The 230,686-nt window shown below is 71.1% G+C and carries 189 protein-coding genes and 1 pseudogene (2 of these 190 only partly in view); 98 read left to right on the top strand and 92 right to left on the bottom strand.

Features of this window, described 5'->3' with window-relative positions; genetic code table 11:
* The 3 genes from WMF22_RS08480 to WMF22_RS08470 form a co-directional block, all read left to right on the top strand.
* On the top strand, positions 1–342 hold the 3' portion of the coding sequence (locus WMF22_RS08480; RefSeq protein ID WP_438035424.1) for an N-acyl-D-amino-acid deacylase family protein. Its footprint begins 1,287 nt before the window's first position; only the last 342 of its 1,629 coding nucleotides appear in the window; the start codon falls outside the window, past its left edge; it ends in the stop codon at positions 340–342.
* A 171-nt stretch (positions 343–513) separates the two neighbouring features.
* Positions 514–900, top strand: coding sequence for a hypothetical protein (locus tag WMF22_RS08475; protein WP_437298600.1), 387 nt, complete (start codon positions 514–516; stop codon positions 898–900).
* Positions 901–1,047: 147 nt separating this feature from the next.
* The gene (locus WMF22_RS08470; protein WP_438035423.1) at positions 1,048–1,971 is read left to right on the top strand and encodes an SDR family NAD(P)-dependent oxidoreductase; all 924 of its coding nucleotides are present in this window, start codon (positions 1,048–1,050) and stop codon (positions 1,969–1,971) included.
* Between the two features lie 133 nt (positions 1,972–2,104).
* Here the strand turns inward: WMF22_RS08470 and WMF22_RS08465 are convergent, their stop codons facing one another.
* The 4 genes from WMF22_RS08465 to WMF22_RS08450 all read right to left on the bottom strand — a co-directional run bounded on the left by WMF22_RS08465 (position 2,105) and on the right by WMF22_RS08450 (position 6,268).
* The gene (locus WMF22_RS08465) at positions 2,105–3,505 is read right to left on the bottom strand and encodes a hypothetical protein (protein ID WP_438035422.1); all 1,401 of its coding nucleotides are present in this window, start codon (positions 3,503–3,505) and stop codon (positions 2,105–2,107) included.
* 2 nt (positions 3,506–3,507) lie between these two features.
* The gene (locus tag WMF22_RS08460; RefSeq protein ID WP_012234178.1) at positions 3,508–4,236 is read right to left on the bottom strand and encodes a 2OG-Fe dioxygenase family protein; all 729 of its coding nucleotides are present in this window, start codon (positions 4,234–4,236) and stop codon (positions 3,508–3,510) included.
* A gap of 196 nt (positions 4,237–4,432) precedes the next feature.
* Positions 4,433–5,320 (bottom strand): Kazal-type serine protease inhibitor family protein, encoded by an 888-nt coding sequence (locus WMF22_RS08455; RefSeq protein ID WP_437298597.1) that lies wholly within the window; start codon positions 5,318–5,320, stop codon positions 4,433–4,435.
* Between the two features lie 531 nt (positions 5,321–5,851).
* Entirely contained in the window at positions 5,852–6,268 is a 417-nt protein-coding gene (locus tag WMF22_RS08450; protein WP_438035421.1) for a hypothetical protein, read from the bottom strand.
* Positions 6,269–6,644: 376 nt separating this feature from the next.
* Between WMF22_RS08450 and WMF22_RS08445 the strand changes: the two genes are divergently transcribed.
* On the top strand, positions 6,645–8,066 hold the full coding sequence (locus WMF22_RS08445; RefSeq protein WP_437298595.1) for an AAA family ATPase: 1,422 nt from the start codon (positions 6,645–6,647) through the stop codon (positions 8,064–8,066).
* A 59-nt stretch (positions 8,067–8,125) separates the two neighbouring features.
* Here WMF22_RS08445 and WMF22_RS08440 read toward each other — a convergent pair whose 3' ends face one another.
* Both WMF22_RS08440 and WMF22_RS08435 read right to left on the bottom strand, forming a co-directional pair.
* On the bottom strand, positions 8,126–8,569 hold the full coding sequence (locus tag WMF22_RS08440; RefSeq protein ID WP_438035420.1) for a hypothetical protein: 444 nt from the start codon (positions 8,567–8,569) through the stop codon (positions 8,126–8,128).
* A gap of 246 nt (positions 8,570–8,815) precedes the next feature.
* Entirely contained in the window at positions 8,816–9,262 is a 447-nt protein-coding gene (locus WMF22_RS08435; protein ID WP_438035419.1) for a YciI family protein, read from the bottom strand.
* 415 nt (positions 9,263–9,677) lie between these two features.
* On the opposite strand from WMF22_RS08435, the gene WMF22_RS08430 reads away from it, so the two are divergent.
* The 3 genes from WMF22_RS08430 to WMF22_RS08420 all read left to right on the top strand — a co-directional run bounded on the left by WMF22_RS08430 (position 9,678) and on the right by WMF22_RS08420 (position 13,093).
* The gene (locus WMF22_RS08430; RefSeq protein ID WP_438035418.1) at positions 9,678–10,667 is read left to right on the top strand and encodes a VOC family protein; all 990 of its coding nucleotides are present in this window, start codon (positions 9,678–9,680) and stop codon (positions 10,665–10,667) included.
* 251 nt (positions 10,668–10,918) lie between these two features.
* Positions 10,919–11,902, top strand: a complete 984-nt coding sequence (locus WMF22_RS08425; RefSeq protein ID WP_438035417.1) for a helix-turn-helix transcriptional regulator — start codon at positions 10,919–10,921, stop codon at positions 11,900–11,902.
* Positions 11,903–12,106: 204 nt separating this feature from the next.
* On the top strand, positions 12,107–13,093 hold the full coding sequence (locus tag WMF22_RS08420; RefSeq protein ID WP_438035416.1) for an NAD(P)-dependent alcohol dehydrogenase: 987 nt from the start codon (positions 12,107–12,109) through the stop codon (positions 13,091–13,093).
* An 859-nt stretch (positions 13,094–13,952) separates the two neighbouring features.
* Here WMF22_RS08420 and WMF22_RS08415 read toward each other — a convergent pair.
* Positions 13,953–14,396, bottom strand: a complete 444-nt coding sequence (locus WMF22_RS08415) for a hypothetical protein (protein WP_437298590.1) — start codon at positions 14,394–14,396, stop codon at positions 13,953–13,955.
* Between the two features lie 184 nt (positions 14,397–14,580).
* A complete protein-coding gene (locus tag WMF22_RS08410) occupies positions 14,581–15,522 on the bottom strand; it encodes an FHA domain-containing protein (RefSeq protein WP_438035415.1) in 942 nt (313 codons plus the stop codon).
* A gap of 113 nt (positions 15,523–15,635) precedes the next feature.
* Here WMF22_RS08410 and WMF22_RS08405 point away from each other — a divergent pair, with 113 nt between their 5' ends.
* Entirely contained in the window at positions 15,636–17,153 is a 1,518-nt protein-coding gene (locus tag WMF22_RS08405) for a hypothetical protein (protein ID WP_437298588.1), read from the top strand.
* Between the two features lie 6 nt (positions 17,154–17,159).
* Here the strand turns inward: WMF22_RS08405 and WMF22_RS08400 are convergent, their stop codons facing one another.
* Positions 17,160–19,619, bottom strand: coding sequence for a protein kinase domain-containing protein (locus WMF22_RS08400; protein WP_438035414.1), 2,460 nt, complete (start codon positions 19,617–19,619; stop codon positions 17,160–17,162).
* Positions 19,620–19,918: 299 nt separating this feature from the next.
* Complete coding sequence (locus WMF22_RS08395; protein WP_438035413.1) at positions 19,919–21,049, bottom strand: hypothetical protein; 1,131 nt, start codon at positions 21,047–21,049, stop codon at positions 19,919–19,921.
* Between the two features lie 614 nt (positions 21,050–21,663).
* Here WMF22_RS08395 and WMF22_RS08390 point away from each other — a divergent pair.
* The 5 genes from WMF22_RS08390 (at position 21,664) to WMF22_RS08370 (ending at position 27,545) form a co-directional block, all read left to right on the top strand.
* Positions 21,664–22,101, top strand: a complete 438-nt coding sequence (locus tag WMF22_RS08390) for a cupin domain-containing protein (protein ID WP_438035412.1) — start codon at positions 21,664–21,666, stop codon at positions 22,099–22,101.
* Positions 22,102–22,356: 255 nt separating this feature from the next.
* Positions 22,357–23,496: a glucose 1-dehydrogenase gene (locus WMF22_RS08385; RefSeq protein WP_437298584.1), complete on the top strand. Its 1,140-nt coding sequence runs from the start codon at positions 22,357–22,359 to the stop codon at positions 23,494–23,496.
* A gap of 46 nt (positions 23,497–23,542) precedes the next feature.
* Positions 23,543–25,318 (top strand): IlvD/Edd family dehydratase, encoded by a 1,776-nt coding sequence (locus WMF22_RS08380; protein WP_438035411.1) that lies wholly within the window; start codon positions 23,543–23,545, stop codon positions 25,316–25,318.
* A gap of 26 nt (positions 25,319–25,344) precedes the next feature.
* On the top strand, positions 25,345–26,340 hold the full coding sequence (locus WMF22_RS08375) for a C-terminal binding protein (RefSeq protein ID WP_438035410.1): 996 nt from the start codon (positions 25,345–25,347) through the stop codon (positions 26,338–26,340).
* Between the two features lie 194 nt (positions 26,341–26,534).
* Positions 26,535–27,545: an aldo/keto reductase gene (locus WMF22_RS08370; protein ID WP_437298581.1), complete on the top strand. Its 1,011-nt coding sequence runs from the start codon at positions 26,535–26,537 to the stop codon at positions 27,543–27,545.
* A gap of 49 nt (positions 27,546–27,594) precedes the next feature.
* Here WMF22_RS08370 and WMF22_RS08365 read toward each other — a convergent pair whose 3' ends face one another.
* The 4 genes from WMF22_RS08365 to WMF22_RS08350 form a co-directional block, all read right to left on the bottom strand.
* Positions 27,595–29,649, bottom strand: coding sequence for an amylo-alpha-1,6-glucosidase (locus WMF22_RS08365; protein WP_438035409.1), 2,055 nt, complete (start codon positions 29,647–29,649; stop codon positions 27,595–27,597).
* A gap of 23 nt (positions 29,650–29,672) precedes the next feature.
* Complete coding sequence (locus WMF22_RS08360) at positions 29,673–30,014, bottom strand: SCP2 sterol-binding domain-containing protein (RefSeq protein WP_437298579.1); 342 nt, start codon at positions 30,012–30,014, stop codon at positions 29,673–29,675.
* A gap of 131 nt (positions 30,015–30,145) precedes the next feature.
* Positions 30,146–30,739 carry an HdeD family acid-resistance protein gene (locus WMF22_RS08355; protein ID WP_437298578.1) on the bottom strand — a complete coding sequence of 198 codons (594 nt, stop codon included), beginning with the start codon at positions 30,737–30,739 and terminating at the stop codon, positions 30,146–30,148.
* 180 nt (positions 30,740–30,919) lie between these two features.
* Entirely contained in the window at positions 30,920–31,657 is a 738-nt protein-coding gene (locus tag WMF22_RS08350) for a hypothetical protein (RefSeq protein ID WP_438035408.1), read from the bottom strand.
* A 267-nt stretch (positions 31,658–31,924) separates the two neighbouring features.
* Between WMF22_RS08350 and WMF22_RS08345 the strand changes: the two genes are divergently transcribed.
* From WMF22_RS08345 to WMF22_RS08330, 4 genes are read left to right on the top strand one after another with little or no spacing between them, the layout of a single operon-like run.
* Positions 31,925–32,950, top strand: a complete 1,026-nt coding sequence (locus WMF22_RS08345) for a hypothetical protein (protein WP_438035407.1) — start codon at positions 31,925–31,927, stop codon at positions 32,948–32,950.
* Entirely contained in the window at positions 32,947–33,624 is a 678-nt protein-coding gene (locus WMF22_RS08340) for an RNA polymerase sigma factor (RefSeq protein WP_438035406.1), read from the top strand. The genes WMF22_RS08345 and WMF22_RS08340 overlap by 4 nt, the downstream gene beginning before the upstream one ends.
* On the top strand, positions 33,621–34,601 hold the full coding sequence (locus tag WMF22_RS08335) for a hypothetical protein (RefSeq protein WP_438035405.1): 981 nt from the start codon (positions 33,621–33,623) through the stop codon (positions 34,599–34,601). Before WMF22_RS08340 ends, WMF22_RS08335 begins: the two co-directional genes overlap by 4 nt.
* Positions 34,602–34,649: 48 nt before the next feature.
* Positions 34,650–36,158 (top strand): hypothetical protein, encoded by a 1,509-nt coding sequence (locus WMF22_RS08330; RefSeq protein WP_438035404.1) that lies wholly within the window; start codon positions 34,650–34,652, stop codon positions 36,156–36,158.
* Positions 36,159–36,282: 124 nt separating this feature from the next.
* Here the strand turns inward: WMF22_RS08330 and WMF22_RS08325 are convergent, their stop codons facing one another.
* Entirely contained in the window at positions 36,283–37,200 is a 918-nt protein-coding gene (locus WMF22_RS08325) for a LysR family transcriptional regulator (protein ID WP_438035403.1), read from the bottom strand.
* A gap of 293 nt (positions 37,201–37,493) precedes the next feature.
* Here WMF22_RS08325 and WMF22_RS08320 point away from each other — a divergent pair, with 293 nt between their 5' ends.
* The gene (locus WMF22_RS08320) at positions 37,494–38,522 is read left to right on the top strand and encodes an aldo/keto reductase (protein ID WP_438035402.1); all 1,029 of its coding nucleotides are present in this window, start codon (positions 37,494–37,496) and stop codon (positions 38,520–38,522) included.
* Here the strand turns inward: WMF22_RS08320 and WMF22_RS08315 are convergent.
* Positions 38,503–40,008, bottom strand: a complete 1,506-nt coding sequence (locus WMF22_RS08315; protein ID WP_438035401.1) for a trypsin-like peptidase domain-containing protein — start codon at positions 40,006–40,008, stop codon at positions 38,503–38,505. The genes WMF22_RS08320 and WMF22_RS08315 overlap by 20 nt on opposite strands.
* Positions 40,009–40,376: 368 nt before the next feature.
* On the opposite strand from WMF22_RS08315, the gene WMF22_RS08310 reads away from it, so the two are divergent.
* The 4 genes from WMF22_RS08310 to WMF22_RS08295 all read left to right on the top strand — a co-directional run bounded on the left by WMF22_RS08310 (position 40,377) and on the right by WMF22_RS08295 (position 44,740).
* Positions 40,377–40,958, top strand: a complete 582-nt coding sequence (locus WMF22_RS08310; protein ID WP_437298575.1) for an NADPH-dependent FMN reductase — start codon at positions 40,377–40,379, stop codon at positions 40,956–40,958.
* Positions 40,959–41,159: 201 nt separating this feature from the next.
* The gene (locus WMF22_RS08305; protein ID WP_438035400.1) at positions 41,160–41,744 is read left to right on the top strand and encodes a hypothetical protein; all 585 of its coding nucleotides are present in this window, start codon (positions 41,160–41,162) and stop codon (positions 41,742–41,744) included.
* Between the two features lie 723 nt (positions 41,745–42,467).
* Positions 42,468–43,598 carry an alpha/beta hydrolase family protein gene (locus WMF22_RS08300; protein ID WP_438035399.1) on the top strand — a complete coding sequence of 377 codons (1,131 nt, stop codon included), beginning with the start codon at positions 42,468–42,470 and terminating at the stop codon, positions 43,596–43,598.
* 491 nt (positions 43,599–44,089) lie between these two features.
* Positions 44,090–44,740, top strand: a complete 651-nt coding sequence (locus WMF22_RS08295) for a glutathione S-transferase family protein (RefSeq protein WP_438035398.1) — start codon at positions 44,090–44,092, stop codon at positions 44,738–44,740.
* Between the two features lie 406 nt (positions 44,741–45,146).
* Here WMF22_RS08295 and WMF22_RS08290 read toward each other — a convergent pair whose 3' ends face one another.
* Positions 45,147–45,542, bottom strand: a complete 396-nt coding sequence (locus WMF22_RS08290) for a hypothetical protein (protein ID WP_438035397.1) — start codon at positions 45,540–45,542, stop codon at positions 45,147–45,149.
* Positions 45,543–46,588: 1,046 nt separating this feature from the next.
* Between WMF22_RS08290 and WMF22_RS08285 the strand changes: the two genes are divergently transcribed.
* Positions 46,589–48,391 (top strand): carbohydrate binding domain-containing protein, encoded by a 1,803-nt coding sequence (locus WMF22_RS08285; RefSeq protein ID WP_438035396.1) that lies wholly within the window; start codon positions 46,589–46,591, stop codon positions 48,389–48,391.
* A 32-nt stretch (positions 48,392–48,423) separates the two neighbouring features.
* On the opposite strand, the gene WMF22_RS08280 is transcribed toward WMF22_RS08285, so the two are convergent.
* Positions 48,424–48,687, bottom strand: coding sequence for a hypothetical protein (locus tag WMF22_RS08280; RefSeq protein ID WP_437298569.1), 264 nt, complete (start codon positions 48,685–48,687; stop codon positions 48,424–48,426).
* A gap of 147 nt (positions 48,688–48,834) precedes the next feature.
* The gene (locus WMF22_RS08275; protein WP_438035395.1) at positions 48,835–50,175 is read right to left on the bottom strand and encodes a hypothetical protein; all 1,341 of its coding nucleotides are present in this window, start codon (positions 50,173–50,175) and stop codon (positions 48,835–48,837) included.
* A 279-nt stretch (positions 50,176–50,454) separates the two neighbouring features.
* Here WMF22_RS08275 and WMF22_RS08270 point away from each other — a divergent pair, with 279 nt between their 5' ends.
* The gene (locus WMF22_RS08270) at positions 50,455–50,622 is read left to right on the top strand and encodes a hypothetical protein (protein ID WP_437298567.1); all 168 of its coding nucleotides are present in this window, start codon (positions 50,455–50,457) and stop codon (positions 50,620–50,622) included.
* A 287-nt stretch (positions 50,623–50,909) separates the two neighbouring features.
* Positions 50,910–51,419 (top strand): RICIN domain-containing protein, encoded by a 510-nt coding sequence (locus WMF22_RS08265; RefSeq protein WP_437298566.1) that lies wholly within the window; start codon positions 50,910–50,912, stop codon positions 51,417–51,419.
* Between the two features lie 165 nt (positions 51,420–51,584).
* On the opposite strand, the gene WMF22_RS08260 is transcribed toward WMF22_RS08265, so the two are convergent.
* The gene (locus WMF22_RS08260) at positions 51,585–52,280 is read right to left on the bottom strand and encodes a hypothetical protein (protein WP_438035394.1); all 696 of its coding nucleotides are present in this window, start codon (positions 52,278–52,280) and stop codon (positions 51,585–51,587) included.
* A 498-nt stretch (positions 52,281–52,778) separates the two neighbouring features.
* Between WMF22_RS08260 and WMF22_RS08255 the strand changes: the two genes are divergently transcribed.
* Positions 52,779–53,459 (top strand): PAN domain-containing protein, encoded by a 681-nt coding sequence (locus WMF22_RS08255; RefSeq protein ID WP_437298564.1) that lies wholly within the window; start codon positions 52,779–52,781, stop codon positions 53,457–53,459.
* Between the two features lie 223 nt (positions 53,460–53,682).
* The gene (locus tag WMF22_RS08250; RefSeq protein WP_437298563.1) at positions 53,683–53,919 is read left to right on the top strand and encodes a hypothetical protein; all 237 of its coding nucleotides are present in this window, start codon (positions 53,683–53,685) and stop codon (positions 53,917–53,919) included.
* A 168-nt stretch (positions 53,920–54,087) separates the two neighbouring features.
* Here the strand turns inward: WMF22_RS08250 and WMF22_RS08245 are convergent, their stop codons facing one another.
* Positions 54,088–54,981: a hypothetical protein gene (locus WMF22_RS08245; protein ID WP_438035393.1), complete on the bottom strand. Its 894-nt coding sequence runs from the start codon at positions 54,979–54,981 to the stop codon at positions 54,088–54,090.
* 608 nt (positions 54,982–55,589) lie between these two features.
* On the opposite strand from WMF22_RS08245, the gene WMF22_RS08240 reads away from it, so the two are divergent.
* Positions 55,590–56,699 carry a DUF4419 domain-containing protein gene (locus WMF22_RS08240; protein ID WP_437298561.1) on the top strand — a complete coding sequence of 370 codons (1,110 nt, stop codon included), beginning with the start codon at positions 55,590–55,592 and terminating at the stop codon, positions 56,697–56,699.
* 61 nt (positions 56,700–56,760) lie between these two features.
* Positions 56,761–57,651, top strand: coding sequence for a HEAT repeat domain-containing protein (locus WMF22_RS08235; RefSeq protein ID WP_437298560.1), 891 nt, complete (start codon positions 56,761–56,763; stop codon positions 57,649–57,651).
* Here WMF22_RS08235 and WMF22_RS08230 read toward each other — a convergent pair.
* Both WMF22_RS08230 and WMF22_RS08225 read right to left on the bottom strand, forming a co-directional pair.
* A complete protein-coding gene (locus WMF22_RS08230) occupies positions 57,648–59,159 on the bottom strand; it encodes a serine/threonine-protein kinase (RefSeq protein WP_438035392.1) in 1,512 nt (503 codons plus the stop codon). The two genes, WMF22_RS08235 and WMF22_RS08230, sit on opposite strands and share 4 nt — an antisense overlap.
* Positions 59,156–61,555 carry a FecR domain-containing protein gene (locus tag WMF22_RS08225; protein WP_438035391.1) on the bottom strand — a complete coding sequence of 800 codons (2,400 nt, stop codon included), beginning with the start codon at positions 61,553–61,555 and terminating at the stop codon, positions 59,156–59,158. Before WMF22_RS08225 ends, WMF22_RS08230 begins: the two co-directional genes overlap by 4 nt.
* Before the next feature lie 155 nt (positions 61,556–61,710).
* Here WMF22_RS08225 and WMF22_RS08220 point away from each other — a divergent pair, with 155 nt between their 5' ends.
* The 4 genes from WMF22_RS08220 to WMF22_RS08205 all read left to right on the top strand — a co-directional run bounded on the left by WMF22_RS08220 (position 61,711) and on the right by WMF22_RS08205 (position 66,918).
* Positions 61,711–63,516, top strand: coding sequence for an OmpA family protein (locus tag WMF22_RS08220; RefSeq protein ID WP_438035390.1), 1,806 nt, complete (start codon positions 61,711–61,713; stop codon positions 63,514–63,516).
* A 24-nt stretch (positions 63,517–63,540) separates the two neighbouring features.
* Complete coding sequence (locus WMF22_RS08215) at positions 63,541–65,358, top strand: adenylate/guanylate cyclase domain-containing protein (protein WP_437298556.1); 1,818 nt, start codon at positions 63,541–63,543, stop codon at positions 65,356–65,358.
* Between the two features lie 422 nt (positions 65,359–65,780).
* Positions 65,781–66,671 (top strand): hypothetical protein, encoded by an 891-nt coding sequence (locus tag WMF22_RS08210; RefSeq protein ID WP_438035389.1) that lies wholly within the window; start codon positions 65,781–65,783, stop codon positions 66,669–66,671.
* On the top strand, positions 66,586–66,918 hold the full coding sequence (locus WMF22_RS08205; RefSeq protein WP_438035388.1) for a hypothetical protein: 333 nt from the start codon (positions 66,586–66,588) through the stop codon (positions 66,916–66,918). The genes WMF22_RS08210 and WMF22_RS08205 overlap by 86 nt, the downstream gene beginning before the upstream one ends.
* 156 nt (positions 66,919–67,074) lie before the next feature.
* On the opposite strand, the gene WMF22_RS08200 is transcribed toward WMF22_RS08205, so the two are convergent.
* Positions 67,075–68,616: an amidase gene (locus tag WMF22_RS08200; protein WP_437298554.1), complete on the bottom strand. Its 1,542-nt coding sequence runs from the start codon at positions 68,614–68,616 to the stop codon at positions 67,075–67,077.
* Between the two features lie 654 nt (positions 68,617–69,270).
* Between WMF22_RS08200 and WMF22_RS08195 the strand changes: the two genes are divergently transcribed.
* Complete coding sequence (locus WMF22_RS08195; protein WP_437298553.1) at positions 69,271–70,572, top strand: cation:proton antiporter; 1,302 nt, start codon at positions 69,271–69,273, stop codon at positions 70,570–70,572.
* Positions 70,573–70,656: 84 nt separating this feature from the next.
* Here WMF22_RS08195 and WMF22_RS08190 read toward each other — a convergent pair whose 3' ends face one another.
* On the bottom strand, positions 70,657–71,934 hold the full coding sequence (locus WMF22_RS08190) for a serine hydrolase domain-containing protein (protein WP_437298552.1): 1,278 nt from the start codon (positions 71,932–71,934) through the stop codon (positions 70,657–70,659).
* Between the two features lie 722 nt (positions 71,935–72,656).
* On the opposite strand from WMF22_RS08190, the gene WMF22_RS08185 reads away from it, so the two are divergent.
* The 5 genes from WMF22_RS08185 to WMF22_RS08165 all read left to right on the top strand — a co-directional run bounded on the left by WMF22_RS08185 (position 72,657) and on the right by WMF22_RS08165 (position 84,071).
* Complete coding sequence (locus WMF22_RS08185; protein WP_438035387.1) at positions 72,657–78,590, top strand: PAS domain-containing protein; 5,934 nt, start codon at positions 72,657–72,659, stop codon at positions 78,588–78,590.
* A gap of 253 nt (positions 78,591–78,843) precedes the next feature.
* Positions 78,844–80,091 carry a hypothetical protein gene (locus WMF22_RS08180; protein WP_437298549.1) on the top strand — a complete coding sequence of 416 codons (1,248 nt, stop codon included), beginning with the start codon at positions 78,844–78,846 and terminating at the stop codon, positions 80,089–80,091.
* A gap of 360 nt (positions 80,092–80,451) precedes the next feature.
* Complete coding sequence (locus tag WMF22_RS08175) at positions 80,452–81,042, top strand: GTP-binding protein (RefSeq protein ID WP_437298548.1); 591 nt, start codon at positions 80,452–80,454, stop codon at positions 81,040–81,042.
* A 70-nt stretch (positions 81,043–81,112) separates the two neighbouring features.
* Positions 81,113–81,337: a DUF2188 domain-containing protein gene (locus WMF22_RS08170; protein WP_438035386.1), complete on the top strand. Its 225-nt coding sequence runs from the start codon at positions 81,113–81,115 to the stop codon at positions 81,335–81,337.
* 322 nt (positions 81,338–81,659) lie between these two features.
* Positions 81,660–84,071, top strand: a complete 2,412-nt coding sequence (locus tag WMF22_RS08165; RefSeq protein ID WP_438035385.1) for a cellulose binding domain-containing protein — start codon at positions 81,660–81,662, stop codon at positions 84,069–84,071.
* Between the two features lie 191 nt (positions 84,072–84,262).
* Here the strand turns inward: WMF22_RS08165 and WMF22_RS08160 are convergent, their stop codons facing one another.
* From WMF22_RS08160 to WMF22_RS08135, 6 genes are all read right to left on the bottom strand, one after another.
* A complete protein-coding gene (locus WMF22_RS08160; RefSeq protein WP_438035384.1) occupies positions 84,263–85,267 on the bottom strand; it encodes a rhamnogalacturonan acetylesterase in 1,005 nt (334 codons plus the stop codon).
* Positions 85,268–85,406: 139 nt separating this feature from the next.
* On the bottom strand, positions 85,407–86,087 hold the full coding sequence (locus WMF22_RS08155) for a tetratricopeptide repeat protein (protein WP_438035383.1): 681 nt from the start codon (positions 86,085–86,087) through the stop codon (positions 85,407–85,409).
* Positions 86,084–86,710, bottom strand: a complete 627-nt coding sequence (locus tag WMF22_RS08150; protein ID WP_437298543.1) for an RNA polymerase sigma factor — start codon at positions 86,708–86,710, stop codon at positions 86,084–86,086. Before WMF22_RS08150 ends, WMF22_RS08155 begins: the two co-directional genes overlap by 4 nt.
* Before the next feature lie 87 nt (positions 86,711–86,797).
* On the bottom strand, positions 86,798–88,114 hold the full coding sequence (locus WMF22_RS08145; protein ID WP_438035382.1) for an arabinan endo-1,5-alpha-L-arabinosidase: 1,317 nt from the start codon (positions 88,112–88,114) through the stop codon (positions 86,798–86,800).
* A 468-nt stretch (positions 88,115–88,582) separates the two neighbouring features.
* Positions 88,583–90,073, bottom strand: coding sequence for an MDR family MFS transporter (locus tag WMF22_RS08140; RefSeq protein WP_437298541.1), 1,491 nt, complete (start codon positions 90,071–90,073; stop codon positions 88,583–88,585).
* Between the two features lie 296 nt (positions 90,074–90,369).
* Positions 90,370–91,128, bottom strand: a complete 759-nt coding sequence (locus WMF22_RS08135; protein ID WP_438035381.1) for a hypothetical protein — start codon at positions 91,126–91,128, stop codon at positions 90,370–90,372.
* A 736-nt stretch (positions 91,129–91,864) separates the two neighbouring features.
* On the opposite strand from WMF22_RS08135, the gene WMF22_RS08130 reads away from it, so the two are divergent.
* The 5 genes from WMF22_RS08130 to WMF22_RS08110 are packed head-to-tail and all read left to right on the top strand — an operon-like array spanning position 91,865 to position 95,218.
* The gene (locus WMF22_RS08130; RefSeq protein ID WP_438035380.1) at positions 91,865–92,566 is read left to right on the top strand and encodes a TRP-like protein; all 702 of its coding nucleotides are present in this window, start codon (positions 91,865–91,867) and stop codon (positions 92,564–92,566) included.
* Positions 92,566–93,441, top strand: coding sequence for a DUF4388 domain-containing protein (locus WMF22_RS08125; RefSeq protein ID WP_157906516.1), 876 nt, complete (start codon positions 92,566–92,568; stop codon positions 93,439–93,441). The genes WMF22_RS08130 and WMF22_RS08125 overlap by 1 nt, the downstream gene beginning before the upstream one ends.
* A complete protein-coding gene (locus WMF22_RS08120; protein WP_437298537.1) occupies positions 93,438–94,241 on the top strand; it encodes a ParA family protein in 804 nt (267 codons plus the stop codon). Before WMF22_RS08125 ends, WMF22_RS08120 begins: the two co-directional genes overlap by 4 nt.
* Entirely contained in the window at positions 94,213–94,791 is a 579-nt protein-coding gene (locus WMF22_RS08115; protein WP_437298536.1) for a hypothetical protein, read from the top strand. Before WMF22_RS08120 ends, WMF22_RS08115 begins: the two co-directional genes overlap by 29 nt.
* A gap of 52 nt (positions 94,792–94,843) precedes the next feature.
* Positions 94,844–95,218: a hypothetical protein gene (locus tag WMF22_RS08110; protein WP_437298535.1), complete on the top strand. Its 375-nt coding sequence runs from the start codon at positions 94,844–94,846 to the stop codon at positions 95,216–95,218.
* Positions 95,219–95,298: 80 nt separating this feature from the next.
* On the opposite strand, the gene WMF22_RS08105 is transcribed toward WMF22_RS08110, so the two are convergent.
* Positions 95,299–95,502 carry a hypothetical protein gene (locus WMF22_RS08105; RefSeq protein ID WP_437298534.1) on the bottom strand — a complete coding sequence of 68 codons (204 nt, stop codon included), beginning with the start codon at positions 95,500–95,502 and terminating at the stop codon, positions 95,299–95,301.
* Positions 95,503–95,699: 197 nt separating this feature from the next.
* On the opposite strand from WMF22_RS08105, the gene WMF22_RS08100 reads away from it, so the two are divergent.
* The 4 genes from WMF22_RS08100 to WMF22_RS08085 all read left to right on the top strand — a co-directional run bounded on the left by WMF22_RS08100 (position 95,700) and on the right by WMF22_RS08085 (position 99,710).
* A complete protein-coding gene (locus tag WMF22_RS08100; RefSeq protein WP_437298533.1) occupies positions 95,700–96,953 on the top strand; it encodes a GAF domain-containing sensor histidine kinase in 1,254 nt (417 codons plus the stop codon).
* A gap of 95 nt (positions 96,954–97,048) precedes the next feature.
* Positions 97,049–97,465 (top strand): Smr/MutS family protein, encoded by a 417-nt coding sequence (locus tag WMF22_RS08095; RefSeq protein ID WP_438035379.1) that lies wholly within the window; start codon positions 97,049–97,051, stop codon positions 97,463–97,465.
* A gap of 55 nt (positions 97,466–97,520) precedes the next feature.
* On the top strand, positions 97,521–98,939 hold the full coding sequence (locus WMF22_RS08090) for a sigma 54-interacting transcriptional regulator (RefSeq protein WP_437298531.1): 1,419 nt from the start codon (positions 97,521–97,523) through the stop codon (positions 98,937–98,939).
* Positions 98,940–99,071: 132 nt separating this feature from the next.
* Positions 99,072–99,710 (top strand): hypothetical protein, encoded by a 639-nt coding sequence (locus tag WMF22_RS08085; RefSeq protein ID WP_437298530.1) that lies wholly within the window; start codon positions 99,072–99,074, stop codon positions 99,708–99,710.
* An 88-nt stretch (positions 99,711–99,798) separates the two neighbouring features.
* On the opposite strand, the gene WMF22_RS08080 is transcribed toward WMF22_RS08085, so the two are convergent.
* On the bottom strand, positions 99,799–101,184 hold the full coding sequence (locus WMF22_RS08080; RefSeq protein ID WP_438035378.1) for an MATE family efflux transporter: 1,386 nt from the start codon (positions 101,182–101,184) through the stop codon (positions 99,799–99,801).
* Between the two features lie 354 nt (positions 101,185–101,538).
* Here WMF22_RS08080 and WMF22_RS08075 point away from each other — a divergent pair, with 354 nt between their 5' ends.
* Entirely contained in the window at positions 101,539–103,050 is a 1,512-nt protein-coding gene (locus WMF22_RS08075; RefSeq protein WP_438035377.1) for a carboxypeptidase regulatory-like domain-containing protein, read from the top strand.
* 453 nt (positions 103,051–103,503) lie between these two features.
* On the opposite strand, the gene WMF22_RS08070 is transcribed toward WMF22_RS08075, so the two are convergent.
* Positions 103,504–103,887, bottom strand: coding sequence for a hypothetical protein (locus tag WMF22_RS08070; RefSeq protein ID WP_438035376.1), 384 nt, complete (start codon positions 103,885–103,887; stop codon positions 103,504–103,506).
* Between WMF22_RS08070 and WMF22_RS08065 the strand changes: the two genes are divergently transcribed.
* The gene (locus WMF22_RS08065) at positions 103,877–104,782 is read left to right on the top strand and encodes a glycoside hydrolase family 5 protein (RefSeq protein WP_437298526.1); all 906 of its coding nucleotides are present in this window, start codon (positions 103,877–103,879) and stop codon (positions 104,780–104,782) included. The genes WMF22_RS08070 and WMF22_RS08065 overlap by 11 nt on opposite strands.
* A 59-nt stretch (positions 104,783–104,841) precedes the next feature.
* On the opposite strand, the gene WMF22_RS08060 is transcribed toward WMF22_RS08065, so the two are convergent.
* The 9 genes from WMF22_RS08060 to WMF22_RS08020 all read right to left on the bottom strand — a co-directional run bounded on the left by WMF22_RS08060 (position 104,842) and on the right by WMF22_RS08020 (position 113,664).
* The gene (locus WMF22_RS08060) at positions 104,842–105,027 is read right to left on the bottom strand and encodes a hypothetical protein (protein WP_437298525.1); all 186 of its coding nucleotides are present in this window, start codon (positions 105,025–105,027) and stop codon (positions 104,842–104,844) included.
* 258 nt (positions 105,028–105,285) lie between these two features.
* A complete protein-coding gene (locus tag WMF22_RS08055) occupies positions 105,286–106,959 on the bottom strand; it encodes an AMP-binding protein (RefSeq protein WP_437298524.1) in 1,674 nt (557 codons plus the stop codon).
* A 5-nt stretch (positions 106,960–106,964) separates the two neighbouring features.
* On the bottom strand, positions 106,965–107,909 hold the full coding sequence (locus tag WMF22_RS08050; protein WP_437298523.1) for an SAM-dependent methyltransferase: 945 nt from the start codon (positions 107,907–107,909) through the stop codon (positions 106,965–106,967).
* Positions 107,906–108,232 carry an acyl carrier protein gene (locus tag WMF22_RS08045; protein ID WP_049876196.1) on the bottom strand — a complete coding sequence of 109 codons (327 nt, stop codon included), beginning with the start codon at positions 108,230–108,232 and terminating at the stop codon, positions 107,906–107,908. Before WMF22_RS08045 ends, WMF22_RS08050 begins: the two co-directional genes overlap by 4 nt.
* 271 nt (positions 108,233–108,503) lie before the next feature.
* Entirely contained in the window at positions 108,504–109,523 is a 1,020-nt protein-coding gene (locus WMF22_RS08040) for a hypothetical protein (protein WP_438035375.1), read from the bottom strand.
* Positions 109,524–109,676: 153 nt separating this feature from the next.
* Complete coding sequence (locus tag WMF22_RS08035) at positions 109,677–110,741, bottom strand: polysaccharide deacetylase family protein (RefSeq protein WP_437298521.1); 1,065 nt, start codon at positions 110,739–110,741, stop codon at positions 109,677–109,679.
* Positions 110,734–111,582 carry a methyltransferase domain-containing protein gene (locus WMF22_RS08030; protein WP_437298520.1) on the bottom strand — a complete coding sequence of 283 codons (849 nt, stop codon included), beginning with the start codon at positions 111,580–111,582 and terminating at the stop codon, positions 110,734–110,736. Before WMF22_RS08030 ends, WMF22_RS08035 begins: the two co-directional genes overlap by 8 nt.
* Positions 111,583–111,593: 11 nt before the next feature.
* Positions 111,594–112,358 carry a class I SAM-dependent methyltransferase gene (locus WMF22_RS08025; protein ID WP_437298519.1) on the bottom strand — a complete coding sequence of 255 codons (765 nt, stop codon included), beginning with the start codon at positions 112,356–112,358 and terminating at the stop codon, positions 111,594–111,596.
* A gap of 316 nt (positions 112,359–112,674) precedes the next feature.
* Positions 112,675–113,664 (bottom strand): transaldolase, encoded by a 990-nt coding sequence (locus tag WMF22_RS08020; protein WP_437298518.1) that lies wholly within the window; start codon positions 113,662–113,664, stop codon positions 112,675–112,677.
* Between the two features lie 114 nt (positions 113,665–113,778).
* Here WMF22_RS08020 and WMF22_RS08015 point away from each other — a divergent pair, with 114 nt between their 5' ends.
* Together WMF22_RS08015 and blaOXA are read left to right on the top strand one after the other, a co-directional pair.
* Positions 113,779–115,707 carry a MutS family DNA mismatch repair protein gene (locus WMF22_RS08015; RefSeq protein ID WP_437298517.1) on the top strand — a complete coding sequence of 643 codons (1,929 nt, stop codon included), beginning with the start codon at positions 113,779–113,781 and terminating at the stop codon, positions 115,705–115,707.
* Between the two features lie 74 nt (positions 115,708–115,781).
* Positions 115,782–116,732, top strand: a complete 951-nt coding sequence (gene blaOXA / locus WMF22_RS08010; protein WP_437298516.1) for a class D beta-lactamase — start codon at positions 115,782–115,784, stop codon at positions 116,730–116,732.
* A 15-nt stretch (positions 116,733–116,747) separates the two neighbouring features.
* On the opposite strand, the gene WMF22_RS08005 is transcribed toward blaOXA, so the two are convergent.
* The gene (locus WMF22_RS08005) at positions 116,748–117,653 is read right to left on the bottom strand and encodes an alpha/beta fold hydrolase (protein ID WP_437298515.1); all 906 of its coding nucleotides are present in this window, start codon (positions 117,651–117,653) and stop codon (positions 116,748–116,750) included.
* A gap of 189 nt (positions 117,654–117,842) precedes the next feature.
* Here WMF22_RS08005 and WMF22_RS08000 point away from each other — a divergent pair, with 189 nt between their 5' ends.
* The gene (locus tag WMF22_RS08000; protein ID WP_437298514.1) at positions 117,843–118,334 is read left to right on the top strand and encodes an LEA type 2 family protein; all 492 of its coding nucleotides are present in this window, start codon (positions 117,843–117,845) and stop codon (positions 118,332–118,334) included.
* Here WMF22_RS08000 and WMF22_RS07995 read toward each other — a convergent pair.
* Together WMF22_RS07995 and WMF22_RS07990 are read right to left on the bottom strand one after the other, a co-directional pair.
* Positions 118,282–118,638, bottom strand: a complete 357-nt coding sequence (locus tag WMF22_RS07995) for a nucleotidyl transferase AbiEii/AbiGii toxin family protein (RefSeq protein ID WP_437298513.1) — start codon at positions 118,636–118,638, stop codon at positions 118,282–118,284. The genes WMF22_RS08000 and WMF22_RS07995 overlap by 53 nt on opposite strands.
* Positions 118,631–118,828 (bottom strand): hypothetical protein, encoded by a 198-nt coding sequence (locus tag WMF22_RS07990; RefSeq protein ID WP_044964272.1) that lies wholly within the window; start codon positions 118,826–118,828, stop codon positions 118,631–118,633. The genes WMF22_RS07995 and WMF22_RS07990 overlap by 8 nt, the downstream gene beginning before the upstream one ends.
* A 269-nt stretch (positions 118,829–119,097) precedes the next feature.
* Between WMF22_RS07990 and WMF22_RS07985 the strand changes: the two genes are divergently transcribed.
* The 6 genes from WMF22_RS07985 (at position 119,098) to WMF22_RS07960 (ending at position 123,988) form a co-directional block, all read left to right on the top strand.
* Entirely contained in the window at positions 119,098–119,388 is a 291-nt protein-coding gene (locus WMF22_RS07985; protein ID WP_437298512.1) for a hypothetical protein, read from the top strand.
* Positions 119,389–119,404: 16 nt separating this feature from the next.
* Positions 119,405–120,286, top strand: a complete 882-nt coding sequence (locus WMF22_RS07980) for a galactose mutarotase (RefSeq protein WP_438035374.1) — start codon at positions 119,405–119,407, stop codon at positions 120,284–120,286.
* A 124-nt stretch (positions 120,287–120,410) separates the two neighbouring features.
* The gene (locus WMF22_RS07975) at positions 120,411–121,583 is read left to right on the top strand and encodes a polysaccharide lyase (protein WP_438035373.1); all 1,173 of its coding nucleotides are present in this window, start codon (positions 120,411–120,413) and stop codon (positions 121,581–121,583) included.
* 157 nt (positions 121,584–121,740) lie between these two features.
* Positions 121,741–122,106, top strand: a complete 366-nt coding sequence (locus WMF22_RS07970; RefSeq protein WP_012234087.1) for a DUF2089 domain-containing protein — start codon at positions 121,741–121,743, stop codon at positions 122,104–122,106.
* On the top strand, positions 122,103–122,756 hold the full coding sequence (locus tag WMF22_RS07965) for a YIP1 family protein (RefSeq protein ID WP_437298509.1): 654 nt from the start codon (positions 122,103–122,105) through the stop codon (positions 122,754–122,756). The genes WMF22_RS07970 and WMF22_RS07965 overlap by 4 nt, the downstream gene beginning before the upstream one ends.
* A 128-nt stretch (positions 122,757–122,884) precedes the next feature.
* Entirely contained in the window at positions 122,885–123,988 is a 1,104-nt protein-coding gene (locus tag WMF22_RS07960) for an alpha/beta hydrolase (RefSeq protein ID WP_437298508.1), read from the top strand.
* Between the two features lie 81 nt (positions 123,989–124,069).
* On the opposite strand, the gene WMF22_RS07955 is transcribed toward WMF22_RS07960, so the two are convergent.
* The 6 genes from WMF22_RS07955 to WMF22_RS07930 all read right to left on the bottom strand — a co-directional run bounded on the left by WMF22_RS07955 (position 124,070) and on the right by WMF22_RS07930 (position 128,942).
* Entirely contained in the window at positions 124,070–125,014 is a 945-nt protein-coding gene (locus WMF22_RS07955; protein WP_437298507.1) for a bestrophin family protein, read from the bottom strand.
* Complete coding sequence (locus WMF22_RS07950) at positions 125,011–125,622, bottom strand: carbonic anhydrase (protein ID WP_437301543.1); 612 nt, start codon at positions 125,620–125,622, stop codon at positions 125,011–125,013. The genes WMF22_RS07955 and WMF22_RS07950 overlap by 4 nt, the downstream gene beginning before the upstream one ends.
* 254 nt (positions 125,623–125,876) lie before the next feature.
* Positions 125,877–126,650, bottom strand: coding sequence for an acyl-CoA desaturase (locus tag WMF22_RS07945; RefSeq protein WP_437298506.1), 774 nt, complete (start codon positions 126,648–126,650; stop codon positions 125,877–125,879).
* Between the two features lie 286 nt (positions 126,651–126,936).
* Positions 126,937–127,404, bottom strand: a complete 468-nt coding sequence (locus WMF22_RS07940; protein ID WP_437298505.1) for a hypothetical protein — start codon at positions 127,402–127,404, stop codon at positions 126,937–126,939.
* Positions 127,405–127,411: 7 nt separating this feature from the next.
* Positions 127,412–128,212: a hypothetical protein gene (locus WMF22_RS07935; RefSeq protein WP_437298504.1), complete on the bottom strand. Its 801-nt coding sequence runs from the start codon at positions 128,210–128,212 to the stop codon at positions 127,412–127,414.
* Between the two features lie 10 nt (positions 128,213–128,222).
* Positions 128,223–128,942: a hypothetical protein gene (locus WMF22_RS07930; protein WP_438035372.1), complete on the bottom strand. Its 720-nt coding sequence runs from the start codon at positions 128,940–128,942 to the stop codon at positions 128,223–128,225.
* A gap of 545 nt (positions 128,943–129,487) precedes the next feature.
* Here WMF22_RS07930 and WMF22_RS07925 point away from each other — a divergent pair.
* Positions 129,488–130,015 (top strand): hypothetical protein, encoded by a 528-nt coding sequence (locus tag WMF22_RS07925; protein WP_012234081.1) that lies wholly within the window; start codon positions 129,488–129,490, stop codon positions 130,013–130,015.
* Positions 130,016–130,018: 3 nt separating this feature from the next.
* Here WMF22_RS07925 and WMF22_RS07920 read toward each other — a convergent pair whose 3' ends face one another.
* From WMF22_RS07920 to WMF22_RS07885, 8 genes are all read right to left on the bottom strand, one after another.
* On the bottom strand, positions 130,019–131,251 hold the full coding sequence (locus tag WMF22_RS07920) for a styrene monooxygenase/indole monooxygenase family protein (protein ID WP_438035371.1): 1,233 nt from the start codon (positions 131,249–131,251) through the stop codon (positions 130,019–130,021).
* A 127-nt stretch (positions 131,252–131,378) separates the two neighbouring features.
* Positions 131,379–132,389 (bottom strand): P1 family peptidase, encoded by a 1,011-nt coding sequence (locus WMF22_RS07915; RefSeq protein ID WP_438035370.1) that lies wholly within the window; start codon positions 132,387–132,389, stop codon positions 131,379–131,381.
* Between the two features lie 133 nt (positions 132,390–132,522).
* Positions 132,523–134,847 carry a M1 family metallopeptidase gene (locus WMF22_RS07910; protein ID WP_438035369.1) on the bottom strand — a complete coding sequence of 775 codons (2,325 nt, stop codon included), beginning with the start codon at positions 134,845–134,847 and terminating at the stop codon, positions 132,523–132,525.
* Positions 134,848–134,894: 47 nt separating this feature from the next.
* Positions 134,895–136,580, bottom strand: a complete 1,686-nt coding sequence (locus WMF22_RS07905) for a mechanosensitive ion channel family protein (protein WP_438035368.1) — start codon at positions 136,578–136,580, stop codon at positions 134,895–134,897.
* A 14-nt stretch (positions 136,581–136,594) separates the two neighbouring features.
* Complete coding sequence (locus WMF22_RS07900; protein WP_437298498.1) at positions 136,595–137,995, bottom strand: family 2B encapsulin nanocompartment shell protein; 1,401 nt, start codon at positions 137,993–137,995, stop codon at positions 136,595–136,597.
* A gap of 96 nt (positions 137,996–138,091) precedes the next feature.
* The gene (locus WMF22_RS07895) at positions 138,092–139,498 is read right to left on the bottom strand and encodes a family 2B encapsulin nanocompartment shell protein (protein WP_437298497.1); all 1,407 of its coding nucleotides are present in this window, start codon (positions 139,496–139,498) and stop codon (positions 138,092–138,094) included.
* Positions 139,499–139,519: 21 nt separating this feature from the next.
* Positions 139,520–141,835 carry a family 2 encapsulin nanocompartment cargo protein terpene cyclase gene (locus WMF22_RS07890; protein WP_438035367.1) on the bottom strand — a complete coding sequence of 772 codons (2,316 nt, stop codon included), beginning with the start codon at positions 141,833–141,835 and terminating at the stop codon, positions 139,520–139,522.
* A gap of 518 nt (positions 141,836–142,353) precedes the next feature.
* On the bottom strand, positions 142,354–143,598 hold the full coding sequence (locus WMF22_RS07885) for an MFS transporter (RefSeq protein ID WP_437298495.1): 1,245 nt from the start codon (positions 143,596–143,598) through the stop codon (positions 142,354–142,356).
* Between the two features lie 462 nt (positions 143,599–144,060).
* On the opposite strand from WMF22_RS07885, the gene nrfH reads away from it, so the two are divergent.
* The 3 genes from nrfH (at position 144,061) to WMF22_RS07870 (ending at position 147,645) form a co-directional block, all read left to right on the top strand.
* Positions 144,061–144,579, top strand: a complete 519-nt coding sequence (gene nrfH / locus WMF22_RS07880) for a cytochrome c nitrite reductase small subunit (protein ID WP_437298494.1) — start codon at positions 144,061–144,063, stop codon at positions 144,577–144,579.
* A gap of 30 nt (positions 144,580–144,609) precedes the next feature.
* Positions 144,610–146,037 carry an ammonia-forming cytochrome c nitrite reductase subunit c552 gene (locus tag WMF22_RS07875; RefSeq protein WP_437298493.1) on the top strand — a complete coding sequence of 476 codons (1,428 nt, stop codon included), beginning with the start codon at positions 144,610–144,612 and terminating at the stop codon, positions 146,035–146,037.
* 282 nt (positions 146,038–146,319) lie between these two features.
* Entirely contained in the window at positions 146,320–147,645 is a 1,326-nt protein-coding gene (locus WMF22_RS07870; RefSeq protein WP_437298492.1) for a M28 family metallopeptidase, read from the top strand.
* Between the two features lie 29 nt (positions 147,646–147,674).
* Here the strand turns inward: WMF22_RS07870 and WMF22_RS07865 are convergent, their stop codons facing one another.
* The 3 genes from WMF22_RS07865 to WMF22_RS07855 all read right to left on the bottom strand — a co-directional run bounded on the left by WMF22_RS07865 (position 147,675) and on the right by WMF22_RS07855 (position 151,402).
* Positions 147,675–149,825, bottom strand: coding sequence for a substrate-binding domain-containing protein (locus WMF22_RS07865; protein ID WP_438035366.1), 2,151 nt, complete (start codon positions 149,823–149,825; stop codon positions 147,675–147,677).
* A gap of 227 nt (positions 149,826–150,052) precedes the next feature.
* Positions 150,053–150,604, bottom strand: coding sequence for a hypothetical protein (locus WMF22_RS07860; RefSeq protein ID WP_437298490.1), 552 nt, complete (start codon positions 150,602–150,604; stop codon positions 150,053–150,055).
* Between the two features lie 96 nt (positions 150,605–150,700).
* On the bottom strand, positions 150,701–151,402 hold the full coding sequence (locus WMF22_RS07855; protein WP_438035365.1) for a hypothetical protein: 702 nt from the start codon (positions 151,400–151,402) through the stop codon (positions 150,701–150,703).
* A gap of 98 nt (positions 151,403–151,500) precedes the next feature.
* Here WMF22_RS07855 and WMF22_RS07850 point away from each other — a divergent pair, with 98 nt between their 5' ends.
* On the top strand, positions 151,501–156,537 hold the full coding sequence (locus WMF22_RS07850) for a sigma 54-interacting transcriptional regulator (RefSeq protein ID WP_438035364.1): 5,037 nt from the start codon (positions 151,501–151,503) through the stop codon (positions 156,535–156,537).
* A 3-nt stretch (positions 156,538–156,540) separates the two neighbouring features.
* On the opposite strand, the gene WMF22_RS07845 is transcribed toward WMF22_RS07850, so the two are convergent.
* The 5 genes and pseudogenes from WMF22_RS07845 to WMF22_RS07825 form a co-directional block, all read right to left on the bottom strand.
* Complete coding sequence (locus WMF22_RS07845; protein ID WP_437298488.1) at positions 156,541–157,335, bottom strand: hypothetical protein; 795 nt, start codon at positions 157,333–157,335, stop codon at positions 156,541–156,543.
* Positions 157,332–158,345, bottom strand: a complete 1,014-nt coding sequence (locus WMF22_RS07840) for an AAA family ATPase (protein ID WP_437301541.1) — start codon at positions 158,343–158,345, stop codon at positions 157,332–157,334. The genes WMF22_RS07845 and WMF22_RS07840 overlap by 4 nt, the downstream gene beginning before the upstream one ends.
* An 84-nt stretch (positions 158,346–158,429) precedes the next feature.
* Positions 158,430–158,729: pseudogene (locus WMF22_RS07835) on the bottom strand (AAA family ATPase); the annotation flags it as partial.
* A gap of 190 nt (positions 158,730–158,919) precedes the next feature.
* A complete protein-coding gene (locus WMF22_RS07830; RefSeq protein ID WP_437298487.1) occupies positions 158,920–160,608 on the bottom strand; it encodes a hypothetical protein in 1,689 nt (562 codons plus the stop codon).
* A gap of 57 nt (positions 160,609–160,665) precedes the next feature.
* Entirely contained in the window at positions 160,666–162,144 is a 1,479-nt protein-coding gene (locus WMF22_RS07825; protein ID WP_437298486.1) for a hypothetical protein, read from the bottom strand.
* Between the two features lie 149 nt (positions 162,145–162,293).
* Between WMF22_RS07825 and WMF22_RS07820 the strand changes: the two genes are divergently transcribed.
* The 4 genes from WMF22_RS07820 to WMF22_RS07805 all read left to right on the top strand — a co-directional run bounded on the left by WMF22_RS07820 (position 162,294) and on the right by WMF22_RS07805 (position 168,146).
* Positions 162,294–162,887: a hypothetical protein gene (locus WMF22_RS07820; protein ID WP_438035363.1), complete on the top strand. Its 594-nt coding sequence runs from the start codon at positions 162,294–162,296 to the stop codon at positions 162,885–162,887.
* A gap of 363 nt (positions 162,888–163,250) precedes the next feature.
* Positions 163,251–164,318, top strand: coding sequence for a hypothetical protein (locus WMF22_RS07815; RefSeq protein ID WP_438035362.1), 1,068 nt, complete (start codon positions 163,251–163,253; stop codon positions 164,316–164,318).
* Positions 164,319–164,653: 335 nt separating this feature from the next.
* Complete coding sequence (locus WMF22_RS07810; RefSeq protein WP_438035361.1) at positions 164,654–165,661, top strand: hypothetical protein; 1,008 nt, start codon at positions 164,654–164,656, stop codon at positions 165,659–165,661.
* Between the two features lie 316 nt (positions 165,662–165,977).
* Positions 165,978–168,146 carry a substrate-binding domain-containing protein gene (locus WMF22_RS07805; RefSeq protein WP_437298482.1) on the top strand — a complete coding sequence of 723 codons (2,169 nt, stop codon included), beginning with the start codon at positions 165,978–165,980 and terminating at the stop codon, positions 168,144–168,146.
* Positions 168,147–168,176: 30 nt separating this feature from the next.
* On the opposite strand, the gene WMF22_RS07800 is transcribed toward WMF22_RS07805, so the two are convergent.
* The gene (locus WMF22_RS07800) at positions 168,177–169,160 is read right to left on the bottom strand and encodes a LysR substrate-binding domain-containing protein (protein ID WP_438035360.1); all 984 of its coding nucleotides are present in this window, start codon (positions 169,158–169,160) and stop codon (positions 168,177–168,179) included.
* A gap of 126 nt (positions 169,161–169,286) precedes the next feature.
* On the opposite strand from WMF22_RS07800, the gene WMF22_RS07795 reads away from it, so the two are divergent.
* The gene (locus tag WMF22_RS07795) at positions 169,287–172,454 is read left to right on the top strand and encodes an efflux RND transporter permease subunit (protein ID WP_437298480.1); all 3,168 of its coding nucleotides are present in this window, start codon (positions 169,287–169,289) and stop codon (positions 172,452–172,454) included.
* The gene (locus tag WMF22_RS07790) at positions 172,451–173,722 is read left to right on the top strand and encodes an efflux RND transporter periplasmic adaptor subunit (RefSeq protein ID WP_438035359.1); all 1,272 of its coding nucleotides are present in this window, start codon (positions 172,451–172,453) and stop codon (positions 173,720–173,722) included. Before WMF22_RS07795 ends, WMF22_RS07790 begins: the two co-directional genes overlap by 4 nt.
* Before the next feature lie 128 nt (positions 173,723–173,850).
* Here WMF22_RS07790 and WMF22_RS07785 read toward each other — a convergent pair whose 3' ends face one another.
* Positions 173,851–174,453: a hypothetical protein gene (locus WMF22_RS07785; RefSeq protein WP_437298478.1), complete on the bottom strand. Its 603-nt coding sequence runs from the start codon at positions 174,451–174,453 to the stop codon at positions 173,851–173,853.
* Between the two features lie 395 nt (positions 174,454–174,848).
* On the opposite strand from WMF22_RS07785, the gene WMF22_RS07780 reads away from it, so the two are divergent.
* The 3 genes from WMF22_RS07780 to WMF22_RS07770 all read left to right on the top strand — a co-directional run bounded on the left by WMF22_RS07780 (position 174,849) and on the right by WMF22_RS07770 (position 178,668).
* Positions 174,849–175,820: an STAS domain-containing protein gene (locus tag WMF22_RS07780; RefSeq protein ID WP_438035358.1), complete on the top strand. Its 972-nt coding sequence runs from the start codon at positions 174,849–174,851 to the stop codon at positions 175,818–175,820.
* A gap of 620 nt (positions 175,821–176,440) precedes the next feature.
* Positions 176,441–177,862 carry a serine hydrolase domain-containing protein gene (locus WMF22_RS07775; RefSeq protein ID WP_437298476.1) on the top strand — a complete coding sequence of 474 codons (1,422 nt, stop codon included), beginning with the start codon at positions 176,441–176,443 and terminating at the stop codon, positions 177,860–177,862.
* A gap of 404 nt (positions 177,863–178,266) precedes the next feature.
* A complete protein-coding gene (locus WMF22_RS07770; RefSeq protein WP_437298474.1) occupies positions 178,267–178,668 on the top strand; it encodes a hypothetical protein in 402 nt (133 codons plus the stop codon).
* 111 nt (positions 178,669–178,779) lie between these two features.
* Here WMF22_RS07770 and WMF22_RS07765 read toward each other — a convergent pair whose 3' ends face one another.
* Positions 178,780–180,819: a hypothetical protein gene (locus WMF22_RS07765; protein WP_438035357.1), complete on the bottom strand. Its 2,040-nt coding sequence runs from the start codon at positions 180,817–180,819 to the stop codon at positions 178,780–178,782.
* A gap of 144 nt (positions 180,820–180,963) precedes the next feature.
* On the bottom strand, positions 180,964–182,349 hold the full coding sequence (locus tag WMF22_RS07760; RefSeq protein ID WP_438035356.1) for an ATP-binding protein: 1,386 nt from the start codon (positions 182,347–182,349) through the stop codon (positions 180,964–180,966).
* Between the two features lie 24 nt (positions 182,350–182,373).
* Here WMF22_RS07760 and WMF22_RS07755 point away from each other — a divergent pair, with 24 nt between their 5' ends.
* Positions 182,374–182,919, top strand: coding sequence for a response regulator (locus tag WMF22_RS07755; protein ID WP_438035355.1), 546 nt, complete (start codon positions 182,374–182,376; stop codon positions 182,917–182,919).
* A gap of 95 nt (positions 182,920–183,014) precedes the next feature.
* Here the strand turns inward: WMF22_RS07755 and WMF22_RS07750 are convergent, their stop codons facing one another.
* Positions 183,015–183,356, bottom strand: coding sequence for a hypothetical protein (locus tag WMF22_RS07750; RefSeq protein WP_438035354.1), 342 nt, complete (start codon positions 183,354–183,356; stop codon positions 183,015–183,017).
* On the bottom strand, positions 183,350–183,937 hold the full coding sequence (locus tag WMF22_RS07745) for an MFS transporter (protein WP_438035353.1): 588 nt from the start codon (positions 183,935–183,937) through the stop codon (positions 183,350–183,352). Before WMF22_RS07745 ends, WMF22_RS07750 begins: the two co-directional genes overlap by 7 nt.
* A gap of 372 nt (positions 183,938–184,309) precedes the next feature.
* Between WMF22_RS07745 and WMF22_RS07740 the strand changes: the two genes are divergently transcribed.
* From WMF22_RS07740 to WMF22_RS07730, 3 genes are all read left to right on the top strand, one after another.
* Entirely contained in the window at positions 184,310–184,747 is a 438-nt protein-coding gene (locus tag WMF22_RS07740) for a hypothetical protein (protein WP_438035352.1), read from the top strand.
* Positions 184,748–184,871: 124 nt separating this feature from the next.
* Positions 184,872–185,672, top strand: a complete 801-nt coding sequence (gene otsB / locus WMF22_RS07735) for a trehalose-phosphatase (RefSeq protein ID WP_437298467.1) — start codon at positions 184,872–184,874, stop codon at positions 185,670–185,672.
* Between the two features lie 311 nt (positions 185,673–185,983).
* Positions 185,984–186,556, top strand: coding sequence for a hypothetical protein (locus WMF22_RS07730; protein WP_438035351.1), 573 nt, complete (start codon positions 185,984–185,986; stop codon positions 186,554–186,556).
* A 10-nt stretch (positions 186,557–186,566) separates the two neighbouring features.
* Here WMF22_RS07730 and WMF22_RS07725 read toward each other — a convergent pair whose 3' ends face one another.
* A complete protein-coding gene (locus tag WMF22_RS07725; protein ID WP_437298465.1) occupies positions 186,567–187,310 on the bottom strand; it encodes an SDR family oxidoreductase in 744 nt (247 codons plus the stop codon).
* 73 nt (positions 187,311–187,383) lie between these two features.
* On the opposite strand from WMF22_RS07725, the gene WMF22_RS07720 reads away from it, so the two are divergent.
* The 4 genes from WMF22_RS07720 to WMF22_RS07705 all read left to right on the top strand — a co-directional run bounded on the left by WMF22_RS07720 (position 187,384) and on the right by WMF22_RS07705 (position 192,377).
* The gene (locus WMF22_RS07720) at positions 187,384–188,283 is read left to right on the top strand and encodes an AraC family transcriptional regulator (protein ID WP_438035350.1); all 900 of its coding nucleotides are present in this window, start codon (positions 187,384–187,386) and stop codon (positions 188,281–188,283) included.
* A 212-nt stretch (positions 188,284–188,495) separates the two neighbouring features.
* The gene (locus WMF22_RS07715; protein ID WP_438035349.1) at positions 188,496–189,926 is read left to right on the top strand and encodes a serine/threonine-protein kinase; all 1,431 of its coding nucleotides are present in this window, start codon (positions 188,496–188,498) and stop codon (positions 189,924–189,926) included.
* An 89-nt stretch (positions 189,927–190,015) separates the two neighbouring features.
* Positions 190,016–191,035, top strand: coding sequence for a hypothetical protein (locus tag WMF22_RS07710; RefSeq protein ID WP_438035348.1), 1,020 nt, complete (start codon positions 190,016–190,018; stop codon positions 191,033–191,035).
* Positions 191,036–191,045: 10 nt separating this feature from the next.
* A complete protein-coding gene (locus tag WMF22_RS07705) occupies positions 191,046–192,377 on the top strand; it encodes a hypothetical protein (RefSeq protein WP_438035347.1) in 1,332 nt (443 codons plus the stop codon).
* 94 nt (positions 192,378–192,471) lie between these two features.
* Here WMF22_RS07705 and WMF22_RS07700 read toward each other — a convergent pair whose 3' ends face one another.
* The 8 genes from WMF22_RS07700 to WMF22_RS07665 all read right to left on the bottom strand — a co-directional run bounded on the left by WMF22_RS07700 (position 192,472) and on the right by WMF22_RS07665 (position 202,901).
* Positions 192,472–193,680 (bottom strand): PAS domain S-box protein, encoded by a 1,209-nt coding sequence (locus tag WMF22_RS07700; protein ID WP_438035346.1) that lies wholly within the window; start codon positions 193,678–193,680, stop codon positions 192,472–192,474.
* Between the two features lie 227 nt (positions 193,681–193,907).
* Entirely contained in the window at positions 193,908–195,014 is a 1,107-nt protein-coding gene (locus tag WMF22_RS07695; RefSeq protein WP_438035345.1) for a substrate-binding domain-containing protein, read from the bottom strand.
* Positions 195,015–195,138: 124 nt separating this feature from the next.
* Entirely contained in the window at positions 195,139–196,416 is a 1,278-nt protein-coding gene (locus WMF22_RS07690; RefSeq protein WP_437298458.1) for a PAS domain-containing protein, read from the bottom strand.
* Between the two features lie 509 nt (positions 196,417–196,925).
* Positions 196,926–197,261, bottom strand: a complete 336-nt coding sequence (locus tag WMF22_RS07685; protein WP_438035344.1) for a hypothetical protein — start codon at positions 197,259–197,261, stop codon at positions 196,926–196,928.
* Complete coding sequence (locus WMF22_RS07680; RefSeq protein ID WP_438035343.1) at positions 197,258–199,687, bottom strand: TonB-dependent receptor plug domain-containing protein; 2,430 nt, start codon at positions 199,685–199,687, stop codon at positions 197,258–197,260. Before WMF22_RS07680 ends, WMF22_RS07685 begins: the two co-directional genes overlap by 4 nt.
* 1 nt (position 199,688) lies before the next feature.
* Complete coding sequence (locus WMF22_RS07675) at positions 199,689–200,264, bottom strand: YfiR family protein (protein ID WP_437298455.1); 576 nt, start codon at positions 200,262–200,264, stop codon at positions 199,689–199,691.
* On the bottom strand, positions 200,261–200,671 hold the full coding sequence (locus WMF22_RS07670; RefSeq protein ID WP_437298454.1) for a response regulator: 411 nt from the start codon (positions 200,669–200,671) through the stop codon (positions 200,261–200,263). The genes WMF22_RS07675 and WMF22_RS07670 overlap by 4 nt, the downstream gene beginning before the upstream one ends.
* Positions 200,672–200,675: 4 nt before the next feature.
* The gene (locus WMF22_RS07665; RefSeq protein ID WP_438035342.1) at positions 200,676–202,901 is read right to left on the bottom strand and encodes a HAMP domain-containing protein; all 2,226 of its coding nucleotides are present in this window, start codon (positions 202,899–202,901) and stop codon (positions 200,676–200,678) included.
* A 245-nt stretch (positions 202,902–203,146) separates the two neighbouring features.
* Between WMF22_RS07665 and WMF22_RS07660 the strand changes: the two genes are divergently transcribed.
* The 11 genes from WMF22_RS07660 to WMF22_RS07610 all read left to right on the top strand — a co-directional run bounded on the left by WMF22_RS07660 (position 203,147) and on the right by WMF22_RS07610 (position 214,749).
* Positions 203,147–203,992 carry a PPK2 family polyphosphate kinase gene (locus WMF22_RS07660; RefSeq protein WP_438035341.1) on the top strand — a complete coding sequence of 282 codons (846 nt, stop codon included), beginning with the start codon at positions 203,147–203,149 and terminating at the stop codon, positions 203,990–203,992.
* Between the two features lie 211 nt (positions 203,993–204,203).
* On the top strand, positions 204,204–204,773 hold the full coding sequence (locus WMF22_RS07655; protein ID WP_438035340.1) for an RDD family protein: 570 nt from the start codon (positions 204,204–204,206) through the stop codon (positions 204,771–204,773).
* A 16-nt stretch (positions 204,774–204,789) separates the two neighbouring features.
* Positions 204,790–205,650 carry an RDD family protein gene (locus WMF22_RS07650; RefSeq protein WP_438035339.1) on the top strand — a complete coding sequence of 287 codons (861 nt, stop codon included), beginning with the start codon at positions 204,790–204,792 and terminating at the stop codon, positions 205,648–205,650.
* Entirely contained in the window at positions 205,647–206,627 is a 981-nt protein-coding gene (locus tag WMF22_RS07645) for a stage II sporulation protein M (RefSeq protein ID WP_438035338.1), read from the top strand. Before WMF22_RS07650 ends, WMF22_RS07645 begins: the two co-directional genes overlap by 4 nt.
* On the top strand, positions 206,624–207,421 hold the full coding sequence (locus WMF22_RS07640; protein WP_438035337.1) for a hypothetical protein: 798 nt from the start codon (positions 206,624–206,626) through the stop codon (positions 207,419–207,421). The genes WMF22_RS07645 and WMF22_RS07640 overlap by 4 nt, the downstream gene beginning before the upstream one ends.
* Positions 207,418–209,487 (top strand): DUF4350 domain-containing protein, encoded by a 2,070-nt coding sequence (locus WMF22_RS07635; RefSeq protein WP_438035336.1) that lies wholly within the window; start codon positions 207,418–207,420, stop codon positions 209,485–209,487. The genes WMF22_RS07640 and WMF22_RS07635 overlap by 4 nt, the downstream gene beginning before the upstream one ends.
* Entirely contained in the window at positions 209,484–210,449 is a 966-nt protein-coding gene (locus WMF22_RS07630; protein ID WP_438035335.1) for an AAA family ATPase, read from the top strand. The genes WMF22_RS07635 and WMF22_RS07630 overlap by 4 nt, the downstream gene beginning before the upstream one ends.
* Positions 210,450–210,454: 5 nt before the next feature.
* Complete coding sequence (locus tag WMF22_RS07625) at positions 210,455–211,750, top strand: DUF58 domain-containing protein (protein ID WP_437298445.1); 1,296 nt, start codon at positions 210,455–210,457, stop codon at positions 211,748–211,750.
* A 149-nt stretch (positions 211,751–211,899) separates the two neighbouring features.
* Positions 211,900–213,468, top strand: coding sequence for an AbgT family transporter (locus WMF22_RS07620; protein WP_438035334.1), 1,569 nt, complete (start codon positions 211,900–211,902; stop codon positions 213,466–213,468).
* Positions 213,469–213,539: 71 nt separating this feature from the next.
* The gene (locus WMF22_RS07615; protein WP_437298443.1) at positions 213,540–214,163 is read left to right on the top strand and encodes a sugar O-acetyltransferase; all 624 of its coding nucleotides are present in this window, start codon (positions 213,540–213,542) and stop codon (positions 214,161–214,163) included.
* A 10-nt stretch (positions 214,164–214,173) separates the two neighbouring features.
* Positions 214,174–214,749: a TetR/AcrR family transcriptional regulator gene (locus WMF22_RS07610; protein ID WP_438035333.1), complete on the top strand. Its 576-nt coding sequence runs from the start codon at positions 214,174–214,176 to the stop codon at positions 214,747–214,749.
* Positions 214,750–214,791: 42 nt separating this feature from the next.
* On the opposite strand, the gene WMF22_RS07605 is transcribed toward WMF22_RS07610, so the two are convergent.
* From WMF22_RS07605 to WMF22_RS07595, 3 genes are all read right to left on the bottom strand, one after another.
* Complete coding sequence (locus tag WMF22_RS07605; RefSeq protein ID WP_438035332.1) at positions 214,792–215,910, bottom strand: DUF4185 domain-containing protein; 1,119 nt, start codon at positions 215,908–215,910, stop codon at positions 214,792–214,794.
* Positions 215,907–217,511, bottom strand: coding sequence for a sensor histidine kinase (locus tag WMF22_RS07600; protein ID WP_438035331.1), 1,605 nt, complete (start codon positions 217,509–217,511; stop codon positions 215,907–215,909). Before WMF22_RS07600 ends, WMF22_RS07605 begins: the two co-directional genes overlap by 4 nt.
* A 387-nt stretch (positions 217,512–217,898) precedes the next feature.
* The gene (locus WMF22_RS07595) at positions 217,899–218,369 is read right to left on the bottom strand and encodes a GNAT family N-acetyltransferase (RefSeq protein WP_437298439.1); all 471 of its coding nucleotides are present in this window, start codon (positions 218,367–218,369) and stop codon (positions 217,899–217,901) included.
* A gap of 79 nt (positions 218,370–218,448) precedes the next feature.
* Between WMF22_RS07595 and WMF22_RS07590 the strand changes: the two genes are divergently transcribed.
* The 3 genes from WMF22_RS07590 (at position 218,449) to WMF22_RS07580 (ending at position 222,017) form a co-directional block, all read left to right on the top strand.
* Positions 218,449–219,222, top strand: a complete 774-nt coding sequence (locus WMF22_RS07590; RefSeq protein ID WP_438037246.1) for an endonuclease/exonuclease/phosphatase family protein — start codon at positions 218,449–218,451, stop codon at positions 219,220–219,222.
* A 285-nt stretch (positions 219,223–219,507) separates the two neighbouring features.
* Positions 219,508–221,172 carry a protein kinase domain-containing protein gene (locus tag WMF22_RS07585; protein ID WP_437298438.1) on the top strand — a complete coding sequence of 555 codons (1,665 nt, stop codon included), beginning with the start codon at positions 219,508–219,510 and terminating at the stop codon, positions 221,170–221,172.
* 134 nt (positions 221,173–221,306) lie between these two features.
* Positions 221,307–222,017 (top strand): GNAT family N-acetyltransferase, encoded by a 711-nt coding sequence (locus tag WMF22_RS07580; RefSeq protein WP_438035330.1) that lies wholly within the window; start codon positions 221,307–221,309, stop codon positions 222,015–222,017.
* 57 nt (positions 222,018–222,074) lie between these two features.
* On the opposite strand, the gene WMF22_RS07575 is transcribed toward WMF22_RS07580, so the two are convergent.
* Positions 222,075–223,358 (bottom strand): DUF6896 domain-containing protein, encoded by a 1,284-nt coding sequence (locus WMF22_RS07575; RefSeq protein WP_438037245.1) that lies wholly within the window; start codon positions 223,356–223,358, stop codon positions 222,075–222,077.
* A 576-nt stretch (positions 223,359–223,934) separates the two neighbouring features.
* On the opposite strand from WMF22_RS07575, the gene WMF22_RS07570 reads away from it, so the two are divergent.
* From WMF22_RS07570 to WMF22_RS07560, 3 genes are all read left to right on the top strand, one after another.
* A complete protein-coding gene (locus WMF22_RS07570) occupies positions 223,935–224,645 on the top strand; it encodes a DsbA family oxidoreductase (RefSeq protein ID WP_437298436.1) in 711 nt (236 codons plus the stop codon).
* A gap of 30 nt (positions 224,646–224,675) precedes the next feature.
* Positions 224,676–225,590 carry a ribosome biogenesis GTPase YlqF gene (gene ylqF / locus WMF22_RS07565; protein WP_438035329.1) on the top strand — a complete coding sequence of 305 codons (915 nt, stop codon included), beginning with the start codon at positions 224,676–224,678 and terminating at the stop codon, positions 225,588–225,590.
* Positions 225,591–225,788: 198 nt separating this feature from the next.
* Positions 225,789–226,712 (top strand): DUF808 domain-containing protein, encoded by a 924-nt coding sequence (locus WMF22_RS07560; RefSeq protein ID WP_437298434.1) that lies wholly within the window; start codon positions 225,789–225,791, stop codon positions 226,710–226,712.
* Positions 226,713–226,740: 28 nt separating this feature from the next.
* Here the strand turns inward: WMF22_RS07560 and WMF22_RS07555 are convergent, their stop codons facing one another.
* From WMF22_RS07555 to WMF22_RS07535, 5 genes are all read right to left on the bottom strand, one after another.
* The gene (locus tag WMF22_RS07555; protein ID WP_438035328.1) at positions 226,741–227,187 is read right to left on the bottom strand and encodes a DUF3037 domain-containing protein; all 447 of its coding nucleotides are present in this window, start codon (positions 227,185–227,187) and stop codon (positions 226,741–226,743) included.
* Positions 227,165–228,025 carry a HipA family kinase gene (locus tag WMF22_RS07550; protein WP_438035327.1) on the bottom strand — a complete coding sequence of 287 codons (861 nt, stop codon included), beginning with the start codon at positions 228,023–228,025 and terminating at the stop codon, positions 227,165–227,167. The genes WMF22_RS07555 and WMF22_RS07550 overlap by 23 nt, the downstream gene beginning before the upstream one ends.
* Positions 228,026–228,313: 288 nt before the next feature.
* Positions 228,314–229,435 (bottom strand): hypothetical protein, encoded by a 1,122-nt coding sequence (locus tag WMF22_RS07545; protein WP_438035326.1) that lies wholly within the window; start codon positions 229,433–229,435, stop codon positions 228,314–228,316.
* A gap of 309 nt (positions 229,436–229,744) precedes the next feature.
* Positions 229,745–230,290: a dihydrofolate reductase family protein gene (locus tag WMF22_RS07540; RefSeq protein WP_437298430.1), complete on the bottom strand. Its 546-nt coding sequence runs from the start codon at positions 230,288–230,290 to the stop codon at positions 229,745–229,747.
* Between the two features lie 233 nt (positions 230,291–230,523).
* On the bottom strand, positions 230,524–230,686 hold the end of the coding sequence (locus WMF22_RS07535; protein ID WP_438035325.1) for a hypothetical protein. It continues 1,127 nt past the right edge of the window; only the last 163 of its 1,290 coding nucleotides appear in the window; its start codon lies beyond the right edge, outside the window; the stop codon is at positions 230,524–230,526.

Below are 230,686 nucleotides of genomic sequence, written 5' to 3'. Positions count from 1 at the left end.
ACCCGGCGCGGCCAGCACAACCCGGCGTCGTTCGGCGCGTTCCCGCGGGTGCTCGGCCACTACAGCCGCGACGTCGGCCTGTTCCGGCTCGAGGAGGCCGTGCGCCGGATGACCTCGCTGCCCGCCGAGCGGATCGGGCTCCGCGACGTGGGGCGCATCTTGCCCGGGCACTGGGCGGATCTCGTCGTCTTCGATCCGGCCACGGTGGCGGACAACACGACGCCGCGGCGGGCCGACGCGCCGCCGTCGGGGATCCGCGCCGTCCTGATCACCGGCGAGGTGGTGGCGCAGGACGGCGCGCTGACGAGCAAGACCCGGCAGGGGCGCCTCCTGCGCAGGTAGGCGGGGCGGCCAACCCCTTCGTCAGATCCAGTCCGCGCCAGCGGACGCGCGGTTTGTGTTTGGCGGCTCGACCGTCCAGGGAGGACGCCGCTGTTTCAAGCCTCGGGCGCGACGCAGCCTGTTCGAGTAGACTTCGCAGGCATGGGTCTTCCTCGCCGAGCCCGGACAATTGTGATCGACGACGAGCGCTACCGATGGCTCGTTACCGAGCCGGAGCGTTGGATTGAGAACGCCTCCGCATGGGACGATGTCCTCAGGGCCCGCAGGCTCACCCTCGTCGTTCAGCATGAAGGCGGTCGTGGTCAGAAGCTGCTCGCGTGGGTGCCGGTCTATCGCACGCCCATCCACCACGCTGAGGTGACCGTTCCTTGCGGAAACGGCGTCGTCTCCCTGCTCACCCCTCATCAAGAAGCCGTCGTCTCATCGGCTCTCGTACGACGGGTCATCGAGTATACATTGCAGCGAGGGTGGAAACCGTCAGAGTCCGGCAGCGACTTCATCGTTCCAGAAGATGCGCTCGGAACGCTGCTGCACGAATCTCAACCTGGGCTCAAGTAAGAGCTCGCGGCTTGACTGCTATCGCGCGAAGCGCGGTTTCGTTCAAACGCGGATCAGTCGATCGTACTTCTTGTACGCTATGCCAACTGCCGGTCGTCAACGAAAAATTCTTGTCAGGCCGGAATGGCTTGGCGCGGGCTATCCTCGGTGGCACGCCAGCGCGAACGCTTCGACGGCCTCGAGCTCGTCAAGGCGAGCCCGCGGCGTCGCGACGAGCACCGGCGGTCCCTCGGGCCGCTCCTCTCCGCCGTCGTCCCGTCAGCTGAAGACAGCCAGTCTCTCGATCCATTACAATCCTTATTACACGGAGTTGAGATTACCATGCTCAGAAATAAAGTCGTTTTGATCACCGGGGCCACATCGGGGATCGGGGCCGCGACAGCGATCGCGGCGGCGCGGGCCGGCGCCAAGGTGGTGCTGGCCGCGCGACGCCAGGAGATGGGCGACGCGCTCGTGGCCCGCATCAAGGTGGAGGGTGGAAGCGCGCTGTTCGTCCGCACCGACGTCACCGTCGAGGCGGACATCCAGGCTCTGATCGAGCGCACCGTGGAGGCCCATGGGCGGCTGGACAGCGTCTTCAACAACGCCGGTATCGCCACCGCGCTCGGGCCGCTCGCGGACGTGCCGGTCGCCGATTACCTCGCTCTCATGCAGGTCAACCTGCACAGCGTCTATCTGTGCATGAGGTATCAAGTGCCCGTCATGAAGAAGGGCGGCGGCGGCTCGATCGTCAACTGCGGCTCGATTGCCTCCACGGTCTCTGCGCCCGGGTTCGGCGTCTATGCCGCGACCAAGCACGCGATCCTCGGCCTCACCAAGTCTGCGGCCATCGACTACGCGGCGGACAAGATTCGCGTCAACGCCATCCTGCCCGGCCCGGTGGAGACCGAGATCTGGGGTCATATGCAAAGCGGCGAGCAGGTGCTCGACGCCTTCGGCGCGGCCACGCTGATGAAGCGGTACGCGCACGCAGACGAGATCGCTCGACCGGCGGTCTTCCTGCTGTCCGACTGGTCGTCGTACATGACCGGCACGCAGCTGACCGTGGACGGCGGCTACACCGCGGTGTGACCCGGGGCAGCGCGCCTCGGAAGATCCAGGCGCGCTGCCGGCACCTCGCCGCGACGTCGTTCCCGAGGAGCGCATGCTCGCGCAGATCGTGAGCTGGCCCCCCTGAGACGGTTCTTGTGAGAGTGTCAGTACGTCAGTCCTGCGTAGCCTGCGTCTCCGCGGTATTGCCGCCTGCGCTGGCGCCGGAGCAGTCGGCGGCAACGGCCCGGAGCGCCGCGACGCCTCCACGCGGAACGGCGTAGGTGATCGCAAAGGCCTCGCCGGACCAGGCGACCTGCGCGTGCGCGTCGCTGGCGTCCGGATCGGCCGCGCGCAGGTAGATGTCCTCGCCGACGGTGCGATGGAGCCACGTTCGCCGCCGGAAGCGCCCGCGCTCGCCGTGTGGCTCGACGTACTCGGCGAAGGGCGTCCGGAGCGCGCCGCGCTCGGCGGCGCCGTCGAGGCGCAGCGCGAGGTGGTCGAGGGCGCCGCCGGCGCTGGCCGCGCCGGGAGCGTCGATGGCGTCGAGGACGGCGTACTGGACGGTCTCCATGGAGATCAGCCAGACCTGCCGCGCGACGTGGATCCTGCCGTCGGGCCCCCAGCGGGCCTGGAGGCGGGCGTCGAGGAGCCGCCCGGAGAGCGCGTCGGTGAAGTTGCCTCGTACCGAGCGCACGCCGCCGGGGCCGACGACGCGCAGCGCGCCGCCCTCGTCGAGGAGCAGGAGGGTCGGCGGGCCGGAGCCTCGCACGGGAAGCGCGTAGTCGGCGGCCGGCAGCTCGCTCCTTGTCACCTCGAGCGCGTCGCTGGCCGGCGCGCGTGCGGCGCACGAGCGCACGGCCGGCGCGCGTGCGGCCGGCACGTGGATCGAGATGAAGTCCTTGCCCGTGACGAGCGCGAAGGCGCGGTCCGTCCCGGGGATCACGGCTTCGATGTCGAAGGGGCCGCCCTGGAGAGGCACCCACGCGCCGAGAGCACATCCTGCGGAGTCGGTGCGCTGGGCGACGAGGCCAGCCGGCTCGAGCCCGGGGCACGGGCGCCAGCAGGGCCGGGAACAGACGTGCGGTTGCGGCGTGCCCGCCGGCCACGAGGAGCAGGTCGCGTCGACGCAGCGCGACGCGCAGGCGAGCGGGCGCACGGCGAGGCGCTGGGCGAGCACGACGAAGCCGCCGGCGACGGGCACCACCTCCCGCGGCGCCGCGTCCTTCGGCAAGGCGAGCGCGACCTCGGCGCCCACCGGCTCCGCGAATGCCGTGAGCGGCCTCGCGCGTGCGCCTCCAGGGCCGGCCCACACCGCGAGCCCGCCGCGGTCGCCGAAGCCCAGGGCGAAGGCGCCTCCTGCGGCCAGGGCGCCAAGATCGGAGGGGCCGCGGAGCTGGCAGCGCGCCGCGCCGGCGTTGGCGGTGGTCGCCTCGGGCGGAGGGCGGCGAGGGGCGGCGGGAGGAGGTCCGCTCGCGGCCGCCGGAGCCGGAGCCGGGGCGAGCGTCGGGGCGGGGGCGCAGCGGGCCGCGGCGAGCGAGGCGAGGACGGCAGCGCAGGTGCGTCGGGAGGGCATGATCAGGCGCCCTGGAAGCCGCCCGCGCGGTACGTCAGCACCAGCGTGTCGCGATGGCCGAGCTCGCCGGCGGGCTGGATGGGCGTCGTCTCGTGGATCACGCGCTCATCGTCCAGCAACAGCAGGCTCCACGGCTCGGTGAGCGTGAATCGCTGGCCTGCGGGCCCGTCCGCCTGGAAGACACGCGTCTCGCCACCCTTGATGCCCTCACGCCCGACGAGGAACACCGCCACGAGATCCACGCCGTCGCGGTGCGCGCCTTCCGGCGTGGGGCGGCCGATCCCCCCTTGCGTATCGATGCGGAACTGGTGCGCCTCGACGAACCAGGGCTGCTCGCCCTTGCGGCCGGAAGCGACCTGCCCGAGCGCACGCAGCAGGCGCGCCCAGGCGGGCGGATCCACCACCTGCGGCTGCATCGGCTCGAACCACCGCTGCATGCCGCCGTGCAGCGCGTTGTATTCGACGGGCTGCCAGTGCGCGCGACGCGGCGCCTGGCGCACCGCGCCGCCTTCGACCACGAAGCACGAGTGCCGCCGGCTGCGGTAGCGCCCGCCGTCCTTGAGGTAGCGGTCCGGCGGCAGGTCGTCCCAGGAGGGCCGCAGCGCATGCAGCTCGCCCAGGTCGCAGCCCGTGAGCTCGGCGACGCCCTGCGGGCTGAGCACCGCATAGCCCTGCTGGCGCAGCAGCACGGGCACCTGCGCGGGATAGGTGAAGGCGGGCGTGAGCTCCATCGCCTGCGAGTTTACCAGGCAGCCGGCCGCGCTGCCCGCGCTGCACCTGCGCAGCGCGGGCTTCGGCGGTCGCGCGGGCCGCTGATGGACCCGCCACCCTCCTTCAGCCACGCGGGCAGCCGAGCGCGGAGTGACGATCCAGAGCCGCGCGTCGCAGGCGCCGCGCTTCACAGGCGCGCGTCGCAGGCGCCGCGCTTCACAGGCGCGCGTCGCAGGCGCCGCGCGACGCCACCGACACCCCCGCCGCGTTCGCGGTGCAGGCGTTGCTGTACGTCCGCCCGTCGCAGCCGCAGACCGGGTTGTACACATGGAGGCAGGCCTGCGGGGTGGGCTCGCACGTGCCCATCTGATCGCCCGCGCCGCACTGGGCCTCCGGGCTGTAGTCGCAGAAGAACCCGCGCTCGCACGCGAGGCCGGCGATGCCGCCGCACGCCTGCTCCCCGACATCCCCGCACTCGCCGGACGACGCAACCGACACGCCCGCCGCGTTCGCGTAACAGGCGTTGCCATACGTCTTCCCGTCGCAGCCGCAGACCGGGTCGTACACGTCCAGGCACGCCTCCGGGATGCGCTCGCAGGTGCCCGTCTGATCGCCCGCGCCGCACTGGGCCTCCGGGCCGTAGTCGCAGAAGAACCCGCGCTCGCACGCGAGGCCGGCGATGCCGCCGCACGCCTGCTCCTCGGGAGCCCCGCACGCGCCGAGCGACGCCACCGACACGCCCGCCGCGTTCGCCGCGCACTCGTTGCCGTACGTCTTGCCGTCGCAGCCGCAGACAGGGTCGTACTCCTTCGTGCACATCTTCGGGATGGGCGTGCAGGCGCCCCACTGATCGCCCGCGCCACACATGGCATCGATCTCGTAATCACAGAAGAAGCCGGGCTTGCAGGTGAGGCCGAGCAGGCCGCCGCAGAGGGCCACCGAGATGGTGCCGCCTGCCCTCGCCTCCTGCGCCTCGGAGGCGATCGGCTCGACGGCCTCGTCGGCCACCTCCACCTGACAGCCCGCGGCGAACGGCGCCATCGAGAGCGCGAGCCAGAGCGCGGAGGCGAATCGATGAGTGTTGATACGACGCTGAACGTTCATGATGTCTCTCCATGGGGCCGCGCCGTTCCCGGCGAGGCGGTTGCAATGCACGAGCATCTCCCTCCGCGGCGGCGACATCCGCAGCGTCGAAGCGAAGGATCGACGCGTTGCTCGACGCGGCGATCGCCGTGTCGAGGACGCCTCGGCGACGCGCCATCGGGGGTCGGTCGCCGTGTTGCGGAGGCGTGGTTCCCTTGGCAGGAGTCGGGCCACGCGGCTTTTGCGGGGTTCACGCCTTTCCGCGGTCCCCGGGCGGTCCGGATCGGGCAGGGGCTTGCTCAAATGGGGTAGAGCTTGCGCAACTTGCGCGACAGCGCCCCGCAGGGGACTCCGGCCCGCGGTTCTTGGTAGGGAGCGCGGATGCACCGCCGCCTTCGCCCCGCCGCCCTCACCGCGCTCCTCAGCAGTTGCAGCGCCACGCCCGACGCCGCCTGACGACACCATGGCCGCGCGGGCGCTCGCTCGCCGGCGCGCCGGCTACCGCGGCGCCCTGGCCGGCGCCGCGCCGCGGGCCGGGAGCGGCATCGCCGATCACCTGGGGGAGAAACGGATGGCCGCGAGCAGGGCATCGAACACGGCGCGGTCGAGGCGGGTGGTGTAGATCATGTACCTGCGGCGCGCGGGAGGAGGCCCCTCGACGTGGGCGACGAGGACCTCCCTTTCATGGCCGAAGAAGTGGCTGGTGCGGCTGACGGTGGCATCGGCGGAGCCCACCTGGACCTTCCAGGTCTCCACGGCTTTCATGGGGCCTCGGTCGCGCGTGGGTGCACCTTCCCAGGCAAAGAAATAGAGGCCCTGTCCGGAGGCGTCCTGGTAGCTCCGGAAGTGCTCCACGGCGGGGCTCCCCGGGATGAGGGAGGAGACCTCCTCGCGGGTATCCGCCTGGAGGGTGAGCCCGGTGGGAAGGGTCAGAACGAGATCGACGAAGGTAGATGTGCTCGATGTCATGGTCGGGCTGGTGCCAGGGGTGGAAGCGGCGGTGGGAGGTGGAGCAGCGTGTTCGGTCGAGGTGCCGCTGGAACAGGAGAGCGCGCGGGCGGAGGCGAGCCCCTGGACCCAAGGTCGCATGCCCGCAGGGTACAGGAGATCGAGCGTGCGAGAGAGCAACGCTGCGGGACGCCAAGGCGGTGGGCGGCGCGCGCGTCGCCATAAGGAGGGACGCCGCCCCGTCGCCGCGACGCCGCGACGCCGAGGATTACGTCCGGAGTATGCGAAGATGGCCGGAACGGTGCCAGGGGCGTTCTGAAACGGCGGCGTTCGAGGAACGGAACATCGAGCTCACTCCTTCGTGTGAGATCGTCCACCCCACGCTGGCGACAAGACCATGGATAACGAAAAGCCCCAGACCCCCACGCCTTCCCTCACCGATCTGATGGGCGCGATGGCGGCGGCCCAGGCCGCGCAGGAGCCGTTCTTCCTCGGCCGCCTCCGCGGGCACTTCGGCGCCGACCCCCGCACCCTCCCCGTTGTCGCCGAGGAGTTCCCGGCCTCGGACCACCCGAACTTCCAGCTCGCGATCGATACCCACCTCCGCGACGGCGGGTTCACCTCCGAGCTGCTCGGCGTCTCCGGCGGCGACATGTTCCGGGGGGTGAGCCTTCCCGATCTCCTCTCGCCGCCCCCGGCGATGCCCGGGATCGGCGGACCGCCGCCCTCGCAGGGGCCCGTGCAGTACCGCAACGTCCACCTCGACGCGGAGCGCCTCATCGCCTGCGTCGTCGGCGGCCTCTATCTCTTCGCCCGCGGGGGCGACCGCTTCGCGCTCCTGGTGCGCGGCCCCAGCGACGCCGGGTTCCGGCGCAGCCAGCTCGCCGTCGAGCTGATGGCGGGGGACAACGAGCGCGCCCAGCGCCTCCTCGCCGAGCTCCGCGTCCTGATGCGCCGGCTCAACGTCTACCGCAGCCGCGTCGTCACCCTGAGCGAGACAACGGACGGCTTCTCGGCCGCGACCAAGATCGAGCTCCAGAGCCTCCCGCGGATCGAGCGCGACGCGCTCATCCTGCCCGCGGCGCTGCTCGCCCGGCTCGAGCGGTCGACCATCGGCTTCTCCCGGCACAGAGAGATCCTGCTCAGCTCGGGGCGACACCTGAAGCGCGGGCTGCTCCTCTACGGGCCCCCGGGCACCGGCAAGACCCTGACCGCGATGTACCTGGCGGGCCAGATGCGGGAGCGCACCACCCTGCTCGTCACCGGGCTCGGGGTGAAGCTCCTCAAGGAGGCCTGCGCGATGGCGCGGTCGCTCCAGCCCTCGCTCGTGGTGCTCGAGGACGTCGATATCATCGCTCAAGACCGCGAGAGCGCGGACACGAGCTGCCGCTCACCGCTGCTCTTCGATCTCCTGAACCAGATGGACGGCCTCGCGGAGGACACCGACGTGATCTTCGTCTTGACCACCAACCGCCCGCAGGCGCTGGAGCCGGCGCTGGCGGCGCGGCCAGGGCGGATCGATCTCGCCGTGGAGATCCCGCTGCCGGACGCCGACTGCCGGCGGCAGCTGCTCGCGCTCTACGGGCGCGGCCTCTCGCTCGAGGGCGACGACCTCGCGCCGCTCATCGCGCGGACCGAGGGGGTGAGCGCAGCGTTCATCCGCGAGCTCCTGAGGCGGGCGGCGCTGTTCGCGGCCGACGCGGGGCGCGGCACGGCGGTCGACGAGGAGCACCTCAAGGAGGCGCTGCACGAGCTGCTCGTCGACGGGGGGCCGCTCACCCGGAGCCTCCTCGGCGCTCACGCTCACCGCCCCACGTGATCACCGAGACCCACCCATCCGCTACGTTTGCATCTCCGCCGGCGGCGTGCCCGGCGGTTTCACTGCTCGACGCCCTCGAGCGTGTGGCAGCCATTGCACGAGAAGTCGCCGGTGTTGGTCATCGGGTCGTACGCGGCGATCTGCAGCACATCGGCCATCCGAGGCATGACCGTCTCGAACATCCATGTGCCCCACCGCTCGATCTCCGGATCCTTCACGTACTCGGCGAACGCCTCCTCGGTGGCGGGGAGCGGGGGGAGGTCGGGGCTCGGCATCGCGAAGGTCCCGTCGGCCGCGCCGCTGCCGTGACAGGTCACGCACGTCATTCCCTCGAACTTCGCGTCGAACGCGACGAAGGTCTCCTTCATCTCCGGCAGGACGACATCCTCCATGAACGCGAAGCGCTGATCGAAGCTCATGTCCTCCCACGCGACGGGCGCGTCGTCCTCCTCACCCCCACATGCAGCGACGAACAGGCTCATCGCGATCAAGACGCGCTTCATGACCATATTCCTTCTCCCTTCGTGACAGCTCGCGCAGCGTCTCATCCGGCGGCTCGAACCGCTCTTCCCGGTCGCGGCGGCGACGAAGGCCGCATGCCCCGAGCGCCGCCGCCGTCCCCGGCGACAGCCGGCGTCATGATCCCGACCGGCTGTACCCCATAGACCCCGCTGCCCGAGGAAACTCATCGCTGAAAAAAACGCGGGGGAGAAAAATCGAACGCCCATCGGCCCAGACCGCCGCCCGGCCTACTGCGCCCTCGAGAAGGACACGCTCCACGTCGGCGCCACCTCGGCAAGGATCTCCCTGAACCGCGGCGGGATGTCCGAGAGCTCCGTCATCTGGTGGATCGTGAGCACCTCGGCGCTCCCGAGCCCGACGGGGCAGCGCAGCGCCCAGGCGATCGCCTCTTCCTTCGAGCCCACCTCGATCAGGTAGAAGCCGCCGACGAGCTCCTTCGACTCGGCGAAGGGCCCGTCGAGCAGGACGCGCTTCCCCCCCGAAATCCCGACGCGCGCGCGCGCCCCGGCGGGATTGAGGCCCTCGGACGCGATCAGCACGCCGGCCTTCTGCATGTCTTCGTTGTATTTCATGTACGCGGCGAACAGCGCCTCGTCCGGGGGCGCATCCTCCGCTGCCTGTGCGTCGTGCTTCGCGTCGTCGGTCGCCCGTGCCGCGGTGATCATGAATCGCATCGTCGAGTTTCCTTCCGGTTCGAAGAGGAGCGCCCCGGCGGCGTCGACCGCCCGGCCCCGCCTCCACCGTCACGACGAACGGGCGACCACGCGATCGACACGCGGGGCGAACTTTTTTTGAAAACCACCTAACACTTCGTGATCACGAGGTTTTTTCTGACGGGCGGAAGCACCTGGTCCGTCCTCCGGGAACGGTGTACTGGTCGATGCTCCGGTTCAGACATCGACAGGGGCTCCCGGCGGTCTCCCTCCGCCGGCGTGGGATCGAGGAGGGGCAGCGTGGCCGAGAGATCCCGGAACAACGAAGCAGCGACGGCGCGGCGGGGGCTCGTGGCAGCATGTATCGCAGATGTTCATGGAACCATTGCACACCGGCTGCGTCTTCCACGGCGATCTGAACGGGAGGTGATCTGGAATGAGTCGTGACATCAATCACCTGCACCACGTAGGCCATGTGGTGAGCGATATGGAGGAGGGGCTCGAGCTCTACCGGCGCCTCGGCTTTCATCTGTCGCCGCCCGCCTACCCCGCGCTGTCGCCCGCGGAGGGCGAGCCTCCCCGGCCGTTCGGCGCGGCGAACACCCACGCCGACTTCCCGCGCAGCTTTGTCGAGCTGATGACCTGCGTCAGGGACGACGGCTCCGCCCGGATCCCCGCCGGCGCGAAGATCATCCCCCTCCAGGCTCCCCCCGAGCACCTGCCGCGGATCATGCAGGCCATCCGCGCGACGGTCGCCAGGATCGCCGCGTGCCTCGCGCGCTTCCAGGGCCTGCACATCCTCGTGCTCGGCGCGCCCGACGCCGCCGCCCTCGCCGGCCGCCTCAGCGCGGAGGGCGTCCGTCACGGGGGCGTCAACACCGTGCAGCGGCCGGTGGAGACCGCGGAGGGGCTCCGGATGGCGCCGGTCCGCCTGCTCGAGCTCGACAGCGGCGATCCGGAGGAGGCCGGGTCAGGCCGCGTCCCCGAGGGGAGGATCGCGATGGCGGAGGACCTGCAGGCGGAGCTGCTGCAGACGCAGCTGCGCATGGATCATCCGAACGGCGCGGTGGACCTCGTCGACTCCGTGCTCTGCGTGGCCGCAGCTGATCTGCCCGAGGTCGAGCGCCGCTACGAGAAGTACACTGGCAGCAGCGCCCGCGCCGACGGACCGACGCGCGTCTTGGATCTCGAAGGCTCCCGGATCACCCTCGTCGCCGACTCCGATCTGGAGGCGATCTTGCCGGGCGAGCGCGCCCCCGCGCTCCCGGCCTTCGTGGCCTACGCGGTCGCGGTGCGGGACGTCGGCGCCGCGCGGAAGCTGCTGGAGGAGAACGGCTTCCCGCTGAGGGAGTCGGCCTCCGGGGACATCTTCGTTCCAGCCAGCGCGGCGCTCGGGACCGCCGTCATCTTCCGGAGCGCGGGCTGAGCACGCCCGGCGAGCGAAGGTTGCCCGTCCGCGATCGCACAGATCGCCCCCTCGGCGCCCGAAGGCGATCCGCCAGATGATGGCGGCCGAGCACGCCATCCAGCACCGGCAGGCTCCCCCGTGAGCGCCCGGGCGCCCACGCGGTCGCGACGTGTCAGCGCATCGCCCGAGGACCGAGGACCGAGGGTGAGCTGGTCCCTCGCCGGCAGCCAGCCCGGCGCGGCGCGTGCTAAAACGTCCGCATGGAGGCGATGAGGATCGAGGGAAGCGAGCGCGATCTCGAGACGTTCGCGGCGGGGATCCTCCAGGGCGCCGCGCCCATCGAGACGCCCACCCCGTTCGAGCGCCAGGTGCGCTGGGACCTGCAGGGCAACACGGGCCTCATCAGCGCCTCCACGCTGCGCTCCGGCATCTCCCTCTCCGCCACCCGGTTCCGGTGGGCGTGGGCGTCGGGGATGGTCATCGACCACGCGCCGACGGGGCTGGAGTTCGTCCTGTCGCGGGGACCCCACATGCGGGTGAGGAGCAGCGAGGGAGACGGCTTTCTCCTCGGGGGCGGGACATTCCGCATCGGCCAGGTGAAGAGGCCGCTGAAGCTCGTGTGCGAATGGGACGAGTCGACCCTCGGTCAGGATCAGGACAGCCTCTGCCTCACCATCGACGCATGGCGGCTCCGCGCGCTCCTGGGCTCGCAGGTCCTGCCTGCGCCCCTCGAGCGGATCGTGGCCCACACCGGGGGTTACCCGCGCGCGACGCACGCCATGTCGCCGACCCTGTACCGGCTGCTCGACGAGATCCTGGGCTGCGACGCCAGGGGTCTCTCCCGGCAGCTCTACCTGGAGGCCAAGGGGCTCGAGCTGATGGCGGCCATGCTCGATCAGCTGGAGGAGAGCGAGAGCTCCGCGTCGCCGCTCCTCTCGCAGCACGACATCGCGCGGCTCGAGCGGGCGCGGCACGCCCTGCTGGCGCGCATGGTGGACCCGCCGACGCTCCCGGAGCTCGCCCGGCACGCCGGGCTGAACGAGGTGAAGCTCAAGGCGGGGTTCCGCGCGCTCTTCGGCGCGCCGGTCTTCGCGTACCTCCGGAGCCACCGGCTGGAAGAGGCCCATCGCCTGTTGCGCCAGCGGGCGTGCAACGTGACCGAGGTGGCGCAGCGGGTGGGGTACGAGAACCCGAGCAAGTTCGCGGCCGCGTTCCGCAAGCGGTTCGGCGTGCCCCCGTCGACGGTGGGCTGAGCGCCCTGGGGGCGACGCTCGCTGCCGCGGACGGCGAGGGGGCGCGCGGGGAGCATCGCCACGAGGGGTAGGCGCTGCCAGGGGCCGGATCGAGGCACGGTCCTCCCGCCGGGAGCTGAAAGGCTCCTGCGTGGAGCGGCGGCGCGCGGCCTCCGGAACCACCATCGCAGCGGGCGGCGAAGGGGCTCGCCCCGGGAGAATGCGATGAAGGCGATTGTTCAGTACGAATACGGTTCGGCGGACAACCTGCGGCTCGAGGAGATCCCCATGCCCGCGCTCAGGGACGACGGTGTGCTCGTGCGGATCGAGGCCGCGTCGGTGAACGCGGCCGACTGGCACATGATGCGGGCGGATCCGTTCTTCCTTCGGTTTCTCGGCTTCGGGCTCTTCGCGCCGAAGCACCGGGTGCCCGGCGCCGACATCGCCGGTCGGGTGGAGGCGGTGGGAAAGAACGTGACCCGGTTCCGGGTGGGCGACGAGGTGTTCGGGGATCTGTCCGCTCACGGGTGGGGAGGCTTTGCGGAATACGTCTGCACGTCGGAGCAGGCGCTGGCCCCGAAGCCGTCGAACATGAGCTTCGAGGAAGCGGCGGCCGTCCCCTTGGCGGCGCTGGCTGCGCTCCAGGCGCTCCGCGACTGCGGGCGGGCTCGGGCCGGGCAGCGGGTGCTCGTCAACGGCGCCTCCGGAGGGGTGGGGACGTTCGCTGTCCAGATCGCGAAGGCCCTGAACGCGGAGGTGACAGGGGTGTGCAGCACCAGGAACCTCGATCTGGTGCGGTCGCTGGGCGCCGATCACGTCGTCGACTACACGCGCGCGGACGTCACCCGGAGCGGGCACGAGTACGACCTGATCGTGGACGCGGCGGCTTACCGATCCGTCTCGGACTACCGGCGCGTGCTCCGCGATGGCGGCACGTACGTGCTCGTCGGAGGGACCACCGGGGCGTTTCTGCGGGTCGCGCTCCTCGGGCGATGGTCCGGGTCGAAGGCGATGAAGGCGCACGCGTCGCGTCCGAGCGCCGCCGATCTCATCGCCCTGACGAAGCTGATCGAAGCGGGCACGGTCAGGCCGGTGCTCGATCGGCGTTATCCCTTGAGCGGGGTACCGGAGGCGGTCCGCTACCTGGAGAGCCGTCGCGCGCGGGGGAAGGTGGTGGTTACGCCCGCCACCACCATCGTCCCGCCGTCGTGACGCCTGGGAGCGGCGATGCAGCCTGATCAGCGACAATTACTGTCGCTTGACACTCCGGACCCCCCAGGACGCCGCCCTCCGATGTCCGCGACCCTGCCAGAGCCGTTCGCCACGCCCTACCTACACCTCGTCGCGCCGCGATCGCGCCGCGATCGGGCTTGTTTTACTTACGCGCCACCGCGCTGGAGGACTCCGAGGCTGCGTAGCGGAGGCGAGGACCAACGACCAGGCGCCGGCGTCGAGCCATAGGAATACAGGGCCCCAAGTGGGCGCTCAGGAGGGGTCCGGGGCTGCGCAGGAGGAGTCCGGGGCTGCGCAGGAACCACAAAAACGTGTGATAGGACATGAAATTGGGTACGCGGGAGGGCCGCTGGGACCGCGCAGGAGCCACGCGATCGTACGAAAGGACACCAAAGTGGATGCGCAGGAGGGGCGCCAGGGCCGCGCAGCAGGGCGCCTGAGCCGCGCAGCAGGGTCGGCGGGACCGCGTAGAAGGGCCGCCGGGGCCGCGCAGCAGGGCCGGAAGACCGCGCAGCACGGCCGCAGGGGCCGCGCAGCAGGGCGCCAGGGTGAACGACCGGGAGCCCTGGTAACACGTTAGACCGGGAGCCTAGAGGACCGATCTCGTTGAAACCCGGAGAATTTTCACAGGGAGGCGGGGAGGCGGGGAGGAAGAAAGAATGAATTTCTTTCTCTTGCCGTCTCTCGCTCCCCGCCTCCCCGTCTCCCTGTGAAATTCTTGCTTTTTCTCGTGGTTTCAACCCGTTTGTCGCTCTAGGTGACACTTCCTTGAGCCACGGGCCCCTGCTCCGGGAGGACTGGACACCTACCCGTTGTGCGACGCCCCGTCCGTCATCGATCAGGAAGGAGCCCTCGCCACGCCGCTCGTGGGCCGCTCGGCGGCGCGCGCCGCGCTGGAGGAGCTGGGCGCGTAGCCGTACTGGAGGATGGGGGTGCTGCCCTGGACCGTCGTGCCCTGGAGCACCACCACGCTGCTCCCGGTGCCCTGCAGCTGGAGATCGATGTCGCCGCCGTCCGTGTCGCACTCGGCCTTGAACTTGATCGAGGTGCCATAGAGGTTGTTCGAGGTGTCCGTCCACATGACGGTGAAGTAGTCGTTGCTGCTGGGCACGAGCGCGGCCATCCACCCCTGCGCCAGGGTGCTCTGGCCATTCGCGACGTTCTCCCCGATCCAGCACTCGGTCCACGGGGTCTCGCTGGTGGTGTGCGCGAGCCAGACCTGGCCGATCCCGTAGCCGAGGTTGTTGGAGACGTAGATGTTCACGTAGGTATTGTCGGACATGATGATTCCTCCATGCGCGGTCCACGAGGGGTCCGCGCGGTCTGTCCGCGAGCGAGCGAGATGCCCCTCGCGAGCCGCCGTGGCGCGGGGTGCACGGGTGGAGCGAGACGTCGCTCCTGCCCGTCGCCCCGCGGGTACAGAGGAGTCTTATGCCGCCGCGCCCGACAGCGCCATTACACGAGTCTTACGCGCCCGCGCCCGCCGCCGGCATCGGCGTGATCACCAGCCGCTCCGTGCCCACGCGGAGCTGCCGGCTGCTGCGGCGCCGCTCGATCACCGCGGCGGCTCTGGCGAAGCCGGCGGCGCTCATCTCCTGCCGCACCCGGTAGATCTCGACGTTGAGCTTGTTCTCGTCCATCGACAGCATCCGGCAGAGATCGTCGACGAAGACCCAGCCGCGCTGCGGGGGGCCGAGCGACCCCGCGTCGCGGTCCCGGAGCCGGGCGCGCGCCAGCGTGAGCAGCATGTAATGGTGCGAGCGGGGCGGGAGCACGCGCGCGTCTCCGCCTCCCGCCACGGTGAGCTCGACCGCCTCCTCGTCGCGGCTGACCCGGAAGCGCAGCTCGGTCTCGTCGATGCGGGCGGCGCGCTCGCCCGCGTCGTCGGTGGCGGCGGGGGGCGTGGGCAGGTGCAGCGCGAACGCCTCGCCCCCGAGCTGCAGGACCTCGCCGTCCTGGGCCGGGCGCGATTGCCCGTCGATCTCCACCAGGAAGCTCCCGCCCTCGACCTCCACCACGCAGGCGCGCAGATCGTCCGCCGAGGGCAGGGCGAGCAGGGCGCCCGCGCCGGCGAGGAGCGCGCCGTCGGAGAGCCGCCGCGCCATGGGCACGGGCGGCGAGGCGTCGGCGAGGGTCCACGTCGCCTCCGGATCGCCGAACGCGAGCTGGTCGCCCCCGGCGAGGGCTCGCGCGCTCCCGGGCGCGAGGCGCTCGCCGTTGACGAAGGTGCCGTTCTTGCTGCCCAGATCGCGCACCGACCAGGCGCCGTCGCGGTACGACAGGCGCGCGTGCTCCGCGGAGGCGAGCCGCACCTCGATCCGCACCGCGCACACCGACGACCGCCCCACCAGCGCGTGCGCCGCGAGCGCCGCCCGGGTGCCGCCGCCGCGTTGCTCCAGGATCGCCACGGTCGCGAGGCTACCACCGCCCCCCGCGCGGAAAGAAGGGGCAGCTGTAAGGTTCGCGTCATGGGTGCTGCCCGGCAGGTGCTTTAAAGGTGGGATCGACAAGGAGGACGAGGATGACGAAGCTCGACGAGGCCGCCGTGGGATCGAAGCCGCGGCCGTATCAGCTCACCCCGGACATGAAATATTCGCTGTCGATCTCGGGCGTGACCAGCGCGTCATGGGCTGTTTACGTGACGGGCCCGGCGTCGGGTTTCGGTGTGACCGACCCGGCGTCATCCAGCAGCAACAGCTACCCGACGAACACGGAGCTCTGGGAGATCGATCCCACCTTCCTCCATGACCTGAAGAACCCCGAGACGGGGACGACCCAGATCACGATCGGACCAGGGGAGGAGCTGGGGAATGCCCCTTCGACCCCGCCGCCGGTCGACATGCCCGCGCAGAGCCTGTGGACACCGGTGACGGCATCGGCGTTGCCCCCGGCCGGCCTGTTCCTCGGCACCAACGCCGCCGGGGACCAGGTAGGGCTCGATTTCGCGCTCAAACACAAGACGCCCTGGCGAGGGACCGTGACCTGGTATGTCGGCACGCAGAGCGGAAGTCCGCCGCAATATGCCGTCGACAGCAACGGAATCACCCTGACCTACGACACGGTGAGCTCCCCCGCCGGCGTCACGTGGTACAAGATGACGCAATCGCCGCTGTCGTGGGGCCAGCCGGCGACCGTCGGCGGCGCCGCGCTCGGCGTGGGGCTCGCGCAGCTGGGCGATACGTTCTACCTCGCATTCACGAACGCCAGCGACAGCACCGTCTCCTGTTCCACCTCCGGGGACGGCGCGACGTGGTCGGACCCGACCTCGATTGGCATATCGGCCGCTGGCGAGCCGGCGCTGGCCTCGCTGGACGGCACGCTGTACCTCGTCTACCAGAAGAGCGGCTCGTCCTCGGTGAAGATGTGCACGAACGCCGGCGAGGGCTGGTCGAAGAGCACCCACACCGGGGCCAGCGCCTCGAGCGCGCCGGCGCTGAGCGTGGTTTCCGCCGGATCGACCAGCGTGTTGTGCATGGCCTACCTGACCGCGTCAGGGAAGCCTCACATGCACGTGCGCACATGGAACGGGTCGCGCTGGTCTCCCAACCATGGCAGCCCGGGTGTCGAGGCGGCGGGCGCGCCCGCGCTCGTTGGCTATAACGGGCAGCTGCTCCTCGCCCAGCAAGGCGCCGCCTCGCAGACCATCGAGATCTACGCGACACACGACGTCCAGGCCTCGCCCGAATCGTGGTCCTGGCACAAGACGGCGCGCCTCTGGGTGGACGCGTCGACCTTCACGGTCACGAGCGATCCTTCGGCGCCGGAGCCCGCGAGCCCCCTCGTCCTCTCGAACCCGAGCTTCTGCGCCTACCTCGACCGGCTGTACCTCGCGTTCACGGACGCGTCCCAGAACGTCTGGATCTGCTCCAGCGACGACGGCAAGAGCTGGTCTGGCTTCGCGCAGCTCCCTGAGCAGATCGCCGGCTGTGAGGCGCTGGCGAATCCGGCTCTCGCGGCGTTCACCCCCAGCAGCGGCATCCCCACGCTCGCCCTCGCGGTCGTCACAGGGAGCGGCGTCTCCGTGCTCACCGCGACCTGATCCCGATCAGCCCGGTGCCGGAAAGGAGCGCGCCGGCCGGATGCCCACGAGCGGCCGGCGGATCCCCGGGCGCGCGCCGAAGCGCACGGCGGCGCGCGAATACGCGATCGAGCTCCCCCAGCCGCCCCCGCGGATGGCGCGGAAATCGTCGTCCTCCGGGTCGGCCGCCTCGAGCCGCAGCCGCCCGCCCTCCACGGGCGGCCCGCCGTGCCGCCACACGTTCGCGCACCAGTCGCGCGCCGTGCCGCCGAGCCCGCGCGCGCCATAAGGGCTCTCGTCGGTGGGCGGCTCGTCCACGGGCCACGGCGTGGGCTCGCCGCGGTGGATCTCCAGCACACACGCGAACGCCGGCTCCGCGTGATCCCCCCAGGGGAACAGCCGCCCGTCGGCGCCGCGCGCCGCCTTCTCGCGCTCGATCTCGTCCGGCAGCCGCCACGGCTTGCCCGTGCGGATCGCCAGCCAGCGCGCATAGGCCCCGGCGACGTGGCCGTCGACGATCGCGGGCCAGCGCTCCTGGGGCGGCGGATCCGGCGTGTCGCGGCGCAGCGCGAAGCGGCCCGCGGCGTCGCGCGTGATCCCCGGCATCCCGAGCGCCTCCGCGAGGACGCCGGGGTGGGCCGCAGGCAGCCCCAGCGCCGCGTTGTCGAGGCCCTGCCGCGCGAGGTCGTCGAGAAACTCCAGGAGCTCGCTGTTGGTCACGGAGAAGCGCCGCAGGACGAAGCCGTCCACCCAGATGCGACGCCGCGGCAGCGCGTCGGCCGCCTCGGGATCGCCGCCGGTCCAGGCGTACCCGGCGGGCACGTAGACCTCGTCGGGGCCGAGATCGCCCTCGCGCGGGAGCGCGATGGGGACGGGCGCGGACGCGCCGGACGGCGTGCTGTCCCAGTGCTCGCCGCGCTCGACGAGCACCGGATAGCGGACCTCCCGGCGCCCCGGCGCCGAGACGCGGAGGAGGTAGCTGCCGTGCGGCAGCGCCGCCGCATGGAGCGGCGTCCGGCCCAGCTCGCCCGCCGGCTCCTCGACGAGGCGCCGCCCCCGGAGCCCGTAACGGTGCACGGTGACGCGCGCGCCCGGCGGATCGGTGACCAGGGTGACGGCCCCGTCGCCGCGCAGGAACGCCGCGTGCCTGCCGCGATCGTGGGCGCGCAGCAGCACCTCGGCGCGGGCGGCGTCGGCGAGGCGGCGCGCGCGCTCGGCGTCGAGCAGCTGATCGCGGTAGTGGTCGGCGAGCGCGCCGTGCGCTTCGGGCAGCTCGGGATCGATCGCCAGCGCGCCGTGCACGGCCTGGATCCACTCCGCCTCCCGGAGCGAGGCCTCGCGCTCCAGCCGCTCGGCCTCGTCCTCGCGCTCCCAGCCCGGCGCCTTGGCCTCGATGGCGTCGGACGGCTTCACGCCCGCGAGCGCGCGCCGCGCGTCGTCACGCGCGGCCGCCGCCCGCGCCCGCAGATCTGCGCGCGCCTCGCCCAGCGCGCGCACGCCCACGAACGCCGCGAGCGCCCGCTCGCGCCGCCGCGCGCCGTCGAGGAACGCCTCGACGTCGCGCGCCAGCGCGCCCGCGTCCGGGTAGCGCGCCTCCACCTCGAGCGCCATGGCGCGCCGGCAGATGGCCGCGAGCTCCGGCGGCACGTCGGACGTCCCGCGCGCCCCGTCGAGCAGCGGCGGATCGTCCGACGCCACCCTCGTCGACGCGGCGGGCGGCGGGCGGCCGACGAGCACGTCGTGCAGCATGGCCCCGAGCGCGTAGGTGTCCGTCGCGGGCCCGTGGCGCCGCACGTCGCCGCGCGCCTGCTCGGGCGCCATGTACGCGGGGGTCCCGATGACGTCGCCCGCACCCGTCAGCCCGGCCGGCGCCGCCGCTCGGCCCGCCCCCGCGCCGGGCCCGGCGACATCTTCCCGCTCCCCGGCGCTCCGGGCGATCCCCCAGTCCATCACCAGCACCTCCGCAAACGGGCCCACCATCACGTTGGCCGGCTTCAGATCGCGGTGGATGACGCCGCGGCTGTGCGCGTAGGCCACGGTCTCGCAGACGCGCGCGAACACATCGAGCAGCCGGCGCCGCGGCACGTGCCCGCCGCCCGCGCGGAACGCCTGGTCAATGACCGCCCGCAGCGTCCGCCCCCGCACCTCGGCCATCGTGAACCACAGCTGTCCCCCCTCGAGCTCGCCGTAGTCGTGGACCGCCACGATCCCCGGGTGCGACAGCCCCGCGGTCAGCTCGATCTCGGCGAGGAACCGCGCGCGGCGCGCCGCGGACGGCGCCACGTCGGGCCGGAGGATCTTCATGGCCACGGCGCGCTTGAGCTTGCGATCCCAGACGCGCCGCACCTCCCCGAAGCCGCCGCTGCCGAGCTGGCCCCGATCCTCGTAACGCTCGGGCAGCCCGAGCGCGCCCGCGAGCGCGCCCGCCGCCCCGGCGCCCGTGGCGGTGCTCTCCGTTTCGTCGCTCGGCGAAAGCTTCGAGGCCATGCGGCGCGGCGATGGTACCGGCAAAGCTCGGCCGGGACAGCCCTCGAGGCGCGCGGGAGGCGCGTCGCGAGACGCGATGCGGCGTTACCGGGCGCCTTGCGGCGCAGAACGGTGCGCTTCAACGTTCGGGGCTCCGGGTCGCCTGCGGCGCCCTGCGCCCCGAACCCCCGCTCGGGGCTCCGGGTCGCCTGCGGCGCCCTGCGCCCCGAACCCCCGCTCGGGGCTCCGGGTCGCCTGCGGCGCCCTGCGCCCCGAACCCCCGCTCGGGGCTCCGGGTCGCCTGCGGCGCCCGCCCCGGATCAGGGGCACGTCGCCGCGTCGTCGTTGTTGATCACGGACGCTCGTGGAACGCCGGTCCGCTCACGGAGCTCTTCCACTTCACAGGTGGGGAGCTTCGGGTTCGTCGTGATCTCGAGGCCGTAGTGGATCCGCTCGAGCGAAGAGAGTCCATCGATGCTGGCGAGCTCCGGGTTGTTCGAGATGACGAGATTTTGCTCGATCGCCCGGAGCGCAGAGAGCGCATCGATGGAAGTGAGCACCTCGTTGTCCCTGATGGTGAGATCTTGATAGACCATCTCGATCGCCGAGAGCCCATCGAGGCTCTCGAGCTTCGCGTTGCTCATGACGAGGAGGTTGGCGAGCTGACTCACGCCGTCGAGGCCGTGCAAGCTCTCGAGGGCCGGGTTGGACTTGAGCGCCACCGCGCCCGTGGCGGTCAGGCTGCGCAGCCCGGCGAGGCTCGCCAGGACGGGGTTGTCCTCGATCTGGATGCCAGAGCGCACCGTCGTCAGACTCTCGAGCCCGCCCAGGTCAGCGAGGCGGAGGTTCGAATGGAGGGTCAATGCGCCATCCACGACCTTCAGGCCTTGGAGCCCCGTCATGCTCGCGAGCGCGTCGTTCTTCTCGATCGTGAGCCCCGCCCCGATGGACTCGAGCCGTTCGAGCCCCTCGAGCGTGGCGAGCTTGCGCGTGTACCGGATGGTGACCGTGCCCGTGACGTGCCGTAGACAGCCAAGGCGGTGCAGCTGACTGACGTCTTCACTGAGCGCCAGGTCCCCGCGGATCTCCGAGATGGGCGGCAGATCGTCGAGATCGCCCTGGTATTTCAGATCGACCGAGCTCGGGAACAGCCGCGCCGCGGCGCAGTCCAGCTCCGCGGGCGCCCCCGCGCTCCCGCCGGTTCCATCCGGAGCCCCGCCGCTCGTGCTGCCCACGTCCATGCCGCCCGAGCCCGCCGCCGCGCCGCCGTCGCCCGCCCCGGTCGAGCCGAACGGGCCACCCGTGCCGGAGCCGTTGCCCGTGGTCCCGCCCGCGCCGCTTCCTCCCACGCCTCCTCCTGACGCCGTGTTCCCGGCCTCCCCGGAGCCCTCGACCTCGGAGGAGCTCCCCCCTTCCCCGTCGCCCTCGACGCCTGGATCGTCGAGAAGCACCCTGCTGCAAGCCAATGGGCCTCCTGCTGCGACGAGCCCTGCCGCCGCAATCGGCGCCCACCACCAAACCCGCCTGCTACGCACCGGCATGACCGAACCTCCGCCGCCGAGTGTAGGGCAAGGCAATGCCCTGGAGCGAGGGTTGGCGCCCGTCGAAGCCGTGCGGATCGAGGACACACCGTCACGCGCGCCGAGGTTTGCGCCAGCATTGATGTAAATGTGCCACGAGCGCGGAGCGCCGGAGCGCCGGGCCCCCGCGGCGCATTCATGACTCGGGCGCGCGACGAGCCTGTCATGAATCGACGGCATCGCTCTCCGGTGCCTGGCAGTGCAGGTGAAGCTCTTTCACATGCGCGGCGCATGCTCACTCGCCCATCGCTCCCCGACACGCGGCTCCTCGGCGACGGCACGCCGCGTGCTCGCTCGCGCCGAGGTGACGCGCTGGGCAGCGTTCTTCAACACCGACATGCACAGGGCCTTCAAGCAACTCTTCACGCCGCGTCGGCTCCTCGCTGCCCTCAAGCTTCTCCGCTTCAGCGAACGCATGCGCGCCGGCCCGGCCGTGCAGAAGGCGCTCGCGATCGACGCGTACCCTGTTCAACCACGAGGATCCCATGCTCCAGAATCTCCGTTTCGCCTCTCGCACTTCGAAGCTCGTGAAGAGCACCGCCGCCGTGGCGGCCGTCGCGGTGGGCCTGCTCGCCTGCCCCGCTGCCGCCGCGCCCGAGCCGGTCGTCACGACGCTCCTGACGAAGGAGCTCGCGAACATCCCCGGCAAGGAGCTGATGATGCTCATCGTCGACTACCCCCCCGGCGCCGCCGATCCGGTGCACCGTCACGACGCCCACGGCTTCATCTATGTCCTCGAGGGCTCGATCGTGATGGGCGTGAAAGGCGGCAAGGAGGTGACGCTCACCCCGGGCCAGACCTTCTACGAGGGGCCCAGCGACATCCACACCGTCGGCCGGAACGCGAGCGCCAAGAAGCCCGCGAAGTTCCTTGTCGTGCTCGTGAAGGAGCGGGGCGTGGCCCCGCTGCTGCCCGTCCAGTGATGCATCTCGTGCAGGGCCGGTAGCAAGCGGCCAGTCGAGTCAGGTCCAATCCGGTCAAACGCGATCCCACGGGAGAGCTCACCGCCCCCGCGCCCGCCGGGGCGCGGCCGCCTTCTCCGGAGCGGTAGGTCACCGGCGAGTGCTCGCCACGGGCTTGCCGCATCCAGACGAACGACCCATGGGACCCGGCGCCGGCGTGCCCTGCCTGGCACGCACGACGACGAGCGAGCAGGTGCTCGCAGGAAGAGGGGACGCGTGAAGTCGGTCGCTGCCTTGATGGCCGAGAGGGTTGTGTGTCTCGTCGAGGAGGAAGACCGACCGGAGGCTCGGCGGCTGGCGAACGGGCAAGCGCTGCTCCGCACGCTCGCGGTCGGACTGTGCGGGACCGACCGGGAGATCGCCGCGTTCACGTACGGGTCCGCCCCGGCAGGGACCGACCGGCTCGTGCTGGGACACGAGGCGCTCGCCGAGGTCGTGCAGACGGGTGAGGGCATGGTTCGCCTTCGTCCCGGAGATCTCGTGGTGCCGACCGTGCGTCGGCCCTGCACGAGGATCGACTGCCCGGCCTGCCGCGTCGGGCACCAGGACTTCTGCGCGACGGGCGAGTTCATCGAGCGCGGTATCTCCGGGGCGGGCGGCTTCATGACCGAGCTCTTCGTCGAGGAGGAGCGCTACCTCGTCCCCGTCCCTCCGGGCGTCGGCGAGCTCGGCGTCCTCGTCGAGCCGCTGAGCGTCGTGGCCAAAGCGTTCGCCCAGCTCGACGCCGCCCTGACGCGCCTGCCCTGGGAGGACGACGCACCGCGGGGCCTGGTCCTCGGCGCCGGGCCGATCGGCGTGCTCACGGCGATGGGGCTTGTCGCGAACGGTTATCGGGCGGTCGTGTATTCGAGGGAGCCGACGGACGGCGATCAGGCGCGCTTCGTGCGCAGCATCGGCGCCGACTATGTATCGAGCGAGTCCACCGACGTCGCGGGGCTGATGAGGCGCCACGGGCGGTTCGACGTGATCATCGAAGCGGTCGGCGTGCCGGCGTTCGCGTTCAAGACCCTCCCCGCGCTCGCGGCGAACGGCGCGTTCGTCCTCACCGGCATCCCTGCGCCGGGGCCCGCGATGGACTTCGACACATGCGGTCTGATGCGCGATTTCGTCCTCCAGAACCAGCTGATGTTCGGGACCGTGAACGCCGGCCGCAAGTCCTACGAGGCAGCCGTCCGGATGCTCGAGCAGTTCCTGATCCTGTTTCCCGACGCCGCGCGCCGGGTCATCGCGCGGCGGATCTCGCTCGACGAGGCGCCGGCCTTGCTGCGCGCGGGAGCGGGTGGAGCGAAGACGGTGATCCACATCGCGGAGGCCGGAACGGCGGCGCGCGATGAAGGGCTTCGGGCTGCCGGGTAGGCCGTGGCGCCCCTCGTCCAGGAACCGGGAACCGGGAAGGACAGCGATGAACCAGAAGCGAAAGCTGAGGAGCCAGGCATGGTGGGACGACGCGACCAATCCGGAGATGACGGCGCTGTACCTCGAGCGCTACTTGAACTTCGGGCTGACCCGTGAAGAGCTCCAGTCCGGCCGCCCCGTCATCGGGATCGCCCAGACGGGGAGCGACCTCGTTCCGTGCAATCGCCATCATCTGAGCCTCGCCGTCCGGGTCAAGGAGGGCGTGCGTGACGCCGGCGGGATCCCGCTGGAGTTCCCGGCGCACCCCCTCCAGGAGACAGGCAAGAGGCCCACCGCGGCCCTCGACCGGAACCTCGCGTACCTCGGGCTGGTGGAGGTGCTCCACGGATACCCGCTCGACGGCGTCGTCCTCACGACGGGCTGCGACAAGACAACGCCGTCCTGCCTGATGGCGGCGGCGACCGTCGATCTGCCCGCGATCGTGCTCTCGGGCGGGCCGATGTTGAACGGATATTACCGCGGGAGGCTCGCCGGCTCGGGGCTCGTTATCTGGGAGGCTCGACGGCTCCTCGCGGCCGGCAGCATCGACTACACGGAGTTCATGGACATGGTCGCCGCGGCGGCGCCCAGCGTGGGGCACTGCAACACGATGGGAACGGCCCTGTCGATGAACGTCCTCGCCGAGGCCGTCGGGATGTCGCTGCCCGGATGCGCGGCGATCCCGGCGCCCTACCGGGAGCGGGCGCAGATGGCCTACGCGACCGGGCGCCGGATCGTGGAGATGGTGCACGAGGACCTGACGCCGAGCGCGATCATGACCAAAAAGGCGTTCGAGAACGCGATCGCCGTCGCCTCGGCGATCGGCGCGTCGACCAACTGCCCCATCCACATGAACGCCATCGCGCGCCACGTCGGGGTCGACTTGACGAACGACGACTGGCAGCGGGTCGGGCAAGACGTCCACTTGCTCGTCGACTGCCAGCCCGCCGGGCGCTTCCTGGGAGAGGACTTCTATCGCGCGGGGGGCGCGCCCGCCGTCATGAACGAGCTGCTCCGCGCGGGCCGTCTCCACGGGGATGCGCTCACCGTGTCCGGACGAACCGTGGGGGAGAACGTGGCGAGCGCCGCCGTCGCCAACCGCGACGTGATCCGAGCGTACGAAGATCCTCTGCTCCGCGCCGCCGGCCTGCTCGTCCTGAGCGGGAACCTCTTCGACTCGGCCGTCATGAAGAGCAGCGTCATCGGAGAGGTCTTCCGCGGCCGCTACCTGTCGGACCCCGCGAACCCCGATGTCTTCGTGGCGCGGGCCATCGTCTTCGAGGGGCCGGAGGATTACCACGCTCGCATCAACGATCCGTCGCTCGGGATCGACGAGCGCTGCATCCTCGTCATGCGCAACACGGGGCCCATCGCCTATCCGGGCTCCGCGGAGGTCGTGAACATGGATCCGCCCGACGCGCTGGTGCGAGAGGGGATATCCCTGCCGACGCTCGGTGATGGCCGCCAGAGCGGCACCTCGGACAGCCCCTCGATCCTGAACGCGTCGCCCGAGTCCGCGGTGGGCGGCGGCCTCGCGCTGCTCCGGACGGGGGATCGCATCCAGGTCGATCTGCGCCGGCGTCGCGTGGACGTGTTGCTCTCCGACGACGAGATCGAGCAGCGCCGCAGATCCCTGAAGCTGCCGGAGCTCGAGAGCCAGACGCCATGGCAGGAGATCTACCGGAACGCGGTCGGTCCCCTGTCCACGGGCGCGTGCTTCGAGCCGGCCGTCCGGTACCAGCACCTCGTTCAGCTCCGCGGGCTGCCTCGTCACTCACACTGAACGGCACGGGAACGGAGGTAAGGACCATGAGCATGGAACGGACGGGGCAGGTCGTCGTGCTGGACTACGATTTCGGCGACGTCGACATCGAGCGCTCTCTCGTGGAGCCGGCCGGCTTCGAGCTGGTCGCCGCGCAGTGCAAGACCGAGGAGGACGTCGTGGCCGTCGCGCGCGACGCCGTCGGCGTGCTCACGCAGTACGCCGAGGTCAAGGGGCGAGCCATCTCGGGGCTCCGGCGCTGCCAGGTCATCGCTCGGTACGGCACCGGGGTCGACACGGTCGACGTCGCGGCGGCGACCCGCCGTGGGATCCGCGTCACCAACGCGCCGAACGACTGGTGCGCCGACGAGGTCGCCGACCACGCCGTGGCGCTCTTGCTCACGCTCGCCCGCAAGCTGCCCGCGTACGATCGCGCCACGCGCCGTGGATCCTGGTCCTGGCAGGATGGCCGGCCGATCCACCGGATGCGGGGCGCGACCCTGGGGCTCCTGTCGTTCGGCGCGATCGCCCGAAGCATCGCCGCGAAAATGGCGAGCTTCGGTGTGCGCGTCACGGCGCACGACCCCTTTCTCGACGCGGACGAGATCCGCGCCGCCGGCGCCGACCCCGTGTCCTTCGACGAGCTCCTGGAGCGCTCCGACTACCTCGTCATCCAGGCGCCGCTGACCCAGGGGACCCATGGCCTCTTCGGGGAACGCGAGCTCCGGCGCATGAAGCCGACAGCGATCCTCGTCAACACCGCCCGTGGTCCGATCATCGACGACGGCGCGCTGTACCGGGCGCTCGCGGAGGGATGGATCGCGGGGGCCGGGCTCGACGACACCGCCGAGGAGCCGGCGAAGCGCCGGGACTGGAGGCCGACGAGCCCGCTCTTCTCGCTCGAGAACGTCGTCATCTCTCCCCACGCTGCCTATTACTCGGAAGAGTCGATCGAGTTCGTCCGACGATTCGCGGCGAGCGAGGTCGTTCGCGTCCTGTCCGGACAGGAGCCGATGTCGCCCGTGAACCTCATGGCCGCCTGAGGCCGCCGCCTCGCCGGCGCCGGCGGGTACGGCGGATGCATTCGGAATGGGGTGAATGGGGTGAATGGGGTGAATCTGGTGGAGGAACGCGTCGATGCCACAACCAGCCCCGAACCAGGCCGGGGAGCCGCGGGTCGACGTGAGCGTGCCACTCTTGCGCCGGCGGCGATCGGAAGAAACGGAGGAGGTACACCATGGAGCAAACGAACATTCGTGACGTGCCGATCCCCGTGAGCCGGGTCGGCCTCGGGACCTGGGCCATGGGCGGGTATCAATGGGGAGGCGCCGACGACGACGCGTCGGTCCGCACGATCCACGCGGCGCTCGATCTCGGGATCAACCTGATCGACACCGCGCCGGCCTACGGGTTCGGGCACTCCGAGGAGGTCGTCGGACGGGCCATCGCCGAGCGGGGCCAGCGCGAGCGGGTCGTCCTCGCGACCAAAGGGGGCCTCGAGCGGCGCGGCGACGCGCTCTTCCGGAACGGGACGCGCAAGCAGCTCCTGGAGGAGGTCGAGCTCTCGCTCCTCCGCCTGCGCACCGATTACATCGATCTCTATCAGGTTCACTGGCCGGATCCACAGACGCCCTACGAAGAGACGGCCCAGGCCCTCCTCGATCTCCAGCGTCAAGGCAAGATCCGCGCGATCGGCGTCTCCAATTACTCGATCGAGGCGATGCGGAGGTTCCGCGCTGTCGCGCCGATCGCCTCGGCGCAGCCGCCGTTGAACCTCTTCGAGAGGCAGGCGGAGGGGGACATCCTGCCTTGGTGTCGCGACAACGGGGTTGCCACGCTCACCTACGGCGCGCTCTGCCGCGGGCTCCTCAGCGGCGCGATCGACGAGAAGACCGCGTTCAAGGGGGACGACCTCAGGAAGACCGATCCGAAGTTTCAACCTCCTCGCTTCGCGCAGTACCTCGACGCGGTGAGGGGCCTCGATCGGTTCGCGCGCGGCCGCTACGCTCGGGGCGTGCTCGCGCTCGCGGTGCGCTGGGTGCTCGACCACCCGGGTGTCTCGGTGGCTCTCTGGGGGGCTCGACGGCCGGAGGAGCTCGCGCCGATCAACGAGGTGATGGGATGGAGCCTCGACGACGAAGCCCGCGCCCACATCGACGCCGTGCTCACCGGAGCCGTGCGCGACCCGGTGGGTCCCGAGTTCATGGCGCCGCCGGAGCGCCCCGCCGCGGCGCGCAGCGCGGCCTGACGCTGCGAATCCATGGCGACGGCCACGCGCTGGCCGCCGCCATGGCGACTCACGCCGCCCGGAGCCCCGACTCCGGGCGCGCTCGACCGAAGGCGTCGCACCTGCCCCAGCGCCCGGGGATGTCGAGCAGCCGGATCTCCCCGAGCTCGGCGGGGACCGCCGGATCGACGAACAAACGATTGCCCATCGGCTCCAGCCCGAGCACGACGCGCAGAAAGAGCAAGGGAGCCGCCGTGGCCCAGGCCTGGGGGCTGCACGCGGTCGGATACTCGACAGGGAAGCTGGTGAGCTCTCGTGGATACCCGGCGAACGCCTCCGGCAAGCGGTAGTGGAAGAAGGGCGCCGCGGCCAGGTTGCCCGTCGCGACGCGCCCGGCCTCCACGCTGAAGCCGTAACGCCGGAGCCCGAGCGCGATCAGCGAGTTCTCGTGCGGCCAGACCGTGCCCACGTGATATCCGATGGGGTTGTACCCGCCCTCGTCGTCGGCCATGGTGCGCACCCCCCAGCCGCTGAACAGATGCGGTCCGAGGAGGTGCTCCACCACGCGCTCGGCCTTGGACGTGTCGACGATACCGCTCCAGAGCAAGTGGCCGATGTTCGACGTCAACGAGTCGACCCGGCGCTTCTGGCCGTCCAGCGCGAGCGCGAAGAACCCGCGATCGTCGAGCCAGAAGTCCTGATTGAATCGACGCTTCAGCTCGGCCGCGTCTCGCTCGAGGCGCGCCGAGAGCTCGGGGTCGCGCCAGAACTCGCGCGCGAGCCGGGCGCTGCGCACCTTCGCGTCGTAGACGTAGCCCTGGATCTCGCAGCACGCGAGAGGCCGCCGCGCGAGCGATCCGTCATGAAAGACGATGGAGTCCCACGAGTCTTTCCAGCACTGGTTCTCCAGGCCGGTCTCGGGGTTGCGCGTGTCGTACTCGACATACCCGTCCCCGTCGCGGTCGCCCCACTCATCGATCCATCGAAGCGCGGCGCGCGCTGTGTGCTCCATCGACAGGACGAGCTCCGCGTCGCCGGTCCAGCGCTCGTACTCGTCCAGCAGGATCAAGAAGAGCGGCGTCGAGTCGGCAGAGCCGAAGTAGGGGGAGTGCGGCCGCTCCTCGAAGGCGGTCAGCTCGCCCCAGCGCACCTCGTGGAGGATCTTTCCGGGCTCCTCGTCGCGGAAGTCGTCCCGGCGGCTGCCCTGGCGGCGCGCGAGGTAGCGGAGCGTGGAGCGCGAGAGCTCGGGGACGAACGGCAGCGCTTGCAGGCTCGTGATGATGCTGTCGCGGCCGAAGGCCGCCATGAACCACGGTAGACCGGCGGCCGGAATGGCGGCGTCCGGCATCAGCTTGGAGAAGAAGCGCAGCGCGGCCAGGTCGATGAGGCTCCGCTCGTACGTCCGGGCGAGCGTCTCGTTCGAGGTGAGGAGCCGCGGCGCGTGGTCGACCCAGCTCTCGAGGCTGATGCCGATGTTCGGGCGCGCGTGGCTCTCGCCGTGGGCGTACTTCACCCGGGTGTGCCGCTCCTCGAGGCCGTCGATCGCCGCCACGACGTCGAGGCAGGTGCTCCAGCGGCCGTGCGGCGGGATGCTCACCCGAAACGTCAGGCCGGTCGGATCGATCTGCGCGGGCTGCGAGGCGGAGATCCACGTCTCGCGCACGAAGCGCTCGCGTCGATAGCCGAGGACGAGCCGATTGTCCTCGATGCGGTGATAGCGCTCCCCTTTCTTCGGGAGCATGTCCTTGACCTCGAACAGGTCGGCGAAATCGGCGCCGGCCTGGATGCGGACCTCGAGCTCGACAGGGAGCTTGCCGTGGTTCATGAGCAGGAGGTCCTCGTGGAAGCCGTCGCCCGCGAACCGGCTCCGGACGATCGAGAGGGTCGATTCGACGTACATCGCGGCCGGCCTCGGGACGAGGAAGAACTGGGCCTGGAAGTACTGCACGTCGTCGGTGGACAGCGCGGCCGGGACGACGCCGTCGATCGTCAGGATCCATTCGGACAGAAAGCGCGTGTCGAGGTGAAACAGGCCGAGCGGCCGGCTGACGGAGTGCTCGATGTTGCCGCGCAGATCGCTGACGACGAACGTGCCGCCGTCCAGAATGCTCACTTGCCGTTCCATGGGCCCCCTCCGATGACGGTGGCTCAGCGCGTCGCTTCCGGAGCCTGTTGCTCTCCCGGGGAGAAGACGCTCTGAAACATCTGGGCGACGCCCAGGTCTCCTCGCACGCCGACGCGGCCCTGCATGATCGCCGTGATCAGGTTCTGTTCACCGCGAAAGATCCGCAGGAAATCGTCGAGCGAGCAGGAGAGCTGGCAGTCCTCGCTCGCCCCTTCGGGCGCGATCCCGAAGGACCCGTCGGCGATCTCCACGACGACGCGCTCGTCGTCGCTGAGCTGCACGGCGCACACCTTCCGTGTTCCTCGCAGGCGGGCGTCGTAGCGTCCTGCCGCGAGATCCTGGATGAGCTTTCTTGTTTGCGACATGGCCAAAGAGTGTGTCCGGTTTGCCGACCTGGCCTTCGCGCTCGCCGCGCTCGACGCGCTCGACGCGCTCGACGCGCTCGACGCGCTCGAGCAAGGGGTGTGCCCTTCTGCGCTGCGCGGAGGTTGCCTCTTCACGGTCGCGTTTCGAGCACGCGAGCGCCGCCCACCGCGATCAGGATCATCGACATACCGCCGGTCAGAAGGCTGATCCCGACGAGCAAGCCGAGCACCCGCACGGCCGTGGTGACGCCGCCCGTGATGATCAGCATCCCGAGCCCCACCGAAAGGATGCCGTCGAACACGAGCCATCCCGAGCCCCGCAGCCCGCGGTGCTGATAGGCGCGGATGAGCTTGAGCGCGCCCTCGGAGACGAAGTACGCCGCGGCGATCACCATCAGCGCGAGCTTGCCTGTCATCGGGGCGACAACAAGGAGGAGCCCGAACGCCACCTGCACGAGGGCGCTCACGAGCTCCCAGCGGGCGCCGGCCCAGCCGCGGCTCTGGATGGCGTGACAGCCCTCGGCCACGCCGGCGAGCACGATCAACCAGCCGAGGGCGATGGCGGTGATCCGGGACGCGACGAAGGGCATGACGAACGCGAGCACCCCGAGCGCCATCGTGGCCACGCCGATCGCGAGGAACCAACCGCGGTTCTCCCGCACGGTGTGAAAGTCGACCTGCGCAAAGCGAAGCGACCTCGTGGACTCGCCGAGCGGAGCAACCATGGGAGACCTCTCTGGTTCGTGGAGCACGCGTGTCCCGTCGGTCACCCGCCGCGCGAGGACGGGGTGGCCGGGACCGCGTCGGCTTCGAGCATCGTCCGTGCCAGCGCGCCGGCGAGAACATTGTGCCTGGCGCTCACGGAAGGCTTCGCGGCCGAGGGCGGACAGCAGCGCGCCGCCTGATCAGCGGGCGGCGGCCTTCGCGGCCCTGGTGCTCGGGCTGGTCGCCTGCCGGACCGCGCGCCGCTGGAGCTTCGAGCCCTGCTTCGCGCGATTGGCGCTCTTGCGCGTCGACTTGCGCGACGGGCGGTCCTGCGCCGAGTCTTCGAGCGCCGCGGTGGCCTTCCGTGTCCTCTGCATCGTGTTGCGCCGCGCCGTCGAGCCGCCGCCCGCCTTCCGGTCGGTCGCGCTCTGCCCCGGAGCGGCCGTGTCGACGGGAACGTCACGGCGCGACTTCTCGGGCCGCTCCAGCGCGCGCTCGAGGTTCTCCTTGCCGCGCCCCACGCGCCGCCCGATGAAGCTGCCCTCGGGTGATGGATGACCGCGCCGCGCCGGAGCCGCCGCGCTGCGCTTCGCCGCTCGCGCCGTGGGCTTCGGGCCGCGCGCCGGCGCGCGCGATGCGGCGCGCGGCGCGCGCTCGAGGGCGCTCTGCACGGCCCGCACGATCCCCGGGACGGCCCTGTCGATCGTCTCGCGCGGCTCTCGACCTCGCATCTGGTAGACGACGCTGGGGTGCCCGCTCAGGACGACCTTCACGTCGCACGCGACGTCGACGCCGCCGCGAGGCCCGTTCACGTCCGTGAAGCGCACCGTGAGCCGCTCGATGTCGGGCGCGAACCGCCCGAGCTTCGCCCCGAGGGTCTGGCGCACGTGCGCCCTCGTCGGCTCGTCGACGCCGACGCCGAAGGTCCGCACCGCCAACGGGGTCCGCTCCGTCGGTGTGCGCCCGGCGCGCGCCCGGACCGGTCGTGGCACGGTGGAAGGGAACTGCGGACGTCGCCCGGTGGATGGTCGCCCCATGCGCGCAACATCGAGACCGGCCCCCCGTCGTCAAGCGTCGCGGCCGCCGGCGAGATCGTGTTCCTGTTCCACCCGCCGCACCTCGGTCGCCTGCCAGTCGTCTTATCCTCCGGGCGCGTGGCACCTCGACATCAGAAAGTCTCCGCCCCGTCGAGCGATCCTCGTCGGGTGCGCGCGCTCCGCAATGCCGTCCGCCAGGGCGCGATCGCGGTCGTGGGATGGCTCGTCCTGGTACGGGCGGACGCCGCCCACGCCGCGAACGTGGGGGCCGCCGTCGAGCTCGATGAGCAGCGCTGCGTGACGCTCGACGCGGTGCGGGCGGCGGCCGCGCTGCGCGGAGGGCACGTGGACGCCGACTCCCCGGTACGGCTCCGGGTCCATGTGCGCGAAGCGGAGCCGCCGAGCGCGGTGACGCTCGTGATCACGGGAGAGGGCGCGCACGGCGCCATCGAAGCGCGCACGATCGTGGCAGACTCCTGCGCAGAAGCCGCCTCTGCGCTCGGGCTGGTCGTCACGATGGCCGGCGAGGACGAGCTGCCCCCGGTCGAAGCTCCCCGCGCCGAGCCACCCTCCCTGACGCCGCCGGCCAGACCGTCGCAAGACACAGCCCGCGAGCTCAGCCCAACCTCCACAGCGCCGCCGGCGAGATCGTCGCGAACCACGGCTCGCGAGACCCCACCCGCGACGAAGCTGTATACGGCGCTCGGCCTCGTCGCCACGCCGCTCCACGAAGGGCCGGCGGGAGCGCGGCTCTCGGGCGGGTTCGCATCGGGTCGGCTGTTCTTTCCATGGGCCGAGCTCGGCATGGGGGCCACGTTGCCGCGCACCGTCTTCGGAGGAGGAGCGGCGGTGAACCTCACCTGGCTCACCGCTCGTGCCTCGCTGGCGCCGCTCGGCGCATCCCTCGGCGATCACGTCTTCGTGAGCGCTTACATCATGCTCGATGTGGGCGCGTTGCTCGCCTCGGGGGAGGGAGCCCCGAAGGTCGAGAGCCGATGGCGCCCGTGGATCGAGGCTGGCGCCGGCGCACGGATGCGCGCGCTGCTCGGCGCATGGTCCTTCGTGGAATGGCAGGTCGGGGCCGCGCTGCCCCTCCTTCGGGACGAGTTCTACTACGTGCACGGCGGGACGGCCTATCAGGCTCCCGCCGTGCGGCTCGACGCCGCGCTTTCCGTCGGGGTGCTCTTTCCGTGATCAAAACGGGGACCTCGTGGATCGCCTGGGACGAGCCCCTCGTGATCACCACCACCGACGACGCCCCCGGTTCCACCGCCTTCCGCCTGGCTCGCCCTCTGGGCGGGCTCGTCGACGCGCAGGCGCGTTCCCCCGGCGAGTCCACCACCGACGTCGCTCGCGAGGCGCGCCTCGAAGAGCTCGCGTCGCACCTCGAGTTCCTGTGGAGATTCGCGTGCCGGATGGGCGTGGGCGAGGCGGCGGCCGAGGACATTGCGCAGGAAGCGTTCGTGGTGGCGGCGTCGCGCCTCGACGCGATCCTTCCCGGCAAAGAGCGCTCGTACCTCGTCTCGGTCGCGGTTCACATGGTCCGACGCGAGCGAACCCGGCGAGCACGTCACGAAGAGCTCACGGGAGAGCCCGCCGCGCCGGCGGGCGAGCAACCGGACAGCCGCCTCGACGAGGCGCGCGCGCGAAGGCTGCTGGATGCGTCGCTCGAGGCGCTGGACGACGGGCTTCGCGCTGTGTTCGTGCTCCATGAGATCGAAGAAGAGACGATGGCGGACATCGCCTATCTGCTGGACTTGCCGCCAGGGACCGTGGCGTCACGACTCCGCCGCGCCCGTGAAGCGTGGAAGCGAGCGACGGAGCAATTGAAGAGGGGTCTGCCGGTGAGCGGCGGGAGGCGGCGGTGAGCGGCTCGTACGACGACTTCGACCGCGCGCTTCTGCGCGCCGGGAGGGCGGCGAAGGCGCCTTCCTCGCTCCGCGCGAAGGCTCTCGCGGCTGCCGCGGCGGGGACCGCGACCGCTGTCGCAACGACGAAGCTCGGCGTCGGTGCGGCCAAGGCGAGCGGGGGGATCGCGGCGCAGGCCGCCCACGCGCTCGGCCTGAAGGCGGCGCTCGTCGCGTCCATCGGCGTCACGTCCGTCGCCCTCGTGCTCGGGGGCGCGTACGTGGCGGCGACCCATCACGCGGACGCCGTCGCGTCCGCAGCCCCCGTCCGCCCGCCTCGCGCGGCGGAGGTCGGCGGCGTGGCGCCGGCGGCCGCGTCACCCGCAGAGGAGGCCACGCAGGAGGAGCCCGCCCTGCCTGCGAAGGCGGAGCCCGCCGTCGCCCCTGCCGCGGAGCCCGCCCCGCGTGCAGCGGCGTCGCCCGCCCCGCGCGCAGCGGCGTCGCCCGCCCCGCGCGCAGCGGCGTCGCCCGCCCCGCGCGCAGCGGCGTCGATCACGAACGTGGCGCCCGCGCCCCAGGAGACCGGGCTCGCGCGCCAGGTCCCCTCACCCGTTCCTGCGGCGACGGCCGTCCCTGCCGTCGACCCCCTTCCACGAGAACTCCGCAGTGAGGAGGTCGCGCAGGCCCCTGCGGCGCCCACCTCCGCTCTACCCAGCTCCGTTCTATCGGACGAGCTCCGGCTCATCGATACCGCACGAGCGGCCCTCCAGCGTGGAGACGCGCCGCTCGCCCTTCGCCTCACCGCCGAGCACGCGGCGCGCTTTCCAGGGGGCAGCCTCGCGATCGAGCGCGATGTCCTCCGCGTCGATGCCCTCGTGGCCGGAGGGCACGTCACGGAGGCCGCGTCGCGCGCGTGCGCCTTCGTCGCGCGGAGCCCCCGCTCCGCTCAGGCGCCGCGCATGATCAAGGTGGGTCGCTGTTCAAATACGATTCCATGATCAAAAGCGCGGGGAGAGAGATCGCCGGGCAGTGGAGGATTCTCGATCATGCGACTTTCGCAGCTAGCACTCTCCTTGTTGTGGTCCCCGGTCGCTCTCTCAGCCACCACATTTGGGTGCGACATCGTTCGCGTGCCGATCGGTGATCTCGACCCCGACCAGCAGCCGCTCGACCCCGATGCCTCGGGCGCGGGCGGCGCGGGCGGCTCGTCGGGTTCCGGCGGCGCGGGCGGCTCGTCGGGCAGGTGCAGCGCGCCGGTGGCCTCCCGTCCCTTCAGCCTGGACGACTGGCCGGCGACGAGCGGCACCTCTCCGCTGGCGATCTCGGGCATCGCCTTTGATCCATCCGGCAACCTCGGCATGATAGGGTCCACGGCGTCGGACGTCGACATGGGCGGCGGCGTGCTCCGGCCCGGGGGAACCGACGACGCCCTCTTGGCAAAGTACGATGCCGCGGGCAACCACACCCTCAGCAAGCTCTTCGGCGATGATTCATACCCGCATGGCGGCGGGCACATCGTTTTCGACGCGGACTGCAACATGTTCCTCGTACGCAGCAGCTTGACCTCGTCGGGCTGGCTCGACGTCTTCCTGGACAAGCTCGACAGCGCCGGCAACCCCCTCTGGAGCGAGCGCCTCAACGCCGGGCATGAAGCAGATTGGTACATCAGCTCCATCGCGGTGGATCCGACGACGGGCGGCGTGGTGTTCATGGGAAGATATTACGGGGACTTCGATCTCGGGGGAGGTCTGCTACCGCGGGCAGAGGATTCCGACGACTCGTACCTGGCGAAGTTCGATGCGATGGGACATTTTGTCTGGAGCGAAGTCTCCCCCGGCAGCGTCGGCGGCAACTGGCGAGCAGGCGGCAGCATGGCCGTCGACGCTTCAGGCCAAATTGTGCTCGCGGCCGACGACTCGGACAGCCGCGATCCCGGAACGGGAACGGGCAAACTCGCGCGGTTCAACCTCGCGCGCTTGGACGCCTCGGGAAACGATCTCTGGTGGAAGAGCTGGGACGCTCCTCTCCATCATGGATCAGCCTCGGACTCCCAGGAGGGCCTTGCTGGCATCGCGGTGGACGGAGACGGAAGCGTGATCCTCGCCGGGAACGCGCGCTGCGACTTTGACTTCGGCGGCGGACCGCTGGTTGGCGCGAATTGTTCATCCGACAATGCCTTCGTGGCGAAATTCGACGTTCTTGGAGGCCACCTCTGGAGCCGACTCATCGAGGGCAGCGTCGCATCCAGAGCCGTGAGCCTCGGCGTCGACGCCCTCGGGAACACCTTCGTCGCGGGCAGCGTCACCGGTACCCTGGACGCCGACGGCACGGCGCTCGGCGCAGAGGACGGAGCTGAGCGGCAGTTCGTCGTGCGGCTCGACAGGGATGGACATATCTCGTGGTCCCACATCCTCAGCCCCGAGTTCAGCAGCGTGCAGAGCCTCGCCGTGGATCCTGAAGGAAACGTCGCCATTGTGGGGCAAGACGCCAGCGCCATGAATTCGACCAGCTGGGGCGGAAATATCGTGACGAAGCTCGACGTCGCAGCGCCGTGATTCTATTCGTCGGCCCTGGCGCCTGCGCTGTCCGTGGGCGCGAGCCGCACGCCTCGACCAGGGCAGGGCGCCAACCTTACGGCCTCTGCCTCGACGCCAGCGACGCGCCGAACCTGCTGCGACGCTATGCGCGCGTCAGCGCGACGACGAACTCCAGGAAGGCGCGGACCTTGGCCGACATGAGCTGTGCGGCATGATGGTACGCGTAGAGGGGATACGTCTCCTCGGCCCACTCCGGCAGCACGTGAACGAGCCGTCCGTCGGCAAGGAAATCGCGCGCGTGGACCTCGAGCACCTGCGCGATCCCATGTCCGGCGAGGCACGCCGCGAGGAGCGCGACCCCGTTCACCATCAGCTGTCCAGAGGCGTTCACGGGGATGACCTTCTTCCCGCGCACGAACTCCCAGGCAAAATGGCTCCCCGTGGCCGGATCTCGCATCAGAACGCACGGATGCTTCTCGATGTCGCTGGGGCGGCGTGGCACCCCGTGGCGCGCGAGGTACGCCGGTGATGCGCAGGTGACGACGCGCGTTCGCAGGAGCAGGCGAGACTTCAATGCCGACGGCTCCGGGTGACCGAACCGGACGGCGACGTCGAAGCCATCGCGGACCAGATCGCCCATGCGATCGCGCTCGGCGATCTCCACGGAGAGGTCGGGGTGGCGCGCGAGGAACGGTCCCAGGTGGGGTGTCAGCACGAACTGCCCGACGCTCCCATCGACGTTCACGCGCAGGAGGCCGCGAACCTTGGCCGAGGAGCCCCCCGCCTCGATCGTCGCGTCCTCGATGGCGGCCAGGTGCGGCGCCACCGACTCGTAGTAGCGGAGGCCCTCGTCGGTCAGCGAGATGGAGCGGGCGGTGCGGCGGAACAGGCGTACGCCGACGCGGTCCTCCAGGCGCGCGATTGCACGGCTGACCGCGGACTGCGTGAGGCCGAGCGCCTCCCCCGCGCGCACGAAGCTCCCGGCCTCCACGACTGCGCGGAGGACGCCGAGACCGTCCAGCGAACGCGTGTCGAAACCACGAGACCTACTTTTGGTCATGCTCAGGCTTCCGAGGATACACGTGCAGCAGGCTCGACGGAACTCCAATCTCTCCTGCGACCGGAGCCGCGGCAGCGCGGCGGACAGCTCTTCTACAAGGGGACGCACACCATGCGTGTCTTTGTCACGCGCGGCCGAGCATTTAGCCTGGCTCGCGCGCTTCTTTGCGCTCGACAACCCGGCCTCGAGCGCGCAGACGCGAGAGCGGCTGGGATGGAGTCCGAGGCAGCCTGGGCTCACCGCCGACCTCGAGCAGCGGCGTTATTTCGAAACCTGAAAAGAGAGGGCATCACATGACCACGACGAGCGAAGTAAGGTTGGGCACCAGCGGTCCTTCGGTGTTTCCCATCGCCCTCGGGTGCATGGGCATGGGGGCTGGGAGCTGGTACGGAGCAGCGGACGAGGCCGAGAGCATCGCGACCATCCACGAGGCGCTCGAGCGCGGCGTGAATGTCCTCGACACCGGCGACTTCTACGGCATGGGCAAGAACGAGCTCCTCGTCGGCAAGGCGCTGCGAGGCCGCCGCGACAAGGCGCTCCTCAGCGTCAAATTCGGAGCGCTCCGCGGGCCGGACGGCGAGATGCTCGGGCACGACGCGCGTCCGGCCGCGACGAAGAATGCCCTGGCGCACAGCTTGTCGCGCCTCGGGGTCGACCACATCGACATCTACAGGCCGGCGCGCCTCGATCCCAAGGTTCCGATCGAGGAGACGGTGGGCGCCATCGCCGACATGGTGAAGGCGGGCTACGTCCGCTACATCGGCCTGTCCGAGGTCGGCGTGGAGACGATCCGGCGCGCGGCGGAGGTGCATCCGATCTGCGACCTGCAAATCGAATACGCGCTGGTGAGCCGCGGCGTGGAAGTCGGCATCATCCCGGCCCTGCGCGAGCTCGGGATCGCGATGACAGCGTATGGCGTCCTGTCCCGCGGGCTGCTCACGGGCGCAAAGCCCTCGGGCGAGGGCGACTACCGCGCGCACATGCCCCGCTTCTCCGGGGGCAACGCCGAGAGGAACCAGCCCCTCGTCGAGGCGCTCGCGCGCCTCGCGTCGGAAAAGGGCGTGTCCCCGGCGCAGCTCGCCATCGCGTGGGTCCGCGCGAAGGGCGCGGCTCAGGGCGTAACGATCGTCCCGACCCTCGGCTCTCGCACGCGCAAACAGCTCATGGAGACGCTGTCGAGCCTCGATGTCTCGCTCGACGTGTCGGAGGTCGCCGCGCTCGAGGCCGCGGTGCCCGCGAGCGAAGTCGCGGGCGCGCGCTACCCGGAAGCCCACATGGCGATGCTCGACAGTGAGGCCGCGGTCAATCGGCGGGCGGGATGAAGAGGCCCGGGCAGGGCTCGTCGCCGAAGACCCTGGAGCCGAGCCGGTACATCGTGATCTTCGGGTTCGGCGCCCAGTTCCAGCTGCCCCCGGCGTGGGAGTAATCGTTCGACTGGTTGAACGCCTGCCAGCTCGACGCGTGGAACGCGATGTTGAACCGGTCGGTGGTGGACGAGGGATCGACCGAGAGGAACGGGAGGCGCACGTCGAGGTAATGCGTCGCGCCCGCGCAGCCGCCCCCGGGCACCTCATGGAAGCTCATCTCGAGCTCGCTCGAGCAACCCCAGCAGGTCGCCTCGAGCGAGCCGGGCGGCTCCTGGCTGAAGTAGTACCGCACGGTCGAGCCCGCGAGGTACACGCTCTCGCTCCCCGTGTTGCGCACCTGGATCCCGGGTGTCACCCAGCTCGGCTGCGGCCCGTGGGAGTCGTACAGCACCTCCAGCTGGCAGTCCGCCGGGCACGACGTTGTGCTCTCGCCGCTGCTGCAGACGCCGTCGCCGCAGGAGCAGTCGCTCGCGCACGACGCCGGGCTCTCGAGCGGGCCGCAGGCGCCGTCACCGCAGGAGCACAGGTCCGAGACCGTGCGCTCGCACATGGCCTGGATGGCCCGGAAGGCATAGGTCACGTCCTCGCCGCGGCACGCGTCGTCGGCGCAGGTGAACGGACGCACGCAGTCGCCGTCCTGCACGAAGTCGCGCTCGCCGCGCACCAGGACGCCCACGAGCTCCTTCGTGTTCAGGTCGAACACCCCGGACCCGGAGTTGCCCACGAACGTGTCCAGGTTGCCGACGAAGAAGTCGAGGCTCGGCGCGTTGCTCCGGATCGCGGCCCCGTCGGCCAGCTTGAGCGGCAACCCGCGGGGGAAGCCGTGCACGACGAGCGGCGTGCCGATGGCCAGGGGATCGCTCGACACACGCACCGCGGCGGGCGTCCGCCCCACGACCGGCCGATCGAGCCGCACGACCGTGTAGTCCGCTCCCCGCCGGTCCTGGTAATAGCTGACGAAATCCACGCAGCTGTAGACGTCATCGCTGGTGATCTGGCCGAGCTGGCCGGACGGCGTCATCGCATAATCGAAGACGAAGCGGCTGTTATTGCAGTTGTTGATGCAGTGCGCGGCCGTGAGCACCAGGTCGTCGTCGATCAGCGTCCCGCTGCAGTCGGCGAGCGCCGGCTGGGACGCGAAGCGCTCGTCGGCGCACACGCCGTCGCGCCCCGCCCACGTGGGCCCGGCGATCTGGATGTCGTTCGGGTCCGAGTCGTCGACGGCCGACGCGGGGACGAGCGCCACGGTGAAGTCGAGCGCCTGCGCGGCCCAGGCGGGATCCGCGTACGTGAAGGGCTCCTCGCGGTCATCCTGGCCATAGATGACCTCGGCGCGGGCCTCGCCGGCGGCCTCCTCCCCGGCGGGCGCGGGCGCCGCGCACCCCGCGGCGGCCCCCACGGACAACAAGCCAGCAGCAATGATGAAGTGGTTCGCTCTCATGACAAGCTCCCAGGTGTTCGAGGCAGAGCGAGGATCACCGGGCGGGCCCGATGACGACGTCTCGATGCCTGGCCGGCGTCGAGCAAGGATCTGACGCCCGACAAGCAAGGACCGCTGAGTGGCACGCTCGGCCCGTTCTCAGCGAGGGGGATCTACTTCCTCGTGAGGCGCGCACCAATTCATATGCGCCATGGACCTCATGCACGCGCTGCATCGAGCCGGCGCGGCCCGCGGCGCGAGCGTCCGCGAGGGCGCGCCCCTGACGACGGATTGACCATTGTCCAATGGATTGGCGCCGCCTCCAGCAGGCGGACATCCCGAGCTTACCCTCGTCGCATCGGGAGAACGTCCTCCTGGGGAGCACCATCATGAAGGTAGCCATCTTGACCGGCAGCGTGAGGAGCGGGAGACAGTCGCACAAGATCGCCCATCACCTGGAGCGGGAGCTCCGGGAGCGGGGCGCCGAGGCCGATCTCATCGATCTGGCGGAGACGCCGTTGCCGATCCTGGAGGACCGGTCGGGTCGCACCCCGCAGCTCCAGGCGACGGTCCAGGGGCTGAGCGCGCGCCTCCGCCGCGCGGACGCGCTCGTGTTCGTGACGCCGGAATACCACGGGAGCTTCTCGGGCGTGCTGAAGAACGCCCTCGACTATTTCTGGGAGGAGTTCGACAAGAAGCCGATCGGCGTGGTCACGGTCTCCGCGGGGAAGCTCGGGGGCATCAACGCCTCGACGCAGCTCCAGCACGTGATCCTGAGCCTGGGAGCGTTCCCGCTGCCCCTCAAGCTGCTCGTCCCGGAGGTCCAGAGCGTCTTCGACGAGTCGCTCCAGCTCAGGAGCGAGCAGGTCGCGAAGGCGGCCGACAGGTTCCTCGACGAATACCTGTGGTTCGCTCAGGCCATCGTCCAGGCGAAGCAGGCCGGCGAGATCTCCCGGCCCCTGGTCGCCTGAGGCCCCGCGCCGGAGATCGTCCTCGCCGGCAGCGAGGGTCGACGAGCTCGTCCTCCTACATCGACCTTCACGTCCACGCCGACGGCAGGAGCGCGAACGCGCGTGCGGGCACGCGGGCGAGGAGCAGGGCGTCTTGCGGTGTCGCGCGATGTTCGATATCGTCGGTCGTCAGCGGAACGAGCGCCTCAACCACCATCGGATATGGTTCAATACGTTTCTCCTCATCCCGGGCTCGAGGGCCCCGGGGCCACCTTCGCGTCGATCGCCACGGCGCTCGGGGCGCACGGGGACATCGGGAAGAAGGTGCTCTCGACGCTGGGCGTGTCCGAGCTGGTCGCGGGCGAGTGGTACCCTCTCCAGATGCTCCTCGACCTGCTGAAGGGCGTGGCCCAGGCGACCGGGGACCACACGCTGCTCGCCATCGGGAAGGCGATCGTGGATCACGCCGTGTGGCCGGCCATGCCGCCGACCATGGTGGAGGCCCTCCAGCTCATCAACGTGGCCTACCACATGAATCACCGGCTCGACGGAGAGGTGATGTTCGATCCGGCGACCGGCGTCATGCGGGAGGGGATCGGCCACTACCGCTGTCATCCGGAGAAGCACCAGATCATCATGGTCTGCGATACGCCGTATCCCTCGGAGCTCGATCGTGGGGTCCTGCTCGGCACGGCGCGGCGATGGGCGTCGCGCGGGGTCAGGCCGCGCGTCGACGTCGTGCTCGACGAGTCCCGCCCGTCGCGGAAGCGCGGCGCCGACTCCTGTACCTACCGCGTCACCTGGTGAACCTGGGACGTCGATCATCGGCGGGCAGCGCACCTCAGCGCTTCGCTGATCATCGAGGCCCGGACGTGCAGCAGAGCCTCCGCCTCGTCGCGCCGCCTCGTTGGCCGGGCGCGGTCGACCTCGAGACCTCTGGCGGGCAGGAAGCCCAAGCGCATTCGTGGATGTCAAGCGATTTTAGCCTCTCCAGCCTCCAGTCATTCCGTCCCGCCACACATTTGTGAACGCACACACACGCGGCCTTGGCCGCGCCGCCTCGGCGCCAGCCGAGCGGATCAGCGAAGCCCGTGATCCTGCGCTCACCGCTCTGAACGCGGCGCTCCGAACGAGCCCTCGTCCGACGCGGCGCTCCGAAGGAGGCCCTCCAGCCGCGTCCTCCCGCGGGATCGAGGACAGCCGCAGGCCGGTCGATTGGAATTGACATCCGGAATGTGAACGTTCACGTTCCTCCTCGAGGGGCATCCTTTTGCTTTGCCGATCGATGACGTGCCGCCAGCGTCCGTTGGGCGCCTGAAGACCCGTGACCACGTGCCCCGCCAGCACCGCGCCGGGCCGGGCGCTGCCCCATCCGAGCTGCGATAAAGATTCATAGCGTGGGTCGAGTCGAGGGCGACGCCTCGGGGCACACCAGGCGGCCAGCGACTCGAATCGCGGAGAGACGCGAGTGAAGTCCATTTCTTCGATCGCTCGAGGGAATACGGTATTGTTATGAAGAACAAATCTAGTTTGGCTTTCACCTTGGCCGCGCTGGGCATGATCGCCGGCGCTTGCGGCGGCTCCGATGGCGACGGCGACCCTGGGGGGAGCGGCGGGGCCCCGGCGGGCGCAGGAGCGAGCGTGAGCGGCTCGGGCGGCGAGCAGGCGAGCACCACCGGCGGGCCCCTGCCTTCGGGCTCGAGCAGCTCGCAGAGCACGGCCGGAGGGTCCGACCCCTCCGGCTCGGGCACGGGCGGAGGAGCGCCTGCCGGCGGCGGCGGCGGCGGCGGGGAGATGACGGGCGGGAACGGCGGCTCGGGCGGCGACGGCGGCGGCTTCACCGGCACGTGCACCGAGTCACGACCGGCCGGTGGAAGCCGGTCGGGGAGCGGCCCTCACAAGGTGGTCGTCGAGACGAATTCGGACCCGGGCATCAACCAGGGCACCATCTTTCGCCCGGAGGATCTCGGTGGGAACGCCAAGTATCCGATCTTCGTCTGGGGGCAGGGCGCATGTTCGCGAGACGGGCTCGCGACGGAGGCGGCCATGGTCGAGATTGCCTCGCATGGCTACTTCGTGGTGGCGGACGGGACACCGGGAGGCAAGGAGCCCAACCGCGACCTCGGGGGCGGCGGCGACGTGCTGCTCGCCTACGTCGACTGGGTGATCGCCGAGAACGAGAAGCCTTGCAGCGCCTACTACCGGAAGATCGAGACCACGAAGGTCGCCGCGAACGGCTTCTCCTGCGGCGGCTTGATGGCGGCGGGGACCGCCGCAGATCCCAGGATGACGACCTGGGGACACACGAGCAGCGGCTCTTTCTCGGTGAATCAGGCCTTTTACAAGTCGATCCACACCCCCGTGTTGATCGTCACCGGCACCGCGGACAGCCTGGGCGCGCACGAGAACGGCGCGAGAGACTACGAGAACATCGCCGCCCGGGGTGACATCCCGGTCATGATGTTCGCCAAGGTCGGCGCGGACCACGGGGGCGACCTGTGGGCTCGCAACGGCGGCGAGTTCACCCAGGTCAACCTGGCGTGGCTCAACTGGTGGCTCAAGGGCGACGAATCGGCCACCGGCAAGGGCATGCTCGTCGGCGCGAGCTGCCGCTTCTGCACCGACAGGAGCTGGCAGATCTCTTCCGCCAATCTGCCCTGAGCGGCGGCTCAGGATCAGCGCACCGGCGGGATCGCGCCGGCGACGTCCTCACGATACCTTCTCGCTCAGAAGCGCAGGCCCAGATCGAGCGCTGCCGTCGCGTAGGCGTTGCTCTCGTCGACGGGCTCGGAAAACTGCGCAGAGCTGCCACCCGGCAGATCGTCGACGCGGGCCGCGAGCTGGAGGGCGTAGCCGGCGCCCGCGCAGCCCGACCCCCTGGCTGAAAGCGAACGACCGCCCCTCCTCGAGGAACGACGCGCGGCTCAGCCGCAGCGAGTCCAAGTCGGCGCCCGCAGGTCTCGGCGCGTTCGGGAAGGAGGTCGCTTTTCTCCGCCAACGACCGGCAGTTGACACGACGCACAAAAAGTACGATCCACGGATCCGCCTTCAAAAAAACCAACAGATCCAACGAGCTCACTCGACCGTGTAACATTTCTCACATCCTGTTGAGGATTATTCCCAGCCGACCGAACCAGGAGAGGCTTGCTGCGATGAGCGAACTGATCATCTGGACCTACGACTGGGTGCCTGAAGGCCCTCGTGGTTTTGTGCGCGATCTGAGGCTGAGATGGGCGTGTGAGGAAGCCGACCTCATCTACGTGGTCAAGACGATCCCGTTCGATGGTCGCGAGACCAATCATCTCGAGCGCCAGCCGTTTGGCCAAGCTCCGTTCCTGAACGACGGAGAGCTGGAGATATTCGAGAGCGGCGCGGGGCTGCTGCACCTGGCCCGGAAGAGCGACAAGCTGTTGCCGCCCGATCCGGCCGGAGAGGCGGAAACATTGCAATGGACGATCGCCGCGCTCAACTCGATCGAGATGGTCACCGTACCGTGGTGGTTCCTGAAAATATGCGGCGATGAGGACAATCAACTCGCCGGATGGATGGGCAAGCGCCTCGACCAGCTCGAGAAGGTACTGAGCGAGCGAGAGTGGCTCGCGGCCGGCCGCTTCACCGTCGCAGACCTGCTGATGGCGGATGTGCTACGGGTCCCGAAGGTCCGCGCTTTCGGCGATCGGCCGGCGACCGAGGCCTATGTGACCCGTGTGACGGATCGCCCCTCATTCAAGAAAGCCCAGGCCGACCAGATTCGTCTCTTCGAAGCGGCCGACGAGAAGAGAACAGAAAAAGGGGCAAACTGACGAGCGGCTTGGCCTCCGTCATTCGCGCACCGCGCTCGAGCCGTTCGCGCTCGTTCGTGTGAACGAGCTGAGCTCCCGGGTCGCCGCGTCTTCGACGCCTGCTCTCCGTGTTCACGGAGACCAAGCCCCGCGCCGACGAGCGCCGGCTCGACGGCACCCCGATCTTGGAGACCGCCATCGCGCCGATCCACATCGAGCGCGGCGGTCTCGCGCTGAATGCACGTCATCACCGCTCGCAGGGCGTCCATCGCTTCGTCATCGGCCTCGTGAGGAGTGAAGCAGTACAAAGCGGCGCGGCGAGGGTGACTAGCGCCCCCGCGCACCGCCCGCGCGATCTTGCGAGACAGCGCGTCCGGCGCGACCGGATAACGCGCCACGCCCGCGGCGCACGCCGCCACGAGCGCGTTCATCCGGTCCGGGGAGAGCCCGGACGGCCGTCCGGCCAGGCCTGCGCCCGCTCCGCCCGGTCGCCGTGCGGCGCGTCCGCCTTGCGCGCGGGCAGCCGCCGCGCCTCGGCCTCCCGCGACATCGCCTCGTCGAGCCGCGACCGCGCCGCCGCGGCGCTCTCCGGGCGCTTCTCCGGCAGCTTCGCCAGGAGATCCAGCCGGAGCCGCTCCAGGAGCGGCGGGACCGGCGGAGCCCCGGGCGGCCGGCGCAGCGGCGGCGGGATCGAGAACATGCGCATCGCCATGAGCTCCACCGCAGGGAGACCGACGAACGGCGGCCCTCCCTGCAACAGCGCCGTGAGGATGCAGCCGCACGCGTACAGATCGGTGCTCGGCCCGCCGCGAGCGAGCGGCACTGCTCCGGGCTCGTGTCCTCCGGCGTGCCCGCGACCATGTCCTTCGATCTCTCCGTCGAATCGCGCTGGGAGGCGGGCAAGTCGGCCCGTTTGGGCCATGTGTACCTGATCGAGAATGGGACGCTGCTCGGCGAAGTCGGCGCCTGTTGAGCCCAATCTGCCGTGCGCGCGTCCGTCGTTCACCCACCGAAGCGGCCTGCGGCGTGCAAGGGCAGCGCAAGCGGCGCTCGGCCGGCGCGTCGCCGCTCCCACGCCAGGCGAGCTCGCCTCGATCGGCGCATGCCTTCGTTCATCACGCCGCGCGGGCCGTGAACGCGAGTTGACCAATGTCCAATCGAGGCGCTCGCAGCACCCCCGACGAGCCTGTCACACGCTCGGCGCAAACGGGCCTCTCTTTACAACTCTTCACAATTGAACTCAAGATTCAGACGATGAATTTTTGTTCGCCAGAGCTTGACGGCCGCGCTCGCATCGAACACTTTTCCGCCTGCATCGAGGCTGGCGCGGCTTGGATCGGTCGCCACCGGCCTCGGGGCGCGGCTCGTTCTGGGCCGCGTCTGGCGGGAGGTTTGCTTAGGAGGCTGGAGCGACCCGTCGAGCTGCGAGGCGCGCTCGCGTCAGTGCGACAAGGAAGAGCAGGAGTACCTGCGGCTGTCTCCGCCCGTTGCGTCCACAATCGTCAACTCGAGCCCGACGCAGCCGCGTTACGTGTCGACTTCGCCCTAGAAGCGCCGGCCGCTCAGCGGCGGAGGCCGAGGCTCCGCCCGCGGGGTGAGCGCGCGTGATGGCCGGCGTGAAGCGAGGGCGCGCGGGGCTCGAGGGCCCGGCGGCGTCGTCTTTCCGTCATCAGCACGAGAGGGACGTGCGCTCGGGAGGGTTCGGCTTGCAGGATCGGCCTTGTTTATTCTCATCCCCGTCGGTGCGACGCGGCGATTGACGGATGTAGTGATGGATAGGATCGACGCAGCTCGGAGCCGCGATACACGCTTCCCGTGTGCGCGAGCCCTGAGCCGGCGCTTCCTCGTTTCAAAGGAGAAGGTTGGTTCATGATGTTGGTTTCCAAGAAGATTAAGTTTAGAAGCCTCGCTGGCGTGCTCGCTGGTTGTGTCGGTCTGGTCGCCGCTCAGGCGTCGGCAGGCGTGGTCGTGGGTAAGCCCACCCCGCACGGCAACACTGCGTACCCCGAAGCCGGGACAACCATGGCACGGGCAGGGACCTTCACCCTGGTCGGCGCGCTTCAAGAGCACGTGAAGATCAGCGGCGAGGCAGAGCCGACGTTCCCCAGCACGATGCAGGGCGCCGTCTACTTGATGAACGGGACGAGCACCACGCCCGAGCGCGTTTACCAGTTCCCGGGGGTCGCCCAGTTCAACCTCCAGGCCGGGAGCCAGCTCGCCATCTCGAATCGCTTCCTTGCATTCGCGACGCGAGGCACGGATTCCGACTCTCCGCAAGCGAACTCCGTGTTCATCGCCCGGAACAACAACGGCTCATGGGCGGAGTGCCCCCTGGTCAGCGGTCAGCGAAATTGCAACGACGCGGTACGCGAGAACGGACAAAACATCAGCCGCGCGCTCACCCGCATCCCGCTCACGTACCCCGCGAACGTCAGCTTCAAAGACATCGCGCTCGCCCTGTCCGACGACTACCTCGTGATCGGCTACAAGCGACAGAGCGTGCTCGAGATATACCGCTACAACACCTCGAACGACACGTGGGTCCTTGAGCTTTCGCTCGACGAGCCGGACGAGCGCTTCACCGGCGCTGCGGTTGCGATCGACGGCGACCTGGTCGCGGTCGGATCGCCGTGGTCTGAGGGTGGCACCGCCGGGGCCGAGCTCGGCTCGGTCCGCATCTTCCGTAGGAATGCCAGCGACAGCACCTGGAGCTCCGTGGCCATCACGAGCGGCTATTTCTCGACCGGCGCCTTCGGCCGAAGTCTCGCCATGGCTTCCGGAAACTTGGCCGTCACGTCCGGCGTGACATTTCCCGTCAACGGCGTTACGCCGCAGCAGCACCTCTCGTTTTACCGTGTGGCGGCCGACGGTGCGATCTCTGCGCGCCAATCTCTAGAAACCGCCTACCCTCACGTGCACTTGGCGCTTCACGGCGACACGTTGGCCAGTACGGTCAGCGGTGGAGACGAGGGCCTTTCGCTCTACAAGCGCGCTGCCGCGTCGGGGCAGTGGGCCTACGAAGCCGGTCTGATTCGCGACTTCTACAAAAGCGTCAACAGCTCCGGCGTCGGGTACGGCGGCATCGACCCCATCGGCCTCGTCGGTGATGACCTGGTGCTCGGCTGGCGCGCCTTCTCGGGCCTGCTGGGCGGCGTGATCCACGAGAAGGCCAGCCTAATCGACGCTTGCCGAGATCCTCTCAACCTCGTGAATAATTGTTCTTTCGATAATGTGACCAACACCGCGCTCGCGGGAACCCAGAGCAGCAGCGGCTGGCAGGTCCTCAACTGGAACGGTGCCTCGGCATGGGCGGACTTCAACGGACGCCAGATGCGCATCAACGTGCAGCAGCCCGGCTCCGACATGTGGCACATCCAGGCTCGCACCACGGTCAACTTGCCGCAGGCGGGACGCTACCTGCTGACATTCCGCGCCAAGGCGGACGACGTGCGCACTTTCGTGGTGAACCTGGGGCGCAACGGCAACGGCGACAACAACTGGGCGAGCTACGGTCGCGTGACCGCGGCGGCGGGCCCCGAATGGGTCATCTACTCGTTCGAGCTCCCGAACGTCCCGCAGGATTCCGCAGCGTTCCTCGACTTCAACCTCGGTAACGCAGGGACCGCGGCCGTCACCGTGGATAGCGTGAAGCTCGTCCGTCAGACGCAGTAAACACGTCGCGCAAGTCGCAGAAGAGGGGCTAGCTAGCGCCCCCGGCGCGCCACCCGCGCGATCGTGCGAGACAGCGCGTCCGGCGCGACCGGATAACGCGCCACGTCCGCGACGCCCGCCGCCACGAGCGCGTTCATCCGGTCCGAGGAGAGCCCGGCCGCGCACACGACGGCGCGCACGCCGGGCGCCGCGCGGCCGAGCGCCTCCAGCAGCGCGCACGCGCCCTCCACGTCGGCGCCGGCGTCGATCACCGCCACCCCGAGCCCCGCCTCGAGCAGCGCGGCGGCGTCCGGCACCTCGGCGAGGTGGATCCCCTGCGCGTCGAGCCCGATCTCACACGCCTCGCTGAGCCCCTGCCCCGCCGGCGCGAGCCGGAGCAGCGCGACGGTGCGCTCAGTAGAAGGGCGTTATTCGCGCGTCGCTGCTCGCCGGCCCGACGCCGCTCAAGGACACGCGTCGTTGTCCGAGTAGGGCGTCTCCTGCGCGAGATAGAGGCTGACGTCGGCGTCAGCCGACGAATAGCCGTCCATGTTCTCTCCGAAGGCGTGGAAGAGAAAAAACGTCTCGCCGCCTCCGCTGTGCACTTTCCCGCTCTCGATGGCCGCGTCGACGTCGAGGATCAGCTCCGCCCTGCTGGCGTCGCCGCCGATGCACGAGCCCTTCGGCCCAGGTACGCAGTCGTATTCGGGCGCCGACAGTCCGCCCGCGAGCGGCGTCGTGCTGGGATCGTCGCTCCCGGGCGCGGCCTGCACCTGGACCATGCGCACCTTGCCGGACCAGCGAAGGCGAACGATGTCACCTCGGTTGACCCCGACGTTGTATTCGTACTGGAAGCCGTCGCGGTCGTTGTAGAAGTCGACGACGCGGCATGCCTGGCCCTTGCTCTTGTCGATCGCGCAGCAGCTCCCCTTCGCACCGACGATCGGAGAGCTTCGCGTGCGGAGCAAGTACTGCATGTTGACCCCGGTGGGGCTCGGGTTTCCGGTCTTGCTCGGACAGTCGGCGTGGTTGTACGCGCACTCGTCCGAAATGTGGATCATGCCAGGGCGCCAGTCGGTCGTGTCGATCATGTGCTCGCCGAGCGACGACGAGCCGTTCGAGCACAGATAGTTCGGACCTCCGGTGCAATTGCGCTTCGCTCCGCTCGTGACACCGCCCGGACCGAAGAGCGTGTCCTGAGTGACGTCGTGAACCTGGACGACGCTGTGGTATCCGGTCCAGCGGAAGAGGACGAGATCGCCTTGCTGCGCCGCGAAGGTCGGATCGACCCAGTCGTGGTGCGGCTCGGTCTGGAAGTTGTTGACCTCGTGGATGGTGCAGTCCTCGCGGCCCGCGTACGAGGCGTATCGCCCACCGTAGGCAGCGACGTCGGAGAGCGTGCTGCAAGGCTTTGGATCGAAGTGGTTCTGTCCAAACTCGGGCTCGGTGAGGGACACCGCCGTGACGCCACCGCCACCCGCGCCGTCCTTGAAGTAGTAGAGGCCGGGCCGATAGCCACAAGCGAATCCGCCGACGTTCCAGTCGAACGTCCCGTCGTTCGTCGGCGCGCCGCTGTCGATCCTCCGACCGAGGCTCGCATCGATCGGCGTGCCGTCCCAGTCGGCGACCTGGACGACGCTGTGCGTGCCGCTCCACCTGAAGCGCAGCGTCTGACCCGGCTCGATCGTGTGCCCTGTGTTCGATGCAGCCGGCCAGGCGAGCTCCTTCACCTCGCCGGCCGGGTTGTCCTGCGATGAACAAGGGTTGGTGCCTTCGTCGAAGGGGACACCGGCATCGTCGTTCATCCCTCCGGCCCCCGAGCCGCCGTTTTCCCCTCGTCCACCCGAGCCGCCATGGTCCCCTCCGCCACCCGGGCCACCGTTCCCCTGCCCTCCGCCGGCGCTGCTTCCGCCGCTGGTCGAGCTACAGGCGTTGACGATGAGACCGATGGTCAGTGCGGTCCAGAGTGCGAGGGTTCGACGCTTCGGCATCATGCCTCCAACGATAGCGATGAGCGCCCTCCCATCGCAATACGTGCCGGCCTCGCGCTCCGCGTCGCCGCGCGTCACCTCGCGCGCGGCGGCATGCTCCTGCGCTTCCCGGCGGAGCGCATCGAGCCGGATCCGCGCCTCGTGCCCGCAGGCGGGAGCGCGCTGCACGCGTGGATGCCGGGCTTCGACGCGCTCATCGGCCCGCGTCGCGCGCTCGCCCGTCCTCGAGGCCCTGGACAGGGCCAGCTCGTGTCGGAGTGAGGCTGTCCTGGCAGGCGAGGGCACGCTACCTCGTCGAGCTTTCGGCGCGTCGTTCTTGGAAATATTTACAGAGAAGCGAGGGGTTCCTGCGGGTCCCCCAGCTCCCATCCTTGTGGTTATTGGCGCCGAGAAAGCACGGCCTGCCACTACCAATCCAGCTGCAGCTACGCGGCCACACCTGCAGATGAGCCGCGCGGCGCCTCTTCCGGAAGTCTGAAGTCCGCTTTATGAGACCGCGAAGAGAGCTCTGCCTGCACCTGTTCACCAGCTCTCTCTGAGGAGGTCCCATGCAGTTCCTCGTGTACCGCTCGGCGGGCATAGCCGCTGCCAGTATCGCCTTCTTGTTCGCGTCTCACGGCCTGGCCCGACCTGTGCCGCGCAGGCCAGTCCAGGCGATCTCCGTGAGCAGCAGCCTGTGCCTGGATGTCCCGGGTTTTAACACGAATCCTGGCACCACTCTTCAGCAGTGGGGATGCAATGGCGGCGGCAACCAGCGGTTCTCGCTCGTACGCGCCGGCGGCGGCAATTACAATATTGTCGCCACGCACAGCGGCCTGTGCCTGGATATCCCGGGCTTCAGCACGAGCTTCGGGACGACCATCCAGCAGTGGGGATGCAACGGCGGCCGCAACCAACGGTTCTCGCTGGTACGCGCGGGCGGCGACAGTTATTTCATCGTTTCCGAGAGCAGCGGCCTGTGCCTGGATGTCCCGGGCTTCAGCACGAGCTTCGGGGCAACCATCCAGCAGTGGGGATGCAACGGCGGCGACAACCAACGATTTCGATTTGTCCCGTGATCCCTCAGGATCGATGCGGCTGCGCGCCGTGGGCTGGCGCGACGGGCATACCCTCGCCGGTCTTTTCGACTGGTGACGCCAACTTTGCCTGTGCCACGTAACCGCGGCCACGAGAGCAAGCGGCCCATCACCACTTTGTCACAGCCGGAGGGACCGGAGCCGGTGCTAGCGCCCCCGGCGCACCACCCGCGCGATCTTGCGAGACAGCGCGTCCGGCGCGACCGGATAACGCGCCACGTCCGCGGCGCCCGCCGCGACGAGCGCGTTCATCCGGTCCGAGGAGAGCCCGGACGCGCACACGACGGCGCGCACGCCGGGCGCCGCGCGGCCCAGCGCCTCGAGCAGCGCGCACGCGCCCTCCACGTCGGCGCCGGCGTCGATCACCGCCACGCCGAGCCCCGCATCGAGCAGCGCGGCGGCGTCCGGCACCTCGGCGAGGTGGAACCCCTGCGCGTCGAGCCCGATCTCGCACGCCTCGCTGAGCCCCTGCCCCGCCGGCGCGAGCCGGAGCAGCGCGACCGTGCGCTCCGGCACGGGCGCGAGCTGCGCTGTCTCGCCGTCCGGCCAGGCCTGCGCCCGCTCCGCCCGGTCGCCGTGCGGCGCGCCCGCCTTGCGCGCGGGCAGCCGCCGCGCCTCGGCCTCCCGCGACATCGCCTCGTCGAGCCGCCACCGCGCCGCCGCGGCGCTCTCCGGGCGCTTCTCGGGCAGCTTCGCCAGGAGATCCAGCCGGAGCCGCTCCAGGAGCGGTGGGACCGGCGGAGCCCCGGGCGGCCGGCGCAGCGGCGGCGGGATCGAGAACATGTGCATCGCCATGAGCTCCACCTGCGGGAGGCCGACGAACGGCGGCATTCGCGCCGCCATCGGGGATCCGCGCCGTCCTGATCACCGCCGAGGTGGTGGCGCAGGACGGCACGCTGACAAGCAAGACCCGGCAGGGGCGCCTGGCGCGCAGGTAGGCGGGGCGGCCGTGTCGTTCGTTGGCGCTATCGAAGGGGCCGCGTTCGCTCCGCAGCCTGCGGGGCGTGCGTTACCTCGTCACGACCGGCGGCACAGAGCGCCTGCCGGCACGACCTACACGGTCCCCGGAGGCCTGCCCCTCACCGTGAACAGCTTCGCCGCGCAGGGATATACGGCCAACATCACCGTCCAATATTGACCACCCCGCCACGACTTGCCCGGCTCGGGCGCTGTCTGTGATCGCGTCGCGGCCGCGAGGGACGCTATCGATGGAAGCCATCCGGTCGTTCCCGCCAGGAGGAAGCCCGCCCGTTGCGGAGGAGAAAGCGGCGGCGTAGGATGGCCCCGACAGCTCACGCACGGACCGACGCGTGTTCTGCAGCGGGAGTGAAGGAGGGCGCCATGAAACGAGTGGCTTTTTCATTGATGTTCAGCGTATTGATCGCGACCACATCTGGGGCAGACGCCGACGAATATCTTGCTTCAAACGAGTACATGTTCCCTGGACAGCGCCTGACTGCGCCGAGCTGCTACTACCACGTCGACATGCAGTCGGACGGGAACCTCGTGATCTACGGTGGTCAAGGCACCTCGTACCCAATATGGGCCACCAACACGGTGGGCTGGGGGGGCTACGTTGTCATGCAGCCGGACGGAAACCTGGTCATGTACGACTGGAGCGACGCGCCTGTCTGGTCGACGGACACCTGGGGATACAACTATTCATCCTACGCAATACAGAACGACGGCAACTCCGTCGTCTACTCCAGCACCGGCTACCCGCTGTGGGACTCTGACACGTACGGCGAGAGCCTCGGACAGAGCCCCTGCTCCACGCGTTCGGTAAGCACGCAGCTCGAGCTTGGTTGGGACAGGCCTGGCGGCGACTACATCGGATACTACCTCAACGAGCCACGCGCGAGCCACTGTGCTTATTTCTGCTCGCAAGACTCGCAGTGCAAAGCATTTACCTACGTCCCACCTGGCGTGCAGGGGACGACGGCCGTCTGCTGGCTCAAGTCCAGCGTGCCGGGTGCATCCTACAACGCTGGCATGGTATCAGGCAGGATCCTTCGGGATTGACGCGCGACGTGCTCTCACAGGGCTCGGTGTTTCGCGAAGCAATGTGCGCTCCAAGCCCTTCACCGCGGAGGTGGTGCAGGATGAACAAGATCGAGGTGGCTGGCAATGGTGTGATGAATGTGAAGCCAGACCTGGAAGATTTGAAAAACGCGCACTTCGGTCCTCTCCGATGATCACATAGGCGAAGCGGCCCTCGGCGACGATCCCGCGAGGCGGCAGCTCTATGGAGCAGACGGTGCTCACCTCGCCGCCCGCCTTCGGGACCCCGCAGATCCTGCGCATGTCCGGATCGATCCAGAGCACGTGGGAGGCGCTCACGGCGATGGTGGGCCCCGTGAGCGCGCGCGACGACAGCTTGGTCGGCACGCTCGCCAGCACCTCCCTCGCGCCCCCCGCCTGCGGCATCCGGACGAGCACCGGATCTGGGGCGGCGTCGGTCTTCGCGTACTCCACCCAGTAGAGGTGGACGGCATCGCTGAGCAGCGCCGCCACGCACGCCGACAGCGAGGCCAGGAACATCGGACCGCCACCCGAAGGCCGCGCCCTCACCAGCTGCGTCGGAGACCAACCGCTATAGGGCGAATCCGCAAAGAGCTCGGGCGTCTCGCGCGCGACAGCCCAGAACGCCTCACCTCCCGTGGTCACGAGATGGCAAAGCTCCTTCTGCTGGCTCGCTATCACGGACGGGGCGAGCGCCCCTCTGCGGTCCACGCGCACCACCATGGACCATTGCCAGCCGCTCCACATTCTCCTCGATGCCGACCCGGCGGGTGGCCTGGAGTAGCCGCTCCCAGAGCGCGTCCGGCACCGCGGCCAGCTCGCTCTTGCGATCCGACAGCGTCGAGAAGTACCGTGCCGCGCCAAGGAGCGTTGCCTCGGCCACCGGCTCGCGCCGCTCCAGCGCGCGAAGCACGGTACCGCTTTCTACCCGGAGGAGGAGCTCGCCGGGGATCGACTCATAAGACGAGTATGCCGACCATGTCGAGGAGGAGTGTGCGAACCACGTCAAGAGGACCACCGCCCGCTCCTCCGCGGATGGGTACGCCGCAGCGAGCGCCTCCATGGCCTGACCGTAGGCGGGGTCGTCGCCATTGTGCGGAAGGAAACCCCTCCCGAAGAGCGACGGGTCAAGACCGGCGGGAGCGGCCTCGACCCACGCGCGGTAGACACGTTCGGCTTCCTGCTGCTCCCTCTCCTGTTGTTCGAACTTGTGAAGCGGGCCCGAGGCGCCCCGCTCGGCCATCCAGCGGAGCAGCGCCGGGCCGTCGAGCAGCAACGCGTCGGAGTTCCAGCGCTCGAACCGGATAGAGAGGCCATGGTGGAAAGTGATCGTCCCCAGGAGCCCTGCCTCTCCGTGAAGCTCGATGCGGATGTCCCCGTCGCAATCGCAGAAGAATGTTCTCTGATGCTCTTGGATGCGCAGCCGATCCCGGATGGTCGCGACCTCTGCGCGCTCGAGATCGAGCAGGACGATCTGCTCCAGCCACACGTCACAGTCCGGGTCGAGCGTCTGAATTTCCACCCAGCGTTCCTCGATGATCCTGACCCGGCGCGTCTCGCCGAACAGGGCGTCAAGCGCGGCCTGGCTGGGAGCTTCTAGCGAGGGAGGGGTCGATGTCATGGGGGCAATGGACGCTCAAGGGGCTAAGAAATCCAATTGCGATACGAAAGTCAAGCGCCTCGTAGCGGTCGTCCCACCGTACAGCCACGCTGCATGCGCTGGTTGACATAGGACACGTTACGCGACCCACCTCGCTCCTGCGCAAACCAAGCTGAATCAGCAAGAGATCCGAGCCACGTGAGGTGAAGGGAGACATCGAACCACCTCTGAGTTTGTGCCAATTGACTGCGCAGACCGCGTCCCATCGCTCCAGGGCGCGGCCGACGCGCTCCGGGAGCTTCCAACGTGAAGCCGAGAATCGCGGGGCGTCCGGCGAGTCGTGTCAGATTTGGCAACAGAATTTACTATATTGAGCGCGGGCGATGCAGGACAGCGGCTCACACCGCCACCGACGAAGTGAAGATAGGTGGGCGGGGTCGCCGCCTGGTCGGACGGGATGGGGCGAGCTTACCGCAGCGGAGGTGCAGCTCGCGACCCAGGGAGGGGCAGCATCTGATATCTTGACGAGCATGCGCACCATCGCGGTATCCGACGTTCCCCCTCCAGAGCGGCCCCTCCGGCCCGTGTCGCTCGCCGCGTCGCTCTGGCTGCAGTGCAAGCTGACGGCCGAGGCGCACGGCAGCAACCTCGGGCACCTCGTCTACGGTCCTCAGATCCTCGAGCACGCATTCCTCCAGGCCGTGCATGCTGCGTTCGACCACCATTACCCGCTCGTGCTGTCGCCGGACGATATCTGGCTGTGCATCGCGCAGGGCTTCGGGGTGCACGTGAACCTGCACGCCGAGGAGCTCCGGAGGCGGTTCGTGCGGCACGAGGGCCAAAAGACGCTCTCGATCCAGCGCCCCGCCTTCGTGAAGGGGTCGCCCGACAACGACTGGCCCGGCTGCTTCGCCGAGTTCTCGGACTACATCGCGGAGCACGTGGGCAAGGCGCGCGACCTCGTGGTCGCGTCCTTCTCTACCACAGGCCCCGTCGAGCGGGCAGCCTCCGAGGTCGTGCTGATGAGCGCCATGCAGCGCTATTTCAGATACGAGGTCGTAACCTGGTGCGGCATTCCCGAGATCACGCTGCTCGGGACGCCGGAGGACTGGCGTGCGATCCGGCGCCGGGCTGAGGTGCTCGCGGAATACGGGCTCACGACCTGGATGCGGGGGCTCCTGCCGGTGGTCGACGAATTCGTCGCGGTTGCGTCCGGCGGGGCCGTGAACCGGGGTTTCTGGGCGTCGTTCTACAAGCATCGCAGCACGTCCGGCGACTCTTCCGTGACGGGCTGGATCAATGCACTGTTTCCGTACCTAGAGCACGAGGGGATCCCGCGATGGAACCCGGGCGTCGCGAGCTGGGGCACCAAGTCGCAGGTGGGCGCGTTCCCCAAGGGCCTGTCGCTCGCGCCTTTCACGTGGCAATACCTGGGTAAACCGATCCCGATGGAGCTGCTCGGCGGATTCATCGGGATCTCCCAGGACCCGCAGACCTGGGCCGTGCGACCGGCCATCGGCTGGGCGGTGCGGGACACGATCTCCCCTGCTCAACCACCCGTGGAAGCGCAGCAGGTGCTCGCTGCGATCCACGCAGAATTGGAGGCGAGGGATCGAAAGGGGCGGAAAGACGGCTGGTGAAGCGCTTCCCCGCACGCCCAAGCAGCGCTCCCAGCTTGTCGCGGAGCGCACGGAGGGCCCCATGATGACGAAACAAGAGATCCTCGCCGCGCTCGCTCAGCCGCGGGGGGGCTTCGTGGATGGCAAGAGGCTCGCGCAGGACCCGGAAGGCCGCGCGGTGCTCCTCGAGATCGCTCGCGACGCCGGCAGCGCCGAGCGCGTCGCCGCGGCCGATGCCTCGCTCGCGGAGAGGCTTCGCTGTCCCTGGGTCACGCGTCGCGACGAGGAGGCCGGGTGGTCGATCGTGTGGGCCATCAAGGCGCTCGCAGACGAAGGCCTGGCGCCGCCGCCGGTGCTCTTTCGGGCCCTTGGAGATCCGCACCACTACGTCCGCTACGAGGCCGTTTGCGCGTTGCAGTGGCAGATCCCTGTCCATGAGGCGCAGGTGTTCCTGCGCGCGGAGGCGAGGTACGGCAGCTACAAGGCGACGCAGGCCGGCCTGGAAGCGCTCACGACGGCCGAGGACCTCCGCGCGCTCATCGATCCGATGGAGCCGGACGACCTGCAGTTTGCCGTCCAGTTCTTGAGCTTCGAACATTGGAGCGCCCCCTTGCAGCAGGAGGCCTGCCGCCTGCTCCGGGAGCTCCTGCACCACCCGGACGGGCGCGTGCGCGCCTCGGCAGCGCTCACGCACCCGGACGAAGACGATCCGGCCGTGCGCGCCGCTCTCCTGGACGCCCTCCGTGTGCCCGAGCCCTGGATCCGATGGGTGGCCATCGCGCGGCTCGCGCATGATCCCGCGGCGCACCCGCTCATCCGGGCAGCCTTGCGAGATCCAGATCCGCGGCTCCGCCTGGCGGCGTCAGATTCCTTCGCAGGCGTCGACGAGCCGACGACCCGCGAGATCCTCGGGGATGCCGGCGGCGATCCACCGGATCCCAACCGTAGCCGTGGATGGAGTGACCGGACCTAGCGCCCCCGGCGCACCACCCGCGCGATCTTGCGAGACAGCGCGTCCGGCGCGACCGGATAACGCGCCACGTCCGCGGCGCCCGCCGCGACGAGCGCGTTCATCCGGTCCGAGGAGAGCCCGGACGCGCACACGACGGTGCGCACGCCGGGCGCCGCGCGGCCCAGCGCCTCGAGCAGCGCGCACGCGCCCTCCACGTCGGCGCCGGCGTCGATCACCGCCACGCCGAGCCCCGCATCGAGCAGCGCGGCGGCGTCCGGCACCTCGGCGAGGTGGATCCCCTGCGCGTCGAGCCCGATCTCGCACGCCTCGCTGAGCCCCTGCCCCGCCGGCGCGAGCCGGAGCAGCGCGACCGTGCGCTCCGGCACGGGCGCGAGCTGCGCTGTCTCGCCGTCCGGCCAGGCCTGCGCCCGCTCCGCCCGGTCGCCGTGCGGCGCGCCCGCCTTGCGCGCGGGCAGCCGCCGCGCCTCGGCCTCCCGCGACATCGCCTCGTCGAGCCGCCACCGCGCCGCCGCGGCGCTCTCCGGGCGCTTCTCGGGCAGCTTCGCCAGGAGATCCAGCCGGAGCCGCTCCAGGAGCGGTGGGACCGGCGGAGCCCCGGGCGGCCGGCGCAGCGGCGGCGGGATCGAGAACATGTGCATCGCCATGAGCTCCACCGCGGGGAGGCCGACGAACGGCGGCGTTCCCTGTAGCAGCGCCGTGAGGATGCAGCCGCACGCGTACAGATCGGTGCTCGGGCCCACCGCGAGCGAGCGGCACTGCTCCGGGCTCATGTACTCCGGCGTGCCCGCGACCATGTCCTTCGAGGTGAGCGTCGGCCCGGCGTCGAGCGGGTCGTCGAGGTGCGCCAGGCCGAAGTCGACGACCTTGGCGACGCGCTCGCCGTCCTGCTCGGCGAGCAGCACGTTCTCCGGCTTGAGGTCGCGGTGGACGATGCCGCTCGCGTGCGCGGCGCCCACGCCGTCGAGGATGTCCGCGAACAGGGCCGCGACCTCCGCGAGCGGCAGCAGCTCGCGCGACGCCCGGAGCAGCGCGCCGAGCGACTGCCCCTTGAGCAGCTCCATCACGAGGTAGATCGAGCCGTCGCCGTCGTCCTCGTCGCCCCCGAGGTCGAGCACCTTGACCACGTTCCGGTGCACGAGCCGCGACGCGGCGCGCGCCTCGCGGAAGAACCTCCGCCGGCTCTCCGGGAGGATCGCGACGTGCGGGTGCATCGTCTTCACCGCGACCGGAACGCCGAGGAGCACGTGCTCCGCCTCGTAGACCTCCCCCATCCCGCCCGCGCCGAGCAGCCGCACGAGGTTGTACTTCCCGCCGAGGACCCGCCCGGCGCGCGTCCGCTGCGCCGCGCCCGCGCCGGGCTCGTCCGAGGGGAGCGTCTCCGCGGCCGCGAAGCGGTCGGCGCGCGGTCGAGGCGCGGGCGCCCGCCCGTCCGGCGCCCGCTGGCCCTTCAGCACGGTGCGGTCGGGGTCGCCGTCCGGCGGCGGGCGCTCGCCGTCGCCCGCGCTCACGGCGACGCCTCGCGGAAGCCCACCGCGATCTGCGCCGTCACCGGGCCCTCGCCCTCGTCGCGCCACGGGCTCGCCCGCAACGACAGCGCCCCGAAGAGCGCGCCGCCCGCCTCCACGCCCGCCGACAGCCCGCCGAGCACGTCGTCCGCCCTGACCTCCCGGTGGACGAGGTGCAGATCCAGCGCGCCGTGCAGCCGGAGCCACGGCGCCGGATCCACCGTCGCCCCCATCAGCAGGAAGCCCTGCACGTCCGGCGTGGCCGGCTCGCCGCCCGCCGCCGCGCCGTCGCCCGCCGCCGCGCCGTCGCCCCCCGCCGCGCCGTCGCCCGCCCCCACCGCCGCGCCGTCGCCCGAGGCGCGGATGCGGGCCCCGACATCGGCCACCCACGTGAGCCGGCCCGCGGCGCCGCCGAACGCGATCCCGGGCTCGATGCGGAGCGGCGGGCTCCCGTCGGCCATGGGCACGCCCAGGCGGAGCGTGGGGCCGAGCTCGAGCTCCGAGCGCCCGAGGCGCAGGACGCGCGCGCGCGCGCCGAACCAGCCGGTGCTGCCCGCGCCCGCGCCATCCCCCTCGCCGGCCGGGTTCGAGCGGAGCGCGACGTCGAGGCCCAGCGGGCCGATCGCGCCGCTCGCGCGCACCTGCCCCGCGGCGACCCAGCCGCCCCCGGAGCGCGCCGCGGCCGCGCCGACGGCGGCGACCGAGGGCGGCGTCGGCGCGAGCCAGAGCGCGTCGGCCACCCCGGACATCGGCAGCAGCGGGAGGTACGCGCCCAGCACGGGCGCGGCCGGGGGCGCAGGCGGAGGCGCGGCGCGCGGCGCCTCGGGCGCGGCGGGCAGCTCGGCGTCGCTCGTCCCGATCACGCCGCCGCGGCCGTCGGCGACGTCGAGCCGGACGCGCAGCGGCTCGCCGGGGCGCAGCGCCTCCCGGGGCAGCGGGATCCGCGCCGTCAGGGCGCCGCCGCGATCGCCGCCGGCGAGCGCGACGGAGCGCCCCCCCCCCGGCAGGTGGGCGATGAGCCGCGGCGCCACCCGCCGCGCGACGTCGACCCCGGCGAGCCCCTCGAGCTCGACCCGGGCCTCGATCGCCGGCCCGCCCGGCCCGCCCGGCGCCGGCGTCACCGCGCGCGCGGCCGAGACCGAGACCACCGCGCCCACCTTCGTGTACCGGACCGGGAGCGACGTCGCCGCGTCGGGAACCGCGCTGCCCCGCTCGCGCAGCCGGAGCGCGCGCGGGGCGCGCTGGAGCAGATCGATGCGCTCGGGGACGGGGCCGAACGGGCCGTCGTCGAGCGAGAGCTCGAGCGCGGGAGACGGCGTGAGCTCGATGATCCCGTACGGGTTCGCGGTGATCTCCTGCGCCGCCGGGACGACGCCCCCGGCGGCCCGCGCGGCGACGAGGTGGAACCTGCGCACCGCGCCCACCCCCAGGTACTCCTCGCGATCGACGACCCGGACCCGGAGGAAATAGGCGCCTGCCGGCATCTTCTCCGCGCGGAACGACAGGACGTCCGGCTTCACCTCCTCGCGGGCGATGAGATCGTTGAACTCCGGGTCGCGCGCGATCTCGACGCGGTAGCCGGCCGCGGCCGGCGCCGGCTTCCACGACGCCGACAGGACGCCGAGCCCCTCCGGGGCGAGCGCGATCTGCGCGGCGTCCGCGGTCGTCCACTCGACCGGCGCCGGCAGCGGGCGCGGGCGCGCGGGCGGCGCCTTGGCCACGAACCGGGTGCCGTGGTCCTTCGGGACCACGACGGAGAGGCCGCCCGACGTGACGCCCGCCTTGCCGTCGAACACCGCGACCGTCGTGCGCTCCCCGCGCCGCTGCACCACCGTGTCCCGCGACGACGCGCTCACGCGGCCGCCCCCGCTCGCGGCGACCTCGACCGACTGGCCCCGCAGCGCGGCGAGCGCGGCCTTCACCTCGCCGTCCGCGAGCTCGACGGCCGCGGGCGGCGTCTTCGACACCCGCGCTCGGCTCGCCGTGCCGTAGATGACGACGAGCGTATTCGGCGCGAGGAGCACCCGAGTCCGATCCACAAACTCGATATCTGCCCTGCCCTCATCCAGCGTGTTGACGCTCGAGTTCGTGAGCAGGGGCATCCCCTGAGCCGCGGGCGACCAGGCGCCGCCGGCCGGCCGCGCGCGCACGTCCGGGTGCATCGACCGGAGCTTCGCGTCGGGGATCGACGTCACCTCGGCCGGGAGGACCAGCGTGAGCCCCTCGGCGAGCGTCGTGCCCGGGCCGCACGCGACGCGGTTGTACCGCTGGATCAGCCCTGCATGCCTGGACGAGCCGTAGAGGACCGCCGCGATGTCGTCGCAGGTCTCTCCCGCCTGCACGCCCCATTGAATGACCGCCTCCGGATATCCGGGCGTCGGCTCTCTGGCGCTCGCCACGCCGACGTATCCAGCGTGGATCGCAGCGTGGGTGGCGCAGCCGAGGAGCACCGCGATAGCGACGGACTGGCCATTTGACGGTGCCACGGCAGCGGCACGCTACCGGATCGAGATCGGCGTTGCAAGGGACCAGGCAATAGGATACGAGCAGACCGATGGAGTATTGGCCGGCGCGCGTCATCGCGCCCCTCCTGGCCTCCCCGCTGCTCGTCGCAGCGGCAACGGCTTCCATGCCGGCCGCAGCGCAGGAGGCCACAGCGCTCGACAGGCTCGCTCCCGCGCCCGCGGGCGACGGGCTATCCACTGTCCCTTCTGCCGGCGTATCGGGGGAGCTCCGGCCCGCGGTCGGACTTCTGTTCTCCTATTCTCATCAACCCCTCAGCCTGCGCGGGACTGCGCCTGCCGGCTCGGTAACGTGGGTGGGCCGGCAGGCGATCGTCCACGCGCTCGCGAGCGTCGAGCTCCTGCGCCGGATCAAGCTCGATCTCGACGCGCCGTTCGTGCTGGACCAGGGCGGCGCGTCCGGCGCGCTCGGGAGCATCCGCGTCACGGCGCCCGCCGGCGGCGCCACGCTCGGCGATCTCCAGGCCGGAGGGAGGGTGACGCTCCTGCCGCAGGAGGGGCTCCGGCCGGCGGCGGCGCTCGGGCTCTCCGTCTGGCTGCCGACGGGAGACGAGGCGGCGTTCGCCGGCGCGGGCGCCGTGCGTTACGCGCCGCGGGTGATCGTGGGGGCCGAGCACCCGGGCTTCCGCTGGTCGGCCTCGGCGGGGGGCCGGTTCCAGAAGGCCTCGGCGGACAGCCTGACGGGCAGCGAGGTCCTCTTCTCCGCGGGCGCGGGCGTCCGCAAGGGCCCGCTGCAGCTCGGGTCGGAGCTCTCCGTCTGGGCCGCCGCCGGCGAGGGGTCGGCGCTCGAGGTCCCGGGCCGCGCGGGGGCCGAGCTCCTGCTCACCGCGCGCTGGTCGCTCGGCCCCCTCACGCTCGACGCGGGCGCGGGCCCTGGCTTCGGGCGGCTGCCCGGCACGCCGAAGGCGCGCTTCTTCGCGGGGATAGGCATCGCCGCGGACGTCGTTCCGCCGGCGCCCGCTGCCGCCGCCCCCTCGGCCGTCGCCGGCGCGTCCACCGGGACGAAGGGCGCTCGCGGCGCGGCGGGGGCCGCGCCTCCGGCCGCCGACTTCGACGGGGACTCGGTCTCCGACGCCGAGGACGCCTGCCCCCGGGTCATCGGCGAGGCGCGCCCGCCGGCCGCGGCGGTGGGCGCCCGGCCGGCGTTCCGCCGCGGCTGCCCGCCGGACCGGGACGACGACGGGATCTACGATGTCGACGATCGCTGCCCGGACGTGCCGGGGGTCAGCAGCGCGGCCGCCGACGCGGGACCCGGCGGCGCGGCTCCCGGGGTCACGTCCGGGCCCTCCGCGAACGCGGGGTCCCGACCTGCGTCGAGGCACGGGTGCCCCGCGGACACGGACGGCGACGGCATCCCCAACGCCGCGGACGCTTGCCCCTACGAGCGCGGCAAGCCGAGCGAGGATCGCGCGACGCACGGCTGCCCGTTCGCGGTGCGCATCGAGGGCTCGCAGATCGTGATCCTCCAGCAGGTCCAGTTCCGGACGGGCCGGGCCGAGATCGAGCCGGAGAGCTTCGAGCTGCTCTCCGAGGTCGCGGCCGTCCTCGAGGAGCACCCCGAGATCGCCCGGGTCGCGGTCGACGGCCACACGGACAACCAGGGCGCCGCCCAGGCGAACCTGAGCCTCTCGCAGCGCCGCGCGCTCGCCGTCGTCGCGTGGCTGACCGCGCACGGCATCGACGCCCGCCGCCTCGAGGCGCGCGGCTTCGGCGCGCGCCGCCCCCTCGCCGACAACCGCACCCGAGACGGCCGGGCCAGGAACCGCAGGGTGGAGTTCCAGATCCGCAAGCGCACCGACGAGGGCGCGGCCGGCTGGAAGGACGGTCCTCTTGAGTGACGCGTCGCCCGCGGAGGCCTCCGCGTGAGGGAATTCTCGCTCAAGACGAAGGCGATCGCGCTCTTCACGGCGATGGCGCTCGTCCCCGTCGCTGTCGCCGTGACGCTCCTCATCGACGTGAACCGGCGCGCCGTGCGGACCTCCGAGGAGAGGCTGCAGACGGCGATCCTCTCCGAGGTGGCCTCGGCCTCGATCCAGCTCGTCCGCGACGTCGAGAGCGATGCCGTCGCGGCGGCGGCCATCTTCGGCCACGCCGCGGGCGGCTCCATCCGGGACGAGGACGCGGTCGCGTCGGTGCGCGCCCTCGTCGCGACGCGCGGGCTCGTCGAGGCAGTGCGGCTCGAGGTGCCCGACGCGGGGATCAGCACCTTGATCCGCAAGGCGTCATCCGACGCTGACGTCGCCGCCGCGCCGGCAGCGCTGCGCCAGCTCGCTGACGAGCGCGGCGTCGGCTTCGGCGTGGTCGGGCCGGCCCGCGGCCTCCTCGTCGCCCGTGTGCGACCCGCCGGCGACGCGGGCGCCGGGGCCGCGCCGGGCGCTGGCGCCGGCGCCGGCGCCGGCGCGCCGCCTCCCCCGGCCGGCCCGGCCGGCTACGTGGTCGCCGAGGTGCCGCTCGACATGCTCGGGCTCGACCTCGAGGTGATCGCCGGGCGCCGCCTCGGGAGCCGCGCGGTGCGCCTGCTCATCGCGGGCCACGATCGCCAGGCGATCGCGGCGTTCGGGGTGCCGGGCGTCGCGCCGGGCAGCGACGTCTCGTCCTTGCCGATCTGGCACAATCTCCCCCCGGGCGCGGGGTTGAACGACAGGCTCAGCGTGCTCGCCCCGCACGACGAGGGCGGCCAGCGGATGATCGGCGCCATCGAGACGGTGCCCGACCTCGGCTGGGCGGTCGCGATCTGGCGCCCCGAGCCGGAGGCCTTCGCCGCGCTCGACGAGATGCGGCGCCGCGGCGTCGCTGTCGCCGCGGGCGCGCTCGTCCTCGCGCTCGCCCTTGCGCTCGTGACCGCCCGCCACGTGACGCGCCCGATCCTGCACCTCGTCGCGCAGGCGCGGCTCATCGGCGCCCGGCGCTGGCGGGACATCGCGCTCGGCGACGCGCTGCGGGGGCGGCGCGACGAGATCGGCGAGCTCACGACGTCCCTCGGCCGCATGGCCCAGGACCTCGAGCAGGGCGAGGCGGACATCGCCCGGGAGGCGAAGCTCCGCGGCGATCTCGGCCGGTTCATGGACAGGGCCGTCGTCGACGCGATCGTGCGGGGCGAGCACCCGCTCGCCCTCGGCGGCAAGCGGGCGGCCGTGTCGGTGCTCTTCGCCGACGTCGTCGGCTTCACGCCGCTCGCCGAGTCGCGCGACGCCGAGCGGATGGTCGCCCTCCTCAACGAGCTCTTCTCGATGCTCACCGAGATCGTGTTCCGGCACGGGGGCACGGTCGACAAGTTCATCGGCGATTGCATCATGGCCGTCTGGGGCGCCCCGATCGCGCAGGAGGATCACGCGCGCCGCGCGCTCGCGGCCGCGGAGGACATGATGCGCTTCCTCGAGACGGCGAACGAGGAGTGGCGCGAGCGGTACGACGTCGAGGTCCGCCTCGGCGTGGGCGTGAACTCCGGAGAGGCCATCGTCGGCAACATCGGCTCCGACAAGCGGATGGAGTACACGGTGATAGGCGACGTGGTGAACGTCGCCTCGCGGCTCGAGGCGATCGCGGCGCCGAACCAGGTGCTGGTCTCCGAGGCGACCCGGGACCTCGCCGGCGACGCCTTCCCGCTGCGCGCGCTGGGCGAGCGCAACCTGACGGGGCGAAAGACGACAACGGCCGTGTACGCGCTCGATCCGGACTGACCGCGCCCCAATCCCCCCTAGTTCACCAACGCGGTCATGCTCGTGGTCGTGGTCGTGGTCGTGGTCGTGGTCGTGCGCGTGGTCGTGCGCGTGCGCGTGCACGTGCGCGAGACACGTGGCTATATCGGCACATCCTTGTCAGCATGGCGGCGAGCCGTGACAGAAGGTGCTTGCCATGCTCGACGTCCTTGCTCTGGACGACGCCCATGATGCGGCAGACGTCGACCAGGGCCGCGCACTCACGTGCACGCGCACGCGCACGCGCACGACCACGCGCACGACCACGACCACGACCACGCGGGACCGGGAGTCTGGGCAGCGGCGGCGCCGGCGGCAGCGGCGACGGCGTGCCCGATTGCTCCCGGCTCCCGCCGTGGGCGCGGGGATACGGGGGGTCCGGCGACGACGTGGGGCTGTCCATCGTGAGCGACGCCGCTGGCAACTTCTACGTCTCGGGTAGCTTCCGAGGAACGGTCGACTTCGGCGCCGGCCCCGTCACCAGCGCAGGGGGGTCGGACGTCTTCTTCCTCAAACTCGATCCCGCAGGCTCGTTGATCTGGAGCAAGCGCTTCGGGACCGAATACAACGACGCGAACGCCACCATGGCCGTCGACGGAAGCGGTGATATCGTGCTCGTCGGGGTCTATGACGGTGGAACTCTCACGCCAGGTCCGGATCTCGGTGCGGGTCCCCTCCCGCCCGTCCTCGATGAGGGCGCGCTGTTCGTGGCCGCATTCGACCCCGGCGGCAATCACATCTGGAGCAACGGCTTCCCTGGCAGACTCGGCACCTCGGGCTGGCCCTGGATGGTACGGCAGGCTGCCGTCGACGGCGCCGGCGATGTGTACGTGCTCCATGTCGTCGATGAAGGTTATCGACTGGCGAAGGTGGGCGCCGGAGGTACCGCCGTCCTCTGGACAGCCCACCTGCAAGGGATGTACAACTATTCACAGGTGAATGGAGCGGGACGCATCGCGCTCGACAGCGCTGGCAACGTGCTCGCTGTGACCCCCAGCTTCGATACGGGCCTGCCCCCGTGGCCGACATTCAACGTCACCAAGCTCGCCCCGACGGGGGCCGTGCTGTGGGAAAATCGGTTTCCGTCGACGGCGACGTACCCCCTGGCGGCGGCCTATTCGGTGGCGGTCAACGCGGCGGACGAGGTCCTCGTGACAGGCATCACGGACGGCACCGTCGACTTCGGCGGCGGCGCGGTGGGGGGGGTCCGTGCTGGTCAAGCTGGACGCAGCAGGAGAGGTCATCTCCAGCCACACGATCAGCGCTCCCTTCCACAGGATCTCCCTCGATCCTGACGGCGGAATATTCGTCGCTGGGCCCTCGGGGCTCGCCAAGCTCGACGAGAACGGGACCAAGCTCTGGTCGGTCGTCTTCGACCCGCCCAGCAGCGACTCACACGACCGTTTCGTGGAGGACATCGCCGTATCTCCGAATGGCACGGTTGCGATCACCGGCGGCACGGGCGCGCCGGTCGACTTCGGGACCGGGCCGATCCCCCACGCAGCGGGGAGCGACATCTTCGTCGCCACGTTCAACCCCTGAGGACCTCGCCTCTCCGCCTGCACGTCAGCCTCGCGGAGCGGGAGCTCGAACGCCTTCGCTGCCGCTCCGCGACGTCGGTCGTCGGTGTCGCGCACCGACAGGTCCAGCCCGGTGAACGTGCCCGTGAGGCCGGTCCTCCTGACCGCCATCGCGCCGTCAGATCGCCGGCGCTCTGTAGCCGCCGAGCTCCCGCTCGATGTGGCCGGCCAGGGCGAGGACGACATCCTCGCGGAAGGGGCGGCCGATGATCTGGACGCCGATCGGCGTTCCTCGCGACGACGTGCCCGCGCGCACGACGACCGCCGGCCACCCTGTCATGTTGTAAGCGAACGAGTAGCTGAATCCTGCGTAGACCCCGTGCACGACCCACGCATCGTGCGGCAGCGCCTCGAGGACACACGGCGGGCAGACGATGGCGTCGAAGTCCTGCATGAAGCCGAGCATCCGCCCCCGCCAGGCGTCCAGCCGCTCGACCGCCGCGGTCAGCTCACCGCTCGACAGCGGCACGCTCGCGAGCGAGGCGTCCACCTCGGCGCCGGGGTCCGTGGTCCCGGCCAGGTCCAGGAGCCGCTTCAGCCAGGCGCCGCCGTCCGCCCGGAAGATATCCGCGTCTACCGTGAGCACGTCGCTCAGCGCGTCGGGCTTCTTCGACTCCACCCGCGCGCCGCCCGCCTCCAGCGCCGCCGCCGCGTCCACCACCGCCTGGCGCACCGCCGCGTCCGGCGCCGCGATCCCGTTGTCGGTGTGCATCGCGATCCGCAGATCCCTGAGCCGCACGTGCTTCGGGTCGCCGAGCGGCGCCGGGATCAGCGCCGCGTCGCGCCAGTCGGGCCCCGCCAGGACGCTGAAGAGCAGCCAGAGATCGTCGACCGAGCGGGCCATCGGCCCGAGCACGGTGAACGATTGGAGCAGCCCCTCCGCCGGGACGATATGGCCCGTCCGCGAGACGCGGCCGGCGGTCGGCTTGAGCCCGGCGATCCCGCAAAAATGCGACGGCAAGCGGATGCTCCCGCCGGTGTCGCTCCCCACGTCGAACGGCGAGCCGCCCGCGGCCACGATGGCGCCCGCCCCCCCGCTCGAGCCGCCCGGCGACAGGTCGAGGCCATACGGGTTGTTGGTGCGCCCGTACACTGCGTTGTTCGTCTCGTACGACCACGTCATCTCGGGCGTATTGCTCTTGCCCAGCAGGATCGCGCCCGCTTCCTTGAGGCGCCGGACCACGGTGGCGTCCTCCGCCGGAACGAAATTCGTTCGCCCGCTCGTGCCGCCGGTCGTCACGACGCCGGCGGTATCGATGGAATCCTTGATCGTCATCGGCACGCCGTGCAGCGGGCCGAGGTGCTTGCCTCTCGCCAGGGCCTTGTCCGCCGCCCGCGCCTCGGCTCTCGCCTCGTCGGCGCGGAGCTTCACCACGGCGTTCAGCCGCGGGTTGATCTTCGCGATGCGCGCCAGGTGCGCCTCCACGACCTCGAGCGACGACACCCGCTTCCGGCGGATGAGATCCGCCAGCTGCCCCCCGGTCGCCCGTGTGAGCTCCGACCGCGCCTCCGCTGTAGGCGCCTCGACGGGCGTCATCCCGTCGCATGCGCCCGACAGGGCCGCCACGCCCCCGGCGAACGCCCGCAAGAAGAAGCGGCGCGAGATCTCCCCTGTGTGCGCGGCAGCGCCCGGGTCATTGACGTTTGCTGATTCGCTCATGCTCTCTTCCCCACGGGAGCGTCGTGAGCCAGCGTCGCGCGGCTCGCGAGACGCACACCGTGATTCTTCGGGTTCAAATGATGCATTTACAGGAAACGAGCCATTGCACAGCAGGATACCGGCAATGGCGAACGGGCCGCCATCGCCCCGCGGCCCACGACCCATCTACGGCGCTCACCGCGCGCGGTTGCGGCGCCGACCACCGATTCGACCGGAGGCGCGAACGGCGCCGCAGGCGCCGACGAGGCGCACCTCGCATCACCAGGCTGGAGGCGAAGCCACCGCAGACACACGCACATCTCGCCGCTCGGTAGCACGGTGTAAAGCGTCCGCGGGAGGTCCACACACGTCGTCAGACGTCCGGGAAGGGACGAGGCGCGCTCAGGCGCGCGGCGACAGGCGCATGCCGCCGTGAAGGTCACTCGGGCCGGCTGCAGCGGAAGGAGTAGCCTCGTTCGTGCCGCCTCGACAGGGCGGGTCTCTCTGTCGCGCCCCCGGCGTCGGGCAGCCCGGCGCGGGTCCCGCGGTCGAGGCTTGACATTTCGAGTCGGCTTGGATTTCCTTCCCTCGGGGAAACTTTGACGTGCAACTTTTCACCCGGACGTCGCCGCGCCTCGCTCGAGCCGGCGCGCGCCCGCCTGTAAGCCTGGGAGCATGGATCTATTCCAAGTCTCGGCAGCGCTGCTCTCGCTCGCTGCGATCTTCAGCTTCTTCAACCATCGGGTCCTCAAGCTGCCGACCACGATCGGGTTGATGCTGATCGCGATGACGACGTCCCTCGTCATGGTGGGCATCGGAGAGCTGTTTCCGGAGGTGGAGGCCGAGGCGAAGGAGCACCTCCATGGCATCGACTTCAACAAGACGTTGATGCAGGGGATGCTCGGGTTTCTGCTGTTTGCCGCCGCGTTGCACGTCAACCTGGCGGATCTGAAGAAGCAGCGGGTCGTCATCGGCATCCTGGCCACCGGGGGTGTGCTCATGTCCACCGTGCTGGTGGGCGGCATGACGTACGCCCTGATGACGCTGATGGGCGTGCACATCCGGCCGGTCTACTGCTTGCTCTTCGGCGCGCTCATCTCCCCCACCGATCCCATCGCGGTGCTCGGGGTCCTCAAGCACGTGGGGGCGCCCAAGGAGCTCGAGATGAAGATAGCCGGAGAGTCGCTCTTCAACGACGGCGTGGCGGTCGTGGCGTTCATCGGGCTCCTGGAGATCGCGTCGGGGACGTCGGGCCTCGATCTGCAGCGGCTCTCGCTGCTGTTCGCCCAGGAGGCGATCGGCGGCGTGCTGTACGGCCTCGCGCTCGGCTTCGTGACGCTCGCCATGCTCCGGCAGGTCGACGACTACAAGGTCGAGGTCTTGCTCTCGCTGGCGACCGCGGCGGGCGGCTATGCCCTGGCGTACGCGATCCACGTCTCCGGCCCCATCGCCATGGTGGTGGCCGGGCTCTTCATCGGGAACGAGGCGCGCGCCGGCGCCATGAGCGAGAAGACCCGCGAGCACCTCGACGACTTCTGGGAGCTGATGGACGAGATCCTGAACGCGGTGCTGTTCGTCTTGATCGGCCTCGAGCTCTTGATCGTCGCCTTCGACGCCCAGTCGCTGCTCGCAGGGCTCCTCGCGTTCCCGGTCGTGCTGCTCGCGCGGTTCATCGCTGTCGCGCTGCCGGTGAGCCTCATGAAGAGGCGCAGGGTCTTCACCCCGGGGGCGATCCGCATCCTCACCTGGGGCGGCCTGCGCGGCGGCGTCTCGGTGGCCCTCGCGCTCTCCATCCCCGGAAAGCTCGCGGACGGCACGCTCGTTCCGGAGCGAGAGATGGTGCTGACCATCACCTATGTCGTGGTGGTCGTCTCCATCGTGGTGCAGGGCCTGACCATCGGCCCCTTGCTGCGCCGGACGCTCGCCGCCGCCGCCGCCGCCGAGCCGGAGGAGCCGCTCCCCGTGGAAGCCGCCTGAACGACCTGGAGAAGCGGCGTTCGCCGGAGATCCTCGCCTGTCGCGGCGCCGCTCGCCCGCGGCGCCGCTCGCCCGCGACGGCGCTCAGCGGTGCACGGCGTTGATGATGCCGTCGAAGAACTCGGTGCAACCGATGTTGTCGAGCATGCGGTTCCAGCCGAGCTCGTCGAACGGCTGCGGCAACCCGTGGTTGGTCAGGAGGACGCCGATGATCTCGAGATCCGGATCGACCCACATGAACGTGCCGGCGCCGCCCGCCTTGCCGAAGGCGCGCGGCGACAGGCGCATGCCGCCGTTCGAGAAGCGCCGCGTCCGCATCTCCCACCCGAGGCCCTTCGGGGCGAGGAGCAGGTTGTTGATGGGCGACGTGTCGGTCTCCGCCTCCGTCACGTAAGGCGTGTTGTTCTTCTTCATCTGCCGGACCAGATCGGGCCGCAGGACCTCGGCGCCGCCATAGGCGCCGCCGTTCAAGATCATCTGGCAGAAGACGGCGACATCGAGCGCGGTGCTGAACACGCCGTCACAGCCGGCGATGCCGCCCAGCGCGAAGTCCTGCTCGTCCTGGACCTGCCCCCGCACGAGGCAGCCCCGGCGGGCGGAGTACCCCGTGGCCGCGACGCGCTCGACGAGCTCCGGGGGCGGGTTGTACATCGTGTCGCTCATGCCGAGAGGACGCCAGACGCACTCTCTCGCGATGGCGTCGAGATCTTCCCCCGCGGCGGCCTCCATCATGCGGCCGAGGAGGCGGTAGGTGAGATCGCTGTACAGCGCCGATCTGCCTGTCGCGTATTCGAGCGGCGTCTCGGCCATGATGGACCAGGCCGTCTCGACGTCCTCATCCAAACACTGGTTGTCCAGCGGCAGACCGGACGAGTAACGGAGCATGTCATAGACGGTGACGGCCCCCTTTCCGTTGGCGGCGAACTCCGGCAGGTACCTGGCGACCGGCGCGTCCAGCCGGATCACGCGCTCCTGCACGAGCGCGAGGGCCGCCGCCGCCGTCGAGAGCACCTTGCTCATCGACTGGACGTCGAAGATCGTGTCGAGCGTCACCGGCTCGTCGGCGCCGGGGACCTTGCTGCCGAAGGCCCGGTGACCCACGATGACCCCGCGCCGCGCGACCAGCGCGGTGGCGCCGGGAAACAGGGCGTCGTTCACGCGGCGCTGGATCCGCGCGAAGACGTCCTCCAGCCGCTCCGAGCTCATGCTCACGTCCTCGGGCCGCCCCGCGGTGAGCGTCGTCGAGCAGGCGCCTCTCCATGGGTCCGAACCGAGCGCGGGCGCCGCGGCGGCCACCGAGGCGAACTGGGTCATCCCTTGCAAGAACATCCTGCGGTTGACCGCTCGTCGTTGATCGATCATGGCTCTTCCCAACCTTGCTTTCGTGAAGAACGAATCCTTCCACGGCGCTTGCCCCCCGGAGGGCCGGAGGCGCATTCAGCGTGGGCGTCTGGCGTGAAGGCTCGCAATTTGTACGCCAGCGTGACCTGCCGTCTCCCCTTCGAGCTGCACCGCCAAAAAGAGCTGCTACCTGGCCGCTGGTTTCAGCTGAGAGGTCCGGCGCGTCCCCTTCAATGGAGTTGGCACGACTGGAATGGAAGCGCAATCGATTGCGGGATGACGCAAGCAGATGACATCCTGGACGACCGTGGACGACCGCGGACGAATGGACGCGCTGTTTCCGGGTTCCGGGTTCCGGGTTCCCGGGTTCCCGGGTTCCCGAGTTCCCGAGGGGCCACGGGCCCTCGTGGCCTGACGTCTCCCCCGCTTCCTCTGCCGTCGCCTCTCCCCCCATCACTCGCGCTCTCGCGCGCCAGCGGACGATACGTGAGGGTTCCGCTCACGGCCGAGCTCGGCAGACAGCGTCCGACGGCGCTGCGATCGGCGCGGCTCGCCCTGACCGGCCGTCACGCCGCGGCCGACGCGTCGAGCCGATCATCGGACGCCTGGACCGCCGCGGCGCCGACCGCTCACCGCTGGTATCGATCCTGCCTGTCGATCCGCAGCGCAGCGCAGCGCAGCGCAGGCGCTTTCGAGCGCAGCCGCGCCCCGGGGACATGTGTCACGCCCAGCACGCCAGAGCCATGCAGACAGCGACCGAATACCTCGCGGAGGCCGTGCTGGACGAAGGACCGGATTTCGCGCTCTACCGGGCGCGCGAGCCGGCGGGGCGGAGCGTCCTCGTCAAGGCCCTGAAGGTCGCTCACCCCTCGACGGCCGAGTACGAGGCGCTGCGGCGCGAGCTGGAGGCGACGCGGCTGGTCGGCTGCGACGTGGCCATGGAGGCGGCGCGGATCTGCACGTTCCATGGCCAGCCCGCGCTCGTCCTCCAGGACGACGGAGCGACGCCGCTCGCCCGCCTCATGGGCACCCCCATGGATCTCCGCCGGTTCCTGAGGCTCTCCACCGGCATCGCCGGGGCGCTGGCGACGATCCACGGGCGGCAGATCGTCCACCTCGGCCTCACCCCGCACCGCGTGATGCTCCTGCCCGGCGACGTCATCAAGCTGACCGGGTTCAGCCCCTGGTCGCTCTCGCCGGGCCGGTGTAGCCCCCGATCGGCCCGTCCGTCCCCCTGCACCTGGCCGTACCTGTCGATCGAGCAGGGCGGGCGCCTCGGCCTGGCGATCGATCACCGCTCGGACCTCTACTCCCTCGGGGTGATCCTGTTCGAGCTCCTCACCGGACGGCTGCCCTTCTCCGCGAACGATCTGCTGGGATGGCTCTACTGCCACGCCGCGGTCGTCCCCCCGTCGCCGCTCGTGTCCGTGCCCGGGCTGCCCTCGAGCGTCGCCGAGCTCGTCCTGAAGCTGCTCGCGAAGCTCCCCGAGGACAGGTACCAGAGCGCCGCCGGCCTCCAGCACGATCTCGTCCGGTGCCGGGAGGCGCTCCGGACGGAGGGGCGGATCGCGCCGTTCCAGCCGGGCCTCGCCGACGTGCCGCCGCCTCTGCGGCTGGCCCCCGGGCTGTACGGCCGCGCCGGCGAGGTCGCGCGGCTGGAGAGCGCGGTGGCGCGCGTCGGGCGCGATGGCCGGACGGAGCTCGTCCTGATCTCGGGCCCGCCGGGCGTTGGCAAGACGCGCCTTGTCCATCGCCTGGGCGAGTCCGTCCGCGCGCCCGCGGCGCGCTTCACCGGCGGCAGGTGCGAGGCGGCCCCGCGCCACGCCCCGTGCGAGGCGCTCCTCGCGGCGCTGGACGGCGCGCTCGTCCAGGCCCTCGAAGAGGGCGAGGCGTCGCGCGCGGAGCTGCAGCGCGGCCTCGCGGGGACGCTGGGCGCGAACGCGCCGCTGCTGGCCGGCATGCTCCCGGCGCTCGCCCGGATCCTCGGCCAGCGGAGCCCGCCGCCCGAGATCCCGCCCCCCGAGGCCGAGGCGCGGTTCCAGCTGGCGCTCAGCCAGCTCCTCGGCGCGCTCGCGCGGCCGGGGAAGCCGCTCATCGTCTTCCTCGACGATCTCCAGTGGACGGACGCCGAGACGCTGAAGGTCGTCGAGCGCTGGGCGACCGACCCCGGCGTCCACGACACGCTGATCCTCGGCGCGTACCGGAGCAACGAGGTCCCCGATTCCCACGCGGTGCGCCGGATGATCCGCCGGCTCCGCGAGCAGGACGTCGCCGTGACCGAGATCGCGATCGCCCCGCTGTCCGCCGACGCGGTGACCTCGTGGGTGGCCGACTCGCTGCGCGCCCCCCGGGAGGAGGTCGCCCCGCTCGCGGCGAGCCTCCACGAGAAGACAGGGGGAAATCCGCTGTTCATCGCGCAGCTCGCGGGCACGCTCCACCAGGAAGGGCTGATCCGCTTCTCGACCACCGCCCGAGCGTTCCGGTGGGATCTCGAGACGATCCGGGCGAAGCGGTGCTCGGACGACGTCGCCGAGATCATCGCCGCGAACCTCCGCAGCCTCGACGCGGGCACGCAGGACGCCTTGCGGCGGTTCGCCGTGTTCGGCGACGCCGCCGATCTGACGACCCTGGCGCTCCTCCTCGGCTGCCCGGAAGACGCCGTCATCGAGCGCCTCCAGGCGGCCTTCTCCCTGCGGCTCATCGTCCGGATCGACCGCGAGATCCGCTTCCTTCACGACCGCATCCATCAGGTCGCCTACGAGCTCACCCCCGCCGAGCAGCGGCCCGAGGCGCACCTCGCCGCCGCGCGCGCCCTGCTCGACGGCCTCCCGCCCGACCGCGTCGAGGCCCAGCTCTTCGAGATCGTGCGCCAGATCACCCGCGGAGCGCCGCGGATCACGTCCCCGGAGGAGCGGGCGCGGGCCGCCGAGCTCAACCTGCGCGCGGGCCGGAAAGCGCAGGCCGCGACCCACCACGCCGCGGCCATCGGGTTCTTCCTGCTGGGCGCCGAGCTGCTCGCGGGCGCGCGCGGGGAGGCGGCGCGCGCCGGGCTCGCGTTCGAGCTCGACTTCGCGCTGGCCCAGTGCCGGTTCGCGACCGGCGAGCTCGCGGCCGCGGAGCGCATCTGCGCGTCGCTGTGCGAGCGCGCCTCCGGGCGGTGCGTGGCCGCGACCGTGTACGCCCTGCTCGCCGAGATCCAGGTCGCGCAAGGCGCGATGGACGCCGCCGTCGAGAGCTGCGTCGCGGGCTTCGGCAACTGCGGGCTCCCCCTGCCGCGCCACCCGGAGGCCGCCGCGGTGGACGCCGCCGTCGCGGCGGTCCTGGGTCGCCTCGAGGGCGGCGCCCTCGCCATCGCCGCCCTCCCGGACCTGCCGCCCATGACCGACCCGCGCGCCCGGGCCGTCTGCGACCTCGCCGCCACGCTGTACCAGCCCGCTTACCACGCGAGCTGGGACCTCATGGCGGCCGCCGCCAGCGCCGCGGTGGAGCTCTCGCTGACGCACGGGAACACGAGCAGCTCCGCGGCGGCCTACGCGACCTTCGGGCTCGTCCTCGCCGAGCGGCGCGGGCGCCCCGCGGACGCGTTCGCCTTCGGCGAGGCGGGCTATCGGCTCGCCCAGCGCGAGGAGAACTCGCCCTACAGGCCCAGGGCGAGCTTCACGTTCATCGCCTTGCTCGGCTACCTGAGGATGCCTGTCCGACGCTGTCTGGAGCTCGCGCGGCGCGAGCTGGACGCGGCGCTCTCCGCCGGCAACTACCCCTTCTCCTGCTATTTCGGCCACCAGCTCATCGCGTTTCAGCTGTTCGCCGGCGACTCCCTCGACGACGTCGCCGAGGAGGCCTCGCGTCGCCTCGCGCTCGCCGAGCGCACCTGCGGCCCGGCGGACCAGGACATCTTCCGCGATCAGCTGCGGCTGCTCGCGCGGCTGCGCGACCCGTCCACGCCCGGCCGCCCGCCGGGGTGCTCCGCGGAGGAGCTCGCGCGGAGGGCGCCGGTCAGGGCCTTCTATGGCCATCTCCTCGACCTGCAGACGCGCGTGCTCCTCGGCGATCTGGGTGAGGCCGCCGGAGCGGCGGAGCGCGCGGGCGCCTTGCTGCACGCCGCGCGCCGCTTCCTCGGGGCCGCCCAGGTCCACTTCTACGCGGCGCTCGCGCGCTCCGCCGGCCACGCCCGCGCGCCCCCGCCGGCCTGCCTCGAGGCCGTGCGCGCGCACCTCGCCCACCTGGCGGCCCTGGCGGACGCGTCCCCGGAGAACTTCGCACACCAGGTCGCCCTGGTCTCGGCCGAGCTCGCGCGCCTCTCGGGCGATGAGCTCGCCGCGGAGCGCGGGTACGAGCAGGCCCTCGACGGCGCCCGCGCGGGCGGGTTCATCGAGGTCGAGGCGCTCGCCAGCGAGCTCTGCGCGCGCTTCTACGAGCAGCGGGGGCTCGACACGGCGGCGAGCGCCTACCTCGCGCGCGCCCGCGACAGCTACGAGGCCTGGGGCGCGCGGGCGAAGGTCTGCGCCCTGCTCCAGCAGCACCCCGAGCTCGCGCGGCGGCCCGCGTCCTGGGGTGGTGACGTCAAGTACCTGGATATGCTCGGTATTTTGAAGGCCTCGCAGGAGATCTCGAGCGCGCTGGTCCTGCCCCAGCTGCACGCCCGGCTCCTGCTCGTGGCCATGGAGCACGTGGGCGCGCAGCGCGGTTGCCTGCTCCTCTCGTCGCCGGAGGGCCTCGTCCTGGCGGAGGCGAGCGGCGACGGAGAGCGCGCCTTCGGCCCCGCAGGCCACCTCGCGGCGCCGTCGCAGGTGCCCCTGTCGCTCTGCACGGCCGTCGTCCGCGCCCGCAAGCCCATCGCGATCGCCGACGCGGCCGCGCCCCACCGGTTCGCGATGGATCCCTATTTCGGCGACGCGTCGCGCCGCCGGCGCTCGGCCCTCGGCGTGCCCATCGTGCGCCAGGACGAGGCGGTGGGCCTGCTTTACCTCGAGAACAACCTGGTCCCGGACGCCTTCTCCACCGCGGAGCTGGGCGTCCTCGACGTCCTCGCGTCGCAGGCGGCCATCTCGCTCGAGAACGCGCGGCTCTACGGCGAGCTCCAGCAGGAGAACGCGCAGCGCCGGCGCGCGGAGGCGTCCCTGCACGACAGCAACGCGCTCCTGCAGGCCATCCTCGACAACACGCCCGCCGTCGTGTTCGTCAAGGCCCCGGACGGGCGGTACCTGCTCATCAACCGCCGTTACGAGGACGTCGTGCACGTGACCCGCGAGGACATCCTCGGCAAGACCGACCACGAGCTGTTCCCGGCCGAGATCGCCGACGCGGTGCGCGCCAACGATCTCGCCGCGCTGCGGGAGGACCACCCCATCGAGAGGGACGAGTACGTCGCGGCCCCCGACGGCATCCACGCTTTCCTCTCCCTCAAGTTCCCGCTGCGCCACCCGGACGGGCGGTCCTATGCGCTGTGCGGGATCGCGACGGACGTCACCGAGCGCAAGCGCGCCGAGGAGATGCTGCGCCACTCGCACGCGCTGCTCGAGGCCACGCTCGACTCGACGGCGGACGGCATCCTCGTCGTCGACGAGGCGGGCCGCCCCGTGCGGCACAACCGCAGGTTCAGGGAGATGTGGGGGATCCCCGAGCAGGTGCTCCTCTCGCAGGACGATCGCCTGGCGCTCTGCCTCGATCAGCTCGCGGACTCCGAGCAGCTCCTCCAGGAAGCGAGGATGACGAGGAGCGTCGACGACCCCCGCGAGGCGAGCGGCATCGACACCCTGACGTTCGACGACGGGAGGGTCTTCGAGCGCTACTCCCAGCCTCAGCGCGTGAGCGGGCGCATCGTCGGGCGGGTCTGGAGCTTCCGCGACGTCACGACGCGCGTGCAGGCCGAGCAGCAGCGGGACCGCCTGCTCGCGGACGAGCAGCGGGCGCGCGCCCGCGCGGAGGAGGCCGTCCGCGCGCGGGACGAGTTCCTCTCCGTCGCCTCGCACGAGCTCCGGACGCCGCTGACCAGCTTGCAGCTCGCCGTCCACTCGATGGAGAAGAAGCTCTCGCGCGGCGCGGAGGGCATCGAGCGGGCGCGCGCGTCGGTCGATCTCTCGCAGCGGCAGGTCAAGCGCCTCGTCGCCCTCGTCGACATGCTCCTCGACGTCTCCCGCATCCACGCGGGGCGCCTGGAGCTCGACCCGATCGAGATCGATCTCCGCGCGATCGTGGGAGAGGTCACGACGTACCTGGACGACCAGCTCGCGCGGGCGGGCTGCGCGCTCGACGTGCGCGCCGCCGGGCCGGTCGTCGGCCGCTGGGACGCGCAGCGCATCGAGCAGGTCGTGACCAACCTGCTGAGCAACGCGATCAAGTTCGGCGGGGGCAAGCCGCTCGAGCTCACCATCGCGTCGGACGGAGAGATCGCCCGGCTGTCGGTGACCGATCATGGCATCGGCATCCCCGCCGACGTGCGAGAGCAGGTCTTCGAGCGGTATCGCCGGGGCGTCTCGTCGCGTCATTACGGCGGGCTCGGGCTGGGCCTCTACATCACGCGCACCATCGTCGAGGCGCACGGAGGGCGGGTGAGCGTATCGAGCGAGATCGGCGAGGGCTCGACCTTCTCCGTCGAGCTGCCGCTCTCGCGCGACGTCCCCCCGCCCGCGCGCGGCCGGGAGCCGCGGCGGCGGCGGCGGCAGCGCATCGAGTAATCGAGTGGCGAGAGTGGCCAGAGTGGCCAGAGTGGCCAGAGTGGCCAGAGTGGCCAGAGTGGCGAGAGGAGCGAGAGCAGCGACGAGCGCGTTGACAGCGGGCGCGCTGGCGCTACCCTGGGCATACCGGTCAGGAACAGGATCCGTCATTCCACCGACCGACGAGTCATGACGGGCCGCGCTCGCGCCTGGCGACGATGGACCTGAGAGTGTCCCTGATCCCACATGGGGTCTCGGGTGATGAGGTCGCGCCATGCGAAAGGCGGAGATTGAGGCCCTGGTGCGCGCGCACCGGGGCCGTGCCCGTCCCGTCGCGTTCTTTCATGTGCTCCGTCAGCCGTCGCTGGAGCCAGACGATCATGCCTTCCTGTCCGAGCACATCGACGAGCTCGGGACATCCGATCTCCTGCGCTGGAGGGCGCGCTGCGAGAGCGGCTTCAGCGGGCCGGTGATCCGGCAGCTCGCGCGGCTCGCGATCCAGGATCCCGCGCACTTCCAGCACGAGGTGCTGGGCGTGCCGCGCCTCGTGCTCGACGAGGAGGAGTGGATCGAGCTGTCGGATCTCGTGCGCGGCAAGGTCCCGGCGGGGATCTACGAGCGCGTGCTCGAGCGTTGCCGGCGCGAGCCTGTCCAGTGGCCCTCGGGGTTCATCCTCGCGCCCAAGGTCCACAAGGGGCTGCCGCCGCTGCTCGACGGGGACGAGCTCGACGGCCTGAACGGCGAGCGCCCCGCGCTGCGCGATCTGCCCGTCCCGAAGATCCTCGCGGCGCGGCGGGCCGGGGCGCTCTCGCTCGACGACGACGCGCTGGCCACGCTGGCGATGGAGCGCGCGCGCGGCTCGGACGAGGACTGGAGCGTCGATATCCGCCATTTTCCCCCGGCGCTCCGGGACGCGATCCTCGAGAAGGCGCGCCGGACGCCGCGGGGCGCGGAGCGGGCGAACCTGCTCGGCTGGCTCGAGGCGCACGGCGTGGCGCGGGCCGCGCTGATGGACATCGCGCTCGGCGCGATCCGGGCGGGGGACGACGCGTATGCCGTGCTCTCCTGGCTCGCGCGCCAGCTGACGACGCGGGCGGCGTGGGACAAACATGGCCTGGAGACGCTCTCCACGCTGATGTCGGCGCGCGCCTTCTCGGAGATAGGCGAGCTCGTGACGCTCGCGTGGAGCGAGGCCAGCCAGGGCGGCAAGGAGATCTCCCGCGGCTTCCTGGAGGCGATCCAGGTCGCCTTCGCGCTCGTGCTGCTCGGGATGGCGCGGGAGGCGCTCGCGGCGGGCCGCGAGGCGGGCGCGACGGCGGCGCTGTCGGCGCTCGCGTGCCTCGACCCGCCGTCGCGGGTGAGCCGCGCCGTGCACGAGCTCCGGCGGGTCCCGGGCGCGAGCCCGGACGTGGTGGAGCTCATCGCCGTGAACGAGCGGCTGGTGAAGCACAGCGACGCGCGCGACGCCTCCCTGGAGGGCTTCGTGGCGGCCCTCCACGCGATCGCCGACGCGTCTTCGTGATCGCCGCCGGCGCGGCGCCGCGCGCGGCGGCAGCGGCGGCGCGTCCGCTCGCCGCCGGCCGCGCGTGACGTAGCGCCGGGGAACCGCGAGCGGGGCGTACCGCGCGGCGCGCCGTGGGCGAGCCGGGGCGCCCCCAGCGCGGCGCATGAAATCGTGGGGAGAGCGGCCGCCGCCTCCCCTCCCAGCGCAGGAGTCGACAACGGCCGCCGCGCCGAGCGGCGGCCGTTGATCGCCTTCGTTTCCAGTGCGCTTCACGACGGTCTCCATCGCTTCCAAGGCGATGAACGACGGTCGCCTTCGTTTTCAATGCGGGGACGGGCCTTGCCTCCCCTCGAACGTCGACTCTGGAGGAGCACGCCGATGGCGTTCATCAACTATGCGAGCCGGGAGATCTACTGCAAGATCGTCTATTACGGGCCCGGTCTCTGCGGCAAGACGACGAACCTTCAATACGTGTACGACCGGACGGTGCCGGCCGCCAAGGGGCGGCTCATCTCGCTCAAGACCGAGAGCGATCGCACGCTGTTCTTCGATTTCCTGCCGCTCGATCTCGGGGGCCTGTCGGGCTTCCGGACGCGCCTTCAGCTCTACACGGTGCCGGGTCAGATCTTCTACAGGGCGAGCCGGAAGCTCATCCTGAAGGGGCTGGATGGCGTCGTGTTCGTGGCGGACTCGCAGCGCGCCCGGGTCGACGCGAACGTCGAGTCGATGGCGGACCTCTGGGACAACCTCGCCGAGGAGGGCCGCTCGCCCGGCCGGCTGCCGTTCGTCGTCCAGTACAACAAGCGCGATCTCGACGGGATCGCCGATGTCGCAGAGCTCCGGGAGCTCCTCAACCCGGACGGGGCGCCCGAGTTCGAGGCCGCGGCGGCGAGCGGGCGCGGCGTGTTCGATACCCTGAGGGCGATCTCGAAGCTCGCGCTCAAGGAGGTGCAGCGCCGCCACCGGTAGGGCCTTCGCGAGCGCCGATCCGTTGCGGCTCGCGCGCGCCGGGCTCACCCTGCCGGAAAGAGGACACGCCATGACACAGAGATTCGCCTACCACGTCATGCCGGACCCCGACGGCTGGGGCTGGGTGGTCGCGGCCGAGGGATACGTCACCCGCTCGCTCCCGTACGGCACCGTGCAGGAAGCGATCGAGTACGCGGAGGACCTCGTCCGCCAGCACCCGGGGAGCACGCTCGTCGTCGACGAGCAGCCGCCCGAGCTCACGCCTATCGAGATAGAGCACCGGCTCGCGGCGTGACCGCGGCCAGATGCATCGCCTCATCGAGGCGATGCGCCGGGCCGTCGAGATCGCCCGGCAAGGTAACCCCGGTGGGTACCCGCCCTCGCCAGGCTCCGGCGGGACGATCACGCATTCTCGCACGCCGCAAAAACTCCCATCTGCCGAAAAACGCGGGGGGTGCGCTGCTTTGGTGACTGGCTCCGAGCGGCTCGGGCAACCAAGGAGGTCATTCATTGATCCTCGGTCTCCGAGCGTCACCGGCCGCAGGGCCGCCGGCGCTGGAGGCCGAGGACCTTTCGCGGATCGCCTCGCGTTCCGCGTGCTCTGAAAGGAACTTTCCATGCGAACTTGCTTGTCGGCGGCGACCGCCGCCGCCCTCGTGGTCCTCGGAGCGTGCGTCGTGGAGGACGCCTACGGGCCGGAAGAGGGGCTCGAGCAACAGGAAGCCTGGGACCAGCCGCTGGCGGGCGAGGGGCTGACCGCCACGCTGACGGTCGCGTCGGACTGGGGGACCGGGTACTGCGCGGACGTCGCCATCCGGAACACGGGGACCACGACGACGACGAGCTGGCGGATCACCACGAACCTGAACGGCTCCACGCTCGCGAACGCGTGGAACGCCACCACGAGCGTGAGCGGGCCGCAGCTGGTCGCCACCCCCGCAGCGCACAACGCGACCCTGGCGGCGGGCGCATCGACGAGCTTCGGGTTCTGCGCCAACGCGAGCGGCGCCTCGCAGCGCCCAGCGCTCACCAGCGTGACGGCGGGCGGGTCCGGCAGCAGCAGCAGCGCCAGCAGCAGCAGCAGCTCCAGTAGCAGCAGCGCCAGCAGCACCAGCGCCACCACCGGCAGCGGCGGCTCCGGCGGCGCGGGCGGCTCCGGCGGCGCGGGCGGCTCCGGCGGCGCGGGCGGCTCCGGCGGCAGCGGCGGCGCCACCCCGACCGGGCATTACCAGATGGAGGACCTCGACCGCGGGGTGGTCGCCGTCAAGGTCTCGAACGGCGTCTACGTCGGATGGCGGATGTTCGGTTACGAGTACGACGCGGCCAACCCGGGCGCGATCTCGTACGATGTGTACCGCAACGGCACGCGCATCGCGAACGTCACGAACAGCACCAACACCCTCGATACCGCCGGCACCAGCTCGTCGGCCTACACGGTCCGGGCCGTCGTCGGCGGCGTCGCACAGGCCGCCTCCCCCGCCGCCGCCACCTGGGGCCAGAGCTACCTCCGCATCCCCCTCACGGCCCCCGCGGGCGGAACGACTCCATCGAAGTGCGATAACGCCGGCGAGAGCTACTCGTACTCCGCGAACGACGCGAGCGTCGGAGACGTCGACGGCGACGGGCAGTACGAGATCATCCTCAAGTGGGATCCCTCGAACGCCAAGGACAACTCCCAGGCCGGCTGCACGGGGCCTGTTTACCTCGACGCCTACAAGCTCGACGGCAAGCGCCTCTTCCGCATCGACCTCGGGAGGAACATCCGGGCGGGCGCGCACTACACGCAGTTCGTCGTGTACGACTTCGACGGCGACGGCAACGCGGAGATCGCGGTGAAGACCGCTCCAGGCACGCGCGACGGCGCGGGCGCCTACCTCAGCCGAGGTCCCGCGGCCTCCGACGACGACGCGGCGGACTACAGGAACGCCGCCGGCTACGTGCTCACCGGCCCCGAGTACCTGACGGTGTTCAGCGGCGCGAGCGGCGCGGAGCTCGCGACCGTCGCCTTCGACGTGGCCCGCGGGACGGTCTCGTCGTGGGGGGACTCGTACGGCAACCGGGTCGATCGGTTCCTCGCGAGCGCGGCGTTCGTGAGCGACCTCGGGGCAGGCCAGGACGCGAGCGGCAAGCCGGCGATCCTGATGGCCCGCGGCTACTACACGCGAGCCACCGTGACGGCCTGGAGCTTCCGCGGCGGCAAGCTCACCCAGATCTGGAAGGCCGACAGCAACGCGAACACCGCCTACACGGGCCAGGGCGCCCACTCGATGGTCGTGGCCGACGTCGACGCCGACGGGGCGCAGGAGGTCATCTACGGGGCCTCGACGATCGACAGCAACGGCACCCGGAAGTGCTCGACGGCGCTCGGGCACGGCGACGCGCTGCACGTCAGCGACTTCATCCTCTCACGCCCGGGGCTCGAGGTGTTCATGCCGCACGAGGACGGCACCAAGCCGACCTACGACATCCACGACGCGAACTCCTGCGCGATCCTCAAGCAGGGCCCCGTCACGGGGGCCGACACCGGGCGCGGCGTGGCGGGCGACGTGCTCGCGAGCAACGCCGGCGCGGAGATGTGGACCAACTCCACGGGAGGGCTCCTGTCCGCGACCAGCGGGTCGAACGTCGGGAGCCAGCCCGCGTCGGCCAACTTCCTGATCTGGTGGGACGCAGACGAGCTGCGCGAGCTGCAGAACAACACGTCGATCACCAAGTACGGCGGCGGCTCGCTCCTCAGCTGCAGCCAGTGCGCCTCGAACAACGGCACGAAGTCGACGCCGGCGCTCACGGCCGACCTGCTCGGCGACTGGCGCGAGGAGATCGTGTGGCGCGAGTCCGACAGTTCGGCGCTGCGGCTGTACACGACGACGAACGTGACGACGCGCCGGCTCTACACGCTGATGCACGACCCCCAGTACCGCATGCAGGTCAGCTCGGAGCAGACCGCCTACAACCAGCCGCCTCACCCGAGCTTCCACATCGGCGGCGGAATGGCGGCGCCCCCCAGGCCGGACATCCACGTGAAGTGACGCCGACGCCCTGACCAGTTCCCTCGTTCTGCTGGCACTTTTATCAAGAGAAGAGATTGAACAGGGAGGCGGGGAGGCGGGGAGGTCCATGGGATTTTACTCCCCGTCTCCCCGCCTCCCTGTGAATTTTTCTGAAATTAGAGAGGATGCTTCAGGTTGATGCCGCGAGCTCGACAGGCGCGTCGGTCCCGTCACTTCCGGTACTGCGCGAGCGTCAGGCCGGCGTCCGCAGTGCCGTCGGCCACCAGGCCCGCCATGACCCGGGCGCCGGTCTCGTTGAAGTGGGTGGCGTCGACCGATTTGTCCGCCCGGACGAGGAAGAAGTCCTCGCCCGCCGCCACGCATCCGATCGAGTTCAGGTGGGCGAGCGTCTTCGCGTTGAGATCGATGACGGCCACGTCGAGCTCGTCTCCGAGCTCCCGCATCGCCTGTGAATGGGCGCTCAGGCCGTTGCCGAATTCGTGGCTGTCCCCGGAGCACGATCGCCGCGGGGGCGGGGTGACAAGCACCGGCGTCGCGGAGCGCGCCTGCGCGCCCGTGATGTACCGCTCGAGGTACGATTTGAAGTCCGTCGCGGGGTCCAGGTAATAGGGGATGGTCTCGCCGTCGTGCTCGTACGTCGCGGTCTTGTTGCTGTCGTTCGTGCCGAACTGCACAAGGAAGTAGTCTCCGCGCTGGATGTCCTCGAGGACGTCGTCGAGGCGGCCCTCATCGATGTACCGGCGCGCCGTCCGGCCGCCGATGGCCCGGTTGTCGACGCGCACCCGCTCGTCGAAGAACTCCCCCAGCATCTGGCCCCAGCCCGCCTGGTGAAGTGCGCTGTTCACGTAGGTCTGAACGGTCGAGTCGCCGGCGATGTACACAGTGACGTCCGGCAGCTCGGCGCTCCCGCCGCCGCCTTCCGAGCCGCCTGAAGCGCTCGTCGTCCCTCCGGCCGCGCCTCCGCCGCCACCCTCTCCCGCGCCGCCCACCCCCGCGGCGCTGGAGCCGGAAGCGCTGCTCGCGCCGCCCGCACCGCTGCTGGCGCTCGTGCTTGCGCCGGTGCTGGCGCTGCTACCGCCGCCACCGCCGCTGCCTGTGGTCTGCGCGGCGGGGTGATCGTCGGGGTCTCCCGAGCTGCAACCCCCGGACGCGAGGCCGATGCCGGCGGCGAAAGAATGAAGCACGACGGTCATGAAGAGAGGTCGAATTCGCATGACGAGCTCCTGCAGGAAAACAGTGCACGATGAGCACGCGTCGGGTGCGTGCCCGGAGGGACGTAGATGGCCAACGTGGGTGAAGACAGCGCGACGCGAACGCCGGGGCCCGAACCCGAGCCAGATCGGCGCCCCGTGATCACCCTCCGAGCTCGGCGAGACGGCGGCGGGCGTGCTCGACGTACGGCGAGCCCGGGTGCTCCCGGAGCAGGCGCCGCCAGGCCTGCGCCTCGTCGCCGGCGCGCCCGAGCGCCCGCAGGGCGCGCCCGCGGCCATAGAGCGCCTCGACCGCGAGCGGGCGCGGGCCGGCGACGCCGAGGTACCGGTCGAACTGCGCGAGCGCCGCGGCAGGCGAGCCGTCGTGGAGGAGCAGGCCGCCCAGCGACACGAGGGAGAGCGTGGCCTCGGGCGACGACGCGAACCCCCTCTGGAGCGCGCGGTAGAGCTCGATGGCGCGCCGGGAACGGCCGGCGCGCCGCGCGTCGTTGGCCTCCCGGAACAGCCGCTCCGCCGTCGAGGCGGTCGGAGAAGCGCCCGGCGAGGACGCCGCCGCGGCGTAGAGCCAGGCGCTCCGCGCCGGCGCTCCCTCGCACGGCAGGTCGATCACGGCCCCGCCGATCGCGGCGTTCACGATGCGCGCGAGGAGCTCTGCGTCCCCGGGCTCCGCCGCCCCCGCGGCGTCGAAGTCCAGCGCGAGCACCCAGCTCATCCGGCACGACGCGCAGGTGCCGAGGTGGGCGTCGAGGGCGAGCCGGTCCGGCTCCGTCGCGACGCCGCGGCGCACCCGCGTGAGGAGCTCGCTCCGACAGCCGGCGGTCACGTCTCCTTCCCCCGGAAGAGCTCGGCCAGCTTCGCGTTGTTGGCGAGCGCGCGCCGCAGCGCCTCCTTGCCGAGCCGGAGCCGACTCCAGACGGTGTTCGGAGAGACGCGGGCGTGCGCCGCGATCTCGTCGACCGTGTAGCCAAGCACGAAATGGAGGGCCAGCGCCTCCGCGGTCGCCTCGGGCATCCTGTCGAGCACCTCGAGCACCATCTTACGCCGCCGGCTCGAGACCGCCTCGGCGAACGGCGACGCGCCGCTCTCGTCCGGGGCCACGTCGATCGGCGCGCCCGGCTCGTCGAAGCGCGCGCGCGCGCTGAGGCGCCGGCGCGCGCCGAGCGCGGTCATCACGGCGATCCGGTTGGCGAAGTGGAGCACGGTGCACTCCGCGCGAAAGGACGGCAGCGCCTGGAGCAGCGCGAGCACGGCCTCCTGGGTCACGTCCTCGACGTCGGGGTGATGCGGGCCGAGCACCTTCCGCACGCCCCGCAACATGGCGCCGCCGAGCTCGGTGATGAGCGTGCGGATCGCCGCCGGATCGCGCCCCGCGGCGGCGCGCGCGAGCCCGAGCAGCTCGTCCGCCCGCGGAGGCGCTCCCTCCGGCGGCGCGAGGAGGTCAGTCACGGGCTTTCGCCTTCTGGCGACGAGGGTGGAATCCATGAGTCCCGATCGTCAGGGCGCGCAGCGCGGAGCCCGGCGGCGGTGGCGCGACTAGGGCCCTCCGGAGCGCGGAAAGCCGTCGGTGTCCCACGCCAGATCGGAGATCCGCAGCGTGGGGGCGCCGTTCGATTGCGCGTCGTAGGCGTGATAGACGTTGTAAGAGCGATCGCCGGAGAACAGCACGGCGTTGTGCCCGGGCCCCCGCCAGCGGGAGCCTCCTTCCACGAGGATGCTGCCGCCGCCGGACATCATCGGTATCCCCTTCTTGTCGACGTACGGGCCTGTGATGCTCTTCGAACGACCGACGGCGATCTTGTACGTGCTGTCCGTCCCACGGCAGCAGGCGTCGAACGAGACGAACAGGTAATAGAAGCCGCAGCGCCGGACGATGAAGGGCGCCTCGAGCGCCCCGCGGGCGTCGGGGCGGGCGGCGAGGGCGTGGAGCTCCCCGTCGGCCCGCTCCCCCGACGGGGCGAGCTTCACCATCTTGATACCGCCCCAGAAGCTCCCGAACACGAGCCACGGCGTCCCTTCTTCATCCATCGCGACGTTGGGATCGATCGCGTTCCAGTCGTCCCGCGCCCCGCCGTCGTTGGAGCAGATGGCGGCGCCGCGGTCCGTCCAGGGACCTGCCGAGTCGAGCGATGCCTTCGTCGCGTGCCCGATGCACGACCGGTTGCTGCCGAACGTGGAGGCGGAGTAGTAGAGATGGTAGGTGTCCCCGAAGCGCGAGATATCGGGCGCCCACAGGTCGGTCACGCCCGGGACCTTCTCTTCCAGCCAGGCGGGCTTCGCGTCGAACACCCGACCGGCGGCCTGCCACGCGGTGAGGTTCGACGAGATCTTCATCGGGAGCCTGTCCCCCGTCTGGAACAGGTAGTACCGGTCGCCCGCCTGGATGATGGCCGGATCGTGGGTCCCCAGGTTCCCGGACAGGGGCAGCGCCTCTGGCGGGCTCGCCGGGTCGTAGAGGGCATCGGCGCACCTGTCCGCGGCCCCTCCCGCGCCGCCGCCCCCGCCAGCGCCGCCGCTCCCGCCGGCGCCGCCGCTCCCGCCGGCGCCGCCGCTGTCTCCGGCGCCGCCGCTGCCGCCCGCGCCGCCGCTCCCGGCGCCACCCACCCCGGCCGTCGCGCTCGGATGGCCTCCCGCGCCGCTGCTCGCCGTGGTGGCGGAAGCGGTGGTCGTGGCGCCGCCGCCGGTGGCGCCGCTGTCCTGGCCGCCTGAGCCGGAGCTCTGCGCCGAGGTCTCCGTGCTGCAGCCCGCGAGCGTTGCGGAGACGCCGATCAGGAGGCTCCACGTGGGCGCGGACACCCGTCGTCGCCGCGACCGGTAAAGCGTGAGACGCATCTTGAACTCCTGAGGATCCATGGGCGGATCATCCGTCGATGTGCTGGCCATGGGGTCGGCTCGATGTCCTCCGGGACGAGCCGTCCCGCGCTCCCACGTGGGCCGGAGCGCCCACGATCCATCATGGGTTGCTCGAGCTCCTCGTGGGGCGTCAAAAACCGTCTTCGAAGAAATTTTACATCGAGACGGCGATGCCACGACGCATCGTGCGACGCGCCGAGCTTCGTAGATGTCGGCCACCCCGCTCCGCGTCGACGCGAAGAACAGGACGGCCCCGTCGGGCGAGAGGGATGGATCGGTGTCGCGCTCTGCGGGAAGGCTCAGCGGCTCACCGAGCGACTCCGCCTCTTCGAAGGCCGCGTCGGTCGACGGCCGTCGCGCCCCAGGACAGGTCTCCTCCGCCCTCGTGGATCGATCGGAGCAGGATCTGGCGGCCCTCGTCGAACACGCTGGATCGAGCCCCGTCCCCGGCGACGCGGGCGGGCCGCCTCAGCCGACGCCGGCCTCGCTCGGCGGCGCGACGGCCGCGTCTCCTCCATCGGCCTGGAGCGGCACGCGGGGGAACCACAGCGCCGCGATGAAGCCGGTGACGCCCATCGCCGCGATGATCCAGAACACCGTCGTGAGGCCGGACGTGAGCGCCTCCCCGAGGTGCTGGAGGATCGACGGATCGAGGTCGCGCGCCCCCTCCGCCGTCAGGAGCCGGCTCGCGGCGTCCGCGGGGATCGACGGGTCCTTCGCGAGCTGGGCCGTCAGGACGCCGCCCATGATGCCCACCGCCACGACGCCGCCGAGCAGCCGCGAGAACATCGTGCTCGCGGTGGCGATCCCCCGCTGATCCCACGCGACGCTGCTCTGCACGGCGATGAGCAGCGCGACGTTGGACAGCCCCATGCCCACGCCGAAGACAAGCGTCGTCGCGCGGAGCATCAGCGGCGTGTCGTGCGCCCCGCCGAGCGCGAGCGCGAGCCCCGCCGTCGCCGTGACGCCGAGGCCGATCCAGATGAGCGGGCGGAACCCGACCCGGGGGATGAGCCGCCCGCCGATCGCGCTCGCGACCGGCCAGCCGATGAGCATCGGCGCGATGGCGCTGCCTGCGTCGGTGGGGGTGCCGCGGAGCACGCCCTGCACGAAGAGCGGCACGAACGTGATCGTGCCCATCATCGCGCCGCCGAGGATCGCGCCGGCCACGTTGGAGATGAGCATCACCGGGCGCCGGAAGAGCGGCAGCGGGATCATCGGCTCGGGGGCCCGGCGCTCGACCGCGAAGAACGCGGCGAACAGCGCCGCCGACGCGACCGCCGCGAGCAGCGTCGTCTCCCCGCCGAGCCTCCCCGTGGCGAGCAGCAGCGCGACAACGCCGGCGGACAGGAGCGCCGCGCCGAGGAAATCGAGCTCATGAGGCCGCCTGTCGATGCGCTCGTGGAACGAGGTCGCCACGAGCGCGACGGACGCGGCGCCGAACGGGATGTTGATGTAGAAGACCCAGCGCCAGGAGAAGTAGTGCACGATGAGCCCGCCCACCATCGGGCCGATGATGCCGAACAGCCCCCAGGCGGCCCCGAAGACGCCCTGGATCCGCGCGCGCTCCTTGAGATCGAAGATGTCGCCCGAGATGGTCATCGCCATCGGCTGCATCGCCCCGGCGCCGGCCCCCTGGAGGGCGCGGAAGGCGATGAGCTGCGGCATCGTCTGCGCCGCGCCGCTGGCGATCGAGCCGAGCAGGAAGACGGCGATACCGAAGAGCATGATCGGCTTGCGGCCGTAGATGTCCGACAGCTTGCCGCAGATGGGCACCAGCACGGACGAGGTGAGCAGGTAGGCGGTGGTGACCCAGGCGTACTGCTGAATCCCCCCGAGATCGCCGATCACGGTGGGCATGGCGGTGGCGACGACGGTCGATTCGAGGGCGGCCATGGCGAGGGCCAGGATCAGCCCGGCGACGGTGAGGGCGCGGTGGGTCTTGCGTTCTGAGGCCATGCGGGCCGTGGGGATGTGGTGTGGATGAGCCGTCGCGGCAAGCGGGGCGCAGCGCCGCGCGCCGGGGCGGAAGGCGCGGAAGGCGCGGCGAGCGCGCCGTGAGGCCACCCGCCGCCGGGAGGTGACCGTCGTGGATCCGCGCCGCGCGGGGATACCGCCGCTCGCGCGGTCGGCGACCGCTGTCGGGGCGAGATGTGCGTCAGCGTCTTGTGCAGAGAGCTCGTCGCATGACGAGCGCCCGGGGGCGGGTCCCGGAGAGGGGGCGGTGCGACGGGAGAGGCTTCAGCCGCGCTGCTTCACGCGGCGAGCACCGACGACCGGGTCATCACCTGGCTCACGCCGTCCGTCTCGGGGTCGGCCACGGGGGCGCTCACGGGGTGCGCGAGGGCATAGCGCAAGAGCTCGTGTGTCCACGGCTCGAATATCGCGTACACCTCGTCCGCGAGCGCGATGTACCGCGCGCGCGTCTCGGCGTCGAGCGGGATGCGCGCGAGCTCGGCGTGATCGGCGTTCACCGCGTGGCCCGACTCGCGCTCGAAATGGAACGAGCCGCAGTAGCGCAGCTGCGTGTCGAGGCGCTCCTCAAGGGCCTCCGCCAGGGGAAGCATCGCCCCGAAGAGCACGTTGCCGGTCTCTTCGATCGCCTCGATGATGACGAGCCGCTCGAGGCCAGTCGTGCCCTTGATGAGCGCGGTGAGCCGCGCGGTGAGGATCCGGTTCTGTATCGTCTCCTCACCCCAGAGGAAGTTCAGCAGGTCCGTGCTCCGGCCCTCGACGTCGTAGCCGAGCTTGGACAGATCCTCCAGGTACCACGGCCAGTGATGGTCGTCCTCGCGTGTGTGGGCGTTGACCATCTCTTGATATTTGTCCGCGGCGTGCTCCTCCCGTAGTACGAATTTGTTCAGATCACCGAAGCTCAGGATGAAGTACGCCATGCATGGATAGAACGCGAGCCGCTCGCTCGGATCGAGCAGTTCGTTACGCATGTGCTCGAACAGGGGTAGACGAGCGTATGCCTGCTTCTTCTCGAAGATGTGCCGCAAGACCTGCCGCATGAGCGATCTCCTTTTCGGCTGTGGGGTGTCAGTTGGTTGAACAATCCCTCTGTTTACGTGAACCAAGCGCCGTGAGCGCCCCGAGAGGCCTCAAGACAAGATCACGGCGCACCGAGCATGGACGCTGCTGCTGGACCTCACCTCGGTTGAAATCCTGCGCTCTCCCCTCGCGCTTCATTCCGAGCTTGATTACTGGAATTTTCCACCAACCACCTCAGACGTTTCTGCAACGCTGCGGGGTGCGTCCAGCCGGTGCATCCACTGTAGCGCACGCCCGGCGTAAGTTGCACCCACAATCTTGGGATCACCATTCAAATTTGAAACGGCGGCCGGTGGGCGAACCGGCGCTGGGGTGCGACACGGCTTGCGACGTTCGCGATTGGCTGGCGATTGATCCTGCGAGACGCCCGAGAGCAGGTGGCGACTCAATGGGCCGAATGTGGAAGCGGGCCGCGGTCATTGCCTCGTCCCATGTCTCTCCGGCCTTCACATGGGGCGCATGTCGCGGCTCCACAGTGTTCTGGCGGGGTGCTGGCTGGTCCCACACACGCGTACCTGAACGATGGCGAGCCGGTATCCACGGCGCCGACCGAGGACGGCCGCCGCAAAGGTGCTGCCAAACAGCTTGAATGCCGGCGGTCGAGGCATGTAACTTGCCGGTTGTGCCGTGAAAGACCAACTCGACTCAGCTCTGATGGTGGAACCCGAGAGCCGCGCGGTCCCGAAGAGCGCGCCCATGCGGGCGGAGATCGTGCGGCTGGTCCGTGAGAAGCGCTACGAGGAGGCGCTGGCTGTGCTGTACCGGGCGCGCGCGGAGGCGCCCGGCGATCGCGAGCTGCAGGCGAGCATCGAGCGGATCAAAGAGTTCCTCGCCGGCGCCTACGCCAAGCGGCTCGGCGGCCTCGATCAGGTGGCGGGGCCCATCCCGGTGTCGGCGGGTCGCTCGCCCGACGCGCTCCTGGTGGCGCGGTACATCGACGGCGCCTCGACGTTCGACGACATCATTCAAATGTGCCCGCTCGGGCGGCTCCGCACGCTGCAGGTGCTGGTCGGCCTCTACACGGGGAGGGAGGTGGCGTCGCCGTTCAGCGACCGGCCGTCGGTCTCCTTCCGGCCGCAGCTGGACACGCTGCCGTCCGAGGCCGGCGCCGATCCGGGGCCGCCGACCATGCCGGCGCGCGGTCTGGAGCGGCGCTCGCCGGAAGCTCCCCCCGCGAGCGCGCCGGTTCCCCCCGCGAGCGCGCCGTTCACGCCGCGGGTGTACGAGACCGAGGAGGATCGGCTCTACCGCGAGGCGTTCGCCCGCGGCACCGCCGCGTTCGTGCAGCGCCGCTACGACGCTGCGGTCGAGGCGTTCGAGGCGTGCGCGCGCATGCGCCCGGGCGATACGGCGTCGTCGGTCATGCTGCGCCGAGTGCGGCGCGACACCGGAGGCTGATGGCCATCGTCGTGGTCGCTGTTCCCGATCTGCGCGAGCGCATGCGGTGCATCCGCGTCATCGCCGGGCAGGCGCCGGTGAGCGCCCTCGGCGCCGCGACCTGGGAGGAGCTCGATCAAGCCCTCGACGGCGTGCAGAGCGCGGAGCTCATCATCTATGCGCCGTCGCTCCCGGGTGGGCCGGAGGACGCCGTCGCGCAGCTCCTCCGCCGCACGGCGCGGCTGGTGCTCGCCGTCAACGACGGCGTCGAGGTCCCGGGCGCGGCGAGCGCCACGCGGGTGACGTGGCCCATCGCCGAGGAGACGCTCATCCTCATGGCGCACGCCGCGGGCGCCCAGTCGGCGCCGATCGGGATGAACTTCGTGCCCGTCGACTTCTTGCAGATGATCTGCATGTCCGGCGAGTCGCACGTCCTCGTCGTCAGCAACGCGAGCGCCGACGTGGGCCTGATCGAGGTGCGGCGCGGCCAGGTGTGGACGGCGTTCGACGGTCTCGGCGTGGGCGAGGAGGCGTTCGCGCGGCTCATCCGCCCCGAGATGCGCGTGCGCGTCACCCCGGCCGTCGGCTCGACGAAGGAGCGCACCATCTTCAAGGATCTGGCGGAGCTGGTGCTCGACTCGCTGCGCCGGATCGACGAAGGCAGCGTGGAGGCGCCGCCGCCGATCTCGTCGAGGCGGATCGAGATCGCGCTCATCTCGCCGGAGCAGCGCGCGGCCCGCATCAAGCAGCTCAACGCCGACGCGCGGCGCCTCTTGATGGAACGCAGCTACAGCGAGGCGGCCTGCGTCCTCATCGACCTCTCGACCCTCGACCCCGCGTCCAGCCTCGTGCGCGCTAACCTGGAACAGCTACGCAAGCTCGGATACCCAAGATGACCCGATCCATCGCATTCGCCAGCCTCAAGGGCGGAGTGGGAAAGACCACCGTGGCGCTCAACTGCGCCTTCGCCTTCGCGCGCCGAGGCGCGCGGACCCTGCTCGTCGACACGGATCTGCAGGGCGCCATCGGCATGTCGCTCGACGGCGTCAGCGACCGGCCCGGCCTCGCCGCGAACCTCGCGCGAGGCGGCCCCCCGCTCGAGGGCCTGGTGAAGACCCGGCTCCCGGAGCTCTGCCTCTTGCCCATGGGCCCCGTCGACGCGCTCGATGAGGATCGCTTCGCCATCAACGCGCGCGAGGCCAACATCGTGGGGCGCATCCTGGAGCACAGCCAGCGCGACTTCGACCTCGTCCTCTTCGACACGCCGGCCGGGCTCGGCGGGATGTCGCGCATCGCGCTGGAAGAGGTGGACAGCGTCATCGCCGTCGCGCAATGCGAGCCGCTCGCGCTGCGGGCCATGCCCCGGCTGCTCGAGCTCCTGGCGCGGCTCCGCGACATCGGCTCCGCCTGCTCCCTGCTCGGCGTGGTCGGCACCATGAGCTCGTTCCGCGATCCGGTGCTCTTGGCCTCGCTGGAGGAGCTGTGGTCCCTCTACCGCGATCAGGTCTTCGACACCGCGGTCCCGCGCGACAGCACGTTCCTCCAGGCGAGCCGCGCGGGCGTGCCGCTCGGCCTGCTCAGCCGCCGCCCTCCGGCGGTCTCCGCGGTGTTCGACAAGCTGGTGGCCGAGATCGAGGAGCGCCTGGGCGCCGATGCAGGAGGCGAGGATGACGGTCCGATCCGTCTCGTGGACTGACGCGCAGCGGGTGACCTCGCTCCTCGCGCGGGTGACCGCGACGCGGTCGCGGGAGCCCGCGACGCTCGTGACCGCCATGGGGGCAGCGCGCGCCGGCGCGCCGGGGAAGGCGGCGCCCGTGCCGGCGAAGGCCGCGCCCAAGGAGGTGAAGGAGGTGAAGGAGGTGAAGGAGGTGCCGCGCCTCGTTCAGACCTCCGACAACCCGGCCGATCGGCTCGACGTGCTCGTCGCCTGGACGCTCGATCACCACCCGTGCGTGGGCGCCTTCGTGGCCGACGACAACGGCCTCACGCTGGCGGCGCACGGCATCTCCGAGGCGCACGTGTCCCTCGTGGGGCCGCTGCTCTCGGCGCTGGTCGGCGTCCGCAGCATCCCCGGCGTCGACGCCACGGCGGGCGCGCTCTGGCTGGGCGCGCAGATGATGTCCTGGGTCGAGGCGCGCACGGCGCGCGGCGGCTTCTGCCTCGGCACCGTGGGCGACGAGGCTCTCTCCACGCGGTCGTTCGAGCAGCTGAAGGAGGCGCTCGCGACGACCTTGCGCGGGCTGTAGTACATCCGGTTTTTCAATGCGGGCGCGCGCGCCCAGGAGCGACGGAAGCACGATGATCGACACCAAAGTCCTCGAGGCCGCAGTCCATGATCTCCGCAACATCCTCCGCGACGGGCTGCTGGCCACCGACATCTGGGAACGCTCGGCGGGCCTGTCGCTCGCCGGCTTCAACCAGCAACCGGTGGCGGTGGCCCTCTTCACGCGCATCACCGAGGAGCTGGACAGCTCGCTGCGCGACTCGAACTTCCCTCCGCTAGGGCGGTATTACCTGCTCGACATGGCGGGCAACCACACCGTGGTGGTGCTCAACCACGGGACGCTGCTCCAGGGCATGCTGGTGGACAACAAGCGGGCGAACCTGGGGATCCTCATCTCCGTGGCCATCCCGCGCATGATCGAGACCATTGCGCACGCGAGCGCGCACTGAGCTGCCCGGCACCCCTCACCCGCCTCGGCGCCGCCGCCTGAAAGAGCGACGCCATCAACAACTTATTCAAAAGACCTCCTTCACGCCACGGCGAGCCGCGTCGCCCGCCGCGCCGTGGCCCTGGCGCCGCACACCTCCTCGCGCACCCCGATGGACGTCTGCGTGAGGCCGCCGGACAGGGCGCCGTCGTCGCTGATGCACGAGGTCTGGTTACCAGCACGACCTTGCCTCGAAGGGCCGCCGGCGTGCGCGCATCGGACCGCGCGCGTCGTTCCATCCGACATGCCGCGCGCGCCCGCCCGGGCTCGTCCGTGTCGCCGGTCGCTCGCGTGGATTTGCGCCGGAGCGGCATCCAGCGCCGCGCACATCTACCGATCGGGCGACAGCGTCGTCATAACGACCCAATCCACCGTTTACCGCCGGCTCGCGCGTCCGCCGCCGAGCGAACGGCGTCGAGCGGATCACGGAGCGAGAAAGCAGCATGTCCGGAAAGGAAGCCTCCTCGAAGGAAGGCAGGCTGATATCGACACTCCAGCGCTTGCTCGAGCTGCCGGCGGCCGATCTGAGGCAGTCGCTCAACCAGGCGAGTGACCTCCTCGCCGGCGCGCTCTGCGCCGACAAGATCGACATCTTCCTCTTCGACCCCAGCAGGAACACGCTGCATGCCCTGGGGACGAGCAAGACGCCCATGGGCCGGCTCCAGCGGTCGCTCGGGCTCGACATCCACCCGGTCGCGAACGGCGGGTCGATCGCCCGTGTCTTCACGACCGGCGATCCCCATATCACCGGGCATTCGGAGCAGGAGCCCGGCGAGCTGCCCGGCCTGGTCCACGAGCTCGGCGTGCGGTCGCACATGGCGGTCCGGCTCGTCGTCGACGGCGAGCGGCGCGGCGTCGTCTCCGCTCACTCCGCCGCGCCGGAGTTCTTCTCGGACGAGGATCTCCGCTTCCTCGGCGCGGTCGCGCACTGGATCGGCGCCCTGACGCACCGGGCGGAGCTCGTCGAGCAGGTCACCTCCGCCGCGCTCGCGCAAGGCAGGCGCCAGGCCGCGGAGGAGCTCATCACCGTGCTGGCGCACGATCTGCGAAACCACCTGACCCCGCTCATGGGCCGCCTTGGTCTGCTCCACCGGCGCGCGGCGCTCGCCGGCCGGGTCGACGACGTGCGCGACGCCGACCGGGCGACCGAGTCGGTCGCCCGGCTCGGCCAGCTCATCTCGGATCTGCTGGACGTGGGGCGCATCGAGCAGGGCCTCTTCGAGATCGCGCCTGCGCCCATGGACCTCGTCTCGCTGGCGCGGGACATCGCCGTTGCGCTCGGGACACCCAGCGTCGAGATCCGCGTCGAGGGCCCGCGGGAGCTCGTCGTCGTGGCGGACAGGGACCGCCTCCGCCAGGCCCTGGAGAACCTCGTCAGCAACGCGATCAAGCACTCGCCCCCGGGAAAGGGGGTCCTCATCACGCTCACCAGCGAGCTGATCAAGGGGTCGGAGCACGCCCACGTCGACGTCGTCGACCGCGGACCCGGCGTGCCGCCGGAGATCCTTCCCCGCATCTTCGACCGCTTCGTCACGGACGGCTATGCGTCCGGGATGGGCCTCGGGCTGTACCTGGCGAGCAGGATCGCCGCCGCCCACGGGGCCACGTTGGCCGTGAGCTCCCCTCCCGGGAGCGGCGCGACGTTCCGACTGAGCTTGCCTGCGAGCGGGCCGCCCGTTCGTGGGGACGACCTGTGATCCCGCTGCGGTAGCGGCGCAAGCGCCCCGCGCGCCGTCAGGCGCGGCGCTCCGGCCGCGGTGGCGGGCGCCGCCGGCTCGGCTACACCGCGCGGATGCTCCGCCGGCTCCGCGAATGGCTCGACAGCGCGCTCTCGCCCCGCGCGCCCGCGCCCCCCGATCTGGCCGGGCTCGACGCGCCCGGGGCCGGGCCGCCCGAAGGAGCGCCCGAGCCGCCCGGCGACGACGGCGTCGTTGTCATGCCGATCGAGGACGCGATCGACCTGCACACGTTCGCCCCGCGCGACGTCGCCTCCGTTGTCGAGGAGTACCTCCACGAGGCGCAGCTGCGCGGGTTCCGCGAGGTGCGCGTCATCCACGGCCGCGGCAAGGGCGTGCAGCGCCGCGTCGTCCAGGCCGTCCTCTCGCGCCACCCGGCCGTCGACGGCTTCCGCGACGCCCCGGCCTCCCGCGGCGGGTGGGGGGCCACCGTCGTGTGGCTCAAGCCGGCGGGCGGCGACCGCTCGCCCTGAGCCGCCGGCAGGGCCGCCTCTGGACGAGCACGGGCTCGCGCGTAAGATGGCGCGCATGCCGCGCCCCCCCGCCACGCCCGACGACCCCGGCCCGCCGAGCCTCGCGGCCTCCACGGAGCCCCGCATGGCGAAGGGCGAGGTGCTCGCGGTGCCCCGGATCGAGCTGTGCGTCGAGCGCGAGGCGGGCAAGCCCGCGAGCCGGGTCATGGTGCTCGACGGCGATTTCATCCGCATCGGCTCCCACCAGAGCAACGACCTGGTGCTCGCCGACCGCGCCGTCTCCCGCTTCCACTGCATCCTCGAGCGCGTGAAGTCCACGTTCCGGCTGACGGACGTCGGCTCGCTCAACGGGACGACCATCGCCGGCGTCCGCGTGCGGGACGCCGACGCCATCCTGCCGGAGTGCCGCATCGAGCTCGGCGAGTCGGTCGTGCGCATCCGCGACGCCGACGCCGTCGCCGAGACCGAGCTCGCGCGCGCGGTCAGCTTCGGGGCGCTCCAGGGCGTGTCGGTCCCCATGCGGCGCCTCTTCCCCGTCCTCGATCGCGTGGCGAAGAGCGCGCCCGACGTGCTGATCGAGGGCGAGAACGGCACGGGCAAGGAGGTCATCGCCACCGAGCTCGTCCAGCGCGGCGCCCGCGCCGACAAGCCGCTCGTCATCGTCGACTGCGGCGCCATCTCGCCGAGCCTCATCGAGAGCGAGCTGTTCGGCCACGTGCGCGGCTCGTTCACGGGCGCCACGCGCGACCGCGCCGGCGCCTTCGAGGAGGCCGACGGCGGCACCGTCTTCCTCGACGAGATCGGCGAGCTGCCGCTGGAGATGCAGCCGAAGCTCCTCCGCGCCCTCGCCTCGCGCGAGGTGCGCAGGCTCGGCGAGAGCCGGGTGCGCAAGGTCGATATCCGGGTGATCGCCGCCACGAACCGGCGCCTGGAGCGCGAGGTGAACAGCGGCAGGTTCCGCGAGGACCTCTATTACCGCCTCTCGGTGCTCACCGTGCGCGTCCCGCCGCTGCGGGAGCGCAAGGAGGACATCGGCCTCCTCGTCCACTGCTTCCTGAACGAGCTCGGCGCCGTCGACAAGGTGCACCTCTTCCCCCCCGAGGTCATCGAGGACATGAAGCGTTACGACTGGCCCGGCAACGTGCGAGAGCTGAGGAACTACGTCGAGCGCCGCGTCGTGCTCGGCGAGGGCGCCGCCATGGGGGCGGCGGCGCCGCCCGAGCGCAGCTCAGCGCCGCAGGGCGCCGCGCCGCCGGGCGCCGCGCCCGAGGAGCCCGCCGCGAACATCGAGATGCCCTTCAAGGAGGCGAAGGACGCGATCATCGACCAGTTCGAGCGGCGCTACCTCGCCGCCCTGCTGGAGTGGTCGAACGGCAACGTGAGCCGCGCCGCGCGCAAAGCAGGGCTCGACCGGATGTACCTCCACCGCCTCCTCCAGCGCCACGGGCTGCGCCGCGCCGCCGCCCTCGACTGAGCCGCGCGCGAACGGGCCACCTCCCGCGCCGGGCCGCATCGGGGCCAGCCCGAGGCCACCCCCCTGCGATAGAAAAGGGCGCAGCGGTGCTGCACATGTCACAGTCGCGTCGCAATGGCGCGATCCGTCCGTGTGCGCAACCTCGCAAAATCTCTGAATATTTCAGAAACCGATCTGCTCCTCTGGCTCGCGGAGCATGCGCCAGCGACGGAGCTCCGCCACCCCGCGGACTTCCTCCCGGCTGAGCTCGCGGGCCAGGCGCAGCAGGCGCTCGGCCGCCCCCGGCCGTCGGCGCCGGCGGAGGAGCGGGTCGAGCGCCGCTGCGCCGAGTGTGTGAAGCTGCCGCCGAAGTCCGGGCTCCGCGTGGTCGAGGTCGGCGCCGACGCCGTCTGCGACCTCTGCGGCAGCTCGGCGAACAAGCGGGCAGCGCTCGCGATGATCGGCGCGTTCCACGCGCGCGGGTTGCGGAGGCTGCTCGTGGTCGGCGGCGGGCCAGGCACGTCCGAGGACCTGCGGCAGCTGCTCGCGGGCGAGGTCGAGATACGCATCGTGGACGGAGAGGGTCACCGCAATGCGGCGAAGGCCGACGCCGATCTCCGCTGGGCCGACGTTGTCGCGGTCTGGAGCTCGACGATCCTCTCGCACAAGGTGTCGAAGCTCTACACCGATCAGCGCGCCAGCTTCCGCGACAAGCTCGTCACCGTCCCGAGGCGCGGCGTGGCCGCGCTGTGCATGGCCGTCACCGAGAAGGTGAACACGCCGGCGGGATGAGCGGCGCCCGGCCTCCCCGGCCGCCTTCCGCCGGGTGGCGCTTCACCCTTGCTCGGGGCGGTCGGTCAGCCAGCGCCAGCGCGAGCGCTCACGCGGGGCGGCTGCTCAGTCGCACCCGGCGGAAGGTGCGCCGCGCGTGGGGCACCCAGCCGTGGAAGTGCCAGCGCGCGGCCATGACCAGCCCGCGGACCCACTCGTCGGCGGCGTAGGCGACCCAGACGCCGGCGAGCCCCCAGCCGAGGTGGACGCCGAGCAGCCAGGACAGCCCGACGGCCACGGCGAACATCGAGAAGACGCCGAACCCGACGGGAAAGCGGGCGTCGCCGGTGGCGCGGAGCCCGTTGATGACGACCAGGTTGAGCGTGCGGCCCGGCTCGACGAGGAGGGTCAGCCACAGCAGCCGGGAGCCGGTGGCGATCACCTCGGGATCGCGCGAGAAGAGGCCGAGCAGGTGGGGGCCGAGCAGCGCGGTGGCGAGCACCAGGCTCACGCACACGCAGAACCCGATCGCCAGGCCGCCGCGCACCAGCCGATCGGCGCCCTGCAGATCGCCGGCGCCGATGTGGTGCCCGACCACGATCTCGGTCCCGAAGCCGATCGCCATGCCGAACAGGAGCAGAAAGTGCATGATCTGCATCGTGTACGTATGGGTGGTGAGCGCCGTCTGCCCCATGTTGGCGACCATCGCGAGGATGATCATGAAGCTGATGCGATAGACCACGTTCTCGCCCGCCCCCGGCAGGCCGATGTGCAGCATCTCGCGGAGGCGATCGGGGCGAATGCGCCAGAAATCCTCGAAGGTCGGGCGGATGCCGAGGCGCGAGATCCAGAGCTGCCGGTGCATCCAGAACGAGAGCGCGCGCCCGACCACCGCGGCGAGCGCGAGCCCCATCATGCCGAGCCCCGGAGCCCCGGCGACACCGAACATGAGCGGCAGGCTGAGCGCGAGCTGCACCACGTACATGACGACGATGAGGCGCAGCGTGTCGCGGGTGTGGGTGTGTGCGCGCAGCACCGAGCCCATCGAGAAATTCACCGCGTCGAACGCCAGCATCACGCCGACGGCGATCAGGTAAGGCTCCGCGATCGGGAACAGGGAAGGCGGCAGGCGCATCAGCTCGAGCAGCGGCCTCGCGCCGATCGCGATGACGGCGAAGCTGAAGACGCCGAGCCAGAGATTGGCCGCGAGCGACGCCCGCGCGACCTGCTCCGCCCCGGCGCGGTCCCGCGCGCCGAGATACTGGGTGACCACCACGCTCGCGCCGACGCTGACGAAGCGAAAGGTGATCATGAAGGTCAACATGATCTGGTTGGACAGCCCGTACGCGGCGGCGGCCTCGTCCGAGAGGCGGCTGACCAGCCATACGCCGAACACACCGACGAGCATGTGCAGCAGGTTCTCGCTGAAGATGGGCCAGGTGATCTCCAGCAAACGCGGGCGAGGGAGAGCGGGGGCAGGTAGGACCGATTGCAAAGCGCCGCATCCTACTCTGCCGAGGGGCATCTCGCCATGACGGAACACGGCCACGCGGGGCGCGGTGGTACGCGGAACGAAGGTTGGCGCCGCTGTCGCCTGTCTCCTCACGGTCCGCTCGATCGCACGCGCACGGAAACCTGGCGAGGCAGAGCGGAACCGAGCGAATGACACCCGACTGCCCCGCGCCGCCCCCGGCGGCGCAGACGGAGAGGAGGGCTCCCGTCAATGCACGCAGGAGCGTGTTCTCGCTCGCATCCTTGCATGGTTGTCCCTTCCCGTATCCGCGCGGTTCGATTACTCTTGGAATGGGCGGAACAGGGCACATTCGCCTCTGTGCGCCTGGAGGATCGAATGGGCATAGTGCACGGCAGCGCCCGATGGCTCCTGGCCGCGGCGGCCATGGCCCCGGCTGTCGCTGGCGGATGCTCCTGCGGCGATTCCGGCGGGACGATCGGCGCCACGTCCGGCGGCGGAGCCGACCAGAGCGCGGGGGGCGGCGGCTCCGGGGGAATCCCCTTCCTGGCGGGGAGCGGCGGGTCAGGGGGAATCCCCTTCCTGGCGGGGAGCGGCGGGTCAGGGGTCACGAGCGGCGGGTGCGAAGGGCTCGAGTGCCAGCAGATCGCCTGTCCAGCCGGCGGCACGACCACCGTGAGCGGCACCGTGTACGAGCCTGCGGGCAGACTCCCGCTGTACAACGTCACGGTGTACATCCCGAACAGGGAGCTTGAGCCCATCACCGACGGGGCGAGCTGCGATCGGTGCGATGTGACGCTCTCCGGCGATCCGATCGCGACCGCGCTGACGGACACGCACGGGAGATTCGTGCTGGAGGACGTGCCCGTCGGGGTGGATATCCCGCTGGTCGTCCAGCTCGGCAAATGGCGGCGCCAGATCACGCTGCCGAAGGTCGAGGGGTGCGTCGACAACCCGACCGTGGACAGGACGGTCCGCCTGCCGCGCAGCAAGGCGGAGGGCCACCTCCCGAAGATCGCGCTGACGACCGGCGGCTCGGACGTGCTGGAGTGCCTGCTGTACAAGATGGGAATCGACGCGTCGGAGTTCACGCCGGAGGCGGGCGACGGGCGGGTGAACCTGTTCGCCGGGCGCGCCATCGAGGGCGACAGCGCGACGAGCAGGTACCGGGACGGCCTGAACGACGGCGCCCCCTTCTCCCGCGCGCGGGAGTTCTGGGGCTCGCTCGACACCCTGCGTCGATACGACATGGTGATCCTGTCGTGCGAAGGCTCCGAGTTCGAGGACGACAAGCCGGAGGCCGCGCTGCGAGCGATGTTCGACTACGCCTCCGCGGGAGGCCGCGTGTTCGCGTCGCACTGGCACAACACCTGGCTCCGCCTCGGGCCGGAGCGGTTCCCGGAGACGGCCGAATGGGACGAGGAGAGCGATCCCGACGACGGGCTCCCCGTGCTCGTCGACACCACGTTCCCGAAGGGCCTGGCGCTCCGGGACTGGCTCGCCAACGTGGGCGCGTCGACCGTGCCCGGGCAGATCGAGATCGACGATCCGCAGCACTGGGTCGACTCGGTGAACGAGGAGATCGCGACACGGTGGCTCTACAACGAGGCCAACACCGATTTCGACGCGCCCGCGGGGGTCAAATACTTCACCTTCAACACGCCCATCGGCGCGCCGGAAGAGGCGCAGTGCGGCAGGTTCGTGTACACGGACATCCACGTGGCGGCGAGCGACGTCGCCGGGGCGCCGTTCCCGAGCGGCTGTGAAGACCGCGACGGGGCGATGCATGAGCTGACCGCCCAGGAGAAGGCGCTGCTCTTCATGCTGTTCGACCTGTCCGCCTGCATCGCGCCGGACGACGAGCCGCCGCCAGTGCCGGTGCCGACGTGACGAGCGCCTCGACGGCGCGGCGAGACAAACCGGGCGCGGCGCTCGAGGCGTGACATCCCGGGAGCGGTCGCTCGCAATTTCCTGAGCAATATTGACGCCCTGCGCATGGATAGGCGGTTGCCCAGGGTGGTCACCCGACCACCAAGGGGAACACCGTAGCCTGCGTGGACCCGCGCGGCACAGCCCCCCGCACAGACCGGAGACGCAGCGCAGCAGCGTCCGCATCACGGGCTCCGCCAACTGGCATATTTTTTGCGAAATTTCTGTTGCCTGCACACCACGGCTCCCTCAGATCGGCGCCCGTGAAGGCTTCGCCTCACGGTCTCGCTGGAGACCACCGGCCACAGTTGTAACCTGCGCGCAGAAATACTGTATTTTGCCATACAAACGGCGTGGATTTCATCCCTTGATCAGAGGCACGCAGAGGGCTTGCCATGGCGCTGAACTGCCCTTCTAATGCCGCGCCATCCGGATACTTCTCTTGGAGGACATGATGAAAAGAGTTTTGCTTCGCGGTGTGCTTGGCAGGTCGAAGTGGTCATTCGGCCTCGCGGTGGTTGCGTTGCAAGCCACCGTGCTGATCGGCTGCGGTGACGCGGGGACGGACGACGGCGTGGGCGGCGTGGGCGGCGTGGGCGGCGCGGGCGGCGCGGGCGGCGGCGGGGCGACCTCCGCGAGCGTGACGACCTCGAGCGCCTCGACGACCTCCGTGGGCGCGACGACCTCGAGCGCCTCGACGACCTCCGCGAGCGCGACGACCTCGAGCGCCTCGACGACCTCGGCGACGACATCGGCCTCGTCCACGACGAGCGCGAGCACCGGGGGGGTGGTGCCCACGGACGGCACGCCGGTCGAGCGTCATGGCCGGCTCCGGGTCATGAACGGCAACATCGTCGGCGAGCACGGGTCCCCGGTCCAGCTCAAGGGCATGAGCCTGTTCTGGAGCCAGTGGAGCAACTACTACAACGGCAATGTCGTCAACTCGCTCGCGGACAACTGGGAGTCGACCGTCGTCCGCGCCGCCATGGGCATCGAGGGCGAAGACGGGTACCTCCAGGACGCGGGCGCCCAGAAGGCCAAGGCGAAGACCATCGCCGACGCGGCGATCGCGAAGGGCATCTACGTCATCCTCGACTGGCACGATCACAACGCGCACCAGCACCTGGACCAGGCGAGGAGCTACTTCCGCGAGGTGGCGCAGGCCTACAAGAACACGCCCAACGTCATCTTCGAGGTCTTCAACGAGCCCCTCAACACGAACACCTGGCCCGCGGTGAAGTCCTACGCCGAGGCGGTGATCTCCGAGATCCGCGGCCAGGGCGCGAACAACCTGGTCATCGTCGGCTCGCCGAACTGGTCGCAGGACGTCGACATCGCCGCGGACAATCCCCTCAGCGATCAGAACGTGGCGTACACCCTCCACTTCTACGCCAACACGCACAAGGCGTCGCTGCGCGACAAGGCCCAGAAGGCCATCAACAAGAAGCTGGCGCTGTTCGTGACCGAGTGGGGGACCTGCTCCGCCGACGGCAACGGCCAGCTCAACCTCGGCGAGTCGCAGACCTGGCTCGACTTCCTTGACTCGCACAACATCAGCTGGGCCAACTGGTCGCTTGGCGACAAGGCCGAGGCGTGCTCCGCGCTCAGGCCCAACGCAAACCAGATGGGCAACTGGAACGACAACGACCTCACCGAGTCGGGCAGGTGGGTGAAGGGGAAGATCGCAGAGTGATCCCCTTGCGGGTCACCGGCCGCTCGCGCCGGTGACCCGGCCCCGACCGAGGGCGCCGCTCACCCGTGCGCTCGTTTGCTCTCCACGGACAGGGGCCGCCCCGCACAGAAGGGGCATTGTTCGTCCGAGCACCAGTCGTCGTCCTCGAGGCCGAGCATCCGGAGCTGCTCCAGCTCCCACGCGCGCGCCTCGGGCGAAAGCGGGGCGGGACAGGTGGACTCGTGGTCTCGCAGGCTGCTCAACATGGACGGTCCCGTTCGGTTGTGCTCCGGAGAGCGATTCCGGGATCTATCGCGCACCGCCCTGCAGCGCCCGCGAAATCGGCCGATCCGCGCCGCGTCCTCCTACATCCGAACGTTTACGTGGTCGTAGTCGTTTACGTGGTCGTGGTCGTCAACGATAGGCCGTGAACGACCACGTCCACGTAAACGTTCACGTTCACGTTCACGTTCACGTTCACACTCACGTTGGTGACGGATGGTGGGGTGGAGGCGGCGCGCTCTTCAGCGGAGCGCCCCGGCGCGGAGCCGCTCGGCGACCTCCCGGCGTCGCAGCTTGCCGCTCGTCGTCTTGGGCAGCTCGCCCGGCGGAACCAGGACGACCTGGTCCACCGTGACGCCGTTCGCCCGCAGCGCCTCCCGCACGCGCTCCACGAGGCCGGCGTGCTCGGACGCCTCGGCGCGCGTCTCGGCCACCACATAGACCGACTCGGTCTGGCGCTCCTCGACGAACAGCCCGACGGCGACAACGCACCCGGCCCGGATCCCGTCGACCCGGGAGGCGATCTCCTCGATCACGGCGGGGATCATCGTGTGACCCCCCTTGATGATCACCTCCTTCTTCCGGCCGGTGACGAACAGCGTCCCGCGATCGATGAACCCGAGATCGCCCGTGCGCAGCCACCCGCCCACGAGCGCCTCGGCGGTCGCCTCGGGCTCGTTGAAATAGCCCTCCATCACCGTCTCCGAGCGCACCTCGATCTCCCCCACCGTGCGCTCCGGGACGGGGCTTCGCTGGGCGTCCACGATCCGGATCTCCGTGTGCGGGATCGGCCTGCCGACGCCGGCGAGCTCCAGCGACAGGGGGCCAGGCGCGGCCTCCTCGACGCGGCCCTCGCGCTCCAGGAGGCCGCGATCCACCGTGAGGGCGCGCGGCTCGGCGTAGAGATCGGGGAAGGTCACGGCGACCGTCGCCTCGGCCAGCCCGTAGACGGGGAAGAACGCCTCGACGCGGAAGCCGCAGGGCGCGAACGCCTCGGCGAAGCGGCGGAGCAAGGCGGGGGAGATCGGCTCGGCGCCGATCATCGCGCACCGCCACGCGCCGAGATCGAGGCCCGCCTCGACGGCGCGGCGGGCGAGGCCGATGCAGATGGCATAGGCGCTCGGCGGCCCGAGCGAGATGACACCCCGGATGCTCGACATCTCCGCGAGCCACGAGAAAGGCCGCGTCCGGAACTCGAGCGGCGAGAGCATGTGAACGGGGAAATCGTTGAAGAGCGGGAAGAGCAGCCCGCCGACGAGGCCCATGTCGTGGTGGAGCGGCAGCCACGAGACGCCCCCCGCGCCCTCGCCGCGCACCGGGAGCCGCTGGCTCATCGCATCGAGGTGCAGCATCAGCCGCTCGTGCGGGATCACCACGCCGCGCGGGTGCCCGGTGCTGCCGCTCGTGAGCTGGATGAGCGCGGGCCCGGGCGCGCGCTCCGGATCGGGCAGCGAGCCCGTGAGGGGCGCGTCGAGCAGCGGCTCGGCGGCGAGCTGGAGGAGGCCGTCCGCCCCCTCTTCGCCCTGCGCGAAGCCGAGCAGCGCGGACGAGACGACGAGCGCGCGCGCGCCGACGCGGGCGGCCGTCCTCCGGAGCTCGCCGAGGAACGCCGCCACGTCCGTGAGCCGGTACGGCACCCCGACCTGGATCGGCACCGCGCCGAGCACCCAGACGCCGAAGAGGCACGGCACCGCCACCTCCACGTCCGTCACGAGCAAGAGCACGCGATCGCCCGGGCGCACCCCCGCCGCGAGCAGGCCCGACGCCGCCGCGCGCGCGCGGCGCCAGTACTCCGCCCACGACCACCCGACGAACTCGCCCTGCTGCTTGTGATAGAATCCGAATCGATCCGGAGTCGCCTCGGCCCGCGCCCTGAGCAGGCCCGCGACCGTCCGCGCAGAGAGTCCTCGGCTCACGGCGCTCACGGCGCGCGCCCCGGCTCGGGCGAGGGCGCGACGCCGAGGCGCTCGCGGCCGCCGCCCTTCGTCGCCACGATCATGTACTCGAGCGCGGTGCGGCGCGCGAAGGAGAGCCGGCCCACGGTCATGTACGTCTGGAGCAGCCGCGAGAAGCCGGGCGCGCGGGCGTCGATCCGGGCGCGGTTCGCGCGCACGTTGTCGATCCACCGGGCGACCGTGTGCACGTACGAGCTCGTGAGATCCTCGACGCGCCGGACATCGAGGCCGGCCTGCTCGATCATCCCGAGCTCCTCGGCCAGCGAGATCAGGCGGCAATAGCCGAGCGCCTCGACGAAGATGTACTGGGTCGCAGAGCTCTCCCGATCCCCGCGGGCGCGCGCCGGGAAATAACAGTCGGAGATGAGCAGCCTGCCGCCCGGGCGCAGCGCGGCGGCGATCTTCTGGTGGATCCGCTCGCGGTTGTGCATGTGCACGATGCTGCCGACGAACAGCACGGCGTCGAGCGACTCGGGCGCGAGGTCGATGTCCTCGATATGAGCGAGGTCGATGCGGACCCGCGAGGCGACGCCCGCCCGGTCGGCGCGGCGGAGCGCCTCCTGCCGCTGCTTGTCGCTCAGCGTGACGCCATGGAAGCTCCCGCCTGTGCGCTCGGCGAGATAGATGAGGTTCGAGCCCCAGCCGCACCCCACGTCGAGGACGCGCTCTCCGGGGTGGATGTCGAGCTCGCGGCGGACCCAGTCGTACTTCCGCTCTTGCGCCGTCTCGAGGCTCTCGCCAGGATCGAGGAAGATGCCCGTCGCGTAAGCCAGGCGGCTGTCGAGGACCATGGAGAATATCTCCGGGTCGTTCTGGTAATGAGCTGCGACCTCCCGCCGCTCGTGCTCCCGCTGCTCCTCGGGCGTCCGGACGGCGGCCTCGCGCTCGGCGCGCGTGCGCGGGGCGGTCAAGGCGCCCCTCCCCGGCCGCCCCGCGCCGCGATCTGCGCCTCGACGAAGGCGATGACGTCGCCGACCGTGCTGATCTGCGCCTGATCGGGCGCCGCGAAATCGGGCGCCACGATCTGGAATCGCTCCTCGAGCGCGACGTTGACCTCGATGAGCGCCAGTGAATCCACGCCGAGGCCGCTCTCGAGCGACAGGTCGGGAGTCACGGCATCGACGCTCATCCCACATCGCTCTGCAATGATGGTACGGACCTCTCTGGCGATCTCCGGATCTCCCCCGCCCGCCACCTGCGGCTGCTTCCGAAGCGCCGCCTCGCTCTTGTTCATCGCGCTCTCCAGTCCAGGGTTCGGCGCGCGACCATCAGCACGCCAGCGCGATAGATGCTCATGCCAGCGCCGGTCACGGCCGTAGCGCGGCGTACCATGATCACCAGTCGTCGTCCATGGCCGGACGAGCCCGCTCGGCCGCGAGGTCAGCGCGTCGCCGGCGCGCTCGCGAGCTGCGCGCCGGAACCTACGCGCAACAGACGCTCGACGGACGCGCGACACACGCGCGAGGCCCTGCCGCGGCGCCTCGCCGCGGCAGGGCGCGAGCGGCTCAATCGCCGAAATCGCCGTCGAACCCGCCGCCGTCATCGAACCCGCCGCCGTCGTCGACCCCGCCGCCGTCATCACCCCACGGATCGCCGTCATCCGCCCCGTCCCCCTCGTCGCCCGCCGAGAGGTCGTCGCCGCCGCGATCCGCGCCGCTCAAGAGGTCGGGATTCTCGGCGGCCTCCTGCGCTGTGCCGAGCATCGTGCCCGCGGGGCTCACGAAGAGGACGTGTGGAGGCGTGAGCATGTGCATGAACGAGGTGATGAGCATCACGTCCAGCATCATCCCGAGCGGGCTGGGTGGGTAATAGACGACGAACGGATCATAACCCGGGTGCGTGGGGCCCACGGGAGGCCGCTCGGCGCCCGCGCCGTCGCCCGCTGGAGAGTGCACGACGCGCGCGTCGGCGTGGTGATGGTCCACGCGCGCCTCCGGCATCGTGGCCTTGAGGGCCCCCTCGACCCGCCCGACGAAGGACTCGAACTGCAGCCGCGCCGCCTCGAACAGCGCCGGATCCTTCGCCAGGGGCTCGACGCGGCGGCGGTAGTCCTCCGCGGACTCGCCGGCTCGCGGCTCGAGGTCCCGCAGGCGCCCGCCGATGGAGACGAGCCCCGACGGCTCGTCGTCGGCGTGCTCGGTGCGCGCCCGCGTCTCGATGACCAGGTGCAGCCCCGCTTCCTCGTGCTCGGCGGCGAACCTGAGCTCGCTGAACCCGCGCCCGAACACGGCGGAATGCTCGGACAGCGCGAGCACGAGGTCGGGAAGATCGTCCGGCTTCCCGTCGGTGTCCTGGAAGATGACGGTGTCGTCGATCACGAGCGAGAGGGCGTTCGTGACCCCGAGCTGGACGAGCGCCCGCCGCACCTGATCGACCACGGCGGTGGCCTCGAGCTCGACGCGCACGCGATCGGTGTCGAGATCCACCGTGGCGCCGAAGCTGCGCTTCAGCTTCTCCCAGACGGTGGGGTTGCGCTGGATGATGCTGCCCTTGAGAGAAACGTGGATCTGTCCGATGAGCCGCATACGCGCTACTTAGCACCGCGGCGGCGCGCCATCGTCGACGACGCTCGCGACCGCGGAACGCAGCCGGGGCGCGGGCGCCGGGTGAGCGGCGATCAGCCTCGCGCCTCGCGCCGTACGGCGGCGCAGGAGCCCGGCCGCCCCTGGCCGACGGGGCTAGCCGAACGTGAGCCGCTGCGCCACGCGCTTGTACGCCTGCTCGACGACGCGGCGGGCGTGGTGGATCGCGTTGGAGTGGGGGAACTGCAGCGAGGGCGGCGCGCCCTCGTCGACGCCGCGCTCCCCGTGCGTGGAAGGCGCCGCGTCCGAGAGCCGGCGCGCGAGGGCGCCCACGGTGTCGACCTCGAAATCCCTCGAGTTCTCGTCGAGGAAGCGGCAGAGCCCGCGGAGCCGCTCGACGTTGAGCCGGTTCGGGAAGCCGCGGCGCGCCTCCGCCGAGTCGAGGAAATAGAACTCGAACGAGTGGGTCACCAGCGTGACCTCCTTCACCCCGAGGGCGCGGTAGCGGAGGAGACAGTGCTTGATCTCGTCGAGGGTCACCGCCGTGATCTGAAGGTGCCTGAAGCGCCTCGTGGGCTCGATGAAGTTCGTGACCGGCAGCTCGTACACCCCCGGCTCGGGCGTCTCGAAGAGGCCGAGCCGCGCGCCCGGATACTGCATCTTGCAGTTCTTGCTGAAGTAGCAGGGGTTGTAGTTGCTGCTCAGCACGAGCCCCGCCCGCTTCATCGCCCGCCAGGTGTCGTTGCTCGCGCCGAAATTGCCGGCGCGGTAGCCGAGCAGCTCGCCCGCCGGGACGCCCGCGCGCACGAGCAGGTCGCGCCCCTCGAGGAGGAGCCGCGTCTGCTCCTCGACCGGGTAGTCGGCGATGTCGTCGGAGACGCGGGGCTCGCCCCGGGTGTGCCAGTCCGCGCGCCGCTGCACGGGGTGCACGTGCAGCTGCACGTCGTGGCCGCGGCTGTGGAGCGCCTGGCACACGCTCGTCAGCCCGTCCATCCCGAAGCTGTACGAGCCGATGGCCTCGACGAAGAACGTCCCGCGCTGGCCGTACGCCTCGAGCTCGCGCATGATGAGCTCGATGCCGAGGGGCTCGCGCTGGTTGACGAAGCGACCCCAGATCCGGAGGTCGTAGCCCATCGCGGGAGACTTGGTATCGCCCAGGATGCGCTCCTCGGCGCACTCGACGTCCACGGTGATGTAGACCCGCGTCCTCCCGTCAGCCATCGCCAGCTCCTCCCTCACCGCGCTTCTGAAGAACCATCGTGATCGTCGGGGACACGAAGCCCACGTGCATCCCGAGCGGGCCGAGCAGCCGGTTCGCCGCCGAGAAGGCCATGAGCCGCGGCCCGGACAGCCCCATCTTGGCCTTCAGGTCGACGATCAGCCGGCCCCGATCCTGCTGCGAGATGTCGACATAGTCGCCGAACCCGCGCCGGAGCTCCCAGGGGAATACGCTGTAGATCGACCTGCCCGGGAACAGCGGGCGCAGCGCCCGAGGCACGTAGTTCATCAGGATACGGCGGCTGTGGCACTCGACCGGCCAGAGGCGGTTGCTCGTGCCCAGGATGACGATGAACCCCCACGGCGCGAGCACCCGATCGATCTCGCGCTGGACGGCCGGCAGGCGCTCGGGCGGGACGTACTCGAGCACGCTGTTGCAGGAGACGAGCTCGAACTCCCGGTCGGCGAACGGCATCGCGGTCGTGTCGGGGACGTGATGAACGCGGATCCGGTCCGACATCCCGTGGCGCTCGGCGTTCAGCTGCGCCAGCTCGACGTACATGGGGTCGACGTCGAGCGCGGTCACCTCGGCGCCCAGGGCCGCGAGCACGACCGAGGTTCCGCCGAAGTGGCAGCCGAACTCGAGCACCTTCTTGCCGCGGACCGACGTGAAGAGGTCGTCGTAGGCGTGGCGGCTGCGGCGCCACTCCCACGTGGCATACCCCCCGACCCACGGATCGTCGGGATCCCAGCCGTGGCGCCGCGCGCTCTCGCGGAAGCGGTGATCGGCGTCTGCGTCGCGGACGACCGGCGGGGTGGCGGCGTTCTGGCTCGGCTCGCTCATCGGGGAATGGATCAAGCGTCGGCTGTCCCTGCGGGCAGCAGGGGCGCACGGTAAATGGCGAACAGGAAGGGCGAGAACCAGGGGTTCGTCTCGCCGGGGACCACCCGGCGCGCAATCGCCTTGAGGGGCGGGACGACCTTCCAGACGACACGCCGCGCCAGGAGCGGCGCCTCGTCGTCCAGCCAGAAATCGAAATGGCCGCCCGTGTAGCGGGCCTGGACGATCTCGGCGCCGTTGCGGCGGGCGGCGGCCTCCAGGAACGGCAGGTTCATGATGCGGGTGTTGTGGCCTCTCAGGTTCTTGCGATCGAGCAGCCAGTGGAGCGCCTTCTGCCCGCCGGCGAAGTTCGGCATGCCCACGACCACGGTGCCGCCCGGCTTCACCAGCTCGAAGTGCCGATCCATCACCGCCCCGGCGTCATCGAAGTGCTCGATGAACCCGAAGGAAGCAACGATATCGAACTTCTGCTGGGGCTTCCAGCTGAAGAAGTCTCCCTTCTCGATCTTGCCGACCTTGATGCCGCGCTTCCGGATCTCCTGCTCGACGACCTCCGGGTCGCAGGCGTAATCCAGGCCGTACGCCGTGAACCCCAGGCGCCCACAGAAGTCGACAAGGATACGGCCGGGTGCGCAGCCGATCTCGAAGAACGACAGCCCCTCCCCGCGCGGCAGGAACGGAGCGACGTCGTCGTAGATCTCGCAGCCGCCCCCCAGATCGTCGGTGCCGACGTAGCCCTTCCAGTGGTTCTCCCAGTACTCCTGTGACGTGAGCTTCACCGTCGCCTCCTCGATGCCATCGCGAAAAGGGCGGCTCCACGGGGAGCCTCCCGGAGAACCGCAGTCGACCACGCGCGGCGCGGGCGATCGAATGCTGCCGAGATTCGTCCAGTTTGACGAATCCTAGAGGACGGGGAGGCTCACATGCAAGCCGGCCCTCCGCCTTCTTCCCGCGCCTCCACTCCTCAACGCAGGCGCACGCAGGCGCGGCGCGCGGGGTAGACGCGGCGCGCGGCGCGCGTGGTAGACGCGGCGCGCGGCGCCCGGGCCCGCTCCCCGGAGCTCCGCCGCGCCCGCGCGTCGCGCGTCGCCGGCGCTAGGAGGCGGCCCCCTGCTGGAGGCGCTCGCGGAGCAGGACCTCGAGCGAGGCGAGCGCCTTCGCGAAGCCGTCGATGCCCTCGCTCAGCTTGTCGCTGGCCATCCGGTCGGCGGCGTGCATCGCGCGGAACGCCGCCTCATCCATCGGGACCTTCGCGATCTGCAGGGCGCGCGCCGCGTCGGGGTCGAGCTTCCTCGGCAGGTCGCCGCGGGCGGAGGCGAGCTCCGAGAGCAGCTTCGGCGAGATCGTCAGGAGGTCGCAGCCGGCGAGCTCCTTGATCTCGTCGATGTTGCGGAAGCTCGCGCCCATCACCTCGGTCTTGTAGCCGTGCTTCTTGTAGTAGTTGTAGATCTTCGTGACCGAGACGACGCCGGGGTCCTCGGCCGGCGCGTAGCTCGTGCGGCCGGTGTCCTTCAGGTACCAGTCGAGGATGCGCCCGACGAACGGCGAGATGAGCGTCACGCCTGCCTCGGCGCACGCGATCGCCTGGTGCAGCCCGAAGAGCAGCGTGAGGTTGCAGTGGATGCCCTCCTTCTCGAGGACCTCCGCCGCGCGGATGCCCTCCCACGTCGAGGCGATCTTGATGAGGACGCGCTTGCGCGAGACGCCGGCCTCCTCGTAGAGGCGCACGATGCTCCGGCCCTTCTCGATGGTCGCCTGGGTGTCGAAGGAGAGGCGCGCGTCGACCTCGGTCGAGACGCGGCCGGGGATGATCTTCAGGATGCGCAGGCCGAAGTCGACGGCGAGCCGCTCGAACGCGAGGCCCACGACGTCGTCCGGCCCCTTGCCCCGGCCCGCCTCCTTCTGGCCCCAGGCGAGCGCGCCGCTCACGATGTCGGCGTACTCGGGCATCTGGGCCGCCGCCGTGATGAGCGACGGGTTCGTCGTCGCGTCCTGGGGGCGGAATTTCTCGATCGAGTTGATGTCGCCGGTGTCCGCGACGACGACGGTGTACGCCTTGAGGCGCTCCAGCAGGTTCTGGTCCATGGGCGGCATTGTACGAGCAGCCAGCCAGGACGCTTCAAAGCTTTCGTGGCCTTCGTGTGAGGACCACCCCTCCGGCTGGATGCACGGCCGGCGGTGGCCTATGGAGAGGGCCCCGTGGAGCCGCCCCCCAACGCCGTCGCGCAGCACGTCCTGTCCGCCTACGAGGATCGCCTCTCGGTCCTGCGCGCCGAGGCCGGCGCGCTCGAGCGCCGCTCGAAGACGTTCTCGCTGCTGCGCGGCGTCTCGTTCCTGGCGGCGGTCGTGGCCGGGGGGTACGCGCTCTTCGGCGACGTGCCGCGGTGGGTCGCGTACGCCGCCGGGGCGGTGACCGCGGTGTTCCTCGGGCTGCTCGTCGCGCACGCGCGCCTCGTCACCCGGATGACGGAGCTCGAGCAGCGCATCGGCCTCTACGTGCGCGGCAAGCGGCGGGTCGCCGGCGATTTCGCCGATTTCCCGGAGCGCGGCGACCGGTTCGCCGCGCCGGACCACGATTACACGGGCGATCTCGACGTGTTCGGGCAGGCGTCGCTGTTCCAGCTGCTCAACGTGGCGCAGACGGGCGAGGGCGAGGCCACGCTCGCGGCCTTCCTCGCGGAGCCCGCCCCGGCGCCCGCCGTGGCGGCGCGGCAGGAGGCGGTGCGCGAGCTCGCCGGCCTCGGGGCGTTCCGGGAGGATCTCGCGGTGGTGGGCATGCAGGCGGGGGCGCGCGGGCGCGAGGCCGGCCCGCTCATCGCGTGGGCCGAGGCGCCCCCGGCGCTGCTCGGCCCGGAGGCCCGCGCCGGCGGCCTGCCGGTGAGCGCGCTCCTGACCGCGGCGAAGGTGCTCGTGCCGCTGACGCTGGCGCTGCTCGCGGCGCCGCGGTTCATCCCGGCGGAGCAGCTCGGGCTGCTCCGCCACGCCTACCTCCTGCCGCTGGCCGCCCAGATCCTCGTGCTGGTCCTGCTGCGGCCCGCGGTCGAGCCGATCGTCGCCGCGGCCTCGTCGCGCGAGGCGCCGTTCGCCCGGTACCGGCCGATCCTCGCCCGCGTCGAGGAGCAGGCGTTCTCGTCGGCGCTGCTCCGCGAGCTCAAGGCCGAGCTCGCGGGGCCCTCGGGCGTGCTCGCCTCGCGGGAGATGACGGCGCTCGAGAGCCGGGTCGGCTACTCGGACCTGCGCCACAGCGGGCTCGTCCACATCGCCGCCAACCTCTTCCTGCTCTGGGACGTGTGGTGCGCGCTCGCGCTGGAGCGGTGGAAGCTGCGCGCGGGCCGGCACGTGAAGGCGTGGATGCGGACGCTCGGGCACATGGAGGCGCTCGCGAGCCTCGCGACGTTCGCGCACGAGAACCCCGACTACGCGTACCCCGACGTGAAGGACGGCGAGCCGCGCTTCACGGCGGCGGGGCTCGGCCACCCGCTCCTCCCGCGCGACCGGCGGGTGACGAACGACGTCTCGCTGGAGGGCGCGGGCGCCGCGCTGCTCGTGACGGGGTCCAACATGTCGGGCAAGAGCACGCTGCTGCGCGCCGTCGGGGTGAACGCCGCCCTCGCCCTCGCGGGCGCGCCGGTCTGCGCGTCGTCGCTGTCGCTCTCGCCGGTCCGCGTGCGGACGAGCATGCGGATCAAGGACTCGCTCGAGCACGGCGTCTCGCACTTCTACGCCGAGCTGACCCGCCTGAAGCGCGTCGTCGACGGCGCGAACGGCGGCGAGCGGGTGCTGTTCCTGCTCGACGAGATCCTCCACGGCACGAACGCGCGGGAGCGCCAGATCGGGGCGCGGGCGGTCGTGCGGCACCTCGTCGCGCGGGGGGCCATCGGCGCTGTGTCGTCCCACGACATGGGGCTCTCCGTGCTCGAGCAGGAGACCGCAGGGCGGGTGCGCAACATGCACTTCGAGGAGCTCGTGGTCGAGGACAGGATGACCTTCGACTACAAGCTGAAGCCCGGCGTGGTGACGAGCGCGAACGCGCTGCGGCTCATGAAGATCGTCGGGATCGACGTCGACTTCGCGGAGGGCGAGCGGACGGCGATGGCAGCGACGACCGCGGCGGCGGCGCGGGAATGAGCGGCGGCGACGGCGGTGACGATCGCGGCGATGGCTCGGGAATGCGCGCGGCCCCCGGCCGCGTTGAGGGCGCCATGCTTTCTCCGCTCCCCGGATGCCTCTCGCGCCGCGCCCTGGCCTCGGCGCGTCCGTTGCTCTCCTGCACGCTCCTCGCGATCGTCACGACGGCGAGCGCCTGCGCCACGGCGCCGCCGCCGCCGTCCGCTCCCCCGGCGGCGAGCGGCGGGGCGGCCCCGCCCGGCGCGAGCGCGCCGGCCGCGAGCGCGCCGGCCGCGGCGCGGACCGAGATCGACGAGGGCGGGGCGGCGCTCCTCCGCGCGGAGGGCGTGGACGGCGCGTTCGTCCTGTTCGACGCCGCGCAGGGCGTCACCCGCGTCGTGAACCCCGACCGCGCGGCGGCGCGGTACGTGCCCGCCTCGACCTTCAAGATCCCGAACACGATCATCGGCCTGGAGACAGGGGTCATCCCGGACGAGCGCTTCACGCTGCGGTGGGACGGGGTGCAGCGCCGCGTGCCCGACTGGAACCGCGATCACGATCTCGCGTCGGCGATGAAGCACTCGGTCGTCTGGTTCTACCAGGAGGTCGCGCGCCGGATCGGGCCCGAGCGCATGCAGGCGCACCTCGACGCGCTCGGCTACGGCAACCGCGACATCTCGGGGGGCATCGACCAGTTCTGGCTGACCGGGGGGCTCCGCATCTCCCCGCACGAGCAGATCGATTTCCTGCGGCGGCTCCACGCCGGCGCGCTGCCCTGCTCCGCGCGGAGCATGGACATCGTGAAGCGGATCCTGGTGCTGGAGCAGACGCCGGCCTACACGCTGCGCGGCAAGACGGGGATGGAGATGGACGAGCGATCGAGCACCGGCTGGCTGGTCGGCTACGTCGAGCGCGGGGCAGACACCTACTTCTTCGCGACCGTGCTCCTCGGCGCAGGCAGCGACGGCGAGCGCATCATCCCGCTGCGCCGCAGCCTGACCCGCGCCCTGCTCAAGCGGCACGGCGCGCTCCCCGAGGACGCCTGACGCCGGCGCCGCCCCCTACGCCGCCGGCGCCGCGCTCGAGGGCGACGGCGCCGCGCCCGGTGACGCCGTCGAGCGCGCCGCCCACGCGAACGCGGCGATCCGCTCGGCGAAGCGGCGCGGGTCGTCGACCTGCGGGCAGTGCCCGATGCCCTCGGGCTCCTCGATCTCCGCGTGCGGAGGGAGGTGCCGCCGGTAGTACTCGAGGTTGGCGCTCGGCATCAGGCGGTCCGAGCGGCCCCAGATCAGCAGGATCGGCATCGAGAGCGCGCCCAGCTGCTCGGGCGTGAACGCGTGATCGCACCGGGCCGAGCGCCTGAAGGAGAGGATGGTCTCGCGCGAGAACGTCCGCACGACGTCGCCGGCGATGAGCGGGGTGAACCACGGGACGCGGTGGTAGAGGCGCGCGAAGAACGCGTGGGCGTCGGCCCGCGACCGCAGGTTGAACACGCCGAGCAGCTCGGCGAGCTCGGCCTGCTCCATGCAGGCGCCGGCCGGCGACGCGAGCACCAGCGCGCGCACGCGGCCCGGCGAGCTCAGCGCGTAGCTCACCGCGACCGCGCCGCCGAGGGAGTTGCCGACGACGATCGCCGGCTCGTCGAGCTCGCGGTCGAGCAGCTCGTGCATGGCGGCGGCGAGGCACTCCGGCGTGAACGCCGACGCCGGCGCCGCGCTCCACCCGTGCCCCGGCGACTCCGCGGCGATGACGCGGCGGGCGCGCCCCCGGAGTCGCTGCAGCACCGGCGCGTACGGGAGCGCCGAGGAGCCGATGCCGTGGAGCAGGACCACCGTCGGGAGCGGGCCCGTGCCCGGAGCATCGTAGAGGTGCAGCCGGCAGACCGACGTGTCGACCCAGCGGCTCTGCACCCCGGACCTGTTCAGCGCCTTCTTGGCGAGGCGTTCGGCGAGCGGGAGGATGCCCATGCGCCGGGCATAGCAGATCGAAAGGGTTCCCGCGGGGGCGGAAGCGCTGGCGCGCGCGGGGGCGGAGGCGCTGGCGCGCGCAGGGGCTGTCGAGCGATCCGGCGGGCCGCGGACCGGGCCGCGGACGAGGCCCGGTGGCGCGCCCGATTTCCGTTGAGCTCCATGGAGATCCGCGCCACATCTCCCGCCGTGCGATCGCCTCTCCTCGCCGCCGCCGTCACCCTCGTCGCGTGCTCGCGCCCCGAGCCGCCGACGCTCAAGCCCGAGCTCGCGACGGTGACCGCCGTCACCGTCCAGGGCATCGATCTGCGGCTCCAGATCCAGGCGTACAACCCGAACAGCATCGATCTCTCGACGCGCTCGATGAAGGCGAGCGTGCTGCTCGACGGCAAGTACGACGTCGGCACGGTCACCGCGCTCACGCCGCTCGAGCTGCCCGCGAAGAAGTGGACCCGGATCGAGGCGCCGATCTCGGTGAAGTGGCAGGACCTCACGAGCATCGCCGCGCTGGCGGCGCAGAGCCGCGGTATCCCGTACCAGGTGAGCGGCACCGTCGCGATCGGCGGAGAGACGCTCAACGTGGATGTGCCGTTCCGCCTCGCGGGGACGATCACGCACGAGCAGCTCATCACGGCGATCGGCAACTCGCTCCCGGGCCTGCCCCTCCCCGGCCTGCGCTGAGGAGGGCTGTCGCGACCGACGAACAAGCGAGCCGCCTCGGCCGCTCGGGCGTGTCATCGTTCCCGTTCGACCCTCGCCTCGACGACGGCCCTCGCCTCGGGCGTCCGTAGACGCGCTGCCGCAGCTGTCTGTACCCCTCGCGGGAGGCACAGAGGAAATCGACGTCACGCGAGATGCGGAATTCGTCGCAGCGGAGCGATATCGCCGTCCCGCCCGCAAACCAGCACTCGGACTGCCTTAGCAAGGCTGCATCCAGCGACGTGAGCAGGTCGAGGATCCGCCGGTGCTCGTCGCGCTCAGCCATTGAATACGCCTCGGCCGTACCGCGCAACGAGATAGTCGAAGAAGCGCCGCTCGCGCTCGCTCATCGAGGCGCGATCGACCCATTGCCGGTTCGCCTCGTACAGCGCGAGGGCCTCCTCCTCCGTGATTGCGTGATCCTCCCTGTTCCAGAGGAGCAACCGGAGCTGCTCCAGCTCCTCGCCGACGATCATGGCCCAAGGATAGCGGAAGCCGCGGTCGCTGCACTGCTGACAGGGGGCACGCTCGCTGCGCTGCACCGCCGGCGCCCGCGGCGCAGCGCTGGGTGGCGCGCCGTCCTGCCGAGGGTCCAGCGCGCCCTGCTGGTTCCAGCGTTGTCTCGAGCCCACAAAGCTTGCAGAATCGCGGCGGAGGAGACGTCCGTGCCCACCCGCGAGCCCGCCTGTCACGCGCCCCCGCGCTCGTCGATGCGCTCGTCTCCGCCGCCGGAGGGCGCAGCCCCATGTCCGGCGGCCTGATCTTCCACGACGGCGGCGGCGGGGCCGTCGCGCGCTGCACGCGCTGCGGCGCCGAGGCGGCGGGGCCGTGCGCGCGCTGCGGCGCGCCCGTGTGCGGCGACTGCTGCGTGCTCACGGAGGGCGGCGCGCGCGTCTGGGCGATCTGCCTCGCGTGCGAGGATCGCGGCGGCCGCTCCCTCCGCCGCGGCTGGGCGGCGGTCCTCGGGTGGATCGCGCTGCCCATCGCGGCGCTCGCGCTGATCGTCGGGCTGCTCGCGTGGCTGCAAAGCAACTGAAGAGACCGGAGGAGTCATGTTCAGCGTGAAGGAAGTCGAAGGCGCGATTCCCACCATCGAGCTCGCCGACAGCGACGCCGCGAGCCGCGCGGTGCTGGCCCCGGCCCGCGGCGGCATCCTGACCGAGCTGACCGTCGGCGGCCGCGCGCTGCTCTACCTCGATCGCGGCACGCTCGACGATCGCACCGCCAACGTGCGCGGCGGCAACCCGGTGCTCTTCCCCTCGCCCGGCAAGCTCGCCGGCGACGCCTGGTCCGCCGCCGGCGCGGCGGGCCAGATGCGCCAGCACGGCTTCGCCCGCACCCTGCCGTGGTCGCTCGACGACCGTGGCACCCTCGAGTCGGGCGGCGCGTACGCGCGCCTCGTCCTCCGGTCGAGCGAGGCGACGCGCGCGCAGTACCCCTGGGATTTCCGCGCCGAGCTCACCTACACGCTGCGCGGCAGGGCGCTCCGCGTCGATCTGCGCATCACCAACGAGACAGGCGACGGCGCGCCGCCGATGCCGTTCGGCGCCGGGTTTCACCCCTACTTCGCCGTCCCCCAGGCGGACAAGGCCCGCGCCTCGATCGAGACGCGGGCGACGCGCGCGTTCGACAACACGACGAAGCGGGAAGCGCCGTTCTCCGGCTTCGACCTGACCCGGCCCGAGGTCGACCTCCACCTGCTCGACCACGGCTCCACCGAGAGCGCGCTCTCGATCGAGGGCGCCGCGGGGGTGCGCATCGCCGTCCGCGGCTCGCCCGAGTTCACCCACTGGGTCGTGTGGACCTTGCAGGGCAAGGACTTCGTCTGCCTCGAGCCCTGGACCTGCCCCGGCGACGCCCTCAACACCGGAGAGCGCCTCATCTACCTCCGGTCGCGCGAGACTCGGGCGCTCTGGATCGAGCTCTCCGCCTGAAGCGCTGACGGCCGCGCGCGACGCGCTGGAGGACGCGCTGGAGAGCCCGACGAGCCGCGCCGCGTCGGCGGCGGCGCGCGGCTTCCCGGTTGACTGCCGGCCGGAAAACGCGTCGAATCCCGCCATGATTTCTACCGATCTCCTTACCGCACATCGATCCCTGCTCGCCCCCTCCCGGGCGCTCCTCGCGCGGCGACCTCGCCGCTCGCTCTCCACCCTGGCCGCGGCCGCGCTGGCGACGACGCTCACCGCGGGCGCCTCCGCGGCGCCGGTCTGGACCGGAGACTTCGAGACGGGCAATCTGAACCAGTGGAACACGACCCTGAACGGCGAGCACATCTCCGTGGTGACGTCGCCTGTCCTCCAGGGCACGAGGGCCGGGAAGGTCCAGCTCACCAACGACGCGAGGTGGTCGAACGGCATCAAGCGCGTCGAGCTGAACCACAAGCCGGCCGCCGGGCGCACGGCCGAGGGCGCCCAGACCTACTTCGCCTGGAGCTTCTACCTCCCCGAGGCGCTCGCGGCCGACCCGCCGACGCAGATCGGATACTGGGAGTCCGAGAATAGCTATAGCCAGATGATGTCGTTCGAGGTCGTCGGACAGCGCATCAGCTTCGCCACCCGCAAGCCCGACAACAAGGTGCACTGGGAGGCGGCCGGCGCGGTGACGCCCGGCGTGTGGCACCGCATCGCGCTGCACATCCGGTGGTCGACGAACCCGAACCAGGGCTCCGTCGACGTGTGGTTCGACGGCGAGCAGGTCGTCACCGGCGGGAAGGCGCAGACGCTCGCCGACAACAACGCGCACTTCACGCAGATCGGCCTGCTGCGCAACCCGTCCGAGTTCACGGACAGCCCCGTCATCGTCTTGGATGACGCCGTGGAGGGGGACACCCTCGAGGACGTCCGCCCCGCGCTGCCCTCCTCCGGGGAAGGCGGCGCCGGCGGCGCGGGCGGCTCCGGCGCCGCAGGCGGCGCGGGCGGTGAAGGCGGCGCGGGCGGCTCCGGCGGGAGCGGGAGCACCGGGACCGCGGGCGGCGGCGCCACGGGCGGCAGCGACGGCGCGGGCGGCGACGTGGCGCCCGGCCCCAGCGCTTCGAGCTCCTCCTCCGCCGCTTCCGGCGCCGGCTCCACCGGCGCGGGGACCGGCGGCACGGACGAGGTGGAGATGGCCGAGGGGGATGACGGCTGCAGCTGCCGCGCCGCCGGCTCGCCCGCGGCCCCTGCGCCCATGGCCCTCGCCGGCCTCGGCCTCATCGCGGCGCTCGCGTCCGCGCGGCGTCGCCAGCGGCGCTGAGCCGTCGCGAGCGGCACGCGCCGCAGCGCCCCGGGCGGGCCGAAGCCGCGCCGAACGCATGACGAGGGCGGCTCTTAAACAAAATTGATTTTCGGATCAATTTTCATCACCTCGACATTGACAATATTGACCTCGGTGAGGATAATCCACTCATCCCGTGGCAAGATTTGTCGTCCGATGCCCTAGCTGTGATGGGGAGCTGCGCGCGACGCGGCTCGGCTGCCAGAGCTGCGGAACCAACCTGGACGGTCAGTTCGAGATCCCCGCGCTGCTCCAGCTGTCGCCGGACGATCTCGCCTTCGTGACCGCGTTCGTGCGCTCTTCAGGCAGCCTGAAGGCGATGGCTCAGGTCCTTCAGATCAGCTATCCGACGGTGCGAAATCGCCTCGACGAGATCATTGGCCGGCTCGACGCGCTGGAGCAGGGCATCGCGCGGCGCCGGCACGAGATCCTGGATGCGCTCGAGAAGGGGAGGCTCTCCGCGAAGGAGGCCGAGGAGGCTCTGCGCAAGGTGGGATTATGATGATGACCACGCCCGACGAGAGAGTTCGCGCGCTCGTGCGCGACAACGTCATCAAGCCCGCGGAAGGCGAGCGGCTGCTCGCCACGATGTCGCCGCGGCCTCCCGTGCGCGGATGGCGGCTCGCGCTGAATCCATTCGAGCGCTTCGGCGGGGGGCTCGCCGCCGCGGCGGGGCTCGCCGTCGCCGCGCTGAGCGTCGCCGTCACGAGGCTCGGCGTTCGCTTCGACGGCTTCCTCGACCTGCACGCGGCACCTGCCGTCATCCCGTACCGGACGGCGCTCCTCGAGCAGGTCGTCGCGTGGCCTTTGCCCGCCCTGCTCTTCTGGACGTATGCGCGGCTCCTGCGGCGCCGCGTGCGGCTCGTCGACTTTCTCGGGGTGATCGGGCTGTCGCGCGCGCCGCTCGCGCTCGCCGCCGTCGCGCTCGGCCTGCTCGCCCCGCGGCTGCCGGCGAGCGCGCCCGCGTTCACCCCTGAGCTGGCCGTCATCGCCGTCCTCGGGACGGTGTGTCTCGTGTGGTCCTTGACGCTCCTCGTCGGGGGCTTCAGGAACGCCTCTGGCCTGCGGGGCGCGCCTCTGATCGCGGGGCTCATCGGCCTCGTGCTCCTGTCGGAGATCCTCTCGAAGGTCGCGCTCGCGCACCTCGGCTGAGTCATCGATCCTCCCCGGCGCGCCGCCCCGCTCGCGCGGCGCGCTCTCTGGTGCTCGCGCGACCGCGAGGGCGCACCGGTGCGCCCCGGGCGGCGCTGCACCTCTCTCTCATCCTCGGAGGGCTCGTCATGTCATTGCGATCGGTTCTCGTGGTCCCGGCGCGCCGCGCCGCGCTCGCCGTCTCGTGCGCCGCCGCGCTCGCGTCGTCGCCCCTCTGCGCGGGCTGCGGCGCCGGAGAGCGCGCGTCGTCCGCCGGCGGGAGCGGCGCGCTCCCTGACGACACGGACGTGCCTGGCACGGAGACGCCGACAACGCCGGACGCGCCGGGGTGTCCGGCGGCGTCCAGCGCCAGGACCACGGTCGACAACGCACGAGGCACGCTGGTTGGCACGCTGGTGGTGCCGGCCGGGTGCGGGCCGTTCCCTGCAGTCGTGATCATCCCCGGCTCGGGGCCGACCGACCGGGACGGCAATCAGGTCGCCGCGGGCATCGAGCCGGACACGTACAGGCTCCTCGCGGAAGGGCTCCGGGACAGGGGTATCGCGTCGATTCGCTACGACAAGGCCGGCATCGGCGCGAGCGTCTCCGCGGCCCCCCGGACGGAGCAGGAGCTGCTCTTCGAGATGGGCGCCGACGACGCCGGCCTGTGGGTGAAGAAGCTCCGGGAGGACGGGCGCTTCGCGACGATCACGGTGGTGGGGCACAGCGAGGGCTCGCTGCTCGGTATGCTGGTCGCCCGGGAGACCGAGATCGACGGGTTCGTCTCGATCGCCGGCGCGGGCCGGCCCATCGGCGATGTCCTGCGCGATCAGCTCGAAGTGCTCCCGGACGCGGATCGCGAGAGGGCAAACGCGATCCTCGACCAGCTCGAGGCCGGGGAGCCCGTCACGGACATCCCGCAAAGTCAGGTGTTCATGAGCCTGTTTCGGCCGAGCGTGCAGCCGTTCGTCATCTCCTGGATGAAGCACGACCCCGCGGTGGAGCTCGCGGCCGTGACGGCGCCGATCCTCCTCCTGCAAGGGACGACCGATCTCCAGACCAAGGTCGAGGACGCGGAGCGGCTCGCCGGCGCGCGGCCGGACGCGACGCTCGTCATCGTCGAGGGGATGAGCCACACGCTCAAGGAGGCGACGCTGTCGAACGCGTCGCAGGCCGACGCGTACACCGATCCGAGCCTGCCTGTCGTACCGCGCGTGTTCGAGGCGATCGAGGCGCTGATCCGGGAGGAGTGACGCGGATCCGGAGGACGAAAGCACCAGCTCGTTCACCTCGTCGAGGGCAGAAGGCCTCAAAGGATCGTGGGCGCGCCGGCATCAACGGACGAGCTCGTGCGGCGGAGTGTCGCTCTGCCCACGCGTCGGAGCGCTGCCGGGCGGTAGCGGCACCTCAACGGTGGCCGCCAGCACGTTGCGCTCGATCGTACCGCAGATCTCGTCGAGGGGCAGATGGCTCAGGCTCGTGATCGCGAATGGGATCTGAAGCTCAGCGCCGATCTGCTCGACCGCCAGGATGGGATACGTGATGAAGAGCGCGGCGATGGGCGTGAACCAGCCGATCGATGACACGAGGGCCAGCGGCAGGGCCAGCAGGTAGACGGCGATGAAGCTGCGGGTCGTGAACGAGTAAATGCTCGGGATCGGCGTCGCGAGGATCCGCTCGCACCCACCGGCGTGCTCGAGCAGCCTGACCCGCTCGCGATCGAGCTGCAGGAACGCGAAGGGGTCCATGTGGTGCTGGTCACGAGCATCGCGCAGCAGCACTGCAAGGCGGGCGCTTGCGTAGCTGGGCATGTGCTCCGCCCCCGCGACCGCGGCGGCGTCGGGCGCGCCGACCAGCATCACGACCTCAGGCAGCGCCCGCTCGGCGCGCAGGCTGCGACGCGTGACATGCGCGAAGACGGCCACCCACCGGGTGATCGCCTGCCGCCACGCAGCGTCGGTCGGCCCGTAGGCGAAGGCGGATACGGTCAGGTTGCGCGCCTGGTTCACGATGCTGCCCCAGAGCGCGCGGGCCTCCCACCATCGCGCGTAGCCTGCGTTGGTGCGGAAGACGAGCAGCAGGCCGAGTACCACGGTCGACGCTTCGATCGGTTCCGGCCGAAGGGCGACGGAAGGTGCCCGCTGGTGCACCAGCACGGAGGCGACGGCCGCCAGCGCGAAGACGAGCATCCGCGGCAGGAGCCGCGCTGCGACGGCGCCCTGCAGCGCGAACGCCTCGTGCCAGAAGTCCGAGCCGGGCAGGACGCGCCGGGCGCTCATGTCGGGACGTCGTCGAAGAAATCCACGGCGCCCGTCGCGAGCGAGTACTCGGCGCCGATGACGACGGCGTCGCCGCGCGCGACCATCTCGACCAGCCGCCCGCTCTGGCTGAGCTCCCGAACCGAGGCGCGCACGTTGGCGCGCGTGGCCGCGGCGAGGATCGCCGCGCGGTCGAGGCCGGGCTGCCTTGCCTCCTCGACCGCCGGCCTGATCCGCGCGAGGATCTCGTGGACAGCCCCGGAGGGCGAGGCGCCGCGCTCCGTCATCCAGTCCAGCGTCGCGGCGAGCGCGCCGCAGTGCGTGTGCCCCATGACGATCACCAGCGCCGTGCCGAACGCAGCGATCGCATACTCGACGCTGCCGACCAGCGTCGGGGCGACGACGTTACCGGCAACGCGCACCACGAACAGGTCCCCGAGCCCCTGATCGAACACGAGCTCGGCCGGGACGCGCGCGTCCGAGCACGACAGGACGATCGCGATCGGCGCCTGGGCTGCGACCAGCGCGTTGCGCGCGGCCTGGCTGAGCATGGTGTCGACGCTCCGCACGTTCTGGGCGAAGCGGCGGTTACCGTCTCGCAGCCTGCGCAGTGCTTCGCCGGCTGGCATCGGCTGACTGCGTGAGAGGCTCGACGGCACGTGAGGACGATCTGAGGGCGTCATGGGGACTGCCTCTAGCATGTCGCAATGGTTGTGCGTGATCGCCTGGTGAAGGTTCGAGGTCCACGCCCGAGCTCATCGTCGAGAAATCCATGAAGCGGGCGCCGGTTTTGCGGATATGCCCGCTGATGCGAGGCTTTCCCGGGAGCTTCTCAGGTATCGCCCGAGGGACGCCGAGAAGGCGCTGCTCCGGAGCGGGCTGCCTATCCGTCGGCCCGCGTGGCGTCGGGCTCCAGGCGGGCGACCTGACGCTTGTCGGGCATCTGGAGGATGCCCATCCAGGCGAACACGCGGATGACCTGATAGGCCGGGTCGATCTCAAACCACCGCACCGCGAAGTTGGGGCTCATCGAGTACTTGTGGTGGTTGTTCTGGAAGAGCTCGCCGAGCGTCACGAGATCGAGCGCCAGCGTGTTGCGCGAGCCGTCGTCGTTGTTGAAGTTGCGGTAGCCGTAGCGGTGGCCGCACCAGTTCACGATCGCCCCGTGCAGCGGGCCCAGGGTCCAGTGCAGCGGGACGAACAGGAACTGCCACCAGTGCGAGGCGAAGACGATGTAGATGACGGCGTAGCCCGCGCCCCACGAGATGCGGCTGAACCACGAGTTGCCGATGCGGTCGAGCGTGCGCCACTCGGGGTAGCCGCCGCGGAAGCGCGGCTCCACGTCGGCGGCGCCGTCGCAGATGGCGTCGTAGAGCTTCTTGGTTCGCCACATCATCGAAGCGGGCTCGGCAAAGTACCGCGGCGAGTGCGGGTCCTTCGGCGTGTCGCTGTACGCGTGGTGCATGCGGTGCAAGATCGCGTAGGCCCAGGGGACGAGGTACGAGGAGCCCTGCGTCAGGTACGTGAGGAGATGGAAGACTCGCTCGGAGCGCTTCGACATCGTGAACATCCGATGCGAGGCGTACCGGTGCAGGAAGAAGGTCTGGAAGAAGACCGCGAACGTGGAGTGCGCGATGAGGAAGATTGCTAGCTCCATGCGCGGTTTGTACACCGGAACCGGACTGACGGTAGGTTAGCGCACTGTCATAATGCAGACGTCCGGATACCATCCGTATTTCGTCCTGCACGTCTCGGATGTGCGTAGTTCCGTCCGTGACGACGATTCGCGACCGTCGAGACCGTTCGGACAGCAGCGGCGACGGGCGATGAGCCTGGCCATTGTCCTTGACGCTGGCACGCTGCGGTCAGGCTCGGCGTGCAGAGGGATCGAGCGTCGGTTGTAGACGCTAACGACAGGGGCGCGCCGGACGCCGTCGGTCGCTCTAAGGGACCGGCGCCGCTGCGGCGAGGATCGCCTTGACCTCCCGCAGCATCTCGGTCGTCTCGGCGCGCTGCGCCCCCTCGGCGAAATACGCCGAAAGCTTCTCCGAGCCCGCCCGGATCGCGTCGCTCTCCTCGCGCACCACGACGCGGAAGATCGGCCGCTCGGCGGTGCCCGCGAGGTCGACGCTGCCGTCGGCGGGCAGCGCGTCGCTCCGGTAGATCGCGAGCCGCTCGTCCCGGAACAGCTCTCGAAGACCCGAGATCTGCTCGGCGGTGAGCTCTCCGCGGAGCGCCGTCGTCCCCTGGTGCCCCTCGAACGTGCCGCTCAGCTCGATCCAGACGACGGTCTCCTCGCCTGCGCCGCGGTTCACCTCGAGCTGCGCCCAGGGCGCCGGCGGGATGTCCGAGCCAGGGTGCCCGGCGCACCCCGCGAGGCACAGCGCGCCCCACAGGAGGCCGCCGAGCAAAAGCCGCCTAACACGTGATGATCTTGCTGCCATTGCTCGTGATGTTGAAGCAGGGATTGACGTCGAACATCGTGTTCAGGATCCGGTTCGCCTCGTCCCTCGCGAAGGCCTTCATCGTCGACGAGCTGTGCTGGGCGTCGGCCTCGAAAGCGTACCACCACAGCCACAGGACCTGGTAGCCGGCCGCGCCCCGCCCGCTGGGCGACCCGATCCCGGAGCACCCATCCAGGTACTTCTCGTCGCACGACTCGCTCTTCGCAGGGCACTTGTTGCTGCCGTCGTTGCCGCTGTGGCCGCACCAGTCCGCGTGGCGCGCCTCGTGGATCAGCGTCCCGGCGCGCTCCACGACGTTCTCGTTGTAAAAGAACGGGATGTAGAGCTCCGTGTAGTCGTCGAACCCGCCCCAGGTCGTGTACGCCCGCTTCGACCCGTCCCCGCACCGCGCGTCGAGCTCGTCGAACTCACGGATCGTGTAGTTGCCGCCCCAGCGCAGGATGTTGCCGTTGAAGTCGTTCGTCTTGAGCGCCTCGTTCGGCGACGCATAGTTGAGCAGCTGGATCGCCTGGAACGTGCGCGCCAGCGGCCGCCTCCGGTCGCACGCGGCCTCCCAGCCGAAGCCGTCGTCCCAGTCCCCCTTGTCGAAGTCGTACGCATCCCAGTAGAAGTCGATCCACGGCTGCGTGCACCAGAAGCTCGTCATCACCCCGGGATCGGTCCCCCGCACGGTGTCGCAGGTGTCGGCGCGGGCCTCGGAGGCGACGCCGAGGAGCAAACAAGACGCAAGAATGGCGCTGATCGTGCTTTTCATGATCGATCCCTCAACGAGTGATGACAGGCGTGTCGGTCCGAGGAGCCACCTTGAATACCTGCGATCCGGGCTTCTCCGGCTGCGCCGGTCGACCGTTGTTCGGGTTGTAATCCTTGACGTCGGCGACGTCCTCCGCGAGCGCCTTGCGCGCGTCGATCAGCTGGATCCCACCGACGTCGATCCCGAGGGCGTAGAGGCTCGCCGCCGCCGGGTTGCGCAGGAGATCGCCCGCGGAGAAGATGGCCTTCAGCTCCTCCGCGGCGCCGAGCGCCTCGAGCCCGGCGATCGCGCGCAGGCGAACGCGGTATTCATCCGCGAAGAGCTGCTCGTCGGCCTCGGGGTCGGGGAGCTTCGTCGTGGCGATCTCGTTCAGCGGCTTGATGCCGTCGCGCGAGCCGAGCAGGCCAAGGAGGTGAGCCGCCCGCCAGCGCATCTCGCCAGGCCTCGCCGATTCGGCCTTGTCCGGCGGGAACGACACCGACCACGCCTTGTAGACCTCGGCGACCACGGGGACGACCGCCGGGCCGATGGCCACGAGCTCCCGGAGCGCCCGCGTGAACTCCTCCTCGTTCCCGAACTCGCCCATCAGCGAGAGCTGCCTGTTCACCATCGCCAGGATGCACTCCTTGCTGCACTCGACGGCCTGCGACTCGACCGCCGTTTCCTCCGGCGCGTCCTTCTCGGCGGGCACGGCGCAGCCCGCGGCCGCGCCGATGAGAATGAAGATCATCGTTGTTTTGATGGAGACCGACGACATGGTTCACCTCGGGTTCGGTTCGTGTCGGGGCGCTCTCGCCCCCAGGGCGGCGCGCGCGGCCGCGGCGCCTCCGCGCCGGCAGGCCCGCGCGCTCGTCTCACGCGAGCGCGATATCGATGCTGGGCAGGCGCTCTTCCCATCCCTCGACGTCATGGTGGGAATCGCCTGACCGACCGTGCGACCGACGGAACAACGGATCGACGTAATTGCAATCGTCAGGCCATGCGCTGGAGGCACGGCTGGGCGGCCCTGCGCGGCGCCGCCGGAGGCCGCGCGCTGGGCGGAATACCCCCGAGTTCGCGGCGCTTGGTTGTGGAGCGAGCGCCGGCTTCGCGTGATCCCGGGTGCCTGCTGGAATGGCCTGGGCCCGCTCGTAGGTCATGCCCTGGAGGCCGCGGCCTCCAGGTGTGGAGGCTGGCCCCTCCAGCGCGGCGCGCCAGGGCCCTTCATGGCCGGCTTTGGCGCGGCCCCGCCATTTCGGTCCTCCCGCCGGCGAGGCGTGCTAGAAGGCGACGACCATGAGCAGGCTCTCCGAACGTGCGTTTGCCGAGATGGTCGAGGCGGGGTGTCCCGCGTGCGGGGGACAGAAGCTCAACCTGCGCTCGTATGTCGACGGGCTCGTGCCGCTCATGGAGGGCGAGCCCGTCGGGCCGGTCAAGTGGGTCTACAAGGGCGAGATGTTCGTCGACGGGCTGTACGAGATCACGTGCGGCGCGTGCCAGCACCTCGTGTTCACGGACGACCGCTGCCCGCGGTGCCACGCCGAAGGCGGCCTCGCGCGCGGGCTCACGACGACCAACGCGTACGCGGTGCCGGAGCGGTGCTCGCGGTGCGAGCACATCGAGGTGCGTTATATCGCGTTCGTGCCAATGCGCGTGAAATACGAGGGAAAGCGCGCGGACAGGGCGCAGACGAGCGTCGAGCTGCACGACCCGGGCTTCCACGGCTATCGCGTCGATTGCAAGGACTGCGGCAAGATCGCCGAGCGCGCGGACGCGTGCCCGATCTGCGAGAGCCCGGCGCCGATCCGGGCGCGCTTCAGCTGATCGTCAGGCGTGGCTCGCGATGAAGCTGGCGGTCGCCTCGGGCGATGAGAGGATCGCCCACTGGCGCTCCGGGTACGAGAAGTTCGTGGCGAACGCGTCGGCCACCGGCTGGCTGCGCGACGCTGCGACGAGGAGGGCCAGCGCGTGGTCCGGCGGCGGCAGGAGGAAGGCGTTCGTCCACTCCGTGGCCGCCCGGAGCCCGTTCCAGAGGCGGTCCTCGAGGTCCGCGCAGAACGCCTCGTCGAACGCGGCGCCGGCGGCCGCCTGCCCGGCGATCTGCTCGGCGGCGAGCGACGCCGCGAGCGTGGCCATGTTCGCGCCCTGGCCGGTTATCGGATCGTGGGTGATGTGGAGATCGCCCAGCGCGAGCGCGAACCTCTCGCCGCCGAGGGGCGCGTACGCGCGGCGCACCACCGGCGTCACGGCGCCCGTCAGGTAGTCGCGCGGGCCGGCCACGCCGAAGCTCGCCCGATCGACGCGCTCGGCCGTGAGCGGCGCGTGCGCGAGCACCGCGTCGAGCAGCGCCGCGTCGAAGCGCGCCGGATCGTCCTCGTAGCGCATCCGCGTGATCGGCTCGAGCGCGCCGCCGGGGATCGCCTCGATGAGCAGCGAGGGAACGATCCCGCCGAGCGTGATGTACTGGTTCTCGAAGATCTCGCCGTGCCCCGGGGAGAGCTGGAACATGAACTCCATCGGCCCGGGCGGCATGCGGAGCCCGCGGACGATGCCCGCGAAGAGCCGCCGCATCGGCGCGGCGTGCGGGCTTCGCTCGGGGACCCTCGGGAAGAGGTCCGTGAGGCCCGCCCGCCCCGTGGCGACGACCACGAGGTCGTGCGCCGCGGCGAGGCCGCGGACGCCGGCCGCGTCGAGCGAGGCCCTCACCACGCGGCCGCCACGCGCGACGAAGTCCTCGAGCAGCCGGGGCAGATAGACCCGCATGTCGATGAAGAGCGCTTGATCCGCGAGGCGGCCGACGAAGTCGATCGGCGGCTCGGCCGCGACGCGGATCCGGATGGTCCTCGTGGCATGTTCGGGCCCCTCCCAGTGCGCGACGCCGAGCGCCCGCTGGCGCTCCCGGGTCAGCAGGGAGAGCCCGACGGTGCTGGGCAGGCGCCCCGTCCGGATCTCGTCCGGCGTGCGCTCCTCGTAGAGGCTCACGTCGAGGCCCTCCTTCTGGAGGTGCAGCGCGAGATGCAGGCCGGCCACGCCGGCGCCGACGATCGCAATGGTGGGCATCCTTGTCCTCCTCGTTCAGCCTAGAGGAAGTACGAGGACGAGTCGCGGCTCCCGTGGCGGAAGTACGAGGACGAGCCGCGGCTTCGAGCGCAGCACCGTGACTGGCTTCAGCGCGCGTCGACAGGCATCATCCCAGGTCCCCCGCCGCCGGCAGGTACGCAGCGCCGAGCGTCACGCCCTGCGCCGCGCGGATGGCGCGCACCACGGCCAGCGCGCAGACCTCGGCCGCCATGACGCACAGGGTCATCATACCGAGCGTCGCGCCGGACGCGCCCGTGCCCAGCGCGAAGAGGGCATCGCCGTCGGAGAGCGTGTGCAGCGGGTTGATCGCGCGCGCCAGGCCGTCGTGCCCCACGGTGGCGAGGCGGCCGGCCTGGCTCTTCGTGAGCACGGCGTCGGTGGCGATCACGCCGATGGTCGTGTTGCTGCCCGCGAGCATGGGCCTCGGCGCGTCGCCCCGCAGCAGCGCGCGCCGCGTGTCCAGCAGGCGCGTGCCGCGCTCCGTGCGCGCGCCGGCGAGCACCTGGCCCGTCTCCGGGTCGACGACGTCGCCCAGCGCGTTGCAGGCGACGATGGCGCCCACGGTCACGCCGCCGACGGTGACGGAGGCGCCGCCGATGCCGCCCTTCATCGCGCGGTGGAAGCCGAAGATCTTGCCGACCACGGCGCCGGCCCCGGCCCCCACGTTGCCTTCGGCGGGCGGCGTGCTCGACGCGGCCTCGCAGGCGGCGTAGCCAGCGGCGGCGTCGGGACGGATACGCGGGTCGCCCAGCGCCAGGTCGAACAGCACGGCGCCGGGCACGATGGGTACCCGGGCGGGGCCGACGGTCATGCCCACGCCGCGCTCGTCCAGCCAGCGCATCACGCCGCAGGCCGCGTCGAGGCCCCAGGCGCTGCCGCCGGCCAGCAGGACGCCGTGGACGCGCTCGACCACGTTGGAGGGCGAGAGCAGGTCGGTCTCGCGCGTGCCAGGCGCGGCGCCGCGCACGTCCGCGCCGGCGACGGCGCCCTCGCGCGCCAGCACCACCGTGCAGCCCGTGGGGCGGCGGCTGTCGGTGAAATGGCCGACCTCGATGCCGGCGACGTCGGTGATCGCGCCGGGGCGCGGGGAGGCGGACGCGGGAGCGCCGGGAGGCATGCGCTCATTGTCCATGGCCCTGAGGAGCCGCGCCATGCGGCCGCGTCCGTCGCGGTGCACACGGCCGCGCGGCGCTGCCGGGCCTCGGCGCCTGCACCTGACGGCTCGGATGGGTCGAGGCGCGGCGTCGTCCTCAGCAGCTGGACGGGTCCGCGAGCATCGCGGCGGCCTCGGCGGAGAGCTCCACGCCGTCGAGGCCCCCGACGAACTCGCTCCACGCCGCGGCGTCGCCCTGGGTCAGCTCGCGGGCGACGCACACCGCCAAACCGTCGAGCGGCGTCGTCGGCGCCGCGCGCAGCAGCTGGCGCAGGGCGGCCAGGGCCTCCGCGTTCTCCGACGCGGTGGGCGCCTTCGTGCGACTCATCCCGTCGAGCGCCTGGTAAAGGAGATCGAACACCTCCGTGGACACGGCGATCTCGGCGAAGAAGGCGCGGAGGGCGGGGACGTGCTCCGGCCGAGCGCGATCGATGTCGAGGCGGATCCTCGTCATGGCGAGCGAGCGCGCGCGCAGCGAGCTGGACTGCCTGGCGACGTTCCCCCACGCCGATACCACCGTCTCGAGCGGCAGCTCGAAGTTGTACAGGAACAGCAGGTGCGCGTCGGAGAGGTCGCCGGCCGGCGGCCCCGCCGCGAGCGCCGACCACTCGTCCGCGTAGAGCGCCAGCGCGTCGACGACCTCGCCGCACGCCCCGTACTCCAGCGACGGCGTGAACTCGGTCCAGCGCGCGAAGGGCGGCCCCGCGAGCAGCGGCGCGAGCGCGCTCGACCACGCCGCGCGCAGCGCTGGATCCAGCGCCGGATCCGCGGCCCTGACGCACGCCGCCGCGACCGCCATGCCCTTGGCGTCCTCGGCGTCGAGACCGTCGAGGAAATCCGCGAACGCGCCCGGGGCCAGGGTCTCCGGCAAGCCGACATGGAGGGCGGCCGTCTGGTGGACGCCGCCGGCCTCGAGGAGGCTCGCGACCTGCGAGGGGCTCGTGGGAAGGCGAAACGAGGAGAAGCGCGCCGCGTCGTCCTCCGGGTCCAGGCTGGAGTCGACGAGGTAGAACCAGGGGATGTGGCGGTCGAGCGGATCGAAGATCAGCAGCTCGCCCTCCCGCTGCGGGGCGACGTGCGCGGCCTGATCGACCTCGAGCACCTGCGAGCGCGTCGCTCCGTCGTCCGCGATCCAGAGCAGCTCGAGCGGCGCGACGAGCGCGCCGTCCGGATCGCGCAGCGTCACGAGCACGCCGCCGGAGGGCGACCGCCCGAGATGGAGGTGCGGGAGCTCGCTGGCCCGGAGCGCCCGCCGCGCGCGGGCGGTCGCGTCGGGGCCGAGGTGCCGCGCGAAGGCGCCGAGGAACTCGTCCGTGCCGATGGCGCCGAAGCGGTGCTCGTTGAGGACGTCGCGCAGCGTGCCCCAGAAAGGCTCCTCCCCGATGAGGCTCCGGATCTGGGTGAGCAGCCACGCGGCGCGGCCGTAAGGTCCGCTCGTGTACTTCTCGTCGGGACCGCGGTCCGGATCCACGATGAGGGAGTCCACGACGGCCGCGAAGGAGTCGCCGTTCAGCGTCCCCTCGCCGCTCTCATCCAGGTAGAGGCGCGCGCCCTCCTCCGCGAGCAACGTCGCCATGCCCTCCTTGATCCACAGATCGTCCCAGGTCTTGACGGTCACGAGATCTCCGAACCACTGGTGGCCGAGCTCGTGGATCGTGAGCCTCAGGTCGCCGGAGCTGGTCGGAGCGGTGCTCCGGGACTCCCCCTGGAAGGTGATGCCGAGGTTCTCGAGGCCGCCGCCATACTCCGGTACGAGCACCAGCGCGTACTTCTCGAAGGGATACGGCACGAGCAGCTCCTCGAAGAGGCCGATCGAGCGGACCACCTCGTCGAGCAGACGATCGTAATCGCCCGGGACGCCGCGCCGGTGCCAGACGGAGACGGGGAGGCTCCCCTTCATCGTGCCCTCGACCTCGAAGTCGCCGATCGCGAAGGCCATCAGGTAGATGGGCACCGTGTAGTCCGTCGCGTACTTCATGCGACGGCCGGACGCGCCCTGCTCGTCGGAGACGAGCGTGCCGTTCGCGATCATCGTCTCCTGCGCGCCCATCCCGAGGTCGATGGAGAAGACGGCGCGGTCCTCGGGCGTGTTGTGGCACGGCATCCAGAGCGCGGCGTCGAGCGGCTCCGAGAGCGTGTAGACGGCGCGCGACGCGGCGGGGTCCCCCCGGCGGGCGGGGATCACGTGGAGCGCGTCGCTCTCGGCGGCCTCGTAGTCGATCTCCAGCGTGATCGCCTGGTCCGCCGCGATGTCAGGCACGCGCGAGACGTCGACGCGGAGCGCCCGGAGCTCGGCGTCGACCGCAAAGGGCAGGTCCGTGCCGCCGGCCAGCCGGACGCCGTGGACCTCCGTTGATTGGCCCCGCTTCCCGCCGGTTTCGTGCTCCTGGCACGGAGGGACCTGATCGAGGACACGGCGCACCTCGCGCTGTCGGGGCCTCTGAGCACGGCCGCGAGGCGAACCGCTCGTCAGTCGTCGCTCGCGGGCGAGAAAGGCGTGACGGGCGCGGATTCCTCGATTTCTCGCCTGGGCGGGTTCTTGACGGAGAGCTGGCTGTCGATGAGGACGGCTCGACGCGGGCGCGGCGCGCTGACCTGCGCTTTGCAAAGCTCCTCGACGACGCGGCCGCGCAGCGCATCGTTCACTTCCTTGTTCTTGCCGGGTGGCACGCGCGCGCTGATACGCAGGACGATCGATCCCTCGTTGAGCTCCTCCACGCCGACGTCCACCTGCCCCGGAGCGCCCGTCTGCAGCTCGACCTCCTTCTCGGCGACCCTCGCGAGGAGCTCACGCACCCGCTGCACGTCCTCCTCATAAGGCACGTGCACGTCGACCACCGCGTTCACGTAGGATCGCGAATGGTTCGCGACCTTGCGCACCTCGCCATTCGGGATCGAATGGAGCACGCCGATCTCGTCGCGGATCTTCGTGATACGAACGCCGATCTCCTCCACGCGCCCCTGGATGCCGCCGATCTCCACGAGATCCCCGACGAGGAGCAGGTTCTCGAAGAGGATGAAGAAGCCGGCCACGATGTCCCCCACGAACGTCTGCGCGCCGAAGCCGATGGCCACGCCGATGACGCCGGCGCCGGCGAGCAGCGGCGTCGGATCGATGGAAGCCTCGCGCAGACCCAGCACGAGAGCCGAGAAGTAGATGGCGTACCGCACGAAGCCCATGGCCACGGGGACCAGGGTCTTTCGTTGCTGGAGCGTCTGGGGGTTCTCCTCCGCCACCTTCCCGAGGAAGAGGTCGTTGATGAGGAGCACGCAGATCTCGACGAGGACCCGGCTCGCATAGACGATCGCGATGATCCGGAGCCCGACCCGCCCCGCCTGCGAGAGCCACGTGTCGGGCGTGAGCGCGTCGGCGACCCACGTCGCCGCCGTGATGTACACGCAATAATCGACGACGCGCTTCGTGATCCCGAGCAGGTGCGACAGGTTCCCGAGGTACCTGAGCGGGCTCTCGAGGCGGGCGAGCCTCGTGGAGTTGTCGAAGAGGATATCGAGGAGGAGGTATCCGATCCCCGTCACGAGGCGGCTCACGTAAAACGCGCCCAGCGTGTAGCTGGCGAGCAATACGGCGCGCTGGGTCCCCGGCGCGAGCGCGAGCTTCTCGGTGAGGAGGACCGCGGCGGCGCCGAGGACGACCACGCGGAGCGCCTTGCGCAGGCGTATCGTGACCTCTGCGACCGGCACGCGCCGCTTCTCCAGCCAGTCCGAGCGCGCGACCGCCTTTCCCAGCGCGTCGGCGAGCCCCCGGGCGAGGGCGTCGGCGAAGAGCGCGCCGACGGCGATCCCGAGCGCGGTGAGCAACCGCGTCCTGGCGATCGCGGGATCGTCGCCGGCGAGCCCGACGAGCGCGCTCTTCACCACGTCGAGGGCGCGAATCCCGCGAACCGCGGCGAACGCCGCGCCGCCCATGAGCGCGGCGCCGACGAGCGCGACCCAGACGAGCGCGCGGCGACGGACGCGACGCCGGAACGACTTGCGCTCGTCGGCCGTGACGTGCTCCAGCGTCGGCGAGCGCAAGACGAAGGCGTAGCCCCGATGGATCAGCCTGACCACGAGCTCCGAGAGGAGCAGGAGCACCACGATCGCGATGCACAGCGCGACGAGGTTATGGAGGAGCAGGTCGAGATGCAGAGTCATCGGCGCCGTGGAGACTACCGACCGATCTGGACGTTCTCAAGGACGCCGAGCGCGTCGGGCACCAGCACCGCGGCGGAGTAATAGGTGCTCACAAGGTACGACGTAATGGCCTTTCCGTCGGTCTCCATCCTGCGGGCCGAGACGCCGGGCTCGATCTCCTCGGGGAGGCCCGTGCGGTGGAGGCCGATGACGCCCTGGTGCTCCTGCCCCGTGCGCATGACGAGGATGGAGCTCGTCTTGTCCTCGTTGATCGGGATCTTGTCGCAAGGCAGGATCGGGACGCCGCGCCACGCCGCGACCTGCGTGCCGGAGAGCTCGACGCTGGTCGGGTAGATGCCGCGGCGGCTGCACTCCCGGTGGAAGGCGGCGATCGTGCGCGGGTGCGCCAGGAAGAACTGCGACTTGCGGCGCCGGCAGAGGATCTCGTCCATGTCGTCGGGCGTCGGGGGGCCGCTCCGGGGATGGAGGCGCTGCTTCAGGTCGGCGTTGTGCAGGAGGCCGAAGTCACGGTTGTTGATGAGCTCATACTCCTGCCGCTCGCGCAGGGCCTGGACGGTCAGGCGGAGCTGCTCCTCTCGCTGATCCATCGGATCATTGAAGAGATCCGAGACGCGCGTGTGGAGCCGGAGGACCGTCTGCGCGACGCTGAGCTCGTATTCACGCGGCGCGGTCTCGTAATCGACGAACGTCCCCGGGAGCGCGCGCTCGCCCTTGTGACCGGCGGCGAGGGCGATCGCCGCCTGTCCGAGCTTGTCCTGCGGCTTCTTCAGCCGCTCCTTGAGCGACTCGACGTGCGCGTGGAGCGCCGGGGATCGCGAGATCAGCTCCTCGAAGGCGCGCTGCGGGAGCTCGAGCACGATGCACGGCGTGACGGCCCTGACCGAATAGGTCCATACGTCGTTCGACTCGATGACGGACTGATCCCCGAAATGGTCCCCGTCCGCGAGGACGTCGAGGATCGTGTCGGCGCCGTACTTGCCTGCGCCGAGCTTCTGGGCCTTTCCGTGCGCGAGCAGGAAGATCGTCTCCGCTGGCTTTCCGCGCTCGGCGATCAGCGCGCCGGGCTTGTACTCCCGCTGGACGAACCGGCTCGCCAGGGTGTCGAGCACGGCGTCGTCCGAGAAGCCTTGCAAGAGCGGCAATTCGCAGAGCTCCTGCGGGATCACCTGCACCTTCGCCCCGACGTTGCCGAAGCTCAACCGCCCGTCGCCGACGGCATAACTCAGGCGGCGGTTCACGCGATACGTGCCGCCCGTGACCTCGATCCAGGGCAAGACCCGCAGGAGCCACCGGGACGTGATCCCCTGCATCTGCGGATGCGACTTGGTCGTCGTCGCGAGCCTTCGCGCCCCCAGCGTCCCGAGGCTCGAACGCTCACCATCGTTCCCGATCCCAGGGTTTTCGGCGTTTGCCATGATGTACCTTTCCTTCTGCGGGCTTCGGAGAGCAGAGCGCTCCGCGTATCCCCGGCGTTCGCGCGGGGCACACGCGGAGCGCCTACCGCTCGCGGCTCACTCGTGGGCGCGTCCGATCTCGACGCTCTCCAGGACGCCGAGCGCGTCGGGGACCAGCACGGCCGTCGAGTAATAGAGGCTGACGAGGTACGACATGATGGCCTTCTCGTTGATCCCCATGAAGCGCACGTTGAGGCTCGGCTCGACCTCGTCCGGAATGCCGGCGTGGTGCAGGCCGATGACGCCCTGGTTCTTCTCGCCCGCGCGCACGAGCAGGATCGAGGTCGTCCGCGTCTCCGAGACCGGGATCTTGTTGCACGGGAAGATCGGAATGCCGCGCCACGCCGGGACGCGGTGGCCGTTCACCTCGATGCTCTGCGGATAGACGCCGACGCGGCTGCACTCCTGGCCGAACGCCGCGATGGCCCGCGGGGGCGCGAGGAAGAACGACGGCTCCCTCCAGACCGTGGCGAGGAGCTCGTCCATGTCGTCCGGCGTCGGGGGGCCGCTGTGGGTGTGGATGCGCTGCTTGAGGTCGGCGTTGTGCAGGAGGCCGAACTCGCGGTTGTTGATGAGCTCGTGCTCCTGGGTCTCCTTCAGGGCCTCGATGGTCAGGCGCAGCTGCTGCTCCGTCTGGTTCATCGGCTCGTTGAACAGATCCGCGACGCGCGTGTGGATGTGGAGCACGGTCTGCGCCACGCTGAGCTCGTACTCGCGGGGCGAGGTCTCGTAATCGACGAACGTGCCGGGGAGGACGGGCTCGCCGGAGTGGCCCGCCGCGATCTCGATCGCCGCCTCGCCCGTGTTGTCCTGCTTCTTCGCGGCGAGCGCCTTGAAGCTGTCGAGGTGCTTCTTCAGCGACGGGTGCTGGGCGACGAGCTCGTCGAAGACGTTCTGCTGGAGCGTCAGCACCGTGACCGCCGTGACGGCCTTGGCCGTGAACGTCCAGTAATCCTGCGTCTCCAGGAGCGCCTGGTAGCTGTAATGGTCGCCGTCCGCGAGGACCGCGAGCACCGTCTCATCGCCGTACTTGCCCGCGCCGATCTTGTTGACCTTGCCGTGCGCGATGAGGCAGATGTGATCGGCCTCCTTGCCGCGCTCGGTGATGACGTCGCCGGGCTTGTATTCACGCTGCACGAAGCGGTTCGCCAGCGCGGTGAGGACCTCGACGTCCTCGTAGCCGCGGAGGAGCGGCAGCTCGCAGAGCTCCTGCGGGATGACCTGGATCTTCGCGCCGGTGTTCGTGAACGTCACCCGCCCGTCGCCCACCGCATAGCTCAGGCGGCGGTTCACGCGGTACACGCCGTTGACGTGCACCCACGGCAGGAGCTTGAGCAGCCACCGCGACGAGATGCCCTGCATCTGCGGCGCCGACTTGGTCGTCGTCGCGAGCTGCCTCGCGGCCGCCGTCGCGAGGCTGGTCTGGTGCTGATCGATCGAACCCAGATTCCCTGTGATAGACATGAGTCCCTCTTTCCCGGACGGCTAGGCCCGCCCGTGCTTCGCCGGCACGGACCGCGCCGTACCCATTGAAAGATCCGCCTTCGCAGCAGGCGCCGCGGCGCCGGCTCTTCCGGCGCCGAAGAAGCTGCTGATACGCGCCGCAGAGGCGCCAAACCCACGCGCGCCGTCGATCGCCCGTTCGATCGGCCGGCGCTCGAGCTCCGCGTCCACGTACCGGCTCGTCACGACGTGCCAGTTGAGGACGCCAGCCATGTACAACCGCTGGTTCTCGACGTACCCGAGCACGGCCTCGCGGGCCGCCTTGTCGAGGTCGAATTCGTCGAGGATGCGGGGCAGCTCGGTCGCCACGATGTGCTCGAACTCCAGCACGCGCGCCGTGATCAGGTCATTGACGACCTCCTTGGCGCGCTGCGCGTCGCATTCGAGGAACCGCTCGGCGACCAGCACGAGGTTGCTGATCTCGCCCTCGAACTCGATCTCCTTGCGGTACGAGTAGAGATCGTTGATCCACCCGCCCACGTCGGCCGTGGTGTTGTCGAGCCCTCGCATCGTCCGCGTGCGGAAGACCGCGGCCGGGACCACATCGCCCAGCGTGAGCTTGGGCAGGCTCATCGTGAGATCGGCGCCGAACGTCTTGCGGCGCATCTCGATGTAATCGACCGGATCCGGGATCCGGTTCTGGATCTGGTTCAGGAGCTCCCAGAGCCAGCTCCCGGTCATCGTCTCGACGCTGCGGCGGAGCGATTGCCGCGAATTCATCGACATGGGGGAGGCCGTGCGGATCCAGAGATCCAGCAGGCCGCTCTCCACCGGGTTCTCGGGCACCGGGGCGCCCGCGCAGTCGAGGGGCATGAACATCGAGAGCCGGGCGTTGAACCGCTTCGCGCCCGCCATGTCCCGCGTCGCGCCGAACACGAGCGGGAAGTAATCGTCGCCGTATGTCCCCCACGTCAGCCAGGCCGAGCTCAGGTCGAGCTCGTGCGGGGACGCGTCCGGGTGAATGCCCGCGGCGCAGATGGGGAAATCGAAGCCGATGAGCCTGCGCTCGTCCCAGATCCCGGACCCGAAGACGCCCGGCACCACGTCGAGCATCGCGAACCTCCGGGCCCACTCGACGGTGCTCCGGCGCGCCGCGGCGAGATGCGGGCTCAAGCGGAGCTTGAACGGCATGGTGATCTTCGGGAGCGGCGTCCTGCCCACAGGCTGGAACGGGGCGTGGGTGAGGGTCTTGATCCGCTGCAAACCCAGGGCGGCGGGCGTGAGCCTGATCCGGAACGCCGAGGTGCCGAGTCCCGCCGGCGTCCCGGGGAAATCGGGGACGCCCGCGGATCTGTCCGCGTTTTCGTTCATGTAGCGGCTCGATCGCATGTGCCATTCGTGGCCGCCAGACTGCCAATCCTGCAGCCCCTTCACGTACCTGGCGACGTCGAGGGCTTGCGCCGGCGTCAGCCCGTGCTCGACGCAGAGCGCCGGCACCTCGACGAGCGCCGTGTTCTCGAATTGCTGGAGCCGCGACGTCAGGATCTCGTTCGTGAGATCGGCCGCCCTCTGCGTGGGGACGCCGAGGAAACGCTCGAGGACGAGCACGCAGTTGGCGTTCTCCCCTTCGACCTCGACCTCCCGCTGGTACGAGAACAGGTCATTGCGCAGGTGGACGCCGTCCGAGAACGTGTCGCGCAGGACCTCGAGGGGGCGCGTCGCGGCGACGGCGGCCGGGACCTCGGCGCCCACGGCGATCTCGACGAGGCCCGCGGACCAGGGCGCGCCGCCGACCTTGCGGCGCATCTCGATGTATTCGACCGGGTTCGCGACGCGGTTCTCCTGGATATTGGCGAGCTCCCACATGCATTCGAGCATCAGGTTCTTCGTCGCCTCGAGGAAGCGCTCGCGCCAGTGCACCGATGTGAGCGGGACGGTCCGCGCCCAGAGGTCCGCGAGCGCGCGCTCGACCACGTTCGTCGGCTCCGGCGGCGCCCCCGTGGGCACGACGGGCATGAAGAGCGGCAGGCGGTCGAGGTACGCCTTGGCGCCGCGCATGTCCTTGGTGCGCTTGTAAATCTCGAGGAAATGGTCGTCGAAGAAGAACACCCAGACATACCAGTCCGTGATCAGATTGAGCTCGGGCGCGGGCGCGTCGGGGTGGGTGTACGCGCAGAGCAGCGCGTAGTCGTGCGCGTCGAGGTCGCGCTCGGTCCAGATGGGCTTTTCCTTCGGGTTCTCCTCCAGGATCCCCATCTCGTAGGACCAGGCCTTGGTATGCGCGCGCGCACCTTCGAGGTGCGGATTGAGGCGCGCCGGATGCGGCATGTAGAAGTCGGGCAGCGTGAAAGGTTGCATGTTCGCTGACTTCTCGCGCGCGACGTCGACAGGGGCGACGCGGGCGACCTGAATGTCTTGGCGGTCTGTATTCCGTGCGCACCTCGGCCGCTCGCACACAGACGTGCGACGACGCGTTGGTGAGGCTCTTCCGTACAGGCCGATCGGGATCGTTCGGACGGGGCGGATCTAGACCAGCCCAGCGCTCCCACCAAATTAACGGATGACGAGCTCCAGACCGCAGGAGCTCAAAAACTGCGGCTTGGTGCGGAACCGCTCGAGCCCCGCGGCGACCGCTCGATCCCCGCGGGCGCGCTCCGTCATGACACGATCACCAGCCGGGCCGGCCCGCAGCCTGTGAGCCTCCGACAGCAACCACGTCTCAGCCCGCTCGTTTGCCCTCGGCGCCCGGTGGTGTGGTACCTACCCCGCCCTGCCAGAATGCTGGAACCGCCAGGGCGCCACGAGACGCCAAGATTTTTGTGTTCTTCGTGGCGTGCCGGCGCCCCTTGGCCGGATCTCTGACACACGAAGCTGGGCTATACCCGCGCCGTCTCCTCGAGCTCCTTGCCGCGCGTCTCCGGCAGGAGCCACAGGATGAGCGCGAGCGCGACCAGCGGGAAGAGCGCCGTCGCGGACACCGCCGGTCCCCAGCCGATCTCCTCCGCGGCGAAGCCGACGGCGATCGGAGAGATCATGTAGCCGATCCGGCCGAGCAGGTTGTTCGACCAGGCGATCGCGTCGCTCCGGAGGTGCGTGGGGAAGAGCTCGGTCATGTAGGCGTTCAGCACGGGGAGCACCCCGCTCGCGCCGAAGATGGCGAAGACCAGCGCCGCCGTGAGAGCGCCGCGCGAGCCCAGCGAGTAAGCGCCGAGCACGCCGGCCGCCGCCAGCACATAGATGATCACCGCGCCCTTGCGGCGGCCCACCACGTCGAGCAGCTTGCCCGAGGCGAAGATGAGCGGCATCGAGGCGAGCGCGGCGAACGTGATGCTGCCGCCCACCTCGCCGTCGCTGAGCCCGCGCTCCCGGAGCGCGAACGTCTTCCAGAACGTCACCGCGTTCTGGGTGCAAACGTACGTGAGCCCCCAGATCAAGGCGAGCTGCAGCATCCGCTTGCGATACGGCGTGCGCAGGATGCGCGTGAACGGCGGCGTCCCCTCCCCCTTTCGCTCGGCCGCCACCTGCTCGAACCGGGCTGTCTCGCGCAGGCCGCGCCGCGCGACCGCGATGAGCACGAGCGGGATGCCGCCGACGAGGTACACGCTGCGCCACCCGTACGGCGTCGCGAGGAGCAGCGGCACGACGCCCGCGCACACGATGGATCCGAGGCTCGAGAACGCCTGGATGACGCCGATCACCATCCCGCGCCGATCGCTCGGGTACTCCTCGGCCGCGTACACCATGCTGACCGCCCACTCGCCGAGGAGGAAGATGCGCGCGAGGAGCTGCAAGACGGCAAAGACATAGACGTTCGGCGAGAACGCCGTCAGCACGGAGAAGATCGTGTACCCCGCGATGGTGACCGAGAGCACCCGCCGCCGCCCCCACTGGTCGGCCTTGCGCACGAGCAGATACGCGATCATCGTGCCCGAGTTGATGACCCCGACGAGCAGCCCCTCGTGGCGGGGCAAGAGGCCCATCTGCGCGCCGAAGTTGGGCAATATCTGCGTGAGCGCCAGGAAGTCGTAGCCCTCGAAGAACGAGGCCACGCTCAGGAACCAGAACAGCCGCCGCTGGTACGGCGTGAACGGCGTCTTCTGGTGCGGGGCAGCTGTCGTCATATCACCTGTTCCCTCCGAGCGTGCGCTCGTCGACGCGATAACGCCGGTAAGGCACGCCCCCGGCCGGCGCCGAGCTCGGAGTCCGGCGGCCGGATACGGTGGTTCGCCGGAGGCAGGCCGGCGCTCGCGGGCGTGGCGGCGGCTGGCTGCGTGGCGAGCGGGCGGTCACGTGACGTCTCCTGGCCAGCTCCCTAGCGCAGACGGGCCGCGGCGGGAACAGCGGCCGCCGGGCGCGCCCGCCAGCGCGGAATCTGCGCCGCTGCGCACGCCTTGCGGCCCCGTGCGCCGGCCTGCCGCGGCGTCCCGCGGTCGCCCTTCGCGCCGAGTGCGCTCGTCCCCGCCGCCGGGCCGTCGATCGCCGCTCCGGCCGAGACGTAGCGGCACCTGCCTTGCAAAGCGGCGGGTCGATCATCGAGCATCGATGAACCGGTCCGGCGATAGATGACCCACGAGCGAGATCCCATGACGGAAGGGCAACGGCGAGATGAACCGCCGGAGCCGCCGGCGCGCGAGCGAGCGCGCGGCGGGCGCGGCTCCACAGGAGCCTTGCTCCTCGCGCTCTGCGTCGCGCTCGGCGTGGCCGCCGGGCTCGGCGGGTACACCTTCGTTTATGCGAAGGGCGCCTCGTACCTGGGGAGCGATCCATCGGCGTGCGCCAACTGCCACATCATGAACGAGCAGTTCGCCGGGTGGCAGCGCTCCAGCCACCGGGCCGTGGCAGGATGCAACGACTGTCACGCGCCGCACACGTTCCTGGGTAAATATGCCACGAAGGCGTCGAACGGGTTCTGGCACTCGTTCGCCTTCACCTCGGGCCGTTTCCCGGACCCGATCCGGATCAAGCCCAGCAATCTGCGCATCACGGAGGAGGCCTGTCGCGGGTGCCACGGCGACGTCGTGGACGCGATCGACAGCGAGCACCACGGGGCCGCGGGGCTCTCGTGCGTGCGCTGCCATGAATCGGTGGGCCACCTGCGCTGAGGGGCGCCCGCCGCACGAGGGATGGAATCGATGACGGAGCCGAAGGACGAAGGATCCACGCAGAAGAGCGCGCCCACCGGCAGGCCGCCGGCGCGCTGGCGCTACCTGCCGCTCGCGGCGCTGGCCGCGGCGGCGGCGACCGCCGGGATCGCCGCGCTGCTGGTGAACATCTTCGAGCACAAGCAGGAGGCGAAGAGCCCGTTCTATCGCGTCGTCGAGCTTGACGACACGATGGACGACCCGGCCGTCTGGGGGAAGAACTTCCCCCTCCAGTACGACGGCTACCGGCGCACGGTCGACCAGAAGCGCACGCGCTTCGGCGGGAGCGAGGCGGTGCCGCGCACGCCGACGGAGGCCGATCCGCGCAGCGTGGTCGCGCAATCGAAGCTCGAGGAGGACGGGCGGCTGAAGACGATGTGGGCGGGCTACGCCTTCGCGCGCGACTTCCGGGAGGAGCGCGGGCACGCCCACATGCTCGAGGATCAGGTGTACACCGAGCGGCAGATCGCGGCGAAGCAGCCGGGCACCTGCATTCACTGCCATGCGTCCGTGTACGTGCCGTACAAGAAGCTCGGCGGCGGCGACCTGATGCGCGGGTGGGAGGCGATGAACCAGATGCCCTTCCCCGAGGCGCGCAAGCTGGTGACGCACCCTGTCTCGTGCATCGATTGCCATGACCCGGAGTCGATGCAGCTCCGGGTGACGCGGCCGGGGTTCATCGAGGGGATCCGCGCGCTCAAGGCGTCGATGGGTGAGGCCGATTACGACGTCAACACGATGGCCACGCGCCAGGAGATGCGCTCGTACGTCTGCGGCCAGTGCCACGTGGAGTATTACTTCAAGGGCCCGGAGAAGCGCCTCGTGTACCCGTGGGCGAAGGGCCTCAAGGTCGACGAGATCTACGCCTATTACGAGGAGAGCGGCCACTCGGACTGGACGCACGCGGAGTCGGGCGCGAGGGTGCTGAAGGCGCAGCACCCGGAGTTCGAGATGTGGAATCAGGGCGTCCACGCGCGCTCCGGCGTGGCCTGCGCCGACTGCCACATGCCCTACCAGCGGGTCGGCGCGACGAAGATCAGCGATCACCACGTGCAGAGCCCGCTCCTCAACGTGAACCGCGCGTGCCAGACGTGCCACAAGTGGCCCGAGGACGAGCTCCGGCAGCGCGTGGAGACGATCCAGTCGCGCCATTTCGAGGCGCGCAATCGGGCGATGGACGCCGTGACCGCGCTCATCAGCGATATCCGCCGGGCGAAGGAGGCCGGGATGGCCGAAGAGGCGCTCGCGGGGCCGCGCGCGGCGCAGCGGAAATGTCAGTTCTTCGTCGATTTCGCCGAGGCGGAGAACTCGTCCGGCTTCCACGCGCCGCAGGAGGCGATGCGCATCCTCGCGTCCGCCATCGATATCTGCCGGCGAGGTCAGCTCTCGCTGCGAGACGGGACCCCGCCCGAAGAGTGACCGAACCAACGTAAACGTCCACGTAAACGTTGGGATACAGGAAAACGCGGAGCGAAGACTGGAGCGCCGGACGGCGGGCCGCGCGTCTGCGCGAACAGGCCGAGCGGCCTCGTCATCGCTCACGGACTGACGAGCTGGACCATGACTCCAGAGCTCCGGTGGAGCGCTCGTGTGTCCCTCATTGCATTTGACGCGGCTCGATCCAAAGCTCGACTCATCGCGAGATAGTGCTTGGATAATCCGTTTGAGATCCGTACGGTGTCGCCGAAAGGGGAAGACGCCATGACAACCTGCCGCAATCGTTCGAGCGCCGTCGCCGCGCTGTGGGCCGCCCTTGCGCTCGTCTCGACGTCGTGCGCGTCCGGAGATCCGGGCGCGCCGGCGGCCGGAGAGATCCACGTCTCGCACGTGGGCAAGGATACGGTCAGCACGTTCCTGAACCGGCTCGCGACAGAGACTGGCCAGGTCGTCGTGACCCGCGCCAGCGTCGATGACGCCCGGCAGAGCGTCACTCTGAGAGAAGAGCGCGGGGCCTCGCTCTACCTCGTGGAGGGGCCGCTGCCCAGCGCGGCGCTCCCGGGCGAGCGCGCGCGCGTCGGCGGGATCGCCGCCGTCGCCGTCCCGACGGGCCGCGACCCCCATGACTGGCTCGGCTCGCACCGCCTTCACGCGGAGCCGATCGGGGCGCACGAGGTGGCCCTGTCGCGCGCTCCGGCAGGGCAGGCGACCCGCGCTCCGGCCGGGACGCGCGCGCGGCTCGGCGGCGACGCCGCCGAGCTCCCCGAGCTCCACATCGACGCCGCGTTCCTCGAGGCGCGGCTCAAGGAGCTCTCCGGCGCCGCGCCCGTGACCGTCGGCGGCCGCTCGGCGGTCATCCGCGAGCGCGGCTCCGAGGACGGACGCGCGCTCGCCCGCGCCTGGATGCGCCAGCAATACGAGGCGATCGGGTTCACCGTCGAGGAGCACGCTTATCAAGGCGGCTGGAGCCGGGGCGTCAACCTGACGGCGGACAGGCCCGGCGCCGATCCGTCGCGCGTCCTCATCCTCTCGGCGCACTACGACTCCATGAGCAACGCCGGCGCCGACGACGACGGCTCAGGCATCGTGTCGTCGCTCGCCATCGCCCACGCGCTCAAGGACGCGAAGCTGAGCATCGGGCTCCGCGTCGTCGCCTTCGATCAAGAGGAGGACGGCCTCCTCGGCTCGCGGGCCTACGCGAGCAAGCTCTACCGGAGCGGGCAGATGGATCAGGTGGTCGGCGTCCTGGATCTGGAGATGACAGGCTACGACTCCAACGACGACGGGCACTACCACGTCATCCACTGCAACGAGAACACGTCGTCCGATCTGGCCGCGCTGGTCGAGGAGGCCGCGTCGGGCGGCGATCTCGGCCTGACCCGGGTGGACGCCTGCACGAACCGCAGCGATCACGCGGCGTTCTGGCGCTACGGTGCGCCGGCCGTGGCCATATCGCAGGACTTCTTCGGCGATGACGGCAACCCCTGTTACCACCAGCGCTGCGACAGGGTCGATCGGCTCAACTGGGACTACATGCGGCGGCTGACCGAGGCCGCCGGGCGCGCGGCGGTGAGGCTCCTGATGGAGTGATTCGGGCGATCTCGGCGCGCCCTGCGGCGCTACTCTGCCCGCCTCGCCTTCGTCTTCTTCTCTGACCTGGTCAGCTCGCTGATGGCGGCGGCCAGCGACTGGAAGACGGATATGTCGCGCAGCTCGATCCCGAGGCCGACCATGCCCTGCGCCATCCTGGGCCCGACGCCGACGAGGCTCACGCGCGCGCCGAGCAGCCGGGTCGCCTGCGCCGTCTGCACGAGCGCCGCCGCGATCGCCTCGTCGACATACGGCACGCCGGTGACGTCGAGCAGCACCCACCGCGCCCCCTCTCGCGCGACGCCAGAGAGCGCGGCCTCCATGATCTGCTGCGCCCTCGCGGCGTCGATCGCGCCTATCAGCGAGATGAGCAGCACCCCGGGCAGCAGCGGGATGACGGGACAGCCGAGCTCCCGCACCGTGCTCGCCAGCGCGCGCTCGCGCTCGTAGGCGGCGGCCAGCATGTCGCGCTCCGCGTGCAGCGCGGCCTCCATGTCATGGTGCTCGAACGCGGCGATCAGGAGCGACACCCACATGGCCAGCGGATGGAGGTTGTCCACGAAGCTCTCCAGGTGCAGCCCTCCCAGCACCAGAGTCCCCCAGTCGCGCGTCGCGCTCACGAGCGGGACCAGCAGGAGATAGCCGCCCGGCTCGTCCGGCAAGGCAGCCGCGCGCAGGGCGGGCGGCGGAAAGTCGCCGGCCGGGTACCTGCGCCCCACGAGCCCGGTCAAGTCCGTGTTGTACGGGTACACGGAGTGGACGAGGAACTCCGGCTCGGCCTTGTCCGACGCATCCGCCCAGAGCGCGACGCACCCGACGCCGATGGAGGTCTGCGCCAGCCACTCCAGGCGCTCCTCGGTCCAGGCGTGCTTCGAGGCGAGGAGCCTGCTCATGTGCACCTTGGCGCGGACCAGCCGCTCGAGGCTCTTCACGTTCCGCCGCTCCCACGCGGCGAGGGCCCGCTGCTGCGCGAGCCGCACGCGGTCGAGGAACGTCTCCAGCCGGCGCGCGGCCTCCGGCTCCGGCGCGCCGGCGAGGCGCCGCGCGGCGGTCTGCTCGACGAGCTTCACCACCGCGAGCAGGACCTCGATCTTGTCGTTGTGCGCGACCCCGGCGGCGAAGGCGCGCTGGAGCGTCCCCACGTCCAGCGGCTCGTCCCCGGCGAGCGCCGCGCCGAGGCCCTGCGCGATCACCTCCGCCTCGGGCCAGCCGAGGGGCGCGTCGCCGGACGGCGGGCGCCCCGACCCATCCAAAAGGAGGCTCATCTGCCGGGTCAGCGCGCGCTGCCAGCCGCCCTCCGGCGCCTCGATCGCTGGCGCGACCGGCGCGGCGTTCCACGCGGCGCGACCGCTCCCGCACGAGCGACGCACCACCAGATCGGCCGGGCCGCGGGTCACGAGCTCACGAGGGGGGACGCCGTCGAGCAAGTCGATGAGCCGCTCGACGGCCGTGCTCCCGAGGAGCGCCGGGTCCTGCCGGACCGTGGTAAGCGGCGGATCGCAGTGCTGGGCGGCGTTGATGTCGTCGAACCCCACCACGGCGATGTCGTCGGGCACGCGGTAGCCGTGCGCCCGGATCGCGTTGATGGCGCCAATCGCCATCTCGTCGTTGCCCGCCACGAGCGCGGTACAGAACTTGCCATTACGCGCGAGCAGCTCGTGGAAACGCTGCTCGGTATACAAGATCGTACACTCGTGAAACTCGGAGAGCAGGTTGAGGTCGGCCTCGAGCCCGCGCGCGCGCATCGCCTGATCGAATGCCCGGCTCCGCTCGTGGAAATCGTCCGACCCCGTCATGCCGATGTAAGCGATCCGACGATGTCCGAGCCGGAGGAGGTGCTCGACGAGCACGTGAATCGAGTCGTGGTTCTCCGCGCGGACGACCGGGCAGCGCGCTCCGAGCGGGGGCGCGCAGAAGATGACGCCCGGCTTCCCGTCGGAGAGCAGCTCCTCCAGGCCGTCGATGTTGTACATCGCGATCCAGCCGGCCACCTGGCGAAGCGCCACGCCGCGATCGAAGACGCGCCGAGGCGTCGCGTAGATGAGGAGGAGCTCGTAGCCCCGGGCGCGCGCGGCGCGGTGCATGCCTCGAAAGGCCGTTGCGTTGAAGGAATTGTCGAGGAAGACCGACGCGACGCCGATCACCTTCGATGTGCCCTGATCGACAGGCCCCGTCTTCATCCCGGTCGCGTTCGCCCCCTGATCCCCAGGCGAGCCTACCACCGTCCTCGATGAAACGACTCAAGAACTTCCTCGTCGACCGGCCGCCGCTCGATCCTGCGTGATGCGATGGGTGCGCGCATGTAAACAATCCTGAGCGGCCGCTTCCGCCGAGGCTCACGCGCGGCGCCGGCTCCGCGGGACGGCCGCGCGAGCACCTGTCTCAGGGCGGCAGAGCGCGGGCGCGATCAGTTGCCCTGAGTGCGCCCGACGGGGAGCGCCGGGCCGACGCAGCCGCAGCCGCACGCGTCGGAGAATTGAGCCTCTCCCGGCGCGCAGATGAAGTCGACGAGGTGGCAGTACTCCGGATCGTGAGAGACGTAGCGGACGTCCGGATCCGCGGCGTCAGGGCAGGCCTCCGGCGCGGGGCCGACGCAGCCACAGCCGCACTCGCCGGAGAAGAGCTCCTCGGGTGGTGAGCAATCGAAGTCGATGAGGGCGCACTCGTTCGGATCGTGAGAGACGTAACGGACGCCTGGATCACCCGGGTCCGGGCACGCGGGGGGAGGCGGCTCCTCGTCGATGCAGCCGCAGCCGCACCCGGGCTCGGTCATCAGCCGCTGTCCCTCCGCGCAGACGAAGTCGATGAGCGCGCACTCGTCCGGATCTTGAGAGACGTAGTGGACGCCCGGATCGCTCGGATCCGGGCACGCCCCGCCGCCGCCGCCCGTGGGAGGGTGACAGCCGAGCAGTCCGACGATCGAAGAGGCCGCAAGAAGCAACAAGGCACAGGTTCGCATGTTGGTCTCCATATCTTTCTCGTGTGGGTCGGGAGATGCACCTCCCCCGCGAGGCCCGTCTCGAGCCTCCCGGAGGAGCGGAGAGCTGGAGTCGACTCAGGGAGCGCCGGGCACGAAGAGCGTCACCGCCCGCCGGAAGACCTCCGGTGAAGACACCTCGATCAGCGCCACTTCCTCGCGCGCGGCGGCGCCGGTCGGCCGGTACACAACGCGGAGCTCTCCGGCGCTCCCCGCCTCGAGGACCACGGGGGCCGCCGTTCCCTCGAGGCTGTACTCGGGCGCCGGGGCGCGCAGCGCGATCCTGTCGATCGCGAGCGGCGCGCCGCAGGTGTGCGCGAGCGCGACGGCGCCGCTGGAGGTCGCGCCGGCGGCCGCCTCGGGCAGGGCGAGCTCCCGCTCGACCTCGAAGCAGCCGGCGAGCGGGCGAGGCGACGGCTCGAGGGCGCCGGCGGCGGCGATGAGGTCCACCGGCTCGGAGCGCAGCGCGCCGCGCCGCGCCTGGAGGCGCAGCTCGTCCCCCCGGACGCCGTCGATGTCGAGCGCGAAGCTGCCGTCGCCGGCGACCGGCGCGACGACGGGGGGCGCGGTCCCATCGAGGTTCACCGCCCAGACCACGTCGGCGTCGGTCACGGTCCCGGGCGCGCCGGTGAGCTCCAGCGGGGCGCCGTCGCACGCGTCGCACACCGCGCCGACGACGTCGCCGGCGAGCGCCGGCGGCCGCTCGAAGGGCGGCTCCGGGATGGGGTTCACCCCGCACCCGGCGGCGCAAGCGACGAGGAGGACCGCAAGCCAGCGCATCACGCCGCCCCTCTGTTCAAGAGTCGCGCCAATGCGATCCGCGGTGTTCCGCGGAGATCGTGGCCCCCGATTGTACCATTATGTACCATATTGTACCGATGGTACACCACGGCATTGCGCCAGGGGCCGTGGTCGACGGCCGTTACGAGGTCGTGCGCGCGCTCGGGCGCGGCGGGCTCGCCTCGGTCTACGAGGCGCGCGACCGGCTCTTCGATCGCGACGTCGCGATGAAATCGCTGAGCTTCGGCTCCGCAAGCGCGCTCGAGGCGTTCCGGCGGGAGTTCTCGCTGCTCTCGGCCTGCGCTCACCCGCGCCTCCCGCGCGCGTACGACTTCGCCCGGACGACGTCCGGCGGCGCGCCGGGCCAGCCGCTCACGTACGCCACGACGGAGCTCATCCGCGGCCGGACGCTGGCCGAGCACGCGCGGGGGCGCGCCTTCCGCGCGGCCTTGCCCGTGCTGCTCGACGCGCTCGACGCGCTCGGGTGGCTCCACGGCGCCGGCATCGTCCACGGCGACTTCAAGCCCGAGAACGTCCTCGTGCGGGACGACGGCGCGGGCGTGCTCATCGACCTCAGCGCGGCGCGGAGGATGCGCGCGGACGCGGGGGACCTCTCGGGGACGGCGCGGTTCTTCGCGCCGGAGCTCCTCCGGGGGGCCCCGCCGAGCGCGCGCTCCGATCTCTTCGCGGTGGGGCGGACGCTCGAGGCCCTGTTCCCGCTCCTCTCCGGGGCGCCGCCCGCCGCCGTTCGCCGCCTCGCCGAGCGGCTCACCGCCGAGGATCCGGCGAGCCGCCCCTCCGGGGTCGAGGAGGTCCTCGAGGCCCTCTCCGCCGGCGGCCTGCCGCGGCGCGCGCCCGCCGTCGTGAGCGAGCCGGGCGAGATCGTCGGCCGGGAGCGCGAGGTCGAGGCGTTCGGCGCGGCGCTCGAGGCGCTGCTCCGCGGCGAGCGCGGGCCGCGCGCGGTGATCGTCACGGGCGAGGAAGGCGCGGGCAAATCGCGGCTGTTCCGCGAGCTCAAGTGGCGCGCGCAGCTCCGCGCGCAGGTCGTCGAGGGCGCGCCCCGCGGCGACGATCCGCTGCGCGCGCTGCTGGTCCGGGCGCTCGGCGGCGCGGCGCTCCCGGCCGGCGTCGACGCGCTGCTCGGGGCCCGCGGCGAGCTCGCGGGGGCGCGCGGGCGCGAGGGCGAAGCGGCGCGCGGCCCGCGGGATCCGCGCGATCTGCGGGATTCGCGTGATTCGTACGGATTGCCCGCGCCGCGCCGGCCGCGCGTGCTCGCGATCGACGACGCCCACAGGCTGGGCGCGCACGACCGGGCGCTGCTCGAGGCGCTCGTGCGATCGACCGAGCCGACCGACGCCGTCCTCTGGCTGATCGCCTCCGCGGAGCGGCTCGACGTGGGCGGCGGCGCGCTCGTCGAGCTCCCGCTGGGCCCGCTCGGCGAGGACGCGGTCCGGGTCTGGACCGCGCCCCTCGCCACGGCGGCGCGCACGTCGGACCTCCTGCGCGCGAGCGGCGGCCGGCCGCGCGCGCTCAAGGAGCTCTGCGCCGCGCTGGCGCAGCGCAGCCTGAGCGAGGCGGAGCTCGACAGGTTCGTCCACACGACGGGCACCCCGGAGCTCTGGCGACGGCGCGTCGCGGCGCTCGACCGCGGCGAGGCGCGCGCCCTCGCGGCGCTCGCGGTCGCGGATCCGCTCGGGCCCGAGGCCGCCGCCGCGCTCGGCGTGGGGCGCGCGGCGCTCGACGCGCTCGAGGCCGCGGGGCTCGCGCGGCTCGACGGCGAGGGGTTCCGCCTCGGCCAGCCCGGGCAAGCCCGGGCGCTCCTGCCCTGGCTCGACGCGGGCGTCGTGCGCGAGGTCGCGGCCGCGATGGCGGCCCACCTCGGCGGCGCCGACGAGGCGGCCCTCGCGCCTGCGGTCCGCAGCCGGCGCGCGGCGGACCGGGCGAGGGCGCTCGTGCTCGCGGGCGACCACGAGGCGGCGCGACAGGCGCTCGCCGCGTCCGGGCCGATGCTCGAGTGGGCGCCGCGCGCCTGGGTGCGCGCGGCGGACGCCGCCTGCGAGGTCCTGCCGGCGCCGCGGACGCTCGTGGCCGCGGCGTCCGCGATCGAGGCGGCCGGCGACCCGCGGCGCGCGCTCTCGCTGCTCGCGCGGGCGAGGCGCGCGGGGCCGCCCGCCGGCGTCGGCGCGGAGCTCTCGTACCGGGCGGCGCGCTGCTACGAGAAGCTCGGCAAGGTCGAGCGGGCGCTCTGGCAGCTCGGGCGCGCGCGGGCCCTCTCGCCCGGGCCCTGGGGCGGGCGGCTCGCGAGCCTCTCGGCGCGCTGCCTGCTGCGCCTCGGCCGCTACGACGAGGCCCGGCGCGAGGCGGAGGGGGCGCTCGCGGCGCTCGCGGCGCCCGGATCACGCGAGCTCGATGGCGCGCCCGCGAGCGGCGAGGCGCGCGAGGTCGAGGGAGCGCCCGCGAGCGGCGAGGCGCGCGAGGTCGAGGGAGCGCCCGCGAGCGGCGAGGCGCGCGAGGCCGCCGCGGAGCTCGCCGAGACGCTGGGCCTCGCGCTCGGGTACCTGAGCGACCAGGCCGGGGCGCTCCAGAGCCTGGCGCGCGCCGTCGCGCTGCGGCCGGCGTCGGGCTCGCCCCGCGCCCGCGCCCGCACGCTCAGCTACCACGCGCTCCACGCCTACCGCGCCGGCGACGCGGCGCTGGCGGCGCGCGGGTTCCAGGAGGCGCTCGACTTGGCCGAGGCCGAGGGCCTCGGCGACCTGCTCGCGACGGCCGCGCTCAACCTGGGGACGGCGAGGCACCAGCTCGGCGACTGGGGCGCGGCGCTGCGCTGCTACGAGCGCGGGCTCCGGGCGGCGATCGCCTTCGCCAAGGAGCGGACCGAGGCGACCCTGCGCTTCAACCTCGCCAAGATCCACGCGGACGTCGGCCTGCTCGAGCGCGCCGAGCTCGCCGTCGCGCGGATGCGAGCGCCCGAGGGCCCGAGGGCCCCCGAGGAGATCGCCGTGGCGGCGCTCGGGCTCGCCGCGGAGATCGCCGCCGCGCGCGGCGCGCTCGGCGAGGCGGCGCGGCTGCTCGAGGAGGCCCGCGCCGGCCACGCGGCGCGCGGGTCGAAGCGTGAGGCGTGCGAGGCGGTGATCCACGCCGCGGAGGTCGCGCTCGCGGCGCGGGACAGGGCCGCGGCGGGCGCGCGGCTGGCCGAGGCCGCGGCGCTGCTCCGGGAGGCGGACGCGGCGGACCTCGCGCTGCGCCACGCGACCGCGGGCGCGGAGCTCGCGCTGGCCCGCGGCGACACGGGCGCGGCCCTCGCGGAGGTGCAGCGGGGCGCGGGCCTCGTGGCGAGGGTCTCGCAGCTCGAGCTCCACGCGAAGCACGAGGAGGTGTCGGCCGAGGTGCTCCGCCTCCGGTCGGCGGCGGCGCTGGCGGAGCGGCACCGCACGGCCGCGCTCGAGTGCTGGGAGCGCATCGGGAGCACGCTCCCCGCCGAGCTCGCCGAGATCTTCTGGCGGCACCCGCGGCGGGCCGCGCTCCGCGGCGGGCCCGCGCCGCCGGGGGCCCGCATGGAGCTCGTGCTGAAGCTGCTCGAGGTGAACCGGCGCCTGAGCTCGACGCTCGACGCGGAGGAGGTGCTCCGCCTCGCCATGGACGCGGCCATCGAGCTGACCGGCGCCGAGCGGGGGTTCGTGATCCTCGCGTCGCCGTCGCCGTCGCCGGAACCGGGAGGCCACGCGAAGGGCAGGCTCGAGGTCGCTGTCGCGCGGAACCTCGATCGCGAGCGCGTCGGCAAGAGCCAGCTCAAGTTCAGCCACGGGATCGCGAAGCGGGTGGTCGAGCGCGGGGAGGCGGTGCTCACGGTCGACGCGCTGGCCGACGAGCGGTTCCACGGGAACGCGTCCGTGCACGGCCTGCGGCTCCGGTCGATCGTGTGCGTGCCGATCCGCGCGCACGGCGCGGTGCTCGGCGCCGTCTACCTCGACAACCGGTTCCAGCGCGGCAAGTTCGCGGAGGGCGACGCGGATCTGCTCGGCGCGTTCGCGGACCAGATCGCGGTCGCGCTGCACAACGGCAGGCTGATGGCCGAGCTCCGGGACCGCACGCGGGCCCTCGAGGAGGAGCAGCGGCGGGTCGCGGAGCTCATGCGCTCGCAGGCCGACGAGATCGAGCGGCTCTCGCACGAGCTCGAGCGGACCCGGGCGGACGCGCGCCGCGACTTCCCGGAGATCGCCGGGAGGAGCGCGCCGATGCGCGCGGTGCTCGCGCTCTGCGAGCGCGTCGCGGAGAGCGACGTGACCGTGACGGTGACCGGCGAGAGCGGCACGGGCAAGGAGCTCGTCGCGCGCGCGATCCACGCGGGCGGGCCGCGGCGGGACGGGCCGTTCGTGGCGGTCAACTGCGCCGCGCTGCCCGAGGCGCTGCTCGAGTCGGAGCTCTTCGGCCACGTGAAGGGCGCGTTCACCGGCGCGGTCCGCGATCACGGCGGCCTGTTCCTCTCGGCGCGGGGCGGGACGCTGTTCCTCGACGAGCTCGGGGAGGTGCCGCTCGGCGTGCAGGCGAAGCTGCTCCGCGCGCTCCAGGAGCGCTCGATCCGCCCGGTGGGGTCGGACCGGAGCGTCTCGGTGGCCGACGTGCGGGTCGTCTGCGCGTCGAACCGGGATCTGCGGGACGAGGTCGCCCGGGGGCGCTTTCGCGAGGATCTCTACTACCGGGTCAGCGTCATCGAGATCCGCCTGCCGCCGCTGCGCGACCGGCCGGACGACATCCCGGCGATCGCGCAGGCGATCGTCGAGAAGCTCGCGGCGCGCCAGGGCCGCCCGGCGTTCCGGCTGTCCCGGGGCGCGCTCCGGCGGCTCTCGTCGTACGGCTGGCCCGGCAACGTGAGGCAGCTCGAGAACGTGCTCTCGCGCGCGTGCGTGCTCTCGCCGGGCCCGGAGATCGGCGCCGCCGACATCCAGCTGCCGGCCGCGGCGCCCGCGCCGCGTGGCCGGTCGCGCGCCGAGCACCAGGGCGCCGAGGAGGAGCGGATCCGCGCCGCGCTCGAGCTCTCCCGCTGGAACGTGAGCGAGGTGTCGAGGAGCCTCGGGATCCCGAGGATGACGCTGTACCGGAAGCTCGCGCGATACGGGCTCTTGCGGAAGGAGTGAGGGTCAGCGCGCGAGGCGGGTGGCGCCGCGGCCGGGTGAGGGCGAGCGGAGCGCGGCTCGACTCATGGCCGCGTACTCGGCGTCGTCCGCGACGCTTCGATCGAGCCACGCGCGGGCCTGCGCCCGCACGGCAGGGTCGACCTCTGGCTGGCCCGCGATCACCTGCATGAGGCGGATCCTCGCGAGGTGATCGCGCCTGCGCTCCAGGAGAGATGGTCGCTCGTTGAGCTGCAGCACCTCGTCGATCGTGGCTTTGGCGCGCGGGTTCCCCTCGATGGCATAGGCGTACTCGTCGCGAAAGCCGATGCTCCGCTCGGGATCCTCCTGCGCGGGATGAACGAGGAGCGGCGCCTCCGCGGCCAGCCTGGCGCGCGCCGAGCGGGCGCGCTTCCGGGGATCACGCAACGGGAACAGGTTCCTCTTGTGCTTCTCGTTGCAGAGCACGCACGAGAAGAGGAGATTGTCCCACGCGTACGCCAGCCAGTAGTACCCCGGGCGCTCGACGGGCGCCGTCCGCGCCTGCTGCACCGCGGCCTTGGGCCGATAATGCTCCACGTCCCCGTGAGCGACGTGCTTCACCTTCGACTCGCAGTAGCAGCACTTGCCGTGGTGAGCCGCCTCCAGCGCCTTCTTCACGGCGGGGTGGGCATAGACCGCGACCTCGAAGTCGAGCGTCGCCGCGCCGCGCTGGATCGACGCGCGCGCGCCGCGGTACGAAGCGCAGACGGCCGCGCGCGCCGCGGGCGCCTTGTCTCGCAGCTTCCTGGGCGCCTGCTCCGGCTTCTTGACCCGGATCATCTGGACGCGCCGCCACCGGCCTTCTTCAGCGAGCGCGCCGCCTGCTGGATGATGTCCATGGCCTCCATCTGCTCGGGCGTCTCGCCGGTCGGCAGCTCGCCGATCTCTCGCTCGACGCGCTCGAGCGCGCGCCGATCCGCCGTCGAGAGGCGGGGCTTGGTCAGGATCTCCCGGCGTTCGGCGAGGAGCGCGTCGAGCACGGGCGGCCGCGCGCTCGGCAGCCCGAACAGGTCGCTCGTCAGGATCTGATCGACCCGCCAGTTTCGGACCGCCGCGCCGCTGTTGTCGATGACCACGTGGTCGCCCTCACGACGCAGGACGACGATGTTGGCGTTCTCCGCCGCCTGGACCACGAGCGGGCTGTGCGCGGTGACGATGAACTGGACGTTGGGGAAGCGCTCCGAGAGATAGCTGAGCAGCTTCCGCTGCCAGGCCGGATGCAGGTGCAGGTCGATCTCGTCGACGAGGACCACGGCCGGTTCCGCGAGGGGGTTCTCGCTGTCGGGGTAACGCTCGTAGAGGCGGCTGGCGAAGTCGACCATCCACGCGAGCAGGGTCTTGTAGCCGAGGCTCAGGCCCTGGAGGGGCACCCAGCCGTAGGGCGTCTCGAGCAGGATACCGGGGCGGGGGCGTGCAGGGTTATCGTCCAGATCGGCGAGGATCTGGATGTCCTCGACCTCGGGCAGCAGCTCGATGAGCATCGATCGGACCGCGTCCCGGCGGGCGCGAGCCCGCGCCTGGTGCGGCGAGGGCTTGTTCGCGGCGTAGTCGGCCTGGAGGAGCCACTCCTCGGCGTTGCGCAGGGGCACGTGATCGTGGAAGAGGGTGGCGATCGGATCGTCGTCACGGGGATCCGTCAAGGCGCTCGCGCCCATGCGACGGGAGGCTCCGTAGGCAACACAGAAGAGATCGGCCAGCTCGACCCGCTTGGCGATATTGCCACGGCCTCGGGAATGTTCGACCTTGGCACGCAGTGTCTCCGCGCGAAACTTGGATTCAGGTGCAGAGATCAGGCCGCCGAACGAAATACGGTTCTCAAGGTTTGCACTTCGTGCCGAGGAACGTAGCAGTTCTTCCTTGTTGATGAGAAACTTCGATGGCGAAATGATGTGACAGACAACGTACTCCGGCGCTTCGTCAGCCAACACCGGCCGGCTGGCGACGAGCGCCTTCAGCAGCGTCGTCTTCCCGACCCCGTTGTTCCCCAGGATCACGGTCCATTGCCGCGGCTTCCCCTCGCCGTTCGACAGGTCGAGCGTCTGCGCCGGCCCGAAGCAGCGCACGTTCTCCAGCGTGAGCGACAAGAAGTAGACGCCATGGGCGCCCTTGCTCGGCCCCAGCTTCCGCGCGGCCCGGTGCCTGGCCCCGCCCGCCGCTGCCTTCCTCGTCGTCATCTCGCCTCCCTATCGCCCATCAACCCGGCCAGGGCAAGCCCGGCCGGCAAGGGCATGCCCGTGGAGCCAGGAGGTCCTGGTGGCTCCGCCTGCGCGCGCCGGCAGCCCCTCCCCCGGCTGGCGCCGGTACACCCTGGTCGCTGGGTCGTCGAACTGTCGAGGTCACGGTGCAGGCGGGCACGAACAGCGCCTAATCCCAGATGCGCACCACCATGAGCCCCAGGTTCGACCGCTTCCCCGCGGCCACGATGCGGCCGTCACGCTGGACGGTGACGGCGTAGAGATAGTTCTGGTCCGGATGGTCGTCGAGCACGACGGCGCCCGAGGCGCCGAACCCGGCGTCCCTGGAGCCGTCCGGCAGGAACCGCAGGATCGAGGCCGTGATGCCCGAGCTCACGGTGCCGCCCGCGACCGCGCCGAGGATCTTGCCGTCGGCCTGGAGGGCGACACCGTAGCCCCGCACATAGGGCTTCTCCTCGCCGCTCGCGTTCACCATGCCAGTCCCGCCGAACGTCGTATCCGCCGAGCCGTCCGCGTTGAAGCGCGCAAAGGCATGGTGGTTCACGCCGTCGAGCGCATATCCCACGAGGACCGGCTTCCCGTCGCTCCCGAGGGCGAGGTCGTTATCGTTGTAGGGCGTCTGCGAGAGATAGGCGATGCCGCCCGTTCCGAAGCCGGGATCGAGCGCCCCGTCGCGATCGAGCCGCACCGCAAGGAAGGTCGGGCCCGCGTCCCGCTCGGTTCCTCCGGCGACGATCTGCCCGCCCTCTCCGAGCGCGACCGAGTGCAGCGGGCGGTTCTCGAACGAGACGATGCCCGAGCCGCCGAAGTCGCGATCGACATCACCCATGGAAGAGAATCGCACGACGATGCCGCGGTTGCCCGGCTTCCCGACGCCGGCGGCGATGATCCAGCCGTCGCTCTGGACGGCGGCGTCGAAGCCCTCCGAGCCGCTGATCAAGGCAGGATCGAGCCTCGCGACCCCGCTCGCGCCAAAGGCCTGATCGATCCCGCCGCTCGCGTTGAACCGGACCACCGCGAGCTGATCGTCCCGCGTCCCCACGGCCAGAATGCGCCCGTCCGGCTGGAGGGCCAGCGACTTGACCGTTCCCTCCTGGCCGACGACGAGGCCCGCTGTGCCGAACTCCGGATCGAGCGCGCCGCTCGGCAGGAAGCGAGCGAGACCCCAGGTCGCTCCGTCGACGCCGGCGACGAGGATCTTGCCGTCCTCCTGGACGACGATGGCACGCGCCTCGTGGGGCGTGCCGCTGGTGGCGATGCCCTCGCCGTCGAACGATGCGTCGAGCGTCCCCGGCAGATCGGCGACGAGCAGCGAGACCGGCAGCTCCCGATCCTCCAGCCCGGGCGTGCTGGCCACGAGCGAGGGCGCGGCGCCGCCGACCACCGCGAGCGGCTCCGCGGTCAGCGTGAGCACGCCGGTGGCCTCGCCATCCGAGACCACGACCGGGCTCGCCGTGACGCCGCTCGGCAGGCCCGACAGCGAGAGCGCGACGTCACCCACGAAGTCGTCCGAGCGGGTGACGGCGACGGTGAGCGACGTCGAGCCGCCGCGCACCACGCGCGCCGCCGCCGGGTCGAGCGCGATCGAGAAGCCCGCCTGCGGCGCCCCGCCGCCGTTGCCGTGCGCGGACAGGTCGCCGCCGCCGCCGCCCGACGCGGCGGCCCCACCGGCGCCGGCGCCGCCGTCACCGCCGGCCCCGTCGCGCGAGACGTCGTGAATGCCGAGGATGCCCTGGCAGCCGAGCGCGAGGGAGCCCGCGGCCGCCCCGGCGAGGAAGGCCCCGCGCGCGAGCCGGACGCCGCGGGCTGGCCGGGGCAGCGCGCTCCTCTGCGCGAGCGGCGCGATCGGGAGGATCATGCCGGCAGGCTACCACGTCGGCCCCCCGCCGGACGCAGCGCCACGACGGCGCCGGGATCACGCGCTCGGAGACAAGGCGCTCTCGACCTCTTGTGCGAGCTCATTCCACTCGGGGTACCCAGACCGGTACGGCTCGACAGAAAGGCCCTTCAGAAACCGGAGGACCGACCGCGCGATGACGTCCACCTCGTGGCGCGGCGCCATCGGGTGAGAGCGCCATGCATGGAACCGCTCGACCACCTCCCGAGGCTCGAACGGAAGACAGCGCGAGCTCGGGCTCGGCTCGGGATCCGGATAGGAGGCCAGCACCTCGATCTCCTGCCGCAGGAGCTCGAGCGCCCCGCGAGGATCGGCCTCTTGCAGGAGGCGCGCGTACTCCCGGTACGGCGTGTGGTGCGACGGGCTCAGCCGCAGGGCCTTCTCGTAGTAGAACCGCGCCCGATCCGGATTGCCCAGCCGATCGCGGTACAGGTCCCCGAGCCTGCCATACGCCTCGACCGTCCCCGGATAGAACCGCTTCACGTCGTAGTAATCCGGGTGGGAGGAGTACGAGTTCCTCGGGGAGAAATCGGGCTCGAGCTCGGCGAAGCGCGCGTAATGCTCTGCGGCCTGCTCATGAGCGCCCCGGCGCTCGTGGAGCTCTCCCAGGTAGAAATGATTGACCGTGTAGAGGCGCGGGTCGTGATAGGCCCGCGACACGTTCTCCAGATACCGCTCCTTCAAAGGCGCGCGCGGCATGACCTGCGCCGCTCCGCCCCGCCCCCTCGTCATGAGCGTCTCCGCCAGGTGGAAGGAGCGGAGGAGATGGCGCTCCGCCTGGTCCGATCCGTGATAATGCCACAGGAACTGGCTGCTGACGATGTAGGCCCCCAGCGGGTGGATGCTGTCCTCGTCCATGAACGGATCCGCGTGTTGATAGGCGGACTCGGACTGGAACGAAGGCGCGATCTCGTCCCACCAGCGCTCGAGCTGGCGAAGCGACGCGAGCGCGCGCTCCAGCGACATGTTCAGGCTCCGCTCGGAGTACCAATGGTAGATATCGTACGGCATGCGCAGGAAGTCGACGGCCTGCTTGAACGACGTGAGCTCCTCGCTGGACAGCGCCCGCCGCCTGGTCACGTCGTACTCGACGCGAGCGAGCCCCGGGTGCGCCCACCGGATCTGCTCCTCTTCCTCCTCCCGGAGCTCGGTCTGCAGAAGGTCGATCACTGTATCGATGTTCTCCCGGTTCGGCTCGTCGTCCTCGACCTCGCGGGCGGCCTGCAGGACGGGGATGAACCGGGCCCAGCAAACCCTGGTGTCGTAGACGCACCAGGCCGCATGGAACCTGACCAGCGAAGACGGAGACCGCAGCGCGCGCTCGTAGAGCGACGCGATCCGGTCGTCGAGCGCGGCTTCACTGCACGACGCCTCCGCCAAGAGCAGGAGCGGCTCCGCCGTGCGGGCCAGCTCGCGGTCAGCCAGGTCGATCAGCTCATCGCGGGTGTACTGCGAGAGCGCCTCCCTGCCGAGCCGCGTGACCGCATCCTGAGCCATGAACCAGGGATTCAATCACAATGGACACGCAGACACAGGCGTTTCCTTGGTCCGCGATGCCCGGGCGTCCGCCGCGCCCGGACGGTCCGCCGCGCCAGGAGCGCCAGGCACAACTGTACATCCGTTCAATGATCTGCTAGCCGATCGGCATGCGCCCCCGCAAGGCCGCCGCCGCCGCCGTCGTCGTCGAAGAGCTGCCGCCCGCCGAGGAACCCATCGACGCGATCCCGCCCGACGACACCGGGGCGGACGAGCCGAGCTCCGCCGTCCGGGAGCCGCTCGATCTCATCTGCATCGACTGCGGCAGCAGCGGCCGCGGTCATGACGGCTGCGCGCACCGCGAGCGCGCCCGCTTCCACGCGCCGCCGCGGGCAGCGCTGGAGCTCGTCGCGCGCCTGCGCCGGGCAGCCGCCGAGCACCGCGCCGCCGCCCGCGCCCTCCGCGCCCTGGTCACCGCCGAGCACGCGCGCGGTCGCGCCGAGATCGAGCGGGCGGATCCGGTCGAACCGCCGCAGCCCGAGGCGGAGCCGGAGCCTCCCTCGCCGCCGCGGCTCGAGATCGCGGCGCCGGAGCCGCCCGCGCCGCCCGCCGTCTGCCCGCGCTGCGCCGAGCAGACCGAGGGCGAGCCGACGGAGTCCGGGGCGCCGCCGCGCCGGCCGAAGCGAAAGGGGCGGGTGGCCCTCGAGCAGCAGGCGTTTCTCTTTTCGAGCGATTCCGAGCAACGCTCGCCGCACGGGACCTGAGCCGCGACCAGGGCGCAGCCGAAGGAATCGGAGACCCGGGATCGGCGTTAGGCTGCGCCGATGTCCCCGAGCCCATCCCGAGCTCCTCGCTTGCGCGCCGGAGGCGGCGCTCTGACCGCCGCGCTGCTCTGGCAACTCGCCTGCACGGGAGGGGCTCCACCGGGAACTCTACCCATGACCGGAGCGCGCCGGTCGCCCGCGCCGCCCCGGCAGGAAGACGCAGCACCACCGCGCCCGCCGCCCGTGGAGCACCAGAGGACGCCTGCGCCGCCGCCAGGGCCAGCCCCGGGTGAAGCGCCGCTTCCAGCCCCGGGTGAAGCGCCGCTTCCAGCCCCGGGTGAAGCGCCGCTGCCACCCGATGTCGTGGCCACGATGCAGGCGCTCGCCGCGCTCGACACCAGCGCGGAAGGCATCGGGCTGAGCGCGCCCCCGGCGGGAGCTCCCGCGCTGCTCCGCGCCTTGAAGGCCGAGCTCCGAGGCGTCGTCGGGCGCGCGCTCGACGCGGTCGAGGGCGCGCCGGCCGCCGCACGCGCCCGCGCGATGGCGGAGCTCGGGCGGCTCGGCGTCCGCCCCGCCGGCGAGGAACGGCGGTGGGGCAGCCTCCTCGACCTCCGCGTCGAGCGGCCCGCGGCGCACCCCGAGCTCCGGGTCGCGCTCCTGACGCTCGCGGTCCCGTGCGGCGAGGACTCGTCTCTCTACGTCTTCGAGCGGGGCCGGGCGGGCTTTCGCCTCGCGCTCGCTCACGAGAGCGATCCGTCGGAGCGGACGTCGGAGGGAAACCGGCTGTCGTACGGCTTCCTGCCGGGCCGACCGAAGGGGCGCTGGGCGCTGGCCGTCTCGAGCGCCGAGTCGTCCTGTGTCTCGCTCTGGAGGACGCTGACCACGAGGGTGCTGCTGGAGGGATCAGACCCGCTGCACCCGCGCGCGGCCTTCGCGAACAGCCTCCGATTCCACATGCCGGCCGGCTACACCCTCGCGGTGTCCGCCGGGGGCTTCACGCTGCGCTGGACAGGCGACCCGACCTTCCTCCCGTGGTACCCGCGCTGGGACGCCCTCGCCGCGCGCTACACGGTGGAAGGCGACAGCGTGCGTCGAGCGCGGCCCCTCGCGCCTGACGCGGAGTCGTTCGTGTACGCCTGGCTCGGGCTCGAGTGGGCAGAGGCCGAGCGCTGGCTCTGCCCGGCGGCGTCGCCGTCCGCGGGCGAGCGCTGGCACCGGGAGCTGCGCGCAGCGCTGCCAGGGCTCGCGTCGACACCGCAGCTCGACGCGTGCGGGGGCCCCGACGGGGAGGATCCCACGAAGTGCGAGGACGTGGAGCTGTGGCTGACGCGCCCGGGCCTCGCCCGGTCCACCGCGACCACCCACGTCCTCCTGGCGAAGCAGGGCGCGGACCGCTGCGTCGAGCGCGTGTTCTCGCGGGTGAAGCCATGAGAGGTCCGGGCGGCGGCTCGGTCGAGAGCAGGATGCTCGCGGCGGCGATCGCGCGACCGGCGCGGCGGCGCCTGCGCGGACTGGCCCTCTCTTGCGCAGCCTGCCTGTCGCTCGCGCTCACGGCGTGCGCGGCCCCCGCGCCCGAGGCGAGAGGACCTCTGGTACCTCGGCCGGCAGCCCGGCCCGCGACGCACGGCGCGCCCGCAGCCCCCGCCGCAGCCCTCCCAACAGCCCCCTCACTCGCCCCCCCAGCGGACGACGCCACGGACCTCGTGAGGGAGGCGCTCGCCCCGTTCTTCGCCGCCCCGAGAACGAGCGCGGCCGACGATCAGGCCATGTGGCTGACCCCGCGGGTGAGCGTGGAGAAGCTGCCGGCGGAGTGCTGGGAGCTGGCGCCGGAGCAGGACGCAGCCGGGCTGGCGATCGTCGCGCTGCACCGGCGCGAGCGCGGCCCCGTCCAGTGCGCTCCGTTCAGCGCGCGCCTCGCGCCGTTCGCCACGTTCGCCGTCGACAGGCGCGCTGGCACCGTGCGCTGGTGGGACGAGGCGGCGCCCCGGCCGATGCGCGAGTTCTTCGCCACGCGCGAGGAGTCCCTGAGAGCAGCCGTCTCGGCGCTGGAGGAGCGCTTCATCGACGACGCCATCGCCTGGGGAGGCACGACCGCGCTGCGCGTCGAGGGCGAGACGGCCACGCACCTCCACGTGTCCGTGCTCTCGCCCGACGGCCGCAAGCGGCTCGCGCGCTTCCGCGTCGACAGGCGCACGCGCGAGCCCTCGTGGGACGACAACGGCGAGCTCCGCGGCTACGCGGCGTTCAAGGCGAGCTGGTACCGGGACCATCACCCGGCGATCACCGCGCTCGGCCAGCTGCTCGAATGGAAGTGGTCCGGGGTCGATTCGCTCACGCTCGAGGCATCCCACGGCCACGCCTTCGATCTCGTCGCCCGGGCCGGGGAGACGTGCTCCCCGGCAAGCCGCATCTGCGCCACGGAGCGATTCCGCGTCGATATGCGGCGCGGCGCGGCGATGTGGCACGACGGCAAGGCCTACGTGCCCATCGAGCGATTTCTTCAGGACCTGGAGCGGAAGGGGCAAAGGGCCGTCCTCCTGGCCAGGGCCTGGGCGCTGAAGCAACGAGGGCCCGCCGGCGCCTCCTGCATCGCCTTCCGGCCCGAGGGCGTCGACAGGGCGAGCGCGCACGTCCGGATGCACCTCGCCCCGCCGTGCAACACCTCCCCGATGCTGATGACGCTCGCGTGGTACTTCGTGGACCTGCGCACAGGCAAGGTGTGCTCGTCCGAGGACGACACGTGCGGTTCGGAGTCCGGGCAGGGGAGACCATGACATGGGCCGGCGTGGCGCGGGCCCCATGAGGCCGCCCGCCGCGGCGCCCTTTCGGCGCGCGACAATCGGGGCTGACAAGCATCGCCATCCATCCGATACTCGCGCCGCTTGCCGCACAGCACGGCCATCAGCAGGCGACCGGGAGCCGGACGTGGGGACGCGGGAACGCTGGAGCTCGAGACGACGAGCGCCGGCTCGCGCCGCGAGCGCGCCGCAGAGCGCCATGGCCACACGGGTGTCGCGTGCTACCAGGTTGCGTTTGTGATCGCGTCACGACGGAAGGCGGGCGCTGAGGACCACCGAGGATGCTGCCACCATGTCGCTCGATAGAGCCATCGGCATCATGTGCCCCGACATCTGGGGCAGCTATGTTTGCGAGCTTCTCGGCGGTATCCAGTCGGCCGCCGCGCGCGCCGGATATCGGGTGATCGCCATTAGGGCGTCCCCGCGAGACGTCCACAGGCTGCGGCTCGCGCGAGACCAGGTCGACGGGTGGATCGCGCTCATCGACGCGGCGGAACTCGATCCCTTCCTCGACGACGGCCGGCCCGTCGTGACCCTCAGCGCGCGCGCGAACGATGACGCGCGCTGTCCCTGCGTCCTGCCCGACAACCACGGTGGCGCCCTCTCGGCCGTACGCCACCTGCTCGACCACGGCCACGAGCGGATCGTCTTCGCGGGCCACATGGCGCACGAGGACATCCGGCAGCGCTTCCAGGCCTACCGGGACGCGCTCGAGGAGCGCGGCATCTCGTTCGACCCCGACCTCGTCTTCGATCTTCCGAACAACGAGCGGGCGAGCGGCCGGCTCGCCGTGCGGCGCCTGCTGGAAGAGGGCGTCACCTGCACCGCGATGTTCATGTCGGCCGACAAGGAGGCGCTCGGGGTCCTCGACGCGTTCGCCGAGGCAGGCATCCGCGTCCCCGAGGACATCGCGCTCGTCGGGTTCGACGACATCGAGGCGGCCCGGTACGCCTCGCCGCCGCTGACGACGGTCCGCCAGCGGTTCGACCGGCTCGGCGGGATGGCCGCCGAGCTGCTCATCGACCTCCTCGCCGGGCGGGAGCTCCCCTGCGCGGCGCACATCGCGCCGACGACCCTGGTCCTGCGCCGCTCCTGCGGCTGCTCACCCGCCCCGGCGCAGCGCGACGCGCCCCCGTCGTCCCGCAGCGCCGCGGCGAGCTCCCGCGCGCCCGCGTCGGCCCGCAGCGCCGCCGCGCCGGCCGGCGCGCTCGCGCGGGAGCTCGCCGCGCTCGCGAGCGCCTCGACGGCCCTCGATCCGAGCTCGCCGGCGGAAGAGGTCTGGCCCGGGGCGACGGAGGTGGTCCTCGGGCTCGAGGCGGCCGTCTGGGGCAGGCCCGGCCCCGCTGCCGCGGCGCTGGAGAGGGCCTGGCGAGAGGCCGCGGAGCAGATGCCCGACATCGACCAGCTCCTCGAGATGGTCGACCGGCTGGAGCGGGCCGGCCGGACGATGCTCCGCGGCGCGGCGGACGCCGCCGCCGAGCGGCGCGTCGCGGCGTACATCCGGGCGGCCCGGCGCGCCGTGATGGAGGGCCGGGTCGCGATCGAGGCGGCCCGCGCCGACTACCTGAACAACCTGCTCGACATCAACCTCGTCATCCGGGAGACGCTCCTGGCGGACGCGGGCGGCGGCGGGAGCAAGCTGAGCTGGCTCTCCGCGGTGCAGATGAGCTGGGGCTGCCTCGCCGTGTGGGAAGCGCCCGGGGACACGGCTCCCCAGCTGCGGGTCGTCGAGAGCTGCTCCCCCGGAGCGGCGGCCGCCACGCCGGAAGCGGGCGCGCGCGTCGCGGCCGAGGCGTTCCCGCGCGGCGACTGGCTGCCTGCCGCCGCCCGGCGGAGCGACCACGTCCTCCGGCTCATCCCGCTCCGCAGCGAGGGTGAGGATCGCGGCGTCCTCGCCGTCTGCGCCCCGGTGAGCAGCCCGCTCGGGCTGGATCACCGGGACATGGAGATGTGGGTGGCGATGCTCACCGCGGCGCTCGAGCGCGCGTCGCTGATCGATTCGCTGATCGAGCAGGAGCAGCAGGCGCGCGCCGCCTACGAGCGCGAGCGCGCCCTCGCGGACGACGTGCGCCGGCTCGGGTGCCCGGTCATCCCGCTCGACCAGGGCGTGCTGCTCGTGCCGCTCGTCGGCGCCATCGATCCGGAGCGCGCGCGCCACGTGCTCGAGGTGGTGCTCGCGGAGCTCAGCCAGAAGGAAGCCGAGGTGCTGCTGATGGATATCACCGGCGTGCCCTCCGCCGACATGCAGGTCGCGGGGTCGCTGATGAAGACGACCCGCGCCGCCCTCCTGCTCGGCGCCGAGGTCATCGTCGTGGGGATGCGGCCGCAGGTCGCGCAGGGGTTCATCCGCCTCGGCATCGACCTCCGGGGGATGACGCTCCACCAGACCCTCGGCAGCGCGCTCTCGGCGCTGCGCCGCAGGCGGCAGCCGCTCGACCCGCCGCCGGGCCCCCGGGCCTGAGCCCCCGGCGCGCGCCGCGCCTCGGCTCCGCTACTCCGCTGCGTCCGGCCTCGCCGCGGCGGCCCCGCGGGCACGGCGGCCGCGCTTGCCTTCCCCGGGCTCCCCCGGCGCGCCGCGCGCCGCGCGCGGCTTGCCCTTGCTGACGCCGACCCGCCGCACGAACGACAGGAACTGCCGGAGCGTGGGGGACGCGTCGTCGGCGCGCCACGCGACGAGCAGATCGGTCGACGGCGCCCCGACGATCGGGCGCAGCGCGAGCCCCTTGCGACCGACATTCTTGATGGATTCCGGCAGGATAGAGACGCCGAAGCCCGCCGCCACCAGGCTCAGGATGTCGAGGTGCAGCGCCTCCTGCGCGATGCGCGGGGAGAAGCCCGCGGCGCGGCAGAGCCCCATCACCAGGTCGAAGAAGGCCGACCCGCGCTGGCGCGGGAACACGACGAACGGCTCGCGCGACAGGAGCTCGAGCGGGATGCGCTTCCGCCCGGCGAGCGGGTGATCGGCCGGCAGGGCGACGAGGAGCGGCTCGCGCCGGACGCACTCGGACGCGAGCCGGGCGTCGTCGAGCGGCGCCCTCACGAAGCCGACGTCGATGCGCCCGTCCTTCAGCGCCTCGATCTGCTCCTGCGGCGGCATCTCGCGGAGCGCGAGCTCCACCGCGGGGAGCTCCCCGCGAAAGGTGCGGACCAGCTCGGTGATGCCGCTGTAGGCGAGCGACGACAGGTACCCGACCACGAGGCGCCCTGTCTCGCCCACGCTCGCGCGCCGGGCCTCGTGCACCGCGAGTTCGAGCGCGTCGAAGACCCGCCGGACATGGGCGAGGAGCACCGCGCCCGCGGGCGTCAGCTCGACGCGCCGCCGCGAGCGATCGAAGAGCGAGAACCCGAGCTCGGACTCGAGATCCTGGATCTGCCGGCTCAGCGGCGGCTGGGCGATGCCGAGCCGCTGCGCCGCGCGGCCGAAGTGCCGCTCCTCGGCGACGGCCGTGAAGTACCGGAGGTGACGTAGATCCATACCTTGAAGGTATCGTGTGATACGAAAGAATAGATTGGACGAACGTCAAGGGCACCCTAAATGCGGAGCCTGCCCTCAGGCGCCACCCCCGGCCGGGGCGCTCCGGAGGGGGACGGGAATTGGCCCATGTGGCTCGTCCGGATCGCGCTTCAACGCACGTACACGTTCATCGTGATGTCGATGCTGATCGTCATCCTGGGCGTGTTCACCGTCGTCCGGATGCCGACGGACATCTTCCCGGACATCGACATCCCGGTCCTGTCGGTAATTTTCAACTACGGCGGCCTCCCCCCCGAGGAGATGGAGAAGCGCATCGTCAACAACTACGAGCGCTTCCTCACAACCACCGTCAACGACATCGACCACATCGAGAGCCAGTCGCTCACGGGCATCTCGATCATCAAGATCTACCTCCAGCCCGGCGCCAGCATCGAGGCCGCGACGGCGCAGGTCGCGGCGGTCTCGCAGACGGCGATCCGCATGATGCCGCCCGGCATCAGCCCGCCGCTCATCATCCGCTACAGCGCCGCCAGCGTGCCGATCCTGCAGGCCGCCCTGGAGAGCGAGTCGCTGAGCGAGCAGCAGCTCTTCGACTACGCGGTCAACTTCATCCGCGCCGACATCGCCACCATCCGCGGCACGCAGATCCCGTGGCCCTACGGCGGCAAGCAGCGCCAGATCATGGTCGACATCGACCCGCAGCGCCTCTTCGCCTGGGGGCTGTCGCCGCGCGACGTGAACGCGGCGCTCGGGCTGCAGAACGTCATCCTGCCCTCCGGCACGGCCAAGATGGGGGAGAACGAGTACCCCGTCATCATGAACAGCAGCCCCGAGGCGTTCGAGGAGCTCGGCAACCTGCCGCTCAAGACCGTCAACGGGAAGACCGTTTACCTTCGCGACGTCGCGAGCGTGCGCGACGGGAACACGCCGCAGACGAACATGGTGCACGTGGAGGGCAAGCGCAGCGTGCTCCTGAGCATCCTCAAGAACGGGAGCGCGAGCACGCTCGACGTCGCCTCGCGCATCCACGCGATGCTGCCGGCCACGCTGGAGAAGCTCCCGAAGGAGCTCAAGGTCTCGCTGCTCTTCGATCAGTCGGTGTTCGTCCGCGCCGCGGTCTCCGGGGTCGTGCACGAGGCGCTGATCGCCGCGGGGCTCACGGCGCTCATGATCGTGCTGTTCCTCGGGAGCTGGCGCAGCACGCTCATCGTCGTCATCAGCATCCCGCTCTCGATCCTCGTCTCGATCATCGCGCTGAACGCCCTCGGCCACACGCTCAACGTGATGACGCTCGGCGGGATGGCGCTCGCGGTCGGCATCCTCGTCGACGACGCGACCGTGGCCATCGAGAACATCCACAGGAACCTCGGGCAGCGGAAGCCGTTCCTGCGCGCCATCGTCGACGGGGCGCAGGAGATCGCCGTCCCGGCGCTCGTCTCCACGCTCTGCATCTGCATCGTCTTCGTGCCGGTCGCGTTCATCACCGGCGCCGCGCGGTCGCTCTTCGTGCCGATGGCCATGGCGGTCGTCTTCGCCATGCTCACGTCGTACTTCCTGTCGCGGACGCTCGTCCCGACGCTCGTGCGCCTCCTGCTCGAGCGCGAGGCGGCGGAGCACGCGCACGGCCACGCCGCTCCACAGGGCCTCTTCGGGCGCGTCTTCGCCGCGTTCAACCGCGCCTTCGACCGGCTGCGGGCGGCGTACGGCGGGTGGCTCGCCTGGGCGCTCGCGCACCGCGCCCTGTTCGTCGGGGCGTTCCTTGCGCTCGTCGCCGCCTCGGTCGCGCTGATCCCGCTCCTCGGCCGCGACTTCTTCCCGACCGTCGACGCGGGGCTCATCAAGCTCCACGTGCGCGGCCCGCCGGGCACCCGCCTCGAGGAGAGCGAGCGGCGCTTCGCCCGGATCGAGGAGACCATCCGCGGGGCGCTCCCGCCGGGCGAGATCCGCACGATGCTCGACAGCATCGGCATCCCGGCGAGCGGCATCAACCTGTCGCTCAGCGAGGGCGCGCAGATCTCCTCGGCCGACGGGCAGATCTTCATCGCGCTCGCGGAGCACCACCGGCCCACCGCCGAGCACGTCAGGACGCTCCGCGCGAAGCTCAACGCGGCGTACCCCGACACGACGTTCTTCTTCCTCGCCCCCGACATCTCGACGCAGGTGCTGAACTTCGGCCTCGCGGCGCCCATCAACGTCCAGGTGGTCGGCCCGATCGGCAAGGAGGACGAGACCTACGCCGTCGCGCTGAAGATCGCCGAGCGCATGGAGAAGATCCCCGGCGCCGTCGACGTCCACCTCGCGCAGGTGCCGGCGAGGCCGCAGCTCCGCATCGACGTCGACCGCACCATGGCCGACCAGCTGGGGCTCAGCCAGCGCGACGTGGCGAGCGACGTGCTCGTCTCGCTCTCGTCGAGCGGGCAGACGTCGCCGACCTACTGGCTGGACAAGCGCGGCGTGCAGTACCTCGTCGCCGTACAGACGCCCCAGTACGCGATGGCGTCCATCGACGACGTGAACGCCACGCCGCTGTCGACAGGCGACGGCCGCCCCCAGCTCCTGTCCAACGTCGCGTCGATGTCGCGCGCGACCGGGCCGGCGAACATCACCCATTACAACGTCGCGAGGACGTTCGACGTCCAGGCGAACGTCGACGGCACCGACCTCGGCTCGGTCGCGGGCGCCGTCGCGCGCGTCGTCGACGAGCTCAGGCCCGAGCTGCCGCGCGGGACGAGGGTGACCATCAAGGGGCAGGCCGAGAGCATGGACACCTCGTTCACGGGGCTCGGCTACGGGCTCCTCTTCGCTGTCGTGCTCGTCTACCTGCTGATGGTCGTGAACTTCCAGTCGTGGCTCGACCCGCTCATCATCCTGATGGCGCTCCCGGGCGCGGTGGCGGGCATCGCGTGGGTGCTGTTCGTGACGCACACGACGCTGAGCGTGCCCGCGCTCATGGGCTCGATCATGTGCGTCGGCGTCGCCACGGCGAACAGCATCCTCGTCGTGACGTTCGCGAACGACCAGCGCAAGCTGGGCCGCGACGCGGGCACCGCGGCCCTCGCCGCGGGCATGACGCGCCTCAGGCCGGTGCTCATGACGGCGCTCGCGATGATCTTCGGCATGCTGCCCATGTCGCTCGGCCTGGGCGAGGGCGGCGAGCAGAACGCCCCGCTGGGGCGCGCGGTCATCGGCGGTCTGCTCGTCGCGACGCTGAGCACGCTCTTCTTCGTGCCCGTGATGTACAGCCTCCTCCGGAACAAGGCCCCGGCCAGAGACCTGCTCGCAGAGGACCTATGAGCTCCCCCGCCCGCCGCGCCCCTGCCTCCCCTACCACGTCCCCTCCCCCGTCTCCGGGCCACCCTGCCGACGACCTCGGGTTCGATCTGCCGCCGCCCGCCGTGCTGACGAGGACCCGCGGCCTCGCCCTCGGCGTGGGCCTCGTCGTCGTGCTCGGGGCGGCGTTCGCCGCGGCCTACCTGCCCCGCCGCAGCGCCCGCGCCGCGCTCGAGCAGGGCGCCCGGGCCGCCGAGGGCGCGGCCCCGCGCGTGGGGGTCGTCGCGCCGCAGCCGGTGTCGAGCGACCGGGCGCTCGTCCTGCCCGGGAGCATCCAGCCCCTCGCGGAGACGGTCGTCTACCCGCGCGTGAGCGGCTACGTGCGGACGTGGACCGCGGACATCGGCGACAAGGTCGAGGAGGGGCAGATCCTCGCCGAGATCGACACGCCCGAGCTCGATCAGGAGCTCGCGCAGGCCCGCGCGCAGCTCGTGCAGGCGAGCGCCGGCCTCGTGCAGGCCGAGGCCAACCGCGACCTGTCGAGGTCGAGCGTGAAGCGCTACGAGCAGCTCGTCCCCGCGGGCGTGGCGCCGCAGGAGGAGCTCGAGCAGCGGCAGGGGCAGGCGCACGTCGCCGAGGCGAGCGTCACCGTCGCGCGCGCGGCGATCACCGCGCAGCAGGCGAACGTCCAGCGCATCCTGGATCAGAAGAAGTTCGCGAAGGTCGCCGCGCCGTTCGCGGGGACGGTCACCTCGCGCACGACCGAGCGCGGGGCGCTGGTCACGGCGGGCAACGGGACGCCGCTCTTCACCATCGCGGCGACCGACCCCGTGCGCGTCTTCGTGGGCGTCCCGCAGGACGTGGCGCCCAGCGTGCGGGTCGACGCGCCGGCGAAGGTCACGGTGCGCGAGTTCGCGGGGCAGCCGTTCCAGGGCACGATCGCGCGCACGGCCGGCGCGCTCGACGCGGCGACCCGGACGATGAACACGGAGGTGCGGGTGCCGAACCCCGACGGCCGCCTCCTCGCCGGCATGTACGCGGAGGTCGCGCTGACCTTGCCCACGCCGCACCGCGTGCTCGAGATCCCGGCGACGGCGCTCTACAACGACGCCAAGGGGCTGCGCGTGGCCGTCATCGACCCCGGGAGCAGGATCCGCTTCGCGCCGATCGTCGTCGAGCGCGACACGGGCGCGACGATCCAGGTGTCGACCGGGCTCGACGGGAGCGAGCGGGTCGTGAAGCTCGCGAACGCGGAGCTGAGCGAGGGGATGGCGGTCGAGGTCGTCCCGTGACCAGCCGGCGCCGCCCGCCGCGGGCGGCGTGACGAGGAGGGAGTCCGCCGCGAGGACGGAAAGAGACGACCCTCGATTCGCCTGGCGTCCTGACGATCGTTCGATCCGGACCGCCGTGCCCGGCGGCGCTACTCGGCGAAGTACGCCGGTATGTCGATGAACTCCTGCGTGAACAGCGCTCTGAAGAACTCGATATCGGTGCCGGGCTCCAGATCGAGATAGCGGGTGTACTCCAGCACGGTCTTGTTGCCGCAGGCCCGGGTCAGGTCCCCGAACGCGTAATACTCCTGCATGCCGAGCACCGGCTCGATGAGGCGCACGAGGATCTGGTGCTGCGCCTCGGAGCGGTAGATGATCTCCTCGACGAGCGTGTTGCCCGCCGCGGAGAACTGGAAGCGCGACGGGATCGTCTCCGGGCCCCCGCCGTCCAGCCACATGAACGTCGGCGCCACGTCGGGGAGGACGGCCTCGACGAACCACTCCACGTCGCGGAGCACCGGCCAGACCTCGCCGATCGGAGCGTCGATCAGCACCCGCTGGTAGCTCAGAACCTGATCCTCTCCGACCCTTGTGAGCACGAATACACTCTCTGTGTCGTCGTGGCACACGACCTTGCGCGCCGCGTTGTCGGCGGCGCCCGGCGCTCGGTCTTTTGCGGCCGCGTGGCCTGTCCAGAGCAGCGCGGCCATGCAGCTCGCGAGGACGGTCGAAAGGCGGGTGGTGGCTCTCATTGCAAGCTCCTCTCGGTAGAATGCTGCGGAGATGGGCGTCCGCGCGTCGGCGCCGCTTCCCGGGCGTCACGCGCGCTGTCCAGTCCCCGAGGGCTCTCGTGCTCGCGAGCGCTGTGGGCGTTCGCGGGCCAACTGAAGCAGACTAGCAAGCTCAGAAGTTCGCCGTCGAGCGGAAAACCGACAGCGCCTTGCCCGAGAGCAGGAGACGGCACCGGTCGCGCTTCCGGCCCCGATGAGGAGCAGAATCTCCCACACGGGCCGCTGCGCGATGCCAGAATTTACACCTGGCGAGCGCTCGCATACCATCGCTACAACACAGCACCATCGCTGGCGTGGCCGGCGTTCACCTTGGCTCACGCTCCACGAGCGAGAAGCGAGCACCGACGGACCGCGGGATGAGAGATCGCATCGGCGTCACGGGGGAAGACAGGGTTGAAGAGACGGCGCCTCTGGACGTCACCCCACCCGACGGCGCGGAGCGGCGGATAGCCGCGCTGGAGAGGGCGCTGGCGGAGTCGCAGGCGGCGCTGGCGGAGCTGCGCGCGACGCATGAGAGCCTACAGGACATGCTCATGCACGCGCGCACGCCGATCTGCATGTGGCGGGGCGAAGACCTCGTATACTCGCTCGTGAACCCGGCCTACGTCGCCTCCATCCCCGGCCGCCAGCTCCTGGGCAGGTCGCTCCGCGATGTGCTCCGCGAGGTGCTCGGTGAGGAGGCGGCGCGCGGGTTCTGGGATCTCGTGAACGGTGTTTATCGAACCGGCAACCCGTTCCTCGGCAGCGAGGTGCCCGTGAAGCTGCACGACGCGGAGAACGGCTGCGACGAGCTGCGGTGGTTCAACATCGTGTACGCGCCCGTCCGCGGCGGCGCGGGGGAGATCGTCGGCGTGTGCCACTACGGCGTCGAGATCACCGACCAGGTGCAGGCGCGGCGGGCGGCGGAGGCCAGGGCCGAGGAGCTGCAGCAGAGCGCCGAGCTGATCGCGGCGCAGCAGGAGACGATCCGGGTCCTCGGCACGCCGGTCCTTCCTCTCGCGAAAGGGGTGCTGGCGATGCCGCTGATCGGGCCGCTCGACGCCCGGCGCTCCGAGCAGATCATGGAGGGGCTGCTCCACGGGGTCACGAAGGAGAGCGCCTCGGTGGTGATCCTGGACGTCACCGGCGTGGAGACGATCGACGCGCAGGCCGCGGACGCCGTGGTGCGGGCGGCTCGGGCGGTGCGGCTCCTCGGGGCCCGCGTCCTGGTCACCGGGATTCAGCCGTCGATGGCTCAGGTCCTTGTGCAGCTCGGCGTCGATCTGCGGGGCATCACCACGTACAGCACCTTGCAGTCGGGCATCGCCGCGGCGATGGGCGCGAGCTAAAGCACCGATCACGTTGAAACCCGGAGAATTTTCACAGGGAGGCGGGGAGGCGGGGAGGAAGAAGAAAATGAATTTCTCCCTCTTGCCGTCTCTCGCTCCCCGCCTCCCTGCCTCCCTGTGAAATTCCCTGCCGTGGGCGAAGCGGGGCAGCGCTGGAGCGGTCTCCCGCCAGATGTCACGATGTCACGCTGTGACAATGTCACGATGTCACACCTCCGCGAGCGTGCCCTCGTGCGGCGCAGCAGCGCGCCGAGCCTCTCCCCTCCTCCTCGCGACCGGCGCGGCGACAGGCGGAGGCGACGCCGGGCGCGGCGCTGCCGGGGGGCGTCATGAGCGCGCAAGTGGCTGATATGGGACGCATTTCCGCGGGCTCCAGGCGGCGCCAGGGCCGCTCCTGAGGGGCGCCCGGCCGTCGCCGCGACCACCACGCCGCGCGCGCCGCGCGGCGTGCGCTGCTCGCCGGAGCGCCGTGCGGCCCGCTGGCACGAAGGGTGGATAAGCCCCTGACGGGGCGCGGGCGAAGAGGCGCTCCGAGACCGCAGCCGATGATCCCGACGGCCCTTCGCCCCGCCCCGCGCTGCGCGGAGGCCGCAACACCATTCAAGGAAGGAATCGCGAACATGAGAGCCAGTAGCTTGATCTTCTGTGGAGCCGCGGCCGCCGCCTTCGTCGGCATGGCGCCGTCGGCGCACGCCCAGGACACGTACCCTCAGCAGGCGTCGATCATCTACCCCGTCCGCACGGGCACACCGGAATCGGTGGGTCTGTCCAGCGCCCTCCTCAACCAGGCGGTCAACGAGCTGGAGAATGCGGTCGACGACGGGGATATCAATGGCGCGGTCCTCCTGGTCGCCCGCCGGGGCCGGGTCGTGCTCCACACCGCCGTGGGGACGAGAGACGGCCTGAACGAGGACGATCCGAGCATGCCCTCGGTGCCGATGCCGCCCGATGGGATCTTCGATCTCCAGTCCATGACCAAGCCGTTCACCGTCTTTCTCGCGATGAGGATGCAAGAGTCCGGGGATTTCCCGGGGTTCAACATCAACAACACGGTCGCGACGTACTTCTCGGAGTTCGCCGTCTCCTCGGTCAACAACAAGAGCTCTGTCACGATCAGGGATCTGATGAGCTACGTATCGGGGGAGGAGGTCGACTACTTCGACGACAGCAACCCGAACGGCCTCTTCGACGACGCCGACCCCTGGCACTCGATGCTGGAGGCGCCGCTGGCCTACCCGCGGGGGACGAAGGTCGTCTACAGCGATCTCGGCTTTCGGATCCTGGGTCACGTGCTGGAGACGGTCGGCGGCGACTCGCTCCAGAACCTGATGCAGACGTACATCTTCACCCCGCTGGACATGACGGACACCAGCTATCAGCCGTGGCTCAACATGCCGGAGAAGGAGGACCGCTTCGTCGGCACGGCGTGGTCCGCGGCGCGCGAGCGTTATCTCCGGGGCGAGGTGCAGGACGAGACCGACTACTTCCTCGAAGGGGATGGCCCGGACCCGGCAGAGCACCTCACCGGGTGCGACGGCCTGTTCTCGACCGCGAGCGATCTGGCGAAGTTCGCCCAGATGATGTTGAACCGGGGCAAGCACGTCTACAACTGCGACCGATGGCCTCTCAACATCTGCGTAAGCACCCTGCTCCCCGGCCAGGCCGTGTTCGATATGACCACGACCCAGACGGGCTCGCTCCATCTCAACAGGTCGGCTTGGACGTACTCCGAGAACCTGCTCTACTCGCGCAAGGGGTACGGCTGGGAGATGTGGGACGCAGGCATGTGGCCCGGCGGAGAGTCGGTGTCGACCGTCGCCTACAGCAAGACAGGCGCCGCAGGGACGCTCATGGTGGTCGATCCCGAGCCGAGCCGCGAGATGTTCGCGATCCTGCTCACGAACCACGGGCTGCCGAAGTACGACCATTTCACCGTCGACCCGGCGACGGGCAAGATCTCCTGGGAGGAGTTCGACTGGATGCTCGGTGACATCCGGGCCAACGAGGTCATGACCAAGGTCCACGGGTCCCTCACCTGGTGACCCGGCCCGCGGAGGCGACGCGCGGGCCGAAGCGCTGCGGCCGGGCCTCCACCTCCTCGCGCGGCGTGCTCCGGGCCCATTCGACGGCGCGCGCCGCGCGTGGCGGATAGGCCATGCATTGACCTTCGAGGGGCAAGAACGTTTGCCAGGTGGGGCAAGAACGTTTGCCCTTATCGCGTCTCCGACCGTGGGGTACCACCTCCGTACCCGGTCACGGTCCTCGTACGAGCTCCGCAGCGCGACCACCCCGCCGGAGCGACGGAGACCGAAAGCATGAATGGAGGCAGAGCATGACACACGACATCAAGAGCGCACAAGGCACACTCCTCGAAGGCCAGGACGACTGCACCGCGGCCCGACCCAGGGATGACCGACGAGCTCGGTCGGGCGGGAAGGGCCGAGGCATGAGGTTTCTCGCGAAGCTCAGCGGGATGATCGCGGTCCTCGCCTCCATGGCGCTCGCGGGCTGCATCGCGCAGGAGGGCGACGAGGCCCTGAGCGACGAGTACCTGAGCGAGGAGACCGTGGAAGAGGCGGAGCAGGCGCTCCAGATCGGCCTCACGTCGGTGACCTGCAACAGCGGCTGGCCTGGTACGCGGGGCTGCTTCAAGAAGATCACGAGCGCGACGAACATCGTCGCCGGCACGATCACCGTGCAGATCGACGGCCACAACGGCGCCGTCGGGTTCAGCGCGTCCCAGACCGGGCCCAAGACCATCGAGTTCTCGGCGAGCATCCGCGAGGGCGACGCGTTCAACCCGGGGGCGAACACGACCAAGTTTCTCGTGGCGTGGATGCGCCAGTAGCGGCGGGACCACGACCCGACCCAGGTCGGCGGCGCGGCACGGCTTTGCCGCGCAGGGCCAACCCGGGTCGGGGCCCCCGGGGTCGCCCAACCCGGGACGGACGTGCGCGGATCAGGGGATGGATCGCCCGACCGTCTCGGCCTTCGCCCACATCTGCGCGAAGCCTTCGGCTCCGCTGTAGAGCCGGTCGATGAGCTGCTCTCCGCCCGGAAGCGCCTCGACGTGCTTGAGGAAATCCGGGAAGAGCCCGACGTGAACGACCCCCTCCTCGTTGTAATCCCACGAGCGGCTCCCCATCCGGGCCCTGGGGAAGCTACCGTAATCGACGCACGCCTCGGCCGCCGGATCGACGCAGCGGTACACGATCTCCATGGCCTGCGTACAGAACGCGCGCGTCGCGGCCTGGACACCGGCGCGGCGGTATTCGTCGGGAGTCGGCGCCTTGTAAGAGCAGGACGTCTTGTCGTTGCAGGCGCGGCCGACGAGGCCCGTCAGGTTTCCGCTGGTCTGGATGTCGAGGCAGCCGATGCGCGCGGAGCGCACGTCGATCTCGGCCCCTGTGCACCGGAGCTGCGCGGGCGGGTGGCCCCAGGCGTCGCCTGGCACCGTCACCACCTTGTCCCGGGGCGCCTGGCACTCGGGAGAGCGCGGCATGACGACCATCCCGTTGATGTCGGAGCCGAGGGTGATCTGAAGCGCCTTGCCGCCTGACGTGATCGCCGCCACGGCGGCCGCGTTCCGCAGGAAGGTCCGTGCATCGGAGTCGCCGAAGCCGACGCCCGCGAGCCCGCCGCGCGCGGCGAGCTCCGTGTACTGGGCGCTGGTCCGGCCGTTCTCGTTGCCGCTCGATCCGCGGAGCCCGTTGTGCCCCGAGACGAGCGGATACGCGCCGCCGGGCGTCGTCCGGGTGAACGCGAGCACGTCGCTCACCATCCGCTGCGACATGTGATCGATGTCGATCACCATCCCGAGCCGCATCATCTCGTCGAGGGCGACGCGGCCCATGGGCAGGAGCCCCAGCCGGTTCTTGTGGCCCTCCCCCGGCTGGCAGCTCGGGAGCGGGATGTGACCGCCGGCGTCGCCGAGCTTCATCAGCTTGAAGAGGTCGTTCCCCGACTGGATCTGCTTCGTGATGCCCTCTCCGCGGGAGCACTCGAGGTCCCACCATTTCCCCGTCTGGAAGCGGTTGGCGCGCGCCACCTCGTCCTCGTAAGCGGCGGTGCCGCCGAAGAGGTTGTCGGTGAGGTGGACAGGGAACACGTAGCGCACGCCGAGGACGTGGAGGCGCTGGATCTCCGCGCGGATCTGGGCCTCCGTGGGCGACGCTCTGTTCCACGCGAAGTTGCCGATGTCGTCCAGCTCGACACCGACGATCACCGCGAGCTTGTTCTTCTCCACGATGCGCCGGAGATCGGCGGATGAACGCGCGATCTCCATCCACGCGTCGTGCTTGCCGACGAAGCGGACGAGCTCTTCGATCTGGAGATTGCCCGACGCCCTGTCGTCGATGGGCGGGTTTGCCTCGATGCCGTGGGCGAGCGTGCGGCTGTTGACGGCCAGCGCGACCATCACCCGGAGGCCACCCTCCTTCGCGCGGCGGATCCAGTCGACCCACATCTGCTGGTGCAAGATATCGTTGTGCGCCGGGAAGTGCGCGAACGTCGGATACCCCACGGGGCGCTCGACCTCGAACGAGCGGATCCCGTGGGATTTCGCCATTTCCCCGAGCACGATCTGGCGGACGTGATTCCCGCACTTGTTCGTGAGAAAATCGTGACCCCGGTGGGTGCTGTAGCTGGTCCCCAGCGCCTCCGCGATGCTGGCGGCGCGCCGCGCCGACGCATTGCACGTGGCGCCTGACACGCCTTGACCGCTGGGGTCGTAGATGGTCCCCGGCGCCATGAGCACGTCGACGTCGGGAGCGCCGTGGAGCACGTGCCCCCCGAAGCCGAGGTGCGCCATCGGGTGGGTGTGGAGATCGGCGAACCCGCGCAGCGGTCGGCCGGGAGCGTTCAACGCAGGATCGAAGATCGGCGAACGCCGCGCCTGCGCGCTCACCGGGCCGGAGGCCGCGAACGTCGCCGCGGCCGCGGCGATCGCGATCCAGGTCGGAGCCAACGCAGGACCTGTCATTGGGCTGGTTTTCTTCATACCGAGTCATCCTCCCGAGGTGTGCGAGCGACGGAGCCCACGCGAGTCCCCACTTCGCCACCGAGGCGTACCGCGCGGCCAGCGGCGCGATGAGGGCAAATTTTCTTGCCACCCTCACCGCGCGCCGCGCCGCGCGCTCCGTCGTCACACGGGCGCTTCGAGCAGCTCGATGGTGACCTTGGCGCCGCCCTCCGGGAGGTTGGCGCGCAGGACGAGCCCACCGCTCGATTCCACCATGCCGGCCACGAAGCCGAGCCCCTGTCCGGACCCGCCCGGCTTCGGGCTCGGCGTGTCGTGGAACCCGGGGCCGTCGTCCTTCACCTCGATGGCCACCCGTCCGCCGCCCAGCGGGCGCGCGTCCAGCGTCACGCTGGACGCCCCGCGCTCGCCCGTCCCCTCGCACGCGTTGACGAGGAGGTTGAGGAGCACCCGCTCCAGCACGTCGTGCCCCCCCGCGAAAAGGACCGCGGTGCGCTCCGCGCGATCCGTGACGTCGACCTTCACCGCCTGGTAGCGCCGCCGGACGACCCGGAGCGCGCCCCGGGTCGCCTCGCCGATCTCGGCGGGGGCCGTCGCGCGCAGCGCGTCGAGCTCGCGCACCGTCCTGTCGCGGATGTGCCCCATGGTCGACGCGACGTCCTCGATGCTCTCGCGGAGCTGCTCCAGCTTCCGCAACATGCGCTCGGCGCTCGCGGGCTCGACCCGAAGGAGCTCGCGCCGGAGGAGATCGGTGTCGATGAGGGCGGCCGAGAGCGAGGTCTTCACGTCGTGGTGCTCGTGCAGCATGACGCTCAGGTTCCGCTGCGCGCGCTCGGCGCGCAGCGTGGAGCGCGCCCCGAGCTCGACGACGCGGACCGTGCGCATCGTGACGAGCAGCGCCGCGCTGGCGGCCGTCAGGAGCAGGAGGAAGAACAGCGAAGCCGGCGTCCAGAAGGCGTCGTGTTGGCCGCCGTTCAGCGCGCGGTCGAGCGCGATGAGCACGAGCGCCGACAGCGCGTTCGCCGCCGTCGCGAGGAGCACCGCCCGGCGGACGAGCCGGAACGCGCTCACGGACACCGTGATCAGGAGCGCGGCCATATCGGGCAGGTGCAAAATTCCCGGGTAGCCGTCCCAGGGCCAGAGCACGTTCGGCAGCAGCGCCAGAAAACACAGGAGCGCGTCGAGGCCGACCGAGACGAGGATCAGGTGAGGAGGGGCATCGGTGCTCCGGCTCCGCCACCACACGTACAGCGAGGCGGCAACCGCGCCGAGGAGCAGCGGAACCTCGATGAGCGAGCGCGCGAGAGAGCCTGTCGGCGTCAACCCCTCGACGGCGAGGAACCGCGCGAGGAGGGCCGCGCAGAAGACGCTCCGCGCGATCGAGGCGGTGCGCTCACCCCGCAGCGCCTCGCGCGTGATGAGGGCGTCGAGCTGCGCGCCATTTGACAGTGCCGACAGTGCCGACAGTGCCGACAGTGCCGACACGGCCGACACGGCCGACACCGCCGGGAGGCTGGCCAGCTCCGCCCTCTTGACACTATGCGCCCCCATGAACCGGGGGCATGCTACCATACGATGTTACGCTGGCTGGTCGTGGAGGACGACGCGAGGCTCAGGCGCGCGCTGCGCGAGGCGCTCGAGGCGCGCGGCGCCGAGGTCGTCGCGTGCGCGTCGGTGGCCGAGGCGCACCACGCGCTCGCGGACGGGGCGTTTCAAGGCATCATCGCCGACGTGATGCTCCCGGACGGGAACGCCGTCGACGTCGTGGAGCGGGCCATGACCTGCGCTGTCGCGCCGACGATCGTGGCCATCAGCGGCTCGGCGAGCCCGGCCGTCTCGTTCCGGCTCGCCCAGATGGGGGTGCGCTCGTTCCTGGCGAAGCCGCTGCGCCTCGAGGAGCTGGAGCGCACGATCGACGACGCGCTGGCCCGGCCGCCCGATCTCCGGCCTCAGGTGCGCGCGGCGGTGGGGCGGGCGTCGATCCAGGACGTCGAGGAGCAGGTGCGCACCGTCATGGTCGACGAGGCGCTCGCGCGCGCCGGGGGAAACCGCCGGAAGGCGGCAAAGCTCCTGAACGTCTCGCGCCAGCTGCTCCAGCACATCCTCCGGCGGCGATCGTAGGAGAGGCCAGCGCCGCCGCGCGCGGGCCGTGAGCCACGGCAAATTCCTCCTCCACCGCAGGCGATGGCGAGCGGGACGCGCCGGGGCCGGCGCCGTCACTGCCCCTGTGTCGCCGCGAACGGGTTGAGCTCGTTCGTGAACAGGTCCTCGGCCTTGATCTGCCCCGCCTCGAGGTCGCCGTCCTTCACCAGCCAGTCGATCCAGATCTGGTATTCCCCGGCCGACAGGAGCCCGCCTTTGCCGGCGACGCCCAGGCTGGTCCAGTACTTCACGAGCGACGCGTCCTCGTTGCGGCCCCGCCGCTCGATGATGCGCTGCAAGCGGGCCACCACCTCCTCGCGCGACGCGCTCCGGGCCCACTCGATGGCGCGCGCCGCGGCCTCCACGAACTTGCGGGCGCTGTTCGGGCTCTCCTTCAGGAATCGCTTGCTCAGCACGTAGCTGCCGGCGGTGAGCTCGCCGAACAGCTCGTGATCCGCGCGGGCCGCGCCGTGTACGGGCCGAAGACGATCGGCGACATGAGCACGGTGATCAGGAACGAGAGCCCGATGAGCCGGTACGTGCCCGAGAAGCCGAGCGCCTTCGTGAGGCTGGCCGCGAGCATGGGGCCGAGCAGGAACATGCCGACCCTATGCGTGCCGCGGTACCAGCCGGCCTTGCCCTCGCCCACCGTCTCGAGCTGCTGCATGAACACGGTGCTCAGCGAGACGAAGCGCATCGGCATGAAGAAGCTGATCGCCGTCGTGAAGGCCAGCAGGAACACCGGAGACGGGACCGCCGGCAAGGCCATGTAGAGCGACCCGGCCACGAGGCTCCCCAGCACGAACAGCCGCGAGGGCCCGAGGTGATCCACGAGGAGCCCGATGGGGATGCTCATCAGGAGCACCCCGACGCTCTGCGATCCGGAGATCAGCCCGAGCAGCGCCTCGTTCGCCCCGAGCTCCATCGCATAGAGCGTCGTGCTCACCTTGGCCACGCCGACGCTGAGGCCCATGACCGAGGACAGCGCCGCGAACACCAGCAGGAAGCGGTTCTTGTCGATGAAGGAGCGCAGTTGGACCTCGGCGCACGGCGCGGATCAAGCCTGTTGCTCCGCGCGGGCGAACACCCGCGGTCAGCAACCCCCATGCCGCGCCGGAGCGGGCCGGAACGCGGGGCCGGGAGCTCCCTCGCTGCTGCCGGGGCAGCAGCGGGTGGTGATCCGGTGCCCCGGCGCGAGCAGGCGCGACGCGATCAAGCGACCAACCGGCCAATAAACCAAGCGCGCGCGCCGCCGGTAGCAGGTTTTGCACGGAACCGCCCGCGCTTTGTTGTTGCCCTCGTCATTTCGAGGGTGGTACTGGTGCAAGGCATGAAATTCCCTGCGATTCATGCATTGATCGCCGCGAGTGTGCTCTGTTCCACGGCCGCGTGCTCGTGGCAGCCGTATGGCGAGGTCCGCGTCGTGAGGCGGACGAAGGTCGGCGGTGAGCTCGCGATCCTGGGCGATCGCGAGGTGGCCATGCAGAAGGCGAGCCAGACGATGGCCACGACCTGCGGCGGACCCGAGAGCTACGAGATCGTCGAAGAGGGCGAGACCGTGGTCGGGGAAGAGTCCGTGTCGGAGTCCAGCGAGCGCCGCGAGAAGGATTTCTTCGGGCCGAAGAAGCGGAAGCAGGAGAGCACGCAGACGGTGCAGAAGACCGAGTGGCGCGTGAAGTACGAGTGCAAGGCGGACGAGCCGGCGGCCGCCGCGGAGGGGTCGCCCGCGGGCGACGCCGCGCCCACGGAGGCCACCGAGGGCAAGACCGAGGGGCGCCGCGTCCACGAGGTGATCATCCGGTTCTGACGCGCGCGGCGCGCGGCGGCGACCTGTCCGTCGTGGCGCAGCAAGGCCGGCCACCGGGTCGCTCCCGGTCGCGCCGGCTTTGCCATCGTGCTCCTGGCCTGCCCAGTGGTAGATCTGGTGCAGCATGGACGTTCTTGAATTGGTCGAGCGCGCGGCGGCCACGCCGTCATTGCTGCTCGCGACGGACTTCGACGGGACCATCTCCGAGATCACGGCGGGCGCGGCGGTGGCGGCGCCGCTCGCCCTCGGGGCGCTGGGGGCGCTCTCGCGGGCGCCGGGCACGACCGTCGCGATCGTCACGGGAAGGACGATCCACGATGTCGCGGCGCGCACGGCGGCGCTCGGCGCGGCGTGGCGCGTGGGCGAGCACGGGGCGGAGATCGCGACGCCGGGCGGGGAGTTCGTGTACCGGGCGGAGGCGCCGACCGAGGCGCTCGACGCGCTGGAGCGCGAGGCGGAGGAGGCGGCGCGGCGGGTCCCTGCGCTGTGGGTCGAGCGCAAGCGCTGCTCGATCGCGCTCAACTGGCGGCTCGTCTCGGCGGAGGCTCGGCCGGCGGCGCTCGACGCGCTCGGGGCGTGGGCGGACGCGGCGGCGCGGCGCGGGTTCGTGGTCATGAGGGGGCGCAGCATCCACGAGGCCCGGGACGCCGCGCACGACAAGGGCCGCGCCCTCGCGTTCCTGCTGGCGCGGCTGCCGCCGGGGACGCTGGTGGTCTATGCGGGCGACGACACGACCGACGAGCCGGCGATCGCCCATGCCCGGGCGATCGGCGGCGTGGGCGTCTACATCGCCTCGTCCGAGCGGCCGGACACCGCGGTCGAGCCCGACCTGACGCTCGATGGCCCCGGGGCGTGGATCGCGTTCCTCGCGGCGCTCGCGGCGCGGCGCGGCGGCCAGATCGGCGAGGCGCCGCGCCTCGTCTGAGCGCCGGACTCAAGTTCTCCGTTCTTGCACGCCAGAGAGAAGATCAGGAGAAGCGGTGTTGCGTGCGCCGCGCGCGGAGCACGGATGTAGGGCGGGCAGATGCGGTGGGGTGGTGAGCCGGACGGCGGTGACTCGCCTCGAACGGAGCGCGAGCCCACCTGCGAGCTCCGCCGCCAGCAAACCGAGCGCGCCGTTCGTCCATGGCCGCTCCAAAAAAGAAGTCTGATTAGCGGGTGAGCTGGACCGACAGTAGAGTTCGGCGCATGTGGACATTTCACATCTCAGCACGTCCGCTCCGCCGCACGAGCCGCGTGCAGGCGACATCGGTGCCGCTGTGCCTCGTCGTCGCGCTGGCGGGCTGTTCGCCCAAGGCCCGCAGCTTCCAGGGCTCCGGCGGCGGGGGCGCCGGCGGCGACGGGGATCAAGGGGTAGGGGCCGGTGACCCCGGCGCTGGCTGGGACGGAGAGGCCCCTGCGTGCGCGGCCGAGACGCAGGCGACCGACTGCGACGATGACAATCCATGCACCGCGGACGCGTGCACCAGAGGCGCGTGCGTCAACGTCCCGCTCGACGGCGTGCCGGCCCTGCCGTCCGGGCAGATCGCGGGCGATTGTCAGATCCTCACCTGCGCTGCGGGGCAGCCGTATCCTGCGCCGGACGACGCTGACGCCGACGACGACGGCGACCCATGCACGAGCGACGGGTGTCGGCGAGGGGTCGCCACGCACGTCGTGGCCGCAGGCTCGCCGTGCGGCCAAGGCCGCGTCTGCGACGCAGCGGGCGCTTGCAAGCTGGCGCCCGGCCGGCGGTGTCATGGACACGAGAGCTGCGCGAGCGGCGTCTGCCGCGGGAACGGCCGCTGCGGCGAGTTCCCGGAGGAATGAACTGCCTCGCTCATCTGGCCGCAGCCAGCGCCACCGCGTCGGGGCCGGCCGGGAAGCGGAGCTGCCCTGACGCGTCGTTCGCCGCGCGCCACACCCCTTCGGCCACGTCGGACTCGCTCGTCACCAGCGCCGGCTGCCCGAAGGAGGCGAAGATGCGCTGCGCGAGAGGCGCGTAGGCGTCGGGGATCAGGCCTTCCATGCGGGGTCCCCCGTTGCTCGTGAAGCGCGTCGTCGGGCCGTAGCCCGGCTCGACGAGCTTCACGCGCACGCCGAAGGCCTCGAGCTCGAACGCGAGCGACGCGGTGAACCCCTCGATGGCCATCTTGCTCGCGGTGTACACGGCGACCAGCGGCATCGGCGCGAGCGTCGCGCTCGACGTCACGTTCACCACCACGCCCGATCGCCGCGCGCGGAGCTGGGGCAGCACGGCCTGCGTCATCGCCATCACGCCAAAGGTGTTGGTCTCGAACACCTCGCGCACCGTGGTCATCGGCGTGGCCTCGAAGGCGCCCAGGAGCCCGATGCCGGCGTTGTTGACGAGGACGTCGATGGGCCCGCTCGCCTCGAGCGCAGCCGCGATGCTCTCGGGCTTCGTCACGTCGAGCGCGATGACGCGCAGCCGGTCCGACCGAGGCAGCACGTCCTCGCGCGGCGTTCTCATGGTGGCGACGACGTTCCAGCCCTGCGCGTGGAAGTGGCGCGCGGTTTCGAGTCCATATCCAGAGGAGCAACCCGTGATGAGCACAGTGTTCATGAAGGGAAGATAGCGACGGCGCGCTGGACTATCTACCATTGGTAGTCCACGTTTCGTTTGCTAGAGTCCAGACATGAACGACCCGCTCTCGGAGGTCATCGCGCTGCTCCAGCCGCGCGCCGTGTTCTCGAAGCGCATCAGCGGCGCCGGCCGCTGGGGGGTCCGCTACTCGGACTTCGGCCAGCCGAGCTTCTGCGCCGTGCTGGAGGGCAGCTGTCGTCTCGCCGTCGACGGCGCGCGCGCCCTGACGCTCGAGGCGGGCGACTTCGTGCTGCTGCCGGCGACGCCGGGGTTCACCCTGTCGGGCTTCGAGCCGGTGAGGCCGGAGCGCATCGACCCGAAGGTGACGCCCGCGCCGACGGGCGAGGTCCGCCACGGCACGCGCGGTGGACGCCCGGACGTGCGGCTGCTCGGCGGCTACTTCCTCTTCGACTCGCCCGACGCGGCGCTGTTCGTGTCGCTGCTGCCAGCGGTGCTGCACGTGCGCGGCGTCGAGCGCCTCTCGGTGCTCGTACGGCTCGTCGGCGACGAATCCAGCGCGCAGCGATCGGGGCGCGACCTCGTGCTCACGCGGCTCGTGGAGGTGCTGCTCATCGAGGCGCTGCGGTCGACCTCGGCGGACGACGCGCCTCCGGGGCTCCTGCGCGGGCTGGCCGATCCGCTGCTCGCGCCGGCGATACGGCAGATGCACGCCCAGCTCGCGCGCTCGTGGACGGTCGCCCAGCTCGCCAGGACCGCGGCCCTCTCACGCTCGGCTTTCTTCGAGCGCTTCACCCGCACCGTGGGCCTGCCGCCCATGGAATACCTGCTCGCCTGGCGCATGGCCGTCGCGAGGGATCTGCTCCGCCGCCACGATCTCGGGATCGCCGAGGTCGCGGAGCGCGTCGGCTACGGCTCGGCGAGCACCTTCAGCACCGCGTTCAGCCGGCACGTGGGCCAGCCTCCGGGTCGCTACGCGCGCGGGGTAGCATGAAGATGTCCAATCAACGGCTGCACAGGCGGCCATGACGGGCCTCCCGCACGCGACGTGGGCGGTTCAGGAGGCGGCGCGATGCGCGCGCTTGCCCTCATCGTGTTCGGCCTGAGCGGGTGGTTTACTACGACGCTCTCGTGATCTCGCCGGCCCGCGCGAGCCCATCAAGCGACGCTTGACCTCCCGAAGCCGCTGAGACCTCATGGCAAGCCATGATCGAAGCCCCGGTCCGGCCCGGCGACGTCGTGGCGGGCAAGTACCGCGTGGAGCGTCTGCTCGGCGCGGGGGCGGTGGGGGTCGTCGTCGCGGCGGTCCACGTCGAGCTCGGCCAGCGCGTCGCCGTCAAGTTCATGCGCTCGGCCCAGCACGCCACCGCCGACGCGCGCGCGCGCTTCTTGCGCGAGGCGCGCGCGGCGGTGCGGCTGCGCAGCCAGCACGTCGCCCGCGTGTTCGACGTCGGCGCCCTCGAGAGCGGCGCGCCGTACATCGTCATGGAATTCCTCGAAGGGCGTGATCTCGCCGCGTTGCTCAAGGAGAGTGGGTGTCTCTCGCTCGACGACGCCGTGGAGTACGTTCTTCAGACGTGTGAAGCCGTCGGCGAGGCGCACGCCGCCGGGATTGTGCACCGCGACCTGAAGCCGGCGAACCTCTTCGTCACGCAGGACGTCAGCGGCGCGCCGTGCATCAAGGTCCTCGACTTCGGGATCTCGAAGATCAGCGGCGCGGAGCTCGCCCTCACAGACGACGACCAGCAGCTTGGCACCCCCTACTACATGTCGCCCGAGCAGATGAGCTCGCCGAAGGATGTCGACCCGCGCAGCGACGTCTGGGCGCTCGGCGTCCTCTTGTACGAGCTCATCGCCGGGCAGACGCCATTTCACGCGGAGACCATGGCGGAGTTCTATTGGCGCATGCTCGCGGCCAAGCCCACGCCGCTCCACGAGCGCCGGAGCGACGTGCCGCCGGAGATCGACGCCGTGATCCAGCGTTGTTTGATGCACGATCGCGAGCAGCGCTGGAGCGACGTCGCAGCGTTCGCAGGCGCCCTCGCGCCTCACGCGCCCGCGCGAGCGCCGAGCTATCCGGAGCGGGTCTCGCGGGTGCTCTCCATGTCGCGGTCGTCTTCGCCGGGAGCCAGAGACACGCCGGAGCCGCGCCGCGTGGAGGCCTCCTCGCCGCCGGCCAGCGCCGGCGCAGCGAGGTCGATCGCGCCGCGCCCGCCGGATGCCATGGCGGAAGCAGCGCCCGCCGCGCCCTGGCCCTACAGAGCCTTATCGCCCTTCGTTGTGCTCATGTCGAAGCCGCGCAATCGGGCTCCCCTTCTCCTCGGCGGTGCGTTCTTCGCGGGCGCTGCGGTGGCGGTGATCGCCTGGGGGGGGGCAGGATGGGGGGGGACAGGAGCGGGCGCGCTCCCCGGCACCGACAGACCGGCCCGCTGCCTCCTTCGGCGCGCCGAACGCGGCCCCATCCGCGCCTGTTGCCCCCCAGGCTCCCCCCTCCGCGCCCGCCTCTCCTGCCGCGAGCGCGGAAGCGCAGGCGGAGCCCACCTCGCCTTCGCCGGCGGCGACGGCCACGCGGAAGGCGACGAAGCCCGCCCCGCGGGCGAAGCCCCCAGCCAAGGACGTTCTTGCCCCGAAGCCTGAGCCGGCGTTCTCGTACGACGAGCGTCGCTAACCCTGGGACAACGGCGAGGGGTGCCCATATACTGGGATCGGTGCGTGGCCCAGGACCGATGCGTGTGAAGCGCGGTATCATCGCTGCGAGCGCGCTGATTCTATCGTTATCGCTCGCGCCGCGCGCGCTCGCGGATCCGACCGCCGAGGACCGGGCGGCCGCCGATGTGCTCTTCCGCGAGGGGCGCGCGCTCGTCAAGCAGGGCAGCTACGCTCTGGGGTGCTCGAAGCTCGTCGCCAGCCAGAAGCTGGACCCGATGGCCGGGACGCTGCTCGCCCTGGCGGATTGCTATGAGCTCAATGGCGAGACGGCGAGCGCCTGGGCGACCTTCAACGACGCCGAAGCGACGGCGCGCAGAGCGGGCGATGGGCGGCGCTCGAAGGAAGCGGGGCGGCGGGCGGGCCTCCTCGAGCCGCGGCTCTCGAGGCTCGTCATCGAGGTGGCGCCGGAGGCCCGGGTCGAGGGGCTCGAGGTGCGGCGCAACGCGAAGCCGCTCGATGCGGCGATGTTCGGCTCGGCGATCCCGGTCGATCCGGGCGAGCATGCCATCGCGGCGGTGGCGCCTGGCAAAAAGGCATGGAGCACGAAGGTGGTCGTCGAGCCGAAGCCAGGGCAGAGGACGGTGCGCGTCCCTCTGCTCGAGGACGCGCCCGCGCCAGGGCCGGAAGCGCCCGCGCCTGCGGTCACGAGCGCGGCGCCCGCGGCGAGCTCGTGGAGCGCGCAGCGGACCGCTGGGCTCGTGCTGGGCGGGGTGAGCTTGGCGGGGATCGCGGTAGGCGCTGTGTTCGGTGTCGAGACGCTCTCGAAGATGAGCGAAGCGCGTAACCAGCATGGGTGTACCGACGACGACCCTCCTCGATGTGGCGCCGAGGGGGTCAAGCTCCATCAGGACGCCAACACGACCGCGAACATTTCCAACGTGGCGTTCGCGGCGGGAGGCGCGGCGCTCGTCACAGGCCTCGTCGTGTTCCTGACCGCGCCGTCGAGCGAGGCCGTGCCGTCGACGGCGCTGGAGGTGCGCCTGGGGCCTCCGGCCCGGTTGGGAGCAGCGGGGCTGTCGTTGCGAGGTAGCTTTTGAGATGGGCCAGATGCGACCATGGGGGCTCGTCGTCGTCGGGGGCGCATTGCTCGTCGCCGGCTGCCAGATCATCGCGGGCGTGCGCGCCGACGCGGAGCTGAACCAAGGAGGCGACGGCGGCGAAGCGTGCAGCGTCTCTTCCGGGTGCCCGAGCGGCGTCTGTCAGGACGGCGTCTGCAAGCCGGCCGAGGCGAAGTGCGCGCTCGACCTCGAGCCGTTCGACATCCTCACGTCCGAGGCCCTCGGCGGCCATGAGGTCGACACCTCCTCGCTCGTGCTGGCAAGCGGACCTGATCGCGTATTTGTCTCGGTCATCGACAAGACTGCCAGCCGGCTCGTGATCGGGACGGTGCACGAGATCGGGGAGCCAGCCGGGTCGAAGACGGAGTTCCCGTTCACCGACGGCGCGGCTTTCGTCACCGGCCACGAATCCGGAGGGCAAGTGATCCTTCAGGGCAGGGTGGGGTACGAGATCGGGCAGCTCGTCTTCCCCACGACCGCCGACGGCGTCTCGTCCGAGGGGACGTTCCAGCGGTTTCCCGCGCTCGCACCGGAGTGCTCGAGCCCCAACGTGGCCGCGTCGATGGCGTTCGTCCAGGCGGGCGATAACACCCTTTACGCCGCGACCTGCGCGGCGCCGGGCGGCTCGACGCGAGCGCTCGTCGTGGGTGGATCGGCCGAGCCTGCGCCGACCCTGGTGGCCCAGGGCCCACGTACCGATGCCTCGCTCAACGTTCACTACTACACCGTCACGAACGGCCAGCACCTCCTCTTGTTGGATGACAAGGCGACCGGAGAAGCGTTCTTCCGAACGGGCGCCTCTCGCGCCGATCTCGGCGTGGCGCACCAGATCCAGTTCAGCCCGTCTCCTGACGAGGTGGAGTCATTCTTTGGGGCGTTCCCGCTGCCCGAGGGCGACGGCGTCACGCTGTTGATCGTGCACCTCGTCCCTCCGCCGAGGCTCGCCCTCTCGGCGGAGGTAGGCGTCGTGAAGGACTTCCTGTCGCTCGGACAGGTTCCCCCGCCCGGCTTTGTCCCTGTCTTCAAGCTCCAGAACGTGAACCAGTACAACCCCCCGGGCCCCGTCGCGAGCGACGGCGAAAACGTGTATCTGACGTTGGTGCCGCCCCCTGGAAAGAGCGTGAGCCTGGGCTGGTTCACGCGAACAGGTGAGAACGTGCTCCCCAACCAGCCTATCTTCTCCCTTCCGGACGGCAGCAGCGCGCAGATCCTCGGCTCGACCGTCGCGCAGCTCGGCGTGAAGCTGCTCGTCGCCTGGATCGAGCAACGCGACGGTGCCTACTCCGTGCGCGGTCAGCGGCTCATCTGCACGCTGCAATGACGCGCCGACCGGCGCGGCCCGCTCGAGCGACCTGTTGGTCGGCAGGCGCCCGCGCTGCGGGGCGAGGCGCCTGGTGGCGAGGGGCGCCGTGCTGTCACGTTCGCTTCAGCGCGTACGCGATGCCGCCCCGCAGCGTCCCCGCCGTGACCAGGCCCCGCAGGTCGACGTCGAGCTCGATGAGCGTCCGCGCGATCGCCGGCTGGATGCCGGTGAGCACCACCTGCGCGCCGAGCAGCCCGACCGCGCGCGCGGACTGCACGAGCATCTCCGCCACCTGGACGTCCACCGCCTTGACACCGGTGATATCGATGATCGCGATGCGGGCCGAGTGCCTCTCCACCCCCTCCAGCAGCGTCTCGATGATCCGGCTCGCCCGCGCGCCGTCGAAGAACCCGATGAGCGGCATCACGAGCACCCCTTCGGCGATCGGCAACAGCGGCGTCACCAGCTCACGTATCGTGTCCTGCTGCGCCGCGATCAGCTCGTCCCGCGCAGCCTCCCGCTCGCGCTCCGCCGCCTTGACACGCGTGATGTCGACAGAGATGCCGGCGACCGCGCCCTCCGGGATGCCCTCACCCCAGACAGGGAACTTGATCGAGTAGAACGTCTTCTCGCCTCGGGCGTCAGGGACGGGATCCTCGGCCTCGAACGGGGCGCCATTCCTGCGCACCAGGTCATCGACGTCTTTGTAAATGGACGCAACTTCCGATGGAAAGAAGTCGCTGTCGGTCTTTCCGAGCATGCTGCCCGGGGTCGCCCCGACGAGCGCCTCCACCGAGCGGCTCACCAGGAGAAAGGCGCCTTCCCCGTCCTTTGCATACATGAGGACCGGCGCGTGATCACAGAACGTCGCGAGCAGCGCCTCGCTCCTGTGGAGTCGCTGCTCGCGGCGCTTTCGCTCTGTCACGTCCTCGGCCGACAGGAAGATCTCGCGCGGGGAGCCATCCTCGCTTCGCGCGAAGACCTCCGCGCGCACGGCGAAGATGCGCTCGTCTCCCTCGCGGCCTCGCGCCCGGAGCTCGCCCGCGATCACCTCGCCGTCCCGCGCCCCCTTCAGCCGCTCGGCGCTCGCGGCGAGGCCGGCCATGTCGTCCGGGTGGATCCGATCCGAGAGCGCCTCGACGCCGCGTGTCGACAGCTCTTCGTCCGTACAGCCGAGCGAGCGGGCGAGGGCGGCGTTGTGCGCGATGAGCCGCCGCTCGTCGAGGCCCACGACACACAGGATCGTCGGCGCCGCGTCGAGCATCCTCCGGGCTCGCGCGCTGAGCGCGTCCTGCTGCTCCTTGGCCCAGGTCTCCTTCATCGCGGCAGGCCTCTCCTCATGGCGGCTCCTTCCAGGCCCGAGCGACGGACGCGCGGGCCAGAGCTCGACCCATGATAGCCACGACGCGCGCGCGGCGAAATCGAAGACGCGGCGTCGCCTCCCTGTCGCGGCCGCCTGACGCGGCGCCGCAACCTGGCCTACCCGCGCAGGCGACGATCGCGGCGCGCGTCACGCAATGCAGCCTACCGCGCTGAGCAGCGGCGGGCTCAGGGGAGCAAGCTGCACTTCGACAGGGGCGTCCGGTAGTCCATCGCCCGGGTGTTGCGCTCGAACTCCTCCAGGTTGTTCGGACAGACGACGTACCAGCCAGCGTCGGTGAAGGCGCTCACTTGCCGGTCGGTGGTGGCCAGATCGTACGCGAGCATGACGGTATCGTAGCCCCAGCCGAACAGCTTCTGGCCGAGGAGCACGTCCACGTACCCTGCGCGCATGCGATCCATGTACTCCGGCAGCGTGTCGAAGGCCACCGAGTGGATGGTCTTCTCCTTCGCTCTCGCGGTGAGCGTCTTCGCGTTCGCCGCGAGGTCGGGCTCGCCGAGGAGCTTGCTGTAGGAGAAGAAGAAGCCCGAGATCTCCGGGTCCTTGTTCAGGGCCTCCTCCGCGGTCTCCGCGCAGAAAGGGATCGCGTAGTCGCAGCACACGCAAGGGAGGTTCACGACGTTCTTCATGTCCGGGTACTTCTTCAGCGCCTCGGAGAAGCCGGCGAGCCGGTCGATGAAGGTCCCCGCGGGCGTGGGGGTGTAACCTCCGTCACTGTCTTCATCCATCATCGTCTGGTAGGCGATCTTGCCGGTCTTCCCGTTGATGGTCGCGAGCGCATCCATGAGGAACGCGGCGGCGGCCTTGTTGTCCATGCCGTAGTACGTGTGGCGCTTGCTGGCCGGAGCGTCGCCGCCGTACGTGACGACCTTGATGCCGGCGTCCACCGCCTTGTTGATGAGGTCGTTCTCGCATTCCCCGCTGAAGACATCGACGGAGATCGCATCCACCTTCATGTCGATGACCTCTTGCAGCACGTCCATCTGCGGCCGGGCGAGGTAACAGGCGTCGTCGGGGTCCAGCGGCCTGCCGTCGTCCGTGAGCTCCGGACATTCAGGGTCCAGGATCATCACGTTGACCGGCCGCGCGCTCGTCGTCGACAGCTCGCTCTGCGCCTGCGCGGCGCCCGCGCGACCCAGATCGTGGAACCGATTGCACTTGCTGTGGGTGATGTAAGCGATGGTCAGCGGCGCTTCCGCCGTGCTCTCGCTCGAGCTGCAGGCGAGCACGCTGGTCGCCAGAAGGATGCCCCCCAAAACGGCGCGATGGACCATGAATCCCCTCCTCTTCTCGATATTGCTCGACCCGTTTCACCGTCCCCTGACGGCTCAGCACGGCTGTGCGCGCGCCGACATCCGGGACCACGCTGCGATGGCGCGCGCTCGGCGCGCCCCGCCCTCATTCACGGCGCACGTGGCGCTCCTGTCCACCGCGCGCTTGCCCGACCGGGTACGCATACGCGATGCCGCTCCGCAGCGTCCCCGCCGTGACCAGGCCCCGCAGGTCGACGTCGAGCTCGATGAGCGTCCGCGCGATCGCCGGCTGGATGCCGGTGAGCACCACCTGCGCGCCGAGCAGCCCGACCGCGCGCGCGGACTGCACGAGCATCTCCGCCACCTGGACGTCCACCGCCTTGACCCCGGTGATATCGATGATCGCGATGCGGGCCGAGTGCCTCTCCACCCCCTCCAGCAGCGTCTCGATGATCCGGCTCGCCCGCGCGCCGTCGAAGAACCCGATGAGCGGCATCACCAGCACCCCCTCGGCGATCGGCAACAGCGGCGTCACCAGCTCACGTATCGTGTCCTGCTGCGCCGCGAGCAGCTCGTCCCGCGCCGCCTCCCGCTCGCGCTCCGCCGCCTTGACCCGCGTGATGTCGACAGAGAACCCGGCGACCGCGCCCTCCGGGACGCCCTCGCCGCGGAGGGGGAACTTGATCGTGTACAGGGTCCGATCGCCCTGGGCCTGCGGGACGATCTCCTCGGCCTCGAACGGAGCGCCGTTCCTGCGCACCAGGTCGTCGACGTCTTTGTAAATAGAAGCAACCTCCGGCGGACAGAAGTCGCCATCGGTCTTTCCGAGCATGCTGCCCGGGGTCGCCCCGACGAGATCCTCCATCGAGCGGCTCGCCAGGAGGAAGGCGCCGTCACGGTCCTTCGCGTACATGAAGACAGGGGCGCGGTCGCAGAGCGCCGCGAGCAGCGCGTCTCTCCTGCGGCCGCCCTGCTCGCGGCGCCTTCGCGCTGTCACGTCCTCGGCGAAGACGAGGATTTCGCGCACGGCGCCGTCGTCCCCTCGCGTGAAGACCTCCGCGCGCACGGCGAAGAGTCGCTCCTCTTGCCCTCCCTCGATGGTCCGCGCCCGCAGCTCGCCTTCGACGACCCCGCCGTCGCGCGCCGCGGCGAGCTCGGCCGCGCGCGCGGCGAGGCCGGCGAGATCGTCGGGGTGAATGCGCGCCGAGAGCGCCTCGACGCCCCGCGAGAGGAGCTCTTCTCCCGTGCAGCCGAGCGCCCGGACGAGCGCGGCGTTGTGCCCGGTGAGCCGCGGTCCCGCGAGGTCCAGGACACACACGATCACCGGCAAGGCGTCGAGTATCCGCTGGGCTCGCGAGATCGTCGCGCCCTGCGTCCGGCTGGCCTCGGTCTCGTTCATCGCGGGCGTCACAGGAACTTCCATCGAGCGCTTTCTGCCCGGTCAGGGCAAGCGGCCGCACTTCGGAGGCGTCCGATCGTCCTGAATGCCATCAGACAGATCTCGATAGCGCACGATCCCCCTCCATGATGGCGCTACAACGGCCTAGAGCGACAAACGGGGTTGAAGCCGCATGCAGAACGGCAAGGAGTTGAACCGCCAAGACGCCAGAAGACGCCAAGAAAAACATAAAATCTTGGCGTCTCTTGGCGTCTCTTGGCGTCCCTTGACGCCTTGGCGGTTCACTTCTCTGGTTCCAGCCTGATCGGCGCTCCAGCTCGACTTCATTATTACGACTAAGTGAAACAAAATCGACTGTCAATGCTTTTTCCGTCCTCGTTCATCACGATGCCGACCGTGGCAGTTCCAGCAGGACAGCATGCCAGTCACCGGTAGGGTACCGTCGGAGATGACTCCACGGTGGACCATTCGGCCCCTCATCTGGCGGACAGGCTGACGCAATCGAGCGTCATGGAGCGAGAGAGCGCCCGCGATCACAGCCCTACGCCGCCCGCGCCGCCCGCGCCGCCTGAGCCGCCCGCGCCGCCCGAGCCGCCCGAGCCGCCTGCGCCGCCTCCGCCATCGGCGCTCGCGCCCGCGCCGCCTACGGCATCGGCGCTCGCGCCGCCTCCGCCAGCCCCGACGGCCGCGGCGGCCCCGCTCGCCCGAGAAGAGCTGGCAGAGACGCCCGTGTCGAAGCAGTTCGGGTTGTCGTCCTCGACGAAGCAGCCCACCTCGATGGGGTGGCCGACCTCGACGCAGCCCCCCGAAAGGAGGCCTGTCGTGGCCGACAAGCGGAGGAGGAGCGCGGGAAAACGTGTGCTCTTCACGGTGAAGCTCCGTGGCTCGCGCGCCCGACGGTCGCGATGGAGGAGGGCCTGGCCGCCGCGGCCGGGCTGCCCGCGGCGGCGTCGTCGTCGAGGTGGAGCTCGATCCCGGCGAAGAGCGTGAGGCGGTTCTTCAACGCGAAATCCGCGGTGGGGCCGCTCTCGACGAGGTAACGCGGCTGCCCCTGGCTCGGCCCGACGACGTAGGGCTCATGGGCGGAGAACGCGTACTGCCCGCCGAGCGTGTACCCGGCGCCCTTCACCCCGGGTATCGCGCCCGTCACCGCCGCGCGGAGCTCGACCTGCGGCGGCACCTCGGGGCGAGGGGCGATGTTCGACGGATCGCCGCCATAGTACGCCTGGTCGGCGATCCGCCGGCCCATGTAGGCGGCCGCCAGGGACACGGCGCCAGCGCCGACCTCGTACGATACGCGGGCGTTGCCGTACACCTGCGGCGCGACCGTGATGGGGACGTCGTCGCCGGTGCCGAACCGCGCGTTCCGGGCGATCTGCTCGGCGGACATGCGGCGTCGCGTCGCGGCGAACGTGGAGTTCACGCCGACGCGCAGCCTCCGCTCGAGGAAGCTCGTCTCGAAGCCGAGGTTCGCGCCGTAGTTCTCGATGCCTGGCACGTTGTTGTACCTCGAGACGCTGGGCGCCTTCGCCCGGAGGAGCTGGAGCTCGATGACGTCCTTCCAGTCCGAGTAGAAGCCGCCGGCCGTGAAGGAGTACGCGCCGCTCCGGAACGACGAGACCGCCTCCAGGGAGGAGACCTTCTCCGGCTTGAGGCCGTCCGGGTTCGGCAGGAGCCTGCCGCTCACGGTGTAGAGCTCGACGAAGCTGGGGGCGCGGAACGCGCTCGAATAGATGAGCTTGAGCGACACGCGCTCGTCCGGCGTGAGGATCAGCGCGGCGCGCGGCGAGATCGCGTTCGCCACGTACTCGAGCGGGATACGCGAGTCGAGGTCGACCCGGATCCCGGCGTTGAGCGAGAGGGGCCGGAACAGGCGGAGCGTCTGCTGCACATAGGCCCCGAGCGCGGCCTCGTCCTCGAGACGGTGTCCGCCGCCGTGCCAGCGCGTGCGCTCCGGGTCGGAGCCATAACTCTTCCCCGTGAGCTCGTCGAACGCGACGAACTCGTAGGCCGACGTGCGGAGGCGCCCATCGAGGCCCGCCATGGTCGTGGAGGCGCCGTCGCCTGCCCAGTCGTACCGCGCCTGGAGCTCCAGCCCGACCCAGCGGGAGACGAACAGCGCGTCCTTCCGGCAGGGACCGGACGGGCCGCGCGGGCACTGCTCCGGATCGAGCACGTCGAGCGGGACGTTCGGCACGAGCGGGTCATGGCCCACCACGTGGCGCGAGCGCTCGATCCGGCTGAACCCGAAGTACCCGCGCGCCACGCCCTCGATCCGCTCGCTCAGGCGGGCGCGATAACGCACGCTGGTCAGGACGAGCGACTGCGTGTTGTCGTTGCGGGCGTCGTCATAGGCCCCGACGCGGTTCTCGTGGAGATCCATGAAGGGCGCGGCCCACGACGAGCGCGTCGCCTGCGCGACGGCGCTCAGGTCGCCGACGTCGAGGCGCACGAAGGCGCCTGCCTTGCGGCGAAACCACTGCTCTTCCACCGGGCCACCCCAGAAGCCGGGCTCGGCGTGCGAGCCGAGATCCATGACGGACACGCCGTCCGCCAGGACCGGGAGCGGTTGCTTCGGGAAGCTCACCTCGGGCCCCTCGAAGCGGTGCACGTCGACCGCCGCCACAACGCCCGCGGGCTGCCCGCGCAGCGTGAAGCGGCGCCCGAACCCGAGCGCCGCCGTGCCCTCGCCCCCGATGCCCTCGACGGTAGGCGCCCGGATGGCGCCCGATTCGTCGAGCGGCGGCGACGCCCCGAGGGTCAGGGAGGCGCGGATGCCCTGGTGATCGGCGGCCTTCTTCGTGACGACGTTGATGACCCCCAGCATGGCCTGCGCGCCGTAGAGCACGGAGCCAGGGCCGAGGACCACCTCGATATGGTCGACGATCTCGATCGGGACATCGTGCAGGAAGACGGCGCCGCCGCCCTGCTCGTTCACGACCATGCCGTCGAGCACGATCAGCACGTGGCTGTTCGAGTCCCGGGTCAGGGCGACCCCGCGCGCGCCGACCTCCGGGACCGACATGCGGTCGTTCGCGAAGACGCCGCTCGCGAGGAAGGTGAGCGCGTCGGCGAGGCGCCGTATGCCGAAGAGCTTGAGCTGCGCGCCCGTGATCACCGACGACATGGCGGGCGCGTCGCTCTCGCGCTCCGCGGAGCGCGAGGCGCCGGACACGACGTTCTCTTCGAGGATCTCGAGCAGCGAGCTGACGTCCTCGGCCCGCGCCTCGCGCGGGGCGGCGGTCGACCACGCGAGCGACGCGGCGCAGATCAGTGCGAGACGGGTCGAGCTCACGTCAATAGATCCTTGCCAGTTTGAGGATGGGAGCGGGGAAGTCGATGTGCTGGGCCCGGGCCTGCGCGAGGTTGATGCTCATGCGCGGCTTGCCGTCCGCGACGTCGACGCCGAGCACGGCCCCCTGCGAGACATAGGGCTCCACGGCCGCGAAGCTCAGGATGCCCGTGTCCGTGAGCGCGCCGCGTATCGCGGCGACCTCCCTGCCGAGCCCCGAGGAGATGTACACGACGTTGATGTCGCGCGCGCGGCACGCCGCGGCGAGCTCGGACGCGCTCGAGTACTCGGCGCTCTCCACGCGGATCGGCTTGTCACGCACCTTGCCGATGTCGTTCAGCGCCCTCCTCATCTGGAGCGCGGCGCTCGCCGAGTCCGCGTCGCCGGCCCGAGAGAGCAGGAGGAAAGAGACCTGTCCCTTCACCCGCTCTGGAAAGCCCCTGTCGTACGGCAGGATGCGCGTGACGATCTCCGCTTGCACGGCGAAGGGCGCCGTCGCCGGCTCCGCCATGACATGGAATGGGGCGAGGGCGGCCGCGACGAAGAGGCCGAGCACGAGGGCGCGCCGGCGAGGCGTCATGTCTTGCGTTCCTTGCCGCGCGACAGGCCGGCGAGCTTGCGGATGCGGAGCGCCGCTTGCACCTGCGGCGTGAGGGCGAGCAGATCGCCTTTCCTGCTGAAGACGCCGTCGAAGCCGAGCTCCGCGTACCGCGCTCCGGCCTCGGCGTCCGTCGTGTAGAGGTAGAAGAGCGGCGGCCTCTCGCCCTCGGGCACCGCGGCCTTGAGCGAGCGGAGGACGGCGGCGCCGTCGAGGCCCGGCATGAAGAAGTCGACGATGACGAGATCGCAGCCGCGCAGGTGGCGGGCCGTGCCGACGAGCTGCGTCGTCGTGACCACCTCGTAGCCGGCGCTCGACAGCTCGACGCGGATCCGCATCAGCACGATCTCGCTGTCATCGATCACCAGGATGCGTCCGCCGTGTGACATCGGGTCATTCTCCGTTGCTGAGAGGGGCAGCCTGGGGGCGGATCACGAACGCCGCGCCGGTCCGGCGCGACGCGTCCACCTCGATGAGCCAGCCGACCGAGAGGAGATCGGCGCGGACCGCGGAGAGGCCGATGCCGCGGCCCGCGAGGTCGCTCACGTCGCCCTTCGTGCTCACGCCGGGGGTGAACAGGAGCTCGCGCGTCCGGCGCAGATCCTTCGGATCGACGCCGGCGCTCGTCGCGAGGGCGTCGAAGTCGATGCCCTGACCGTCGTCCTCGACGAGGAGGGTGGGCAGCGGCCGGTCCTCGATGCAGCTGGCGCGGATCACGCCGACCTCGGGCTTGCCCGTCCGGGTGCGCGCGTCGGGGGGCTCGATTCCATGGGCGATCGCGTTCCGCACGAGGTGGAGGAACACGCCCGGCAGCAAGCGCGCGAGATCCGGAGGAATGGAGGCCTCGCGGCCGTCGATCTCGAGGCGGGCGCGCTTGCCCTCCCGCTCGGCCCAGCGGGGGACGCGCTCGAGGAGCGGCGCGAGCACCTCGCCGAACGGCCGGGCCGCGAGGCGGCGGACGATCTCGGCGGCCTCGCCGCCCTGCGGGCCGACGAGCTCGCCGAGGCGGGTGACGTCCGTGCGGCGGACCGTGATCTGGTCGAGGATCGCGCTGCCCACGGGCGAGGCGTCGACGAACGTCTCCTGCGCGCGCGTGAGCTCGTCCGCGACGCGGGTGAGCCGCGAGCGCCACGACGCCGCGTGCCCCTCGACCGAGGGCCTGTCCTCCGAGCGCGCGCGCGCCTGGACCCTGGAGAGCTCGTCCTCGAGCGTCATGATCTCGTCCGCGAGGCGCTCCAGGTCGAACGACCGGGCCTCGCCCTTCATGGTGTGCAGCTGCTGCAAGAGCTCGTCGATGTCCGCGGGGCAGAGCTCCCCGCCGGGCCTCAGGATCTCGCTGCACCGGGCCACGCGCTCGCGCGAGATCTCGATGAAGCGGACGAAGACCTGGCCGCCGCCGGCGATGAGGCGGCGCATGGCGGCGATCTGGCGCGCGTGCTCCTCGTCCTTCGTCTTGACGCTCTCCGCGAGGCGCCTGAGCTCGGTCTGATCGGTCGCGAGCAGCATGATGCGCGCGATCTTCCGGCCGGAGACGATGGGGCAGAGCTCGATCCGCAAGAACCTCCGGTCGCCCGGCGCGCGCTCGAACCACACCTCGCGCGGGGCGAGCTCGGCGACCTCCGGGAAGGCGTCGACGTCGGCGTCGAACGCCGCGTCGACCCATTGCCGGAGCGCCTGGCTCTCGACGCAGAGCGGCCCGCCGCGGTAGAGGAGCTCCGCGACGTGGTTGCCCTCCGCGGCGCGGTCGCCGAAGATCTGCCTGGCTTCTCTCGAGGCCTCGCTGCCCAGCCGGCCGTCGGGGCCGAAGGCCACGATGGCCTCGCGCATGTTGTCGAAGAGCTCCCGGAGGCTCTCCGTGGCCATCTCGAGCTTGCCCTCGCGCTCGAGGATGGCAGAGCTCATCGCGTTGAAGACGTCGGCGAGCCGGCCGAGCTCGTCGTTCGTGCGGACGTTCACGCGGACGGCGCGGTCCCCTTCCCCGACGCGCCGCGCGGCGTCGACGAGCCGCGAGAGCGGACGCACGATCTGCCACCTCGCGAACGCGAGGAGCAGGAAGGCCGTCATCGCGCCGACGATGCCCGCGAACTCGAGGATGTTGCGGCGGGCCGCGGCGAACGCGGCGTTCTCGGGCTCGAGGGAGAAGACGAGGACGAGCGTCCCGAGGCGCCTCCCGTCGTCGCGCACGATCGGGCGGGCGACGCGTATCTCGCGCTCCAGGACCTGGTTCTCGGCGCCGCGCGCGGTGAACGCCGACAGGCCGCCTTCCGGCTGACCGATCTTGGCGACGGGCTCGGCGTCGCTGCCCCACGCGACCGCGGCGATGAGCGCGCGGTTCGACCGGAGCTGGTCGAGGTCGCCCTGCGCCGTGTCCCGATCGCCGAAATCGAGCGGCGCGGTCAGGGAGCCCGAGAGCAGATCCGCCATCATCGACGCGGCGTTCGCCTTCGCCGACACGAGGTCATCTCGTGTCTTCTGGATCACCTGATTGGCGACCAGCACGGTGACGCTGGTAAGGACCACCACGGTCGCTGCGGCGAGCTTGACGCCGATGCCGAGGTGAACGCCGGAGCGCCGCCGGTGAGCCGTTGGGGGCCGAGAGACAGGGGCAGAGACCAGCATCAGGCGCTCGGGGCGGCACGCCGTATCCGAGCCAAGGAATGGTCGAATCCAAGAGCGTGCGTCATCCGCGCCCCCCTCCACGGCAGAGGCTTCGCCAGGCGCACCATCGGAAGCACCCGAGGGACGAGGACAGGCGCATGGCGATGCCCTTCCGACCTCGACGGTACGTAGTTCATTTCATTTCTGCAACAGGATTTTCCGGTCCCGGCGACGGTGCCCCTACGCGATCGTGTAGGCTCGCGGACATGCCCATCACGCGACTCACGAAGCCTGATTCGAAGTTTCGCCTCGATGACGTCTCGACCGATCCTCCTCGGGGCGCGACGAAGCAGGAGGCGGCGGAGCGGCTGAAGGAGCTCGGCGACGAGCTGCTCGAGCTGCAGGAGCTGATGTGGGGGGCGAGGACGCACAGCATCCTCATCGTCCTTCAGGGCCGCGACGCGGCCGGCAAGGACGGGGCGATCAAGAACGTCGTCGGCGCGCTGAACCCGCGCGGCGTCACGGTGAGCTCGTTCGGCGTCCCCACGAAGGAGGAGCGAGAGCACGACTTCTTGTGGCGTATCCACCGGCAGGCGCCGCGCGCGGGGGAGTTCGCCATCTTCAACCGCTCTCATTACGAGGATGTGCTCGTCGTGCGCGTGCACGACCTCGCGCCCAAGTCGCTGTGGGGGGAGCGCTACGGTCACATCAACGACTTCGAGGAGCTGCTCGCCGAGCACGGGACCATCGTGCTCAAGTTCTTCCTGCACATCAGCAAGAAGGAGCAGGAGGAGCGGCTGCTGGAGCGCGAGGAGAACCCGTCGACCGCGTGGAAGCTCAACGTGAACGACTGGAAAGAGCGGGAGCACTGGGACGAGTACACCGAGGCTTACGACGAGGTCTTCCGGCGCTGCTCGTCCAAGCACGCGCCCTGGTGCATCGTGCCGGCCGACGCGAAGTGGTACCGCAACCTCGTCGTCGCCGAGACCGTGGCGGAGACGATGCGGGACTACCGCGATGGCTGGCTGAAGACGCTCGAGCGGAACGGGAAGGCAGGCCGCGAGGAGCTCGACGAGTACCGGAGGTCGCGGGGCGGGCGGAACAAGGGGTGAGCGCGCCCGAGCGATATCCGCCCTGACCAGGCGCAGAGCGCAAGTCGCGCGCCGCGGCCTGCGTGGGCTCCCGGTGCCATGGCACGGAGCTCCACGCGAGGGATTCCGTGGTTGCATGAACGATGGATGTCCCCAGCCGGCAGGGCCGAGCGCCTCGGCCGATTGACGCGCTGTCGCTCGGGTGATGCAATTCGGACGAGGAGGAGGGGGCATGCAGCTCGACGATCCCAGGCACGAGTACAACCCGTACGCTGCACCCACGACCGACGACGCGCGCTCCTATGCCGAGGACGAGCCGGACGAGCACGTCCTCGCCGAGCGCGGCACGCGGTTCGGCGCGCGGATCCTCGACAACCTGCTGCTCGTCGGCTCGGCGATCCCCGTCATGATCCTCTTCATCGGCACCGACGCGCTCGATGGCGCCGCGGCGGACGAGTGGAAGCTCTACCTGATCATCGGCGCCGGCGCGCTCCTCGGCCCGCTCCCGCTCGTCATCTACCAGTGGTACCTCATCGCCACGCGCGGGCAGACGCTCGGGAAGAAGTGGACGAAGATCAAGATCATCAAGGCGGACGGCTCGCGCGTCGACTTCGTGTCCGGCGTCATCGTCCGCAACTGGGTCCTCGCGCTCTTCGGCCTCGTCCCCGCTGTCGGCCAGGCGCTCAGCACGATCGTCAACCTGGTCGACGCCCTCATGATCTTCAGCGATGATCGCCGCTGCCTGCACGATCGCATCGCCGGCACCAAGGTCGTCGTCGCCCCGCCCAAGGCGGGCTCCTGATCGCCCTCCTCGCCGCATGATCCACCGCGAGACGCTCCGCGAACCGCTCGACACGAGCGCCGAGATCGAGACGCCGGAGCACGTGCGGTTCCGCCACCAGATCGCGGGCCCGGCGCGGCGCGCGCTCGCGTACCTCATCGATCTGGTGGTGCGCGGCGCCATCGTCTTCGCGATCGGGATGCTCGCCGCGATCGGCGGCGTCGCCGTGGGGCCGGCGCTGCGCGGCGCGTCGACGGGCTTCGTGCTGCTGGTCCTCTTCGCGATCGAGTGGGGGTACTATGTCTTCTTCGAGACCCTCTGGAGCGGCTGCACGCCCGGCAAGCGCGCCCTCTCGCTGCGCGTCGTCACCGACGGCGGCCAGCCGCTCCGCTTCGGGGACAGCCTGCTGCGCAACCTGCTGCGCGCCGCGGATCTCCTCCCCCCGTTCATCGATCCGCTCTCGTTCCTCGGCACGTACGCGGTCGGCCTCGCCGTCATGGGCCGTGATCCGCGCTTCCGCCGCCTCGGCGATCTCGTGGGCGGCACCCTCGTGATCGTCGAGGCGCGCCACACGGTCGCCGGCCCGCTCGTCCTCCGACCCGCGCCGAGCCCCGCGGAGCTCTCGAGCCTGCCCGCGCGCCTCCCGCTCTCCGGCGAGGAGCTCGACGCCATCGAGCTCTTCCTCCGCCGCCTCGATCGCCTCTCGCCCGCGCGCGCCAGCGAGCTCGCGGAGATGACCGCGCCCGTGTTCGCGCGGCGCATGGGCGTTCGCTACAAGGACGCCACGCGCTTCCTCGGCGTCCTCCACCACCGCGCGCACGCGCACCGCGGCGGCCAGGAGGGGGCCGAGAGCGGCCCAAAGCCCCGCCGCAAGCGCAAGAAGGAGGTGAGCGCGTGATCGGCGCCCGCTCCCAGGACGAGTTCGTCGCGGCCCGCAGGCCGGACTGGCAGGAGCTCGATCGCCTCCTGGTCGACGACAGCGGCTCGCTCGCGAAGAAGGACGGCGCCGCCATCTCGCGCCTCGCCGCGCTCTACCGCTCGCTCTGCACCGATCTGATGCGCGCGCGCGCGGCGCGCTACACGCCCGATCTCACCGCGTACCTCGACGCGCTCGCCGCGCGCGCGCACGCGACGCTCTACGGCGCGGAGCCCTTCCGCCTCCCCGACGTCGTCTCCTTCTTCACCCGCGATTTCCCGCGCGCATTGCGCGACAACGGCCGCTTCTTCGCGATCGCCTGCGCGCTCTTCTTCCTCCCCTCGCTCGTCGGCATCGCGGGCGCGCTCGCCTCCGACGAGTTCGCCACCCACGTGCTCCCGAGCCCGGTGCTCCAGGCCATGGCCCAGATGTACAGCGAGGGCCTGAGCGGGCGCGACGCGGGCACCGACACGGGCATGGCGGGGTTCTACGTCTTCAACAACGTCGGCATCGCCTTCCGCTGCTTCGCCACCGGCGTGCTCTTCGGCGCGGGCAGCATCTTCTTCCTCATCTACAACGGCCTCTTCACCGGCACCGTCGTCGGCCACGTGATGAGCGTGGGCCACGGCGGCAACATCTGGACGTTCATGTGCAGCCACGCGCCCTTCGAGCTCACCGCGATCGTGATCGCCGGCGGCGCGGGGCTCGAGATGGGCTACGCGCTCGTCGAGACGCGCGGCCGCACGCGCGTCGGCTCGCTGCGCCGCGCGGCGCCGTCGATCGTGCGCCAGATCCTCGGCGCGGCGGCGATGCTGCTGATCGCCGCGGGGATCGAGGGCTTCTGGTCCCCCTCGGGGCTCCCCCCGCCGGTGAAGTGGGCGGCCTCGGGCGTCTTCTCGCTGCTCATCGTCCTCTACCTGGCGCTCGCGGGTCGCCCCGCGAAGGAGGCCTCGCGATGAACCTCGGCGCCTCCGCGATCGTGCTGCGCCCGCGCCCGCTCTCCGAGATCCTCGATCTCGCCTGCCGCCTCTGCATGTCGCTCGCGCTCGGCCTCTACGCGCGGCTCTCGGCGATCCTCTTCCTCCCGATGCTCGCCGGCTGCCTCGCGCTGCGGCACGCGGCGGGCTGGTCGTGGCTCGCGGTGTGGGGCGTCGCGATCGCGCTCGGCGGCGTCGCGCAGGGCGTGTTCACCGTCGCGGTGGGGCGCCTGCTCTTCTCGGAGGAGCTCAGCGCGGGCCAGGTGCTCCGCCTGTTCAGGGCGCGCCTCTCGTCGTACCTGTGGATGCTCTTCCTGAGCCGCCTCCTGCTCGCCGCGGCAGCGCTCCCGATGCTCCTTGGCCTCCCCATCGCCTGGCCGCGCCTCGTCTTCGTGCACGAGGCCAGCTTGCTCGAGGCCGCGGACGCCGGCGACGCCATCCAGCGCAGCAGCCGCTTCGTCACCGGCCGCGTCGCCGCGGTCCTCGGCGCGCTGATCGCGCTGCTCCTCGCGCAGGCCGGCGTCGCGCTCATGGCGGAGCTGCTCGGCCAGTCGCTCGTCGACGCGATCCTCCAGCTCGGCAAGCCGTTCGGCGCGCTCCTCGACGACGGCGGCTCGCCCTTCGCGCTCGCGGGCTTCTTCGCCGGCATCCCGTACGTCGCGACCGCGCGCTTCCTCCACTACATCGACGCGCGCACGCGCGCCGACGGCTGGGACATCCAGCTCCGCTTCCTCGCGATCGCCGCGCGCGAAGGCGAGAAGAGGGCCGCCGCGTGAGCCGCCGCGCGCGCCTCTTCGCCGCCCTCGTCGCGCTCTCCGCTGGCGCGCCGCTCGCGCGAGACGCCCGGGCGGAGGACGAGGAGAAGAACGTTCACTTTAGCGTGCGCGACGTCCTCGAGGACGATCGCTACCGCTTCTGCCACGAGGACGACTACCCGCTCACCCCCGAGGAGCACGCGTGGTGCCCGATCATCGCCGGATCGAGCGACGTGTGCCCGGAGCTCCCCGCCGCGTGCACGCTGCCCCCGGTCGAGCTCTCGCGATCGGCCGTGTCCGGCCGCGGCGGCCGCGGCGCGTCCGGCAAACCTCGCGCGGGCGGCGCGCCGACCGATCGCGGCCCGACCGAGGACGAGCGCCGCCGCCCCTGGCCCGAGATGCGCGTCGATCTCTCGGGGATGAGCTTCTTCGCGTCGGTGCTCTTCATCGGCCTGCTCGTTGTCTTCTTCGGGGGGGTGATCCACGCGCTGCTGAAGAACCTGCTCCGCGATCGCGCGCCCGCCGACGAGGCCAAGGAGGAGAGGGCGCCCGCGCGCGGCCCCACGCTCGAGGAGACGGCGAGGCGCGAGGTCGAGACCGACGTGCAGCGCCTGCTCGCGCGCGCGCGCAGCCACGCGGCCCGCGGCGACCACGCGCGCGCGATCGACGACGCGTACGCCGCGCTCCTTCGCCGCCTCGACGGGGATGGTCTCATCGAGATCCACCCCTCTCGCACCAACGGCGACTACGTGCGCAGCCTGCGCGATCGGCCCGATCTCAAGGGCGCGATGCGATCGATCGTGCGCGACGTGGAGGGCGTGCAGTTCGGCGTCACGCCGCCCTCCGAGCCGATCTTCCGCGCGGTGATGGACCGCGTCGTCCCGCTCGTGAGCCGCGCGCTCGCGCTCGCGCTCGTCGCCTTCGGCCTCTCCGCCGCGCTCTCCTGTACGCCGCACGCCGGCGGCGGCGACGAGGGCGGCGGCGATCGGTCGCCCTCGGGCACCCAGGCGGTGCTCGAGGTGCTCAAGGAGCAGGGCTTCAAGGCGCGGCGCCGCGGCGAGGCGCTCGCGGTGCCCGATCGCGCGCTCGCGCTGGTGGTGCTGCCGGGCGCGACGATCGACGACGCCACGTGGAAGGACCTGTTCGCGTGGGTGAGCGACAAGGGCGGCACGCTCTTCCTCGCCGGGCTCCCGCGCCTGCCCGACGAGGTCGAGCTCGGCCTGCGCGTGGCCCAGGACGCCGAGACGTCGACGGCGCTCGCCGCGGACTGGTCGCGCGGGCTCCGCGCCTCGCTCCCGCCCGGCAAGCGCCTCGTCGAGGCGAACGGCGACGAGCCCGAAGACCTCTACATGATCCTCCGGGGCGAGTCGTCCTCGACCGCGGGCGTCGTCCGCCGCCTCGGCGAGGGCAAGGTCGTCGTCGTCGCGGACGATCGCCTCGTGTCGAACGTCTCGCTCGCGGCCCCCGACAACGCGCAGCTCTTCCTCGATCTGCTCCGGTTCGCGCCGTACGCGACCGAGGTCGAGATCGTCGACGAGTGGACGGGCGTCGGCGCCGAGACGCCCTTCGAGGCCGTGCGCGAGGCGAACCTCTGGCCCGTGATCGCGCAGCTCTTCCTGCTCCTCGCGCTGCTCTACCTCTGGAAGGGCAGCGCCTTCGCGCGCCTGCGCGATCCGCCCGCCGCGGGGCGGCGCGCCTTCGCCGATCACGCCCGCGCGCTCGGCCTCGCCTACCGGCGCGCGCGCGCCTCGCGCCACGCCGCGGGCCTCTACGCGAGCTGGGCGCTCGATCGCCTGCGCGAGCGCGTGCACCGCTCCGGCCGGCGGGGCCTCATCCCGCTCGCCGAGGCGATCGCCGCGCGCACCGGCCGCCCCGAGGCCGAGGTGATGCGCGTGCTGGTCGAGGCCTCCGGCGCCCGCGAGGACGCCGCGCCCGCCTCGTCGCTCCGCGCGCCCGAGAGCGCGCGCGGCGCGCGGCCGTCGCCTCGCGCGCGCGACGGCGCCGCCGCCGATCTCGAGCTCGTGCGCGAGCTCCAGGGCTTCCTCGACGCGACCGGTCAGCGAACCTCCGACCGAAAGACGACATGAACCCGATTGAATTCCGCGATCGCTTCGATCTCCTCCGCCGCGAGGCCGGCAAGGTGCTCCTCGGCCAGGACGATCTCATCCTGCACACGCTCGTCGCCGTCCTCGCCGGCGGTCACGTGCTCATCGAGGGCGTGCCCGGCCTCGGCAAGACGCTGCTCGTGCGCACCCTCGCGCACGTGCTCGGCGCCACCTTCAAGCGCATCCAGTTCACGCCCGATCTGATGCCGAGCGACGTCACCGGCGGCAACGTCTTCAACCAGAGGGAAGACCGCTTCGTCTTCCACGAGGGGCCGATCTTCACGCAGCTCCTCCTCGCCGACGAGATCAACCGCGCGCCCGCCAAGACGCAGAGCGCGCTGCTCGAGGCGATGCAGGATCTCGCGGTCACCTCCGACGGCATCACGCGCGCGCTGCCGGATCCGTTCTTCGTCATCGCCACGCAGAACCCCATCGAGTCGCAGGGCACCTACCCGCTCCCCGAGGCGCAGCTCGATCGCTTCTTGATCCAGGTCAACGTCAAGCACCCCTCGCAGGCGGTCGAGCGGCTGATCCTCAAGAACCACGTCAACGGCTTCCACGCGGCGCGCCTCGATCGCTTCGAGATCCAGCGCGTCGCCACCGCGGCCGAGCTCGTCGAGATGCGCGAGGGGCTCGCGCGGATCCGCGTGGACGACGGCATCATCGAGTACATCGCCGACATCGTCGGCCGGAGCCGCGTGCACCGCTCGGTCTACCTCGGCGCCTCGCCGCGCGCGTCGATCGGCCTGCTCGCGGTCGCGCGCGCCATGGCCGCGAGCGAGGGCCGCGAGTACGTCATCCCCGACGACGTGAAGGCGCTCGCGCCCGCGATCCTGCGCCACCGGCTCATCCTGCACCCCGACGCCGAGATCGAGGGCGTGAGCGCCGACGACTGCGTCGACGACATCCTCCGCGAGGCCAAGGTGCCGAAGACGGCGGCCTGAGCGCGATGATCCCCTCGCGCGCCCTCGTCCTGCTCGCGATCGTGCCCCTCGGGCTCGCGGTGGCGACGCTCGTCGATCGCACGCTGCTCCTGCCCATGCTCGCCGCGGACGCGGGCATCGCGCTCTGGGCCGCGATCGACGCGCTCCTCGCGCGGAGGCCGCTGGTGACGGTGAAGCGCCACGCCCCCGCGGTGCTCTCCATCGGGCGCCCGAACCTGATCACGCTCGAGATCCGCTCGCTCTCGCGCCGCAAGCTCTCGATCGAGGTCGCCGACGATCTCTTCGATCACGCCGAGAGCGACGACCTGCCGGTGAAGCTCGAGCTCCCGCCCAGGGAGCGCGCGACGGCCCGCTACCACGTGCGCCCCACCCGCCGCGGCGCGCACACGATCGGCGATCACCACGTGCGCTACCTCTCCCCGTTCGGCCTCTGGATCCGGCAGGTCACGGTGCCGGCCGAGACGCAGGTCAAGGTGTACCCCGACGTGCAGGCCGTGCGCACCTTCGAGCTCATGGCGCGCCAGGATCGCGATCCGTCGGCGCTGCGCGCCTCGCGCAAGCGCGGCGGCGAGAGCGAGTTCGAGCGCCTGCGCGAGTACCGCCGCGGCGACGAGTTCCGCTCCATCGACTGGAAGGCGACGGCGCGGCAGAAGAAGATCATCAGCCGCGAGTACCAGCTCGAGAGCAACCAGAACCTCCTCTTCCTCCTCGACGCGGGCCGCCTGATGACCGCGCAGACGCAGGGGCTCTCGCTCTTCGATCACGCGCTCAACGCGAGCTTGATGCTCTCGCACGTCGCCGCGCGCGGCGGCGACCGCGTGGGCCTGCTCGCCTTCGCCGACGGCATCAAGAGCTACGCGCCCCCGGTGAGCGGCGCGGGCGCGGCCAAGCACGTGCTCTCCGCGGGGTATGACCTCTACCCCGAGCTCGTCGAGACCAACTACGGCTCCGCGTTCCAGCACGTGGGCCTGCGCGTGCGCAAGCGGAGCCTGATCGTGCTCTTCACGCAGGTCGTCGACGACGTCGCCGCGAGCGAGCTGCTCCGCCTGATGCGCGGGGTGATGCCGCGCCACCTGCCGCTCATGGTGCTGCTGCGGGACGTGGAGATCGACGCGCTGGTCGAGGGCGGCGACGCCGACCCCTACACGCGCGGCGCCGCGGCCGAGCTCTCGAGCTTCCGCGATCGGCTCGTGCGCGACCTCAAGAACCACGGCGCCCTGGTGCTCGACGTCGCGCCCGGCCAGCTCACCGGGCAGCTCATCAACCGGTATCTCGAGATCAAAGCGCGCCATTTGCTCTGATCTGCGCGGCGGCCCTGGCGCCCATTGCTGCTCCAGCAGCAATCGGTGCTGATCCACTGCTCCTGCACGAGCACACCGGCGCCGGCCCGGGCAGCCGATCACGGTTCAGCGCGTCACGCTCCGCGGGGTGATCGCTCTAAGATGAGCGCATGTCCAGCGAGCAACCCGAGCAGTCCCTTCCCCCGCCCCGCGCCGAGCTCCGCGGGGCGAGCCGCCTCCTCGACGCGCTGGAGCGCGCAGGCAACAAGCTGCCTGATCCCGCGGTGCTCTTCGTCCTGCTGGCCGCGGTGGTCGTGGTCCTCTCCGCCGCGCTCGCGACGCTCCAGTTCAGCGAGATCGACCCGCGCACGAAGCAGCCGCTCGTGGTCCACAGCCAGCTCTCGGGCAAGGCGATCACCGAGTTCCTCTCGACGATGGTGCAGACCTTCACGAGCTTCCCGCCGCTCGGCGTGGTGCTCGTGGCCCTGCTCGGGGTCGGCATCGCCGAGCGCTCGGGGTTCATCAACGCCGGCCTGAAGAAGGTCCTCGCTGTCACGCCGAGGGCGCTGCTCACGCCGATGCTGATCCTCGTGGCCATCGCGAGCCACACAGCGGCGGACGCGGGGTACGTGCTCGTCATCCCGCTCGGCGGCGTGATCTTCCAGGCCGCCGGCCGGCACCCGCTCGCGGGCATCTCCGCGGCGTTCGCGGGCGTGTCGGGCGGCTTCAGCGCGAACTTCATCCCGTCGAGCCTCGACCCGCTGCTGCAGGGCCTCACGCAGGCCGGCGCGAACATCCTCGACCCGAAGCGCACCGTGAACCCGCTGTGCAACTGGTTCTTCTGCAGCGCCTCCTGCCTCGTGATCGTCGCGGCCGGCTGGTACATCACCGACCGCGTGATCGAGCCGCGCCTCGCCCGGACGCCCGTCGACGCCGCGCCCGAGGCGGAGCAGCGCATGACGGCGGCGCTCGCGCCGCGCGAGGCGCGCGCGCTCTGGCTGGCCCTCGCGTCGATGGCGGCCAGCGTCGCGCTGCTGGTCGCGGCGAGCGCGCCGGCCTCGTCGCCGCTGCGCGCGCCGAGCGGGCAGCTCACGGTCAGCGGCGCGCCGCTGATGGGCTCGATCGTGCCGCTCATCTTCCTCTTCTTCCTCGTCCCGGGGCTCGTCTACGGCTACGCGGCCGGCACGTTCAAGAGCCACCGCGACGTCATCGACGGCATGAGCAAGACGATGAGCACGATGGCCTATTACCTGGTCATGGCCTTCTTCGCCGCGCAGTTCATCTTTCTCTTCAACCGCTCGAACCTCGGCGCGCTCCTCGCGCTGAAGGGCGCCGCGGGGCTGCAGGCGATGGCGCTCCCGAGCGGGGTGACCATCGTGGGCGTCATCCTGCTCACGGCGACCATCAACCTCCTCATCGGGTCCGCGTCGGCGAAATGGGCGCTGCTCGCCCCGATCCTCGTGCCCATGCTCATGTCGCTCGGCATCTCGCCGGAGCTCACGCAGGCGACGTACCGGATCGGGGACTCGACGACGAACATCATCTCGCCGCTGATGGTGTATTTCCCGCTCGTCGTGGTCTTCTGCCAGAAGTACGTGAAGGGCACGGGGATCGGCACGCTCGTCGCGCTGATGGTGCCTTACTCGGTGACCTTCCTCGTCGCCTGGACGCTGTTCCTCCTCGCGTACTGGCAGCTCGGGCTCCCGCTCGGCCTGGACGCGCCCTACGTCTACCCCTGAGACTGGACCTCTCCGGGGCGGCCGCGCGCGAGCCCGCCCTGCTCGTTCCCATGCAGTGTACACTCGTCCATATGTCGACCCCGCACGATCCCCGGTCCATGCGCGAGCGGATGCTCGCTGGCGACCTCTACATCGCCGACGATCCCGAGATCGCCGAGCAGAGCGCGGCTGCGCTCGACCTCATGGCGGCGTACAACGCGACGTCGCCACGGCAGCGCCCGCTGCGCCGCCGCTTGCTGGAGCAGCTGCTCGGCGCGATCGGCGAGGGCACCGAGATCCGCCCGCCGTTCTACGTGGACTACGGCTCGCGCATCACCTTCGGGGCGCGCTGCTTCGCGAACTTCGGGCTTGTCGCGCTCGACGTCGCGCCGATCACGATCGGCGACGACGTGCAGTTCGGCCCGAACGTGCAGCTGCTCACGCCGACCCACCCGGTGGAGCCCGAGCCCCGGCGGCAGAAATGGGAGGCGGCGAAGCCCATCACGATCGGGAACAACGTGTGGCTCGGCGGCGGCGCCATCGTGCTTCCGGGGGTGACGATCGGCGACAACACGGTGGTCGGCGCGGGCTCCGTCGTGACGCGCGACCTGCCGGCCAACGTGGTCGCGGTCGGGAACCCCGCCCGCGTGATCCGCGCGCTCGACGTCGCGCACGCCGCGGGGGCCGCGCAGGCGCCGGGCGAGGCGCGAGGGTGACGGAGGCGCGATGAGCGCCGCCAGGGCGAGGCGCGCCGCCCCCGCGCGGCGGGCCCGCCGCCACGACCCAGGGCGCCGGGAGCGGCTCCTTTCGACCGCGCTCGACGTGATCGCCGAGCAGGGCGTCGCCGGCGCGTCCCACCGCGCGATCGCCCGGGCCGCCGACGTGCCGCTCGGCTCGACCACGTACCACTTCGCCTCGATCGACGAGCTGCTCGCCGCAGCGTTCACCCGGCACGCGGACGACGTGGCCACCCGCTTCGAGGAGCAGATGCGCGCCGCGTGTAACCGCGAGGCCGCGGTCGAGCTCCTCGTCGAGCACCTCACCATGGCCCTGCTCGGCTCGGAGCGCGACCTGGTGCTCAGCGTCGAGCTCTACGTCGCCGCCGCCCGGAGGCCCGCGCTGCGCGCCGTCACCCAGGCCTGGATGCTGCGGAGCCGGCGCGCGCTGGAGCTCCACTTCGACCCGGTGACCGCGCGGGAGCTCGACGCGCTGGTCGAGGGCCTCGTGCTGCACAGCGCCCTGTCGACGGATCCCATGGCGCCCGAGCAGATCCGGCACGCCATCCGCCGCTTCACCCGCTGAGCGCCCGCAGGAGATCGCCCGGCAGGGGCGAGCGCTCGCCGGTCACTTCAGCACGACGCGGACGAGCGCGAGCTCCGACCCGAACCAGCCGCTCGTCGGCCGCGAGTACGTGATGTACTGCACCCGGCCGCCGTCCTCCTCGTACTCCGCGTGGTGAACCGAGTCGTACGGCGCGCGCTCCTCGGGGGCCGTATAGAGGGTGGCCTCGTCCGACCAAGGGCCGGTGAGGTCCGGCGCGGTGCGCGCCACGATCCGGTGGTCGAACGGGGGCGAGTAAACCGCCAGCCACGCCCCGAGGTGCTCACAGTACGAGACGGACATGATGGGCGCGCCGTCGAACAGCTCCGCGGCATCCCCGGCGTCGTCGCTCCAGCCCTCGCCGTCGAAGTAACGGAAGGCCCCTCGATCGACGGGCGTCTCGAGCGGCACGCGCGCGAGGCTGCACGGCTTGGACAGGCCGCCATCGCACGCGAAGGTGTACAGGTCGTCGCCGTGGGCGACCAGCGCGGCACCCCAGCCTGGCTCGCCTTCCCCGAAGAGCAGGTCGGGGTGCTCGGCGCTCGCGTCCACGATCGGCCGCACCGGCGCCTCGTCGAGGCCCTCCCAGATCGCGAACGACTGGCCCACGCCGCGGAAGTTGAAGTCGCCCGGCTCCGCATAGATGAGGCCATACGGGATCAAAGCGCGGTCGCGCGCCGCGTCGAGCACCGGCGCCCCGGGCCACACCGCCCAGCGAGCGCCGCACGGCGCCTCGGCGCAGTCATCGCCGGCGTGAGCGTCGTTGAACGCCTGCTCGCCCGCGGTGGGCGCGATGAAATACCCCGGCGCCCCCACGCTATCGGCCGGCGCGGAGAAGCCACCGATGCCGTCGGACGCGTCGAGATCGTCCGAGATGTCGAACGAGTTATGGTGCCAGTTCGTCCCTGCCTCATCAGCCTGCGTGAGCACGGTATCGCCATACACCCAGACCGACTTGCCCCACGCGACAGCGCTGTCCCCACCGTCGCGCCCTTCGATCCACGCCCCCTTCTCGACGACGCCGATCTCCTCGGCAGACGCGACGCCTGGCCCCGGCTCCCCGCCACACGCCGCGAGGACCAGATGCACGATGACGATGGGTACAGAACGCGGGAGCGTGAGGGATCGGCGTACAGAGCTCATGACGCCATCATCCCACGGCAGGGGACGGCGCAGCTCACCACGTGCTCGATGGGCAGCTCGACGACGAAGGTCGAACCCATGCCCAGCGCGCTCTCGACCCGGATCGAGCCGCCGTGGGCCTCGACGATCTGCCTGGTGATGAAGAGGCCGATGCCCACCCCGACATAGTCGCGCGACGAGACGGCGCGCTCGAACCGCTCGAAGATCCGCGCCGTGTTCTCGGGGGCGATGCCGATTCCATGATCGCGCACCGCGATCACGGCCGTGTCCCCGCGCCGCTGTACGCTGACCTCGACCGGGGCGTTCGCTCCATACTTCAGCGCATTGGACACGAGGTTCGTCACCACCTGCTCGATCCGCAGCGCGTCCCAGCGACCGAGGATCTCGCGCTCGACGCGCAGAGACAGCGAGCACCCCGCCTGCGCCAGCACCCCCCGGAGCGGCTCGACGGCCTGACACACCACCTCGGCGAGATTGACCTTCTCCGGCTCGAGATCGAGACGACCCGCCTTGATGCGCGACAGATCGAGCAGCTGATCGACGAGCCGCGTCAGCCGCGCGACCTGTCGAAGGCTCCCCTCCACCGCGCGGACGGTGCGGTCGTGCTGGAGGGGCGCCGGCTCGTCGCCGCCGAGCCTGCGCTCCAGCGCCTGCAGCGTGAGCTGGAGCGCGGCGATGGGCGTCCTGAGCTCGTGGGACGCGATGGAGAGGAACTCGTCCCTCTCTCGGACGGCAGCCTGGGCGGCCTCTTCGCGGAGAGCGAGTCGGCCGCGATCTTCCACGGCCCTCCCCCGATCCCGGTCGATGCAATCCAGCGCGGCAGCGCTCTTCCAGATGTGGCGCACGATGAGGACGATGCAGCCGACGACGAGGAGCGACGACTCGAACGCCGAGTCGTAGAGGCCGAGCTTCCGCCCCTTCACGATCACCCAGCCGAGGACGAACGGCGCGCCGAACGCGGCGAGAATCAGGCGGCGTGCCATCACGCCGCCTGCCCCCGCGCTCATCAGCAGCTCGACGCCGCTCAGCTCGGGCCGCGCGCACAGGACGCCGGCAGACAGCACCAGAAAGAGCAGCGCCGTATGCAACGCCATCTCGGTCGTCGCTCCGACGCCATAGAGATATCCGACCCCGAGCACGTATCCGAGCACCGCCAGCTGCCCGATCAACGCGATCGGCACGACCGTCGCGAAGAGGAGCCGGCGCGCGCGCCGCGCCTTCGCGTCGAGGAGCCACAGCGCCGAGCCGAGGAGGAGAAAGCAGATGGCCGTCGTGATAGCCATCCTTCCGAGGTGAGGGGTGCCGACGGCGCCCGGCCCCTCCCGGAAGAGAATTTGATCGACATGGAGCGGCCGGTTCAGCGCGTATTCCAGGAAGGTGAGCAGCCCGACGACAGCGACGCCCCCGGCGCACGCCCGTGAAAGGCGGCGCGTCCATGAGCTCGATCCCGCGCGGCGGTGGAGCCACAGCGACGCGGCGGCGGCAAGGAAGGCCAGCGCCGTGTTCGCCTTCATGGTCACGAAGGTCGGATGAACACTCTTGAGCGTCTGAACATCGAGCCACCAGCCCAAAAGGACGGCCCCGGCGGTCACGGCGGTCACGGCGCTCGCGGCTCGTGGGATGATCCCAATCCAGCCGAGCAGAGGTGAACCAAGGCGTTCGCGCGGGCAGCCAGGCCCGTCCAATCCGCCGCTTCGCCCGCCCGCTTTCGACATCATCAATCAGGTAGATTGTCTTCGAACACCGCGATGCGCAACGTGCGGTAGAAGGCACACGCTGCTTTTCCGTCACGCCTCCCAGCGCCGCGCTCTACGAGTTTTTTTTTGCATCTTCGGGTCTGCGATCGGTACAGGGGCAGCCGAGGCGAAGCGGCGGGGTCCGCCCGGCCGCGGATGGAACGGCAGAGGTCGCGACCTGCTGTGGCGCGCCGAGCACGCCAATGGCCGCCGCCATCCCCGGCCGGACTTCTATCCGCAGCGCCCGCGGGCTCAGGCCATCCGCCGGACCATCCTCGTGTGCGGGATCCCCGCCTCGTCGAAGATCGGCCCCTCCTCGACGAAGCCGAGCTTGCGATAGAACGCCGCTGCAGCGACCTGGGCGTTCAGGACCAGCGCGCGCGCGCCCTCGGCCCCGGCGACGCGGATCGCCTCCTCCATCAGCCGCCGCCCGAGGCCCGCGCCGCGAAGGTCTTTCCTGACGGCGACGCGGCCGACCTTGAGCGCGCCCTCGTACGGCAGGAGCCGCATCGTCGCGACGACCTCGCCGCCGTCGAGGACCACGAAGTGCCGCGCGACGGGGTCGAGCTCGTCGATCTCGATGTCCTCGGGCACGGACTGCTCGACGACGAAGACCTCGCGCCGGAGGCGGAGCGCGGCGGCGTAGAGCGGCGAATCGCTGTGGATCGGGAGGACGCCGCCGGCCATGCCCGCTTCGTGCGCCGTCTCGGGCGCCGCGTCCACCCGATTCAGCGCGCCTTTTGGCTGCTCCGCGCAGACGCCCCGGCCTCGGAGGAGCTAGCCTGATCGGACCGTGAAGATCATGACCTTCAACATCCTCTTCGGCGGCGAGGATCGGTTCGAGGCGATCCTCGCGATCGTCGCCGCCGCGCGCCCCGATCTGCTCGTCCTCCAGGAGTGCGTGGGCTGGGAGGACGGCGCCCGGCTCCGGGCCGTCGCCGAGGCGATCGGCGCGCCCGCCGGCGAGCGGCACGCCGTCCTGGGCAACGCCAACCCGCGCCCGAACGGGAGGCGCAACCACGTCGCCGTCGTCAGCCGGGCGCCGCTCGCCGGCGCGCGCGTGCACGCGCCCGAGGCGCTGGCCCACTGCCTCGTCGAGGTCGAGCTCTCGCTGGACGGCGAGCCGCTCGTGGTGCTCGGCACCCACCTCAACGCCGGCAGCGAGGATCGCCGGCTCACCGAGGCCCGCTGGCTGCTCTCGCTCGTGCCGCCGGCCCGGTTCGCCGCGGGCCTCTGGGCGCTCGCCGGCGACCTCAACGCGCTGTCGCGCCGCGACCCCTACCCCGCGGACCTCGGCGCGCGCCTCGCGGCGGCAGGCATCGAGAAGTACGGCAGTCCGCCGCGGTTCGACACGATGGATGTGATCGAGGCGTTCGGCTGGGCCGACGCCCTGCTCCTGAGGCCGCGCTCCTCGCGCTGGTTCACCGCGCTGCGCGGGCGCGACGGCGCGCAGGTGGAGACGCGGACCGACTACGTGCTGCTGTCGCCGCGGCTCGCCGGCCGGCTCGCGCTGGCCGACGTCATCGACGTCGGCGCCGCGTCCGACCACCACGCGGTCATCGCCGAGCTCTCCTGACACCGCGCGCCGCGCGGAGGTTCCGTCCACGCCTCTGCAACTGCAACAGCGAAGCACCGTTCGCTCAGCGATCCTCACGGCGAGCGCGGCGGCGGCAGCGCCCGAGCAGTGGCCCGAGCGGTGGACGGATCGCGGGTGTGACCGGGTCGAACCGGGACGACGCCACTGGAACAGCACACGGTGCGATGTCTTCGGCTCGCGAGCGGCCGACGACATGATTGAATCGGCGGTATCGCGCGCGACCCGCGCGGGGGGCTCCGGTACGCAAACGCTTCGGTCCGCGCCATGGATTCACCCTACGGCCTGCAAGCTGGCAGCATCATCGGCGGCGACTTCGAGGTCGTGCGCCCGCTCGGCTCGGGCGGCACGGGCAGCGTCTATCTCTGCCGCCAGCACAGCACCGCGCGCCAGCGCGCCGTGAAGGTCATGCACCCGGTGCGCGCCGTCGACCCCGAGGAGCGCCGCCGCTTCGAGCGAGAGGCGCGAGCTCCTGGGCTCATCGGGTCGCCGCACATCGTCGAGGTGCTGATCGCCGGCGTCGACGGCGTGACGGGCCTGCCCTACCTCGCGATGGAGCTCCTCCAGGGCGAGACCCTCTCGGCCTGCGTCGCGCGGGCAGGCCCGCTCCCGCTCGCGGAGGCGCGCCGCGTCCTCGGGCAGCTCGGGCGCGCGCTCGAGGACGCGCACGGCGCGGGCATCGTTCACCGCGATCTCAAGCCCGAAAACGTCTTTCTGGAGGAAGCCGGCGACGGCGCCGCGCCGCGGGTCAAGCTCCTCGATTTCGGCATCGCCAAGATCATCGCCGACGCGCGCGCCTCGCTGACGGCCGCCGTCGGCACGCCCCTCTGGATGGCCCCCGAGCAAGCGCGCGAGAGCCAGGGAGCGCTCCCCCAGAGCGACGTCTGGGCCTATGGGCTCCTCGCGTTCTTCGTCCTCACGGGCAAGCCCTTCTGGCAGGGCCGAGATCTCCCGGCGCTCCTCCGGGAGATCCTGTTCGCGCCCATCCCCACCGCGAGCCGGCGCGCGGGCGAGCTCGGACTGCCGCCCTTCTTCGCCGGATTCGACGCCTGGTTCTCTCGCTGCGTCGAGCGCGACCCCCTCGCCCGGTTCACCAGCGCGTCCGCGATGTGCCCTGTCCTCGATCGCCTCCTCGACGGCGCCGCGCGCGTGGCGTCGACCGCGCCGGCGTCGACCGCGCCGGCGTCGACCGCGCCGGCGTCGCGTCGCCGCACCTCGCTCCCGCCGCCGGAGGCGTCGCTCGGCGCCGCGGCGGCGCGTCGCCGCAGCTCGCTCCCTCCGCCCGAGGCCTCCCCGGCCGGCATGGTCACGGCGAGGCCGCCTGCCCCGGTCGCCGCCTGCTTCAGCAGCACGCTCGCGGCCCCGCCGCTCAGGGACCACGACGATCCCGCCCCGCCCGCGAGCTCGCCGCCGCCGCGCAGCGAGGGGGGAAGCAGGGCGACGAGGCCTTTCCTCCACGCGCTGGACGAAGATCACTGCGTCGCCACCTGGAAGGGCCTCCTCTTCCAGATCTGGCGCCGGCACACAACGGCAGCCGCGGTGAGCGAGGTCCGGAGCATCCTGCGCGAGCGCGGCAGCGAGCTGCAGGCGACGCTGGTCATCCTCGAGAAGAACACCGTCCCGGCGGGGCGGGAGGTCCGCAGCTCGCTCGCGGAGCTCTCCAGGGAGCTCGCGGCCCACGGGATGTGCGCCGCGCTTGTGTTCGAGGGCCACGGCTTCAAGGCGTCGCTCGTGCGCAACGTGGCCATCGAGTTCATCCTGCTGAGCCGCTCGCGGCTTCGTTACGAGGTGTTCAGCACCATGGACGACGCCGTCGCCTGGCTGATGCGCAACCGCCCGACGCGGGACTGGCTCAGGGAGCTGCCGGGGGTCACGGAGGCCCTCCGCCGCGAGGTGGCGGCGCACGCGGCGCGCGCGTCGCACATGCCCTGATCGGCCGGCGACGTGGGAAGGGATCGAGGACGAGGTGGCGGCGGCGATCGCGGCGCAGTAACACGTGGCGGGCGGCGCCCGGGGCCGGTGCCGCCAGCGAACCACCTTGCGGAGAGAGCGATCCCGTGGAGCACATGAATTCTCTGATGCAGCCGATCGGCCACCCCCTCCCCGGCTGGACGCCGCGGCCGCTTCCGCCGCGCGAGCTCCTGCTCGGGCGCACGTGCCGGGTCGAGCCGATCGATCCCGAGAGGCACGCGGCGGACCTCCATGCCGCCAACCTCGCGGACGCGGACGGGCGAGGCTGGACCTACCTGCCCTACGGGCCCTTCGCGACCCTCTCGGACTACCGCGCCTGGATGGACGCCACGTGCCTGGGCGACGATCCGCTGTTCCATGCGATCATCGACGCGACGACCGGTCGGGCGGTCGGCGTCGCGGCGTACCTGCGGATCGACCCGAAGAGCGGCGTCATCGAGGTCGGACACCTCAGGTATTCGCCGCTCCTTCAGAGGACGCCTGCGGCGACGGAGGCGATGTACCTGATGATGCGGCGGGCGTTCGACGAGCTCGGCTACCGGCGCTACGAGTGGAAGTGCGACGCGCTCAACGCGGGCTCGCGGGCGGCGGCGGCGAGGCTCGGGTTCCGCTTCGAAGGCGTGTTCCGGCAGGCCGCGGTGGTCAAGGGGCGCACCCGCGACACCGCGTGGCACGCGATCATCGACAAGGAGTGGCCGGCGGCGAAGGCGGCGTTCGAGCGCTGGCTCGATCCATCGAACTTCGACGGCGCGGGCCGCCAGCGGCAGAGCCTCTCCGCGCTGATGGGCGTCCAGGAGCGGGGGTAATCGCGGCTTGCGTGAGACTGCCCCTTTATCGATATCGCGTGCGCGGAGTCCTGCCTTTCATCCCCACACCACGCGGTCGAAGTCCGGATCGATCCCCGGTCGGGTCGCGTCGGCCCAGGCGCGACGTTCCTCGATCTCGTACTCGAGCGACTCATCGGCGCAGGCCTCCTGGATCTCCTCCCAGCCATAACCCGGGCCCTCCGTCGTCCGCAGGACGTGGGTCTGCGTCCAGCGCGCGACCGCCGCGCGCGCCTCGTCCGATCCAATCCACGAGAGCGCGGCCCGCACGGAGGCCGATTCCTCGAACGTGGAGGCGCCGTCCAGCGCGAGCACGAGCTCTCGAAGGCACCACGCCTGACCGAGCGCCGCGAGCGCCGCGGCGACGTCCGTCCGGACCGCGGGCGTGCTCGATCGCAGCCCCCGGCGGAGCGCGGCGAGCGCGTGCGGAGGCGCATGCTCGAGGAGCAGCAGGGCAAGCTCGCCGAGGAACGGGTTGCCCAGGTAGCCCTCGACGACCTCGACGCGCGCGAACGCCAGCACCACCTCGACCGCGCGATCGCGCTCGATCCCCCGGCGCAGCAGGTACCGGGCCGCGGCGTGCACGGCGTAGGGGTGATGCAGCGCCGGATCCGCGCGGGCGAGCAACCTGGCGACCGCCGGGCAGACGGGGTAGTCGGGGTGTACGTCGAGCCGCTCGATCGCGTGCCCAGAGGTCGCGTTCACCGACGCGTCGATCAGCCCCGCGCACACATCGACGAACTCCGCCGGCTCGAGCGCTGCCTCGAGGGGCTCGATGAACGCGCTTGCCGTCGCCTCGTTCGCGATCCCCGCGAGCAAGTACCGCTTGTAGGCCTCGCGCTGCGCGGCGGCTCGCGCCTGGGCGGCCGCCGAGGGCCGCTCGACGGCGAGCAGCTCGTGATCGCCGAGGTGCTCCGCCCAGCGAGCGCGGAGGGACGCGTCGGAGAAGTCGATCGCGGCGAACGCCCCGGCGTTCTCCTCGATCTCGGGGACGACGCGGAAGACGTGCCGATGCTCGTTGCGGACGAGCAGTCCCTCCCGGGTGAGCTCGCCGATCGCGGCGGCCATGGCGTCAGCGGTCGGAAGGAATGCGAGCAGGCGCCGCTCGGGGAGCGCGGGGTGAGGGAGGCTCAGGATGCGCTGCGTGAAGAACCAAGCATCGATCGTGAGGCCGTCATCGCCGTGATCGTCGACGTCGATCGTCTCGCCGTCGGGTGCGGTCAGGCAGAGGCCGATGCCGTGAAAGTAAAACTTCCAGCCCGGCATGCCCGGTACGTCGCCACGGCGGGAGGCACGAGAGAGGCGGTCACGCTGGACCCGCACCAGCCAGCGCTGCCGATCGACCTGCCGCGCGAGCGCCACGAGGAGCCACGCGTGCCACGGGTCAGGAGGCGGACCGGCGGCGACCGAGCCCGCGGCCAGGGCGGAGCTAACGGCAATAAGGACGGGATGCACAGGCGTCTTCGTGACGCAGCTGAGCGTGCGCGGCAAGGCTCATCCAGGAGGCGACACATCACCTCCTTTCAACGCTCGCGCGCATCGCTCAGCCAAAGCATGTATCTCCTGAGCGGCTTGACACACCGCGCCGCTGTCCAACCCCGGCTCGATCACTGGTTGATCCGCTTGACGATTTCGAGGTTATCCATCGAGAAATCAAGAGCCTCTCAATGTCCATCACGCCTCTCCTCATCCAGTTTCCCACTCACCCCTTACACCAGACCCCAGATGCCGTCGCGGAGGTATCCGCCTCGCACAGGCGAGGGTACACGGGAGGGCTCGGCGCTCCACTCGGCCCTCTCCGGCGAGCTCGGCCCCTCCCCTACCGCCGCGCCGGCGCCCCTCCCGCCCGCGACGCACGCCGCCTGGCCGGAGGCGACGCGCGGCCCTACCTTGACCGCCATGAAGAAGCTCCGTGTCGATGTCTGGTCCGACATCGCGTGCCCGTGGTGCTACGTCGGCAAGCGCCGGCTCGAGGCCGCGCTCGCCAGGTTCCCGCGCCGCGATGCCGTCGAGGTCGTCTGGCGTGCGTTCGAGCTCGACCCCTCGGCGAAGCGCGTCCTCGACACCGAGGTCTCGTACGCCGGGCGCCTCGCGAAGAAGTACGGCGTGCCCGTCGCCAAGGCCGAGGCGATGATCCGGCAGATGACCGAGGTGGGCGCGGCCGACGGCCTCGATCTCCGCTTCGACAAGGTCCGGCCCGGCAACACCTTCGACGCGCACCGCGTGCTCCACCTCGCGGCCGAGCGCGGCGTCCAGGACGCCGTGAAGGAGCGGCTGCTCCGCGGCTACATGACCGAGGGCGAGGCCATCGGCGAGCCGGAGGTGCTCGCGCGCCTCGCCGGCGAGGCGGGGCTCGACCCGGACGAGGTCCGCGCGGCGCTCGCGGGCGACGCCCACGCGCGCGAGGTGCGGGCCGACGAGGCCGAGGCGCGCGCGATCGGCATCACGGGCGTCCCCTTCTTCGCGTTCGGCGGGCGGTACGGCGTCTCCGGCGCGCAGCCGGCCGAGGCCCTCCTCGGCGTGCTCCAGAAGGCGTGGGACGAGGCGGCGGACGCGCCCGAGCAGGCGCTCGCCGAGGGGGCGGCCTGCGGCCCGGACGGGTGCGCGTGACCCGCCGGGCGTGATAGAGCTGCGCGGCGGATGTCGATCCAATGGTATCCAGGCCACATGACCAAGGCTCGGCGCTCGATCGCCGAGTCGATGCCGTCGCAGGACGTCGTCATCGAGGTGCTCGACGCCCGCATGCCGCTGGCCAGCGAGAACCCCGTCCTGGCCGAGCTGCGCGGCCAGAAGCCGTGCATCAAGGTCCTGAACAAGAGCGATCTGGCGGACCCGGCCGTCACCACGGCGTGGCTCCGCTACTTCGAGGCGGAGCGCGCCGCGCCGCCTGACGAGGCCGACCGCGGCGCCTCACCGGGAGGAGGCCAGGTGCTCGCGATCGCGATCTCCGCGACCCAGTCGTCCGAGGCGCGGCGCCGGATCCCGGAGCTCTGCAAGCGCCTCGCGCCCCCCAAGAACGGCCCCGGCAAGGTGGTGCGGGCCATGATCGTGGGGATCCCCAACGTCGGCAAATCGACGCTCATCAACGCGCTCATGGAGCGCAAGGTGGCCAAGGTCGGCGACGAGCCCGCGGTCACGAAGAGCCAGCAGCTCGTCACCTTGAAGACCGGCATGGCCATCTCCGACAACCCGGGGATCCTCTGGCCCAAGATCGACGACGAGGCGGCCTCGTTCCGCCTGGCCGTGGGCGGGGCGATCCCCGACACGGCCATCGACTACCAGAGCGTCGCCCTGTTCGCGGCGGGGTACTTCCTGCGGCGCTACCCCGAGCTCCTCGCCGCCCGCTACAAGCTGAAGGAGCTGCCGGAGACGGCCGCCGCGCTGATCGAGGAGATCGGCCGCCGCCGCGGCTGCCTGCGCAGCGGCGGGTCGGTGGACCTGCACAAGGCGTCGGACATCCTGGTCCACGACTTCCGCGCCGGCCGGCTCGGGCGCATCAGCCTGGAAGAGCCGCCGGGGCTGGAGTCGCCGTCGGGGATCGAAGAGAGCGCGTGAGCCACGGGGCGGCGCCGCCGGCCAGGCTGGCCGATCGACGCGGGCGCCCAGGATCTTCGATCCGAAGGCCGCCGGCGCCCGCTACCATGCCCACCGCGACGGCTGCGCTGCGGCGCCGCCCGTGACGTTCGCCACGCTCCACACGCTTTCTACGCTCCCTACGCTCCTACCCCATTCACCCGACGAGGATCTCACTCCATGGCCGGAAGCAGCCTGCTCGCCCTGATCGACGACATCGCCACCGTGCTGGACGACGTTGCCGTGCTGACCAAGGTGGCCGCCAAGAAGACCGCCGGCGTGCTGGGCGACGATCTGGCGCTGAACGCGCAGCAGGTGACGGGCGTCACCGCCGACCGCGAGCTGCCGGTCGTGCTGGCCGTGGCGAAGGGCTCGATGCTCAACAAGGCGATCCTGGTGCCGGCGGCGCTGGCGATCAGCGCCTTCGCGCCCTGGGCCGTCACGCCCCTGCTGATGGTCGGCGGCGCCTTCCTCTGTTACGAGGGCTTCGAGAAGGTCGCCCACAAGGTGCTGCACAGCAAGCACGAGGACGAGGCGCACCACGCCGAGCTCGTGCAGGCGCTCTCCGATCCGAAGATCGACCTCGTCGAGTTCGAGAGGGACAAGATCAAGGGCGCGGTGCGCACCGACTTCATCCTGTCGGCCGAGATCATCGCGATCACGCTGGGCACCGTGGCGGCGTCGCCGTTCGGCACGCAGGTCGCCGTGCTGACCGGCATCGCCCTGCTCATGACCGTGGGCGTCTACGGCTTGGTCGCCGGCATCGTGAAGCTCGACGACGCCGGCCTCTACCTGAGCCGCCAGAGCGGCGGTCTCCAGCAGTCGCTCGGCAGCGGCATCCTGAAGGCGGCGCCCTGGCTGATGAAGGGCCTGTCGGTCGCCGGCACGGCGGCGATGTTCCTGGTCGGCGGCGGCATCCTGACGCACGGCGTGCCGTGGCTGCACCACCACATCGAGGACATGACCCAGGGCGCCGGCGCCGTGCTCGGCGCCGTGGTGCCGTCGCTCGCCAACATGATCGTCGGCGTCGCGGCCGGCGCGGTCGTGCTGGGCGTCGTGACCGCGGTGAAGCAGGCGATGAAGCGCGAAAAGGACGGCCACTGACCTGGAGCGCGGGCTCGTCCCGCGCCGATCAGCCCTGTCCGGATCGCGCTGGCATCACCAGCGTCGCGACCAGCCGATCGAGCGCCGCGGCCGGGTCGGCGCCGAGGCCCGCGTGCACCCGCGAGGGCTGGACGACGGTGCTCGCCGGGGACACCACCCAGCCGAAGCGCTCGACCTGGGGGAGCTCGGCGACGTACCCGCACGCCCGATCGCCGGCGCAGACGCGGCGGATGAAGTCGAGGTGGCCGCGGACCGCCTCCAGGTCGAGGTCGGGCCAGAGGGCGAGCAGGCGCCGCTCGTCGGGCGCGACGCGCGCGTCGAGGAAGCCCCGGGCGCGGCAGAAGAGGACCACCCCGACGTTGACGCGCTCGCCGCGCTCCACGCGCGGGACCACGCGCAGCACGGCGTAATCGAACGGGTCGGCGGCGTCGACGTCGCGCGCGCCCGGAGGGCTACCGCCGGGCACGGGCTGCATCGAGCGCCTCCTCGACGAAGCCCCGCGGCGACGCGAGGCGGTGGGTCAGGTAGGCGGCGTACGCCGCGCGCCGCGCCGCGACCGGCGCCGCGTCGGTCTGCGGCGCCTCGGCCACGTCGGGCGAGAACGCGGACCGGCGCTCGCCCGAGGGCCGGGCGCGGGGGTCCTGGTCGGCCAGCCACGCGTCCGGGATCGCGGCGACGATCTCCGCGATGCGCTCGGGCGTGAGCCGGGCGCTCAGCGCGGCGTCGGCCGCGGCGAGGTCGCCCGCGAGCGGGAGCAGGACATGGCTCTTGACGAGCGGGAAGCGGTCGTCCGCGTCGGCGCGCGGGTCGGTCGCGTCGGTCCAGGCGTGGTGCACATAGAGCGCCGCGCCGTGGTCGATCAGCCAGAGGCGGCGGTGCCACAGGAGCAGGTTGGGGTTCTTGGGCGTCCGGTCCACGTTGCTCGTGAAGGCGTCGAACCAGACGACGGCGGCGGCAAGCGCCGGGTCGATCGCCGGGCCGGCGAGCGGCTGGAAGGCGAGCGATCCGGGCAGGTAGTCGAGGGCGAGGTTCAGGCCGGCGCTCGCCGAGAGCAAGTCGGACAGCTCCGGATCCGGCTCGGCGCGCCCGAAGGCCGGGTCGAGCTCCATGAAGACGATCTCGGGCACCGGCAGCCCGAGCGCGCGCCCGATCTCCCCCGCGACGAGCTCCGCGATGAGCGCCTTCGGCCCCTGGCCGGCGCCGCGGAGCTTCAGGACATAGAGCCCCTCGTCGTCGGCCTCGACGAGGGCCGGCAGCGACCCGCCCTCGCGGAGCGGGGTGACGTAGCGGGTCGTGTGGACGGTTCGGATCATGCTTCAGCAGCGTGGCGGGTGGCGGGGGAATTCCCCCGCCACGCCGGTAAGGATGGAGCCGCCAAGGCGCCATGTGACGCCAGGATTATTGTGGTTTTCTTGGCGTTTTTGGCGTCCTTGGCGGTTCAAAAGACCCCGCCGTCGGCCAGAGCCCCGGCAGTTATGTGAGACGGGGAAGCTGGGTCGAGCTGGAGCGCGCCGGGAAGCGCGCCCTCGATGATCGATGAGGCGGCCCGGGCGCTCGCTCCGCGCAGCAGCGCGAGAGCGAGCGCCGCAGGCCCTCGTGGATCACTCGCCGAGGGGACCGAGGGGATCCACCCTCGAGCCTTGCACGGGCTGGTAATCGCCGAGCAGGAAGCCCTGCAGGTCGTCCGTGAACAAGAACGGACCGACCACATGGACCACCTCGCCGCTCGCGCCGCCGCCAGCGCCGCCCTCACCGGTGGCGCCGCCAGCGCCGCCCTCACCGGTCGCGCCGCCAGCGCCACCCTCACCGGTCGCGCCGCCAGCGCCGCCCTCACCGGTCGCGCCCGCCGAGCCGCCCTCACCGGAGGCACCCGCCGAGCCGCCCTCACCGGTCGCGCCCGCCGAGCCGCCCTCGCCGCTCGTGCCACCAGCGCCGCCGTCACCGCTTGTGCCACCAGCACCGCCGGCGCCACCCTCGCCGCCCGCGCCGCCGGCACCACCCGCGCCGCCCGAACCGCTCGTGCTGGCCGGCCTCGTGACGGTGATGGAGTCGATATAGACGATGGTCGGGTTGGCCCAGGGCCCCTCGGCACCTGCGTCGACCTTGACGCCGATACGCTTCACCTGGGTCGCCTCGAAATTCCCGCCAGCAGCGGCATCGGCCGCATCAGAGGCATCGACGTCGATGGTGAGCTCGGTCCACTCTTTCAGCTCGCTGAAGCCCGTCCACGCCCAGGGGACACCCACCCAGCTCTGTGCATTGCCGTTCTGCACGAAGACCTGCAGACCACCGCCGGTGGCGGCATGAGCCTTCACACGGAACGTGACGGTAGCGCCGGTCAGGTCGACCAGCTGAGCGAAGTCGAACTGGAACAGCGTCCCCGTGGAAGCCGTGGTGAGCGGCACGGCCAGCCGGGCGCAACCCGAGCAGCTCTCCTCCGGACCGGGCCCGATGTCGGGGGCGCCGCCGCCTTCGCCGCCTTCGCCGCCGGCGCCACCATCGCTGCCGCCCGCGCCGCCTTCGCCCCCTTCACCGCCTTCGCCGCCGGCGCCACCATCGCTGCCGCCCGCGCCGCCTTGGCCCCCTTCGCCGCCGCCCGAGCTGCTGCTGGTGCTCGGCGTCGTCGTGCTGGAGCTGCTCCCGCCGCCCGCACCGCCCGCACCGCCGCTGCCGGTGGTGTCGTCATCGCCGCAACCCGTCATGGCGAATGCGCCGACCAGCATCCCGCACATTGCCAAAGAAAGAACTGATCTCATCCTGACCCTCTCCTGATGTGCACCACGAGGCCACGCAGCCCGGGCCGCCGTTCGCCATGGCGGTTGCTACCGCCCGCCAGCTCCTCCGAGCCAGCCGCGTGGCGCAAAGCTACCCTGGGCAGAAATTTTTCTCAACAGGCCGAACGCGTGAGCCCGGCAACCAGATGAGCCCCATCGAGGCGCGGCGCTCAGCGCCTGCCCGACAAAAGCCCCGCGGCGAGCCCGACGGCGGCGTCGCGACGAAATCGTGCCGCACGCCCTCGCCGGCGCGGCCCCTCAGGCCGCGCTCCCGCGCTTCACGTCGTACCGGAGGAGCGAGACGCCGTTCGCGTACGACGTCGCGCCGAGGAGCGCCAGCTCGACCTTCCTGGTGCTGCCGCCGAAGAGCCGGACCCCGTGCCCGAAGACGATGGGGTTCACCTTGAGGACGAGCTGATCGATGAGGTCGTGATCGAGCAGGAAGCCGGCGAAGGCGCCGCCCCCGCAGAGATAGATATCGGTTCCGTCGCCCTCCTTCAGCCGCTTCAAGGCCGCGATCTCGTCACGGTCCACGACCTCCACCTCGGCGCCCTCGCCGAAGCGGAGGGTCTTCGAGAAGATGTAATGTGCCATGTGCGGATACGCTCGCTTCCCGGGGACGAGCCCGAAGGGATAGCCCCACTCGTACGTCCTTCGCCCCATCACGACGGTGTCGTAGCCCTTCAGGCGCTCGACGTAATCGGCGGCGTGCTCTCCTTGCATCACCAGGCCGTCCACCGAGCCGTCCTCGTGCGAGATGAAGTTGTCGACCGTCACCGCGACGTCATAGACGATCTTTCTCATTCGAATCCTCCTTGAAACGCTGTCCTGAGCTCGCTGTGGGTCGGTCCATCGAGCGCGCCGGGGCTCGGCGCGTCGAGGCCATTCTCATCGCGCAGCTCGCGCCGGCGCAACCAGAGAAAGCTCGCCGGGGGGGCTGTCGAGCCCCTCCGGCTGGCGTTCACGAGTTCAGGCTGTTGGATGCTCTGGCGCGCCTCGCTGCGTCCGGTGCAGCGTGCTCCCCGGCTGGCCCGGGATCACTCGGCGATGTGGGTCAGCAACGAGCCGGCCACCGGCATGTAGTTGCCGATCACCATCGGCTCCGCGCCGGTCGTGAACTCGAACGGACCCACCACGTGGATCACCTCTCCACTGGAGCCGCCGCCTTCGCCGCCCGCGCCGCCGGCACCGGCCGAACCG

The sequence above is a fragment of the Sorangium sp. So ce204 genome, assembly GCF_051526795.1.
GTDB classification, from domain to species: Bacteria; Myxococcota_A; Polyangia; order Polyangiales; family Polyangiaceae; genus Sorangium; species Sorangium cellulosum_B.
The sequence above is the reverse complement of the archived record's forward strand: the minus strand, read 5'-3'. Positions and strand labels throughout refer to the sequence as shown.

Bases quoted from the DNA above. Each gene is read 5' to 3' on its own strand.
- WMF22_RS08355 (WP_437298578.1), bottom strand. From the start codon at position 30,739: ATGGTTGCTCCGCTCGGCGAGTCCACGAGGTCGCTTCGCTTTGCGCAG.
- WMF22_RS08365 (WP_438035409.1), bottom strand. From the start codon at position 29,649: ATGGAACGGCAAGTGAGCATTCTGGACGGCGGCACGTTCGTCGTCAGC.
- WMF22_RS07930 (WP_438035372.1), bottom strand. From the start codon at position 128,942: ATGATCTTCATTCTCATCGGCGCGGCCGCGGGCTGCGCCGTGCCCGCC.
- WMF22_RS08125 (WP_157906516.1), top strand. From the start codon at position 92,566: ATGGCCATCGTCGTGGTCGCTGTTCCCGATCTGCGCGAGCGCATGCGG.
- blaOXA (WP_437298516.1), top strand. From the start codon at position 115,782: ATGCTTTCTCCGCTCCCCGGATGCCTCTCGCGCCGCGCCCTGGCCTCG.
- WMF22_RS08095 (WP_438035379.1), top strand. From the start codon at position 97,049: ATGCTCCGCCGGCTCCGCGAATGGCTCGACAGCGCGCTCTCGCCCCGC.
- WMF22_RS07890 (WP_438035367.1), bottom strand. From the start codon at position 141,835: ATGCAACCTTTCACGCTGCCCGACTTCTACATGCCGCATCCGGCGCGC.
- WMF22_RS08325 (WP_438035403.1), bottom strand. From the start codon at position 37,200: ATGACCAAAAGTAGGTCTCGTGGTTTCGACACGCGTTCGCTGGACGGT.
- WMF22_RS08045 (WP_049876196.1), bottom strand. From the start codon at position 108,232: ATGAACAAGAGCGAGGCGGCGCTTCGGAAGCAGCCGCAGGTGGCGGGC.
- WMF22_RS07585 (WP_437298438.1), top strand. From the start codon at position 219,508: ATGGATTCACCCTACGGCCTGCAAGCTGGCAGCATCATCGGCGGCGAC.
- WMF22_RS08405 (WP_437298588.1), top strand. From the start codon at position 15,636: ATGACGAAGCTCGACGAGGCCGCCGTGGGATCGAAGCCGCGGCCGTAT.
- WMF22_RS08235 (WP_437298560.1), top strand. From the start codon at position 56,761: ATGATGACGAAACAAGAGATCCTCGCCGCGCTCGCTCAGCCGCGGGGG.
- WMF22_RS07725 (WP_437298465.1), bottom strand. From the start codon at position 187,310: ATGAACACTGTGCTCATCACGGGTTGCTCCTCTGGATATGGACTCGAA.
- WMF22_RS07590 (WP_438037246.1), top strand. From the start codon at position 218,449: ATGACCTTCAACATCCTCTTCGGCGGCGAGGATCGGTTCGAGGCGATC.
- WMF22_RS08035 (WP_437298521.1), bottom strand. From the start codon at position 110,741: ATGGCTGACGGGAGGACGCGGGTCTACATCACCGTGGACGTCGAGTGC.
- WMF22_RS07855 (WP_438035365.1), bottom strand. From the start codon at position 151,402: ATGCGCTGGCTTGCGGTCCTCCTCGTCGCTTGCGCCGCCGGGTGCGGG.
- WMF22_RS07975 (WP_438035373.1), top strand. From the start codon at position 120,411: ATGATTTCTACCGATCTCCTTACCGCACATCGATCCCTGCTCGCCCCC.
- ylqF (WP_438035329.1), top strand. From the start codon at position 224,676: ATGTCGATCCAATGGTATCCAGGCCACATGACCAAGGCTCGGCGCTCG.
- WMF22_RS08260 (WP_438035394.1), bottom strand. From the start codon at position 52,280: ATGGCGGCGCGAATGCCGCCGTTCGTCGGCCTCCCGCAGGTGGAGCTC.
- WMF22_RS08285 (WP_438035396.1), top strand. From the start codon at position 46,589: ATGATGTTGGTTTCCAAGAAGATTAAGTTTAGAAGCCTCGCTGGCGTG.
- WMF22_RS08295 (WP_438035398.1), top strand. From the start codon at position 44,090: ATGAGCGAACTGATCATCTGGACCTACGACTGGGTGCCTGAAGGCCCT.
- WMF22_RS07955 (WP_437298507.1), bottom strand. From the start codon at position 125,014: ATGAGCGCCCGGCGCGTCCTGCCCGGCTCGGACTTCTGGCACGAGGCG.
- WMF22_RS07765 (WP_438035357.1), bottom strand. From the start codon at position 180,819: ATGAAGAAAACCAGCCCAATGACAGGTCCTGCGTTGGCTCCGACCTGG.
- WMF22_RS08180 (WP_437298549.1), top strand. From the start codon at position 78,844: ATGCGAAAGGCGGAGATTGAGGCCCTGGTGCGCGCGCACCGGGGCCGT.
- WMF22_RS07915 (WP_438035370.1), bottom strand. From the start codon at position 132,389: ATGCCTCCCGGCGCTCCCGCGTCCGCCTCCCCGCGCCCCGGCGCGATC.
- WMF22_RS07785 (WP_437298478.1), bottom strand. From the start codon at position 174,453: ATGAGAGCCACCACCCGCCTTTCGACCGTCCTCGCGAGCTGCATGGCC.
- WMF22_RS07655 (WP_438035340.1), top strand. From the start codon at position 204,204: ATGCAGCTCGACGATCCCAGGCACGAGTACAACCCGTACGCTGCACCC.
- WMF22_RS08185 (WP_438035387.1), top strand. From the start codon at position 72,657: ATGCAGACAGCGACCGAATACCTCGCGGAGGCCGTGCTGGACGAAGGA.
- WMF22_RS08060 (WP_437298525.1), bottom strand. From the start codon at position 105,027: ATGTTGAGCAGCCTGCGAGACCACGAGTCCACCTGTCCCGCCCCGCTT.
- WMF22_RS07550 (WP_438035327.1), bottom strand. From the start codon at position 228,025: ATGATCCGAACCGTCCACACGACCCGCTACGTCACCCCGCTCCGCGAG.
- WMF22_RS07665 (WP_438035342.1), bottom strand. From the start codon at position 202,901: ATGCTGGTCTCTGCCCCTGTCTCTCGGCCCCCAACGGCTCACCGGCGG.
- WMF22_RS08445 (WP_437298595.1), top strand. From the start codon at position 6,645: ATGGATAACGAAAAGCCCCAGACCCCCACGCCTTCCCTCACCGATCTG.
- WMF22_RS07760 (WP_438035356.1), bottom strand. From the start codon at position 182,349: ATGGGGGCGCATAGTGTCAAGAGGGCGGAGCTGGCCAGCCTCCCGGCG.
- WMF22_RS08200 (WP_437298554.1), bottom strand. From the start codon at position 68,616: ATGAGCGAATCAGCAAACGTCAATGACCCGGGCGCTGCCGCGCACACA.
- WMF22_RS07705 (WP_438035347.1), top strand. From the start codon at position 191,046: ATGCGACCATGGGGGCTCGTCGTCGTCGGGGGCGCATTGCTCGTCGCC.
- WMF22_RS08275 (WP_438035395.1), bottom strand. From the start codon at position 50,175: ATGAACGACGATGCCGGTGTCCCCTTCGACGAAGGCACCAACCCTTGT.
- WMF22_RS08250 (WP_437298563.1), top strand. From the start codon at position 53,683: ATGGAGCAGACGGTGCTCACCTCGCCGCCCGCCTTCGGGACCCCGCAG.
- WMF22_RS07675 (WP_437298455.1), bottom strand. From the start codon at position 200,264: ATGACGCCTCGCCGGCGCGCCCTCGTGCTCGGCCTCTTCGTCGCGGCC.
- WMF22_RS08170 (WP_438035386.1), top strand. From the start codon at position 81,113: ATGACACAGAGATTCGCCTACCACGTCATGCCGGACCCCGACGGCTGG.
- WMF22_RS08140 (WP_437298541.1), bottom strand. From the start codon at position 90,073: ATGGCCTCAGAACGCAAGACCCACCGCGCCCTCACCGTCGCCGGGCTG.
- WMF22_RS08435 (WP_438035419.1), bottom strand. From the start codon at position 9,262: ATGCGATTCATGATCACCGCGGCACGGGCGACCGACGACGCGAAGCAC.
- WMF22_RS08160 (WP_438035384.1), bottom strand. From the start codon at position 85,267: ATGCGAATTCGACCTCTCTTCATGACCGTCGTGCTTCATTCTTTCGCC.
- WMF22_RS08375 (WP_438035410.1), top strand. From the start codon at position 25,345: ATGAGCATGGAACGGACGGGGCAGGTCGTCGTGCTGGACTACGATTTC.
- WMF22_RS08320 (WP_438035402.1), top strand. From the start codon at position 37,494: ATGACCACGACGAGCGAAGTAAGGTTGGGCACCAGCGGTCCTTCGGTG.
- WMF22_RS07850 (WP_438035364.1), top strand. From the start codon at position 151,501: ATGGTACACCACGGCATTGCGCCAGGGGCCGTGGTCGACGGCCGTTAC.
- WMF22_RS07885 (WP_437298495.1), bottom strand. From the start codon at position 143,598: ATGACGACAGCTGCCCCGCACCAGAAGACGCCGTTCACGCCGTACCAG.
- WMF22_RS08415 (WP_437298590.1), bottom strand. From the start codon at position 14,396: ATGTCCGACAATACCTACGTGAACATCTACGTCTCCAACAACCTCGGC.
- WMF22_RS08360 (WP_437298579.1), bottom strand. From the start codon at position 30,014: ATGTCGCAAACAAGAAAGCTCATCCAGGATCTCGCGGCAGGACGCTAC.
- WMF22_RS07775 (WP_437298476.1), top strand. From the start codon at position 176,441: ATGAGAGCCAGTAGCTTGATCTTCTGTGGAGCCGCGGCCGCCGCCTTC.
- WMF22_RS07950 (WP_437301543.1), bottom strand. From the start codon at position 125,622: ATGCCAGCCGGCGAAGCACTGCGCAGGCTGCGAGACGGTAACCGCCGC.
- WMF22_RS08440 (WP_438035420.1), bottom strand. From the start codon at position 8,569: ATGAAGCGCGTCTTGATCGCGATGAGCCTGTTCGTCGCTGCATGTGGG.
- WMF22_RS07620 (WP_438035334.1), top strand. From the start codon at position 211,900: ATGTCCAGCGAGCAACCCGAGCAGTCCCTTCCCCCGCCCCGCGCCGAG.
- WMF22_RS07925 (WP_012234081.1), top strand. From the start codon at position 129,488: ATGAGCAGGCTCTCCGAACGTGCGTTTGCCGAGATGGTCGAGGCGGGG.
- WMF22_RS08005 (WP_437298515.1), bottom strand. From the start codon at position 117,653: ATGGGCATCCTCCCGCTCGCCGAACGCCTCGCCAAGAAGGCGCTGAAC.
- WMF22_RS08330 (WP_438035404.1), top strand. From the start codon at position 34,650: ATGCGACTTTCGCAGCTAGCACTCTCCTTGTTGTGGTCCCCGGTCGCT.
- WMF22_RS07545 (WP_438035326.1), bottom strand. From the start codon at position 229,435: ATGCTGGTCGGCGCATTCGCCATGACGGGTTGCGGCGATGACGACACC.
- WMF22_RS07795 (WP_437298480.1), top strand. From the start codon at position 169,287: ATGTGGCTCGTCCGGATCGCGCTTCAACGCACGTACACGTTCATCGTG.
- WMF22_RS07945 (WP_437298506.1), bottom strand. From the start codon at position 126,650: ATGGAGCTAGCAATCTTCCTCATCGCGCACTCCACGTTCGCGGTCTTC.
- WMF22_RS07695 (WP_438035345.1), bottom strand. From the start codon at position 195,014: ATGGTCCATCGCGCCGTTTTGGGGGGCATCCTTCTGGCGACCAGCGTG.
- WMF22_RS07755 (WP_438035355.1), top strand. From the start codon at position 182,374: ATGTTACGCTGGCTGGTCGTGGAGGACGACGCGAGGCTCAGGCGCGCG.
- WMF22_RS07640 (WP_438035337.1), top strand. From the start codon at position 206,624: ATGAACCTCGGCGCCTCCGCGATCGTGCTGCGCCCGCGCCCGCTCTCC.
- WMF22_RS07710 (WP_438035348.1), top strand. From the start codon at position 190,016: ATGCGTGTGAAGCGCGGTATCATCGCTGCGAGCGCGCTGATTCTATCG.
- WMF22_RS08020 (WP_437298518.1), bottom strand. From the start codon at position 113,664: ATGGACCAGAACCTGCTGGAGCGCCTCAAGGCGTACACCGTCGTCGTC.
- nrfH (WP_437298494.1), top strand. From the start codon at position 144,061: ATGACGGAAGGGCAACGGCGAGATGAACCGCCGGAGCCGCCGGCGCGC.
- WMF22_RS08110 (WP_437298535.1), top strand. From the start codon at position 94,844: ATGATCGACACCAAAGTCCTCGAGGCCGCAGTCCATGATCTCCGCAAC.
- WMF22_RS07990 (WP_044964272.1), bottom strand. From the start codon at position 118,828: ATGATCGTCGGCGAGGAGCTGGAGCAGCTCCGGTTGCTCCTCTGGAAC.
- WMF22_RS08105 (WP_437298534.1), bottom strand. From the start codon at position 95,502: ATGTCGGATGGAACGACGCGCGCGGTCCGATGCGCGCACGCCGGCGGC.
- WMF22_RS08040 (WP_438035375.1), bottom strand. From the start codon at position 109,523: ATGCGGCTCATCGGACAGATCCACGTTTCTCTCAAGGGCAGCATCATC.
- WMF22_RS08455 (WP_437298597.1), bottom strand. From the start codon at position 5,320: ATGAACGTTCAGCGTCGTATCAACACTCATCGATTCGCCTCCGCGCTC.
- WMF22_RS07895 (WP_437298497.1), bottom strand. From the start codon at position 139,498: ATGTCTATCACAGGGAATCTGGGTTCGATCGATCAGCACCAGACCAGC.
- WMF22_RS08390 (WP_438035412.1), top strand. From the start codon at position 21,664: ATGCTCCAGAATCTCCGTTTCGCCTCTCGCACTTCGAAGCTCGTGAAG.
- WMF22_RS07790 (WP_438035359.1), top strand. From the start codon at position 172,451: ATGAGCTCCCCCGCCCGCCGCGCCCCTGCCTCCCCTACCACGTCCCCT.
- WMF22_RS08130 (WP_438035380.1), top strand. From the start codon at position 91,865: ATGCGGGCGGAGATCGTGCGGCTGGTCCGTGAGAAGCGCTACGAGGAG.
- WMF22_RS08090 (WP_437298531.1), top strand. From the start codon at position 97,521: ATGCCGCGCCCCCCCGCCACGCCCGACGACCCCGGCCCGCCGAGCCTC.
- WMF22_RS07555 (WP_438035328.1), bottom strand. From the start codon at position 227,187: ATGCAGCCCGTGCCCGGCGGTAGCCCTCCGGGCGCGCGCGACGTCGAC.
- WMF22_RS08030 (WP_437298520.1), bottom strand. From the start codon at position 111,582: ATGAGCGAGCCGAGCCAGAACGCCGCCACCCCGCCGGTCGTCCGCGAC.
- WMF22_RS07570 (WP_437298436.1), top strand. From the start codon at position 223,935: ATGAAGAAGCTCCGTGTCGATGTCTGGTCCGACATCGCGTGCCCGTGG.
- WMF22_RS07935 (WP_437298504.1), bottom strand. From the start codon at position 128,212: ATGAAAAGCACGATCAGCGCCATTCTTGCGTCTTGTTTGCTCCTCGGC.
- WMF22_RS08115 (WP_437298536.1), top strand. From the start codon at position 94,213: ATGACGGTCCGATCCGTCTCGTGGACTGACGCGCAGCGGGTGACCTCG.
- WMF22_RS08430 (WP_438035418.1), top strand. From the start codon at position 9,678: ATGAGTCGTGACATCAATCACCTGCACCACGTAGGCCATGTGGTGAGC.
- WMF22_RS08450 (WP_438035421.1), bottom strand. From the start codon at position 6,268: ATGACATCGAGCACATCTACCTTCGTCGATCTCGTTCTGACCCTTCCC.
- WMF22_RS07980 (WP_438035374.1), top strand. From the start codon at position 119,405: ATGTTCAGCGTGAAGGAAGTCGAAGGCGCGATTCCCACCATCGAGCTC.
- WMF22_RS07780 (WP_438035358.1), top strand. From the start codon at position 174,849: ATGAGAGATCGCATCGGCGTCACGGGGGAAGACAGGGTTGAAGAGACG.
- WMF22_RS07625 (WP_437298445.1), top strand. From the start codon at position 210,455: ATGATCCCCTCGCGCGCCCTCGTCCTGCTCGCGATCGTGCCCCTCGGG.
- WMF22_RS07630 (WP_438035335.1), top strand. From the start codon at position 209,484: ATGAACCCGATTGAATTCCGCGATCGCTTCGATCTCCTCCGCCGCGAG.
- WMF22_RS07905 (WP_438035368.1), bottom strand. From the start codon at position 136,580: ATGACTCTGCATCTCGACCTGCTCCTCCATAACCTCGTCGCGCTGTGC.
- WMF22_RS07820 (WP_438035363.1), top strand. From the start codon at position 162,294: ATGCGCCCCCGCAAGGCCGCCGCCGCCGCCGTCGTCGTCGAAGAGCTG.
- WMF22_RS08255 (WP_437298564.1), top strand. From the start codon at position 52,779: ATGAAACGAGTGGCTTTTTCATTGATGTTCAGCGTATTGATCGCGACC.
- WMF22_RS08370 (WP_437298581.1), top strand. From the start codon at position 26,535: ATGGAGCAAACGAACATTCGTGACGTGCCGATCCCCGTGAGCCGGGTC.
- WMF22_RS08460 (WP_012234178.1), bottom strand. From the start codon at position 4,236: ATGGAGCTCACGCCCGCCTTCACCTATCCCGCGCAGGTGCCCGTGCTG.
- WMF22_RS07800 (WP_438035360.1), bottom strand. From the start codon at position 169,160: ATGGATCTACGTCACCTCCGGTACTTCACGGCCGTCGCCGAGGAGCGG.
- WMF22_RS08135 (WP_438035381.1), bottom strand. From the start codon at position 91,128: ATGCGGCAGGTCTTGCGGCACATCTTCGAGAAGAAGCAGGCATACGCT.
- WMF22_RS07560 (WP_437298434.1), top strand. From the start codon at position 225,789: ATGGCCGGAAGCAGCCTGCTCGCCCTGATCGACGACATCGCCACCGTG.
- WMF22_RS07660 (WP_438035341.1), top strand. From the start codon at position 203,147: ATGCCCATCACGCGACTCACGAAGCCTGATTCGAAGTTTCGCCTCGAT.
- WMF22_RS08380 (WP_438035411.1), top strand. From the start codon at position 23,543: ATGAACCAGAAGCGAAAGCTGAGGAGCCAGGCATGGTGGGACGACGCG.
- WMF22_RS07720 (WP_438035350.1), top strand. From the start codon at position 187,384: ATGAACGACCCGCTCTCGGAGGTCATCGCGCTGCTCCAGCCGCGCGCC.
- WMF22_RS07540 (WP_437298430.1), bottom strand. From the start codon at position 230,290: ATGAGAAAGATCGTCTATGACGTCGCGGTGACGGTCGACAACTTCATC.
- WMF22_RS08270 (WP_437298567.1), top strand. From the start codon at position 50,455: ATGCTCCTGCGCTTCCCGGCGGAGCGCATCGAGCCGGATCCGCGCCTC.
- WMF22_RS07690 (WP_437298458.1), bottom strand. From the start codon at position 196,416: ATGGAAGTTCCTGTGACGCCCGCGATGAACGAGACCGAGGCCAGCCGG.
- WMF22_RS08175 (WP_437298548.1), top strand. From the start codon at position 80,452: ATGGCGTTCATCAACTATGCGAGCCGGGAGATCTACTGCAAGATCGTC.
- WMF22_RS07770 (WP_437298474.1), top strand. From the start codon at position 178,267: ATGAGGTTTCTCGCGAAGCTCAGCGGGATGATCGCGGTCCTCGCCTCC.
- WMF22_RS08120 (WP_437298537.1), top strand. From the start codon at position 93,438: ATGACCCGATCCATCGCATTCGCCAGCCTCAAGGGCGGAGTGGGAAAG.
- WMF22_RS07580 (WP_438035330.1), top strand. From the start codon at position 221,307: ATGAATTCTCTGATGCAGCCGATCGGCCACCCCCTCCCCGGCTGGACG.
- WMF22_RS08240 (WP_437298561.1), top strand. From the start codon at position 55,590: ATGCGCACCATCGCGGTATCCGACGTTCCCCCTCCAGAGCGGCCCCTC.
- WMF22_RS07825 (WP_437298486.1), bottom strand. From the start codon at position 162,144: ATGGCTCAGGATGCGGTCACGCGGCTCGGCAGGGAGGCGCTCTCGCAG.
- WMF22_RS07700 (WP_438035346.1), bottom strand. From the start codon at position 193,680: ATGAAGGAGACCTGGGCCAAGGAGCAGCAGGACGCGCTCAGCGCGCGA.
- WMF22_RS08315 (WP_438035401.1), bottom strand. From the start codon at position 40,008: ATGAGAGCGAACCACTTCATCATTGCTGCTGGCTTGTTGTCCGTGGGG.
- WMF22_RS08305 (WP_438035400.1), top strand. From the start codon at position 41,160: ATGGTTCAATACGTTTCTCCTCATCCCGGGCTCGAGGGCCCCGGGGCC.
- WMF22_RS08220 (WP_438035390.1), top strand. From the start codon at position 61,711: ATGGAGTATTGGCCGGCGCGCGTCATCGCGCCCCTCCTGGCCTCCCCG.
- WMF22_RS08400 (WP_438035414.1), bottom strand. From the start codon at position 19,619: ATGGCCTCGAAGCTTTCGCCGAGCGACGAAACGGAGAGCACCGCCACG.
- otsB (WP_437298467.1), top strand. From the start codon at position 184,872: ATGGACGTTCTTGAATTGGTCGAGCGCGCGGCGGCCACGCCGTCATTG.
- WMF22_RS07960 (WP_437298508.1), top strand. From the start codon at position 122,885: ATGTCATTGCGATCGGTTCTCGTGGTCCCGGCGCGCCGCGCCGCGCTC.
- WMF22_RS08195 (WP_437298553.1), top strand. From the start codon at position 69,271: ATGGATCTATTCCAAGTCTCGGCAGCGCTGCTCTCGCTCGCTGCGATC.
- WMF22_RS07920 (WP_438035371.1), bottom strand. From the start codon at position 131,251: ATGCCCACCATTGCGATCGTCGGCGCCGGCGTGGCCGGCCTGCATCTC.
- WMF22_RS07865 (WP_438035366.1), bottom strand. From the start codon at position 149,825: ATGAAGACGGGGCCTGTCGATCAGGGCACATCGAAGGTGATCGGCGTC.
- WMF22_RS07870 (WP_437298492.1), top strand. From the start codon at position 146,320: ATGACAACCTGCCGCAATCGTTCGAGCGCCGTCGCCGCGCTGTGGGCC.
- WMF22_RS07810 (WP_438035361.1), top strand. From the start codon at position 164,654: ATGTGGCTGACCCCGCGGGTGAGCGTGGAGAAGCTGCCGGCGGAGTGC.
- WMF22_RS07830 (WP_437298487.1), bottom strand. From the start codon at position 160,608: ATGATCCTCCCGATCGCGCCGCTCGCGCAGAGGAGCGCGCTGCCCCGG.
- WMF22_RS07715 (WP_438035349.1), top strand. From the start codon at position 188,496: ATGATCGAAGCCCCGGTCCGGCCCGGCGACGTCGTGGCGGGCAAGTAC.
- WMF22_RS08420 (WP_438035416.1), top strand. From the start codon at position 12,107: ATGAAGGCGATTGTTCAGTACGAATACGGTTCGGCGGACAACCTGCGG.
- WMF22_RS07805 (WP_437298482.1), top strand. From the start codon at position 165,978: ATGTCGCTCGATAGAGCCATCGGCATCATGTGCCCCGACATCTGGGGC.
- WMF22_RS08310 (WP_437298575.1), top strand. From the start codon at position 40,377: ATGAAGGTAGCCATCTTGACCGGCAGCGTGAGGAGCGGGAGACAGTCG.
- WMF22_RS07610 (WP_438035333.1), top strand. From the start codon at position 214,174: ATGAGCGCCGCCAGGGCGAGGCGCGCCGCCCCCGCGCGGCGGGCCCGC.
- WMF22_RS08425 (WP_438035417.1), top strand. From the start codon at position 10,919: ATGAGGATCGAGGGAAGCGAGCGCGATCTCGAGACGTTCGCGGCGGGG.
- WMF22_RS07650 (WP_438035339.1), top strand. From the start codon at position 204,790: ATGATCCACCGCGAGACGCTCCGCGAACCGCTCGACACGAGCGCCGAG.
- WMF22_RS08100 (WP_437298533.1), top strand. From the start codon at position 95,700: ATGTCCGGAAAGGAAGCCTCCTCGAAGGAAGGCAGGCTGATATCGACA.
- WMF22_RS08465 (WP_438035422.1), bottom strand. From the start codon at position 3,505: ATGCCCTCCCGACGCACCTGCGCTGCCGTCCTCGCCTCGCTCGCCGCG.
- WMF22_RS08075 (WP_438035377.1), top strand. From the start codon at position 101,539: ATGGGCATAGTGCACGGCAGCGCCCGATGGCTCCTGGCCGCGGCGGCC.
- WMF22_RS07615 (WP_437298443.1), top strand. From the start codon at position 213,540: ATGTCGACCCCGCACGATCCCCGGTCCATGCGCGAGCGGATGCTCGCT.
- WMF22_RS07965 (WP_437298509.1), top strand. From the start codon at position 122,103: ATGATGATGACCACGCCCGACGAGAGAGTTCGCGCGCTCGTGCGCGAC.
- WMF22_RS08145 (WP_438035382.1), bottom strand. From the start codon at position 88,114: ATGGATCCTCAGGAGTTCAAGATGCGTCTCACGCTTTACCGGTCGCGG.
- WMF22_RS08265 (WP_437298566.1), top strand. From the start codon at position 50,910: ATGCAGTTCCTCGTGTACCGCTCGGCGGGCATAGCCGCTGCCAGTATC.
- WMF22_RS07845 (WP_437298488.1), bottom strand. From the start codon at position 157,335: ATGATCCGGGTCAAGAAGCCGGAGCAGGCGCCCAGGAAGCTGCGAGAC.
- WMF22_RS07605 (WP_438035332.1), bottom strand. From the start codon at position 215,910: ATGAGCTCTGTACGCCGATCCCTCACGCTCCCGCGTTCTGTACCCATC.
- WMF22_RS08165 (WP_438035385.1), top strand. From the start codon at position 81,660: ATGCGAACTTGCTTGTCGGCGGCGACCGCCGCCGCCCTCGTGGTCCTC.
- WMF22_RS07900 (WP_437298498.1), bottom strand. From the start codon at position 137,995: ATGGCAAACGCCGAAAACCCTGGGATCGGGAACGATGGTGAGCGTTCG.
- WMF22_RS07995 (WP_437298513.1), bottom strand. From the start codon at position 118,638: ATGGCTGAGCGCGACGAGCACCGGCGGATCCTCGACCTGCTCACGTCG.
- WMF22_RS08190 (WP_437298552.1), bottom strand. From the start codon at position 71,934: ATGATCGATCAACGACGAGCGGTCAACCGCAGGATGTTCTTGCAAGGG.
- WMF22_RS07875 (WP_437298493.1), top strand. From the start codon at position 144,610: ATGACGGAGCCGAAGGACGAAGGATCCACGCAGAAGAGCGCGCCCACC.
- WMF22_RS07860 (WP_437298490.1), bottom strand. From the start codon at position 150,604: ATGCGAACCTGTGCCTTGTTGCTTCTTGCGGCCTCTTCGATCGTCGGA.
- WMF22_RS07985 (WP_437298512.1), top strand. From the start codon at position 119,098: ATGTCCGGCGGCCTGATCTTCCACGACGGCGGCGGCGGGGCCGTCGCG.
- WMF22_RS07670 (WP_437298454.1), bottom strand. From the start codon at position 200,671: ATGTCACACGGCGGACGCATCCTGGTGATCGATGACAGCGAGATCGTG.